Genomic DNA, 175,322 nt, shown 5'->3' with positions numbered 1-175,322 from the left:
GTGCGTCATGGGGGACTTGAACCCTCAACCCGCTGATTAAGAGTCAGCTGCTCTGCCAATTGAGCTAATGACGCGGGGTCGTGCGACCGATATGAAACTTTACCGCTTCGGGCAGATCAATGCAAAAATAGCAGGTGAGAAGACCACCACACCACACTCGGGGAGTTCGATATGACCGGAAAAACGCCGAAATCAGTTGATTCGACCTCCTCGACCTTAGAGCCGGTGGATTCAATATGGGCGTCGTCGTCGCGAATGGCGCAGGACTATCTGAAGACTTTGTGGGGTGGCGAAGAATCCGGAAAGCACGGCATGAGCGTGAATGACCTGGCTAGCGCGATGGGAGTCGTTGCGTCGACCGCGTCAGAGAATGTATCGCGTCTGGTGGCGAATGGTTTGGTCACGCATGAGCCCTATCGGAAAGTCCACTTCACGGATGCGGGGCGCGCGCTTGCTATCTCAATGGTGCGTCGTCACCGTCTGCTGGAAACCTACCTGCATGATCGCCTGAACTTCGAGTGGGACGAGGTCCACGAGGAAGCTGAGATTCTGGAACATGCGATCTCAGATCGTCTTCTTGCGCATATCGATGAAGCGCTGGGCAAGCCTGAGCGTGATCCGCACGGTGACCTGATCCCGCGCGAGGATGGGTCGGTGGTTGAACGCGTGATTTACCCGTTGATTGCGACATCGAAGAAAACTGCTGGCGCTGAGGTGGGGAAGTGGTATCGCGTCACCCGCCTGTCCGACGAAGACTCTGCATTCTTGCGTATTCTCGATAGTGAGGGCATCGGCCTAGACGCGTTGGTCCGTATCGTCGATATTGACCAGGCCGGTCAGGTTTCGCTTGAAATACGCCAAGCGACCGCTCCCACCGTGGGTGCTGGTCGAAGCGTCCGCTTGGCTGGCGATGTTGCGTCGATCGTGATGGTGTCGCCGCTCGAGGACTAAACACGATCGAGCGTTGTTTGAGCTGGGAGATCAACCCAGCGAAGTCATGCTTTCAGGAACGTGAGAGCCGTGCCCCTGCGACAAGAGGGCGTCGCGGAGTTTTGTCATTGCCTTGTCCAGTTCCTCATCCGTTGCCTTCACTGCGTTCGACAGAAGGACATCAGCTTCTGTGCGTAGCGGGATCACGTGAAGGTGCGTGTGAGGGACCTCGAAACCTGCGATGACCAAGCCGGCGCGGGGGACTCCAAATGCTTTTTCCTGGGCGATTCCGATGATTCGCGCGACTTTCATAAGGTGCGTGGCGACGTTACTGGGCGCATCCGTCCATTTCTCATACGGGGTACGTGGTACGACTAGAACATGGCCGGGAGAGGTAGGCTCGATGGTCGCGAATGCAACGCATTCGTCGTCGGTCCACACGAAGCGACCTGCCCAGACGCCGGAAATGATGTTTTCAAAGACTGTAGCCATGAGGCCATTCTCACCCCAGAAGGACCTTCGTGGCTAGAGATGAGGAGGCGAGTTTTCGCGCGAATGGTCTACCCTTGATACGGCGAAGAATGTCGAAATATCAAGGGGAGGGCCCTGATGAGCCAGGCTTCCAACATGGAACCCGCACAGCGCTATACCGCTGAACTTGCCGGTCAGATTGAAACCGCATGGCAGGATCGGTGGGACGAACGAGGAACCTTTAACGCAGACAACCCGGTGGGTGAGTTCGCAGGGCCTCTAGCGGAAAAGAAGCCCTTCTTCCTTCTTGACATGTTCCCCTACCCGTCAGGCAAGGGTCTGCATGTTGGTCACCCGCTGGGCTACATCGCCACCGACACGGTCGCTCGTTTCCGCCGTATGCAGGGCGAAAACGTCCTCTACACAATGGGCTACGACGCCTTCGGCCTGCCGGCAGAACAGTACGCCGTGCAGACCGGTCAGCACCCGCGCATTACGACCGAGGAAAACATCGCGAATATGCGTCGCCAGCTTCGTCGTCTTGGCTTGTCCCACGATCGTCGCCGTTCGCTGGCCACGACCGACACCGAGTACGTGCACTGGACCCAGTGGATCTTCCTGCAGATCTTCAACTCCTGGTTCGACCCGGAAGCAACCGCTCCCGATGGCTCCATCGGTGCCGCGCGTCCGATCGCTGAGCTCGAAGAGAAGCTTGCCAACGGCCAGGTTGCAGTTCCGGACGGCCGCAATTGGGCAGACCTTGACGCCGTCGAAAAGGCGAAGGTCGTCAACGACTTCCGTTTGGTGTATGTGTCCGAGGCTCCCGTGAACTGGTGCCCGGGCCTGGGTACCGTTCTCGCGAACGAAGAGGTCACCTCCGAAGGTCGCTCCGAGCGAGGAAACTACCCGGTTTTCAAGCGCAATCTGCGCCAGTGGATGATGCGCATTACCGCTTACGGCAAGCGCCTGGCAGACGACCTTGACACGATCGACTGGCCCGACAAGGTCCGTACGATGCAGCGCAACTGGATCGGTCGCTCCGAAGGTGCGACGGTCCGCTTTGACGTTCCCGCTGCAAGCGAAGTCGGCGCAAGCGTCGACAACCTCGAGGTCTACACGACTCGCCCCGATACTCTGTTCGGTGCCACCTTCATGGTTGTTGCGCCCGAACACCCGATTCTTGGTGGCACGGTTGCCGGCAACGACGATGACGAAGCTGCGCTCACGGTTCCGGCCTTGTGGCCTGAAGGCACGAAGGACGCATGGACGGATGGCGCAGCTTCCCCGCGCGAGGCGGTTGCCCGCTACCGCGCCCAGGCTGCAGGCAAGTCGGAAACCGAACGTGCCGACGAAGAACGCACGAAGACAGGCGTCTTCACCGGCCTGTACGGCATTGACCCCGTCAACGGCCACAAGGTGCCCGTGTTCGTCGCCGACTACGTCCTCTGGGGCTACGGCACCGGCGCGATCATGGCTGTTCCCGCGCATGACGATCGTGACTGGGAATTCGCGAACAAGTACGAGCTCGACATTGTTCGCACTATCGGCGCAGCTGATGATCCGTACGGCCACGATTTGACCGAGTCGGCGTACACCGGCGATGGCGTTGCTGTTGATTCGGCGAATGACGAGATCAGTCTGAACGGCCTGGCAAAGGATGAAGCCAAGGCTGCGATGATCGAATGGCTGGAATCCAAGGGCCTCGGCCGTGGAACCGTCACCTACCGCCTGCGTGACTGGCTGTTCTCTCGCCAGCGCTACTGGGGTGAGCCTTTCCCGATCGTCTGGGATGAGGACGGCCTGCCACATGCTCTGCCCGAAGATCAGCTTCCCGTTGAGCTTCCCGAGGTATCCGATTACTCGCCGCGCACTTTCGGCCCTGACGACGCGAACACCGCGCCGGAAGCGCCACTTGGCCGAAGCGAAGAATGGGTGAACGTCACCATGGATCTCGGCGATGGCCCGAAGAACTACCGTCGCGAAACCAACACGATGCCACAGTGGGCAGGTTCATGCTGGTACGAAATGCGCTACACCGATCCGAAGAACTCCAAGGCGCTGGCTTCGGCTGAGAACCTCGACTACTGGATGGGCCCGCGCGAAGGCAAAAAATCCGGTGGCACCGACCTGTACGTCGGTGGCGTTGAGCACGCGGTTCTTCACCTGCTGTACTCGCGCTTCTGGCAGAAAGTTCTCTTCGACCTGGGTCACGTGCCGGACGCAGAGCCGTACCACACGCTGTTCAACCAGGGGTACGTTCAGGCCTACGCCTTCAAGGACGAGCGTGGACAGTATGTGCCCGCCGACGAAATCGAAGGCGACGAGGCAACAGGTTTCACCTATCAGGGTCAGCCGGTGACCCGCGAATACGGCAAGATGGGCAAGTCGCTGAAGAACATCGTCACCCCGGACGAAATGTATGACGCCTATGGCGCCGACGTGTTCCGCGTGTACGAAATGTCCATGGGGCCGCTGGATGTCTCGCGTCCGTGGGAAACCCGTGCAGTCGTCGGCTCGCAGCGTTTCTTGCAGCGACTCTGGCGTAACACGCTGGACGAGGAAACCGGTGAAGTGACCGTTACCGACGAAGAAGCAGATCTTGAGACGAAGCGTCTGGTTGCTCGTACGATTGCCGATGTCACCGTCGAATACGAGAACATGCGCGTGAACACTGCGGTCTCGAAGCTGATTGTCCTCAACAACCACCTGACCGGCCTGAAGTCGGTTCCGCGTGAAGCCATCGAACCCCTGGTTCTGATGATTTCCCCTGTTGCCCCGCACATCGCAGAAGAACTCTGGATGCGTCTGGGACACGGTGAGTCACTGGCTCGCGAGCCCTTCCCGGTTGTCACTGACGAATCGCTACTGGTCGAAGAGAGTGTCACCGCGATTGTTCAGGTGAACGGTAAGGTTCGTGCGCGCCTCGAGGTCTCGCCGTCGATCAGTGAAGAGGATCTGCGTTCCGAGGCTCTGGCTCAGGCGCCGATCGTCAAGGCTCTTGAAGGCCGTGAACCTCTGAAGGTGATCGTGCGCAAGCCGAGCCTGGTCAACGTGGTGCTCCCGCGCTGATCGCGATTGTGATGGCAACCCTGCGGCGCGAAGCGGTGAGCTTCGCGCCGCAGGTGTTTTTTTATCAAGCAGTGGCATCTTCTGTGAGGCTCACCAAGAAGCGATAGCCTGCGACGGTAGCGTGCGAAAAAGTCTGGAGCTTTACCTCTTCGTAATACCATGAAGCGGGTTGCTACCAGCCGCAACCGCCTAGTTATCGTTTGATCCCAGATGAAAGGTCATTCATGCCTGAAGGTGATGCCATCCGTCGTCTTGCTTCGACGCTCAATGAGCTCTTTGTCGGGGGAACTGTGTCTGCTTCATCCCCGCAGGGGCGTTTCAGCGCTTCAGCTAAGCAACTCGACGGCAAGCTGATTCAGTGCGTGCGTGTCCACGGCAAGCACATGTTTATCGGTTTTGTTTCGCCCGAAGTGCCCGATGCGTGGCCCCAGGATTGGATGCATATTCACCTGGGCCTGTACGGATGGTGGCGCTTCAATGGTGATGAGACTGTCGTTGATGAAGGCTACGGTGTCGCGCATCGCGTTGCTCCCGTTCCGAAGGGGGAGTGGGACGGGCACTCAGAAACCCGCTGGGGCGAAGGCTACGGTCAGGCTGAAGCTGGAAGTTGGGAGCCTCCGGCCCCTGTTGGTCAGGTGCGTTTCCGCATGTTCAACGACCACGCGGTTGCCGATTTGGTCGGTCCGAACCGTTGCGAGCTGATCGACGACGAAGAACGGCAGGTTGCCGAGGCCAAGCTCGGTCCTGACCCGCTGGAAGATGGAGCGCGCGACGATAAGGAATCGGCGAAGCGATTCGCGTCGGTTGCTCACTCCAAGAAGCGCAATATCGGCGAGATCGTTATGGACCAGTCCATCATCGCCGGCGTCGGCAACATCTACCGTGCGGATGCCCTGTTCCTCGCCGGAATTTCGCCCTATCGCAAGGGGGCGAACATTTCCAAAAAGCGACTGAAGGACCTCTGGGTTCTGATCTGCGACCTCATGAATCGGGGGCTCGCTGCGGGGCGCCTCGAAACGATGGATCCCGACGAAGCACCCAACCCACCGATCGAAGGCGACGAGGAAGCATCACGCTGGTATGTCTACCACCGAACTGGGCGTCCCTGCCTGCGCTGTGGCACGCCGATCCGTGAAGCGCTCATGCAGAATCGTCGTCTGTTCTGGTGCCCCAGCTGTCAGCGATAAGGCGCTGGTTAAGCGGGCTGAACCTGGTCAATCGGAGAAAATGACCAAGGTGAAATAACCGCCCAGCCTGCCATGAAACTGGCGGGCAGAAACGGTCGCGGAAGCCACAGTAGGCGAACCTATTATTTGACGTCGGTGAAGCCGAGCGCGTCGTAGAGGCTGGCGGCCCCCATGTGGCGCGAATCGATCGTCAAGGACAGACCGTCGAATCCCCAATCCTGGCAACGACGTGCGACCTCTGCGATGAGGGCGGTTGCGATGCCTTTACGACGGTATTCCGGGGCGACGACAAGATCGACGACGAACGGGCCGTCGGGAGCGTCATCCCACGGGGATTCTCTGACGACTTCGATGGCGCCGATCAGTGCGCCACCATCCCATGCGCCAACGAAAGAATCTTCGGTCGTCGCACCGAATGCCCCTTCGAAGGTCATGCGGAGTTCTTCCGAAATCTCGAGCATGGCCTCGGGTGTGTTTTCTTCGCCGTACGCGTCCAGGGTCAGGGCTGCGAGCATCGGAATGTCGTAACGGGTGAGCGTTGCGATCTCGATACCCTCGGGGCGTTCGACATCGGCCAACGCATCAACTGGTGCTTGAAGTGTGCGCTGTTCCATAAACCAAGTGTACGTGGTGTGGGTCACACTATGTGGGACTTTGGGGGCCGGTGTGCTCCTTGTGCGCTTGAGCTGGGCAAATAAGGGTGCGAGGCCGGCTAAACACACAAGGCGGGGGACCTGCGTAGCGCCGGTGCCCTGAACCAGAATGAGACGCCGGGAGGGGGCCCTCTGGGATCAGATGTAGAGTTCCGGCTCTTCTAAGAAGTAAGCGGGATCGATGATCAGATCGTCATCCTTCGTGTCGTTGCAGGACTTCGGGATTAGGCGTGCGGGCACGCCAATCGCAACGTTCCCGCACGGAACGTCCTTGACCACGACCGCGTTCGCGCCGATCTTAGCGCCGTCGTGGACCTCGATGGGACCCAGAACTTTCGCGCCGGCGCCGATCATCACGTGATTGCCGACGGTAGGGTGGCGCTTACCGGGCGTCATGGCGACGCCACCCAGGGTGACGCCGTGGAAGATGACGACATCTTCGCCGACCTCGGCGGTTTCGCCAATAACAACGCCCGTCGCGTGGTCGATGAAGACGCGACGACCAATCTGGGCGCCGGGGTGAATGTCAACACCTGTCATGACGCGCGTTGCCGACTGCAACATGCGAGCGGGCAATTTGACGCCTCGAATCCACAAGGAATGCGAAACGCGGTGTGCCCACAGTGCGTGAACGCCCGGATATGTGAGTGCAACTTCAACGCTTGACTGGGCGGCTGGGTCGCGATGACGAGCTGTCTGTAAATCTTCCCTGAGAAGCTTGAACGCGCGGCGCGGGTTGATCGCCATGGGTGTTCCTTTGGGGGGTAACGGTGAACAGAAGTGATCCTATCGAGGTTGGACGATTAAGCGCGCGTGTTCAGCGCTCAATCGCAATGTGGGCTAAGGAAAATGCGGGGCGAGGGATGATCCGCGCCCCGCATTCTCTTCAGCTTCTCGCTTTGTCGACGTCCTGTCGGCTTGAAGCACATCAGTCCTTGTATTCCTCGAACAGAGCGGTCGAGAGGTAACGCTCGCCGGTGTCAGGAAGTAGGGTCACGATTTTCTTGCCAGCAAATTCAGGGCGAGCTGCAACAGCGGTTGCACCGGCTAGGGCTGCGCCGGAGGAAATGCCAACCAGCAGGCCTTCTTCAGCGGCTGCCAGGCGAGCAAACTTCAGTGCTTCGGCGCTCTCAACAGAGATGACCTCGTCGATGATCTCAGCGTCGTAGTTGTCCGGAACGAAGTTCGGCATCAGACCCTGGATTGCGTGCGGGCCAGCAGAGCCACCGGTGAGAAGCGGAGATTCTGCGGGCTGAATTGCGATGACCTTGATGTTCGGGTTCTTGGCCTTCAGGGTCTTTGCGACACCGGAGATGGTGCCTCCGGTGCCGACGCCTGCGACGAAAACGTCAATTTCGCCGTCGGTGTCTTCCCAGATCTCTTCGCCCGTTGTGGCAACGTGGATTGCCGGGTTTGCGGGGTTGGTGAACTGCGAGGCGATGATTGAGCCGGGGCGCTCGTCGCGGATGCGCTCTGCTTCGGCGACGGCTGCGGAAACGCCGCCCTTTGGGTCGGTCAGAACGAGTTCTGCGCCGAATGCGCGGACGATGATGCGGCGCTCAATGGACATGGAGGCCGGCATGACGATGACGACCTTGTAGCCACGGGCTGCGCCGACCATTGACAGTGCTATGCCGGTGTTGCCGGAGGTTGCTTCGATGATGGTGCCACCGGGCTTTAAGGCGCCAGATTCTTCTGCTGCGTCGATGATTGATGCTGCGATGCGGTCCTTGACGGAGGAGGCAGGGTTGAATGCTTCAACTTTGGCGACGACGTCCACGCCTTTACCGGCGAGCTTATTAATACGAACCAGGGGAGTGTTGCCAATGAGTTCTGCAACGTTGGAAGCAATGTTCGACATGAGAGTCTCCTAAAAGCTTGACTACTGATCATTCAGTGCACGGTAAGTACAACGTGCGAAGTCAGAAAAAAATTTCGTGGTATGCGACGCATGTGTTCATGCGCCAGGGCGAATGACGACGCTGAGCGCCAGAAAAGTCATTCGCCCAATTAACACGAAAGAAGGTGACGCGGTGTGACCGGACGGTGAGTTCCGCACGGGGTGAGTGTCATGTCAGCGCATGTCATAATTGAATCTTAAAACAATGGGGGTTATTCGTCTACTTCGACTCTCGTGGTGCCCATCATCTGAAACTTTGAAACACCCGAGGTCAGAGCAAGGATCTGCGCCTCAAAAAACGCGCGAGAATCAGGAAGTGTGCCGATTCGGATCGCGGCCTCGCTCTCCCAATCGATGCCAAGAATCTGCGCACCCGCATTCCTTAACTCAGCTTCAATCCTGCCAGCCTGGGCAAGTGAAACCCGAGTTTCCAGCACGTCTAGCGAAACTAGTTTCGCCTTCGGTGCCAGGGCGAGCGCTTTGGATACAGACGATGAATACGCGCGCACGAGGCCGCCCCCACCCAAGAGGATTCCTCCGAAATACCTGGTGACAACGGCGGTCACATTCCACACTCCAGCCAGACGGAGCGCATCAATCATCGGCGTACCGGCAGTGCCCGAGGGCTCCCCGTCATCACTCGAATGCTGATGAGGATCGCGTCCATCAACCTGAATAAGGAATGCGGAGCAATTGTGGCGAGCCTGCGGATTGTCGGCCTTGACCTCATTAATCAGGGCGCGTGCCTCGTCGGAGGAATCGGTGCGAGCGAGAGTCGTAATGAAACGGGAGCGCTTAATCTCGATCTCGTTTTCAATCCGAGTACCCGACCGCACGGTATGAATGACTCCCATTTTCACCCCTCTTCCTCATGTACCTCTACACCATCGATGTCGCCCTCTAACCTAGCTGATGACATGAGAGGTGCGGAACATGTAATGAGGATCGCATCTCAGGCAGAGTATCGAACTAGGGGCAAAACGGGCGTTCATGGTACGATTTTCGGGTTGCCGTCGGTGGGAATGGGCCGGTCGGGTCCTTCTCGCGACGTTCTGGCGTCGGACGGCGGCTCGTTTTTGAGCCACCAACCGACCATACGACTACCGAGAAGAGAGGGGAGGCACGATTCAATGGCAGTTCCGAAGCGAAAGATGTCCCGTGCGAACACCCGCACGCGCCGCTCCGCGTGGAAGGCAGATCTCACCGAGCTCAACACCGTCAAGGTTGCTGGCCGTGAGGTTCGTATCCCGCGTCGTTTGGCAAAGGCATACAAGAACGGTCTGCTGGACGTCGAGGCCTGACCCTCGATCCTGCAGTTGAGGCCCGGTGCTTATGCGCCGGGCCTTTTCCGTACCCGATTTCTCGAGCCTGACTGAGTGTGATTGTCGTTTGTGTCGTCTGAGGCGACGTTTTGGGTTCTGGGAGGAGGGAAGTGTCGCCTCGTATGACGTGGGTGGGCATGTACGAGGTGCTGTGTGGCGGGTTTTGTCGCCTCGCATGACATGCCCGACCGTCGGGAGTGAGATGCCGCAAAGAATGTGGGATACGCCTTTTTAGTGGTGGAAAAGGCACAAGGGTTTTTAGAGTAAGCACGTGCACAATAATGCGTTAGTTTCAGCTCTTGCGGGGCAGAGCCTTCACCCGATGAGCTCGGAGAACCTCAGGCAAGATTTCGTGTCCCTTTTTGTTATTGCTTTGGCAGCTCTCTTGGCTCCGCTCTTGTCTTCTGCGACTCGTAAGCGCGTTCCGGATGTAGTCTGGCTGTTGATTCTTGGTGTCGTCATTGGACCCTCAGTTCTGGGGATCGCTCAGGTCTCGGATTCCGTACACCTACTACGTGAGATCGGTATGGGAATTCTGTTCCTGATTGCAGGTACTGAAATCAATATTTCGCAAGTGCGTGCCAAACCGGGTCGCGTTGCTGCGATTACGTGGCTGATCTGTTTCTTTGCCGCATTTGCATTGGCTGTTGTCACATTGCGCAATGGTGATTACAGCTCCGCGATCGCACTTGCCATTGCGTTTACGTCCACAGCTCTGGGCACGTTGCTTCCGATTCTGATGGAAGCGGGAATGATGGGCAAGCCTGCTGGTGAAGCGGTGTTGATCCACGGTGCGATTGGTGAACTCGCTCCTGTTATTGCCATGTCGCTTCTGCTTGGCACGCGGTCGCCAGGTTGGGCCGCCGTCATCCTTGGGTTCTTCGTCGTTGCAACGTTGATCTCCGTTGCGATTCCGACGCGTTTCATTCTGCGCCACCCCGAAATTGGTCGCGTGATCTTGCGCGGTGCACAGACTTCGTCGAAGACGCTGATGCGCGTGGTCATGGCAATCCTGACCGGTCTGATGGCGCTTTCCGCCGTCTTGAACCTCGACATTGTCCTCGGCGCGTTCGCCGCCGGCGTCGTCGTCCATGCACTGTCTCCAGTGAACTTCAGTGCGATTGAAGGGGAGCTGCGGACGATTGGCTTCTCGTTCCTGATTCCGGTTTTCTTCGTGACCTCGGGTATGAATATTTCGCTGAGCGCCGTCATTGAGCGCCCTTGGTTGCTGGTGGTATTCGTGACTGTCATCCTGGTGGTTCGAGGCTTGCCCATTGTGCTGATTGAACGCTTCGTTGGCACGGTCGAGAAAACTACATGGCGCGATGCCACGAGGATTGGTCTCTATGGTGCGACGGGTCTGCCGATCATCGTTGCCGTGACGGGCGTGGCTGTGAATGCTGGCGTGATGGCCGAAGATATCGGATCAATCCTGGTGGCTTCCGGCGCCGCGTCGGTCCTCTTCTTTCCCTTGCTTGCCTCCCTTGAAGAGAGGGTTTTTCCTTCTCGCGCCCTAGTGGAAGCGGAGTAGAATGACAGGTGAGCGCGGCCTCGTCGATTGGCTGAAATCCAGCGGAGAAGTGGTCGCCAAGTGGACTTGATCGAAGGAGAAACGATGAAGATTCTGATTGCTCGCTTTACTGCCAAGGAAGGCTTCGAAGACGAGGTTGCGGAAATGATCGCCGGCCTGGCGCGCAATGTGCACACGGAGCCGGGGAATGTGACGTTTGAACCTCATCGTGAGGTTGACAATCCACGCAAGTTCGTTGTCTTTGAGAAGTACGCCGATGACGCGGCGTTCGAGGCGCACATCAATATGCCTTACGGCAAGGTCTTCAACGATCGCCTGAACCAGATCATCGAGGAGCCGGAGTCACAGCTAACGTTCCTTGACGCAGTGGAGTGAACGCGCACTGGAGTGTGAGGAAAATGCCGGGGTGGATGATCGCTCCGGCCCTTTCCTTTGGTGCTTTTTGGGGTTGGATGCATCGTGCGCATTCGGTGATGGATGATGAACAAGGTCGGGCACACATGCGTTGTGTCTGCGTCGAAGAACGCACGGTGGTGACATCTTTGGGCGTTGACGCTCGGTGCCGGTAAACTTGGTTCGCGTCGAAGCCCACTCGAGGTGGGCGCTCCCGGCAATGCCTCTGTAGCTCAATGGATAGAGCAAGGGCCTTCTAATCCCGAGGTTGCAGGTTCGAGTCCTGTCAGGGGCGCAACCGGCCTGATCGTAGTTTTTCTGCGATCAGGCCGGTTTTGTTTGTCTTAGCGCCCCGTCAAGAACGAATCAGCGCGTGTTACAAAGTCTCACAATGTGGTCACTTTCTGGAAAAGTGTGACACCCATACGGCACACTACAACCATGACGACCTTCGCTTACGAAATGTGCTGCCTTCAGGGCACCACTGTGCGTGAGCGAATGTGTATGTGATTGACGCCCCCGAACCTCTGTCAATCACTGCCGCAGTGAGTGAAAAGCCCCTTTGTTAACAAAGCTGGGTAGCGGCACCAAAGAAACCTGGATACACCATGACTCTGGTCAACACCCCCGCAAACTCTGCCGTCTTCGATGAAACCCCCGAAACGTCTTTCGACGATTTCCTTGAGATCCTCGCGCACCTTCACCTTGCTCCCGCTCGCGTTGAGTTCAACGCTGACCGCGGGGAACTGACCATCCGAGGCGCCCGCATTGCCCTCTGTGCAAAGGAACGCGAGCTACTCACTCACCTTGCCTTGAACGCTGATCGCGCAGTTTCACGCGAAGAACTTTTTTCGACCGTCTGGAACGGCGCTGACATTGGCCCCGACTCGCGTACAGTTGACGCACACATTCGTCGTCTGCGTAAGAAGCTCGCTAAGGCCCCCGAACTGATCTCGACTGTTCGAGGCCAGGGCTACCGCTTCAACACGGGTGAAGGCGTGCGCGTCCAAGCAACGCTCACGCACACTCTGGCCGCATAACATGCCACGAGGCCGAGCAAACGTGGCCAGCCTCGTGAATAAGAGAAAGCCACACGCTTACCGAAAGCGCTCGCAAGTGGAACTAGCATGACGCCTCAGATGATCAGGCGGAAAATCTCCGAATCCGCATGCAGCTCTTCGACGTGCAGGGGCGAATCCGCCATGCGTCGGCGCAAACCGTCGATGTCATCCTTCGCCGCAATATCGATGCCAACAACGGCGGGCCCAGATTCTCGATTGTTCTTCTTTGTGTACTCGAAGTGAACGATGTCGTCGTGCGGGCCAAGAACATCCTGCAGGAAGAGGCGCAGAGCCCCCGGTTGCTGGGGGAACGTGACCAGGAAGTAGTGGCGCAAGCCCTCGTGACGAAGCGAACGCTCCATAACCTCGGCGTAACGTGTCAGGTCGTTATTGCCACCGGACACGATCGCGATGATTGCACCATCAGAGTCACCCAGGTAGCGTTCGCGCTCTTCAGGGGTTGACAGGTAGGAACGGATCGCGGTCGATGCCAGGGCGCCAGCCGGCTCAGCAATGACGCCATCGGACTGGTAGAGGTCGAGCATTTCCGTGCACACTGCGCCCTCGGGAACAACGAGTACATCGTCGACGTACAGGCGGGTAGCGTCGTAGGCGAGAGCTCCCGCACGACCAACAGCGGTGCCGTCAACGAACGGGTCAACCGATGCCAACGTAATTGGCTCGCCAGCATGCAGGGCAGCGTGCATCGAGGCCGCCCCTTCGGGCTCGACGCCGATGATCTTGATTTCGGGGCGCTTAGCGCGGATCCACGTCGCGATGCCAGCAAGCAATCCACCGCCACCGACGGGAACGAGGACTGCCACCGTGTTCTCGGGCATCTGTTCGAGCAACTCAACGCCGATCGTGCCCTGGCCCGCGATCGTCATCGGATCATCGTAGGGGTGAACGTAAGTGCGCCCAGTCGCGCGCGCAGCTTCCTGCGCCAGCGCGTTTGCCTTGTCGAAGGTGCCATCAACGATGACCTGCTCGACCCAATCACCACCGATCGCAGCAATACGATTGCGCTTCTGACGAGGAGTATTCGACGGCAGATAAATCGTGCCGTGAACCTTCAGGTGAGCGCACGAATAGGCGATGCCCTGCGCATGGTTACCTGCCGAGGCACAGACGACGCCACGTTCACGTTCAGCTGCAGATAATAGCGACATACGTGCGTAGGCGCCTCGAACCTTGAAGGAACGGCACTTCTGCGTATCTTCACGCTTGAGCAGCACCGGGGCACCAATCGCATCCGTCAACCGTTCAGAACGCGCCAACGCAGTGCGGTGAACAACGCCACGCAACACCTTTGATGCGGATTCAATATCCGCAGGAGTCGCATTTGTGTGGAACGTGGAAGCGGTTGTGTCGCTCATCAGGTCCTTCAATCGATCGGGAACCAGGAATCGGTCGCAAGCCGGCGCGGGTGCGTACGGCGAACGGATACAGTCTAAAACCGCTTGCCTACCTGCGTTCGATGGCGATCACGTGGCGGTCAGAGAAAATACATCAGTGGGGATATATTCTGCTACCCCGTGAGGACTGCGAAATTGGAACGAGCTTCAGGGGAGCCTCGTCAATGTGTGCGAAAGGGGAGAGGGAGCACCCGCGCGGGCGCGACGAAGGTGGCACGTCCCACGCAAGAGGGCTCAAAACCCCGCGGTAAAATAAGCGAGTGACGAAGAAACTGAAGGATCCATTGGTATGGATCGACTGCGAAATGACCGGCCTCAACGTGAAAGCCGACGCGCTGGTCGAGGTCGCCGTCGTTATCACTGACGCCGACCTGAACATAGTTGACCCAGGCATCGACGTTCTGATCAAGCCCCCAGCAGCTGCACTGGAGCACATGAACGACTTCGTGCGCAACATGCACACGACCTCCGGGTTGCTTAAAGAACTTGAAAACGGGCTGACGCTCCAAGAAGCAACAGACCAGGTTCTGTCGTACGTCAAGCAGTTCGTTCCTACCCCCGGAAAAGCTCTTCTTGCCGGTAACTCGGTCGGCACGGACAAGATGTTCCTCGAGGAATATATGCCCAGTGTTATCGACCACCTTCACTACCGCATCATCGACGTTTCTTCCCTGAAGGAACTGGCGAAGCGCTGGTACCCGAACGCGTTCTACGGCGCACCGACCAAGCACGGTGGTCACCGTGCGCTCGCGGACATTCTGGAATCTATCCAGGAACTTGAGTATTTCCGTCGCGTTTTGTTCCCGTCTCACCGTGTTTCTTCCGAGGCTGCGGCTCAAGCGCTGAAGGAAACTCTGGCTCTTGAGATTCCACGTATTGGTGCCTGATCTGCGTTAACTCGGTTTCGCGCCAGCATTGCGGTCGCGTTATGGCAAAGCAGGGACGGTTGCGGATAGGAATTATCCACAATTTCGCTCATGTGCCACTTATCCACAATTGGCGAGGGATGTATGAGCGCCCTCGCCAATTGAGTTTCAAGCTCATCGTGTCAGCTCAATAGCGAGGATGAAGGAGACACTGATGAGCGACACGACGATTACTTTGCGAGGCCGTATTGGCACAGACTTGCGTGTATCGAAGACTGCGAACAACCACGTGACGATCCGTTTCCGCTTGGCGGTCACACACTGGTTCGCATCTGCTGACGGGGTTCTGACGCAGGGGCGTACTCAGTGGTATTCGGTTCACGCGTGGGATCGGCTTGCCGATAATGCCCTGCATTCATTGGCGAAGGGCGAGCCCGTGATTGTGACGGGGCGCCCTCGCGCGAATGCGTGGAAGGATTCTGACGGAAATATTCGCTCTGAAGTGGTCATTAACGCTCAAGCGATCGGGCATGACTTGACCAGCGGAAGGAGTACATGGACCAAGAATATGCCTTCGCCTTCAGAGGGCGGTTCTGTTCTTTCTTCGAGGGACGAGGCCGTGGCCACGCTTACTTCAACGTCTGACGTTTCTGGGGCCAACGTGAGGATGAGCTCCGGGGGTGGGGTGTCCGACCCTTTGGGAGCAAGTTTTGAAGACTCTCCTTTAACTGCGTTGAACGCTATTGGTGAGGAAAGCGAAGGTGATACCGCGCCATTGACAGGCCCAGAATGTAGCGATGAAGCCTGCGATGGGTCGTGCGGACAAGAGCAATCGTCGACTCTGAAGACAACGGTGGGTAAGAATCGACGTGTTGATCAGGCGAAGGTGAAGACGAAAGGGAACTTCACTTATCCCAAGGACAAGTGCCCAGAGGATAAATAAGCTCGCGAGGTCGTGGACGTGGTCACGCCCACGCTGTAATTCTCAGCAGTCGTGTGGGGTTCAGCGTGGGTGTGGCTTAGCATGGAGGGGATAAACGGACAGTTTTACTGTCATGCACACCCACATGTTGGATGGAGACCAGTGGCTGAGTACATCTACCAGATGATTAAAGCGCGTAAGGCGCACGGGGATAAGGTAATCCTCGATGACGTGTCTATGTCGTTCTTCCCGGGCGCGAAGATCGGTATGGTCGGTCCGAACGGTGCCGGTAAGTCCTCGATCTTGAAGATTATGGCAGGCCTTGACGAACCGAGTAATGGCGAAGCTCGCCTGACCCCGGGTTACAGCGTCGGCATCCTTGAGCAGGAACCGAAGCTTGATGATACGAAGACCGTGATTGAGAACGTTCGTATGGGTGCGGCAGATACGTTTGCGAAGCTCGATCGTTTCAACAAGATTTCTGAAGAGATGGCGAATCCGGATGCGGATTTCGATGCTCTGATGGAAGAAATGGGCAAGCTCCAGGACGCACTCGATGCTACGAACGCTTGGGATATTGATTCCCAACTTGAGCAGGCAATGGACGCGTTGCGTTGCCCGCCGGCAGACCAGCCCGTCAACGTCCTGTCCGGTGGCGAGCGTCGTCGCGTAGCACTGTGTCGCCTGCTGATCGAGGCTCCCGATCTGCTACTGCTTGACGAACCGACGAACCACCTGGATGCCGAGTCCGTGCTCTGGCTGGAAAAGCACCTGTCCACCTACGCTGGTGCCGTTATCGCGGTTACCCACGACCGTTACTTCCTTGACCACGTTGCAGGCTGGATCGCTGAAGTTGACCGTGGGCACCTCTACCCGTACGAGGGCAACTACTCGACCTACCTGGAGACGAAGGAAAAGCGTCTGCAGGTTCAAGGACAGAAGGACGCGAAGCTTGCCAAGCGCCTGAAGGAGGAACTTGAATGGGTTCGTTCGAACCCGAAGGGCCGTCAAGCGAAGTCGAAGGCTCGTCTGGAACGCTACGAGGAAATGGCTGCCGAAGCGGAGCGCACTCGTAAGCTCGACTTCGAAGAAATTCAGATTCCGCCAGGCCCGCGCTTGGGCTCAATCGTCATCGAAGCAACCAACCTACAAAAGGGCTTCGGCGATCGCACGCTGATCGATGGACTGTCGTTCTCCCTGCCGCGTAACGGCATTGTCGGCGTCATTGGCCCGAATGGTGTTGGTAAGACGACCCTGTTCAAGACCATCGTTGGCCTGGAGCCTCTTGACGGTGGCGAACTGAATATCGGTGAAACCGTCAAGATCTCTTACGTTGACCAGACTCGCGCAGGCATCGATCCGGATAAGACCCTCTGGGAGGTCGTCTCTGACGGACTCGACTACATCCAGGTCGGAAACGTTGAAATGCCGTCACGCGCCTACGTGTCCGCGTTTGGCTTCAAAGGGCCGGATCAGCAGAAGCCTGCTGGTGTTCTGTCCGGTGGTGAGCGCAACCGCCTGAACCTGGCACTGACGCTCAAGCAGGGCGGTAACCTGTTGCTCCTTGACGAGCCGACCAACGACTTGGACGTCGAAACCCTCGGCTCACTGGAAAATGCTCTTCTGCAGTTCCCCGGTTGCGCCGTGGTCGTCACCCACGACCGTTGGTTCCTCGACCGCGTGGCCACTCACATTCTTGCGTGGGAAGGTACCGAAGAGGATCCGGCTCAGTGGTACTGGTACGAGGGAAACTTCGAGTCCTATGAGAAGAACAAGATCGAACGCCTTGGTCAGGATGCGGCGAACCCGCATCGCGTCACGCACCGTAAGCTGACGCGCGACTGAGAATCGTAGAGCCCAGGAAGTGGAGCGTAGCCGATTGGCTACGCTCCACTTCGTTATATCGTGGTCACATCAGGGGCCCGTTAGGGGAACGTAAGAGGCAAGGAAAGACAAATGATCCCAACTCAAACACCAGTGTTCTTGGACTGCGATACGGGAATCGATGATGCGCTGGCATTGGCCCTCTGTCTTGCCAACCCCAGCCTGAAGCTCGTCGGCGTTGGGTGCGTTTCTGGGAATACTGATGCCGAACAGGCAACGCGAAACACGCTTGATCTTCTTGCTTTAGCGGGACGATCGGGGATACCAGTCGCGACTGGTGCACACGACTTCCTTACCCACCCTTATGACGGGGGAGTGCCCCATATCCATGGGGAAAATGGCGTTGGCAACGTCGAACTTCCCGCGTCGACCCAAGCCGCTGATACGAGGAGTGCGGCCGAGCTTCTGATCGATCTCGCGAGCGAGTATACGGGTAGCCTCGTTGTTATTGCTGTCGGACCGCTGACGAACCTTGCGCACGCGATTGAATTGGAGCCGGCGTTGCCACAGCTCGTGAAAGAGCTTGTCATCATGGGTGGCGCACTACGCGTGCCCGGAAATGTTTCGCCTGTCGCAGAGGCCAATATCGCGAACGATCCCGAAGCGGCGCAGCGGGTCTTTGATGCCAAATGGCCGATTACCTTGGTTCCTCTTGATGTGACGATGCAATACCCGATGTTCGAAGAACATCGACGAGCGCTACTGGAACACTCGCACCCCTTCGTCAGCGCGCTCGGCGAGATCCTCAACCTGTACTTCGACTTCTACACGGACGTCTTCGGTCGGCGTTCATGCGCGCTCCACGATCCGATGACAGTGGCGCTCGCCAGCAGAATGTCGAGTGCCAAGCGGAGCGAACAGATGCGAGTCAGCGTCGATACCACCGATGGTGAAGGACGAGGCCAAACAATCGAACGCCTCGACCCGTCGGGCAACGTCCGCGCCGTATTCGAACTTGAAGACGAGCTTGCAGGGCGCTTGGTTCAACAGCTGGTGAGGTTTTACTGAGTGCCCGCCTTGAGGATGCTGGTTTCACGGTGGTGCCGTTTGGGCAAGGCTTCAAAGACATGTCCCCACCGTCGAAGGAACTCATGAAACTTGCCTTAGAGGGCAAGCTAACCCATGGCGGGCACCCAGTGCTGGCTTGGATGGTCGATAACATTCATGTGCGTACTGACCCAGCAGGAAACATCAAACCCGACAAACAAAAATCCGCCGAGAAGATCGATGGAGTCGTCGCTACCATCATGGCCTTAAATCGGGCAATAAGATGCGGCAACACCCCAGAGGCGAGCTCAGTTTATGATTTGCGGGGACTTTTGGTGCTATGAGGTGGCCAGGGAAGGATGCGGTTAACGCGGGTGGCATAGCGGGTGTATTCGTCACCGAATTTGTTTTCTAGCCAGCGCTCTTCGGTGTGTTTCATCAAGACGCTCAGGCCTACCCAATAAATCACTGGTAGGGCTAGCAGCCACCAGTTTGCTTGCACGAGCAAGAGACCGCAGTTCAACAGCAAAAAGGCTGCGTAAACGGGGTGGCGCACCCATGCGTAAATCCCACTGGTCATGAGCTTGCCGGTCTTGACACTTTGGACCATGTGAGAGCCAAAGACCGCCGCACACCACACAATTACGGCCTCCGCAATCACGAGCAGGCCTGCTGCAATCATGAGTATTCGTATCCACGCGTTAGCGATAGCGCCGTTTGATGCGAGACCTAAATAGCTGAGAATGCTCGCCGTGACCGTGAGCGCGAAAATAGCCGATACATAGATAGGCCCTACCCCTAGCACGGGAAGATGCGAAGTGCCGGCCGTGTTCATAGAGATATTTTCGCATATCCAGGAAGGAACTTATATGGGTCTAAAAACTGGCTACGTCCCAAAGCGTGCGAAGCTAAAAACCACCATATAACGCCGTTCTATTCGTTTCTATTTGGGCCGACATCTGCTGGGCGTCTGGTGACAGAACGTTTCGCGATGCAGATGACTGCTGTCTATGGCTACGTACGGATCTTGGCTGAGGCGATAGCCGGGCTACTGGAGTGGCCTAAGGATTAGGTCCACGTGGTTTAAGCGTTGACCGTGTTTTCTTGTCTCCATTGTTCCGCATATTGTCGTGGGCTGAGGTAGCCCAGCGAGGAATGCGGATGGAAGTCTTTGTAACGTCGTGACCGCAGATTTACGAGCGGGCGAGCGTGTTCCAGGTTCTCGATACTGTTGTCCTCTAACAGCTCGTCTCTCATCCGGTTGTGGAACGATTCAACGAACCCGTTATGCCATGGCTGACCGGGCGGGATAAACGCTTGGAATGTCCCATCCTCGGTTGCCCACTCTTGCAGTGCGTGAGAGATGAATTCGGGGCCGTTATCCATCCGGATCACCCTGGGACGTCCACCATGCTCGAGGCAGGCAAGGTCGAGCAGTTCAATCACCGAAGCAGCATCAAGCTTCCTAGCAACTATGAAAGCGACGTGTTCGCGGGTTTCAGACACTCCCAGATTATCCCGCAGACGATCCTCAACAAGCCTGACATCCCGCTCCCCAAAAACTTTTATATAGTTCCTTGGCATGCGAAATCCTCTCACAAAAACCTCGGAACAAAACCCGGGATGCTTCAACGCCGAATCCTTGCTGTGCGGGGGAGGGGGAACCTTGTGAGATACTAAAATATGACTATCGCTGAATGGATTGTGCTCGCGGTTCTCGTGCTAGTTGGATTTGCCATTTGGTGGCATTTCTCTCTGCGAAGGAGAATTGACAAGAGAATGCATGAAGCTCCGCCCGAAGAGCGTGAAGCTTTGATGAAAGTTCAACGAGATATTGATCGTGGCAAGGCGGCGCGCCAGGGATTCTTCTTCTAGGTACCGTAGACTGCGACTCGTCTACAAGGAATGTCTGATGACTGGGCTTGGCCAGGATCGCGCTAACCAGAGACCTGTGGCAGCCAAATTAGTTGATCCGTCTGTGTGAGTATTCGGTAGTCACGATAGGGCGCCCAACGCATGAACTTTGGGTTCGGACACGAGAGTTCTTCTCGGAGGTCTCTTGATACCCTAGTCTGCACTCTGTGGGGCTACTCGTTCGAGAACGAGATCCGGGTCAACGCCGGACGCACTCACTTCGATGAGTCTTTCACCACCCTCTCAGCACAATTGAATCGAGTAGTTCTTAGTGAGTGCTGGGATCTGTGAGGATCTGAGCCGTCGCCAATCCTGATTCCCTCAACTCCCGTGATTTGTTGAGCTTACGAACAATTTGTTCGGGCGTGTGCTTACTGAACTTTTTCACCATTGCTCCATTCTCCCCACCTAGTGGCGGGACATCAATGGACAACACTCAAGTCACCTGGACCCAAAAACCAAGGACACTCCACTACCACTGCACGTATACCGTTACAAGGACGGTGGCGACAAGGAAAAGCCCTCGAACACCCCTTATACCGGCTGTTGCATGATGAAACTAACCCCGAGATGACGAGCTTCGGGTTTCGAGAAACGGCAACAAGATCGCCGTGTTGGAGGAGGGCATGAAGTACTCGCCCGTGGAGGCAAGCGTTGCTACGAAGACTGAGCCTCACTCGATCCCCAATAGGTAGTGCAGAGTTGCCAGCGGTGACTCCGCACTACCTATAGCTGCGGCAACTGAGGTTGTTTGCGTTCCACAACGCCAAACCGTCCCGCACCTACGCCAACACAACTACGCCATACCAGCACGCAACTGACCGGTCTTTGGATCCACACCGAAACCCCAGCGCCCAGAACCAGCCTGCCCATTCCCAGGAACGCGCAACATCCCCTGCTGTTCAGCCTCAGCGACCAGCGTCCCATCACGCGTAAACACCTGATAACGAACCAACGTACGCGACGAATTCACATTCGAACACGTCCCATCGAACAACAACCATTCATTAATATCCACATCGCGGTGGAACCACATCGCATGATCCAACGACGCAGCCGACATGCCAGGAGTCATCCAAGACAACCCCAACGCGCGCATCGCAGGCTCCAACATCACCTGATCAATCACATACGCCAACAAAGCGCGATGAACATGCTGGCTCGCCTCAGCAGGCACCTCGGCACGAGGCTTCATCCACAACTGCTGGCGACTGGCCAACGACTCATCCGACTTCGTATACAGCGACTGCTGAACATGGCGCACATCAAATGCCGTTGTTTTTCCCAAAAAACGCCCAACCGGATGATCCATCGCCCGAAAAATCTCCAAAGCACTCGAAAGCTCTTCCGGCGGCGTCACGGCAGGGGAGTCAGACGTGAAAGCCAAGCCGGCCTCGTTCCTCTCGTACGACGCCTGCAACGCCAGAATCTCTTTCTCACCCTGGCGACACACAACCCGACGCGAAGAAAACGAACGCCCATCGCGAAGACGTTGAACCTCAAGCTCAAACGGTATCGACGGGTCGCCACCACGCATGAAATACGTGTGGAATGAATGAGGAAGACGCCCCTCATCCATCGTCGCAGCGGCAGCAACCAACGCCTGCGCCACAACCTGGCCACCATAAACACGCCTCACCTGAGGCAACGAATGGCCAACAAAACGATCGTGACCAGACTCCTCCAAAGCCAAAATCCTTAATACAGAAGCAACAGGCTCAGTAGAAATCAGCGGAACATCAATGGGACGAGTCATGTATCTATTTTCACCTGAAACCTCGCGCACGCCACCGCACAATCCACCCGCCCTAGGCGCAGAAAGCCGCCTACTGTCAACACTAGACAACGTAGAAAAACTGCAAAAAACAGCCAAAAAACACTAGCCTGACCGTGTTGAGTGATTGCGATCATACGTTTAAAGGGCTACCATGTGATGCGGATCGCAACAGGACTATGCCTTGGAAGGAAGGAGCGGGATGGAATCGGCTCTCGCGTTGGTTGACGCCCTCGGTGGATCTTCCAACATCATCGACATCGAACCGTGCTCCCTCCGCATCCGAGTCGAAGTAGGCAACCAAGCAAACGTCAACGAAGACGCACTCCGCATGCCGTTCGTCCTAGCAGTCGTCCGATCCGGTAACATCGTCCAAATCATCGCAGGCACAGAATCTGACAACATCGCAGAAAAAATGGCAACCGTTGTCAAAAGGGACACTGCCAACGAAGCGTAACTAGAGTCGCGTCCACTTTGCCGGCCAACGGTTCCCAAGGGCAAGACTGACGCATAGACTTGGCTGTACGCCCGCAACCAAAGGAGTCACACGTGGACTGGAGTGCGCCAGCAGCGTCCGATATTGACACGCTACGAGCCCTCGCCGACAAAAACGGTGTCGCAACCTTCTTCTGGGACTGGTACGGACAACAAAAATTCGTTTCAGCTGACTCTCTGCTCGCTGTCCTCAAAGCACTCGGCGTCAACGTTGACGCCGACTCAACGGTCGGAGATATCCACCACGCGCTGACGGAAACAGAAGACCGATTCTGGCTTGCCACACTGCCACCAACGATCGTGGCACGCCAAGGACAACACCGTGATTTCCCCGTCCACGTCCCCCACGGCAACTGGGTGCACGTCACCTGGATCAGCGAAGACGGAACATCCGGCGACTGCACGCAACTCGACCGCTACATCGCCCCGCGCCAAATCGGTGACGCGCTGATCGGCCGCGCAACTTTCGAAACACCCGACCACCTGGCACCGGGCTGGCACCGGATCGTCGCAACGCTTGAAGGCGGAGAAGTCCACTCCGCAACCTTGCTTGTAGCGCCCAACCACATTGACAACGGCCCGCTCGCTGACTCCAAGCGACGCTGGGGCGTATCTGCACAGCTGTACTCAACGCGTTCGGCACGCTCGTGGGGATTGGGTGACGCTGAAGACCTCGCCGATCTCGCGTCAGTATGCGCCGACAGGGGAGCAGACTTCCTGCTCATCAACCCCATCCATGCGTCCAGCCCGATCACGCCGATGGAAAACTCACCGTACCTACCGGTTTCGCGCCGTTGGCTGAACCCCATCTACATCCGCCCCGAAGCAATCGACGAATTCGCCGACGCATCACCTGACGTTCGTCGATCCATCGAAGAACTCCGCCTAGCCACGAACGCTACCGATACCGCGGATGCGCTGGTCGACCGAGATCGCACGTGGGAAGCCAAACGTAAAGCTCTCGAACTGATCTACCAGATTCCACGCTCGTACCACCGAACCTCGCAATTCACCCACTTCGTCGAAGAAGGTGGACGCGATCTGGCGAACTTCGCACTCTGGAGTGCCCTGGCAGAAGCAAACGAATCTCCCATCCTGCCCGACGAGATCGCATCCTCAACATCACCGTCCGCTGACCGTGCCCGCCTTGAACTGGCAGACCGCATCGAATTCTGGGAATGGTGCCAGTGGATCGTCTCCCAGCAGATGCAAGACGCGCAACGCGTCGCAACCGACGTCGGTATGGACATCGGCATCATGGCTGACCTTGCCGTCGGTGTTCACTCACACGGATCCGAAACCTGGTCCAACCGCCACGTGTTCGCCCAAGGTATGACTGTTGGTGCTCCGCCAGACATGTACTCCCAGCAGGGACAGGACTGGTCGGAACCGCCATGGTCGCCACGAGCCCTGGCACAGGCCGGCTACAAGCCGATCCGCGACATGGTCCGCGCAGCCCTCGCCAACGCGGGAGCCATCCGTATCGACCACATCCTCGGCCTCTTTCGCCTCTGGTGGATCCCAGCGGGCATGGGTGCCGGAAACGGCACCTACGTGTACTACGATCACGAGGCCATGGTCGGAACCGTGCTCCTAGAAGCGCAACGCGCCGGAGCAGTTGTCATTGGTGAAGACCTCGGAACCGTTGAACCGTGGGTCCGCGACTACCTGAGTTCGCGAGGCATCCTAGGGACCTCGATCCTCTGGTTCGAGAAGGATGGTGGCGGATGGCCACTTCACCCCGGCTCGTATCGCACCGCGTGCCTTGCCGCAGTGAACACGCACGACCTGCCACCGACTGCCGGATACTTGGCTGGTGTGCAGACCACTTTGCGTGACGAGCTTGGTCTGCTGGTCGAGGATGTCGAATCCGTGCGAGCCGCTGATCGTCTTGAACGTGAACAGGTGTTGGCTCGACTTCGTGAATACGGGTTGCTTGAATCCGCATCCCCGTCAGAGCGTGAGATCGTTGAAGCCTTGCATGCGTATGTTGCGCAGACCTCATCTCAGCTGGTCGTGGCATCGTTGGTGGATGCGGTGGGGGACAGGCGTCCGCAGAATCTTCCCGGCACTGACAAGGAATATCCGAACTGGCGTGTTCCGCTCTGTGATGCTGACGGTGTTGAGGTTTACATTGACGACCTTCCGGCCAATGAGCGTTTGAACTCCCTGTTCACCGTTCTTACGGCATCGGTGCGCGCTCGAAAGTAGGGGACTGGTTGGGTTTTCGCTGGCTGGTTTTGAGAGAGTGACCGGTTTGCGTGCACGGGCTACACCTGATGCGACGGTTTAGTGTCTGAGGGCGTGGTTGTGTCGCGTGAGGTGTAGGTGGTGCCACCGGAAAAGTGCTAGAGCTCCCAGCAGTCGGCGATTGCAACCCCGGCTCGAACGAAAGTCCCCGGCTTGACCAGCAATTTCATGGACACATCGGGGCGCAGAGCGATGACGGGAACAATCACGGCAAGGCCAGCACGGCGCGCAATGCTACGGTCCCACGTGATTAAAGGTGAGCCGGCTTTCACCGCATCGCCCTTAGAAGCGTGGACGGTGAACCCTTCACCCTTCAAGTTCACTGTATCGATACCAAGGTGAACCAAGATTCCTGTGCCCGACCGATGCTTGATCGCAAAAGCGTGCGGGTGAAGCGAATGAACTGTCCCCGAAATTGGAGCGTTCGCGATAGAGAGCGAGTCAGCACTCGCGCCAGCATCGCTCGTGCTCGCACCCACGTCAGCAACATCAATGGTTGCACCCGCGCCTTCGCTCTCGGGCACAATAGCGAAACCAGGCCCAATAATCTCTTGAGAAAACACAGGATCCGGCACGGCGGAAAGAGCTTCGACCGTGCCGGAAAGTGGTGCGTAGATCGTGAACGTCATGGAAGTAGATGCGTGATCTTCAACGAATGAGGTGCGCGGTCACCGCGTGGTGCGGGTTCGCGCCAAAGAAGGAACGAACTGTGCGCAGTGAACCGCAATCATTGTTGCGATGATGCCAGCTTCGATAATCGCGTGGGTCACTTGAGCTTTTCGATTTCCTCGACGATGGTTTCGGTTTCGGGGCCCATGACGACCTGCACCGAGTTTGCGACGGTGACAACACCGAATGCGCCCGCGTCAGAGAGGGCTTTTTCGTCGATCTTGTCTTCATCCGTGACCTCTGCGCGGATACGAGTGATGCACGCTTCGATCGTCTTAATGTTGTCCCAGCCACCGAGGGCTGAAAGGATGTCTGCTGCCTGACTCATGTGGGCCTCCTCAAAACACCGCAAATAGGGCATATGTCACATTTAGTTTAGTTTAGCGTGCTTTGGATGAATGTGCCCTGTTCATCGCGCATTAAGTGGGGAAAATGCTCACGTGGTGAGCGCGGCTTCGTCCCTTGGGTGAGATGCAGAAAGGACGAGGTCGCGACCACTAGATCAGCGCCAACTTTTCGAAGGCGCGGGCCAAACCGTCTTCTTCCAAGGTGGCGGTTTCGAACGTTGCGGCTGCGACGATTACGGGGTCGGCTCCGCCCATTGCGACTGACCTTCCAGCCACCTGCAGTGCTTCAAGGTCATTCATGGAATCGCCGATGGCGATGGTGTGAGCGATGTCGAAACCAAGATGGCGAGCAGCCAGCTGAATGCCAGTGCCCTTCGAGATTCCCTTTGGAGTCACCTCAAAAACCAGAGTGTTACCTGCGGGAATAGAGCCGGGGATGACGTCCATCGAGTCGGGGATAAGGGAGCGAACCTGCTGGTAGGTCGTGTTACCTGCTGGGATGTACGCCGTGCACTTCGCTGATGACTTCGGAAGACCCTCGCCAAGATAGGGGGCGATGGACTCGGCGTAGGGAGCCCAATCCTGGGGCTTCATTCCGGCGGTTTCAAGGAACATCTCCATGAATCCCTCGGAGGGGTGCATGGCGTCCGACCCCTGCCAGATCCACATTCCGTCAAGCTGACGCCACACATCGGTGATCGGTTCGATCAGCGCGGGGTCAACGCGTTCGTCCAGCAGGACTTCCTGGCCGACGCGCACGTAGCTTCCCGCTCCCGCAACGCACCCTGAAAAACCGAAATCCCACAGGTAGGGGTAGATTTCCGGGATCGAACGACCCGTGCACATGAACAGGGTGTGGCCGCCTTCGACGGCTTGCTCGCACGCTTGACGGGCGGATTCGGGGACCGTTTGGTCTTTGCCGATCAGGGTTCCGTCAAGGTCAAGGAAGATTAACTGGGCTGAAGAGGAAGCAGACGTCATGGTCCTTAGGATATCCGGTCGCTCAGACGCGATGCTCGAACGACCGTGTGAAGTAAGAGTGCAGGAGGGCTAGGAAGCTAGACCAACGCGACCACGCTTGGCATGCAAGCGCGCGATGGTCACAATCAGGCGCTGTAACGGAACATCAATTCCGGCAGCGTCAGCTTTCGCCACAAGAGCTCCGTTCAGGTACTCCAGTTCTGACAGTTTTCCTGCAATCAGGTCGCGTTGCATCGACGAGGTCGAGGCTTCCGGGTAGCTATCCAGCTCGCCGACGATCTTTTCGCAGTCCTCGTTGGTCAAATCAACGCCGCTGGCGCGCGCGACCGACTGGACCTCTTTCACGGACTTTGTCCAGAGAGCGTGGGTTTCGTCGAAGGAGCGTATTTCGCCGACGGTCGCGTTTGCCAGAACGTTCACGCCACCCATGGTGCAGATGACCGCGTACTTGTACCAGAGGTCGTGTGCGATCGTGGGGGACATGTGCGCATCAACGCCGTTGGCAAGCAGTGCGTCCTTGAATTCTTCGAGGATCGGGTACGTTCCGTCCAAGCCAATTGGTGCACTGCCGATGAGCATCTTTGGTCGGGCGCCGATCTGACGGACCTCGCCCGGGCCGTCGATGAAGGCAACGATGAAGGTGACGCACGGTAGTGCGTGCTCTGCTCCGAAGCGTTTTGCCACCATGTCGGGCGCAACGACACCGTTCTGGAAGGTCAGGACCAGCGTGTCCGGGCCGATCATCTGCTGGCAGTTTTCCAGCGGTTCTTCGAAGTGAGTGAGCTTGACGGTGATCATCACCAGGTCGCAGACGCCTACGCCCGTGCCGTCGGTGGTCACCGATGCGGGGTGGTAGGTGCGCGAACTGGATTCGGTGTGCACGATCAAGCCCCTGTCGCTGATTGCTGCGACGTGACGGGGAGTGGTGACGATATGAACCTCGGCGCCCGCATCCATGAGAGCACCTGCGTGGTAGCCGCCCACGCCGCCGGAACCAATAATTGCGATCTTCATGCTTCGATAGTGGCACGTTTGCGGGTGCGCGTCACCGGTTTGCGAAAAATTCTCAACTGTTAACACTCGGCAATGGTGATTTATGTACGAGGCCACGCATCTCTTCCCAGGCACCTGCGTCTGATAGGGGGCGCGATATGCGTAACGCTTCAACGACTATGCTTAATGCATACCCGCCTGACATCGATCAAGGAAAGCTCATGTCCGCCCAGCCGTTGCTGTCTGTCATCGTTCCCTCGTACAACTCGCAGGACTATCTGGATCGGGCGCTTGCGACCCTCGTTGACTACAACGATGAAGTGGAAGTATTGATCGTCAACGACGGCTCAAAAGACAACACCGGTGCGCTTGCTGATCGGTGGGCTTCAAAGTATCCGACCTGCGTGCGGGCTATCCACCAGGAAAATAAAGGCCATGGTGGCGCAGTCAATGCCGGTTTGAAAGTTGCCACGGGCACACACGTTCGCGTCGTCGATTCTGACGACTGGGTTGATCGCGCGGCAATGAACAAGGTGCTTGACGTTCTTCGTGAAGAACGTGCGAACGGGCGTGAACTGGATCTTCTGGTCACTAACTACGTCTACGAAAAGCAGGGCAAAGCGCACAAGCTGATTGTCCGCTACCGCAACGTCCTGCCACAGGGACGCACAATTGGCTGGGAAGACGTTCGTAAGTGCCGTTACACGCAGTACCTGATGATGCACTCGCTGACCATGCGCACCGAACTTGTCCGTCAGTCCGGTCTGGTCATGCCCGAGCACACGTTTTACGTTGACTTCATTTACTCCCACACGCCGTTCCCGCTGATTCGCACGATCCGCTACCTTGACGTCGACCTGTACCGCTACTTCATTGGTCGCGACGACCAGTCGGTCAACGAGCCCGTGATGATTTCGCGCTTGGATCAACTGATGCGCGTCAATCGTGAGATGGTGAAGGCTATTCCGGACCCGGACACGGTTCCGGCCAACCTCTATAACTACATGATCCACTACCTGCGCATTAACTGCGTGGTCTGCACAATCATGGCTGTTCTGTCGGGAACTGACGAGCACCTGGCGATGAAAGACCAGCTGTGGAAGGACCTTGAAGACGTAAATCCCGTCGCGGCCAAACGTGTTGAGTCCGATCTTCTGGGGCGAGTGATTCGCATGAAGAATGAATGGGTTCTGCGAAAAGGCTATGGGATTGTCCGAGCGCTCATTGGCTTTAACTGACCGGGCTTGCCCGTTCTGGTCGTTCTTTGTGCTCTGACAACGTGCTGTTGGCCGGAAGACTGCGTTCTTGCCACTAAACTGGGGGGAATCTGCATTGTGGGCGTGCGCGGTTGACACACGTGCTCTTGCCTGTGTGAAAGGACCGGTTGTATGGATCTTGTCGTTGTTGGCTCCGGATTCTTCGGACTCACGCTTGCGCGTCAGGCAGCCGAACTTCGCGGTATGAACGTGACTGTCGTCGAACGCCGTGAGCACATCGGTGGCAACGCATGGTCATCAGTTGATCCTGAAACTGGTGTTGAAGTGCACCGATACGGGACGCACCTGTTTCACACGTCAAATGAACGCGTCTGGGATTACGTCAATCGCTTTACGGCGTTCAACGATTACCAGCATCGCGTCTACACAAACCATCAGGGCGTTGTTTACCCGATGCCGATCAACCTAGGGACGATCAATCAGTTCTTCAATGCGGCCTACGGGCCAGACGCTGCTCGAGCGCTTGTGGAAGAGCAGGCGTCAGAGCTCGGTGGTAAAACTCCTGAGAATCTGGAAGAAAAGGCGATCAGCCTGATCGGTCGCCCGCTCTATGAGGCGTTTATTAGGGGATACACCGCGAAGCAGTGGCAGATGGATCCGAAGGATCTGGATCCTGCAATCATTTCGCGTCTTCCCGTTCGTTTTACCTACGACAACCACTATTTCCGCGACACCTACGAGGGGCTTCCCGTCGACGGCTACGGAGCATGGCTGACCCGGCTGGCTGATCATCCACGCATCACAGTGAAGACAAACACCGATTTCTTCGATGATTCACACGAATTCTCCAAAGAGCGCACGGTTGGTCAAACCGGTGTTGTGTACACGGGTGCAATTGATCGCTACTTCAATTACCAGGCAGGCGAGCTGAAGTGGCGAACCCTTGATTTTGAGACCGAAGTCGTCAATACCGCTGACTACCAGGGGTGTTCGGTGATGAATTACGCCGATGAAACCGTTGCCTACACGCGCATCCACGAGTTTGCTCACCTGCATCCTGAACGTGACCGGACGGGTGCGACGAACACAGTGATTATGCGCGAGTTCTCGCGCTTCGCCACTATTGATGACGAGCCGTACTACCCGGTTTCAGCGCCGACCGACAGGCAGACTCTGGCTACCTACCGCGAGCTTGCGACGCAGGAGGACAAGGTTCTGTTTGGCGGGCGACTTGGCTCGTATCAGTACCTCGATATGCATATGGCGATTGCGTCGGCTTTGACCCGTTTTGATGAGGTTGTTTCGCGCTGGTAAGGCGTGTACGCCAAGTCCGACTTCAGCCCTGAGGCGAAGGCGACGAAGATCCTGTCAAACGTTTAAGCGACCAATGTGCGCCTAGGTGTCTATCTGGTGGACATTTTGCCGGCACTTTATGCGTGGCCGTTACATTGAATGGAAATCCTGTCTATAGGGAGTACCCATGTCAACTCAAACACCTACGGCCGAGCAGCCGGAACGCAAGGATACCTGGACCGGTCAGACCGGCTTCCTCCTTGCCGCGATCGGCTCCGCAATCGGTCTGGGAAATATCTGGCGTTTCCCCGGTGTCGCCTACGCAAATGGCGGTGGCGCCTTCCTTGTTCCTTACCTTGTCGCGCTGATCGCAGTCGGTATTCCGATGCTGTGGCTCGACTACTCGCTTGGCCACAAGTTCCGTGGTTCACCGCCGTGGGCGCTGCGTCGCTTGAAAGCCGGTGGCGAGTTTATCGGCTGGTTCCAGGTTCTGGTTTGCTTCGTGATTATGGTGTACTACGGTGCCGTGATCGCATGGGGCGTTCAGTACATGATCTACTCGGTGAACCAATCGTGGGGCGATGATCCTCAGGGGTTCTTCCTGAATGACTTCCTGCAGACCGTTGATGGTGAAACCTTCTCATGGAGCCCCGTTGCAGCCATCATGATCCCGCTGGCACTCGTGTGGATGTTCGTCCTTCTGATCATCGGCCGTGGCCTGTCCAAGGGCGTTGAAGCAGCAAACAAGGTCTTCCTTCCGTTGCTGGTTGTCCTGTTCCTGGTCATGGTTTTTCGCGCAATCTTCCTCAATGGCGCGATCGATGGTCTGAACGCATTCTTCACTCCGCAGTGGGGACAGTTGTCCGACCCGCACGTGTGGCTCGCAGCCTTCTCACAGGTCTTCTACTCGCTGTCCGTGGGCTTCGGCATCATGTTGACGTATGCGTCCTACCTGAAGCCGAAGACGAACCTGACCGGCACCGCTCTGGTCGCAGGTTTCGCGAACTCCTCGTTCGAAATCCTCGCCGGTATCGGCGTCTTCTCTGCTCTTGGTTTCATGGCAGCATCGCAGGGTGTGGGCGTGAATGAACTGGAAGGCCTGACTGGCCCGATCTTGTCCTTCGTGACCTTCCCGCAGATCGTTTCGATGATGCCCGGTGGTTCGTTGTTCGGCGTCTTGTTCTTCGCTTCCTTGGTGCTTGCCGGTATTACCTCGCTACTGTCGCTCCTTCAGGTTGTATCCGGCGGTCTGCAGGATAAGTTCGGTTTCTCGCCGGTTAAGGCCTCCATGGTCCTCGGCGTTCCCGCAATGATTATCTCCCTGTCTCTGTTCGGTACCCGCTCGGGTCTGAACAACCTGGATATCGTCGATACCTTCATCAACAACATCGGCGTCGTGTCGACCGCTGTTTCGATGGCAATCTTGGTAGCGCTCTTCGCTCCGCGTTTGAAGGGCCTGCGCACACATCTGAACTCAGTGTCCAGCGTCAAGGTGCCGAAGGCTTGGGAAGCGCTGGTCGGCGTCATTATCCCCGCAGTGCTGATCTTCATGCTCTTCTCTGCGATCGTCGGCTACATCCAGGAAGGCTACGGTGGCTACAAGACCAGCTTCGTCCTGATCTTTGGTTGGGGCTCGGTTGCGTTCGCGATCATCGTGTCTGTAATCCTGACGCTTTTGCCCTGGAGTCATCACAGCGTCGATGCAGCTACGGTTGCTCACCTTGTTGAAGAAGACGAAGACGCTTTGGTTAATGCGACCGTTTCCGGCGCCGAAACCGCTGAGGTAACCCGTGAAGGAGGTGCATCGTGAGCGCAGCTGCAACCGTCATGTTCCTTGTGACGATCCTTCTTGTGTGGGGTGGCCTTGTTGCCTCCGTCGTGCTTCTCCGCACCCTTTCAGTTCCCGGGGACGAGGCCGAGGCTCCAGCTCAGTCGCTAGACCCGAAGGGCTCGACAACAAGCGAATGATGAAGCCGTGGAAGTGCCTTGCGTGGCGTTTGGCTTGATCGACGGCGGTGGCCGGTGATGACTGTTCATCACCGGCCACCGCCTTTATTGCATTCCACCCGAGTTTTGGATTAATACCCAAGGGGGGCTAATGCCCGAATTGTGTGTCTTTTTCCGGGCGTGTCGGGGTGCTTGAGCGGCCTGCCCAGCCTGTGCGGATATCTAGGGATCCGTCTTGGTATGTGGGGGTGTAGTCGATGGCGTTGTCGTATTGGCCAGTCCTGGGGAGTTATCCACAAAAGTGATGAAGGGGCACTTATCCACAGAAGCGAGGGAATGAAGATGCGCCCTCAGCCGGTTCGGCGTTCAGTAAAAGCAGTCGTTTTCAACGAAGAAAGGATTGCATGATGACGCTGAATACTCTTCAACCAATGTCGGGCTATGAGGGACTGTACGGTCCACGCCATTGGGTTCACGAAACGGGGCTCTATGAACTGTTATCGCCCTATATGTGTCTTCCCGCTTTGAGCGATGATTTTGCACGTTTTGACATGATCGGATCCCACGTTGCTGGTGAGCTTCTGTCCCTGCTTCCCAAAGCAAACCTGGAAGAATCACAAAACTCCGGACCACAGGTGTGTGACCTATTGAAAGCGTGCGCGAACAATCGGGGAGTCTATTTGAGCGGATACGTTGTGTGTGCACCTCGTTTTGACGAACGGATCAGCATTGATGGAATCTATCTTCCTTCCACACCCGACTGCTCTGCGCAGGCTCCATATGCGCGTTCGTTGGCGTTATGTTGGCCGATTCTTCGTGAAAAATACGGGCTGACCAGCGCTCAAGGGGATCCTGATGAATTCCTCTTAGTCCCCACCGATTTTCAATCACGAAATGGGTGGTGGATATGGTGGGACTGAAACACATAGGCTTAAGGCATGATCCGTCAGACGTACTCGTGGTTGTTTAAAACGTTCATTTATCGCATCGATCCTGAGATGGCTCATCATTTGGGTATCACTGCCATTGAATATGCAGGAAAGTGTGCACTTACTCGCGGTTTAATGCGAGCGACGATCGGTCACTTTGACGATATCGATGTTGATTCGCTTCCAGAGCGTCGCAAGGTTTACATTGGCAGGCGTCTTGTACGTCACCGCCTGGGTCTTGCAGCAGGAATGGACAAAGATGCGTGTGCGGTTCTTGGACTGACTGCTTTGGGCTTCGGATTCGTCGAGGTCGGTACGATCACCCCGAAGGGCCAACCTGGCAATGAGGGACCTCGCTTGTGGCGTCTGATGGAATCTCAGGGTCTTCGTAATCGCATGGGATTCAACAACGAAGGTGCCGATGCTGCGGGTGAGCGCTTGAAGAAACTGCGTTCAACAAAAGCGGGTCGCAACGCGATTGTTGGTGCCAATATTGGGAAAAACAAGGTGACTCCCGCCGAAGAGGCCCCGGCAGATTACGAATACTGCGCTCGCAAGCTTTCACCGTGGGTTGATTTTGTGATCGTCAATGTGTCTTCTCCGAACACTCCGGGGCTTCGCGATCTTCAATCCGTTGATTCGCTTCGTCTGATCCTGCAGGCAGCCCGAAAAGGTTGCGAGGAAGCCACGGACCGTCCGATTCCTCTGTTCGTCAAGATTGCTCCCGATCTGGCTGATGAAGATATCGTCGACATCTGTGCGCTCACGCGCGAACTGGGTGTGGCTGGTGTAGTCGCCACGAACACGACCATCAACCACGATCTGGGTGATGGTGGTGTATCCGGAGCTCCATTGCGTGAGCGTGCCCTGGACGTTGTACGCCTTGTTGCCTCGAACCTCGATGATGAGCAGATCCTGATCGGAGCCGGCGGAATCTTCACTTCGAACGATGCGCGCGCCATGCTGAGTGCAGGTGCCGATCTTGTCGAAGCCTTCACCGCGTTCATCTACGAGGGGCCATCATGGCCGGGTGAAGTGAACAGGGAATTGGCGAAGGTGCGTCCGTGATTATTCCTCTTCAATCGGCTGATCTTGACCAAGATCCTCGTCTGGCCGATTACACGAAGCTGAAAGACGTCAAGCTTCGTGCCGCTCTTGAACCCGAACGCGGACTCTACATGGCAGAGTCAACGAACGTGATTATGCGTGCCCTAGAAATCGGTCATCATCCGCGGTCATTCCTTATGGCTGAAAAATGGATGAGTGATCTTGCTCCGCTGATCGAGAAGGCAACGGGGTCGCCCGACGGGGCAGACATCCCGATTTTCATGGCGGACGAGGCTCTTTTAGAAACCATCACCGGTTTCCATCTGCATCGGGGCGCATTGGCAGCGATGCAACGCCCGGTGTTGGAGTCAGTCAGTGATCTTTTGAAAACTGCCCGTAACGGTGAGTCAGCACGTCGCATCGTCATTCTTGAAGACCTCGTTGATCACACGAATGTCGGTGCAGCTTTCCGATCCGCGGCCGCTCTTGGCGTCGATGCTGTTCTGGTGACGCCCAGTTGCGCTGACCCGCTCTATCGGCGATCGGTCCGAGTCTCAATGGGCACGGTCTTTCAAGTGCCGTGGACTCGCATGGAAAAGTGGCCCGCAATGGATGAACTACACGATGCTGGCTTCCACGTTGCAGCACTCGCACTGTCTGACGACTCAGTCAGCTTGGACGAGTTTGTTGAATCCGACGCTTGCACCGTGCCAGACGCCAAGATCGCGATGGTCATGGGAACAGAAGGCGACGGATTGAAATCGCGCACTATCGCGAACGCTGACACCGTTGTGCGTATTCCAATGGCTGGGGGAGTCGACTCGCTGAACGTCGCAGCAGCTTCCGCAGTCGTATTCTGGGCAACTCGCCATGTCGGCCAGGCGGCCTCGTAAAACACAAACGAGGAACCACCATACGCAATCGGCGAAGTGGCAGAAGCGATACTAAAAAGTCGAGGCCAGCGGGCGTGACCTCGACTTTTAAACGGAAGTAACCGGGTTACTTGATCTTCTTTTTACCCGGGAATTCACCACGCGCAACCTGCGGACGAGGGCTACGCCAACGGCGAGCCATGATCATGCGCGAGAAGCAGTAGTACCACGAACGCGCTGCAATCTGATCGTTCGGGTAGCGCTCGCCGATGCGACGCTTCAGCGTGCGCCACACAACAACGCCTTCGATGATTGAGATCAGGAACAGGCCGTAGAGCGCGACAGTCACCGAGATCATCATGATGCTTGTGACGTTAGCTGGAAGCGAACGGATCAGGGAAACCCCCATCATCGCGATCAGGAAGATCACCATCACGGGAAGAAGGAACTCAGAGAACGACCAGCGTGCATCGACGTAATCGCGGATGAAACGACGCACGCGACCCTTGTCTCGGACGGGCAGGTAGCGTTCGTCGCCGGTCTCCAATGCCATCTGCTCACGCTTGAACTGCGCATCGCGCTGGGCACGTGCCTGACGCTTTGCTTCCTTACGATCAGCGGGAACCAGCGGGTGAGAATTACGCGCCTGAGCGTCCTTCCTCTTCGGAGTGGGACGTCCCTTCTTGCCGGTCGTTTCGTTTTGCTTTTCGGCTTCGGACACCTGTAATCCCCTTTGAATGCCAGTGATGGGTGCATGAAATACGTACACAGGCTAACTGATGAAAGCGCCAAAGGCTCATTTCGTCCAGTAATGTAAGAGTCATGTCTGAAACATCTGCACTCGCGCCGTCGCGAGATGAACTCAATTCTTTGCTCGATTCCTCCTTCGATTCTTTCCTTGATGAATTGAAGACTTTGGTTGCAATTCCTTCGGTTTCTTCCGATCCTGCGCACCAGGAAGACCTGGCTCGTAGCGCCGCACACGTGTGTGAGCGCTTCGCATCGCTTGGTTTTGACGCTGAGGTTCTTCGCGTCACCACGCCCGAAGGCGTGGAAGGTAAGCCCGCCATCGTGGCGACCAGCCCGAAGGTTGAGGGCGCACCGACGGTTCTGCTTTACGCTCACCACGATGTTCAGCCGACCGGCGATGTGTCCCGCTGGGCATCTGACCCGTTTGTTGCCGAGGTTCGCGGGGATCGCATCTACGGTCGAGGCACCTCGGATGACGGTGCCGGCGTCATCGTTCACTTCGGTGCGATGTCGCTGTTGAAGGATCGCCTGCCGGTGAATGTTGTTGTCTTTATCGAAGGCGAAGAAGAAATCGGTTCCCCGTCGTTTACGACCTTCCTTGAAACCCACAAGGACAAGCTGAAGGCTGACGTCATCGTCGTCGCCGACTCCGATAACTGGAAGGTCGGCGAGCCCGCCGTCACCTCGACCCTGCGTGGCAACTCCGTGTGCACCGTCGACCTGACTGTCGCTGACCACGCGGTTCACTCCGGTATGTTCGGTGGCCCGATGCTGGACTCGGTGACCTGCGCTGCCATGCTTATCTCGTCCCTGTACGACGAGAAGGGCGATCTGGTTGTCGAGGGTCTTGGTGGCTCCGATAAGGCTGACGTGGATTGGCCAGAAGATGAGTTCCGCGCAGCGGCTGGCCTGCTTGACGGCGTTCAGCTTGCCGGTAGTGGCGATCTGGCCGCCCGCGTGTGGACCAAGCCCAGCGTTTCCGTCATCGGTTTTGACGCGTGCCCCGTGTCGAACTCGTCGAATACGATAGCTCCGCACACTCGCTTCCGCCTGTCGATGCGCGTCGTCCCGGGCAAGGATCCGGTTGAGGCCATGGATCGTCTTATCGAGCACCTCGAGTCGCACGCACCGTTCGGCGCCCACCTTGAGATCACCCGCAACGAAGCCGGAAACGGCTACCAGGCGGATATGGATTCACCCGTCACGAAGCTTCTGCACGAGGCCCTGTCGGATGCGTGGGGCGTGAAGTCTGTAAACATTGGTGTGGGTGGCTCGATCCCGTTCATCACCGACTTCCAGCGCCTGTTCCCTCACGCTCAGGTGGTCGTGACCGGCGTTGAGGATCCGCTCACGAACGCGCACTCCGAAGACGAGTCGCAGTCGATCCCGGACCTGCGTGCAGCGATTCTTGCTGAAGCACTGCTCCTGACGCGTCTGCCCCAACTGTGAGTTCAACACTGGTCATCGCCGGGCACTGGACCGGCGGTGACCCCGCATACCCGTCAACGCTGGCTGCTTTACATGCCTGCGCTGACGGGTTTAGCGCGCGCAAACCCGACTGGAATATTCGCCTTGTTCCTTTTGGAGCTGGCGTTGCCTTCACCGAAGCACTCGCGCAAGCGCAGGCCACCGGCTGGGCACCGATCGTCGTTCCCATCCACGAAGAATCCACGTTCGACGCGGGCCAGCGCACGCTCGATGCCCTTGACGGCGGGCTCACCCCGCTTATTGAAGGCGCCCATTCGATTGACGTTGACTGCGGATTCGGGTTTTTGAGCGCCCTATCCAACGTCGATTTGAGCGATGGTCCGGATCTTGAAGACCGGCTGCGACGTGCGCTCGATACTGCCCGCGCCACAATCGCCGGTCGTGATGTGGTGGTCGCGGCCTCGTCGATGAGGCCACTGCTGGGACTGTCATCCGTGCTGGCGCTCGGCGTCGACCTTGAGGCGCGCACATCGCAAAACCTTCAGCTCACTTCGATGCTGACCCGTGTTCTTTCAACGAAAGCGAAGCGTAACCTTTTGGCGTCCCCCACGGGGGACGAGGCCGCTCCCACCAACTGGGGCACGGCTCCCGGATCCGGTGCAGCCGGTGGAATCGGCGCGATTGTCGGTGCACTGGGGGGACGAATTGTTCCCACCGGCCAATTCTTGCGTGCCATTTGCGACCTTGATTCTGCGCTCGCAGATGCGAACCTCGTCATCGTCGCCGAACCGCGCTTACATTCACCGTCGCTCGCTGACGCATCACTGGATGTGATCACGGACGTGGCGGGGCTTTACGCTTTACCGGTCGTGGCACTCGCAGCCGAATCATCACTTGCCGCGCACGAACGTGCCCAGTGGGGTCTGCATGGGCAATTCCTTACCGATGGGGCGCTCACCCTGGGTGAAGCTGGAGAACGAATCGCGCGCACGTGGGCGCGATAGACGGTTAGTTTTCTCACCCGTAGCGTCCACGCGCGCCCCTGCCGTGGCACAACGCGACGAACGCACGTACTCTAAACAATTGTTAATGACTTTTTTCAAACGAATGGAGCATCATGTCTGACACCGGCATCGAAGCACCCGCACACGAAGTGACGTTGACGGACGTTGCAGTAGCCAAGGTGAAGAGCCTGCTCGAACAGGAAGGTCGCGACGACCTTCGCCTGCGCATCGCCGTTCAGCCCGGTGGTTGCTCCGGCCTGATCTACCAGCTCTACTTCGATGACCGTTTGCTCGACGGCGACGCCGTGCGCGACTTCGACGGTGTTGAGGTTGTCGTCGACCGCATGTCGGTTCCGTACCTCACCGGTGCAACGATCGACTTCGCAGACTCGATCGAACGTCAGGGCTTCACCATCGACAACCCGAACGCGCAGAACACCTGCGCATGTGGTGAATCCTTCCACTGAGCCGAAAGCAAACATGAAGATTATGCATAAGGCGGCCACAGCCGTCCTCACCATCACCGTTTCCCTTGGTCTAGTAGCGTGTGGTTCTACTGACGCCCCGCAGTCTGCCTCACCCCAATCGGGTACATCAATCCCCGAGGTTGAACGTGACGGCGACTTCAACTTCCCGGCAACAACGGGCGGATACGGTGAAGACACTGAAATCTCCGCCGGCGAAGGCGACGCTCCGACCGACAAGGTCTACGTCAAGACCCTCGTTCAAGGTGACGGCGCTGAAGTTCAGCTCACCGACACCGTCTACGTCAACTACGAGCTCGCTCTCTGGGACGGCACCAAGGTTGAGTCCTCCTTCGAAACCGGTAAGCCGATCGCTTTCGCTCTGAACCGGGTGATCCCCGGATGGACCTACGGCCTGGCGACCCAGCACGTTGGCGACCGCGTTGAGCTGGTTGTTCCCGCAAACTGGGCGTACGGAGACAAAGATTCCGCATCGATTCCCGCCAACTCCACGCTGATTTTCGTTGTCGACCTGCTTGATTCCACATCGAACGTTTCTATTGATGAGGAAAGCCTGAAGAACGCTACCGCTACCGGTAACGAACTGCCCGCCGGCATCAGCGTTGAAGGTGCCCCAGCGGTCGAACCTACTCTGTCCTTCACCGAAGGAAGCGCTGCCCCCACCGAAGACGCATCGATTGATATCTACACCGGTATCGGTGAGACCATCGAAGACGGCGACATTGTTCTCTATCGCGGTTTGGGTGCCCCGTTCGGTGATGCCTCTCAGATCCAGTCGACGTGGTCTGACACCACAAACAAGTACACCGCAGATGCTGCCGACCTGAAGGTGGTAGGGAAGACTGTTGGTACTCGTTTCCTGTACATCGCCGGTGCAAGCGCAGCTGCTCAGCAGTCTGCCCAGTCCGGTGCTCAGTCGGACTCAACGCAGACGACCACCCCGAAGGTTTTCGTTCTGGACGTTATCGGAGTGATGAAGGCACACCGATAGTCTGACGCAACTCGTTTGAGTGGGCGGTTCACCAAGCGGTGGATCGCCCACTAGCGCATACAATAGACCCGGTTAAAAATTTCGAGGCCGTACAGGCATCCAACCATTGGGAGAAGATCGTGAGCGAAATGACCGCACGCATCCTGGTTTTTAGCGCCGACATTGATAAGCGCCATGCTGTTGTCAACGGTGTTGGTATCCGTGCTGCGAAGGATCTGCCGACCATCGAATGGTCCGAAGCTGCAACCCCCTTCGGCACCAAGGAACTGGTGGAAAACAACGATTTCGATCTTCTGATCCTCGATGCTGAAACCACCAAGGAAGGTGGTATGTCCGTCGCTCAGGAACTGAAGAACACGGTAGAGAAAGTTCCGCCGATCATCTTCCTGACCGCACGCCAGCAGGATTCCTGGCTTGCTACCTGGGCGGGCGCTGCGGCAACTATTTCGGATCCCCTTGATCCGATCGAGTTGCAGGAAACCGTTGCAGACCTTCTGCGCAAAGCGCGCCAGTGAGTCAATCTTTCGAATGGGCTCGACTGATCGCCGACATCATCTCGGGTAAGGACCTGGATTACGACAGCTCCTACTGGATGATGGACCAGGTGATGAGTGGCGAGCTTGGCGAATCACGCCTGGCATCCTTCCTGACCGCTATGGTCATCAAAAAGCCAACGGTGTCCGAGATCCGTGGTCTTGCCGACGCTATGCAGGACCACGCGGTCAGCGTTGACCTGCCCACCGATGCTCTTGATATTGTCGGTACGGGTGGTGACGGCTACAAGACCGTCAACATTTCGACCATGTCAGCAATCGTTCTGGCATCCCTTGGTACTCCGCTGATCAAGCACGGTAACCGCGCCTCGACCTCCCAGTCGGGGAGTGCCGACGTGATGGAAGCCTTGGGTGTGAACCTGAACCACGAGACCGAGCACATGCGCGAGATCTTCGATGAACTGAACATCGCGTTCCTATTCGCGAACAAGGTTCACCCGTCGATGCGTTTTGCCGCTCCTGTTCGTCGTTCCTTGGCGTTCCCGACAGCATTCAATATTCTTGGCCCGCTGACGAACCCCGCGAAGGTGACCTCGAACGCGATCGGCTCGTCGAATCCGACGAATGCTCGCCTGATGGCCGGCGTTCTTGCTGATCGTGGCGCGTCTGCTCTGGTGTTCCGAGGCAAGGAAACCGGCTTGGATGAACTCTCTACGGTTGACGTGAATGAGATCTGGGAGATCCGCGACGGCGAAGTCACTCATAGCGAGTTCGACCCGACCGAACACTTCGACATGGATCCTGCAGCAATCGGAGACCTTCGCGGTGGCGACCCAGACGATAACGCTGTTGTCGTCCGAGAAATCCTGCTCGGCGGTGGCCGAAAGGCTGTTCGTGACGCGGTTGCGCTGAACACCGCGGGTGGTTTGATCGCATACGGCAAGGCTCAGGGAGTGCGTCCTGGCGATGGCTCGCTGGTCGAGCGTTTCGGCGTTGGTATCCAGATGGCACGCGATGCCATGAATGATGGTCGTGCCATGAATCTGCTGAACCGCTGGATCGAACTCGCGTCAGCCTGAGTTGTGCTCATCGTGCACCTTGGTGCGATGAAGAATGTACGAGGCCGGGCGGACAATATCAGGTGTCCGCCCGGTTTTTCGGTTCTGTCGCCTTACCTTGTGCTTTGTTAAAGGGAAAGCTCAATGATGTGCCTCGTACCCCGACGTGCTAGTAGGCACTCAACTCTTCGCCTGGCGTCGACAAGAGAGCAATATCGTCGCTGCTGGTCACTCCCATGTCTTCGAGTATGCGCGTAAGCCCGTCCAGTACATGCAACGTCATGTAGGAATCAGCCAAAGCACGGTGTGCTTCCACTACGGGAGCATCGAAATAATCGGCTAGAGCACCCAGGCGATGACTGGGAACCTCAGGCTTTGGAAGCAGAATCCTGGCAAGAGTCAACGTGTCGAAATAGGGCAAAGGTCGCCATTTAAGACCTGTCTGCTGGCATGCTCTCAGCAGGAAACCGCGATCGAAAGGAACGTGCTGAGCAACGAAAACCTGCGCGGGATCACCGTCGTCGATCCACGTCAAGAACTGGGGGAGGACCTGGTCAACAGTCGGAGCGCCCTCCACGTCTTCATCGGTAATACCTGTCAAAGTCGTGACGATTTTAGGGATAGGACGCAGTGGGTTCACCATCGACTGGAAAGTAGAAAGTACCTGGCCGCCGCGGACTTTAAGCGCACCAATTTCGGTGATCTGGTCATCGTTGCCAAGCCCCGTCGTCTCAAGATCAACGACAACGTACGTCGTATCAGCAAAAGACAGCCCACTGATTATGGGTGATGCGCCGTCGCGTATCTGACGTACTTGGCTCAGACACGTGCGCACCTGTGCAACGATATTCGCACGCCTGTCCGTTGAATCTGAGATAGCGTCGTTGCCTGCCAACATATCGCGTGAAGTGGGCATAGAGTTAAGCATAGTTCGTGTTTTCACCTTCGAACCTCGTGGAGGGGCCGTGGCGTTCTACCAAGCATTGAAGGCAACCGGAAGTCCGATCCTGAAGGCGGCATACAAGCCGTGGATTCGTGGCAAAGAGAATATCCCGACCTCCGGGCCGGCAATTCTTGCCTCAAACCACAACGCGGTGTGGGATTCTGTCTTCCTGCCAATGATGCTCGACCGTGAGGTCGTCTTCATGGGTAAGGCCGACTACTTTACGGGTACCGGTGCAAAAGGCTGGGTCACGAAGGAATTCATGCGCGCCGTTGGCACAATTCCCGTTGATCGTTCGGGCGGTCGCGCATCCGAAGGTGCTTTGAAGGCCGGTCTTGACCGCCTCGCCAGCGGTGAACTCTTCGGCATCTACCCCGAAGGAACCCGTTCGCCCGATGGACGTCTCTACCGCGGTAAAACGGGTGTTGCTCGACTTGCTCTGCTGTCCGGAGCCCCAGTTATTCCCGTCGCGATGATCGGCACGCACGCTGCTCAACCGATCGGCCAGAAAATCCCGTCGCGTACCAACATTGGCATGGTCATCGGCGAACCCCTGGATTTCTCCCGTTACAAGGGTCTCCACAAGGATCGCTTCGTCCTGCGCGCCATCACGGACGAAATCATGTACAACCTGATGCTGCTCTCGGGTCAGGAATACGTTGACCTTTATGCAGCAGACGTGAAGGCGAAGCTTGCCGCCGACGGAAAGTTCGACGGCCCGGTTCCCACGAATGGTCGACCCGGCCCCGGCGGGCGTACCGCTCCGATCGTCGAGGTACCTCATCGCCCCGAAGAAGAATCCAGAGAAACTGATCCTCACACGGGTGAAAACGCAGAATAAATGCGTGTGCACGCCCGTCCATGGGACGGGCGACCCCCATACCAACTCCACTGTGGCTTTAAACTAGTGGTGTTTGAGGTGCGTGTCGTCCGACCGCACTTGTTCCAACGCTGAAAGGTGTTTCCATGTCGGTTCGTCGCGTCGCTCTGCTCACCGCCGGTGGCTTCGCTCCGTGTCTTTCTTCCGCTGTTGGTGGCCTCATTGAGCGCTACAACGAAATCGATCCTTCGATCGAGATTATCGCGTACCAGAACGGCTACCACGGTCTGCTGACCGGCAACTTCGTCGTCGTTGACGAAGAAGCTCGTAAGCATGCTGGCGTCCTTCACCGCTTCGGTGGCTCCCCGATCGGTAACTCGCGCGTCAAGCTGACCAACGCGAAGAACCTCGTCGAGCGTGGCCTTGTCGCCGAAGGCGAAAACCCGCTTGAAAAGGCTGCTGAGCAGCTCCGTAAGGATGGCGTTGACGTCCTGCACACCATCGGTGGTGACGACACCAACACCACGGCTGCAGATCTTGCTGCCTATCTCGAAGAACATGACTACCACCTGACGGTCGTCGGCCTGCCCAAGACGATCGACAACGACGTTGTGCCGATCCGTCAGTCCCTGGGTGCATGGACCGCCGCTGAAGAAGTCTCCGAGTATGCACAGAACGTCATCGGCGAGCACCGCTCCAACCCCCGTATGCTGATCATCCATGAAATCATGGGTCGGCACTGCGGTTGGCTGACCGCTGCTGGTTCGCTTGAGTACCACAACTGGCTGAAGACCCAGGAATGGGTTCCCTCCATCGGCCTGTCGAAGGAGCGCTGGGACATCCACGCTGTCTTCCTACCCGAAATGGCACTCGACATCGACGCCGAGGCCGCCCGCCTGAAGAAGATCATGGACGAGCAGGGCAACGTCAACATCTTCCTCTCCGAGGGTGCCGGCGTTCCTGAGATCATCGCTGAAATGGAAGCAGCTGGCGTTGAGGTCCAACGCGACCCCTTCGGACACGTCAAGCTCGACACCATCAACCCCGGCCAGTGGTTCGCCAAGCAGTTCGCATCCAAGATTGACGCTGAGAAGGTCATGGTCCAGAAGTCGGGCTACTTCTCACGTTCTTCGCGTGCAAACGCTGAGGACCTGCGCCTGATCAAGTCCATGACTGATCTTGCTGTCGAATGCGCTCTCAAGGGCGAATCCGGCGTTATCGGCCACGATGAAGAAAACGGTGACCGTCTGACCGCAATCGCCTTCCCGCGTATTGCCGGTGGCAAACCCTTCGATATTTCTCAGAAGTGGTTCCTCGACATGATGGCCGAGATCGGCCAGGAAGTGAAGCCCGCTGCACAGTGAGTTTTCCTATGAATCCCGGTCGCGGCACGCCACGGTTCGCACAGTACCCGGCGTGCCGCGACCCGGAGAATCTCGTAGCTCCAGAAGCCGGTACGGACGCGCCGTGGGACTCATGGCGTAGCCGTGAAGCCCTGCAACAACCGACTTACCCGGATGCGCAGGCAGTCGAAGACGTAACAACAGCGTTGCGTCGCCAGCCACCGCTTGTGTTTGCTGGTGAAGTGGACGATCTGCGGACCTGGTTGGGAGTTGCGGGACGCGGTGAAGCCTTCGTCCTCACGGGTGGAGACTGCGCCGAAACCTTCGCAGAATCCACCGCTGATCACCTGCGTCTAAAGATTCAGGCGCTTCTTCAGATGGCGGTTGTCCTGACATACGGTGCTTCGCTTCCCGTTGTGAAGATTGGTCGTATCGCCGGACAATATGCGAAACCGCGTTCTTCCGACATGGAGACCCGCGACGGCGTGACTCTTCCGTCGTACCGAGGAGACGCGGTGAATTCCTACGAGTTCACGCCCGAAGCGCGTATCCCGGATCCGGATCGTCTTCTTCAGACGTACCACCATGCTGCGTCGACGCTGAATCTGATTCGCGCCTTCACGAAGGGTGGTTACGCTGACCTGCGCATGGTTCACCACTGGAACCGTGGTTTTACGCAGAACCCCGCATACGCACGCTACGAGTCGTTGGCTGAAGAGATCCACCGCGCCGTCCAATTCATGCAGGCTGCCGGTGTTGACTTTGATTCACTGCGTGACGTTGATCTGTATTCGTCGCACGAGGCACTTCTGCTTGAATATGAGTCAGCAATGACGCGTATCGACTCGCGTAACGGCTTGCCCTATGACACATCTGGTCACTTCTTGTGGGTAGGGGAACGCACACGTGATCTTGAAGGTGCTCATATTGAGCTTCTTGCACGTGTGCGTAACCCGATCGGCGTCAAGGTTGGTCCTACAACGACCCCCGACGATCTGCTTGGATTGATGGATCGATTGAATCCCGAAGGGGAAGAAGGACGTCTGACATTCATCACTCGCATGGGTGCAGGTACGATTCTTGAAAATCTTCCTCCGTTGCTGAGCGCTGCGAAGGCTGACGGTCGCCCCGTCACCTGGATTACCGATCCCATGCACGGCAATACGATCACCTCGTCGACCGGATATAAGACGCGTCGCTTTGAAACGATCATGGAGGAAGTGAAAGGCTTCTTCGATGCCCATGATGAAGCAGGAACCGTCCCGGGTGGCATCCATGTTGAACTGACCGGTGACGATGTCACCGAAGTTATTGGTGGTTCAGCAAAGCTTGACGATGAGTCGCTTCAGAAGCGCTACGAGACCCTGGTGGATCCACGTTTGAACCACCAGCAGTCGCTGGAAATGGCATTCCAAGTCGCAGAGTATTTGCGTCGCGATCTCTAAATCTTAGTCCCGATACAACAAGGCCGTGCCCGCACAAGCATCGTATTGCTTGGCGGGCGCGGCCTTGTTCTGGTGGCTTTGGTCGTCTGTGGCGATGGTGTGGGGGTTGCGTGGAGCGGACCCCGTTTTTGGGCGCTTTCCTGGTTGTGTTCGTGTTCTTGGACGGGGGCATGGTGTGACGTGGCGGAGTTTGTCGAAGTATGGGTGTCGGGCGTTGGAGTGACACCGTCAACGCTTCTGACAGCTGTAGTGAGAGCCACAGTGGAAGCTGTATCGGTAGAAGCTCTATGCAGAGCTATCGACTACACGATGAAGAGGGTGACCGTCGATCCCTTTTTCACAACCGTGCCAGCACCGGGATCTGTGTAACGCGCGGTCCCGAAGAAGCCACCGAGCACGCGTTGAACCGTGACATTCAGGCCGGCAGCTTCCAGGATTCGTTTCGCTTCAGCTTCCTGCTTACCCGTAATGGAGGGGACTTCAACTGTTTCTGGCCCCTTGGAAACGACATATTCGACCTTGTCGCCCTTATGGAGAGTCGTGCCAGCTGCTGTTGTCTGAGAAATCAAGGAGCCTTCGGCGACACTGTCCGAGTACTCTTCACTTGGCGACGCGACCAATCCCAGTGCCTCGATCGCAGCCTGAGCATCAGCGCTACTCATCGCCATGAGGTCCGGAACCGTCAGTGGTTCTCGACCCTTCGAGACAACAACATCGATTTTCGTATCGTGGGGGATCGACGTATCGGGATCCAAGGACTGAGAAATGACGATATCCTTGGCAACCTCTTCCGAATACTCTTCGTTGATTGTGCCCACGGCTAAACCAGCATCGGTGAGCACAGTCTCAATCTCAGACTTGTTCTTTCCAACAAGATCGGGCACAGGTCGCATATCGATGCCTTTGGAGGTTGTTACGCGAACCTCTGCGTTCTTGTGAACAGGCTGCCCGCCACCGGGATCAGAAGAAATGACGATACCGGATTGGACGGTGTCAGAGAACGCTTCCTCTTCAATCACTCCAAGCCCAAGAGCTGCAAGCTCTGACTTCACGGCCTGTGAGGAACGCCCAGCTGTTTGAGGCATGGTCAAGTACGAGCCGGGGCCATACTCGTTCCACCACCACCAGCCACCTACACCACCGATGATAGAGACGAAGGCAATGATGGCCAGGAACTTGCCGATGAACGAACGGCGATTCTTTTTTGGAGAATGCATCGCTCCTTGCACTCCAGCGGCCTGGACAACAGTGCGGGACGTGGAATGACCATTCGGGGGAAGTGAAGAGGTCACACCCAGATGCTCCCAAGTGGCAGTTTCTCCCGCAGAAGAGGCAACCTTTGGTGCAACGTCGGCTCGACGAGCAAGGATTTCTTCCGGCAGTCCACTTTCGACGCGAGCGAGGAGCTCAAGTGCTTCACCGGCGTCTGTTGGTCGCTCATCAGGATTCGTTGCAGCTAACGCTGAAATAAAGTCATCAATTTCGCGAGGCAACCAGCTGACCAGAGCCGACGGCATCGGAATGGGATCATTCACATGATGCGTAGCAATCTGGATAGCATTTTCGCCTTCCCACGGCACTGAACCCGTGAGCATTTCAAACGCCATGATGCCAACGGCGTAAAGGTCGGTGCGCTGATCAACGTCGTGTGACAGGGCAACTTCCGGAGCAATGTAGGCCACGGTTCCCAGCATTGAACCAGTGGTCGAAAGTGACACTTCAGAGGCCGCGCGTGCTAAACCAAAATCGGTCACGCGAGCAGGCGGATCTGCGGGAACAAGGACGTTTTCTGGCTTGATGTCGCGGTGGATCACACCAACACGATGAGCGGCTCGGAGTGCGTCAAGAACGTCGTGAACGTAGGACAGTGTTTGCCCAACGGTAAAAGAACCTTGCTCGTTTAAGACAGTGCGAAGGGTCGGTCCGTCGATGAGTTCCATGACCAAGAATCCCTGACCAGCAACAACACCCTGATCGAAAACCGAGACGACACCGGGGTGAATAATGCGGGCAGCGGATCGCGCTTCGCGACGGAAACGAGCAACGTAATCCTGTGACTGGGCAAGATGCGGATGCATGATCTTCAAAGCAACCGGGCGCTCCAAGCGTTCGTCTTGTGCCACGTACACGGTTGCCATTCCGCCACGAGCCAGCAGGCGGATTACGCGATAGCGCGAGTCAATAAGCATTCCTAGAAGCGGATCAATCTGGTCGCTCGTAGGGGATGAAAGATCGTTGGGCTCGGGTGATTCAGGTGCAACACGATGCCCTGGTAGGGTCTGCAGGCGTTCAGTCGGCTGCGAACCAGTGTCAGGGGTGCGTCGGTCTGAATCAAAATCGGTCACGTTCGGATTGTATTAGAGGGGCGCCGTAGTGGGCGTACGCAAGACGGCGCGCCATGTGAGTTCGTGCGCTCAGTGCCTCGAGACGAGGCCGGGGGAGCGTTTGACGGCTAGGCTGAGAACATGACCCAGAATGTGGAAACTATTTCGTTTGAAGAAGCCGGTCGTCTGTTGGGCGTCGAAGAACGCCGGATCAAGCAGTTTGTGCGTGATCATGTTTTGTTTGCCGTGAAGGGCGAGAGCGGAAAGCCTGCGATTCCTCGCGAAATCATTGTCTTAGGTGCAAACGGCTGGGAGCCACTGTTCAGCCTTCCTGGCACGCTGACGCTTCTGGAGGACGACGGTTTTACGCCCGAAGAAGCGGCTGCTTGGTTGTACACCGTTCAAGACGAACTCGGTGAAACGCCCATGGAAGCCCTGTTGAAGGGGCGCCACCACAAGGTCAATTCAATCGCCTCAACTCTGGCGTTCTGAGATTATTCCGACCCGCGCTTGAACAAAGAACGAGGCTCGCCATGTGCGTTGCCTCGTTCTTTTCATTATCACAGAAGGCAAATCTGAACGCGTAAGGTGACTGGTTACGCCGTACGGGCGGTGATGATCTCAGCCAACTCGGTCAGATCGCGACGCTGATCTTCAGTGAATGGATAGGCGTCAAAACCGCGATGGCCTTCCTTCACTAGAGAATCGATCAGCGACTCGTGGGCGCGTCGACCGCGTTCTTCAATAATCGTCGCGCACTGGGCAATCGCTTCATCCGAAGCATCCTCGTCGCCGAGCACTCCGAGCAGAGTGCGACGTTCGTCTACAGTCGCATGAGACCACGCCAAAGAAAGCAATACGGTTCGCTTGCCCTCACGCAGATCATCGCCGGCAGGCTTGCCCGTGGTTGCCGGGTCGCCGAAGATCCCCAGATCGTCATCGCGAAGCTGGAAAGCGATACCCCACGGAGTGAGGATGGAGTCCAACGCCTGGATCAGCTCGGGTGAACCACCGCCGGCAATCGCCCCGAGAATCGCCGGGTGGACGATCGAATAATGCGCGCTCTTGTGGAGGACAACCTCCATGACATCCTCGACGCTGATGGCAACGTTATCTTCGACGTCCAACGGAAGATTTTCTGCTCGGATATCAAGGTATTGCCCCAAGCCCACTTCCGCGTGCATCGTCGTAAAACGCTGCATGAGCAAGAAGGCGCGCTCCGGGGCCAACAGTGAGCACTGAGAATTGACTGCGGCCTGGGCGGCGGAGAACAACAGGTCACCGACAAGAACGGCGCCGGCGGCACCGAATGCGGTTGCAGACCCTTCCCAGCCCCTATCGCGATGAATCTCAGCAAGGCGAACATGGGGAGTGGGGGCTCCGCGACGCGTATCAGCATGGTCAATGAGATCGTCGTGCGCCAATGCTGAGGCCTGGTAGAGCTCAAGGCCGGCTGCCAACGCCGAAAGGTCAAGATCCGGATCATCCAGCGGACGTTGCAAGGCCAACGAAGCCCCGAAATATGCCAGAAGTCCGCGGAAACGCTTGCCTGACTGGATCGAGGCGACGCAGGTCTGAGTAAATTCATCCGAGACTCGTGACGTGCCGATTTCATCCATCAACGCGATCAGATGATCGTGAGTCGCATTGTCGATGGTGGGGCGGAGTTCGGCGAACCGTGCGGTAAGTGTTTCCATAGGTCACACTGTAGCGTGACACGTGTAAATGTGGTGCTGGTCATTATTGTTTCACCTTTGGTGAGCTACATCATTAAAAATAGGGGTTGACAGGTGAGTTCATCAGGAAAATTTGCACTATCGGACTATAATTAAAAGTAGGTTTTCAGCGCCCGAATCGGCGCGAAGAAGTCCCCATTTTCTGCGAAAGGGATAGGTGTGGCCGGATCGAGCACTACCAAGGGGTCCAAGACTACTTCCAAGGCTAGTAGGGTTGACGAAACAGTAGAGGTAGAAAAGACCGCACCAGCAACGAAGAAGCGTGCTTCGAAGGCTGTGACTCAAAAGGCTACCGACGAAGCTACCAAGGCTCCAGCAAAGAAGACCACGCTCCGTACGGCAAAGAAGACCGCGGAAGCTGGCGACGTCGCTCCCGAAGAGAAGCCTGCTCAGAAAACGACTCGACGTACCGTGAAGAAGGTCGCCGACGAAACTGCAAAGGCTTCGTCTGAAGCTGAAGCCACCAAGGCTCCTGCAAAGAAGACCAAGCGTCGTACCACGAAGAAGGCGACCGCTGAAGTCGCTTCTAGTGATGCTCCTACAACCGACGCGCAGGCTCCGCTTACCCAGGAAGAGCCCGCAAAAACGGCAAAGAAGACGACTCGTCGCACCACGAAGAAGGACGGCGAATCTGCCGAGGTTCAAGAAGACAAGTCCACGAAGAAGGCAACTCGTCGCACGACCAAGAAGACCGTCGAGGGTGCAGAGACCCAAGAAGGTAAGCCCGCGAAGAAAGCTACGCGTCGTACCAAGAAGGTTGCAGAGGCTACAGAGGCTCAAGAAGACAAGCCTGCAAAGAAGACGACTCGTCGCAAGAAGAAGGACGAGCCCAAGGTCGAAGAACCGGCAATTGAAGAGTCTGAAGAAGAGACTGAAGACGATATCGACGATGCTGATATCGATCTGAACGACGAAGAAGAACTCGACGATACTGAAGACACAGATGGCGACGATACGTCAGATGATGAAGAGGAATCTGAAGACGAATCTGAAGAGGAAGATGAAGAGTCCAAGCCTAAGCCGTCAGTCGTTGAGGTAACAACGTCGAAGGCAAAGACGAAGGGGAGTTTCGTCGTTTCCGACTCCGACGAGTCCGATGAGCCCGTCCAGCAGGTGACCGTCGCGGGCGCAACCGCGGACCCGGTCAAGGACTACCTCAAGCAGATCGGCAAGGTTTCGCTGCTGAACGCAGAGCAGGAAGTTGACCTTGCCCGCCGTATTGAAGCTGGCCTCTACGCTGAATACAAGCTGAAGAACGAAGCCGATTCGATGACGGCGAAGGAACGTCGTGAGCTGCACTTCATGGCATCCGACGGTCAGCTGGCGAAAAATCACCTGCTGGAAGCAAACCTGCGTCTGGTCGTTTCGCTGGCTAAGCGTTACACGGGTCGTGGCATGCAGTTCCTGGATCTGATCCAGGAAGGTAACCTCGGTCTGATTCGTGCAGTTGAGAAGTTCGACTACACGAAGGGCTACAAGTTCTCCACCTACGCAACCTGGTGGATTCGTCAGGCGATCACGCGTGCAATGGCTGACCAGGCTCGCACGATCCGTATTCCTGTCCACATGGTTGAGGTCATCAACAAGCTCGCTCGCGTCCAGCGCCAGATGCTTCAGGATCTTGGTCGTGAACCCACGCCGGAAGAACTGGCGAAGGAACTCGACATGACGCCCGAAAAGGTCGTCGAGGTTCAGAAGTACGGTCGCGAACCGATCTCGCTTCACACTCCGCTGGGCGAAGATGGCGATTCTGAGTTCGGCGACCTGATCGAAGACTCTGAAGCAATCGTTCCCGCCGACGCTGTGTCGTTCACGCTTCTTCAAGAACAGCTCCACAACGTGCTCGACACCCTGTCGGAGCGTGAAGCTGGCGTTGTGTCGATGCGTTTCGGTCTGGGCGATGGTCAGCCGAAGACCCTGGATGAGATCGGCAAGGTCTATGGCGTGACGCGCGAGCGTATTCGTCAGATCGAGTCGAAGACGATGTCGAAGTTGCGTCACCCGTCGCGTAGCCAGGTGCTTCGCGATTACCTCGACTGATCACCTCGCGTTTGTCTTATCTCAGTAACGTTGCGGTGAGTCATCTCATGGTCACGAAACGATGAAGTCACTAAGTGTGAGGTGGCGGGCGGGCTCGAACAGTTAGAACATAGTTACATGCTCTCGGGTTTTCTCATCATGGCCTTTGTTCTTCTGCTCGTTGTGGTTATCGCTGTTGCGGTGATCGTTGGTTTGGCACTTGAGCGTCGCCCTGCGTCCGTTTGGCAGGAACATCTTCGTGACCAGCGTGAGAAGCTGACGAATGCTCCCGAAAATGATGCCGATCCCGTGTCACCTCACTCGACAACGTTGACGGATCTGATGGGTGATACGTCGTCGATGAAGAACGCGTATTTTGATGCGGATCGGTTGCCCGGCGTTGATCGTATTGAGCGTGTGACGGATCGTTTTGAAGCGATGCAGGAGCACCGCAAGGCAGGCAAGGAATCTTCGGCCGAGTAAACGTTGCCTAGCGTGCCACTAGTGTTCGACTCCGTTAGGTTCAACCAATAAGTGGAACTTGATAGCGTCCATGGGAGATGATGAGCCCATGGACGCTGTTCTTTCATTTTTAAGCTCTCCGGCGGGCATTGCGTGTATTGCACTGCTCGTCGTTGTCATCGTGGGCATTGGTATTGGAGTTGCGCGTAGCTCGAAGAAGTCCATGCCGACTATTACGCCTGCTACTCCGGCCACGCCAGTTACGGCCGCGCCGACAACTCCTGCGGATGAGGTCCCCGCAGATGCACCTGATGCGCGCGGTAGTCCGTCGCCGATCGACGAGGCCGCCTTGTGCGCTCCGACGTCTGACCCTGTCGTAGATGGCGGGCAAGACCAGCTGACAGCACCTGTTGAAGAGACTGTCGAAGCACCTGAACTGTCAGTTGAGGTTCCTGAATCACTGCCGAGCCGTATGGCTCGCCTGCGGTCGCGCCTGTCGCGTTCGGGCACGCTGGGCAAGGCTATCGTTTCGGTGTTGTCCCGTGGTGAGCTGAAAGCCGCTGACTGGGAAGAAGTCGAAGATACGCTTCTTGTCGCTGATCTTGGTCTTGAAGCGACCGACACGCTGATTGAGGCACTAAAGAATCGCGTGGCTGTCGAAGGTGTTCACGACACTGATTCCATTAAGAGGTTTCTTTCCGAAGAGCTTCTTGCGCTGGTTGATCCTGCGATGGATCGTAGCCTGCATCTTGATCGTCAGGGCGACACAGGTGAGCTTCCCGCATCGATCCTGATGGTTGGCGTGAACGGCACCGGTAAGACGACGACCGTTGGCAAACTGGCTCGCGTTCTCGTTGCCGAAGGCAAGAGCGTTTTGCTGGGTGCAGCTGACACCTTCCGCGCTGCTGCCGGCGAACAGCTGGGCACGTGGGGTGAGCGCGTTGGTGTTGAGGTCGTTGCTTCTGACCGCGAGGGCGCAGATCCGGCTTCGGTTGCTTTCGATGCGCTCAAGGCTGGCGCAGACAAGAATATTGATGTCGTGCTGGTTGACACCGCTGGTCGTCTGCAGACGAAGTCGACGCTGATGGATGAGCTTGGCAAGGTCAAGCGTGTCATGGAAAAGCGGGCTCCCGTCAACGAGGTTCTGCTGGTCCTCGATGCGACCACCGGTCAGAACGGTATGAAGCAGGCTGAGGTTTTCGCTGAAGTTGTTGGAGTGACCGGCATTGTCCTGACCAAGCTTGATGGGTCTGCAAAGGGGGGCATTGTTGTCTCCGTGCAGAAGGCTCTTGGTGTTCCGGTGAAGTTCGTTGGCCTGGGTGAAGGCGCTGACGATCTTGCTCCGTTCGATCCGCAGGGCTTCGTTGACGCCATCGTGAATGGCTGACACTTTTCGAGTTGCACGCTAGGCGGGTCAGTCTCACGCTGTGTGAGGGCTGCCTCGCATACGGCTGTGATAGCCCGCGTGCGATAGGCTTTGACCACTCAACGAGGTCATGGCCTCGTACCCTTTTTGCTTTCCACCTTTTGGGAGACTCAACGTGTTTGGAAATCTGTCGGATCGGCTGACTCAGTCTTTTAAACAGCTTCGCTCTCGTGGTGTGCTGACCGAATCAGATGTTGACCAGACAATTTCAGAGATTCGTCGCGCCCTGATTGATGCTGACGTTGCTCTTCCCGTTGTCCGTCAGTTCACCAGCTCGGTCCGTGAGAAGGCCTACGGTGCGGCGCGTTCGAAGGCACTGAATCCCGGACAGCAGGTCATTCGAATCGTCAACGAGGAACTGGTTGAGATTCTGGGCGGCGAAACTCGTGAACTGAAGTTTGCTGATCGCGGCCCGACGGTCTTCATGCTTGCTGGTCTGCAGGGTGCCGGTAAGACGACGCTTGCCGGAAAGCTCGGTAAGTGGCTCCGCGAAGAAGGCAAGTCCGTTCTTCTTGTTGCCTCTGACCTTCAGCGTCCGAATGCAGTGAACCAGTTGCAGGTTGTGGGTGAGCGTGCTGGCGTTCAAGTGTGGGCACCCGAACCCGGTAACGGCGTTGGCGATCCGGTGCAGGTCGCACGCTCGGGTCTGAACCACGCGATTGAAAACGGCATTAACGTGGTCATCGTCGATACCGCGGGTCGTTTGGGTGTCGACGAAGAAATGATGGCTCAGGCTGTCGCGATCCGCGATGCTGTTCAACCGCACGAAATCATGTTCGTGCTTGACGCGATGGTCGGTCAGGATGCCGTCCAAACGTCGACCGCGTTCCGCGATGGCGTGGGCTTCACCGGTGTTGTCCTGTCGAAGCTCGACGGTGATGCCCGCGGTGGTGCTGCGCTCTCCGTGCGAGGCGTGACCGGTGCACCGATCCTGTTCGCGTCCACGGGTGAGAACCTCGATGACTTTGAGCGTTTCCACGCTGACCGTATGGCGTCACGCATCCTCGATATGGGCGACATTCTCACCCTGATCGAGCAGGCAGAAAAGAAGCTGGACGCCGAAGAAGCCGAGCGCATGGCGCAAAAGGCAATGGCCGGCGAACTGACTTTGGGTGACTTCCTCTCGCAGTTGCAACAGGTGAAGAAGCTTGGCTCGATGAAGAAGATGCTCGGCATGATTCCTGGCGCAGGCCAGATTCGCGAGCAGATTGAAAACTTCGATGAACGCGAGGTCGACCGTATTGAGGCGATTGTCCGTTCGATGACGCCAGCGGAACGTGAAGATGTTTCGCTGTTGAACGGTTCGCGTCGTGCGCGTATCGCACGAGGCTCCGGTGTAACGGTTGCTGAGGTGAACTCGCTGGTCAAGCGCTTTGAAGCTGCCAAGGCCATGATGGGCCAGATGGGTGCGATGGGCGGAATGCCCGGCTTCGGTAACATGCCCGGCCAGGGCGGTAAGGCGAAGCAGAAGGCGAATGCGCGTGCCGCTCAGGCAAAGCGTGCGAAGGTCAAGAAGAAGGCGCGTTCCGGTAATCCTGCGAAGCGTCGCCAGCAGGAGCTTGAGGCTCTTCTTCCGCCCGAGCAACGTTCGTCTGCTCCCGCTGCAGGATCCGCATTCGGCGGTGCGCCTGCTCCCGAGCCGACCGCTCGTCCGTCGATGGATGATCTGCCAGACGACATCAAGCGCATGATGGCCGGCCTCAAGTGATCTTTCAGGGATCGCTACTCTGGTCCGCGACCTCCGGCTCACCGGCATCGTGGACAACCGGTTCGTGGAAGATTGATCCTTCCGGCATCACCATGATCGACGAGGCCGGGACGACAGGTTCGGACTTCACCGGCTTTGCGGTGCCCGGATTCGTTGACTCTCACGCCCATATTGGCGTTGGATCAGATGGGCCCGTGGGCCTTGAAGAGCAAGAAGTACAGGCGCGTGCCCAGAGGAACACGGGTGTCTTGGCTCTGCGCGATTGTGGCGCTCCCGTTGATAACCGTTGGTTGGATTCACGCGATGACCTGCCGAAACTGATTCGAGCAGGACGTCATATTGCTCGTCCCAAGCGATACATTCGTGGCATGCCCATCGACTGTGAGAATCTCGCTGATCTTCCGGACCTCGTCGCTGAGCAGGCGAAACGGGGCGACGGCTGGGTGAAACTGGTCGGCGACTGGATTGATCGCTCGAATGGTGTAGATTCTGACCTCGAGCCGCTGTGGCCGACGGAGGTTCTTGTGGATGCCGTTGCAGCTGCCCACGAAAACGGTGCGAAAGTGGCGGTTCACTCCTTCGCTCACGCGACGATCGACTCGCTTCTTGAAGCGGGCGTCGACGACATTGAACACGCGACGGGCATGGACGCGGATCAAGCAGATGAGGCCGCGCGCAGGGGAGTGCTGATCACTCCGACGCTACTTCAAGTTGAATTGTTCAAGGACTTCGCTGATCAGGCCGGAGCGAAATACCCCGTATACGGTGCGACCATGTCTCGTATGTACGACGAGCGTCGCGAGCATTTCGCGATGCTCCGGGAATTCGGCGTCACCTTGGTGATGGGTACTGATTCTGGTGGCTACCAAGAGCATGGGACGATCGGTAAAGAGTTTGAACTCTGGCTGGATCGGGGAGTATCGCGCTTAGAACTGATCGATGTCGCCACATGGAAGTCCCGCATTGCACTGAACTTTGAGCAGTTGAGTCCGGGTGCCAGTGCGGATCTTCTGATCTACCGCGAGGATCCGCGAACAAGCGGTGCATTGGATCAGCCCGACCATGTCGTGATCAATGGGCAGCTGGTTTATTCGCGTTCTTGAATTGCGCTTTGCTTCGGACGTGACCGATTCCACGGCGGGTTGAAGCGTGTGATGAGCCCCAGATTTGGGGCATCGGGCGCCAACTATGGCACAATTGAGGGCGTACTCGGGCACTGAAGGACCCTCTCACCTTCTTTGACCGCGTCCCGGAACAAACATTGACCTGTGTTTCCCACCGGGGAAGTGCACGTTCCAACTCTGAACTAGAAACAGGAGTGACCACACAAGTGGCAGTTCGCATTCGTTTGAAGCGCGTGGGCAAGATTCACGCTCCCGCATACCGTGTTGTCGTCGTCGATTCGCGCAAGAAGCGTGACGGTCGCGTCATCGAAGAGATCGGTCTGTACGACGCACAGCCGAACCCGTCAATCATCCGCATCGACTCGGCTCGCGCTCAGTACTGGCTGGGTGTTGGCGCACAGCCGTCCGACCAGGTTCGTAACCTGCTCGTCCTGACCGGCGACATCGCAAAGTTCAACGGCAAGAAGGATGCGGTTTCCCGCGTCAAGGTTGCCGAGTCTGACAAGGCTGGCGCAGCTGCTGAAGCTGTCAAGGCTGCAGAAGCAGAAGCCGAAAAGTCGAAGGCTGCTCAGGCAGCTGCAAAGGCAGAGGCTGAAGCAGAAGCAAAGGCCGCTGCTGAAGCTGCCGAGGCTGAAGCAAAGGCAGCAGAAGCTGAAGCTGAAGAAGCTCCGGCTGAAGCTGGCGAGGAAGCCTGATCATGCTGGCTGATGCGCTTGAGCACCTCGTCTCTGGAATCGTCGACCACCCGGAAGATGTTCGGGTTTCGGCTCGTTCCATGCGACGCGGTCACCTCCTTGAGGTTCGGGTCAATCCCGATGACCTCGGTCGTGTGATTGGTCGTAGCGGTCGCACCGCTCGCGCTCTGCGCACGGTGATGGGCGCTCTTTCAACGCGCGGTCCTATTCGTGTTGACGTTGTCGACACGGATCGCGAGTAAGCGCTCGCAAACACAACTCATGTGGAGGGGCTCAGTTTTGAGCCCCTCCACTGTTTTATTTCTCCCACGATATGAGCGGTCAACGGAATGCAGACCGATTCGCTGACCGTGGGATACTAGAAGCCAATACGTCACTTCTCGGTGTACACAACTGAAGGATGAAGGACACACTATGCAGATGACCGCAGGCATCATCGGGCCAGCTCATGGCCTTCGTGGTGAAGCAATGGTGGAAGTACGTTCCGACGATCCTGAGATCTGGGCACCCGGCTTTGTCTTCGGTGTACTGGGCGAGCCTGAAATGGAACTGACGGTTCGCAGTGCGCGTATGCACAAGGATCGCCTGCTTGTTGGCTTCGAGGAACTGTCAACCCGCGAACAGGTAGAGGCTCTGCGTGGCAAGAAGCTTCTGGTCGAAGAAACTGAAGAAGAAGACGCATGGTATCCGCATCAACTGAAAGGGTGCGTAGCTGTGATGCCCGATGGCGCAACACTGGGAACAGTGACTGGCCTGCAGTTTGGAATGGCTCAGGATCTTCTTCTGGTCAAGCCCGTCAGTGGAGCAACAGTCATGGTGCCTTTCGTTGAAGAGCTTGTCCCCGAGGTTGACGTTGAGAATAAGCGCGTTACTCTGACTCCGCCTCCCGGCTTGTTTGATGATGACTATGTCGATGCATCGGATAGGAATTCCAACTGATGAGGATCGACCTTTTCTCGATTTTCCCCGAGTACTTCGCGCCCGTAAATCTGTCTCTGCTGGGCAAGGCACACGAGACTGGCCTCGTCGATGTGCATGTCCACGATCTGCGTGATTGGACGCACGACGCACACCGCACAGTTGACGACACCCCGTACGGCGGTGGCGCGGGCATGGTGATGATGCCGACCGTGTGGGGAGAGGCTCTCGACGAGGTCATTGCTGAGTGCTCTGCTGGGCAAGACCAGGACGTTGCGCAACGTCGTGTTCTTGCGATCCCAACACCGTCCGGTATCCCGTTGACGCAGGCAACCGCACGCAACCTGACTAACGTCGATCAGCTGATGATCGCCTGCGGACGATACGAAGGGATTGATCAGCGCGTCGCCGATCACTACCGCGCGTTAGGTGTCGAGGTTCTTGAGTACTCGATCGGCGACTACGTGTTGAACGGTGGGGAAGTGGCGGCGCTCGTGCTTGTGGAAGCGGTGACGCGTCTACTCGACGGTTTTATGGGGAACCCTCAGTCGCTCGAGGAAGAGTCCCATGAGAACGGTCTGTTGGAGTACCCGACGTACACGAAGCCTCGTTCGTGGCGTGATATCGAGGTGCCTGACGTTCTTCTCAGTGGCGATCACGGGCGGATCGAACGCTGGCGACGCGACCTGTCGCTGAAGCGGACAGTCGAGCGCAGGCCGGATTTGATTGCTCAGTTGCAGTACGGGGATCTCGATTCAGCTGACAAAGAGTTTCTTGCTGCCTGCGGGCACCTCGTCACCCCTAGCGGGCATCATACGGTTTCGATTCGAGTGGCTCAGGCACACGATGCCGACGCTCTTGCCGCACTTGCGACGCGTACGTTCCCGGACGCCTGTCCCGACGTCCTTTCTGATGAAGCAATCGCAGCGTTTATCGGCGACCAGCTATCGCCTGAAGCATGTGCTCGATTCATCGCTCAGCCGGAACGATACCGCGTGCTGGTCGCTGAAATCGGCGGTGAACTGGGCGGATACACCCTGTCGATCATCGGTGAAGACGCGATTGAAAAAGGCATGGTGCGCCCCGGACGTATCGAAGCGTCGGATGCCTACCTGTCCAAGTGCTACACGGATGCTACGTGGCGTGGAAGTGGTCTGGCGGGCGCTCTACTTGAAGCGGCAGTGGCGGACGTTGAAGCTTCCAATGCAGCCCCGCGCTTAGTTTTAGCAACACACACCGGTAACCTTCGCGCTCAAAAGTTTTACAAGAAGCACGGCTTCAAAAAGAAGGCACGTCGCACGTTCAACGTCGGGGGAGTAATGAACGTAGACGTTGTCCTCGTGCGGAATCTCACCGTTCGATAGACATATTCGTCCCTCGTAGACAGTGTGCACCGTCTGACGAATGTGGCACACTTGAACACGGTGCATTCGAGTGCAACCTGCCGCAGGGGGACGCTCACATGAATGCCCGTTGAAGAAAGCGCAGGCCCCGCCTGCCGTATTCGACGCAACTGACCTGCGGCAGAAGTGTCAAGGAGTAAACATGCAGAAGCTGGACGCAGTCGACGCCGCTTCCCTTCGTTCCGATCTTCCTTCGTTCCGCGCCGGTGACACCGTCAAGGTTCACGTGAAGGTTATTGAAGGTAGCCGTTCCCGTATCCAGGTCTTCCAGGGTGTTGTTATTGCCCGTCGCGGTCACGGCGTCTCTGAGACGTTCACCGTCCGCAAGGTCTCCTTCGGTGTTGGTGTGGAGCGTACGTTCCCGCTGCATGCACCGACGATCGACCGCCTTGAGGTCGTCACCAAGGGCGACGTCCGTCGTGCAAAGCTCTACTACCTGCGTGAGCGTCACGGCAAGGCTGCCAAGATTAAGGAACACCGCTCGGGCAGCGCAGAGTGAAACTCTGAGCATGACCACTGTGTGCCCGGTGCCCTTCGGGGCACCGGGCTTGCGTGTTCGTATGCCAACCGGTGTTGGCATCTCCTCTGAAAAGTGAAGGATTACGAGTGACTGACAGTGATTACGCCATCGATTCTGATGGGGATACCGGTTCAGGTGGCTTTTTTGCTTGGATTCGTGAACTTGCCCTGATCGTGGTCGCGGCGTTCGTGATCTTCACTCTGCTCCGCATTTTTGTCGTCCAAGTGTTTTGGATTCCCTCCGCGTCCATGCGCGACACCCTGGTGGAAAACGACCGTATCGCAGTCTCACGTATCGCGGCACACACGGGAAATATTGAGCGCGGTGACGTGGTTGTTTTTCACGATCAGTTGGACTGGCTCCCGTCGAATCTTTCAACCGACGATTCTTTTGCTAATGCTGTCGGTAAATTTGTTGGTTTTCTTCCCGGTGGTTCAGATAAAACACTTGTGAAACGCGTGATCGGTGTGGGCGGTGATCACGTCACCTGTTGCACGGCCGAAGGCAAGGTTGCAGTGAATGGTGTGCCCGTGGACGAACCCTACATTGCTGACGGTCAGCTTCCCTCTGACATTTCTTTCGATATTACGGTTCCCCAGGGCACGCTTTGGGTCATGGGTGATAACCGTGGTAATTCAGCGGATTCTCGCTACCACATGGGTTCTGGTGAAACACCTTACGTTCCCGAAGACGCGGTTGTTGGCACCGTGAGCGCAGTTATTTGGCCGACGTCGCATTGGAAGGTTGGCCTGAATCGTCGCGACGTTTTTGCTGGTATTCCCGATGCCCAGTGATGCGACGCGCGATGTCGAACGTGAGCTCCTTACCCGCTATGACGTTGTCATTGGAATGGACGAGGTGGGGCGTGGTGCAATTGCAGGGCCCGTTGTCGTGGGGGCATGCCTTGTCACGGGGGACGAGGCCCCTCAACCAGCGGGGCTTCGCGACTCGAAACTGTTAAGCGAAAAAAGACGCGTCGCCTTGGAGCCTCTGGTGTGCCGGTGGGCGAAGTCTGTTGGTGTGGGTTTTGCTTCGAATGATGAAGTCGACGCCCACGGAATCATTGTTGGCCTGCGTTTGGCTGGTATGCGTGCTCTGCAACAGTTGGATATTCCCAATGGCGCACGCGTGATTGTTCTGCTTGATGGGGCGCATAATTGGCTGACGCGATCCGACGATTTGTTTTCTCCGATTGATGACGCACCCTACCCGGACATTGAGGTGCCACACGTTGTCACTCGCGTCAAGGCTGACGCATCATGCTCGGTCGTGGCCGGCGCATCCGTTGTCGCGAAGGTCAGACGTGACGAATGGATGAAAACGGTGGAAGATCCGGGATACGACTGGGCCTCGAACAAAGGCTATTCTTCGGCAAAACACATTGACGCTCTTAGGCGACTGGGGGTTTCTCCTCTTCATCGCCGTTCGTGGAACCTTCCCGGCACTGGGCGCGCCGAGCGCGCCTGAAGGGTCAGGAACAATTTGTTAGGCATGATTGAACCGTGAGTGAAGACATCGAAAGCTACGAAAACTCTCTGGAACTTGAGCTTTTCCGCGAGTACAGGGATGTCATTGGCTTATTTAAGTACGTGGTCGAAACCGAACGTCGTTTCTACCTCTGCAATCAGGTCGATGTTCAAGCCCGTCCAGTTGGTGGGGATATTTTCTTTGAACTCACGCTGACTGACGCGTGGGTGTGGGACATTTACCGTTCCTCGCGTTTCGTGCGTTCTGTCCAGGTCATCACCTACAAAGACGTGAACGTCGAAGAATTGACCAAGCCAGAGCTGAACCTCTGACCCCTTCGGCGGGTTATCCACAATTTCAGGTGGGTGCTACTTATCCACAATTTCGCTTTCGCTGACTTTCTTTCTGTGTATTCCTGACCGACGCTTGGTGCGGAGGTCAGTATGGGAAACGATTTTCGCCGTCGACTCGGAATGCTAGGCGAGGTCACTGCGACGCGCTTCATCAGCGAAGGTGGTCTGCAGGTTGTTGATCGAAATTGGCGCAACGGCAGGGCAGGCGAGCTCGACATCATTGCGACGGACGGCTCGAACACGATTGTCATCGAAGTCAGAACCCGCTTTGGGAACGCAAAGGGGAGTGCGCTCGAATCAGTTGATGATCGAAAGGTCAGGCAACTACGTTCGCTGTCGGTTGCTTGGGTGCGATCGCATGAGTGCCGTGGGCACTTGCGCGTTGACATTGTTGCGATCACTGTCGATCCGGCAATGCGCGTAGTCGTTGAAGAGTCTGGTCCAGATGCGGACTTACGTGACTACGGTGCGCGCATCGAATGGATTCGAGGCATCGCATGAACGCCTCGCTTGCACACATTGATTCAATTGGACTTGTGGGCATAGAAGGCCATCGGGTGCGCGTTGAAGCACATGTGGGGCGCGGACTGGTCAAGTTCACTCTGGTTGGCCTGCCGGACGCGTCTTTGCGTGAAGCGAAAGACCGGGTTCGCTCGGCGTTGCAGTCCTGCAACTTGGAAGTGATGGACTCTCATATCACCGTGAACCTGTCACCGGCGGGTCTTCCAAAGTCTGGTTCAGGGTTTGATCTTGCGATCGCCATCGCAGTGCTTCAAGCTGCGGGCTCACTGAAAAGACAGGCATTCGTAGGCGCTGCTCTATTAGGAGAACTAGCTCTTGACGGTAGTATCCAATCAATCCGAGGAATTCTGCCCGCGGTCTTGTCGGCGAAGAAACTCGGGATTCAACGTGTCATCGTTCCCGCAACATGTGTCTTAGAAGCTCGTCTTGTCCACGGTATTGATGTCATTGGTTTCGACCACTTAGCTGATCTTGTTACCTGGGCTGGGGGAGATGCTCTACGTCCGAAAACACCTATCCCGATTCTCCACGCTCTGCCGACTGAGAGACTGACAGAAAGCATCGCCGCGGTTTCAGATTTAGCAGATGTACGAGGTCAAGACGGAGCTGTTGACGCGTTAGAGGTGGCTGCCGCGGGAGGCCATCACGTGTTGCTCATCGGTGAAGCTGGCTCCGGAAAGTCAATGCTCGCATCACGTATGCCAACGATTTTGCCGCCGATGGATGATCAAACGGCCCTGATGACATCCGCACTTCATTCCATCGCAGGCCGCCTCGAAGACCACGCAACCCTGATGCGCACCCCTCCCTTCCAATCCCCTCACCACAGCGTCACAATGCCGGCCCTGATTGGTGGCGGTAGTGGGATTGCGATGCCGGGTGCAGCATCACTGGCACACGGGGGAGTTCTGTTCCTTGACGAGGCAACCGAATTCATCCCCTCGGTCCTCGACGCTCTGCGCCAGCCACTCGAAGAAGGCGTCATCACGATCCATCGAGCCAAAGGACAAGCCACCTATCCCGCCAGATTTCAACTGATCCTCGCCTCAAACCCCTGCCCGTGCGGTGGTGGAACCAAAGCTCGCCCCTGTCGATGCGCATCCATCCAAAAACGCAGGTACATCACACGACTATCAGGGCCCTTGCTTGACCGCATTGATATCACGATCGCAATGCATGCTCCCACCCGCGCGCAGCTCAACGCCAGCAAACGACGCACATCCAAAGAAGTAGCCGAAAGAGTACTCGCCGCACGCGACAGGGCACGCACACGCCTAGAAGGAACAGGATGGACCCTCAACTGTCAGCTTCCCGGCCCCTGGGTGCGACAGCACTCGGGCATAGCACGCACATACATTGACCGCATCGATCAAGGCGTCGACAGAGGAATTCTGTCCATGAGAGGCGCCGATCGCGTCTTACGCCTCATGTGGACCCTCGCCGACCTAGCCGAACGATCCACACCCAACGACACCGACCTTGCGCAGGCACTACAACTGAGAAACTCAGGAGCACTCGATGCCTTCTATCAATGAACGCGACCTCGCCTGGGCATGGTGGACATGCATCCAAGAACCCGAAGACGCCCATGCCCACGCTCTACGACTTCACCTTGGACTCATTGAATCAGTCGAATGGGTATGCGCCGATTCTCCCGGCCCACTCCCACCACCACTGTCACAGCATCGAAAAACACTCGAAGACGCCTGGAAACGCTTCAAACCACGTGCACTACGCAACAACCTCAACCAAGAACTTGAGGTAATCCACGCCCTAGGCGGACGCTTCATCAGCCAAGAAGACCCATCCTTCCCCAAAGAACTCACCATCCTTCAAGAATCAACACCACTTGGCCTATGGGTCGTGGGCACGCTCCCACACACACGTTCAGTCACCATCGTCGGAGCGAGAGCAACAACAAACCTCGGAACAAGGAACGCTTTCGACATCGCATCCGACCTTGCCGACAGAGGCGATACCATCCTCTCCGGCGGAGCATTCGGCATCGACATCGCCGCCCACAGGGGAACACTCGCAGCAAACGGACAGACAATCGCCATCCTTGCCGGGGGAGTAGCAAACCCCTATCCCGTCTCTCATACCCGCGACTTCGAAACGATCGTCGAATCGTCAGGAGCCATCGTCTCAGAAGTACCACCAAGCTTCAGACCCGCAAAATGGCGCTTCCTTGGACGAAACAGAATGTTAGCCGCTTGGGGGGATGCCACCATTGTCATCGAAGCGTCATCCAGATCCGGTGCCCTCGCAACAGCCAGACGAGCAATGACACTAGGCAAACCCGTAGGAGCAGTCCCCGGACCCATCACCTCGCAATCCTCAACGGGATGCCACGAGCTCATTCGCAACGGTGCCACGCTCATCAGAAACGCATCCGACATCCACGAAATGATCGACCCCCTGCACACGCAACTCCAAGGCATACTCTTCGGTGAACCCGTCTGCCCAGATCAGGGAGTCAATGCACTCTCACCCCACGCGCGCAGGGCATGGGAAGCCCTTCCCATACGCAACCTCTCAACACTTTCCACCATCGCCGCAAACGCTGGCATGAGCGAACAGGAAACGTTGCGGGCGCTCGCGGAACTGGAGCTTGACGGGTACGTGCGTTCTAACTCCCGCGGTTGGGCTCGCAAAGGTGGAGCTCGGTGCTGATAATGAAGGCATGAGTGAGTTAGGCATCTTCGACGCATGGGTATCATTCCTGACCCATGCGCGTCGGCTGTCTGACCATACGATCACGGCATATTCGGTTGATGTTGCTGGATGTTTTGAGTTCATCGGCGTTGACCCGAATCCAACGAGCGAGCAACTAGACGCTCGCTTGACAACGCGCCGTCTTCGCCTGTGGTTAGCGAAACTGAGTGAGCAGGGTGCATCACGTTCGACCCTGTCACGTAAGACCGCTGCCGTACGAAACTTTTGTCGGTGGGCGATTGACCATGACGTGTTGGCTCATGATCCTTCTGCATCGCTTGCGTCTGCTCGCGTAGATCAACGCCTTCCTCAGGTTCTGACATCGAATGATGCGACGACCCTGATGGAGTATGCGCGTGCCCACGCCCGTTCAGGCGATGCGACAGATCTGCGGAACTGGGCGATCCTTGAACTGATCTATGCGTCGGGAATGCGTATCTCAGAACTCGTTGGGTTGAATGTGACAAGCATCGATTATTCGGGCCACACCGGACGTGTTTTGGGTAAGGGAAACAAAGAACGCGTTGTTCCGCTGACCGATCTTGCCCTCGAAGCCGTACAGACGTGGACGGTTCGCGGTCGTCCGCAACTGAGCAATTCTGATTCTGGGAATGCTCTGTTCATTGGTGACCAGGGCAAGCGGATCGATGTTCGAGTTGTCCGCTCCATGTTCCATCGCGAAGCTGCCCGAGCTGGGGTCCCAGATCTTGCGCCACACGCTCTACGGCACACGATGGCGACGCACTTGCTTGAAGGGGGAGCAGATTTGCGTAGCGTTCAAGAGATCCTCGGCCACTCTTCTTTACAGACCACCCAGCGATACACGCACGTTGATTCAAAACGATTGTCCGCTATCTATGCTCAGGCACACCCGCGCGCTTAACTCTTCGTCTGCCCTCCAGCTTCGCCCCGCCTACGATTGACGAGGCTACCCGCGCACTTTACTCCCATCCCAGGGTTTCAGGGCAAGATCGCCAACTAAGAACCGTAGGGGATTAACGTAGTGATCCCTTGAGGTTTTGGCACCCCAGTGCAGACCGCCTGCTGGCTCATGCCCGGGTCTGAGGGTTGCTATGGGAGCCCCCGCACTGACGTGGTCTCCAACGCTCACAAGAGCATCGACGGGCTCATATGTTGAACGAACCGGGCCATGGGACAACGAGACAACCCCCTTGCCGGCAACCTCGCCGGCCACTTCTACAATCCCGTCAGCCGGGGCATAGATCGTAGCGCCAACATCGACCTTCAGATCGACTCCGCGATGACCTGAAAGCCACCGTAACGCCGGAGGATCAAAACCCCTGGTCACGCTTGCCGCATTCCCGGTCGGCCACTGCCAGTGTTGCCAGACGGATGCGTTGGCCGGCCTCGTCAATAGGCAAGAAAACAGAGCCAAGGCGGCAAGGATCGTCAAAGGAAGATGTGCATAACGGTCATTGCGAAGAAACATGCACTCAATGTCGTTGATCGCGGGTCAAAGGGCGAATGGAGTGATTGCTTATTGTGGATACTCCGCGATCGGGTGAGGCACCTGTGGATAAAGTCTGGCGACGAGGGTCACATCAAGCGAAATAGGGAGTATGAGGGCATATGAGATAAGCTATTTGAGCACCTGCTTGCAGGTGACTTCGCGTGCCATTTTCACGTCAGCGGTCTTCCGCGGTGGGCATAAGTTCCAGGTCCTTTCGAGGTGAACTTAAGTCATGGCACCAGGGCTTGCGTACCCGCGCACAGCACGTAACTGAAACCGAGGGTGAAAACCCTCATGATCCCGCAGTTTTGCGGGGAAGGACGATTCAATGGCAGTCGTAACCATGCGTCAGCTCCTCGAGTCCGGTGTCCACTTCGGTCACCAGACCCGCCGCTGGAACCCGAAGATGAAGCGTTTCATCCTCACCGAACGCAACGGCATCTACATCATCGATCTTCAGCAGACCATTGCTGACATCGACATTGCTTACGATTTCGTGAAGCAGACCGTCGCACACGGTGGCACCATCCTCTTCGTTGGCACCAAGAAGCAGGCGCAGGAAGCCGTCGCAGAGCAGGCAACCCGCGTTGGCATGCCGTACGTAAACCACCGCTGGCTCGGTGGCATGCTCACCAACTTCTCCACCGTTTCCAAGCGTCTCCAGCGCCTCAAGGAACTCGAGCAGATCGACTTCGACGATGTCGCCGCATCCGGCCGCACCAAGAAGGAACTCCTCATGATGCGTCGTGAGAAGGACAAGCTGGCTCGCACACTCGGTGGCATCCGCGACATGGCCAAGACCCCGTCCGCCATCTGGATCGTTGACCCGAAGAAGGAACACCTCGCGGTTTCCGAAGCTCGCAAGCTCAACATCCCGATCGTCGCCATTCTCGACACCAACGCTGATCCGGACGAGGTCGACTACCGCATCCCCGGTAACGACGATGCCATCCGCGCAGTTGCACTGCTCACCCGCGTGATCGCAGACGCAGTCGCAGAGGGCCTCCTCGCTCGTTCCGAAACCCGCAAGTCCGCTGACTCGGCAGAAACCGTTGCAGAACCGCTCGCCGAGTGGGAACGCGAACTCCTCGAAGGCGACAAGGGCGAAGCCAAGGCTGAAGAAGCTCCGGCTACCGAAGCCCCCGCCGAGAACTGATCTTTACCAACTTCAAAGTAGAAAGAGACATCAATGGCGAATTTCACCGCTGCTGACGTCAAGGCTCTGCGTGAGCAGACCGGCGCAGGCATGATGGACGTGAAGAAGGCTCTGACCGAGGCTGATGGCGATGCTGAAAAGGCTCTCGAAATCATCCGCCTGAAGGGTCTGAAGTCGCTCTCCAAGCGCGAAGATCGTCAGGCATCCGCCGGCCTTCTGGTCGCTCAGGTTGACGATGGTGTTGGCGTCCTCGTCGAGGTCAACTCCGAAACCGACTTCGTTGCAAAGAACCAGAAGTTCATTGACTTCGCAAACGAGGTTCTCGCAGCAGCCGTTGCTTCGGGCGCATCCAATCTTGAGTCTCTCCTCGCATCCCCCATGGGTGACGAGACCGTTCAGGACAAGCTCAATTCCATGGCAGCAGTTATCGGCGAAAAGCTCGAAATCCGTCGCGTTGTGCGCGTCGAGGGCGAGAACGTTGACCTGTACCTGCACCAGACCAGCCCCGACCTCCCCCCGCAGGTTGGCGTCTTCGTCGTCACCGACGCAGCTGGCGCTTCCGTTGCTCACGACATCGCAATGCACATTGCCGCTTACATGCCGGCATACCTTGATCGCGATGCCGTTCCTGCTGACGTCCTCGAGAAGGAGCGCGAGACTCTCACGAAGATCACGCTCGAAGAAGGCAAGCCCGAGCACATCGTCGGCAAGATCGTCGAAGGTCGCATGGAAGCCTACTTCAAGGACAACTGCCTCGTGGACCAGGCGTTCGCTCGCGATCCCTCTAAGTCGGTCGGCAAGGTTCTTGCCGAGGCCGGCGCAAAGGTGACCGAGTTCGTTCGCGTTCACGTCGGAGCCTGATAACGCATGAATGGCCCCGCCCAAATGGGCGGGGTCATTCGGCTATCCTGTGTACTAATGCTTCTTACCGCGTGAACAGGAGAAACGCGCATGCCTCATACTCGTAGGGTCCTTCTTAAACTGTCTGGTGAAGCTTTCGGCGGTGGCGCCGTTGGTCTTGACCCCACTGTCGTTCGCGATATTGCTCACCAGATTGCTATTGCTGTCCGTCGAGGCATTGAAGTCGCAGTCGTCGTTGGTGGCGGTAACTTCTTCCGCGGTGCGCAGCTAGCTAAAGCAGGAATGGATCGTTCCCGCGCCGACTACATGGGCATGCTCGGTACCGTGATGAACGCCCTTGCGCTTCAAGACTTCATCGAACAAGCCGGTGTTCCTGCGCGTGTTCAATCCGCAATTACGATGACCCAGGTTGGTGAACCCTACATTCCGTTGCGCGCTATTCGCCATATGGAAAAGGGGCGCGTTGTTATCTTCGGCGCGGGCGCCGGTATGCCGTTCTTCTCGACGGACACGGTTTCAGCTCAGCGTGCTCTTGAAACCCACTGCGACGAGCTTCTTGTTGCTAAGAATGGCGTGGATGGTGTGTACGATGACGATCCGCGCCTGAACCCGGACGCGAAGCGTCTTGAATTCCTGACGTACTCGGATGCCCTTTCTCAGGAACTCAAGGTCATGGATGCAACAGCTTTGGCACTTTGCCGTGATAATGGTTTACAAACACGAGTTTTCGGAATGTCTGAAGCAGGCAATGTGACTGCTGCCCTGATGGGTGAGACAATCGGTACTCTTGTGACTGCGCAAGACTGATCAACATAGGAGTCACGAATGATTGACGACATCCTCCTTGAAACCGAGGAAAAGATGGACCGTGCGGTTGAATCCGCACGCCACGAATTTGGCAATATCCGCACCGGTCGCGCAAACGCCGCGATGTTCGAGCAGATTCTTGTCGACTACTACGGTGCACCCACGCCGATGCAACAGCTCGCTTCTTTCCAGATTCCTGAAGCTCGTACCGTGTTGATCTCCCCGTTCGATCGCACTGCCACGAATGAGATCTTGAAGGCCCTGCGTGAATCTGATCTGGGTGTGAACCCGACCGATGATGGCAACGTTGTCCGCGTTGTTCTTCCTGCCTTGACTGAAGAACGTCGTAAGGAATACGTGAAGCTGGCAAAGACCAAGGCCGAAGATGCTCGCGTCGCAGTTCGTAACGTTCGTCGTAAGGCAAAGGAACAGCTCGATAAGCTGAAGAAAGACGGCGAAGCCGGCGAAGACGAGGTCGATCGTGCAGAAAAGAGCCTCGAATCGCTGACGAAGAAGCAGGTCGAACAGGTTGACAAGCTTCTTGCATCCAAGGAAGCTGAGCTCCTGACGCTGTGAGCGCCTCTGATCATTCTTCCCCTTCGTTGGTTGCGAAGTTTTTCTCTCCGCAACCAACGAAGGTGAAGGAACCACTGGCAGCCACCGGGAAGGCAGGACGTAATCTTCCAGCAGCAGTATCTACTGCCGTTGTTTTGATTCTTTTCGTCGGTATCTGCTTGTTTTATGTACCGCCACTTTTGACACTGTTCATTGTGCTGGCGTCGCTGGCGGGTTTATATGAGTTAGGTGGCGCATTCGCCCACCTAGAAACAAAGCTGACGATGGCTCCGCTGTATGCGGGAGCTATCGGCATGGTCACGTGCGCATGGTCTCTTGGCGCAGAAGCGCTCCTCTTTGCCCTGTACGCAACCATTTTCGCTGTTGTTGCGTGGCGCATCTTGGATCCGAACCCCAAGGGGCGGATTAACGACGTCATTGCATCGGTCTTTGTCGCGCTGTATGTTCCTTTCCTTGCCTCGTTCGTTGTGCTGATGATGCGCCAGTTCGGTAACCCATGGGTGGTTCTCACCTACGTTGGCTTAGTCGTCGCATCCGATACCGGTGGCTGGGTCGCAGGCGTTCTGTTCGGCAAACATCCGATGGCGCCTCGTCTATCACCCAAGAAGTCCTGGGAAGGCTTCATCGGCTCGACAATTGCTTCTGTCGCACTTGGTGGACTTGCTTTCTGGGCACTTGGTGGCCACTGGGCATTCGGCCTCCTTGCCGGCGTTGTTGCGTGTGTTGTCGGCACGCTCGGTGATCTCACTGAATCGTTAATCAAGCGTGAAACCGGTCTGAAGGACATGTCGCAAATTCTGCCGGGGCATGGCGGTGTCCTTGACCGCGTTGATGCTTTGCTGATGGTTGCACCGCTTATGTTTATGATCTTCACCTGGACGCTGTAAGGAATCCTATGAGCCTCGAATTCGAAAAACAGCGTCGGCGTGAAGTGCGTCCGACTGACCAGCCCCCAGAAGGAGCAACGTCAGCCGATGCGAAGCCGGTGATTTCTTTCGCGCCAGCTAAACCTGGCAAGGCACCTGCTCACCTCGCTGACGTGGATGCAAAAGGACGTAAGCAGGTCCTGAAGGATCTGGGTCTTCCCGGTTTCCGTGCTGACCAGCTTTCTCGACATTATTTTGATCACTTCGAAGCCGATCCGGCGAAGATGAGTGATATTCCCGCATCGATGCACGATGCAATTCGTGAAGGTCTGTTGCCTGAACTGGTTCGCCAAGTCGTCGCGCAACACGCGGATGGCGGGATGACGATTAAGCACCTTTGGGAGCTTTTCGATGGGGCGCGCGTTGAATCCGTGCTGATGCGTTACCCGCAGCGCACGACCTTGTGTATTTCTTCGCAGGCAGGATGTGGCATGGCGTGTCCGTTCTGCGCGACCGGCCAGATGGGGCTGACTCGTAACCTGTCGACGGGCGAAATTGTCGATCAGGTGCGCCAAGCGCAGATTGCGTGTCGGGATGGCGAGCTTCCCGGCGGGCCGACGCACCTCTCTAACGTTGTGTTTATGGGTATGGGCGAACCGCTTGCTAACTACCGCACGGTCGTGAATACTCTGCGCCGCCTGATTGATCCCAGCCCAGAAGGCTTTGGACTTTCAGCTCGAAACGTCACTGTGTCGACGGTGGGTTTGGTTCCCGCGATCGACAAGCTGGCGAAAGAAGGCATGCCTGTGACGTTGGCAGTTTCGTTGCATGCTCCCGATGATGACCTTCGCGACGAGTTGATTCCGATTAACTCGCGCTGGAAGGTGGGGGAGTTGCTTGATGCTGCTCGCCGATACTTTGTTGCGACGGGTCGTCGCGTGTCGATTGAGTACGCGCTGATCAAGGATATGAACGATCAGGAATACCGTGCCCAATTGCTTGCTGATGAGCTCAATAAGCGCGGTCACGGGTGGGCTCATGTGAACCCAATTCCGTTGAATCCGACTCCCGGCACAATCTGGACTGCGTCTACTCGGCGTGCTCAGGACACATTTGTCGCTACTCTGCGCAACAATGGGATTTCAACGACGATTCGCGATACTCGCGGTTCTGACATTGATGGTGCGTGCGGTCAGCTCGCAACAGCGGTGAAGGAAGCGAATGCGAAGCGTCGGTCTATCAATTCAGATTCCACTTCAATTCAGGAGACTCGATGAGTGACTCTTTCCCACGAGTGAGCTTCTGGCGTCACGGCTATGCGACTGAGCGTGTGGACGCTTTCTTTGCGGACGCGCGCCAGGCGTATGAAGGTGGCTTGCCGGCAGAGCAGTTCTCTGCACAGCAGGTTCGCCAGGCGACGTTCCCATTGAAGCGTCGTGGCTACGCGATTGATGCTGTTGATTCCGCGATGAGCCGTCTTGAAGCGGCCTTTGTTCAGCGCGATCGTGCGGATCATATTGCTGTTAACGGCGAGGCCGCATGGTTCGAGAAGGTTGCCGAGCGCGCAACGACGCTGTACGACCGCCTGATGCGTCCTCGGGGCGAGCGTTTCTCACACCCGGAATCCGGTCGTGGATATGACGCGGCTCAGGTTGATGATCTGCTGGATCGTTTGGCCGCCTATTTTGACGAGGGCACTGAGATGAGCGTCGATGACGTTCGTCTTGCTGTTTTCCAGCCTGCTCGTGGCAAGAAGGGCTACACGGAAGGAACGGTTGACGCCTATCTTGGGCGCGCCGTAGAGATTCTTCTGGCTGTTTCCTGATTGGGAGGGCGAATCGTGACTTCTTCGCGTCAGCCGATTGTCCTGCTGGGGTCGACCGGTTCGATTGGTACTCAAGCGTTGGATATCGTTCGCGCGAATCCGTTGCGTTTCGATATCCGAGGTCTTGCTGCTGGCGGCGGCAATATTGAGCGTCTTGCGCGCCAGGTGGTTGAGTTCGATGTTCCTGTCGTCAGTGTGGATCGCCGTGTTGGTGGCGAGCTACGCGACGCGATTCATACCATTGATTCGTCTGCGCACCCGCAGATTATCGAAGGGCCGGACGGGGCAACTCAGGTGGCTTCACTTGTTCCTGACGGAGTTGTCCTGAACGGTATCACCGGGGGAGTGGGTCTGCTTCCCACGCTGGCTGCTTTGAAGTCCGGTGCGACGCTAGCTTTGGCGAATAAGGAATCGTTGGTTGTGGGTGGCCATGTGGTGCGTAGCGCCTGTGTGCGTCCGGGTCAGATTGTGCCTGTCGACTCCGAGCATTCGGCTATCGCTCAGGCGTTGGCCAGTGGAGTTCACGAGGCCGGCCTCACTTCACCAGTGGTCACCGGCCACACTGAGGTGGCCGATCTTGTTCTGACGGCATCAGGTGGCCCGTTTAGGGGTAAGAAGCGCGCTGAACTTGCTGATATCACTCCGGAAGCTGCTCTTGCTCACCCGACGTGGAACATGGGTCCGGTTGTCACGATCAATTCCTCGACGCTGGTCAACAAGGGGCTGGAGCTGATTGAGGCTCACCTGCTGTTTGATGTGGCTCCCGAGCACATTGTGACGACTGTTCACCCGCAGTCGATCGTGCACTCAATGGTGACGTGGATTGACGGTGCAACAACGCTTCAGGCTTCGCCACCCGACATGCGTCTGCCCATCGCCCTGGGCTTGACATGGCCCGAGCGCCTGCACGACGTGGAAAAGCCTCTGACGTGGGCCGATGCGCAGAGTTGGACCTTTGAACCGGTCGATAGCGATACCTTCCCTGCCATCAATCTTGCGCGTCATGCGGTGGCCTCGTCACCGACGCACGCAGCGGTGTACAACGCTGCGAATGAAGTGTTCGTCGATGCGTTTTTAGCCAAGAAACTACCGTGGCTGGGCATTGTCGATTCTTTGACAAAGGTTGTTGAGTCTCACGATGGTATTGCAGACCCGACGTTGGATGACATTCTTGGGGTCGAAGAATGGGCGCGCGCGCAGGCGAATGCGCTGGTGAGTAGATCTTCATGAGCTACCTGGCGGGGATCTTTGCCGTTGTCGTCGGCTTTATCATCACCGTTGGTCTTCACGAGCTTGGCCACCTTGTTCCGGCGAAGAAATTCGGCGCGGTCGTCAGTGAATATGCGATCGGTTTTGGTCCGAAGATTGTGTCGCGTGAAGTCAAAGGCACGTTGGTTGTTTTTCGCGCGATTCCGCTGGGTGGTTACGTGCGTATCCTCGGCATGTTCGCCCCTGCCAAGCCGGGTCGTCGCACGCTGAATTCGAAGGGACAGCGGGATCTTGCTGAAGAAGCCCGCCACCAGAGTGCCCAAGAAATGCCCGAAGGGTGTGCACACCGTGCATTCTGGTGTCTGACGTGGTGGAAGAAAGCAATTGTTATGGCGGCTGGACCCGCGATGAATTTCTTGCTTGCGTTCCTTTTCCTCGTTATTGCGATGGTCGGCATTGGTTTCCGCACTGCCTCGTTAACGCTTGCGGATGTGTCTGCGACAATTCAGACGAATGCGGGTACCGTTGCGTCTCCGGCGTACGAGGCCGGTCTGACCGGGGGCGACACTCTCATCGCGCTTGATGGCCGGAACTTGAATGACTGGTCTGCCTTTAGAGACTCCATTACCTCGTCCAATGGACAGCCTCTTCAGGTGACCTTTGAACGCGATGGCGACCTTCATGAGGCCTCGTTATATCCGCGCAAGATGGATGACGGCACGTACGTGGTGGGCGTGACTGCCGGATATGAATATACGGCGGCCTCGATGTGGGATGCGGCCAAGGAATATCGCTACATGTTCACGGGCACGGTGGGTGCAATTACGAAGATTCCACAGTCCCTGTGGAACGTTACGATGTCGATGGTGACGGGAAGCGAACGCGATTCGTCAGGCTTGATTTCGATTGTTGGAGTGTCACGAATTGCTGGTGAGGTGACCAGCGATTCTGCGGGCAGTGGCGTCGCGGATGTGCGTTCTCAGATTGCGTTCCTTTTGAGTCTGATGGCCTCGCTGAATATGGCGTTGGCGGTTTTCAATCTGATTCCTCTGCCGCCTCTCGATGGTGGGCACATCATTGGTGCGCTCTACGAAGGCGTGCGCGGAGGAGTGGCACGCATGGGAGGAAAGCCGAATCCTGGCCCGGTCGATACCGCCCGATTATTACCGCTGACCTGGGTTGTGGGAGCATTATTGGCGGTGATGAGCATCGTGCTTGTTATCGCTGACATTGTTGATCCGCTTTCATTGCGTTGAACTGGAGTTGAAATGGCCAAGGCTGTTTTTACGAACGACTATTCCGCGACTGCTCACCCGCAGATTCTTGCCGATTTGACGGCGTTTGGAATGCAGAAGTTCCCCGGTTATGGAATGGATGCGATCTGCGATGAAGCTGAAAAGCTGATCCTCGACCAGTGCGGTATTCCCGGTGGAGCAGTCCGTTTCATGGCCGGTGGAACCCTGATTAACGATCTTGCGATCGACCTGTTTTTGCGCCCGTGGCAGTCAGTGATCGCCACCGCTGACGGTCATATTGCTACCCACGAAGCCGGTGCGATTGAAAATTCTGGGCACCGTGTTCATACGATTCCTTCGCATGATGGCCTGATGGACCCAAGTGAGCTCGAAGCGACTCTTCTTGAATGGCGCGACGGCGGTGTGCGTGAGCATGTGACTGCGCCGGGCCTGGTTTATATTTCCCAGCCCACGGAGCTTGGAACGTTGTATTCGCTCGAACGACTGACTGCGATTTCTGAGATCTGTCATTCCTTCGGCGTTGGCCTTTACGTTGATGGCGCGCGTTTGGGATATGCGATGGGGTCGTCAGCAAATGACGTGACCTTCGCTGACCTGGCAACGCTGACCGATGCGTTCTCCATTGGTGGCGCCAAGTGCGGAATGATGATGGGTGAAGCCCTCGTCCTGCCCGACGCGTCAAAGGCTGACTACTCACTGCGTGCGATGATGAAGATCCACGGCGGACTGGCGTCGAAGGGCTGGATCCTGGGCTCGCAGTTCCGCACGATGTTCGCCGACGGTCTGTACCTTCGCATTACGCGCGAGGCTACCCAGCGCGCTCAGCGGATCGAACAGGCATTCAAAGACGCCGGTTTTGAGATGCTGGTGGATTCTCCGACGAACCAGCTCTTCCCGATTCTCCCGCTTGAAATGGCTGAGGACGCGCGCGAGCGTTTTGCTATCGAAAAATGGGCGCCGGTCGCCGACACGGTGGCGGTTCGTTTCGTCATTTCGTGGTCCACCACAGATGAAGACGAAGCTGCCCTCCTTCAGTGGATTGCGACCTCGTCTGCGTGTTAACCTCCAGTAGCTCCTTAGCTGCTTGAGGACTCACATCACCCCAGTCAGTTCCGAGTTACCTTGTACCAACACCGATAACGGATGCCCGGTGTGAAGTGAAAGCGCGGGTTTCCATGTTTCTCCCTTGAATTCGCGTCCATTGAGTGAAATGCAGAGACTAAATGGTGACAGTGACATATCTTCATTAACCTTTCCCACACCTTTGCGCTAAGAAGAAACAGCCGAAGTGGGAGATAATGAGCGCGTGAGTGAAATATCTTTAGGCATCCCCGCAGTAAAGACGTCTCCGTTCCCGCGTAAGAAGACGCGGTCGATCATGGTTGGAGATGTTCGCGTTGGTGGTGGCGCCCCCGTTTCTGTCCAGTCGATGACCACAACGAAAACCCACGACATCGGTGCAACTTTGCAGCAGATTGCAGAGCTCACCGCAGCAGGGTGCGACATCGTTCGTGTCGCATGCCCGACGGATAAGGACGCTGAGGCGCTTGCGATCATCGCACAGCAATCGCGTATCCCCGTTATCGCGGATATTCACTTCAACCCGAAGTACGTGTTTGCAGCCATTGATGCGGGCTGTGGAGCTGTCCGCGTGAACCCCGGTAACATCCGCAAGTTCGACGACCAGGTGAAAGAAATCTGTAAGGCGGCATCCGACGCCGGTGTTTCTTTGCGCATTGGCGTGAATGCTGGTTCGCTGGATCCTCGTCTGCTGAAGAAGTACGGCAAGGCGACTCCCGAGGCCCTCGTTGAATCGGCAGTCTGGGAAGCGTCACTGTTCGAAGAAAATGACTTCCACGACTTCAAGATCTCCGTGAAGCACCATGATGTTCTCACCATGGTTGAGGCATACCGCCAGCTGTCGGAAAAGGGCGACTGGCCACTGCACCTCGGTGTGACCGAAGCCGGTCCCGCATTCCAAGGCACCATCAAGTCGGTGTCCGCATTCTCGGTTCTTCTTTCAGAAGGCATTGGTGACACGATCCGCGTGTCCTTGTCTGCGCCTCCGGTCGAGGAAGTCAAGGTTGGCACCAAGCTTCTTGAATACATGGGGCTTCGTGATCGCACTCTTGAAATCGTTTCATGCCCGTCATGTGGCCGCGCGCAAGTTGACGTGTGGACCTTGGCAGAAAACGTCACCGAAGGTCTCAAGGAATTGACCGTTCCGTTGCGTGTTGCCGTCATGGGGTGCGTCGTTAACGGACCTGGTGAAGCTCGCGAAGCCGACCTTGGTGTCGCGTCGGGCAACGGCAAGGGCCAGATCTTCATTCGCGGTGAAGTTGTTGACACCGTTCCCGAAGATCAGATCGTTGAAACTCTGATTGCTCGCGCACACGCGCTAGCTGAAGAAATGGGTCTGACTGAGGGGGATGGTCAAGTCGAAGTTATTCCCGTCGGTCGCTAAGAAAAGGACTTGAAAGAATGAAAAAATCACGTGCCTTCGGTCTGGGACTGCTTGCAACCGGCGCCTCACTGTACGCCACCGGTTTCCCGAAACGTCTGGGTCTGACCGCTTCAGAAGCCTTGATTTCACTTCCCGGTGATCTTCTTGTGCCCCGCGCTGACGTTCAGGTTGATCGAGCAGTTCGAATTAACGCTCCGGCTTCTACTGTCTGGTCGATCATCGAAGCTGCTCTTGAAGACGAATCCTTGCTAAAGGCTAAAGAGGAAGAATCGTGCATCATCCTGAATGCTCCCAAGCCTGGAACCGAGGGTGAAGAAATCGATCAGATGGGAACGTGCGTTCTTGCCCTGCTCGACTTGGGTAATGGTCGCACGATGCTCCATATGCGCGAACGTCACACCAGCGACGGAACCAACCTTGACAAGGCAAAGCTCTACGGATTGCTTTCCCTTGAAACCTACGGGGCGATGATGATGCTTCGCGACATCCGTAAGGCAGCTGAGTCCATCTAACGTTCTGAATCAGACGCGTGGCGCGTTCGACGGTTACACTAGAGGAACCGTCGTGGCTCGCCAAAATCGTTTGTGCTAGACGGGCTGGTCCAAAGGAGGACATATGGCGCCGTGGGCTGGCGTAGCAATGCTCGTAGTAACTGGCCTTACCATCATTGTTGGCTGGTGCTGGGTATGGGCTGGTCTCACTCGTCGTACACGCGTCGTTGCCATGGAACGATTGTTCCCGTATAGCCCCACTCCAGTTATTCCTCAGATCCAAGCGATCATTTGGCCGGCTGTGCCCGTTGTTGGGTGCCTGTGGATCGCAGTCGGTGCCTACAGTGCTCAGACCATCATCGGCCACGAGACACTGTTCGAACGCACTATTGTCATCTTCCTTTTTGCATTGGTTCCCTTGATCGCTGTCTGGATTATGTGTGGACAGAGCCTGCCAACATGGATGTACCCCGGCTGGCGAGCAGAGCACTATTACCGAACACACCCTAAAGTCGCCGAAAAAGAACTCAATGCTCGTACGGCTAGGCGCTTCGTGGGCGTGAGAGCCTGAACGTCAATGTGTGAGAAAAGAGGAGCTCGGCCTCGTCGATGACCTCAAGGTGCACACCACTGACGTGGTGCACTAATCTTGAAGGCGTGCTGAGAACTCTATCGTCATACTTTGTGCGCACTTTGCGCGAAGACCCAGCTGACGCTGAGGTCGATTCCCACAAGCTCCTTGTTCGTGCCGGCTACATCCGACGCACTGCCCCCGGTATCTACACGTGGTTGCCTCTTGGCCTGCGCGTTCTGCGCAAGGTCGAAGGCATCGTCCGTGAAGAAATGGATCGCATGGGCGCTCAGGAAGTTCACTTCCCGGGTCTGATCCCGGCAGAGCCCTACAAGGCAACGAACCGTTGGGAAGAATACGGTCCGACGCTGTTCAAGCTGAACGACCGCAAGGCGGGGGATTACCTGCTGGCTCCCACCCATGAGGAAATGTTCACCCTACTGGTGAAAGACATGTATTCCTCATACAAGGATCTGCCGACCACCCTGTACCAGATTCAGACGAAGTATCGCGACGAAGCTCGCCCGCGTGCAGGCCTGATTCGAGGTCGCGAATTCGTCATGAAGGATGCCTATTCCTTCGATCTTACCGACGAGGGCCTGGACGCTTCCTATAATGCGCAGCGCGAGACCTACCAGCGGATCTTCAATCGCCTTGGTCTTGAATTCGTCATCGTGTCCGCAATGTCGGGCGCCATGGGTGGCTCGCGTTCGGAAGAATTCCTGCACCCCAGCCCGATCGGCGAAGACACCTTCGTTCGTTCACCCGGTGGTTATGCAGCAAACGCTGAGGCAGTGACGACGTCGGCACCGGCTCCGGTCGATGCGTCCAACGTGGGTCCGGCTCGCGTTGTTCCGACCCCGGATTGTGCGACCATTGAGTCCCTCGTTGATCTGCTGAACGCACAATACCCGCGTGAAGACGGTCGTGCATGGACCTCAGCTGACACGTTGAAGAATGTTGTCGTCGTTCTGACCCAGCCTGACGGCTCGCGTGAACTGCTCGTCATTGGCCTGCCCGGTGACCGTGAGGTCGACATGAAGCGCCTCGAAGCAGCTGTCGCACCCGCCGAAGTTGAGATGGCAACCGACAAGGACTTCGAGGACCACCCCGAACTGGTCCGTGGCTACATTGGCCCGCAGGTGATCGGACCGAACTCGCCGGCACGTACAACCGACGAGGATGGGAACCCGACCGGTTCCGTCCGCTATCTTGTGGATCCTCGCGTCGTTGAGGGCACCACCTGGGTGACCGGCGCAAACCAGGATCGTCACCATGTGATCGACCTGGTTATGGGACGCGATTTTGCAGTCGACGGCACCATCGAGGCCGCCGAGGTTCGCGAAGGCGATCAGGCTCCCGACGGTTCAGGTTCGCTTCACCTCGAACGAGGCATCGAAATTGGCCACATTTTCCAGCTTGGTCGCAAGTATGCGGAGGCTCTGGGCCTGACTGTTCTCGACGAGAACGGCAAGTCCCAGGTTGTCACCATGGGCTCGTACGGCATCGGCGTTTCCCGCGTGCTCGCAGCGCTCGCTGAGTCGAACCACGATGATAAGGGTTTGGCATGGCCGGCTCAGATCGCACCGTTCGACGTGCACGTTCTGGCAACCGGTAAGGGCGATGAGCTCTTCGACACTGCCAAGGGCCTCGCTGAAGAACTCGAAGCCACCGGCATGGACGTCCTCTACGATGATCGTCGCAAGGTCTCGGCTGGCGTCAAGTTCGCTGACGCCGAGCTCATCGGTATTCCACTGGCTCTGGTTGTTGGCCGTGGCCTGAAGGATGGTCTGGTCGAGGTTCGTCAGCGCGCCACCGGTGAAAAGACCGAAATGCCACTCGCGCAGGCCGTTGAAGCTCTGAAGGCTGCTCACGCTGAGATTCTTGGAGGCAAATGATGGCAATCCGCGATATTCGCATCATCGGCGATCCGATTCTGCGCACCCAGTGCGATCCGATCACGGATATTGATGCTTCGGTGAAGCTGCTGGTCGAGGATCTGCTTGAAGGTGTTGACATGGAAGGCCGCGCAGGTCTTGCCGCCAACCAGATCGGTGTCGGTCTTCGTGCGTTCTCGTGGAACATTGACGGCGAAATCGGCTACGTCCTCAACCCGAAGATTGTGGAACTGTCGGCTGACGAATTCCAAGACGGTGATGAAGGGTGCCTGTCAGTTCCTGATCTCTGGTATCCGACCGAACGCGCGTGGTATGCGCGCGTCGAAGGCATCAACCTGGACGGTAAGACGATTGTTGTTGAAGGTGAAGAGCTGATGGCTCGTTGCCTGCAGCACGAGTGCGATCACTTGGATGGCATGATCTACATTGATCGCCTGGATCGTAAGACTCGTAAGAAGGCTTTGAGGGACATTCGTAACTCACACTTCTGATCGAGTCGTTGCAACGCCGTCGCACCCTCTTGCTATATGGTGCGACGGCGTTTACAGTTAAATTACACCGTTGTGAGATGTGGCAGTGCTAGTTGAGGGCGTAGGGGAAGACGATCCTCAAAGACTATGGAGGTCACATTGAGAGGGACATACACCCGCGGTGTACTTTTCGTGCATTCAACACCGCCCGCGCTGTGCCCACATATCGAATGGGCAGTCGGTACGGCTCTCGGTCAAGATGTGCGTCTTCAGTGGACCGCGCAAGACGCTGCTCCCGGCATGGTGCGTTGCGAGTTCTCGTGGGTCGGACCGGTCGACTCGGGGGCACGCCTCGCCTCAGCTCTGCGTGGCTGGGAACACCTGCGCTACGAGGTCACCGAAGAAGCCACGGCTTCCACGGACGGTGGTCGCTGGGCTCATACTCCATCACTCGGCATCTTCCACTCGCAGATGGACACTGTCGGAAACGTCGTCGTTCCTGAAGACCGTATTCGTGCCGCCATTGAGAGCGCCACGAATTACGAGGAATTGCGCGAAGGCCTTGATCTTGCCCTCGGACAAGCGTGGGACGATGAGCTGGAATCCTTCCGTCACGCCGGTGCCGGCGCGCCGGTTCGCTATCTGAATTCCAAGGTCGGCTAACCGGTGGGTTCGATCGCTGACCTGCTCGGGTACACGCTCAACGCTGAAGGGGAGAAGTCTGATATCTCCCCTGAAACAGGCGGTGCGATCAATGAAGCGGGGGAGGCCTCGTCCCCTAAAACTGAGCACGCGCGTGAGGTGGCGATGGATGCCATCTTGGAATTTGTCGACCTTGCCCCCGAAGATGCGCGCGGTGACCTGACGCTGAAAAAGGATCTGGATATCGATACGTTAGTCAGGTACGCGATCGTTGCACGCATTGAACACGAGTTGAAGCTATCGATTCGAGATACTGAGGTTGATGCGTGGGAGACATTGGACGATGTGCTTTCCGGTGTTGCGGGGCATGTGTAGGTGAAACTGCGTTCGAGGACCGTCTTTTTCATCTTCTTTGACTTCGGTCAAGAAAAGGTGATGAGACGGTTTTTCTTTTGTGTAGTTTCGGCAAGTCGTGGACTTTCGTCCTAGATTTGCGTCACCATAGATAGCACAGCACAGTAGTAGTGAAGCTGAGCATGCTCACAAGCATCGCTCAGCACACGTAGCCATAGACGAAGGAGTCGCAGGTGAGGGCAACGAAGCGTATCGAGGAAGACCTCTTGGGCGCACGAGAAGTTCCGCTCGAGGTTTACTGGGGTATTCACACGCTCCGCGCAATCGAGAACTATCAGATCTCCGGTTCGACAATCGCTGAGGAACCTGAATTTGTCCGTGGCATGGTTGCCGTCAAGAAAGCGTCGGCAATGGCGAATCGGAAGCTGGGGACACTGAGCGACACAATCGCCGATGCGATTATTTGGGCGTGCGACGAAATCCTGGAAGATGGGCGCTGTTTGGATCAGTTTCCGATCGACGTGTTCCAAGGTGGTGCGGGCACCAGCGTCAATATGAATACAAACGAAGTTGTCGCTAACCTTGCGCTGGAACACCTAGGGTATGCGAAGGGACGCTACGCGTACGTCAACCCGAATGATCACGTCAACAAGTCTCAGTCGACAAACGACGCCTATCCCACCGGCTTCCGCTTGGGCTTGTACAAGAAAGTCGACGATCTGGTGGATGAACTCGAGCGTTTGATCGAATCTTTCGCATCGAAGGGCTTGCAGTTCCGCGACGTCATCAAGATGGGGCGCACTCAGCTACAGGATGCCGTCCCGATGAGCCTAGGCAAAGAGTTTGAAGCATTCAGTGTGCTCTTGGGTGAAGAGATCCCGCGTCTGCGTAACAACTCGGCGCTACTGCTGGAAGTTAACCTTGGCGCGACCGCTATTGGCACTGGCCTGAATACTCCTGACGGATATCAGGACACCGTCGTTCACTGCCTGCGTGAGGTCACGGGACTGCCGATCAGGGGAGCGGACGACCTGTTGGAAGCAACCTCCGATACGGGCGCCTACGTGTCGATGCACGCCTCCATTAAACGTCTTGCGGTTAAACTATCGAAGATCTGCAATGACCTGCGACTTCTGTCGTCTGGACCTCGTGCAGGCTTGGGTGAAATTCGCTTGCCTGAACGCGCTGCCGGATCGTCGATTATGCCGGCGAAGGTGAACCCGGTGATCCCGGAGGTCGTGAACCAGGTGTGCTTCAAGGTGATGGGCAACGATGTGGCGCTGACCTTCGCGGCTGAAGCTGGCCAGTTGCAACTGAACGTCATGGAGCCGGTAATCGGCCAAACTCTGTTTGAGTCCATCAACCTGCTGGCGAACGCGATACGGACCCTGCGTGAGCTCTGCGTCATCGGCATCGAGGCAAACGAGGATGTCTGTCGTAACAATGTCCTGAACTCGATCGGTATTGTCACCTACCTTAACGAGGTGATCGGGCATGCGAACGGTGACGCGGTTGGTCGCGAGTGTGCGCGTAGTGGTCGCAACGTTCGCGAGGTTGTTCTTGAAATGGGACTTCTGGACGAGGCTGCGCTGGATGAACTGCTGAGCGTTGAAAACCTGTTGCGCCCGAAGTACCGCGACATGAGATACTACTCGGGTGGCGACCCGTCGGTCGTGGAATTGGAGGACGAAGAGTAATCGTTCATATGGCGTCGCACGCTCGGCGCATAAAAAACTGCTGGGACACTCGGGTGAGCATCCCAGCAGTTTTCGTTTGTCTTATTGACGAGGCCTGACGCGGCGACTGAGCGCCGCGTCAGGGTAGTAGTTCGTCTTAGTGTGCCTGGTCTGCAACAGAATCGATTCCGCAGTTGAACAGGTCGTAGCGCGTAATTGCCTGAGCAACGACGCTACGATCGATCTTGCCCTGATCGGCGAGAGTCTGCAGGGTGCGAACGACCAGCGACTCAGCGTCGATGTGGAAGAAGCGACGTGCCGCACGGCGAGTGTCGGAAATACCGAAGCCGTCGGCACCGAGCACACGGTACTCGCCGGGCACCCACTGGCGGATCAGATCCTGGGTCAGCGTGTCGAAGTCGGAGGTTGCGATGAATGGGCCTTCGCAACCGGCCAGTTTCTGCGTGAGGTACGCGGTGCGCGGTGCTTCCTCCGGGTGGAGGAAGTTGTGCTCGTCGGCATCCAGGCCGTCGCGTCGCAGTTCGTTCCACGAGGTAACTGACCACACGGCTGCGTCAACGCCCCAGTCTTCAGCAAGCATGCGCTTGGCGTCGCGTGCCCACGGCACACCCACGCCGGAAGCGAGTAGCTGGACCTTGTGACCCTGGCCTGAGTGATCCTCGACCTTGTAGATACCCTTCTTGATACCTTCAACGTCAACGTTCTGAGGCTCTGCAGGCTGGTGAATCGGCTCGTTGTAGACGGTGATGTAGTACATGACGTTCGGGTCACGACCATCGTTCTCACCGTACATGCGTGCCAGGCCGTCCTCCATGATGTAACGGAGTTCGTAGGCGTATGCCGGGTCGTAGGAGACGAACGCGCGGTTGGTGGAAGCCAGAACCTGTGAGTTGCCATCCATGTGCTGCAGGCCTTCGCCGGCGAGCGTGGTACGACCAGCGGTTGCACCGATGACGAAGCCTTTCGCCATCTGGTCGCCGGCAGCCCAGAACTGGTCGCCGGTGCGCTGGAAACCGAACATCGAGTAGAAGATGTAAACGGGAACCATCGGCAGGTTGTGGGTCGCGTATGCGGTGCCAACAGCCTGGAAGGCAGCGGCGGAGCCGGCCTCGGTAATGCCCGTGTGGAGAACCTGACCCTGCTCGGATTCCTTGTAGGAGAGCATCATGTCAGCGTCAACGGCCGTGTAATTCTGGCCGTGCGTGTTGAAGATCTTTGCGGACGGGAAGATCGCGTCGAGGCCGAAGGTACGGGCTTCGTCAGGAATGATCGGGACGAAGTAACGGCCAACCTGCTTGTCCTTGAAGAGGTCCTTGAACAGGCGAACGAGTGCCATGGTTGTTGCGACCTCGAGTGGGCCGGAGCCCTTCGACAGCCCCTCGAACGGCTTGGTCGGCAACGGTGGTAGCTTCGGCTGACGGTCGTCACGACGCTCGGGAACCCAACCGCCAAGCTTCTCGCGACGCTCCTTCATGTAGAGGAGTGCCGGATCGTCCTCAGACGGCTTGTAGTACGGAGGCATGTAGGGATCGCGTTCGAGCTCTGCGTCCGTGATCGGAATCTGTAGACGATCTCGTAGCTGCTTCGCATCTTCCAGCGTCAGCTTCTTCATCTGGTGGGTTGAGTTACGGCCTGCGAAGTGCGAACCAAGAGCGTAGCCCTTAATGGTATGCGCCAGAATGACGGTCGGTTGGCCGGTGTGCTCCATCGCTGCCTTGTACGCGGCGTAGACCTTGCGGTAGTCGTGGCCACCGCGCTGCAGTGCCCAGATCTGGTCGTCGGTCCAGTTCTGAACCATGGCCTTGGTGCGCGGGTCGCGACCGAAGAAGTGCTCGCGAACGTATGCGCCGTCGTTGGCCTTGAAGGTCTGGTAGTCGCCGTCGAGCGTGTCGTTCATGACGTGGACAAGAGCGTCGTCCTTGTCGGAGGCGAGCAGCTGATCCCAGCCGCGGCCCCAGATGACCTTGATGACGTTCCAGCCGGCGCCCTTGAAGAAGGCTTCCAGTTCCTGGATGATCTTGCCGTTACCGCGGACCGGGCCGTCGAGGCGCTGCAGGTTGCAGTTGACGACGAAGGTCAGGTTGTCGAGGCCCTGCTGGGCGGCAAGCTGGAGCATGCCACGCGATTCGGGCTCGTCCATTTCACCGTCACCGATGAATGCCCAGGTGTGTTGTTGCGACGTGTCCTTGATGCCACGTAGGTGCAGGTAGCGGTCGAACCATGCCTGATAGATGGCTTCTGCCGGGCCGAGGCCCAGCGAAACGGTCGGGAACTCCCAGAAGTCGGGGAGCTGGCGCGGGTGCGGGTACGAGGGCAGACCGTGTTCGGTCGATGCCTGCTGACGGAAGCCGTCCATTTCTTCTTCGGAAAGACGACCTTCGACGAACGCACGTGCGTAGGGACCCGGAGAGGCGTGGCCTTGGAAGAAGACGTGGTCGCCACCGCCCGGGTGATCCTTACCGCGGAAGAAGTGGTTTAAACCAACTTCGTACAGGGTGGCAACGGATGCGTAGGACGAGATGTGTCCGCCGACCTTGACGCCGGGGCGCTGTGCGCGCGTCACCTGGACGGCTGCGTTCCAGCGGATCCAACGGCGGTACTGGCGCTCCATGGCCTCGTCACCGGGGAAGTAGGGCTCTTCGTGCACCGGGATGGTGTTGACGTAAGGAGTCGTGTATTCCTGCGGAACATGGACGCCCTGGTGGCGTGCCTGATCCAGCATGTGAAGCAGGATGTAGCGGGCGCGCGGACCACCCTTTTCGTCGATCAATCCGGACAGCGACTCAATCCATTCGGCGGTCTCTGCCGGATCGTTGTCCGGAACCTGGCTAATCAGGCCGTTAACAACGGGATGGTTTTCGCTCAAGTGACTCACGAATCCCCTCTGGTATTGCTTAGCTTTTACGGTGGTGCACGGCTTCGTGCCCTCGTTCCTATTGTCCACTGTTCGGGCTCTTCATGCGACCCCTACAGGGACTTCTGACCCATGAGTAATGCCTCATTATTGCACGCTGGGCCATCGGGAAGATGTGCCCGACCTTTCCGCTGGTCTTCACGGCGTGGACAAATGGAGTTTCAGCAGTGATGTGCAATACGATAAAAGGGTGTTAGATACTTCAGCGCTCCGTGCGCTCACGCCGAAGGGTGGTTGTTCATCATGGCGGTGAGCCTCGGTTTCACACTGGGACAGATTGTTCAAGAGTTTTACGTCGACGATGACGCTGACCAGCAGATTCGCGTCTCCATTGAATCCGAGACGGGCGAACAGCTCGTCGACGAGGACTACGGAGATGTCGTTGACGGTGCCATCGTGTGGTGGCGTGCAGATGATGCTGAAGAAGATGACCTTGCCGACCTTCTGGTTGACGCTCTGTCGAACCTTGATGACGGTGGTCTGATCTGGGTCTTCATCCCGAAGCCGGGTCGTGCGGGAACCGTTCCTGTTGCTGATGTTGAAGAAGCTGCGAAGGTTGCGGGATTGCATTCCACGTCCGCTGCCTCGGTTGGTAATGACTGGGCGGGTATTCGTTTGACGGCTCGTCCTCGGGGTCGTTGATTTAGTCTCAAAAAGCCACTGGGATTCGCGCGAGAAACGCAAGCCCAGTATGCTTTCGACTGTTCCCGTAAGTCTACGGGCAATGGGCCTGTAGCTCAGTTGGTCAGAGCGCTGCGTTTACACCGCAGATGTCGTCGGTTCGAATCCGGCCGGGCCCACTTTTTGTACCCACGGGCTTTCCCCTTTGCGTTTTGTCGTCGAGACTCCCGCGAACCTTGTGAATAAGCCCTCAAGGTCAGCGCTTGTAGCGCGCCCACTTCAGGATCAGAACGTTGAAAACTCCCGGTATCAGCGCGAAGACTCAAATGTATTTCCATGCGTTGAGGTCGTGCTACAGGAAAGCTCGACGTCCATCCCGAAGAAATCGGTGATGACAGTGCCGATTGTCAGCAGGATCGACACGATCGTCGAAATCGACAATTTGTCGTTGCGGTTGTTGTTCAACACGGCCGAGCGGTGAGCAAAATTGATGACGATGCCGTCACCCATCAAGGGAGGTCAGAGGGGAGTCACCTGCTGCGCCTGACACATCGAATGAGTTGAAACGAAAGCCACGCGGATGTGGATACTTCGCATCTAGTCAGTTGCTGTCTTTTACTAGCGCGCAACGTAATCGAGAACCTTCACGGACCCAAATAAATGGGCACGGTCAGCTTTCTGTTCGTTGTTGTGATTTGAATTGCCGATGAAAGGCGGATTCATTAAGACACGTTGTTGATATGAAGTGACGCGACACCTCCGGTTGCCCAAGGTGGATGCAAGCGCGCGTCGGGTGGGTGCGTGGTTAGATTTCGCCACGATCAAGGTAATCGCCGAGGGCTTTTCCGTCCGCGCGGCCCTCAAGCAGGAGCAGGTCCAAGCCGAGCTGCGGTCGCTTCTCGATCTTCGTTCCGGTAGTCGTAATCTGCGCTATGAGTGCCTCCATCGTGTGCCTGAAGTACCAGGATAAGTTGGCTCAGACATCCCCGGCCTGGAGGCGGGGCCGGGATATGGAAATGCCATTGTGACGTGGGGTGGTCTACCCCTGGGAATGCCCAGGCTTTGATCTTGGTACCATTATTGAAGGCGAAAACCATGGGCTTGAAAGAATGGGCTCACAACTTATGCCACAGCGGTGACTCCTTGGTGAACGTCCACTATGGCTTGGAACCAGTCAACCCGGTTTCCCCATCGTTGGTGGCTATGTTGCAGTTCTTCTGTGACGATGTTGAGAAGTACTCGCTTGCCGAGTATGAGGAGTACTGGAAATCGCGCGGTCTGGCGTCGCCGAGTAGCATGTGCGCCCGCCTCGGAAGTTGGAACGACGTGAAGGCTCGCGTGCGCCAGTTCATGTGTTACGCCGTCGCACCGGATGGCACGTGGGAGTGGGGTGAAGCTGTGCTCGCCGTCTACCGTGAGCACCATCCCCGCTGTGGTGTCCAATGAAATTGCGTTAGATGCGCTCCGCGAGGCGGCGGCACGTACGACGGGGCCATTGAGTGTCGCACTCTTATGAGAAGCGTCATGCCCCTATGCATCCGAGTGTGGCTACGGTGCAGTCGTGCTGTGGCTTCTGGATCGATGCGCTACATGACGCAGGGCTGGGGGCGCATGTCTACTCGAGCTCGGCTTAATGGAATGGACGAGAAGGCACGAAGGATATCCAAACAGCTAAGGGGCTGTTAGCGGATTGAGTTCTACTCGCGGGCTGTTTGACACCGATGGTTTCGAACGTGATGGCGGTGCTTGTGCCTGCTGAGCCGGCCAGAGGATTGGCCTGAAGATTTGCCCTTTCTTTGAGGCAAAGAATGGAAGTACATACAACAAAGACACGAATCACATCGGCGTTTTAGCGGCGAAGATACAGATAGGTAATCTGCCTTAGATTTGTGATCAGTTAGCTAGGGGGGTTCTTAATTGCAGATTAAGTCCAAGATGATAGTGAGCCGGATTGAGAAGAACTTGACTATTTCTAAAAGCATGATCTGGTCGCTGCAATACCATCGTCTTCAGGCACTCTTATTCACCATGATGTGAAGTTAGCTGACCACCTGTATGAACTGTTCAAACAGGTCGGCTAGCCTTGGAGGCTACCTAGACGAATGTTTTGCTGATCTTGAAAGGATTTACCTGCGTAAGTAGCTACACTCTTCTACTTGTCGCCTGGGCGGTTCTTGTAGCTGACCCTTATCGTGGGTGCGTGTTTTGGGGCAGTGGCTTGAAACTGAATTGTTTAGTGCCCGCATCGTTGACTTCGGTGGCGCTGACGCCGTAGACCTCGCGGATAAGTTGTGGCGTCAGGATTTCTGCTGGGTTGCCTTTGGTGTGCAGGTGTCCGTTTTTGAGGATGATCGTGTTGTCGCAGTACCGTGCAACAAGGTTCAGGTCGTGCAGGATAATGACAGCAGTGTCGCTGACTTTTCTGATGACACTGAGAATTTGGTGTTGGTATTTGACATCGAGGTGGTTGGTGGGCTCATCAAGAAGGATGCATTTGCACTGCTGAGCGAGTGAGCGGGCGATGAGGACGCGTTGGCGTTCGCCTCCAGAAAGGGTGTGAACGTATCGGTCTTGGGAGTAGGTCATCCCGACAGCGTCAAGGGATTCACGGGCAATTTCGTAGTCGGTGGCGTTGTAGCCTTGAATGTCTTTGCGGTGAGGTGCTCGACCAAGTAGCACGATGTCGATGACGCGGGTTTGGTCCATGTCTTGTTCGAATTGGGAAACAACCGCGATGCGTCTGGCAATTTGGCCTGAGCTGAGTGTGCTTAGCGGTTCGCCATTGATGACGATTCTCCCCTCGGATAGTTTTTGCGCAGCGAACAGGGCTCTCATGAGGGTGGTTTTTCCGGAGCCGTTAGGTCCAGCAATTCCAAGGATTTGTCCTTGGGGTACCTCAAAAGAGACGTTGGTGAGGACTTGGGTGTCTCCAAACCGAACGCTAGCGTTTTCTATTGTGAGGGGAGAATCGCTCATCGGTTTATTCTCCTAATTCCTTCAACTGCTCAGCTAAATTAAGGGCGCCGTAGATTGCCGTGGGTGAAGCGTAGGCGGCGGCTGATTCGGCGTAGATGATGTTGCCGTTCTTCACGGCTTTCATGTCGTTGTAGCCGGGAATCTTCGCGAGGCGTTCCAGCGAGCTTTCTTGTGTTGCCCCGCCCATGCCGGTGAGCACGATGATGACATCGGGGTCTGATTTCACGAAGGCTTCGGGGGCAATGGGGCCTTGGTGGGGGTGGTAGTTCGGATCGATAGCGGTTTCTAGGTTGAGGGCTTTATTGATTTCTCCCACTACACCCTGGTTGCCGTAGCTGAACAGCTCGGGATCTTCTCCGTAGTAGTAGGCGTAAGAAACTTTGCGCCCTTGACCGATTTTTTCGTTGCTGACTTGTTCAAGTTTGGCTTTTAGGTCAGCAACCGTGGCGTCGGCTTTTTCTGACGTGCCCATGAGCTGGCCGAGCTGGGTCACTTCTGCCAAGATCGCGTCGAAGGACTCATTTTCTGGTTGATCCGGGTAGAAGTAGGCGCATTCTGGCGCGTCAACGATCGCAGGAATGCCTTTAGCTGCGACTGCCTCGGGGCTGGAGTTTTCAGAACTAAACCCGCCACCGTAGACCAAGTCAGGCTCCAGTTTCAAAAGAGCTTCCATTGAGATGGATTCGTCGGAGAGCACGTCGATGCTATCGGCTTTTGAACCAATCCATGCCGGCGGTTCTTCGCCCCATTCGTTGGCCCGGCCAATGATGGAGTCCTGTGCGCCGGCTGCGAACAGGTAAGCCAAGCCGGTTACACCCATCGAAACGGCTTTCTTCGGGTGCTCGTTGAAGGTAGTTTCTACCCCGCAGTTATTGATGGTAATAGCTGCGTTTTCAGCGTTGTTGTTGGGCTCGTCAGTTTCTGAGCAGGCGGTAAGCGCGCCGGCGACGAGCATAACGCCGAGAGTTCCAGCGATGAATTGTTTCTTCATCATCACAGGTTTTCCTTTCTGTTTTCTATTTGGAATATCTCTTGATCAGGGCCATTAGCATTGGTGTTCCTACAAGCGCGGTCAAGATTCCGATAGGTATTTCGGCGGGCCTGATTATGATGCGAGTGCAGGTGTCTGCTATGACAACAAGGAGTGCGCCACACAAGGCAGCAGTGGGTAGTGCAGCCCGCGTTGTGGATCCAACGAGTTGTTTGGCGATGTGGGGGACCACGAGGCCAACGAATCCGATCGCTCCGGTGAGGGACACAAGGACGGCAACGGTTAAGGCTACGACGAGGAATAGAAGGTTCCGGTAGAGGCGGGGGCTTGTTCCCAGCGAGATTGCTGTGTCGTCACCAAGGTTAAGTATGTCCACCCTCCTTCCCCACATTGTGAAGCAGGCGAGAGCAATAATGACGACGGTGGCGGCAAGCGTGGTGTCAGCCCAAGTGGCATTGGATAGCGAGCCGAGCGTCCAAAACATGACCGATTTAGTGCCGGCAGCGTTTTTTGCCATGAGCGTGATCAGGCTGGTCAGTGCTGAAAACAAGTAGGTGGTTGCCATGCCCGCAAAAATGATACGCGTGGGCGTGATTTTCCCACCGGCCGAGGCCAGAAGGGTGACGAGGATGATGGCCGCTAATGCGCCAAGAAAAGCCCCGATGGTGACGCCCAATGCGGATAGTACAGTGCTGGAGGCTCCCAAGACGATGACGGCAGCCGCACCCGCGGAAGCGCCCGACGAGATGCCGAGGATGTAGGGGTCTCCTAGCGGGTTGCGCAAAAGTGATTGGGTGATGAGGCCACATACGCCAAGCCCAGCACCAACTGTGGCTCCAAGAACAGCGCGGGGGAATCGGACCTGCTCGATGATTTGGGTATCAACGTCGTTGGTTGGCGTGTTCAGTAGTGTGGTTTTGATGCCTTCAAGCGCTACTGATAGTGAGATGTCGGTAGCTCCTACGATTACTGCAACGACAAAGGTGCATATCAGCAAGATGGATAACGCGGTGACTAGGGCAAGGCGTTGGTATCGCTTCGTTAGCATGGTGCGTACATGTCCTTCATATTCGCGCTAGCTGTCGTAACGTAACCCCCATAGATTTGCGTGGCCAGAGCAGTTTCCCAGCCAAGGTGGAGCAGGTTTTCAGCAGGTAAGCGGATCTTTCCGAGGAGCTGGACAGTGTCCGCATATACGTGAATGCGCTGCAAAATCCGCGTGTTCACAAGCCCTCCTGGTTGGCGTAGTAAAGCTGTGCGCTCTTGTCATGGTCGGAAAAACATGCCAAACTTCACTTAGGTAAGGCTAATCTAAGTATAATTTGGTGTCTAGTCCTCATTGCTCTAAAGATGCGAAGGTAGATGACCATGTTCATGAAGCAGCGCTTAGTGATGCGCGCCGCTGGAGTATCCGTGGGGCTGTTGGCTCCCGCAGTTTTGTCGGGCGTCCTCGTCTCTGGTTTGTTCATCGCTACTGCGGTGTGTAACGCGCTCCTGTTTAACGAGCTACTCACTACCCGCTACATGCCTACAGTGATGGGCCTGATCGTAGCTATCGTCATTTTGCTATTAGTTCGCCCGCTAGTGGATGTGGGAGGGCAGCTGTTACAAAACCGCGCGGGACTGGTGGTGAAAAGCCGGTTGCGGCAAGCCCTGCTCGGACAACTTGACGCTCGCGGTCCTATGCGGGCAGGGCTGGGCCGTTCCGGGCAAATACAGTCGGTTGTTACCGATGGGGTAGAGGCAGTGGAACCCTATTTCGTTAAGTACTTCACCCAGTTGGCGGTCACTGTCATTACCGCTACAGGATTGACGATAGCTATCGGGACAATCAGCCCGCTGATTGCAGGAGTGCTACTGGTCTGTGGCCTTGCGATTATCGCTATTCCTCGGCTATGGGATAAAGCCCTTGCTGATCGAGGGCAGTCCCACTGGATTTCGTATGAGGATCTCAACGCGGACTTTGTTGACGCCATGATGGGCATGGGGACGTTGAAATCATTTGGGGCTGCTCAGATTCATGGCGAAAAACTGGCCAAGCAATCACGTCAATTGCTGTCAACAACGATGGGGCAACTTCGCCTTTCACTGGGAGAAACCGGCCTGTCCAGCATGATGAAGGTGCTTGGCCCTGCTCTCGGCCTGGTCATCGCTATCAGTTTGATACGGGCGGAAGACATGCCGCTGAGCCACCTGTTCATCATTACTTTGTTATCGATTGAGCTGTTTCGCCCGTTTAGCGCATTGTCAACGTGCTGGCATGAGGCATTCTTTGGGATTTCTGCTCTGCCAGCAATGAGTGAACTATTCAATCAAGAGGGCATCCACGACAAACCCTCCGTAGTGGCTGGACATCGCCAGGATGGCACCGGGGTGTCCTTTATCGATACCAGTTACACATACTTGGGCGCTACGGAGCCCGCGCTTTCAAACGTCACGTTCGACGCGCCACCCGGTAAAACAACTGCTTTGGTCGGTCTGTCCGGGTCGGGTAAATCCACGGCACTAGGTCTACTGATGGGTTTTGACCATCCCAATAGTGGAACGATCACCGTTGGCGGCGTGCAAGCAGACCAACTGGACATCGCGCAGGTAGCTACCCTGGTTCCGCAAGATCCGATTATTTTTCCAGGAACTATCAGATCCATATTGGCTGAAGCTAATCCGAAAGCGGATGACAAGGCAATGATGAACGCCTTAATCTTGGCATGCGCTAACGACTTACACCAGGGGGGCAGCGGTCAAGCGGGGGACGACAGTGTGCTCGACCTGGTGATTGAAGAGCACGCGCACAATCTTTCTGGCGGGCAGAAACAGCGGTTAGCGATTGGGCGCGCTCTGATTCGCCAGTGTCCGTTGTTGATCCTCGATGAATCTACGTCCGCGTTGGATACACAGACCGAGACTACTGTACTGTCGAATATCCGCCGCGCCTACCCAGATCTCACGCTGATTCTGGTCACCCACCGTACGGATGTTGCTGCACAAACGGACCACGTTGTGGTGATGGGAGATGGTCGCGTGTTCTGCGCTGGTGCGCCACAGATGCTGGCCGGTGAAGACAATGCGTGGTCGCAGCTTATTGACGCACAGTTAGGAGTCTGATCGACCATGTTTTCTACGTTTAGCGACTTCATGGCGCTGATGAAACGGCTACGCGAATGTGTTCCTCTTTTCGTGGCGTCCACGATCGTCACCGCTTTAGCGCAAATCAGTGTTGTGGGTGTATCGGTTACGTCCGTGTGGGTTTCAACCCAGTTCATTCTCGACCCCGCTCATAACCTCACACCACTGGCGACTTTGCTGTTCGCCTTGGTGGCGGTTTATGCGGTCAGCACCCTGTTCGAAGTGTGGTGGTCGCACGAGGTTGCATACCGAATTTTGCACACTTTACGAGTGCATATCTATGGGGCTATAGAACGGATCGCGCCACTTGGGCTCCATGGTCAACGTACCGGCGATGTGGCGTCAGCGGCTATGAATGATGCCGAACAGCTTGAGTGGTTTTATGCGCACACTGCCTCTACCGCAATCTGCGCGGTGTTTTCGCCAGTAGTGTTCACCGGTGTTCTTGTGAGTTTTGTGGGTCCGTTGGGGCTGATCATGCTAGTGCCCACTATTGCTATGATCATATTTCCCTTCATCCTTATGCCTCTTCAGCGTATGCAGGGTGCGCAGATACGTAGTCAGCTAGCCGAATTGCGGGTTGCGGTGTTGGATTCTATTCAGGGGCAACGCGAGTTACGTTCCCTTGGAATGGTTGAGAAACAAAACCAACTTATTCTTGTCTTGACGCGCCAAGTGCAGGCCACAAAAAACGCACAAACCATGCGGCAAGCGTGGGAGTCAACGTTCGCGATGATCGTTACCACGATCGGCTCTACAATTTTGTTAGTTATCCTCACTGGACGTGTGCTTGACGGCAGTTTGGATGTGGCGATACTTCCCCTTGCTGTGGTTTTGTCGGGGCTGGTTTCCACACCGGCCATTACGTTGGTGGGGATGCTTGGGCGTGTGGGAGAGATCGGTGCTTGTGCGCACCGGATTAACACTATTCTTCACGTGAAAGACCCGATTCCTACTATCCCGGAACCTCAGCACACAACCTATGAGGGGGAGGCGAACTATTTCGTTGTTGATAACGCGGTGTTTGCCTACCGGCCTGACCTTCCGGTGATCAATCAAGTTAGTCTCACTGCTAATCCGCAACGTTCTGTTGCGATAGTTGGTAAGTCTGGGGCGGGTAAAACTACTTTGGCTAATCTTGCTATGCGCTATTTGGATCCGCGTTCTGGGCAGCTGCGTTTTAACGGGAAGAATTTGCGCGGCTATGAGCCGGACCGCTACCGCGACCGGCTGGCGCTGGTGCCTCAGGATTGTCATATTTTTGCTGGAACTGTGCGCGACAATCTTACTTTGGCTAACCCTGATGCTTCCGATGAGGATATTTGGAGGGCCCTTGCGGATGCCGATATTAGCGAGTTGGTGACTTCGCTGGGTGGGCTTGACGCGAGGGTGGGAGATCGAGGAACCACGCTCTCTGGTGGCGAGCGCCAGCGAGTTGGGATTGCGCGTGCTTTCTTACGTAACCCGGATATGCTTATCCTCGACGAGCCGTTAGCTAATATTGACCCGTTACTCGAGGCGTCTATTGCTCAGAACATGCGCCACGCGCGGGCTGATCGCACGACGGTTGTTATTGCTCACAGGCTTGCCTCTATTCGCATAGCTGAGCACATTATTGTTCTTGAGGATGGGCGGATTGTTGCTGCAGGGTCTCATGAGCAACTCAAGAACAACCCCACCTACGTTTCTCTTCTTGGGAGCCAAATAACCTAGTTGGATGCTAAATCACCTGGTTTTACGTTTTGTGTGGGGGTTTGTGAGTGTGGGATCGACTTGTTCAGGATGTCGATTAGGTGGCGTGTGGTTTTGATGAGTGCGTCCTTTTCTGTCAGTTTGAGGTAGGACTTGAGGAGAGTTTCGAGGCGTTCTTCGTTTGAGTTGAATGGTTTGTGACGGAAGGCTCGGTCTACTGAAGTGCCCCAGGTTTTGTTCCGTTTGAGTAGATGGGAAAATCTGGAACATGCCAAGAAAATTTGATCAGGAGGCGAAGGACCGTGTGGTCCGCCTCGTGGAAGACCGCATCCTGGCGGAGAATATTTCCATGCAGGCAGCCTGCAAGATCGTGGCACCAAAGCTGGGCATCTCGTGGCACACGGCGAGGCAATGGACGCAGGCCGCTCGTCGCGAAGGACGTGTTGTGGAATCAATGCCCGAGGACCTTGCTGCAGAAAACGCACGGTTGCGTCGAGAGAATCAAGAGCTGAGGGACACCAACGAGTTGTTGAAGGCAGCTTCGGCTTTTTCGCGTCGGAACTCGACCTAAAACGTCGGAAATGATCCGGTTCATTGATGAGTATCGGAATCGTTTCTCAGTCGAGTTCATCTGCCAGACGTTAAACACGCATCGCGAAGGCGGCTTCCTTACTTCGCGTGGGTACCGCCAGTCTAAAGCCCGCAGTCTTCGCGACGCTGCTCTCGTGGAGCATATTCGCGACGTTCATGCTGAAAATTACGGCGTGCGGAAGATGTGGCGCGTGCTGCAACGTCAGGGCATTGACATCGGCCGCGAGTAAACAGCCCGGCTGATGCGCAGCGCTGGTTTGTCCGGCAAGGGCAAAGGCGGAGCACCAATCACAAGGCGTAAGCCCAAGGGCCCGGATCTTCGCCCAGACTTGGTAAATCGTGAATTTAGGGCTCCTGGCCCTAATCGGGGCTGTGGGTGGCGGACATTACTTATGTGCGCACGAAGAAAGGCTTTGTGTACACAGCTTTTGTCACTGGTGTGTACTCCCGACGAACCCCTAGTAGTGATCTCGCTGCTGCAGGTTCTCGAATCGGTTTATAGCGTCGCCGGCCAAAACATCAAGCGCTTCGTTGTCAAGCAGCAGAAGCGAATCATTGCGGCTGCTGAGAAACATATCGAGGACCCGGTCGACCTAGAAAGTGTGAAGAAGGCTGCCTGGGAGGAGGATCTGCTGAAGGATCCCCCGCCAGACAGCGGCGTCTAAAGATAAAAGCTGCCCCTCCGAGTTGAAGTGCGGAGGAGCAGCTTCATTGAGCCAAGGCTCCAATTATGTTGCTGGAAAGGTTTAGCAGGCGGCAATCTCTTCCCGCAACTGATTCTTGAGCGTCGGGGTGGCCCACGAAATATCCACCGCATTCAGGCAGAGCTGCTTGAGGAAGTCCTCATCTGCGTCCAACTCATCGGCAACTAGCTGCAGATTCTCGCCGATGTAGCCGCCGAAGTATGCAGGGTCGTCGGAATTGATGCAGATCTTCATTCCCTTGTCAGATAACTGCTTGATCAGCTGAGTCTTGGAGCCGTCCGAAACCCAGGTGTTGGAAATCGGGCAGCTGGTCAGGCCGATCTTGTTGTCCACCAGATACTGCACATAGTCGGGGTTCTCGATGACGTTAGTGCCGTGGTCGATGCGGTCAACCTTAATCTCCTCGATCAGCTGGCGGATGTGCTCGATCGAGTTCTTAATGTCGACGTCGGCGTGCATAGTCAGCAGGAAGCCCTCCTCGCGAGCGCGAGCGAAGACCTCGGCGAACTTCTCGGGCGCATTGTCAGTTTCGTCGGAGTCCAGCCCGACGCCGATGATCCAGTGCTTGTAATCCAGGGCCTGGGTCAGCGTGGCCATCGCATACTCGGCCTGGAAGTCGCGCAGGAAGCACATGATCAGAGCTGACTTGATGCCCAACTTCTTCTCGGCCTCGACCTGGGCGCGGTGCAGACCATGGATGACGGTGTGGAACGAGACGCCACGGCAGGTGTGCGCCTGGGGGTCGAAGAATATTTCCACGTAGCGCACGTTCTGCTCGGCTGCCTTGCTCAGGTATGCCATGGCTAGGTCGTAAAAATCCTCGGCGGTCAGCAGCACGTTCATGCCGTCGTAGTACGCAGCCAGGAAGGACGCCAGATCGTCGAAATCGTATGATTCGCGAACCTGGTCGGGGGTTTCCTCGGCGAGCTTGATGCCATTGCGCTCGGCGAGCTTGAACTTCAGCTCCGGCTCGAGCGTGCCCTCGATGTGTAGGTGCAGCTCAACCTTGGGCAGTTTCTGAACGAAGGGTGAAATCTTCACTTTGAGTCCTAGTTGCTGGAAATTACAGGATCGGTGACGACGAACTTGACGCAGTCGATCAGGCCCAGATCGGTGATCGCCCACTCCGGGATTGCGGTGATCGACAGGAACAACAGCTGGCCGAACGGTGACGGTAGATCGCTGCCCAACTCCTCGCGGGCGATGCGATCCATCTCCTGTTCGGCAGCGGCCATCTCCTCAGCTGGAATGTCAGCTACGATGCCGGCTACCGGCAGTGGCAAGCTGCCGATGACCTCGCCATCGGCAACAGCCACCTGGCCACCTCCAAGCCTAGTCACCTCGTTGATGGCGAGGGCCATGTCTGCCGCATTGGTTCCGGCCACCACGACGTTGTTGTCATCTGGCGAGTTGGAGGTCGCGATCGCACCCTTCTTGATACCGAAACCGTTGATGAAGGCAACCGGCAGGTTGTCGGTCTTGCCGTAGCGCTCGGCGACGGCAACCATGATTGCGTCCTTTTCGGTGCAGGGCTGAACCACGCCGTCGACGATGTCCAGCTCGATCTCCGCGCCGGGACGGCGGAAGGCCACGTCCTTGCTGAGCACTATCGCCTGAACGACTGCCTTGGAGCCCTCGGCCTCGACCTTGATGCGGCTTGCGTCCACTTCCTTCAGCTTGAAGGTGTCGGCCACAACCGAGGTGCGCTCGGGCGCCACCGGAGCTACGACCGACTTGCCGTTCTCGGCGACGATGCGGCCAGCGGTCATCACGCGTGCGGGTCGGAAGTCATTCAGGTCGTCCACGAACAGGATGTCGGCGAAGCGGCCGGGCGCGATCGAGCCGATCTTGTGATCGAGCTTGTACATGCGGGCGGTGTTGATCGAGCCCATCTGAATTGCCTGCATCGGGGTCACGCCGCACTCGATGGCCAGGCGAACCACGTAGTCGAGATGGCCACGGCCAAGCACATCGCTCGAGGTTATGTCATCGGTGCAGAAACCGACACGGTCGCTCGGGGCGCCCATCTCGGTGACCAGCTTGATGTTCTCGCGCAGCATCGGGGCCGCGGTCGACTCCCTGATGATGATGTCGATGCCGTTGCGCATCTTCTCCAGCTCTTCCTCAGGCGAGTAAGACTCGTGGCATAGGACGACCCCGGAAGAGGCGTATCCAGCCACCCTGCGGGCGTCCACCAGAGGCGCGCAGCCGAAGGCGTGCAGTCGGTTCTTCTCCGCCATGTCCATCGCGGCCAGAACGTCCTCGTCGCCGTCCTCAACCATCTCCTGAACCGTCTCCCAGAGGCCGACGCACTCGGGCAGCTCCTGGGCTATCTTGTGGTCTTCGGCCTTGAACGCATAACCGACGTTGGACTCGGGGATGGTGTAGGGCGCCTTAGCCGGTGCTCCCCACCAGACGTGTACCGACGAGTCGGCGGCCTCCGCCAGGAACTCCTTGACGCCGTCAATGCCTGCGGCGACCAACACCTGATCGAGTCCGGAGATGACCGAGGTGGTGCCATAACGTGCGACCATGTCGGCGAGCATCGTCACAGAGAGCTTCGAGCACTCGATGTGCAAGTGACCGTCGATCAAACCCGGGGTCAGGTAGCGGCCCTCGGCGTCGATGATCTCGGTATTGGGGCCCTTCTGCACAGACACATCGCCGACGGCAGCCACACGGCCGTCCGCGATGGCCACGTCTGCTGGATAGATCTCGCCAGTTAGGACATTAACCAGCTTGCCGTTTTCGATGATTTTGTCAGCATGTGCCCTGCCGTAGGCCACATCCATTACGTGCCGGTTAGGCATTTTTACTCCTTCGCTTTAGGGGCGCGCGGTCACGCGATCCCTAAGTTCTTCTTTTTATTGGTGATTGTGAGTGCTATGAACAGGACGCCGCTGACCACTATCCCGGCGGGAATCGCCAAGTCAGGGGCATATTCCGGGTGTTGCGGCGAGATCGCAGCTGCAATCGGGCCGATGAAATATCCGGTGTTGGCAAATAGCGCGGAACCGATCATTCCGGCAATCAGTGAGACGAATCCGGGCAGCTTCACGCCCCCGACGCCCCAGTAGACCCCGCCCTTGTCGTTCATCAAGCCAGCCAGATCGTAATTGCCACGTCTCATGACCCAATCGACGAGATAGATCGTGATCCAAGGTGCTAGCCAGACGCTCAGCGAACCGACGAAGGCACTCAGCAGCGCGTAGAACGACGACTGGGCGACCGCGAAGATAGTGATCAAGATGCAAATGATCGAGTCAGTGACGACAACCACCGGGCGCTTTGCCGGGATGCCGGCGGTCTGCAGGTTGAGTGACGACGAATAAAGGTTGGTGCCGTTTTGTACCATCAGGCCGAAGCCCACTAGAAGTAGAAACGGCACAGAGAACCCCGCAGGCAAGATCGCGGGAACGGCTAGCGGGTCGGAGAGGTCAACGTCGGGGCCGACTGCGACCGTAGCCATGGCGGCGCCTAGGCTCTGCAGCAAGAGGTACGGCACGAAACCGCCCAGCGCGGCCCAGGTGCCAACCGATAACGGGCTGGTTTCTTCGGGCAAATATCGTGAGAAGTTCGAGCCGGAGCATGCCCAACTCAGGCCGCCGGAGACCACTACTAGACTGATCGCGCTAATCATCGCGTTGATGTCGGCGCCTACTTCACCCGTCGCGATGTTTACCTTGGGCAGGATCAGTACTGCCAGGATTACGAACGCGCAGGCGAAAATGATCGTGGCGAATTTCTGCGCTGCCATCAGGAAGTTGTAGCCGATCAGCGGCAGCAGCATTTGGATAAGGCCGAGCACCACGATGCCCGCGACCTGCGTAACGCCCGAGATATCGACGCCGAAAATGCCTAGTAGCGCGGCAATCGCGTAATAAACGAGCACCAGACCGGCAGCTTCGAAGCCGAGCAACATCAGCCACGAGAACAGGCCATTTGCTCGTCCGCCTCGAGGACCCAGGCTAGAGCGGCTGATCGTCATGTTGGTCGTGCCGGTCTTGGGGCCCTGCAACGAGGCCAGCGCCAACAGTGGGTAGGCGATGAGGTTGCCGACGACGATCGCCGCGATAGCCTGCCAGAAACTGAGGCCGAAAAGAATCACCAGCAGCGCGCCGTAAGAGACGGTGAAGATGTTCGTGGTTGTGCCGGCCCAGAGGAAGAATAAGTCGATAGCTTTTCCGTGCCGACGATGTGGTGGCACGAGATCAATGCCCTGTTGATCGATACCTGAAGAGGTTTCAAGAGCCGCTGGATCTGACAAATTGTCTCCTTAGTTTTCAAGGTGCCCAGCCGAACTGGGTTAGGATCCGATCTCGAGTTTATAGAACCGCCTAGGCCGATTCAACTTGCTGTAAAGCGATTTCTGGTTTAACGCCGTCCCTAAAGAAATAGAGTGGATTGCAAAGCGAAAGATAGTTGCCGAAGCTGGATGCAGAATGCCTATCCGCGGCAACAATAGTTGAACAGGGAGCAGAGAATGATTGGCGCGATTATTGGTGACATTGTGGGCTCAGACTATGAGTTCCAGCCCGTTGATACCTACGACTTTGAGCTGTTTCCTCAAGCAGCGGACTTCACTGATGACTCCTTGATGACCATCGCGGTTGCCATGGCCATCAAGGACTACCAGGCACTCGATGAGCGAACCAGATCGGAGCAGAACCTGCACGACCTCCTCGTATCGCACATGCAAACGATGGGGCGCAGGTTTCCAGACCCGAAAGGCGCATACGGCGGCAGTTTTGGGATGTGGCTAAGCGAAGAGAATCCAGAGCCTTACAACTCGTGGGGCAACGGTAGTGCGATGCGGGTGTGTGCAGCGGCAGAACTTGCCACCAGCCTTGAAGAGGCTTTGTATTTAGCGAAGGCCAGTGCGGAAGTCACACACAATCATCCCGAAGGGATTAAAGGCGCGCAGGCTGTAGCTGCCGCGATCTACCTAGCGCAAACAGGTAAAACACAGCAGGAGATAGCAGGCTACATTCGCGAAAACTTCTACGACCTCGACTTCACCATCGAACAAATCAAACCCACCTACGGATTTTACGAATCCTGCCAGGAAACCGTGCCGCAGGCGATCCAGGCGTTCCTCGAATCGGAAAGCTTTGAGCAGGCAATCCGAAACACCATCTGGCTGGGTGGTGACGCCGACACCATGGGGGCCATCACCGGTTCGATCGCCTGGGCGTATTACAAGCACAACGGGGGAGTAGATCCCCAAATGCGATTGATGTCCGATACCGCCCTCGAATACCTTCCCCAAGACCTTCGCGGGTATGTGATTGCCTACGAGGCTGGTCTAGCCGAGCTCTAGGCGAGCCTGCTTCCATTACGCGCCGTCACGGTACTGCCGAGCCTTGCGCTGTACGGGGAGTAGAGCAAAGATTATGCGCAACGTTCCTTAAATGAGTTTGGCCGGTCACTTCACTTGAAGTGGCCGGCCAAACTATTACGGGCTATGCGCTACCCGGTTTATTGGGCGACGCATGTGGTGTGTTATTCCCGGTTGCGCCTTACTAGCACTACGCCACCACCAAGCAGGGCAAGTGCGAGGACAATAGCCGAGCCAATCTCAGCACCAGTGCGTGGCATCGGTTTGCGTGGCTTCTCCGTCGGCGGGTTCTTCACGTTAGTGATGGTGAAGCCATCCTTCGCATCGCCCGAAACCGTAGAGGTGAAGCCGTCAACGGGGAGCTCTTCAACGGCGTAAGTGACTCTTGCGCGCTTGCCGTCGATGATCATGAACCGAGGCAGATCTGTGAACGTGTGCTTCCATTCGTTTTCAGCGTTTAGTTCGACAGGGTCACCAACCGGGTTGGTTTCCTCATTGATTGTTCTGGTCAGCTGGACCTTAACCGGTTTTGTTGAACCCGCGTCAAGATCGTTACCCTTATTGTCCTTCCACACCTTGGTCACATCCACATGCGTGGGTTGAGGTACCTGGGTGTTCGTGACAGTGAAGCCTTCCTCTGTATCACCTTCTACCTTGATGGTAAATCCGCTCACGCCCAGCTCCTTGACGGAGTAGGAGATATTGAGTTCCTCGGTGTTCTCGGAATCCTCGTCCCCAGTGGTCTTCGTGGTTGGTAGTCCTTCGAAGGTATGTGTCCAGTCATTCGTCTCATCTAGCACTACTGGATCACCCACGGGGCTCGTGTTAATGCCGTCGGTAGATTGCAGGAGCTGCACGTTTACAGGTGACATCGCTAGTGGGGCAGTGATCTTCAGGCCGTCCTGCGCGGTGCCCTCCAATTTAACTGTGTTGGCTCCGTCAACGCCCTGCTCTTCAACCGAGTACGTGACCTCTACCTGCTCACCTTTGACGGTCTTGGTCTTGGGCAGGTCCTTGAACGTATGCGTCCACTTGTTGTCAGCATTGAGCTCTGCCGGCTGGCCAATGTAGAACTTCTCACCGCCAACTGATCCCACCAGCTGCACCTTGACAGCAACCTTAGAAGCTTCGTCAACAAGGTCGTTGCCCTTAGAGTCCTTCCACGCCTTGGAAACCTTTACCTCGGTCTTTTCTGGGGTTCCAAACTCAAGTCCACCGTTTGAGCCAATACCGCCACCGCGCGGAGACTGGTTCTTCGTGATAATCAACCTTGCCCAGGAGTTCGCGTTATTCTTCGCGTTCTGGTCAGTAATGGTCTTGAGGCCCGCGTTGTGAAGCGAGGTCCGATAATCACTGGTTTCGTCGGATTCCCTCTCCTCACCATCGAACACCTGCTTCTTACCAGGATTCTCGGCATCGAAACGAGGCTGATTGAATCCGCCATCCTTATACAGGGTAGGTTCGCCGCCACCTAGCATGTGCGAATCGATAAGCATGCGTGCGGAAGTGGAGCCTCCATAGGCATCATGCGCAATGTCATCGCCCCAGTGATGATCGGTAGCAGTCGTTGGGGATTCGTTATCGAATACCGCTACGCCGTTCGTGACGTGTATCAGCATGCTCCCTGTGGGGCAGAGCCAAACACCGCCGCCGACTGCAACCCAGCCTCCGTCGGTTGCGCTGTTCTTGGTGATGAGGGTGTCCTTGAAATGGGCGGTGTACGACTTGGTTGCAACGTAGATACCGCCACCCTGTTGGCTAGCAGTATTTCCCTCGATCGTACCTGCGTTAAGGTGTACACCGTTGGAAACCACGTTTACGCCGCCACCTGTGCGGGAAGCACTGTTGCCGATAATGCTACCGCCATTCATAGTGAAGCCGCCGGGGGAAAGTTTGGTCCAGGCTTCCGTATTCGGTTCGCCGTATTTAGCCTTGGTGCAGTTGAAACCGTCCCCGGCAACTTCCTGCCAAGTGCCAGCCGCGCCCCACACGAACAGGTCCATAGCATTTACGCCGCCGCCGTTGCCCGCATGGTTGTTTTCGATGGTGCCACCGTTCATCGTGACGTCGGCATTTCCGAAGATGTTTATGCCACCGCCACCAAAGCTTGCATCACCTTCTGAGATCTCACCGTCATTGAATTCGAACGTTGCTCGCGTTGACGTCGTGTCTTCATCACGCGCTGGGCAATCCCAGATCCAGGAGAACACATTAATATTCCCAATCCACCCCGTGTTTTGCGTGACTTTGCCACCGTTGATTGTTAGGTGGGCACCGTTAAAGACGCCAATTCCGCCTACTTCACCGTAAGCGCCCGCCGATGTATCTGTTTCGCCCTTGGAGATCTCGCCACCGTTCATAACCATCGTGGCGCCGGAATTCAATGCAACGTTACCTGCGCCACGCTGAACGCTTCCGGGGTTGTTTTTCAGGCGGTGATTATCGGTGATCGTTCCACCATTCATAATGAATTTAGATTCTTCGCCCTGCGCCGTGACAGCACCTTGATAGAAGCCACTCAGCTTCCGCGCACCAGTAACGGTGCCCGCGTTCATCACCAGTTCGCCCTCCACAAGAATCGTGGGTGAGAAGCTGGAGCCCGTCACAACATTGTCGTATTGTGCGCGCGAGTCGATAGTGATGCCCTCGCCTTTTCCGGTGCCATCAGAGAGGGTGAGTTTTGCGCCCTTTTCAACCTTCAGTAGGCTGCCGGTGAAATCACCGTCATCACGAATAATCTTGCTTTCTGATGACCACGGAGATATGTCTGCGTCCACTAGCTCAATGTCTGCGCCAGCGGGAATGACAATAGTCTTCGTCAGCAGAGTCTCGGTACCGTTACCAATTTCAATCCTGGTCGGGGTGGTTCCAGCCTGCGCAATGAGTTCTTCTAGGCGGTCCGGCTCACAGTACAGAACCCGACCCTCTTCATAGCACTTGAGGACCTGCCGGTCCGGGGATTCTGGCGCGGCCTCGGCAACCGGAGGAAGGCCGGTGCCCATCACCACTAGAAATACTGTTAGACATGCTGCCCACAAGGCGGGGAGAAAACTGTAACGCTTTGTGCTTTTCACTTTTCTTCTTTCTTTAGAGCGCGAGAAGAGCCTCGGAAAATGGCCGGAGAGCTTAGTAGGACTAAAGCCATACTGTCAGAGGAATCGCGAAGAAACAAGATACTACTTTGTGTAGACAAAATAATCACAACGCGAGCCAACACCTAGCGGGGATCGTCAGATACGATCCGGCATGTCGCCCGGCGTGAAAGTGGCCGGAAACACAAGAAATCTCGCTAAGCCAAATGATCGCGAAAAGACTTGGGAATTGAGTCCCATATGTGAAAGACTCGAAGTTACGTTGCGCGTAATCTGGCCCGTTGTTGAGCAGACCGGAGGTCGCTCGTATGAGAGGAGCAAATAATGAGAGGCCCTTGGGTGCGGTCATTCGGGATTTTGCTGGCCACAGTGCTGGCAACAGTCGGGTTGTCCGGGGGAGTAGCTCAGGCAGCCGGTATTACTTCTTGGGACGACATTATTACGGCGGTAGAGGGTCTTGGTGACGGCGAGTCAACAGAACTGTCAATCGCATCAGAAATCACCGTAGAGGACGGTGCTCAGCCGCTGGTTGTGCCCGCGGGGAAACAAGTCACCTTCACGGGTAGTGGAAAGATCAGCGGAAAGAGATCCCCGCTGTTCTCGGTAGAAGAGGGTGGAACGCTCACCCTATCCGGTCCGACTTTCACCAACGCGCAGTTTAGCGTTGCTGGAGATATGAGCCTAGTAGGTGGCGCGATCCGCGACACTGCGGTAACCGGCCCGGTCGTTTTTGTTAATGGCGGAACGTTTACCATCAGTGGAGACGCTGAGTTCTCCGGAAACAACGTTTCAGATGAGTCCGGCAAACTTCTCCCGGCGGGGGTAGAAAAAGAAAAATACTCTCCAATCACCGCCTACAACGGCACCGTGCGAGTAGAAGGCGGAACGGTAAGCGGTAACAACGGTTTGCGTTACGGCGGCGCGATTGGCCTTTGGGCGCGAGACGACGGACATCCAACCTTCGAGATGACGGGTGGAACACTAACCGGGAACGTTGTCAGCCACCCCCGGTCCTATGGCTACGGGGGTGCGGTTTACGGTGAGGGAACCTCAGCGAATATCGCTGGAGGAACCGTTAAGGAGAACACCACAGAGTTAGGTGCGGGTCTTGCCTTTGTCAATAGTGATGTTTCGCTATCAGGTGGAGTCGTTGTTCAAGGCAACAACAACGGGGAGTATAAAGGCTCTGGAGGTGGCCTGTATCAAAGTGGAGGAACGCTGGACATCAGCGGTGCAACGTTCACAGAGAACGTATCCACTGGTTTCGGCGGGGCAATCAGTGCGGATGATACCAAGGTTGAAATATCTGGCGCAGACATTACTTCTAACACGGCCGCAAAATCCGGTGGAGGCATCTCGTTCGGTGGAACTACAAAAGCCGAGATCCACGCTGCAATTCTGAGCGACAACACCTCGCAAGGCTTTTGGGGTGGCGGGGCGATGTACAACGACACCAAGGCCGAGGTGACGATTTATAACGGCCTTATACGCGGTAATAAAATCAAGGATGTTTTCGTGATAGGCGCTGGTAACCATCCTGCAAGCGCTCAAGGTGGTGGCGTGTGGAATTGCCCCACGGGTTCCACCGTTATGCACGTGACGCGCGGCGTAGCGATTTTTGATAACGAGGCTCCTAACGTCGTCAAGGGGACACTCGCCGGTGCCGGTGATGATTTCGCCAGCATTATCAAACACGAATTCGATAAGCCAGTAGCGGGCCATGCGGTCGAGGTTACTGAGCGTATGCTCGGCGGAAGCCCCCGCGCTTGGTTCCAGGACGGTTCCATATACAATATTCACAGTAACTGGTCCGCTGAAAGCCAGGTTCCACGCTACTCGGCAGATGGGGACAACACTGCCATCAAACCAAACGAAACAGTTACTAACAACATTGCCTTCAAGTCGGTGCCAACTAAGGACGCTAAGGCGATTGCAGAGACTCTTGCCACTGTGAAGATCACCGATAACGTAGCCACCGGCACAGGAATGTCGGGTGGAGGTATCGCAAACAACGGTACTTTGACCTTCGGCGAACCTGAACCTTGGGAACTGAAGTTGGTTAAGAAGTGGGCTAATGATGATCCCAAGGATCGCCCCGAGAGCATTTTGGTGGACGTGAAACTTGGTGACAAGACGCTGCAGACCGTGGAACTCACGAAGGAGAATGGTTGGAAGGCTGAGCTAGCCAACTATCCCGATCCAAGCACCCTCATTGATGCCAAGACGGGCGAGAAGATCCCGCTGACCTTCATTGAGCATCAAGTCGATGGCTACATGTCTCACGGCGCAGTGATCAAAGAAAACGAGGAAAACAAGACCATCGAGGTCGAGATCGTTAACGAACCTCCCACGTCGGTCGATGTTGAGAAGCGGTGGTCTGGTGATGTGGAGGCTGATCGTCCGGGTTCTGTGACTATCAACTTGTTGGCTGATGGTCAACAGACGGATAAGTCTGTGGAACTGACTGCCGAGAATGGCTGGAAGGGAACCTTCAAGGACCTGCCGAAGTATGTGACGGTTAACGGTAAGAAGACCGAGATCGTATACACGGTTGTTGAAGTAGAGGTTCCTGGCTACACCTCCTCCATTAGCGGTGGTGCGGCCGAGGGGTACGTGGTTACTAACACCAAGGAAGCTCCGCCAGTTACCTCGGTACCTGTTGAGAAGCGGTGGTCTGGTGATGTGGAGGCTGACCGTCCGGGTTCTGTGACTATCAACTTGTTGGCTGATGGTCAACAGACGGATAAGTCTGTGGAACTGACTGCTGAGAATGGCTGGAAGGGGACGTTTACCGACCTACCGAAGTATGTGACGGTTGATGGTGAAAAGACTGAGATCGTTTATACGGTGGTTGAGGTAGAGGTTCCTGGCTACACCCCCTCCATGAGTGGTAGTGCAGCCGAGGGATACGTGGTTACTAACACCAAGGACACCCCACCTCCGTTGGTTCGCACCGGCGCAGCAGTTCAAGGCCTGGCAGTAGTGGGCGTGACCTTGCTCGCTGCGGGAATCTGGGCTGTATCCAAGCGTCGTCGCGCATAAGCAAGTGCGGGTAGGCCCGCTAAGTTGCGGGCCTACCCGGCTAACAGCAACTGGCTTCCTCAATATTTAGGTAGCTAGTTCATGCACAACATTTCACCTTCCGGCTAATCCCCGGGAGGTGTTTTGTTATCGTTATCCGGTCACATTAACTTCGTTCGATTAGTGCCCCGTCAGAGGGAACCAACGCGCACCAATACAACTATCACGGTGGAAAGGATGGCTCGCGAAGCATCTGAAGATATTAGCTACAATCTATGCTCGTGTATACCGCTAAGAATCTTGACACTCGTGCCCGGCGAATCGTTGCTTGGGTTGCCATCCTAAACCTCATCGGCTTCATCATTGAACTGGTGATCGCCTCAATCATTGGCTCAGTCGCACTCTTTGCAGATGCCGCCGACTTCCTTGAAGACTTCCTCATTAACATGCTTGTGCTCACCGCCCTGGGCTGGTCGGTAGCAAGCAGGAGGAAAGCCAGTTACGGCCTGGCCGGCCTCATCCTCATTCCCGCAGTTGCGGCTTTTGGCACCGCGATATGGAAAATGATCTCCGGGGAGGCGCCGGAGCCACTCACCTTGTCGGTAACCGCCATCATCGCAATGCTAATCAACCTCGCCAGCGCGCTACTACTACTGCAACTGCGTAAGCACGATACAGCATTAGTGCGAGGTGCCTGGCTGGCCGCCCGCAATGATGTGCTCGCAAACCTTTTGATCCTTGCCGCTGGCGTTGTCATGGTGTTCTGGTTCAGCCCCTGGCCAGACATCGCGGTTGGTCTTGTTATCGGCTTCATCAACCTCTCGGCTGCGGCAGAAGTGTTTGAGCAAGCTCGTGCAGAAACTCCGGAGCTTGAGCTCGATGATGAGTAGGCGCGAATAAGCCTAGGCTAGATGGGTAAAGCAAACCCCGGAAGGGGAGCTGAGATCACTCAGCTCCCCTTCCGGGGATTCTGTGCAACTACTCGCCTGTAGGCAGGTTGCGTGTTGCTCGTTGGTTACATGAACTTGCGTGCGGTGAGCACACCACCTGCAAGAAGCAGTACGGCGGAAAGGCCGACGAGGGAAGCAACCTCAGCACCAGTTTTAGCGATCTTCTTCTTTGGCTCAGCCGGCTTACATGCTGGGTCCATCGCAGTATCGTGGCTGTCCCAGGTCCACTCGGCTACAGCATCGTCAGCGAAGAAGTAACCATCCAGAGCGGAGGCCTTAACTTCTACCTTCGAGTTGTACGGGTAGTTGTAGTTGCCATCCTTGTTAGCTTTCAGCTGAACGCCGTTTGCGGTGACGGTGTAGGCGACGCCCTCGGTCTTCTGGATCGTCACGTAAGGTTCGACGGTGCAAGAAGAAGGATCAGCAGCGGACGGATTGATCAGCTTCGGAGCAACAGGAGTTGCCAACTCTTCAGCTGGATCTACTGTGCACGGCTGAGAAGCGACGCTGAGCTCCCACTGCGTGTCACCCTCAACCACGAACTTGTCCTTAAAATCCTGTTTCAGTAGAGCCGCTACCGAGACAGTGGTGCCTTGCTGAACCTGCTCGTAGTCAAAGTACTTGGATTCAGGAACCTGGACCGTGCCAGCAACTCCGCACTTGTTGGAATCTACAACGGTCGGAGCTTCGGGGGTAATCTTGCGTACAACAGAGCTTACCTTTACAGTCCAGCCGTCAAGGTCATTACCTTCAACGCTTTCAATGCGGAAGAGCTTAGCCTCTTCTGGATCATCAATTGACGCGGTCAACTGGTACCACTGGTAACGACCCGTATATCCAGAGAACATGTTCAGGCTATTGCCAATTGAAGCGCGAGTAATAGGAGTATCTTCACGACTTGGCATGATTTCGGCAGAGGGCCTATGAGACTCCCCGTCGGCGAAAACATACTTGTTTGCAGCAGGGTCGCCACGCTTGGTGATAAGGGGCTTGTAAACCTTTTGGCCATCTTCTGTAACTGCGTCTCCGGCCTTATGCTGCGATACCCCAATTGTGATTGTGGGTGCCTTGCCGTCGGGAATCTCACCTAGATAGGTTTCCCCATCCCACTCGCCTTCAACCAACTTAAACGTGAAATCGGTATTGGCCTGCTGGTCCATATAGACTTGTTTCACGCCATTACTATATCCAGTTGAAAAAGTGAATTGGCTGGGTCCGTACTTGCCGTTACGATATTGGTAGCAGTCGTCAACGCCGATCTTATCAACACCCTCGTACTTGGGGTTTCGGGGATTCTTAGGGTCCACGTTGAGTGGAATCTGCTCATCTTTACCAACGGTTAGTTTGAGCATTGGCCACTCGTAGCCAAGCGGGTCGCCGGTTGCTTGACCGTTTTTGAATTCGTAGACCTCACAGTACAGAGGCATGTAAACTGTGGTGCCTTCAAGCTTCGGGTCGTACCGTTTTACGTTGTTACTCCAAGTAACGTCAAAGCTCTTGACATGGCTGGCGTCGTCAACACTGTTTGCTGCTACAGCGGCAACGGCACCTCCCAGTGTCAGTGCTGCCGCGCCTGCGAAAGCAGTTGTGGCACGTAACCAATTTTTCACGAATCCTCCTGTAGTGAAGATGAGAATACAGTAGTGACGCTATCAAGAAAAGGGTTGATTCGTCCAGAGTCAAGAGTTAAAAAGATATGTGGCGTATTCGGTGTCGTATGTATACCACTGACTTACTACCCCCGAGTGATCCAATGGATCCAGTTCATTCCGGGGATAGTTATTTGAAGAGGTCTTTAGACAGAGGTGTCTAGTAGTGCGGCATCACCTAGGTTTCAAAGTCAGCCCAATGGTAAATCCACTTCGCAATGTCTGTGCGTGTGGCGGTGGAGGTGATGGCCACGGCAGGCACATCATCATCACTGGCGAGATCGTCACCACCATCAGGCCCAGCTACGCGCCTGGACCAGGACGGCATTGCGGGCGGCGGGCTACTACCTGAACCGGTTCCTCATCTACGTGTGGGTGCGTCGCCAATCCGCCGACATCTGCATAGGTGCTACCACCTCTATCTATTGGGTGGTTGAACGATACTGAGTTCGACTCGACGGCTACCAGGTGATGAAAGGCATCGGCGTCCACGATACGGTGCTCACCAATGCACCAATGCGCCGATGCGTCTTTCGACTGGGACGAGGTTCTCGTTTAGTGCGCGGAGGTCACAGCTGAGTTAGACGGTGTCAATGTGCCGATTCTTCGGTGTGCGACAAGGTCATTTCATCATCAATGATCTCCTGAACGGGATCCTCGCCGGCGACCAGCTTGCCGGACGAACCGGTGCCCAAACGTTCCAGGGCGAGGCGACCAACCAGCTGCTGGTTTGTCGTCGTGCGTTGCGAACGCGCATTCGACAAGAATGAGAAGAACCAGTGGACCAAGGTGCCGATCTGCGACTTGAAGCCGACGATGTACAGCAGGTGGAGGAAACACCAAGCCGCCCAGGCGATAAAGCCGGTCAGGCGCATCTTGCCGATCTTCACGACCGCCTTGAAGCGGGCGATTGTCGCCATTGAGCCCTTGTCGAAGTACGTGAAAGGCTCGGTGGTTTCCGGCTTGCCAGCAAGACGTGCAGCCACAATCTTTGCTGCATAGCGAGCAGACTGGATAGCTCCCTGAGCAACGCCGGGCACGCCCGGGAAACTCATCATGTCACCGAGGACAAAAATTTCCGGGTGGCCGGGAACAGTGAGGTTCTTTTCAACAATGACGCGACCTGCGCGGTCAAGCTCCGCATCGGCCTTGTCACGAAGAACAGCGCCAAGCTCGGATGCCTGGACGCCGGCAGCCCACACCTTGCAGTTTGAACGAATCGTTTCGGTTGAGCCGTCCTTGAACTTCAGAGTGACGGTGTCGCGGTCAAGGTCAGTGACAAATGCGTGGGTCTTCACCTCGACACCGAGCTTTTCAAGCTCGTGGCGCGTCACGTCACCGAGCTTTTCGCCGAACACGGGGAGAGGACGATCGGCACCGTCAACGAGGATGACGCGAGCCTTTGTCGGATCGATTGCGCGGAACTCCTTTGCCAGCGTGTGTGATGCCATTTCGCGGATCTGACCAGCCATCTCAACACCGGTTGGACCTGCGCCAACGACAACGAACGTGAGCAGACGGTCGATCTCATGTGGGTCGGATTCGATTTCAGCCTTCTCGAACGAGTCGAAGATGCGGGCACGGAGTTCGAGCGCGTCATCGATCGTCTTCATGCCGGGAGCAAACACGGCGAAGTGATCGTTGCCGAAGTACGACTGGCCAGCGCCGGCAGCAAGGATCAGTGTGTCGTAGGGAGTCGTCTGTTTTTCGTTGTGGTTACGCCAAATAACGACTTTGTTTTCAATGTCGATGTCTTCAACGAGCGCCTGCAGAACGCGAACATTCTTCTGCTTCTTGAGGATCTCACGCGTCGTTGGCGCAATGTCGCCTTCGGAGAGGATGCCAGTTGCGACCTGATAGAGCAGGGGCTGGAATAGGTGGTGACCGGTCTTGGCTAGAATCGTGATTTCAGCGTTCGCGTGCTTCAGCTTCTTCGCAACTTCAAGTCCAGCAAAACCTGAGCCGATGATGACGATGCGGTGCACCAGATCCTCCTCATTAATTACGTAAGGCTTACCTTACTAATTGAGTCGGTGGGTGTGACAGTCCCAATCCGTCTTTGAGGGCGTGAGAGTGCCCACGTCCTTTTCGCTCATGTACGAGGCCGCGATCACCTGATCAACGATTCCCCAGCAAGGGCGCGGAGCAAAGCAATCGTTTAGTCAAAAAGACGTTGCGTCGCCTGAATATCCGGTTTTCCGTTCGGCAGTTGGGGGAGAGCATCAACCCAGATCGCTCGGCGAACTCGTTCCCACGGCGCACACTGATCACTAATCAGGTCAGCGATCTCCAATGCGTCGAAGTCGGCGTCATCACGCAGCTCTTTTGGGATCGGTCCGCGAACGATTGCCGCGGCAACAACCTGACCCCACCGATCATCCTTGACACCTACAACGCAGGCGTTTGCGATAGGGGGTAGTCCGCGTAGCAGTTCTTCGATGCGCCCGGGAGCCACAAGCTCGCCACCCGTGTTAATCATTCGCGAGGCACGACCAACGATGTGATACCAGCCTTTTTCATCGCGTGTGGCGAGGTCGCCGGTGCGCAGCCAATCGTCATGCATGCGTGCGAGGCCTCGTTCCCCGTTGGTCACGAAGGAGGTTGAAACGCCTGGGCCTCGTACCTCGATTTCGCCCAACTCGCCCACGCCGGCGAGGTGACCGTCAGCGTTCATCAGACGCGCATCCACGTAGGGGAAAGGTTGGCCCAATGCTCCCGCCGGGGCGTCGGCATCGGGGGAGGTCATCATTCCCGCCCCGGAAGTTTCCGTCATTCCCCACACGTGGATCGGTCGCAAGCCGGCGCTGCGCAGACGCTCAGCCAAAGCCGGCCCCATCGCATCTCCGCCGATCAGCGGGCGCTCCCATGATGAAATATCTGCGCCGACGGACTCATTCGTATCGAGCAACATGTGGCACATGACTGGGACAGCAAACATCATCGAGATGCGGTGCTTTTCGATCGCACGCAGGATGCCAGTCGGGTTAAACGTCGGGAAAACGATGATCGTTCCACCGTGGCTGAAGACATCCATCGACGTGCCATTGAAGCCGCCGATATGCGAAATTGGCGCGCACACACCCACGACATCGCGTGCCGGTAGATATTCGAAGCCATCGCGGAAACACATCGAGCCCCACCACATGTGGGCGTGAGAGAGTTCAACTCCTCGGGTACGTCCTGTCGACCCCGAAGTAAAGACAATCGCACCCGTTTCGTGTGCGCAGGCCAGAGGCTCACCTTCGATCGGCGTGGAGCCCAGCGCGCTCGAAGCAAAAGCGTCGACCGTCATAAACTCCGCGCCCACACTGACCGAACGCTGCAACGCGGGCGCGACCTCGTCGATCAAAACGAGAGCTGGATCGAGCGAATCCACAATCGACTGCGTGACGGTAAACGGTAGGCGTTCCGAAAGTGGAACGGTCACAGCGTGAAGCCACGAGCACGCAACGTGCAGAACAAAAACCCAAGCGTTGTTACGGCCAGCAAACACGACACGGTCACCCTCGCCAATGTCGAGCGAGCGCAAATATGCTGCCACACGGCGCACCGCGTCGGCGCTTTCGGCGACGGTCCACACGCTGTTGTCCGGCCAAATGATCGACATGCGGTTCGGGTGCTGACGCCCAGCACGCATCAAAACTCGGGCCGGTGAATAATCCGGAGTCACTGGGGCCTCAGGCAACGGGAACCCCGGGCAGTGTTGCGGCTTCACGCGCCTGACGACGTGCGCGACGCTCACGCATATTCGCCAGAACTGTACCCGCTTCCTGCAGAGTGGAACCGGAATTATCCAGGTGCTTCAAGTGCTCAGGAATCTCAAACCCGCGAGCGCGCATGCCTTTCGCCCACAGCAATCCCGCGCGGTACGACGAGCGCACAAGCGGGCCAGCCATGACGCCAGCGAAGCCTAATTCTTCAGCTTCTGCTGCGATCTCAAGGAATTCTTCGGGGTGAATCCAGCGATCAATCGGGTGATGCAGGGGAGAAGGACGCAAATATTGCGTGATGGTCAGCAAATCACAGCCCGAATCGTGCAGGTCGCGCATCGCTTCGCTGATTTCTTCACGCGTCTCACCCATACCGAGGATCAAGTTCGACTTCGTTACCATGCCACCGTTGTGTGCACGCTGAATCATCGCAAGCGAACGGTCATAGCGGAACGCGGGGCGGATCTTTTTAAAGATACGAGGCACCGTCTCCAAGTTGTGCGCGAACACCTGCGGGCCGGCTTCAATGACCATGTCGATCGACTCGTCCTGACCGCGGAAGTCGTCAACCAGCAGTTCAACGCCGGTTGATGGGCTCTTCTCGTGGATCAAATGGCAGGTTTCGGCGTATAACCACGCCGCGCCGTCGGGCAGATCGTCGCGGGTGACGCCGGTGATCGTCGCGTAGCGCAGTTCGAGTTCGCCAACAGACTCGGCGATTCGACGAGGCTCGTCCCGGTCATATTCGGTGGGCTTACCGGTCACGATATCGCAGAAGTCGCACCGACGTGTGCAGAGTGCTCCACCTAAAAGGAAAGTCGCCTCACGGTCTTGCCAGCACTCGTAAATATTCGGGCAACCTGCTTCAGCGCAGACAGTGTGCAGTCCCTTGGCGTGCGACATGGAACGCATATCGTGATAGTTCGCGCCGGTGTTTGCCGTCGTGCGAATCCACTCGGGCTTGTTTTCGATAGGAGTTTGCGAGTTGCGAACTTCCACTCGAAGCAGTTTGCGTCCTTCGGGATCAGGCAAGGTACTCACAGGCGTTTCCCTTCGAATAGGTGATCTCTTGGCTGGGGTCAGCCAGCTGAGGGCGGATTGAAGAAATAAGGTGCGAGACAAGTGCGTCAGCAGCGGTGCGCAATGGGACGTTCACGCCTTCCCACGACAGGCAGGCAACATCAGCGTCGAAGAGCCCGCACGGGATGATTCCCGCGAACGCTTCTATCGGGTCAATATCGACGTTCAGGGCGACTCCGTGCAACGTGGCGCCTCGTGCAACTTTCAGTCCGATGGCGCAAATTTTGCGGTCGCGACGTCCCTCTTCGGTCAGCCACACTCCTGCGCGTCCGTCGATGCGGTGAACGGGCAGCCCCCATTCTTCGCGCACTGTTTCAATAACACCCGCTTCAACGCTACGGATCCACGCGTACAGGTCGACGGGCTCCTTGAGCCTGACAATTGGGTAGACAACAACCTGTCCCGGTCCGTGCCACGTCGCGGAACCGGCGCGGTCCACATGGATCACCCGAACAGTGGAATCCGGAATATCTTCGGGTTTCGTGTGGCGGCCAGCGGTCCAGGTGGGGGCGAATTGGGTGACAATGATCGAATCGCCGTTACCAGCGGCTGCTTGGTCGTGGAGTTGACGCTGCAGTCGGTCTACTTCCAAGTAGTCCGACGTTCCCGCATCAATAAGGTCGATGACGTGCACCTAGGAATGATAGAACGCCAGACCTTTCGTTTCTTAATCGAAATGGCCCTTTACGCACGCGTTCTCGAAAGTAATGCATTTTTCCGCAGGATCACGCCAAGCGGGGTACGAGGCTTCGACAGATAACGAAAAACCATTGAAAACACGTATTTCTTCAGCGTTTCCTCACGTTTATCCACGCTCGCCAGCATCTTTCGATTGGCTATCCTTTAAAGCGTGAGTAACCAATGGACCATTTCAGATGTCATGGCGCTGATGGAAGCGTGGTATCCCGCCTCCCGTGCCGAGTCATGGGACCGAGTCGGATTGATCGCAGGCGACCCATCCGCTCACGTCACCTCAATCCTGCTTGCCGTCGACCCCGTTTCGGCCGTCGTTGATGAAGCGATCGACGAGGACGCCGGCCTCGTTATCACTCACCACCCGCTGTACCTTCGCGGAACGAGTTTCCTGCCGGCATCTGACCCTAAGGGCGCGTCCATCACTCGCCTTATTAAAAACGATATCGCCCTGTTCAATGCGCACACAAACGCTGACATCAGCGCAGATGGCGTCGGCGATGCACTCGCACAGTTGGTGGGAATCACCTCTTCATCACCGCTGGTTCCCACTGGAATCGACCAGGCCGGGCGACCCATTGGACACGGACGTATCGGTTCGATTGCGCCCACTCGTTTAGGCGACTTTCTTGACCTGGTTGCCGAGTGCCTGCCCGCAGGACCTCACGGCATCTTCGGATCCGGAGACCCCGGCACAATCATCGAACGCGTCGCAGTATCCGGGGGAGCGGGAGACTCTTTCCTCGAGGTAGCACGTGAAGGCGGAGCGGACGTCTTTTTAACCGCTGACCTGCGTCATCACCCGGCATCCGAACACCTTGAAGGTGGGGCGCCTGCTCTGATTTGCGGTAGTCACTACGCCACCGAATGGCCGTGGCTCCCGCTCCTTAAACGCAAGCTAGTGCAGGCTGCATCAACTGCAAATGTGGAAGTGAGAGTAAAAGTCTCTACGATTATCACGGAGCCGTGGACCAGCCATCGCCCAACATTAGGAGGACGTAAGTGAAAGCAACATACCTGAACCAGCTCAGCCTGCTCGAACTCAAATCCTTCGACCAGCGCGAATCTGCGCTTCGACACGCCCGTGACTCCCATCCGGCGCACGGTGTTGTCCGCGAGCTCGCAGGACGCCTCGACGACCTGAAGCGCGCAGCCGTCACCCAAGGTGCAGCAATCGCAGATATTGAACGAGACGTCCAACGTAGCGCGGACGAGATCGAACGTGTGAGCGCCAGACGAGCTAAGCAACAGAGTCGAATCGACGGCAATCAGGTTCCTCTTCGCGACATCAACGCGATGGAACATGAAATCGCTCAAATGGATAAGCGCTTGTCCACTTTGGAAAATGAACAGCTCGACGGTGAAGAACGTCTTGAGGCGGCTAAGAATGCTCGTCAAGCAATGATTGACGAAGCGAAAGCGATCGCTGCCGACATTGAAAAGACCAAGCAGGAATTTGCTGCCGACGTGAAAGAAAGCGACGACGAGCTTCGCGATGTGATCGCCAAGCGTCGCGCGCTCGCTGAATCGCTTCCAGAAGACCTCGTGGGCGAGTATGAACGTGTTCGCGCAAACCTCGGTGCCCTCGCGATCTTCGAAGTGCGTAATGGTGTTGGCATTGGAATGGCAGCGGAGCTATCCCCGGCCGAACTTGAACAGATTCGCCTCACCCCTGAAGACCAGCTCTACTGGACCGAAGATACCGGCGCGATCGTTGTGAGGACGACTCAAGCCTGAAGCCGATCGCTCGGGATCGTGCCCCGGCGGCGGGGTGTGTCGCCTCGTATCGTATGACAGCGCCACTCTACGACGGCCAGCATCTGCTCCCGAGTCCGATCAGTCGGTGACCAACACCAGGTGAGTGAGTGACCCGCCCTGCTTTGTCGGTTTCGCCTCAGGTACTTCCACGTCGATAACCGCATGAGCACCACCCTGAGCATCCATGATCGGATCCAAGGTAGTGGCTGAACACAGAGCCTCGACGATCGCGTCGAAATCCGCATCAGCCGAAATTGACGCGTAGAGGTGAGCGCACGCACGGCCTCGCCACCGCTTCGCATCGTGGGAAATCACCGAACGCTTCCCCTTCGCTTGACGAACCACGCCGATCTCGATGCGATGCGCCCAAGGAGCGAGGCAGGCACTACGATACGGGCCAGAACGAGCATCAACGATCGGAGCTCCTTCAGCTTCTGCTTTGAGCGATGTATCAAGGGGCTTCTTCCAATAGGTCGGCAAAGGGCCGATGTCCGGCAGTTTCGTGCCCATCGCAAGACGGTGGTTGGGCAGGACATCGTCGAGGTTCACCACACCAAAAAGCCCAGAGAAGACACGCGTTGTTTCAAGCGCGACCGCATGATGCTGCTCCGGCAGTGTTGGGAATGAGACCGCGTCATAGAGAACGCCTGTAAACAGGTTTTCAGCCGCATCGCATGGTGCAGAATACAAGTCGATATTCGCCTGTAAATCCGCAGCTGAAGCCGGGCCAAGACCGAACAACTGAGCAGCGTCGTCGCGAACGCTGAGCGCCTGAACAGTGTGGATCAAGTTTTCGCGCCAGGATGCAAGCTCAGGGCGAGCAAGCTGTGTCACGTCAAAACGAGGCCCGTGTGCTGGTGTTGTTTTGGATTCGGACGGGGGTAACCAGATGAACATATGTGAAGCCTAGCGGGTGCGTTAGACTATGGGCGCGGATGAGTCGGTTGGGCGACCGCGCGGACCACACGGTTCTCGAGGAACGTCCGGGCTCTACAGGGCAGGGTGATGGCTAACAGCCACCCGGGGTGACCCGAGGGATAGTGCCACAGAAAATAAACCGCCGCGCAAGCGGTAAGGGTGAAAAGGTGAGGTAAGAGCTCACCAGCGGTTTGGGTGACCGAGCCGGCTTGGTAAACCCCACCCAGAGCAAGACCGAGCAGCAGGTATGGGTGGCCCGCCCGACGCCTGCGGGTAGGTTGCTTGAGGCGTTTGGCAACAAACGTCCTAGATAGATGGTCGCCACCGCTTGTGCGGGACAAAACCCGGCGTACAGACCGACTCATCCGTCCGTATACGTCGGGTTTTCGCTGAGTGATACCAGACTCTACGCTTACGCTTCGTTAACTCGTGTGTCGGCGTGAATGCTTCTCTTGGAACCTCGAACCCCACGACGACTGTGCGCGAGCTGCGATGGCGCGACGCTGATCGCGATAGAGGCGTTCAATCAGGGACTGCTGGGACACCCAGCCCACCACATGCAACGAATCATTGACGACGGGAATCCCCGGCAGACCTGATGTCTGCAGTACTTCGAGCACCTTCGACGGTAGTGCGGTGGGCGTGACGTGCACGTTGGGCAGTTTCAAAGAATCCAGCGACGAGGCCATATCTGTTTCGCTTTGGCGCGCCAGAGCAAGATCAATGGCGCTTGCTAGCCCAACGTAGGTTCCAGCATCGTCGACAACGGGAAGAGTCTGGGCACCAAGGACACGCATCTTCTTAATCGCCTGATCGAGCGTGGTCGAGGGTGCCAAAGTACCGGGAGCGTCCTCCATCCAGTGCGAAACCGGGTGAGCGCCGAGCAGTGTTGCATCCACAGGGTCATCCAGAACGTCGCCTCGACGACGAAGTTTTTCGGTGTAGATGGTGGCGCGTGTTAGGAACCTCGAGACGCCGGTGGCCAGAACGACGGCAAGCATCATCGGCATAATCAGCGAATACTGCCCCGTCATTTCGACGATGATCAAAACGGCGGTCATCGGAGCGCGTGCCGCTCCAGCGAATGCCGCGCCCATACCAATCACACCGAAGACGCCGGCGGGAGTGTCAGTAATGGGGGAAAGGATTTGCCCGAATGAGGCTCCGGCCATTGCGCCGATAAAAAGCGTCGGGGCAAAAACGCCACCGGATCCACCGATACCGATCGTGTAGGACGTGTACAGGGCGCGTCCCACCATCAAAATCAGCAGGAAGCCAATCGTGTATTTGCCTGCTAGAGCGTCTTCTTCGATCGGGTATCCCGAGCCGAACATCTGAGGGAAGGCCACAATACCCGCGCCCAAAAGGATGCCGAGAACAGCCGGACGTGACCATTCGGGAAGGCTCAGACGTTTCCAGAAAGCGTCGATCACATCTTCAAGCCAATAAAGGAGCTTCGAGAAACCTAGACCCGCAAGACCGGCGATCACACCGAGGAGAGCAACCCACCACATGTCTGTCAGATGCGAGAAGGAGAGATCATGACCAAGATTCACGATCGTTTCGTCACCCTGCAACGTGCGTGCAACAACGGATGCCATCACTGAAGAAATAACGACATATCCGAAGGTTTCGGCACTGAACTGCGTCAGAATCACTTCGAGAGCAAAGACTGCGCCAGCAAGCGGAGCATGGAAAGTTGCGGCGATGCCACCCGCTGCGCCACAGGACGCTAAAAGAACTACGCGTTGCGGAGGCAAACGAAGAGAGGACGCCAACGAGGAACCGAGCGACGCTCCGACCTGGACAATCGGACCTTCTCGTCCCGCTGAACCACCGGCGCCAATCGTCAAAGAAGAAGCAATCAGCTTCACCACTGCGACGCGCCCGGGAATCTTGCCTCCCTTGCGTCGAACGGCCAGCATCACTTCGGGAATACCGTGGCCTCGTGCACTGGGAGCGAACCGCTGAACCAGGGGCCCGTAGATCAACGCTGAGACAACGGGAGCCAGAAGCAAGAACACCCAGGGGGACCAACCGAAGACTCCGTGGGGGTCGCCAGCATGCGTTGAGTAGTCACTGTAACCGGTGGTGACCCACGTCCACCCCTGAATCATCAGGTTAAAAAGAACCGCTGCGCCGCCGACGATAATGCCGACGAGCGCCGCTAATAGACCGACGAAAGAACGGTGCTGACCGGCTTTTTCACCCAGTTGTGCCAAGAAAGAAACAGAAGCCCGCATCAGAGGTTGGCGATATCGATATCGGATTCAACGTCGACGTCCATGTCCCAGACACGCCCGTAGAACGCGAGCTCGGAGCTCCACGCATCACGAATCGTCTCTGCGCGACGGAAGCCGTGAGCTTCATTCGGGTAGATCTTCATCGCAACAGCGTTTCCACGATCCTTCAGTGCATCAAACATGAGGCGTGCCTGTGACGGCGGAACCACCTTGTCATCTTCGCCTTGCAACAGCAGAAGAGGAGCATTGATCTGGTGAATGTGAGTAATCGGCGAGCGCTTGGCCCACAGTTCGCTGTTCGGATCTTCAGTACCGATCAAGCGATCGTTGTAACGAGACTCGAACTTGTGGGTTTCTGCAGACAGAAGGCGCAGGTCAGCGATGCCATAGAGTGACGTTCCCGCGGTGAACACATCGGTGTTTGCCAGTGCGTTCAAGGTGGTGAAGCCACCGGCGGATCCGCCACGGATAGCAACGCGCTTCGGATCAACGAAACCTCGGTCAACCAGATAGCGCACGCCATCAACGCAGTCATTCACATCCATAACGCCCCAGTGACCGTTGAGACGCTCGCGGTATGCGCGACCGAATCCGGTTGAACCACGGTAGTTAACGTCGAGCACAGCGAAACCACGGCTGGTCCAGTACTGCAATGGAATCGACAAGCCGGGTCGGGTCGAAGAAGTCGGGCCACCGTGAACATTGACGATCAGCGGGGGAAGAGCATTCTTCGGGCCTGAAAAGTCAGGGTTCTTTGGTGCGTAGTAGAAGCCGTACGCGGTCTCGCCATCTGAGGTCGGCCAGGAGATAATCTGCCCTGAAGAAACCAGCTCCGGGCTGATTTCAGCTTCGGATGACGGGCGAATAATCGTCGTGGCGCCACCCTTGATCTGAATAATTGCCGGCGTGTGCGTGGGGGAGTCAGCAAGGAAGACTACGCGACCATCGTTGGATGCCACGTTACCGATCGGCCACCAGCCGGTTGCCCATTCTTCAGCCATTCCGTTGTCGACGCGCACGGTACCGATGTGCCACGTCAGGTCCTCAGCCCACGAGCAGATCAGCAGGTCGTTATCGTAGTTATCGTAGGAGTGCAGACCGAGCTGCCAGTGCGGGTGCGAGAACGCCTGAGTTCCCGGGTGCATGGCACGAGTGCGAAGGCGCGTTGTCCACGCGTCTGAGGGCTCGTCATCCTTCCACGTAAAGCCTTCCGTGCGGTACAGGTTGGCCCAACCGGTCGTGTCATCGACGTGGATGAGGTCACCGTCAAGAGTCCACCGAGGCTCGTAGACACACACGTCTTCCTTGTCGACGATCGTCTTCGAAACCTCAATACGACCTTCGAAATTGAGTGCGCCCACGTGCAGTGCGCTCTGTGTCCACGGCATATGCGGGTGGTTCCACGACAGCCATGCAAGCTTCGTGCCATCAGGAGAAACTGCAGGTGCAGCAACAAAGTCAGTGCCTTCAAAGATCGTGATGATCGCAGCGTCGTTGCGTGCAGCACTACCGTCGATCGGGATTGCGACCAGCGTGTTTGTCGGTTCGCCGTCGCCCGAGTGATCTTCCCTGACCGCATAGACGAGGCCACGAACATCATCAATCTCGAAGTCGCCGTAGCGCGACTTCGACAGCGTGGTAAGCGGAGAAATCGTACGGTGTGGGTCGTTGGTGTCGAAACGGTAGACGCGGTTATCAAAGCCGTCGGAGAACACGATGAAACCATCGAGCACCGCGTAGGCACGACCACCGTATTCGTGAACGCGAGTGCGAATATCGGGAAGGCGAGCACCATCGATCAGGGGGAGGACCTCTGAAGTAACGCCAGCACCGGTACGACGCAACAGGGTACCTCGTCCGTTTTCTTTCGGATGTCCTTCAACCCAATAGGTAGCAGAACCGTCAACGCGAACCTGCGAGAGAGTGACTGACCGAGCAGTAAAAGAATCGCCGGAAATTGGGGATGTCCATTCACCGTAGGGGGCGACGGTAACGCTCATTGTTCCTCCTTGCACACAGGCATTTCGGTTGACTAAAGGAAGCATGTTAGCTCTATGTTAGCCCGCTCACGATGTGCTTTTCGAGGGCGAAGGTCGCTAGGAACATGTGTGGCAACTAGTATGAGGGCTATGACTTCATCAGACGCGGATATGCCACTGCTCACCAGCATCCATTCCCCGTCGGATTTACGTACCCTTTCAGAGGCTCAACTTGTTCAGCTTTCCAAGGAAATTCGTAGCTTCCTGATCACCAACGTGTCGAAAACCGGTGGGCACCTGGGTCCCAATTTGGGCGTTGTTGAACTGACGATTGCCCTGCACCGAGTATTTCGTTCACCCAAAGACACGATTCTTTTTGACACCGGCCACCAGGCGTACGTCCACAAGCTTCTGACGGGTCGCCAGGACTTTTCCGGCCTGCGCCAAGAAGGTGGACTGTCTGGCTATCCCTCCCGCTCAGAATCAGATCACGATGTTATTGAGTCGTCGCACGCTTCAAGCTCACTGGCATGGGCCGATGGTATTTCCCGCGAGAAGAAACGCCGGGGCGACGCATCATCAACGGTCGCCATCATCGGTGACGGTGCCCTGACCGGTGGTATGGCTTGGGAAGCGTTGAACACCATCGCCGAATCAACTGATCGTCGTGTTGTCGTAGTCGTCAACGACAATGGACGTTCCTACGCGCCAACAATCGGCGGTGTTGCCCATCATCTCGACGCGCTTCGCACCTCGGAAGGCTACGAACGTGCTCTTGCTTGGGGTAAGCGTCATCTGCTTGCTCTGGGGGATCCTGGTAAAGCGGCATACGACGCGCTACACGGTCTGAAGACCGGCATCAAAGACGTTATTGCTCCTCAGGCAATGTTCGAAGACCTGGGCTTCAAATACTTAGGTCCCGTCAACGGACACAATGAGACCGAGCTTGAAACCACACTACAGCGTGCGCGGACTTCGAAGCATCCAGTTCTTGTCCACGTCATCACCCAAAAGGGACGCGGTTATACTCCCGCCGAAGAAGACATCGCTGATCGCTTCCACGCCGTTGGACCGATTCACCCCGAAACAGGACTCCCCGTTGCTCCGGCACGTTTCGGCTGGACCAGCGTATTTGCCGACGAGATCGTCAAAATTGCGCGCGAAGACGACACTGTTGTCGGTGTCACCGCAGCGATGATGGCTCCCGTCGGTTTGAAACCATTCCACGAGGAATTCCCGGACCGCGTTGTCGATGTGGGTATTGCTGAACAGGAAGCGATTGCTAGCGCTGCTGGCATGGCCTATGCGGGCGCTCATCCGGTTGTTGCGCTGTACGCAACCTTCCTTAATCGTGCTTTTGACCAGCTGTTAATGGACGTGGCATTGCACAAGGCTGGCGTGACGGTTGTTCTTGACCGTGCAGGTATCACCGGTGCGGATGGCGCCTCACACAATGGTGTCTGGGATATCGCGATGTGCTCGATCATCCCCTCACTTGAGCTCGCTGCCCCGCGTGATGAGGCAACTCTTCGCGCCAGCTTGCGTCGCGCGGTGGGAGTGAAGGATCGGCCGACCGTTCTCCGCTACCGTAAGGGCTCTCTACCAGCGCCGATGAACGCAATTCGCTCAGTGAACGGTGTGGATGTTCTCTTTGAACCCGACACTGACGATGTTGATGTGCTCCTCGTAGTAGCGGGCGCTTTTGGTCCCGAGGGTCTTGAAACAGCACGCATTCTGACTGAACAGGGTAAGCGTGTTCGTGTTGTGGATCCTGTGTGGCTTCTACCGATCAACCCTGAACTTGCCAGTTTTGCCAAGCAGGCACAACGCGTGGTGACTCTGGAAGATGGCATCGTTGACGGCGGTTTTGGTTGGGGGGTGCGCGATCTTCTTGCCAACGAGTCCGTGGATGCTACCGTCATCACGCTGGGTGTTGCGAAGGTATTCCTGCGGCACGCCGAGCGCGAGTCTCTGCTGGAACGGTGCGGTTTGACGGCTCACCAGATTGCGGAACGTATTTCACGTACCCTCTAAAGAGAAGCTTGAATCCTCAAGAGTCACTCCAAGACATCCGCGATCGGGTCAAGACAAAGGTCCATCTGCCAATCCCTAGCGCCCTTGTCAAACATCCTCTGTTCAATCTCGTCGCCGCTGGGACGCTTCGGATCAAGAGGCGCCCACGCCAAGTAACGCTGAATACGAGGTTCAAGAATGACCTCGGGAGCAATACCGATTTCTTCAGAAAGCTCGGTCATTGCCCCGCGAACAGCCACCAATCGCGCTGCAGCGTCAGGATCGATACGACCCCAGTTTCGCGCTTCGGGAACTGAACCTGGACGATGAGGAAGACGTAGCGGTGGCAATTCGTCCTCATTTGCCGTTTCGGCCAGTCGGATCGCGCGTAACCAACGGTCAGCGTATTGCCTGGCAACAGGGGAGCGGAACTCAGAAATCGACAGCAACATGCGCTTATTCCGCGGAGGATTCAGCGCAGCCTGCACCAGAGCAGCATTGCGCACCAAACGACCGGGTGCCTTATCAAGTTCCTGAGCGATTTCTTCGCGCGCCTCCCACAAAGCCTTGAGGACTCCTAGGTTGCGCCGGCCTCGTATCTTTCCCGCGCCGGGCAGATTTCGCCAGCGGTCCCTCTTGGGCGCAGGCGGATCCAGGTGAGCTAGGTAGTCGCATTCTTCTTCCATCCACTCCCAGCGACCCGCGTCGTTCAGTTGGATGGACAAACGACGGTAAAGTTCCGTCAACAATTCGACATCGAGGGCCGCGTAGCGAAGCCAGTCCTTCGATAGTGGACGAACCGACCAGTTAGATGCCTGGTGGTCTTTCACGAGGCCCAAACCGAGCACCTGCTCGCATACGGCAGCAAGACCGAATTTCTTTAACCCCAGAAGACGCGCGCCGACCTCAGTATCAAACAACGACGGGGGATTGAGTCCCACCTGTCGCAAATTCGGCAGATCCTGCAACGCGTCGTGCAAAAGCCATACGTCGTTCACGCCCGCTTGAAGTGACGACAAGTCAGGCAATGCGGCTGTATCGATCAGGAAGGTACCAACGTCTTCGCGTCGAATCTGAACCAAGTAGGGGTCGTTGCCATAACGGAAGCCTTGGGCGCGCTCAACATCCACAGCGATGGGAGTGAGTCCTTGCTCTAGGTTGCGCCTCGCTTGATCAAGCGCATCAGGTGTATCGATGACACTAGGTACGCCTTCGCGCGGGGTAACGATCAGCTCTGGAGAATCAGTATCGCCGTCAGGTAAACCGCCGGTGTGGTGAATGTGCACTCTTAGACTCCCTCAAGGAATCGCTGGGATGCCACACCACTGGTACGAAGCATCAGATCTGTCCAAGCTCGTAGGTGGGCTCCTAAGTCGGTAGTCGAAGGGGTCCACGAGGCTCGGATTTCGACGTTGAGAGTGGAGCCTCGCAATGAAAGACCGCCAAATGATTCTGAAAACTCCCGGGTGACTGTTCCCGTCAGGTCGTGATACGCTGCGCCTTCTTCAACCAGGCAATCATCTGTCCATGCCCAGAGAGCTTCGGTGAGCAACGGGTCATGCCCCATTTCAGGGTCAACTTGCGAACGTAACTGCGCAACCAGGCGGTATGTTCCATTCCAGCCGGCTTGCTCGTCGGGATCATGCAGGATGACAAAACGTCCCTGAGCAAGAGGTTCTCTGCCATCGTTGGCCAATGTTCGCATGACAAGAGCTGCGGTGAAAGGCGCCATGCGTGAAGGTGGGGGAACTTCTTCGAACTCGAGAAGAGGATTATCGATAGTGCGACGCAGAGTTGCCAACGATTCAGCGAACTCTTCCATGCCAGCGCGATTATCCACGCACTTAGGCTAAGTGAGTGAAAGTAACCCCTTTGCTGGGCACGCCGTCCACTGCGAAAATGACCCGCCACGATTCACGTCACACTGAGCAATGACGTTGTTTTTCTTAACGCATCGCATCCGATAGTAGTTCTGTCACTTATAGAGTAAAAACATGCACATTCGGAAAAGGTACTGCCCACCTCTTCGCGGGGCGTATCGATGAGGAACTCGTTGCTGGTCCATCGTGTGTATCTAAGGAAGCCTGTACGCTCACCGAGGCTCTGAGTAATCTTTTCGCAAAATACTGCGGAAAACAGTGGCTGTGACGCGCGCAACGTTCGTTCGATTTCGCTTTTTGCGTGATTCCCTGTTAGTGTTTTCCCTGTTCGAAATGAACGCGTAAGTGTTCGAAGAGATACGCGGATGTGGCTCAGTTGGTAGAGCATCACCTTGCCAAGGTGAGGGTCGCGGGTTCGAGTCCCGTCATCCGCTCGGGCGATTGGCGCAGCGGGAGCGCGCTTCCCTGACACGGAAGAGGTCACTGGTTCGATCCCAGTATCGCCCACTCATTGTCTCTCAATACTTTTGGGACACGACGGGTAAATCCCAGTTCCAGATCAGTTGGGACAAGTTCGCGGATGTGGCTCAGTTGGTAGAGCATCACCTTGCCAAGGTGAGGGTCGCGGGTTCGAGTCCCGTCATCCGCTCGTTGAGCCCCGGATTCAACCTTTCCGATGGGTCAAGCGTGGTGGGTTGGCCGAGAGGCGAGGCAGCGGCCTGCAAAGCCGTATACACGGGTTCGAATCCCGTACCCACCTCGGGCGATTGGCGCAGGGGTAGCGCGCTTCCTTCACACGGAAGAGGTCACTGGTTCGATCCCAGTATCGCCCACTCAATGATTTCGTCTTTCCTGCGGGAAAGACGTTTTTTGTTACCTCGTGGCAGGTCACCCAGTAATGAGGGTTTCCCTTATATCCTTGAAAGAGCAAAACAGGTAGGCTGATCGGGCGCGCACAAAGGTGGTTTGAATTCATGGTCTCTTCTCGCTCACGAGTGATTCTTCCCGTGATCTTGGGTGGCGATTTTGGTGTTTACGGAATCGGTCGCTCTTTCAACGAGGCCTTTGGATGTCGATGCCTGTGCGTATCAAACGAGCCCACCGTGTCCATCACGGGCTCGAACTTCTTCGACGTTCATCACATCGAAGCAGACGCATCTGACGACGTTCTTCTTCACGAACTTTGTGCAATTGCCAAAGAAAACGCTGATAAAGCATTGATTCTGATGGCAAACCATGACCTGCATTCAACCTTCATTGCTCGCAACTACGACCAGCTCGGCGAATACTACGCGCTCCCGTTCCCATCCCTGGAAACGATTGAGCTTCTTACAGACAAAGTCGCTTTTGCGCAGGCGTGTGAAGACGCTGGCATTGATGCGCCTCGAGGTATCGGCGTCGACATGTCTGACTATTCCGATCAGTGGGTTGCACCTTCGATTCCCTTCGACTTCCCGATTGTTGCCAAGGCTGCCAGAGCAGATGCCTACGATCGTCTGCACTTTGAAGGCAAACGCAAGATTTGGTTCCTCGAAGATGAGGTCGAATTGGCGCAGATGTGGAGAACGCTCGGAGAAGCCGGATTCCGCGATCTTTTTCTTGTCCAGGAACTGATCCCTGGCGACAACACCGCAATGCGTTCCATCACCGCATACGTCGATAGCCACGGCGAGGTGACGTTGATCGGCTCGGCGCGAGTGCTTCTTGAAGATCATGCACCGACCATGATCGGTAATCCGGTTGCCATGATCACTGAAGAATTCCCTGAACTGTGGCAACAAGCTGAACGCCTGCTGACACGTGCCGGATATCGCGGTTTTGCCAACTTTGACGTGAAGATCGATCCACGTGATAACCGCGCCGTATTCTTCGAAGTGAATCCTCGAATTGGACGCAACAATTGGTACATGACCGCAGGTGGAGCCAATCCGATGCTCGTCATGGTAGGCGATTTGATCGATGGGAAGCGCATGGAACACAAGCGCATTTCGCGTGAAATTCTCTATTCGATGGTTCCAGACCGACTGCTGTTGCGATACTTGCGAGATGAACCTTTGAAGAAGCGCGTGAAATCGTTGATCAAGAACCATCGTCGCTTTGATCCGCTGATCAATCCGCACGAGGACAATGCAAAGCGGAACATAATTGTTCGCTTGCAACGTTTGAACCACTTCCGAAAATTTGCTCTCTACTATCCTCGACCGACTGACCGCTCATTCTGAGCCCATGACTACTTGCTGGGTGAACAGAGACGAAAGGCTTTACATGACTTCCACGAGTCTGCGACCGATTAACGCACGCGACATGCAACATGCTGTTTCCGGTGTGGGTGGACTTCCTATCGAACAGTCGCAGCAGTGGGAAGAGTTTTCAGCTGCACAAGGACATCCTCTCTGGGCGGGGGAGCTTGGTCGCCTTGCTTGGTATGAGAACGACAAATGCATCGCTGTCATCGCGCTGTTTGAATACAAGCTTCGCGCGTTGCGCTACTTGTGGGCAAAATCAGGTCCCGTCTGGATTCGCGAGGCCACTCCTGAACGCGAGGAACGCCTGCGCAAGGACCTACTGAAGTTTGTTCGCAGTCGCGATCGCGGAATTGTCTTCATCCGTCTGCATTCGTGGTTTGCTGCCAAGGATCTTGAAGAACCGTTGCAGATCGTGACATATGACCGCACCGTCATCATCGAAACCGGACGCGGGGATCGCGATGCAGTGCTCGAATCATTGACCAATGGTGGCAGGCGCACGCTTCGTCGTTCAACGAAGAAAGCCGATGAGTTCGGCGTTCAGATCCACGAGGAAACCGAGGCTGCATCAGTTGATTTTTCACCGTACTACGAGGTCCTGAAGCAAACAGCGGAGCGTGATGGATTCCGTCCACACCCCATCGGCTATTACCAGTCTCTGTTGCGCATCCTGGGGTCACAGCACGCTCGCGTATTCACTGCTCGTACGCAGGACAACGAGATCCTCTGTTGGGATCTGGTGTTGCTGAACGGGAAGAATGCTCAAGCTGAGTACGGCGCTTCTTCGGATCGCGGTCGCCGCTTGGGAAGTCCTGCGTTCTTGGATGTTGAGGTTGCACTCCTCCTTGGTAGCGAAGGCTTTAAAGGGTTCGATCTTCGAGGCATTCATTCTCCGCGTAATTCAACGCTGTTCCACGTTGGCCGCTACAAGCTTGCTTTCGCGACTTCATACACAGATGTTGCTGGCGCTTGGGATCTGCCCGTGTCGCGCCCGCAGTACATCATGGTGCGTTCGTTGCTGAATGTGAAACGAAAGTTGCGTCGAGTTTCCCGTTAGTCACCTCTTTCGTCTCCGTCAGTTGTACACACGTGCGTCGAGATTTGTCCGTTGGTTGGTTCACTGAGGGGGTCGGGTGCGGTGATGAGGTGACTGGGCGAGTAGACTGTCAGCGGTATATTCATCGTTTGATCAAGGAGACATTCGTGTCCAGCATCGACCTCGTCATCGACCAAGAGAAGCAGACCGTGGAAAGTGGAACCACGGGTACTACTTGGTATGAGCAGCGTCGTGAGGTCGTTGCCCTCATGATTGACGGCACTCCTCGCGACCTGTTCACTGAATTTAAAGAGGGAATGACGGTCGAGGCAATCACTATTGATTCGCCCGCTGGCTTGGACATTCTTCGCCACAGCGCCACTCACGTGCTGGCTCAGGCAGTTCAGGACACCTTCCCGGATGTCAACCTTGGTATTGGTCCGTTCATTACCGATGGCTTCTATTACGACTTCGGCAATATCGATTCGGTCACCCCCGAACTGATGCGTGAACTCGAAAAGAAGATGAAGCGCATCGTGAAGGAAGGCCAGTCGTTCGTCCGTCGCGTCATTTCTGAGGACGAGGCGCGTGTTGAGCTCGCAGACCAGCCGTACAAGCTGGAACTTGTCACCACGAAGGGCTCGGGTGCAGAAGGTGCTTCAGTTGAGGTCGGTGGCCACGAGCTCACCATGTACGACAACGTTCGCAGAGACGGCACCGTTGCATGGAAAGACCTCTGTCGCGGACCGCACCTGCCGAACACCCGCCTGATCGGCAACGGCTTTGCGCTCACCAAGGCATCAGCCGCCTATTGGAAGGGCGACCAGTCCGGAGATCACCTGCAGCGTATCTACGGCACTGCGTGGGCCTCGAAGGACGACCTCGTCGCCTACCAGGAGCGTATCAAGGAAGCCGAACGTCGCGATCACCGTCGCCTGGGCGCAGAACTTGATCTGTTCTCCTTCCCGGAGGAAATTGGCCCCGGCCTTGTCGTCTTCCACCCCAAGGGGGGCATCCTGCGTCACGAGATTGAGAAGTATGTGATCGAACGCCACGAGCAGTTTGGCTTCGATTTCGTTCACACCCCCGAGATCTCTAAGGGCGGTCTGTTCCACACTTCCGGCCACCTGCCGTACTACGCGGACACGATGTTCCCGCCCATGCAGGTTGACGAGGAACGCGACGAAGAAGGCAACATCACAAAGGCTGGCCAGGAGTACTACCTCAAGGCCATGAACTGCCCGATGCACAACCTGATCTTCCGCTCACGCGGTCGTTCCTACCGTGAACTTCCCGCACGATTCTTCGAGATGGGCCACGATTACCGCTACGAGAAGAGCGGTGTTGTCCACGGCCTGACCCGTATGCGTGGCTTCACTCAGGATGACTCGCACACGTACTGCACGCCCGAGCAGGCAGGCGAAGAAATTCGCTCGCAGATCAATTTCTTCCTGTCCATCTTGGAAGCATTTGGCCTGAATGACTTCTATCTTGAACTGTCGACGCGCGACGAAGACGGCAAGAAGAAGGACAAGTTCATCGGTTCCGATGAAGACTGGGCGAACGCCACGAAGGCTCTTGAAGACGCCTGCTCGGCAACCGGTCTGCAACTGGTTCCAGATCCGGGTGGCGCAGCATTCTACGGTCCGAAGGTTTCCGTGCAGGTCAAGGATGCTATCGGCCGTACGTGGCAGATGTCGACCATTCAGTACGACTTCAACCAGCCTGAGCGTTTCGACCTCGAATACACGGCTGCTGATGGCTCACGCCAGCGCCCGGTCATGATTCACTCGGCGAAGCTTGGCTCCGTCGAACGCTTCATCGGTGTTCTGACCGAGCACTACGCGGGTGCATTCCCAGCATGGCTTGCTCCAGTCCAGGTGAAGATTATCCCGGTTGCCGAGGCGTTTGCTGACTATGTCGACCAGGTCGCCGCCAAGCTCAAGGCCGAAGGCATCCGCGTAGAGGTTGACCACTCCGACGATCGTTTCGGTAAGAAGATCCGAAACGCATCGAAGGAAAAGGTTCCCTTCACCCTGATTGCTGGTGGCGAAGATGTTGAAGCCGGTGCGGTGTCCTTCCGTTTCCGTGACGGCTCGCAGGACAACGGCGTGGCCATCGACGATGCTGTTGCCCGCATCGTGAACCATGTCCGTAGGCGCAACAACTCGGACCTTTTTGTCGAGCAGGACTGAACACCATGAGTGACGTTGAGCCACTGGTTGAAGATTCCCGTGAAATAGCGGGCGCTCCGGATGCCTTCAAACGTTTTTGGACGCCGTACCGCATGGCGTATATCAATGGCGAAGGCAAACCATCAGACTCAACGGATCACACCTGCCCGTTCTGCGCAGCTCCATCGAAGAGCGATGAGGACGCCTTGATCGTCTATCGCGGTCGCCGTGCGTTCGTGCTGATGAACCTGTTCCCTTACAATTCTGGGCACCTTCTGGTCTGTCCGTACCGTCACGTCGCTGACTACACGGATTTAACCGATGAAGAGCGCATTGAAGTGGGGGAGCTGACGGCTACCTCTATGCGAGTTCTTCGCGCTACTAGTGGGCCGCAGGGCTTTAACCTGGGGATGAATCAGGGTGATGTCGCCGGAGCGGGAATTGCTGCTCACCTGCATCAACACATCGTTCCGCGCTGGCTTGGGGATGCTAACTTCCTGCCGATTATTGCTCAGACGAAAGCTGTTCCCCAGCTTTTATCAGATGCGCGCCACATGCTCGCTGACGCCTGGCCGAAGGAATCCTGATGCTTGGAAATCACGGTCGTTCAATGACGAAGACGATCTTTACACCGCTTGCACGCCTCCTCGCCAAACTTGGGGTCAGTGCGAATGCGGTGACGATCATCGGAACAATTGCCAGCGTTGGTGTCGCGTGCGCGACTATTCCATTCGGCTACGTCTGGCAAGGCGGCATTGCGCTGGGCCTCGTTCTTTTCGCAGACTCAGTTGACGGCACACTGGCACGTATGACGACAGGTGGGTCGCGCTTCGGCGCCTTCCTTGACTCAACGCTGGACCGTATTTCCGACGGCGCAGTATTCGCATCAGTGTGCGCGTGGTTGATCTTCGGATGGGAGCCTTCAACCGCACGCACGGTTGGACTGGTTGGAGGACTCATCGCCATCGTCGGTACCGGAGCCGTTCCCTACGCTCGAGCACGCGCCGAATCCATCGGAGTTCTGGCCAAAGTTGGTATCGCGGAACGAACCGATCGGTTGATCGTTGTCCTCGTCGGGGCGGCTTTGACCGACTGGGGATGTGGACAGTGGTGGGCCGTCGCAGGCCTCATCTGGGTCGCCTTCGCCTCTCTATTCACCGTCGGCCAGCGAATCGCATTTACTGCTGGTGCACTGAAGAAGATCGACGGCCATATCTGAGAAGCCCCGCGTCTACGCAGGCAATTAACGGAGAATCAGTGACATACGAAAGTGCATCATCCGGTCCTGGAGAACAGTTCCGACTTTCGCGTATTCGCCCCGACGTGCCCAGAGCAAACATGGTTTCTCCGACGACGCATTATTCAGCGCCAATGTGGGATGTACCCCAGCCTCGACATTTTCGCCTTCCGCGCTTCGAAACGTCAATCATTGCTGTCTCAGCGATCTGTATCGCGCTGAGCATTTACGGATACATTTCGCTGAGCGACGTATCAACCACCGCCTACTTAGCATTCCTTGCGTCCTTCCCTCTGATCGTTGTTCTGGGGTTCTTCATTCACTTGGATCGTCATGAGCCAGAACCCTTGTGGACAAAAATCGTTGCTTTCGTCTGGGGTGCGGGCGTCGCCATTGTCGGGGCATCCATGCTGAACTCTGCACTGCTCCTCAACGCCACGCTGGTACTTGGCGACGAAATGGAAGCAATGCGGTGGACAGCCGTATATGTTGCCCCTCCGGTCGAAGAAACACTCAAAGCACTCGGTGTTCTGTTCATCATCCTCGCCCGTAGAAGCACCATTCATTCCCTGATCGATGGTATTGTCTATGCCGGCTTTTCCGGCGCAGGCTTCGCTTTTATCGAGAACATTCAATACTTCCTGCAGGCAAGTCAAGAAGGATCAGCGGCCCTGACCGTCACTGTCATCCTTCGTGGGGTTTTCAGCCCATTCCTGCACCCGATGGCCACATCATTCACCGGCCTTGCTCTCGCTTTTGCGCTGATTCGCCTACGCTCCTGGCTACCCCGTACCATCGTCAGCCTTCTGGGATTAAGCATCGCAATGTACGTTCACGGATTGTGGAATTATGCGGGAACCTCAGAAGCTACCAGTTTTATTACCAACTATCTCTTTGTCGAGATTCCACTGTTCGTCGGCTGGATGATTGTGCTGACCTGGATTTCACGACGCGAATTGAAGACCGTTCGTGAAGGGCTCATTCCCTACGTCCAAGCCGGATGGGTCCTTCCCGCCGAGGTGGTCATGGTCAGTGAGAAAGCCGGTCGCAGAACTGCGATGAACTGGGTGAAGCCTGCGGGCAAGGACGCGCAAAAAGCAATGAGACGATTCCTTTCTCATCTTGCCGCCCTGGGGCTTGATCAAAAGCTCCAAGAACGTTTGGGTGCGGATGATTCTCGCATCGAACTCGACCGACAGTTGGTTGCTCAGGTCAGTCAAGATCGTCAGTTCTTCCTCAATGCGATGACACAGACGACATTGAATAACGCGAGGTAATCCATGTCTGGTCTTGATGAAAACGAATGGCCGGTGGATGCAGACGGCTACCCGCACCGACAAGCGGCTCGCGTGATCCTTTTTGATGAGAATGGCAGATTGCTCCTTGCCAAAGGACACGATCGTGATCAGCCGGAACGCCAGTGGTGGTTCACCATCGGTGGCGGAATCATGGAGGGGGAGAATCCCGCAGAAGCAGCCTGTCGAGAGCTCTTTGAAGAAACGGGGATTGTCTTAGAACCCGATGCTCTTGTTGGCCCCGTGATCTATCGTGAAGCAACCTTCGACTTTTTATCCATTACCGCCAAACAGGACGAGTGGTTCTTCATCGCTCACACTCAACGTGTCACGCTGAACAATGATGGGTGGACCGACCTAGAACGCGACGTGATCGACGAACAGCGCTGGTGGGATCTCGATGAGCTTGCTCAACGGGCGCTAAACGGCGAGGTCTACCCCCTCAACCTTGCGAATCTTGCCCAATCATGGGTGAACGGTTGGGACGGTCAGCTTCACCGTATTCGTGAATCAAGCGCCTGCCAAGGAAGCGCTGAAGAGTGAACGTATCGGATCGGATGACCATTTCCGATCCGATACGCCTTTAATCAAAAAGCTCCGACAATTGAGAATTTGTTGGTACTCAGTGTGCGCCTAGGTGCGAGGAACCCCAGATAGTCCCAATGGCTCAATCAAGAGATCCAGTTGTGCAACGTTCAGCGAATACTTCACTTGCTCACGAACTGTGGGCTTCGCGCAGAAAGCAATTCCCAAGCCTGCCCGTTGGAGCATTGGAATATCGTTTGCTCCATCTCCGATGGCGACTGTCTGGTTAACATCCAGTCCGTGCAATAGACGCCACCCTTCCAACGCCTGCACCTTGGCGTCCGCGGTCACGATTGCCCCCAGGACCTTACCCGTCAAGAAGCCGTTGGTGACCTCAAGTCGGTTAGCCAAGTAATGATCGATGTTCAGCTGGTGACAAAGAGGAGCAACAACTTCCTCGAAGCCACCTGAGACCACACCGAAAAAACCACCGTGGGCATGAACCGCATCAATCAGATCGCACACACCGGGGGTGGGAGTGATCGAATGAAGAACCTCATCGAACACCGTAGCGGGAACGCCCGCCAAGGTGGAGACACGGAGGCGCAAAGATTCGGCGAAGTCTATCTCGCCGTTCATTGCCCGCGCGGTGATGTCAGCAACCTGCCCGCGCGTCCCAGCGAAATGCGCCAACTCTTCGATGACTTCTTGGGCGATCAAAGTCGAATCAACATCAGTGACGATCAGGCGAGGCGGGGGTGAAAATGCGTCTCTCCCGAACGCCGAAGCATCCGGGAGAGAACGGGGTGTATTACTCAACGGGTAACAACCGTTCCTTTGGGGACAACGGTGATACCGGAATCCGTAACGGTGAAGCCACGTTCCCGGTCGCGCGTGAGGTCAAGACCAATGACAGCGCCTTCTTCAAGAACAACGTTCTTGTCGAGGATTGCCTTGGATACCACTGCGTGGCGACCAATACGGCACCCATCCATGACAACCGAGTCAGTGACTTGAGCCCAGGAGTGTATGTAGCAACCGGGGGAGATAACCGAGTGGTAGACCTCGCCACCGGAAATGATGACCCCGGGGGAGACGAAGGAATCAACAGCGTGACCCATTCGCGAGTGCTCTTCACCGTACACGAACTTAGCCGGTGGCAAGGAACCGTCGATCATCGTCATCGTCGGCCACTTGCGGTTGTACAGGTTGAACACGGGGTGGACTGAAATCAGGTCCATGTTGGCATCGTAGTAGGCATCGAGGGTACCAACGTCGCGCCAGTAGTTACGGTCGCGGTCGGTCGAACCCGGGACGTCGTTGTCTTGGAAGTCGTATACACCGCACTCGCCACGCTCGACGAACCACGGGATGATGTTGCCACCCATATCGTGCTTGGACTCGGGGTTGTGTGCGTCCTCACGGAGAGCCTTGATCAGGTCCTTCGTGGTGAACACGTAGTTGCCCATGGAAGCGAGCACCTTGGTGGGATCGTCGGCAAGGCCGGCAGCGTTCTTCGGCTTTTCGAGGAACTGGTTGATCTTGCCGTCTGCCGAGTCGATCACGCCGAGAGCGGAAGCAAGTTCGATCGGCTGACGGATGCCTGCGACCGTGGCCGGGAGTCCAGAATCGATGTGGTGCTGCACCATCTGAGAGAAGTCCATACGGTAGATGTTGTCGGCACCAATGATGACGATGTAGTCGGGTTGCTCATCATCGACGATGTTCAGGGACTGGTAGATAGCGTCAGCGCTACCCAAGTACCAGTGAGGCCCGCGACGCTGCTGAGCCGGAACAGGGGCGATGAAGTTACCGAGAAGGGGAGATGTGTACCAGGTCTTGGTGACGTGGCGGTCAAGCGAGTGGGACTTGTACTGGGTCAACACGATGATCTTCAGATAACCGGAGTTCACGATGTTGGACAGAGCAAAGTCGATCAAACGATAGTGTCCGCCGAAGGGAACAGCGGGCTTAGCGCGGTCGTCGGTCAGCGGCATCAGTCGCTTCCCCTCACCACCTGCAAGAACAATTGCGAGAACATGATTTTTGGCCATGGGCTAAGCCTATGAGAGTCAGTGTGATCCTGCACGCATATTCCACTGTGTGGCGCCCATCACATATGGTCATTGAATGCGCAACTGTGTGCACGCATGCGGGGATTCGTCGGTGAGTGCTCTGTGCCCGCGATAGGCTAGCTCAAGAAGTTTGTGCCTTCCCTGAAAGGACCATCATGCGCGTTGACCTGCTGACCCGCGAGTATCCGCCCTTTGTTTATGGAGGTGCAGGTGTTCACGTTACTGAACTTGCTAAAGTTCTGCGTCCCCGCCTCGACGAGGTTCGAGTTCACGCGTTTGACGGGCCTCGTGAACCCGGAACCGAAGGAGCCGAAACTGGAGTCGTCGGCCACGCTGACCTAGTGGAACTGGCAGGAGCGAACGCGGCACTGAAGACACTCGGGGTAGATCTTTCCATCGCGGCCCAGACCGAAGGCGCAGACTTGGTTCACTCGCACACCTGGTACGCAAACTTTGCCGGCCATCTTTCGGCTCTGCTTCACGACATTCCGCACGTCATTTCAGCACACTCTCTGGAGCCCTTGCGCCCCTGGAAAGCCGAGCAGCTGGGTGGTGGCTACCGCATTTCTTCCTACATCGAGAAGACGTCGTACGAGGCCGCGGCCGGCATTGTTGCAGTTTCGAACGGTATGAAGGCCGACATTGTGCGCTCCTACCCGAACGTTGACGACGCGAAGGTTCACGTCATTCACAACGGCATTGATCTGGCGAAGTGGCGTGCTCCGTCTACCGACGCTGAACGCGAGAACCAAGAACGCGTTCTGAAGACGTATTCGATTGATCCGACCAAGCGAACCGTTGTGTTCGTTGGACGCATTACGCGTCAAAAGGGTCTGCCCCATTTCCTGCGCGCAGCGAACCTGCTTCCCGATGACGTTCAGATTGTTTTGTGTGCGGGTGCTCCCGATACTCCGCAGATTGCAGCCGAAGTCGACGCGCTTGTGAAGGACCTGCAGGCGAAGCGTCAGGGCGTCATCCTCATCTCTGAGATGCTCCCGCAGCCCGACATTGCAGCAATTCTGGATGCGTCGACCGTGTTCATCACCCCGTCGGTCTACGAGCCACTCGGTATCGTGAACCTCGAAGCGATGGCGCTGGGCCTGCCCGTTGTTGGTACGGCAACTGGCGGTATTCCCGATGTCATCGTCGACGGCGAGACCGGCTATCTGGTTCCGATCGAACAAATGAATGACGGCACCGGCACTCCTCTGAAGCCCGATACCTTCGTTCATGATATGGCCGAGCGCCTGATCGCAGTCCTCGATAACCCTCAGGGCGCCAAGACGATGGGAGTGGCAGGCCTGACGCGTGCTCGCGACCACTTCTCTTGGGATGCCATCGGCCAGAAGACCGCGGATCTGTATCGCACACTGGTGTGAGTCAGCCGATCATATTTCGGTGACAAAGGTAGGCTTATAGGTATGACTTATGTCCTTGAATGTGTGGATGCAACTGTAAGCAAACGTGGAACTGCGATTCTTGATTCGGTGTCTTTTAGCACCGAGCAAGGCCAGCATTGGGTGATTCTTGGCCCGAATGGCGCGGGTAAGACAACTCTTATCCGAGCGCTAGCCGGTCGTGAAGCATTGGCGCAGGGCACCGTGAAACTTGATGGCGAAGACATTTTTGCTCTCGACCGTCAAGAACTTGCTTCCCGCGTTGCACTTGTTTCGAAGTCGCTTGCCCCCTCCATTCGTGCACACCAAACTGTTCGCGACCTTGTTCGCACGGCAGCGTGGGGTATCGCAATTCATCGCGACGAAGAATACGAAGCTCAAGATGATGCGCGTTGCGACAATCTGCTTGTTGCTTTCGGTATTGATCATTTGGCGGATCGTCAGTTTGGAACTCTCTCTGAGGGCGAAGCGCAACGTGTGTTGCTTGCTCGAAGCCTGATGACAGACCCGGAGGTCCTGATTCTTGATGAGCCCACCGCTGGCTTGGATCTTGGCGCCCGCGAACTATTGATCGGAGCTCTTGAAGAGATCATTTCCGGTCCGCATGCTCCGCAGGTCATTTTGGTTACACACCAGGTGGAAGAAATTCCCAGCGGAATGACGCACGCGGTCTTGATGGACGGAGCAAAGGTCGTCCAGTCGGGTGTCATTGATTCCGTCATCACCGGAGTGAATCTGTCAGCGACGTATTGTCTGCCTCTGAGCGCCGGTAACGACAACGGACGCTGGTGGGCTCGCGCCGTCAGGTAAGTCTCTTCATAGGTATCACCGTGGACACGTCGGACAAAGGGGAGTGTGTATGACGCACGCTTTGTGGTGGGTGATTGTTGCCATCGTTCTTGGACTGATTGAGATGGCAACGGTTGACCTTGTGTTCCTCATGCTTGCCATCGGTGGTTTAGCAGCGGCGTTAACCTCTCTTGTTGTCCCTGGGCTCTGGCCCGAAGTCGGCGTTTTTGTGGTCTGCTCGCTGGTCTTTCTTTGTGCGCTTCGTCCGTGGCTGAAAATGCGTATGCTCTGGTCGCAAACGAACGTGAAAACCAATGTGCACGCCTTGATTGGGCGACAGGTCGATGTGATTGAAACCGTGAACGCCAGCAGTGGTCGCGTGAAACTTGATGGCGAAGTCTGGTCTGCCCGCACAATCGACGAGAAGCCCCTTCTTGTGGGCGAGCATGCGTATGTGTGCGAGATCGACGGTGCTACGGCGGTTGTTACGTCCGTCGAGAACCGTAGTAAAACATTCGAAGAACAGAAAGGGTGAGTGCCGCCGTGGACATGAGTATTGGTCCCTTCGTTGCTGGGCTCCTGTTGATCCTTGTTGTGGTCATCCTTGCCAAGAGCGTCCAGATTGTTCCCCAGCCTCGCGCGTTGGTGATCGAGCGCCTCGGTCGTTTTCACACGGTGATGTACGGTGGTTTGCATGTGCTGATTCCGTTCTTTGACCGTATTGCAGCGCGCGTTGACTTGCGTGAACAGGTCACCAGCTTCCCTCCACAGCCGGTGATTACCGCCGATAACGTCGTGGTTTCCATCGACTCGGTGATTTACTACCAGGTCACGGATCCAATGCACGCGACCTACGAGATTGCGAACTTCATTCAGGCAATCGAACAGCTGACGGTGACGACGCTCCGTAATGTCATTGGCTCGCTCGACCTCGAGCAGACGCTGACGAGTCGCGACTCGATCAACACTCAGCTTCGTGGTGTTCTTGATGAAGCAACGGGACGCTGGGGTATCCGCGTGAATCGCGTTGAGTTGAAGGCAATTGATCCGCCACCGTCGATTCAGCAGGCCATGGAACAGCAGTTGCGAGCCGAACGTGATAAGCGTGCAGCGATTCTGACTGCTGAAGGTGTCCGTCAGTCGCAGATCCTTCAGGCTGAGGGTGAAAAGCAGTCCGCCATCTTGAAGGCTGAAGGACAAGCTCAGGCGGCTGTCACTCGCGCCCGCGGTCAAGCAGAAGCTATCGGTACCGTCTTCCAGTCGATCCACGAGGGCAATCCAACGCCTGATCTGCTGAGCTACCAGTACTTGCAGATGCTTCCGGAACTTGCCAAGGGGGATTCGTCGAAGGTGTGGGTTGTTCCCACCGAACTGACGGCTGCTCTGGATTCCATTGCGAAGGGTTTTAACCCGAACAAGTAAAACTGTCCGGTGTGGACGACGTGTTCTTGACCATCCCCCTCACCATCGCCCCCGATTGAAAGAAGAGACTCGTGGACTCCATCCAGGAAAAGGTTCTGCGCGAGGTTGCTGCCCGCGACATTCGCTTTATTCGCCTGTGGTTTACAGATGTCGCTGGTGTCTTGAAGTCTGTAGCAATTGACCCGGGCGAGTTGGAAGATGCCTTCGCTGAAGGTATCGGTTTCGACGGTTCTGTGATTGAAGGCATGACCCGCGTGCACGAGTCCGACATGTTGTTGCGTCCGGATGCTTCGACATTCCAGATGTTGCCGTGGCGAGGGGAAGAAGATCCCGTTGCTCGAATGTTCTGCGACGTGTTGACCCCCGATGGTCAGGCTGCACGTAGTGACCCTCGCGGCGTGTTGGAACGCGTTGTTGAACGAGCCCAAGAGCGCGGCTTCACTGTGATGGTTCACCCTGAGATTGAGTTCTATCTGCTCCAACAGCCGATCAGTGTCGACAACTTGAAGCCTGTTGATTCTGCGGGGTATTTCGATCATGTTGCGCGTGGGCATTCGAATGATTTCCGTCGTCGCGCGGTTCGTATGCTCGAAGATATGGGCATTGCGGTCGAGTTCTCTCACCACGAAGGTGGCCCCGGTCAAAACGAAATCGACCTGCGTGCAGTCGATGCGGTGAGTGCTGCCGACAACATCATGACCGCTCGAACCGTCATCGAAGAGGTCGCGTTGCGCGAGAACCTTGCCGCACTGTTTATGCCCAAGCCCTTTATTGACCATCCGGGTTCGGGTATGCATACGCACCTTTCACTGCTCGAAGGTGAAGAAAATGCCTTCTACGATCCGTCAGGTGACTATCAGCTGTCACGCACGGGGCGCCACTTCATTGCGGGGCTCTTGGAACATGCTCGCGAGATCGCTGCTGTCACCAATCAGCACGTGAACTCCTATAAGCGCCTCTGGGGTGGGGGCGAGGCTCCGTCTTACGTGTGCTGGGGTCATAACAATCGCTCCGCGTTGATTCGAGTCCCGCTGTACAAGCCTGAAAAGCGTACGGCAGCACGCATTGAGTACCGTGCCTTGGATCCGGCTGCGAACCCGTATCTTGCACTCGCCGTTCTGATCACTGCAGGTCTTGACGGCATTGAACGTCGCCTCGAACTTGTCCCCGAAGCTGAGGACAATGTTTGGGATCTGACGGATCGCGAACGTCAGGTGATGGGGATCGAGGCTCTGCCGACGTCATTGGCTTCCGCGGTTCGTTTGATGCGCGAATCTGACTTGGTTGCCGGTGCTCTTGGTGAAGAGGTCTTCGACTACGTTGTGCGCAACAAGGAAAAGGAATGGCGTGAGTACCGCCAGCAGGTGACGCCTCAGGAGATTCGCCAGTTCCTCAAGGTCTACTGATGGAGGTTGTCCCGAAGGACCTCCGCGGTAGCGGTTTCTTGGATCCGGTGCGAGCAGCGTCATTTTTGGCTGACCTACCCGGCGAGCTAGGCGAGTGGCTACCGCTGTTCAACGCCTGCGCCGATCCAGATTCCGCGCTGGTAACCTGCCTGCGTTTTCACGAGGCCGCCCCTACTCAATTAGCCACAATCGCTGAACGCGGGGGCAATGGGCTTCGGCGCTTGGTCGCGGTTTTTGGTGCATCTTCCTGGTGGGGCGACTACCTGATTGCTGACCCTTCACGCATTGATGGCTTGCTTGTTGAACCCGATGAACCGTTGACGGAGCTCCTTCACGCAGTGGGGGCTGATCCAGCGTCGCAGATGCCCGTTGCGGGTCCCGGCTACAACGGCGACGATGTGCGTCGTGCGTATCGCAGAGTTTTGTTGGACCTCGTTGCTGACGATGCTACGCACCCGAACCCGCCCGATTATATGCCGGAAGTCGGTGTGCGCCTTGCGGTGCTTGCTGACGCTGCACTCGAAGCTGCCCTCGCACTGGCACGACGAGATATTGATCCGCAGGGTAATGCTCGTCTTTCGATTATTGCGATGGGAAAAACAGGCGCTCAAGAACTTAACTACATTTCCGACGTTGACGTGATGTACGTTGTTGCCCCGGCTGAGGGTGTTGATGAGCGTAGTGCCATCGAACTGGGTACGCGCATGGCAGCGCTTTCGGCTCAGGTATGTTCGGGGCCGGGTAATGAACAGCCACTCTGGAGCGTGGATGCGAATCTGCGTCCCGAAGGGCGTCATGGCGCGCTTGTGCGAACACTTGACTCGTTCACACAGTATTGGGATAAGTGGGCTGAAACGTGGGAGTTCCAGGCTCTTCTTAAAGCTCGCCCGGCAGCTGGCGATATGGAGCTTGGTCAGGCCTTTTTCCGTGTTGCTTCTCCGTACATTTGGAATGCTACGGGGCGTGATGGCTTTGTTGAAAATGCTCGAGCAATGCGACGTCGCGTTGAAAACACGATTCCCCGTCGTGAAGCTGACCGTGAACTGAAGCTCGGGCGAGGTGGCCTGCGTGATGTCGAGTTCACCGTGCAGCTGTTGCAACTGGTCCACGGTCGTACCGATGATTCGCTTCACGCCAGATCAACGTTGGATGCGCTGTCTCGCCTTAGCGACGGTGGTTATGTGGCGCGTAGCGATGCTCAAGAATTGCGTGAATGCTACTGCTTCCTGCGTGCTGTTGAACACCGTATTCAGCTTCAACGCATGCGTCGCACCCACCTGATCCCTACGTCAGCGAACGAACTTCGAGCGGTGGGCAGGGGAGTTGATCTTGAGCATTGTGGTAGTTCCGAGGCTCTGGCGAAGGAACTGAAACGCATTCGAGATCGTGTTCGAATGCTCCATGAGGACGTGTTCTATCGTCCGATTGTTCAGGCAACTGCGGGCCTTAGCCCAGATGAAGCTACGTTGGACTCCGATGGTGCTCAGGCTCGTCTTCAAGCCATCGGCTATCGCGATCCCCGAGGAGCTCTTGCCCACATCACGGCCCTCTCGCAGGGCACAAGCAGGCGTGCGAAGATCCAGCGTCATCTTCTGCCCGTTTTTATTTCGTGGCTTTCCAACGGTGCAGATCCAGACCTTGGCTTGCTGAACTTTAGAGCTCTATCGGAGCAAATCGGTGATTCTCACTGGTATTTGGCTCTCCTGCGTGATTCCGGAGTTGCCGCATCCAGGCTCTGCGAGATGCTGCCGAACTCGAAGTGGATCGCTGAGGCTCTGTCACATCGCCCCGAAGCAGTCGCCTGGCTGGATCTTGATAAAGACCTCGCCCCTCGTGAAGCTGAGGTTTTGAAAGTCGAGGCGGCCTCGTTGATTGACCGCCACGCAGATTCGGATAAGGCCGCATATCGCGTGCGAGCCATGCGTTCGCGTGAACTTACTCGTGCTGCGATGAGCGATTTGGTGACTGGAATCGGAGCCAGGCGGCAGACAATCTCCGATGCTACGGACGCAGCAGTTGTCGGCGCATTAGCGATTGCAACACGCGAAGAAGAACTCAAGAACGGTCACCGCGTCGACGTTGGGTTCGTGGCGATGGGACGTTACGGTGGGCGTGAATCAAACTATGCCTCCGACGCTGATGTCATGGCTTTTCATCGCGCGACCAATGGCGTGAGCGAGAGCGACGCTGTGAACGCTGCAACGACAATCATCAACCGCGTGAAAGCATTGCTGGGGACGGTCACAGCGCAGATGAGTGTCAGCGTTGACCTAGACCTACGTCCAGAAGGACGCAACGGACCGATGTCCAGAACCGTCGAATCGTACGCGGAGTATTACGACAAGTGGGCATCGACCTGGGAACGCCAAGCGCTCCTTCGGGCGCGCGTATTCGCCGGCCCCGATGATCTGATGCGTTCGATGGGGGAGTTAATCGACCGCGTGCGCTATGGCAGCGCGATTGACGAGGCCCAGATCAGAGACATTCGTCTGCTCAAAGCAAGAATGGAAAGCGAACGCCTGCCTCGTGGCATCGAACCCACGCGTCACGTGAAATTGGGGCCGGGTGGCCTGTCAGACGTCGAATGGATTGTTCAGCTTCTTCAGCTGAAACATGCTCATGCCGATGACTCTTTACGCACCTCGTCAACGATTGATGCTCTGCGCGCATTAACTCGTTCGGGATGGATTGCTCCTCATGATGCGAAGACGTTGGAAAATGCGTGGAGCCTCGCATCACAAATCCGGGCGGCGAACGTGCTGACAACCGGGCGAATGTCGGGAGTTAAACTCGATACCGTTCCCAGAGACTCGAAGGACCTTATCCCGCTGGCACGCGTTCTTGGATATGGTGCGGCAAGCGAGTGTGAGCTGGAAGAAGAATGGCTTCGTCGATCGCGCAAAGCACGCGCATTGATGGATACCTACTTCTGGAACTGAATACTGCCTTGCACACCAAGGCACGAAGAAGAAACGGAAACACAGTTGTGAAAATCGTCCTCGTGCGTCACGGACAGACCTACGCCAATGAAGCGCACGCTCTTGACACCTCTAGGCCTGGACTACCGCTAACCGCCGATGGGTTGGCTCAAGCCACCGATCTTGCTTCGCGCTGGGAATCTGAAGTCGGGCAGGCTCCAACAGTGGTTGCTGTTTCACCTCTTTTTCGCACTCGCCAAACCTGCGCACCCCTATGCGCTAAGTATGCCCTGACTCCGCTGGTGAGACCAGGAATTCGTGAATTACGCTCAGGTGACGTTGAGATGAACGCTGACCCGTTCTCAGACTCCGTTTACGTTGAAGGAACGGGAAACTGGTCGCACGGTGCAACTCACATTCGTATGTCTGGCGCTGAAACGGGGGAGGACGCGCTTGCCCGTGCGTTGCCCGTTATCGCCGAAGTGGCTGGCCTCGTACTTGAGGAAGATCCGGACGGCGTGGGTGTGATCGTCGCTCATGGAGCCCTACTGCGCCTGCTGGCATCGACGCTTGCGCACAACATCTCCGGCACTCTTGTGATGACTCACTTCATGTCGAATACGGGAACCGTCATCTTGCAGTGGCCCACCGAACGATTCGGCACCTCCGTTCCTCACAACCCCGACGATCTGCGAGGTGCCTTCACTGGTCTGACGTGGAATAACCGTCCAGTTGATCAGTGGGATCTAGAGGATTGATCTCAAAGGGGAAACCCCGGTATCGCATGTAATCGGACAGAAATTCGCGGTGTTCATTGCATGACAGCCACGTCTTGGAATCCGCCCACGGGATTTTCGGGTTTGACCAGGTGATGATCCACACCGCCTGCGCATTACACTCGCGTGCCTGACACACACCGTCAGCGCGGCCTCGTCCCAATGCCATTGAACCTCCTCGATCCCTCACACTGTAATCTTTTCACATGAGTCAATGCACGCTGATCCTTGTTCGCCACTCTGACCCGGAGTATTTCGCGCTGTCGGATCACTCGCGACCGTTGACCGATCTTGGTCTCCGTCGGGCGCACGAGCTTGGCATCAAACTGCAAGCCGAAGTTGGAGACATCGAACTAGGGGTCAGTTCAACAGCAGTGCGCGCATGGCAGACCTTCGACGAGATCGCGAAGAACCTGCCAATGAGGACCACGTACAAGGATCGTTCAATCTACGATGCAGGGGCAGAGTCACTCATCGAAACGATTAACTCCCTGCCTGGAGAATCCGCACTGATTGTCGGACATCAGCCAACAATCGGCCATGTTGGATACCTGATCGGAGACGATAGTGCGAAAGCCGATCTTGGCACTGGCGTCGGTAAAGCGACTGCTCTGATCATTCAAAGCGAAGGAAGTTTCGCTGATTTTCGTCCCGGCGCGAACCTGCCAGTACGGATTGTCACCGTCCCACGCGTGCTGTAATCGCAGAGTTCAAGGCTGACGGGCATTGGCATCGAACGTTTACTGTGTCCCATAGCCCACCTTTGAAGACGCTGACCTTTTACTAATCCCGCTAAGATATACGGGTACGCAATCCACCCTTCAAGGGAGCAGTAATGTCGGGACACTCTAAATGGGCGACCACCAAGCACAAGAAGGCCGCCATTGACGCGAAGCGCGGAAAGCTCTTCGCTCGTCTGATCAAGAATATTGAAGTTGCAGCACGCACCGGCGGCGGCGATCCCGCAGGTAACCCGACCCTGTATGACGCCATCCAGAAGGCAAAGAAGAATTCCGTTCCCGCTGACAACATCGATCGTGCTGTCAAGCGTGGCTCCGGTGCAGAAGCCGGTGGCGCGAACTACGAAACCATCATGTACGAAGGCTACGGCCCGAACGGCGTTGCATTCCTCGTCGAATGTCTGACCGACAACCGTAACCGTGCAGCTTCCGACGTCCGCCTTGGCTTTACCCGTCAGGGAGGCTCGCTGGCGGACCCGGGTTCGGTTTCCTACCTCTTCTCCCGTCGTGGCATTGTCGAGGTGGGCGCAGCAGACGGCGTTGACGAGGACACGATCATGGAAGCCGTTCTGGATGCGGGTGCTGAAGAAGTGACCGACACCGGTGATGGATTCGTCATCGAATCCGCAGCCTCCGATGTTGTCGAGGTCCGTAAGGCGCTCCAGTCAGCAGGTATCGATTACGATTCCGCTGAAGTTCAATTCGTCGCATCGACCGACGTTGAGGTCGACTTTGAAGGCGCACTGAAGGTTCAGAAACTGATCGACGCTCTGGAAGAATCTGACGACGTTCAGAACATCTACAACAACATGACGTACTCGGATGAGGTCCGCGCGCAGCTGGAAGAAGGGGAGTGACGATGGCTGAGTTCACGTCGACTCGCGAAGTTGGTACCCCGCAGGTTAAGCGCGGTATGGCTCAGATGCTCAAGGGTGGCGTCATCATGGACGTCGTTACTCCAGAGCAAGCAAAGATCGCCGAAGATGCGGGCGCAGTTGCCGTCATGGCGCTCGAGCGCGTTCCTGCGGACATTCGCGCACAGGGTGGCGTTGCCCGTATGTCTGACCCGGATCTGATCGATGGCATCATCAACGCTGTCTCCATCCCGGTCATGGCAAAGGCTCGCATCGGCCATTTCGTTGAAGCTCAGGTTCTGCAGTCCCTCGGCGTCGACTACATCGACGAATCTGAGGTTCTCACCCCGGCCGATTACACCAACCACATCGACAAGTGGAACTTCACCGTTCCCTTTGTCTGCGGTGCAACCAACCTGGGTGAGGCACTCCGTCGCATCACCGAAGGTGCAGCAATGATTCGCTCCAAGGGTGAAGCTGGTACCGGCGACGTTTCCAACGCGACGACGCACATGCGTAAGATCCGCGACCAGATCCGTCACCTCACCTCGCTTCCCGAAGATGAGCTCTACGTTGCCGCCAAGGAACTCCAGGCTCCCTACGAGCTGGTCGCCGAGGTCGCTCGCGAAGGTAAGCTTCCTGTCGTTCTGTTCACCGCCGGTGGCATTGCTACCCCGGCGGACGCTGCAATGATGATGCAGCTCGGTGCTGAGGGTGTTTTCGTTGGATCCGGTATCTTCAAGTCCGGTGATCCGGCGAAGCGTGCAGCTGCCATCGTTAAGGCAACCACCTTCTACGATGATCCGTCCGTTATTGCTGAGGTTTCGCGTGGCCTTGGTGAAGCAATGGTCGGTATCAACGTTGACGACCTTCCGGTTTCTCACCGTCTTGCGGAGCGCGGATGGTGACGATCGGCGTTCTCGCCCTTCAGGGTGACGTTGACGAACATGTGCGGGCGCTAGAGAATTCTGGCGCCCGCGCCGTTAAGGTGCGTCGCCCCTGCGAATTGGCGAAAGTGGATGGTCTGATCATCCCCGGTGGCGAGTCAACGACCATGTCGAATCTGTTGGCCTCCTTCGACATGTTTGAACCTCTGAAAGACCGTCTTGATGCTGGACTTCCCGCGTGGGGCACATGCGCTGGCATGATCATGCTCTCGTCTACGATCCTTGATGGTCGCGATGATCAGAAGTGCTTCGCCACCCTCGACATGGTTGTTCGACGTAATGCCTTTGGGCGTCAGGTTGATTCCTACGAAGAAGACCTCGTGATTGACGGCATCGAAGGCGACGATTTCCGCGCTGTCTTTATCCGCGCACCGTGGGTTGAGTCCGTTGGCGACACCGTGTCTGTGATTGCGCGCGCCGGAAACGCTGAAGATGGTCCGATCGTGGCCGTACGTCAAGGTAACGTCATGGCAACCAGCTTCCACCCCGAGGTGGGTGGCGATGACCGCCTGCATGAACTGTTCGTTTCAATGGTGGAGAACCGCTGACCCATGCGAGTCATGGGAATTGACCCCGGCATTACACGATGCGGTTTGGGTGTTGTTGACGTTGATGAGTCAAGGCGTGCCACGCTCGTGTATGTCGGGGTTGCTCGTTCTAACAAAGACATTGCGACGCATTTTAGGCTTCGGACGATTGCAGATGCGATTGATAGTGTGATCGCGCAGTATCAGCCTGAAGTTGTGGCGATTGAGCGAGTCTTCGCCCAAGACAACTTGCAGTCAGTGACGACGACGATGCAGGTCATGGGTGCTGCCATGACGTGCGTGGCGCGTGCTGGTCTGCCGATGGCGGTTCATACCCCGTCAGAAGTGAAGTCTGCTGTTTCTGGAAACGGCAATGCGGATAAAGCGCAGGTTCAGGCGATGGTGTCGCGTATTCTTCGCTTGTCGAAGCCTCCGAAGCCCGCGGATGCTGCAGATGCGCTTGCAATCGCAATTTGTCATGCGTGGCGGGGGACAGGTCTGCTGGGTGTTGGCGACGATTCGTCAGTTTCTGTTTCTATCTCTGGTCGCTTGACTTCCAAAGGGTCGATGACACCCGCGCAACGTGCGTGGGCGGAAGCTCAAGCTGCGCAACGCCGGACAGGTGCTGTTGATCCGCGACTGCGTCGCAAGTAAAATAGAACAGGTGTTCGCATTGGGTGTGGGCGCTATCGATCCAATACAGGAGAACAATTGATCGCACAGTTGAGTGGAACAGTGGCCTCAGTTGGCGTGGATTCAATTGTCGTGGTTGTCTCCGGCGTTGGTTTCGATGTGAAGGTCGTGCCCACATACGCTCAGCAGGTGCGCGTCGGTGACGAGCTCACTGTTGCAACATCGCTTATTGTTCGCGAGGATTCCCTGACACTCATGGGCTTTGAAACGGCTGATCAGCGTGATGTATTCACCATCTTGCAGACCGTGTCCGGTATTGGACCTCGTATTGCCCTTGGTGCGCTTGGCGTTCTTAGCCCCGATGATCTTCGTCGTGCCGTTCGCGATCATGATCTTTCAACCCTGGGCAAGATCCCCGGTGTTGGAAAGAAATCAGCGCAACGCATGGTGTTGGAGCTAGGGGAGAAACTCGGTCAGCCCGCACATCTTGGAAAGGTGGGAACCGGAGCCGCACCCGCCATGGGCGCTGTCGAAGAAGATGTTGTGGCAGCTTTGGTTTCGATGGGATGGAAGCAATCCCAGGCACAAGCGGCAATCGATACGCTGGGTGGACAGGGCTTGGGGGCGTCTGATTTGCTCCGTGCCGCTTTGCTGAAGTTGGGAGGCTCTCGTGGCTGATTCTTTCGATTCTCCCGCAGAGGCAATGCGTATTGTTGCTCCTGATGCCGGTGAGCTTGAACGTGCTGCAGAAGCAGCTCTGCGTCCCAAGCGCCTCACTGAATTCGTCGGACAAGAAACTGTTCGTGAACAGCTTCAGCTTGTTCTCGATGCGGCACGTGGCCGTGGCGTGAGCCCCGACCATGTTCTTCTTGCCGGTCCTCCCGGGTTGGGTAAGACCACTTTGGCAATGATTATTGCCGCCGAAATGGGGACATCGCTCCGCCTGACCTCCGGTCCGGCAATCCAGCATTCGGGTGACCTTGCTGCGATCCTTTCAGGGCTTCAAGAAGGCGACATTCTTTTTATTGACGAAATCCACCGTCTTGCTCGCACCGCAGAAGAAATGCTGTATCTGGCAATGGAAGACTTCCGCGTCGACGTTGTCGTGGGTAAGGGGCCCGGCGCAACCTCGATTCCGCTGACGCTTCCGCCTTTTACCGTTGTCGGTGCGACTACGCGCACGGGCCTGCTACCGGCTCCTCTGCGTGACCGTTTCGGTTTTACCGCTCATCTTGAGTTCTACGAGACACACGAACTTGAAGCAGTCGTCACGCGTTCCGCTGACCTTCTTGGCGCCCCCTTGGACGCTCAGGCGGCTCACGAAATCGCCTCCCGTTCAAGAGGCACCCCGCGTATTGCCAATCGCCTTCTTCGTCGCGTCGTCGACTATGCCCAAGTACGTGGAAGCGGCGCTTTGGATCTTGAAGCTGCCCAGGGCGCACTCACCCTGTTCGAGGTTGATCGCTACGGTCTCGATCGTCTTGACAGAGCAGTACTCGACGCAGTCTGTCAGCGTTTTGCTGGGGGACCGGTTGGATTGACCACTCTTGCGGTCACGGTAGGTGAAGAAGCAGAGACGGTCGAAACCGTCGCTGAGCCCTACTTGGTTCGTGAAGGATTCCTTGTCAGAACCAACCGAGGACGTGCCGCCACGCCCAAAGCTTTCCAACATTTGGGGCTGACACCGCCCGCCGAATCTATGCTGTTTAGCTGAATCACAGTGTTATTCGCCTGATTTGACCGCCTTTTTCGCTAAGAGAGCCTTCTTCGCATTAGACTGACCAGGGTGCGCTCTACGCGCGTTCATGACTAGAAAGAGGCAATCCGTGGGTAACTTCCTCCAGGGCGGCAACATGACCTTTATCCTACTTGCGCTCATCCTGATCGCGATGATGTGGTACTCAAGCCGTGGTCGCAAGAAGATGGCTGAGCGTCAGGCTCAAATGGAACGAGATATGAACGAGAAACTCGTTCCCGGTGCTTGGGTGAAGACCGCTGTTGGATTCTGGGGTCGCTTTGTCGATCAGGACGGCGACATCGTCGTACTCGAGACGATTGATGGTACAGAGATGTACTGGGATCGTCAGATGATCCGTTCCGTTGGGGACGAACCGCCTTTCGCTTCAGATGAGCCCGCTGTCGAACTGGCCGAAGAAGAACAGCAAGAACCGATTCTTGGCCTTGATGATCCCGCTACGGATGATGCATCGACCGACGAAAAGAACTGAGTATCCCGAGCTAGGGACTGGGAGTAGTTAAAAGTGTCTACACGTAAACGCCGACCTGTGCGTTCACTTGTCACCCTCATTGTTGCAATGGTGGTGGCAGCGGCCGGACTGGTGATTGGCAACGTCACCAAGGGGACCTCGTTGGTTCCCTCGCTCGCCCTCGATCTTCAGGGTGGCACCCAACTGATCTTGACTCCGAAGTCGACCGAAGAAGGCGACCGAGCGATCACTGAAGACGACATCACGCAGGCGATTTCAATTATTCGTAATCGTATTGATGCCTCCGGTGTCGCCGAATCAGAGATCACTTCGATGGGCTCGGACAACATTGTTGTTTCAATTCCAGGTACGCCTTCACAGGAAACTCTCGACCTGATTCGTTCGTCCTCGCAGATGAACTTCCGACCTGTTCTCCGTATCGGTCTGGCTTCCCAGAAAGTTGCGACCTCCTCAACCGCCGAGGTTTCAGACAAAGATTCTGCACAGTCAGCTCAGTCTGCTGATAAAACTCAATCAGCGACAGAACAGGCCTCGGCTGATGGCGCCCAGTCAGCAGACGATGCTCAGTCGGTTCAGCAGGTGTCGACCGCACTGGATGAAGAATCCGCGATGAAAGTTGCTGATCTGAATCAAGACGGTGTTCTCTCAGACCAGCCGAATTCGACTCCTGCTAATGGAACGGATCTTGCATGGATCACAGAGCAGGTTCTCTACGACTTCTCCGTGCTTGACTGCACCAACTCCGAAGCTCGCCAGCAGACCGAAGGTGCTGCAGACAAGCCCTACGCTGCCTGCGATAGCGATGGTCAGCTGAAGTACATCCTTGGTCCGGTTTCGGTTGCCGGTTCGAACCTTTCGAACGCAACTGCCGGCCAAGTCACCAACTCGACCGGTCAGGCAACCGGCGCGTGGGGTGTCGACCTGCAGTTCGATTCTGAAGGTACGAAGGCATTCGCAGATTCTTCCGAACTGCTCTACTCCTACAAGGATTCTGACGCCGAAGGAAAGAGCTTCTTCGACTCGCCGGATCGCAACCACTTTGCCGTTGTTCTTGACGGTTCGGTGATTACTGCTCCTTCAATGAATGCTGTCATCTCTGATGGTCGTGCTCAGATCACCGGTAACTTCACCGCAAAGTCAGCCACCGCGCTGGCAAACCAGCTCAGCTTCGGTTCGCTTCCTCTGAACTTTGAAGTTGAGTCCGAACAGCGTATTTCCGCCACACTGGGTTCTGATCACCTGCAGAAGGGCATGTTGGCTGGCGCCATCGGCTTCCTGCTGGTCATCCTGTACCTGATCTGGCAATACCGTGGTCTGGCGCTTATTTCTGCCGGTTCGCTATTTGTTGCAGCAGCACTCACCTACATCGTGATCGCGCTTCTGTCGGCGACGATGGGATATCGTTTGTCGCTCGCAGGCGTTGCAGGCTTGATTATGGCGGTCGGCGTCACCGCTGACTCGTTCATCGTCTACTTCGAACGCGTGCGTGACGAGGTCCGTGACGGTCGCCCGCTTGCTGCCGCAGTCGACGAAGGCTGGGATCGCGCTAAGCGCACGATCCTCGTCTCCGATGCCGTGAACCTGGTTGCAGCTATCGTCCTCTACCTGCTGGCAGTCGGTGGCGTGCAGGGCTTCGCGTTCACTCTCGGTGTGACAACCGTGATCGATATTGCTGTCATCTTCCTGTTCACTCACCCGATGATGGAACTGCTGATTCGTACCAAATTCTTCGGCGAGGGACATCGTCTTTCCGGTCTTGATCCCGAGCACCTCGGTGCAAAGAACTCGCTGATTTACGCCGGTCGTGGCCGTGTTGTTATGCCGAAGCAAAAGCAGGGCAAGGGTGCGACGGCTCAGCCTGTGACTGAAGGCAAAGGGATGAGCCTTGCTCAGCGTCGTCGCGCGCAGCGTCTTGCTGAAGCTGAAGCTGAAGCGCAAGTGGAAGAAGCTCGCGCATCTGCGGATAGTGAAGCGACGAAGGCTGAGGGTAGCGCAGTCGATGGTGAGGCTGCCGAGCAGAAAGGGGACGCGAAATGATGTCGTTCGCCCAGTGGGGTAATGCTCTGTACTCGGGGGATAAGTCCTACCCGGTTGTCCCTAAGCGCAAGGTTTTTGTTGGTCTTGCTGCAGCCTTGATTGGCGTTGCTTTTGTTCTTTCAGCAGCCATCGGCCTCAATGCTTCCATTGAGTTCACAGGCGGTGCGCAGTTTGATGTGACCCGAGTCAGCGATCAGTCTGAGGAAAAGGCCTCGGATATCGTGACTGGCACCGGAATTGTTTCCACCGCGAAGGTGACGAAGGTTGGTACGGATTCTGTTCGTATTCAGACTGAATCTGTTGATTCGCAGCAGGCGGCGACGATTCGTGATGCGTTGACCAGCGCGTACGGTGTTGATCCGGCCGATGTTCAGTCGTCAACGATCGGCCCGTCCTGGGGTGCTTCGGTGACTTCGAAGGCTACTCAGTCGCTTGTCATCTTCATGTTGCTCGTCGCGATCTTGATGACCCTGTACTTCAGGTCATGGACTATGGCGCTGGCCGCTCTGCTGGCACTTGTCCACGATATTGCCCTCACGCTTGGTGTTTTTGTTATCACCCAGGTTGAGGTTTCGCCTGCAACGGTCATCGGCTTCCTGACGATTCTTGGTTACTCTCTGTACGACACGGTCGTTGTATTCGACAAGGTCCGTGAGTTGACGAAGGGCATCTACGACCAGAAGCGTTTCACTTTTGCCGAATATGTGAACTTAGCCGTCAACCAGACCATGGTTCGTTCGATTAACACGTCGGTTGTTGCATTGCTTCCGGTCGGTTCGATTCTGATTATCGGTGCTTTGCTTCTTGGTACTGGTACTCTGACCGATATTTCGCTGGCGCTGTTCGTCGGTATGATAGCCGGCACCTACTCGTCGATCTTCATTGCGTCCCCGCTTCTTGTTCTGCTTCAAGAGCGTTTGAAGAAGACGAAGGCGCACACGGAGTCGGTCGAAAAGGATCGTGCGCGTCATGTGGCTGTGGGTAAGGGTGACGAGGGTGCCTCCACTGTGAAGGTTGCTCCTGTTCGTCCGGGGCAGCGCCTCTCGAATGCTCACCAGCCGAAGAGGAAGAAAGAGCATCGATGAGTGGTGAACTTGGCGCGCATATCGGTGAACTTGTTGACTCGAATCTCGGTCTTGTTCAAGATTTCCCGGAGCCCGGTGTTCTGTTTCGCGATATCACTCCGCTGATTGCAAACGGTCCGGCGTTTAAAGAGCTCATTGAGATGCTCGCCGAGCGCTATAAGGGGAGTGTCGACGCAATTGCAGGTCTGGAGTCGCGTGGCTTCATTCTTGGAGCGCCACTTGCCGCTGAACTCGGTGTCGGTATGCTGACCATCCGTAAAGCAGGCAAGCTTCCCGGTCACGTTATCGGTGTCGACTATGACCTTGAATACGGTAGCGCTCGCATGGAGATCCGACCCGAGTCGGTGACTCCAGGGTCGCGTGTGCTGGTCATCGATGACGTTCTTGCAACAGGAGGCACTGCTGCTGCGTCGGTTGATCTGCTCCGTCAGTGCGGAGCACACGTGAGCACCGTTGCTGTTCTTCTGGAGCTTGAGGCTTTCGACGGGCGCGAAAAGCTTGCCGAACATGATGTCGTCACCGAATCAGCATTGGTAGTCTGACCTGCGGTTCCTCGTTTAGTTGCGGTCAAATATGTTTGACACGTCACAGGTGCGTATCATAGGAGCATGACTGACCAGGCTAACTCCGCTCACTCAAAACCAGGCGTGGCCGGATCTCGTGTGAGGTCCGGCCTCGTATGGTTTGGCGCACGCACGCGCCCGACGATTCCTGAGATCGAACCGTTGGTTCGAGCACTGCGTGCGAACCATCCGAAAGCCGATGTGAGCATGATCGAGCGTGCCTATCGCACGGCCGAATTGCATCACCGGGGGCAGGTTCGTAAATCGGGTGAGCCGTATATTACTCACCCAGTTGCGGTGGCAACGATTCTTGCTGAAATGGGTATGACTACCCCGACACTGGTGGCTGCTCTTCTGCATGACACGGTTGAAGATACGGACTACACGGTTGAAGAGCTAGCAGCGGAATATGGTGAGCCGATTGCGGCGCTCGTTGACGGTGTGACGAAGCTGGACAAGGTGCGCTACGGCGAATTTGCTCAATCTGAAACACTGCGCAAGATGCTTGTTGCGATGAGCCGCGATATTCGAGTTCTTCTCATTAAGCTTGCTGACCGTCTTCATAATGCGCGCACGTGGCGTTTCGTCCCCCCGTCGTCAGCGAAGAACAAGGCGCGAGAAACGCTTGAGATTTATGCGCCTCTTGCTCATCGTCTGGGCATGAACATGGTGAAGTGGGAACTCGAAGAGCTCTCCTTTAAGACTCTGTACCCTCAGATTTATGAAGAGATCGATCGCTTGGTTGCAGAGCGGGCTCCCCAGCGCGATGTGTATCTGCGAGATGTGATTGGTCAGATTGAAGAGGATCTTCGTCGTTCAGGGACGAAGGGCACTGTCTCTGGTCGCCCCAAGAACCATTATTCGATCTATCAGAAGATGATCGTCCGTGGTAAAGCATTCGATGAGATCTTCGATCTGGTGGCCGTTCGTGTCCTCGTAGAGTCAGTGAAGGATTGCTACGGCGTTCTGGGTTCTTTGCATGCTCGGTGGAATCCGATTCCTGGGCGTTTCAAGGACTATATCGCTATGCCGAAGTTCAATCTGTACCAGTCGTTGCACACGACGGTAATTGGACCCGGTGGTAAGCCTGTCGAAATCCAGATTCGTACTTTTGAAATGCACGAGCGTGCCGAACACGGTGTTGCCGCGCACTGGAAGTACAAGCAGAATCCGAATGCGACTGGCGTCGATACAGATCGAATGAGCAACGATGAACAAGCCAACTGGCTTCGCTCCCTTGTCGAGATGGAACGTGAAACGGGTGACCCTGAAGAGTTCCTCGATTCTTTGCGCTATGAGATCGCCGGCGACGAAGTTTATGTTTTTACGCCGAAGGGGCAAGTTGTTGTTCTGCCAGCGCATGCCACACCTGTTGATTTCGCCTATGCGGTGCACACTGAGGTTGGGCACCATACGGTTGGTGCGAAAGTGAATGGGCGCCTCGTTTCGCTTGATACTCAGCTTGAGTCTGGCGAAACGGTTGAGGTTGTGACCTCGAAGTCCGACAAGGCTGGTCCGTCACGCGACTGGCTTGCTTTTGTGGCATCTCCGCGTGCGCGTTCGAAAATTAAATCGTGGTTCTCTAAAGAACGTCGCGAAGAAGCGATTGAAGAGGGCAAGGAAGCGCTTGCGAAGGCAATGCGTAAGCAGAATCTTCCTCTTCAACGCTTGATGAGTCATGAGACGATCCTGTCGGTGGCAACGTCGTTGGGCTATTCCGATGTGTCCAGCCTGTATGCGGCTGTCGGTGAGAGCCAGGTTTCGCCTCAGAACGTTGTGTCAAAACTTGTCGAGAATCTGGGTGGAGGAGACGGCACCGAAGAAACTCTGTCCGAAGGAGTGACTCCGGGTGCAACTCGGATTCGCACTCAATCGGGTTCGTCCGATGCGGGTATCACCGTTGCCGGTATGGAGTCCAAAGATATTTGGGTGAAGCTGGCAAAGTGCTGTACCCCGGTTCCGGGCGATGATGTTGTTGGTTTTATTACTCGCGGTCAGGGCGTGTCCGTCCACATTGCTTCGTGCCATAACGCTGTTCGACTGAAGGAATTGCAACCTGAGCGCTTTGTCGACGTTTCTTGGGCACGGGGAGTCAGCGGACAGGTGTTCCGTGTTCAGATCCAGGTCAAGGCTTTGGATCGTGCGGGATTGCTGTCGGATCTGACGAAGGTGATGTCGGACTATCGCGTCAACATTGTGTCTGCGTCAACGAAGACGACGTCCGATCAGGTTTCGCTTGCTCGATTCTCGTTTGAGTTGGCAGATATGGCGCATTTGAATGCGGTTCTTTCCGCTCTGCGTCGCGTCGACGGGGTGTTCGAGGCCGTTCGCGTGTGACATCTCTGCGCGTTAAAGGACGGGACAATCGGGCAAAACAGCCGTAATCGTCCATGTCGTAAACGCCAGTTTATGAAATGGGGGCCAAGGACGTAGACTGACAGGGGTGCACCACATCGGTGCACTGAGAACCACGCTCCGTGGAGACTCTTCCACGCATCGGCGCATAGCGCCCTCGCCATGAAAGGCAATGATTGTGACAACGACGCCGACCCCCAAGCCTGCTCCCTCTTCTGACGAGCAGAACATCACCCCTTCGGCTCCGGCCAAGGAAACTCCCGTGTCCGCGTCGAGTACGCCACTCACTCACGAGTTCGGTCGTATCGATGAAAACGGCACCGTTTACGTTGTCGATAACGGCACTGAGCGTGTTATTGGTGGCTACCCCGAAGGTGTGCCTGCAGAGCCTTTCGCCCTTTACGAGCGTCGTTTTGCGGATATTGAGGCAACCGTCAAGCTGTTCGAACATCGCCTTGCAACCTTGGCTCCCAAGGATATTGATCTGACTCTTGCGACGATCACCGAAGCTCTTGAATCTCCGAATGCTCTGGGTAACCTTGCTGCGTTGCGCGAACGTGTTGAGAGCGTGAAGGTGCGCGCTGAAGAGCGTAAGGAAGTAGCAAAGATTGAACGCCAAGCTGCTCGTGAGGAAGCTTTGAAAGCTCGTAGGGCAGTCGTTGAGGCTGCTGAAGCCATCATCGCTCAGGCTCCTGAGCGTATTCACTGGAAGCAGTCTGGTCAGAAGCTCCGTGATCTGCTCGACGAATGGAAGTCGTTGCAGCGCAAGGGACCGCGCATCGAAAAGGCTGTTGAAGATGAGCTCTGGAAGCGTTTCTCTTCGGCGCGTACTCAGTTTGATCGTCAGCGTCGCCAGTATTTCTCTGCTCTCGATCAGGCACAGTCTGAGGCGAAGCGAGTGAAGGAAGCCATTATCGCCGAGGCTGAAGCTTTGCAGACCTCGACCGATTGGGGCGCCACTTCGGGTGCATACCGTGAGCTGATGAATCGTTGGAAGGCGGCTCCTCGCGCATCCCGTAAGGAAGATGATGCTCTGTGGGCACGTTTCCGTGCGGCACAGCAGGTCTTCTTCGACGCACGTCGCGCGAAGGACGAGGCCACCGATTCTGAGTACCGCGAAAATCTTGCTGCCAAGGAAGCACTTGCCGACGAAGCAGAGAAGATCCTGCCTGTGGAGGATCTTGAAGCTGCGAAGACCGCCCTGCGTTCGGTTCAGGATCGCTGGGAAGAAATTGGTCGAGTTCCTTCCTCTGACTTGCATCGCATTGAAGGTCGTCTGCGTGCGGTTGAATCTGCAATCCGCGAGGCAGAAGAAAACGAATGGCGTCGTACCAACCCTGAAACACGTGCACGTGCTCAGGGTATGCTCGGCCAGCTCGAGGCTCAGGTTGAGTCCCTCGAATCGGATCTTAGCGTTGCCAAGGCGAAGGGCGACGAAAAGAAGGTCAAGTCCCTTACTGAGGCTCTGGAGACAAAGCGCACCTGGCTTGCTCAGATTCGCGCCTCTATGGAGTGATCAGTGAAAATCACTGTTATTCCAACGCCGTACTACGCAGCCAACTGCGTGGTGCTGGTTGCCGATGGCGAGCCGGCGGCGCTGGTCGTCGATCCGTCAGCGGGAGTGCAGGATAAGATTCGCGAGGTCTTGGTCGCGTCTCAGGCTCATGTCGGAGCTGTTCTTGCAACTCACGGTCATCCTGATCATGTCTGGGATTGTGCCGAGGTTGCCTCGTGGGCGCCTGAGACTCCTGCCCCTACGTGGATCCCGGCTCCTGATCGATACCGAATGAATGATCCGGCATCGCATATTCCGATGCCCGTGCCCCCGAGCATCGGCCCGTGGGTGAAGCCCACCGATCTGCGCGATTTTCCGGGTGGTAGCGTTGAGGTGCTTCCCGGTATCTGGATGAAGATGGTTCCAGCTCCAGGTCACTCTGAAGGTTCTGCCGTGTTTATCGGTCACTGTGATATTGAGGTTGAGATGAAGGGACAGACTGTCTTCTCGTCTTCAACCCCGGTTCCATGGGCTCTATCTGCTGATGTGCTTTTTGCTGGTTCGGTCGGTCGTACGGATCTTGCCGGTGGCGATGAGACTCAGATGCGCCATTCGCTACGCACTATTTCACATGCTTTGGATCCTGCAACCCTCTTGATCCCGGGGCACGGTCCAACGACGGTTTTGTCGCATGAGATTGAGACAAATCCGTATTTGAGGCGGGCTCGCACACTCGGCTGATACCTATCAAGAACTAACGGTGGCCTTGGGGATTCCCAAGGCCACCGTGTTTTTCGGCTAGCGGTTTTTTAATGTCTGCAGGGCTCGACCTTAACGGGGATCAGAGCCCGAATATCGTTGCCCGTTTTAGGCAATACGCCTAGGCGTGGAACAATAGAGCCATGGCACGTACATCTCTTTCCGGTTTCCCCGAATGGCTCCCTGAAGGTCGAATCATCGAACAATATGTTCTTGACCATATTCGTCAGGTCTTTGAGTTGCATGGTTTCTCTGGGATTGAGACTCGTGCGGTTGAAACGCTTGAGCAGCTTGAGGCAAAGGGGGAGACCTCGAAAGAGGTTTATGTCCTTGACCGCCTGCAAGCGATGAAGGATGCCGAAGCTGGTCGTCATTCGTCTAAGGAACGCAAGATGGGTCTGCACTTTGACCTGACGGTTCCTTTTGCTCGGTACGTCATCGAGAATGCGAACGAGCTTGATTTCCCATTCAAGCGCTACCAGATCCAGAAGGTCTGGCGTGGTGAGCGCCCGCAGGAAGGACGTTTCCGTGAGTTCACTCAAGCTGACATCGATGTTGTTGGCAACGGTGATCTTCCCTTCCACTTCGAGGTCGATCTTCCTCTTGTGATGGCCGAAGCTCTTGCAACGCTTCCGATCCCGACAGTGCACGTGCTCGTGAACAACCGCAAGGTCGTTCAGGGCGTGTGCGAATCTCTCGGTGTTACCGACGTTGAGGCTGCATTGCGTGGCCTCGACAAACTGGACAAGATTGGTCCCGAGGGCGTTACCGCAGAACTCGCATGCTCGAATATCAATGGCGAGCAGGCCGAGAAGCTTCTCAAGATGGCCCAGATCCGTAGCAATGATCCCGATGAGATCCGTTCTAGAATTGCTGGACTCGGTTGCGAAGGCGAGCTTCTTGCCGAAGGCTTGAATCAGCTGTGTGCGCTCCTCGAGGAAGCTCATCGTCGTATGCCCGGCGCTGTCATCGCTGATCTGAAGATCGCGCGCGGCCTGGATTACTACACCGGCTCCGTTTACGAATCGGTGATTGAAGGCCACGAGGACCTCGGCTCCATTTGCTCCGGTGGGCGTTACGATTCGCTGGCAAAGGATGGGAAACGCACCTACCCGGGCGTTGGTCTCTCGATTGGCGTCTCGCGTCTGGTTTCCCGCATGATTTCAGCACCGATGGTTCAAGCTACCCGAAAGGTTCCTGCCGCGGTCGTTGTTGCTGTCATCGACGAGACAGATCGCGCTCGCTCGGAAGATATCGCAATGCAGTTGCGTAGCCGTGGAATTAGCACCGATGTTGCACCGAGCGCGGCCAAGTTCGGCAAGCAGATTAAGTTCGCTGATAAACGAGGTATCCCATTCGTCTGGTTCCCGGGAATGGAAGGTGAAGCCGACACGGTCAAAGACATTCGAAGTGGAGAACAAATCGAAGCTGACGCTTCGACGTGGACTCCGTCTGCTCAGGACTTGAAGCCGCGTGTCATCTCGGTCGGAGCGTGATTGTCGAAACGGGTCGTAGCTGATGCTTTGGGGGCGGTGAGTGATCTCACCGCCCCCAAAGCATCGTTTCGTGAAGGAGCAACGTAGGCTTGTTTGAGCGATGAGGCGCGCCTTGAATGAAAGTGATGGGCACCGCTAAGCGGTGGATGTTGTGGGATGAGGTTGCGCCGAAGGCCCCACAGTGGCCCGGCTTGATAGAAATCAGCCTCGAATGAAACACACAATCCGATAGGAATACTGTGCCTGAAAAACAGGAAATGAACCTCAACACCTTCGACGAATTGAACGAACCTGCCGAAACGACTGGCGCCGTTGAAGAGCTTCCGGCCGAAGAAAACGACACCCTGGACTTAGAATCCGGCCTCGTCGATGATGAACTCGAGAACGCCGAAGATGGTGGCGAACGTGAAGACGACGAAGAAGAGCCTTCCATCACCTTTGCTGACCTTGGTCTTCCCAATGAGATCCTCGATGCTGTCACCCAGATGGGGTTTGTGACACCGACTCCAATTCAGGAAAAGGCGATCCCGTCCCTGCTCGAATTGAATGACGTTGTCGGTATTGCCCAGACCGGTACCGGTAAGACCGCCGCTTTCGGTCTGCCTATGCTCGCGATCGTGGATGCCGATGAGAAGCTCGTCCAGTCCCTCGTGCTTGCTCCAACCCGCGAACTTGCCATGCAGTCCGCGCAGGCCATTGAGGATTTCGCAGCCCGTACACGTGGCCTTGATGTTGTTTCCGTCTACGGTGGTTCACCCTATGGCCCGCAGATCAACGCTCTGAAGAAGGGGGCGCAGGTTGTCGTCGGCACCCCTGGGCGTGTCATCGACCTTATTGAAAAAGGTGCGCTAGATCTGTCCGGCGTGCGCATGCTCGTCCTCGACGAGGCCGACGAAATGCTGCGCATGGGCTTCGCTGAAGACGTCGAAACGATTACCTCGTCCGTGCCTAAAGACCGCCTGACCGCACTGTTTTCCGCCACGATGCCCCAGGCGATTGAACGCATTGCGAACACTCACCTGAATAACCCCGTGAAGATCGCTGTCTCGGAAGAATCTTCGACTGTTGACACGATCCACCAGACCTACGCTGTCGTGCCGTTCAAGCACAAGATCGGCGCATTGTCTCGCGTGCTCGCGACGCGTGCCCAGCACATCGCTGCCGGCCAGGAAGACGCCGATGCTGCGATTGTGTTCGTGCGTACCCGCGCCGACGTTGAAGAGGTTTCCCTCGAAATGTCAGCACGAGGTTTCCGCGCAGCCGGTATCTCCGGTGACGTCGCGCAGACTGAGCGTGAACGCATGGTTGCACGTCTGCGTGCCGGCACGCTCGACGTGCTGATCGCAACCGACGTTGCGGCCCGTGGCCTCGACGTTGAGCGCATCTCCCTCGTCGTGAACTTCGATGTTCCCCGTGAACCGGAAGCCTACGTGCACCGCATCGGTCGTACCGGTCGCGCCGGTCGCGAAGGTCGCTCGCTTACTTTCTTTACTCCACGTGAACACGGTCGCCTGCGTCGCATCGAGAAGCTGACCGGCACGCCGATGGAAGAGATCCAGATTCCGTCGCCCGCAGCAGTCTCTGAGTTCCGTTCGCGTCGCATGCTCGAAGGTCTCAACGCTCGCATCGAACGCGGTCGTCTTGAAATGTACAAGAACCTGCTGACCGAGGTTCAAGAAACGTCTGAAACCGACATTATGGACATCGCTGCCGCGCTCATGGCGAACGCTGTTGGTGACGAGGGTCCGGCTTTGCGCGTTGAAAAGGATCGCCGTGGCAAGGGCAAGATCCGTAACGAAGAAGAAATCGACGAGTCCGGAGAATTCGTTGGTGCTTCATTCGAGGGCGGTCGTGATAAGGATCGTCCGCTGAAGCCAGGCCACCAACGCGGTCGTGGTCGCAAGGCATCCTTTGGTGTCGGTACCCGATACCGCGTTGAGGTTGGCAAGAAAGACCGCGTGAAGCCCGGTTCGATTGTCGGAGCGATTGCTGGTGAAGGTGGCGTTGACGGCCGCGACATTGGCAATATTGAAATCTTCCCGACCTTCTCGCTGGTCGAAATCTCCGGCGACCTGACCGACGATCAGTTGCGCCGCATCGGCAAGGGCTACGTTCAGGGCCGTCCGCTACGCATTCGCGTGGACCAGGGCCCCGGTAAGGGCGGGCACCGCTCTGACCGCGAACGTAGCTTCGACAAGGCTAAGAAGTTCGATCGTTCGGGACGCCCCGAACGCGACCGTGGCGAACGTGAATATGCGCGTCGTTACGAACGCGATGACAAGCCACGTCGTGCGCACAAGGACCGCAACGACCGCTTTGATCATCATGCGCACCACGAGTCGTCCGACCGTCGCTCATCGCTACGTGCCGCGAAGCGTTCCGGCTCTTCTGATCGTTTTCGCGCGAGTGGCCGTGGCAAGTCCTCCGATCGTTTCGACCGCGGTGGCAAGTCAGGTTCAAAGGGCACGAGGTCCTTTGGTTCTCACCGTCACTCACGCTGAATGTAGCGGTGGCGCGATCTGACACAGGGGGTTGACGAGGCCCAGAACGAAGCGCTTAAACGCAAAGGGATGGCGGATGAAATCATCTGCCATCCCTTTGGTGTATCTGCCTACGGGCTCGTGATGAGCCTCGTCAAACGGCGAAATAACTACGAAGCCGAAGGGGCATCGCCACCCTTGATTCGCAATGATGCGACAAGAGCGACCACGGTGACGATCAGGGTGATAACGGGGGAGGCCAAGTAGGAGAGGGGCCCTACTGGCATGACCAGCGCGAAGAGAGCGAAGGCAATCGACACTAACGCGAGTTCGATTGATGCACCCGCGGCGTCGGCGACCTGAAGCCACGATGCAACTTTACCGTGCTCCGAAGTATCGGTAAGCCCCAGTGTCAGCACTGAGAGTGTCGAGTGCATGAGTCCCGTGCCAAACCCGGCAACAAACCAGCCGACGAGCGCCGGCCACACGGGCCACGACGCAATCACAAGGAACAGAATCGGGACAAGACCAAACGTCAGCAGAGCCATGCCAATCGCGGGCAACTGCATGCGACGGTCGGGGTCGTGGACTCGAGCTTGGTAAGTCGCACCGGCAGACCACGAGATCGTACCGATGGTGACAGCGAGAGCGGCATGATCTGCATCCCACATGTGAACGCGTTGCAAGACAAGTGGCAGGAATGCCGACGCACCGGCCTGAGCGCCCATGGCAAGCAGGCGCGTCATAATCGCCGCGGGCATCCCACGCTTCAAACGCATCGCGCCCTTGGGGAGAAGCTGGGGGAGAGCCCAGCCGGTGAGCACAAGCCCCACAATGATCAAAATGATCAGTTCAATGCCACCGAGAGCCCCCGACAGCTGAAGCATCAGAACACCGGTGCCCGCGACCACAGCGAGCAATCCCAAGTGCTTCAGATTCTTCACCGGGTGCGTTGTGGACGAACCGAGCTGGCGAAGAACAGAAATCAGGGGAAGAACGGCAAGAAGAGCCAAGAACGGAACCGCCCAAAAGACCGGGCGCCAGCCGAAGTACTGCGCGACATACCCAGCAATCGCGGGACCAACGAGGCCCGGCAGAACCCATGACAGAGAGAACGCGGCGAAGAAGAAAGGTCGATGATGAACGTGGGCAATCGAACCAATGAAGACATACAGCGGAACAATAATGAGTCCGCCACCCAAGCCCTGGATCAGACGACCGACAACGAAAATCGCAATGTGAGGAGCGAACGCTGACGTGAGCAGACCGGCGACAAAACAGGTAAAGCCTGCAAGAAGAACCGTCCGAGGCCCTTTTGAATCCGCCAGCGCTCCTGCGATGACGGTCGCGCTGAGCTGAGCTGCGAGAGCTGCGCCAGAAGCGACTGAGAACCACGCTTCGGAATCCAGATCCGCAACGACATTCGGCATGATCGTTGTTGTGGCAAGCCCCTCAAACGCTGCAAGCGTAATCAAAAGAACTGAGCCTACGAGCAAAGAAATCTCAATAGGTTGCCATTTGAGGCGTGTGGAATCTTCAGCAGTCACCTGCGAATCTTCCCACTCCTAGAGCCCCGCGAGCAAAGCAAGCGAACAAGAGCGCATAAAGGGGAGTAAAATCGCGGTGCCGCCGCCCGTCTCGCGGATGGCCACAATGAAAGGAAGACACGTGCTGCGCACTCATAACATTGGCACCCTCAATACCGACCTTGTCGGTCAGACCGTTACTCTGACCGGTTGGGTGGATCGCCGCCGTGATCACGGCGGCGTTGCATTCGTCGATCTCCGCGATGCATCCGGTATTGCACAGGTTGTCGTCCGCGACGAATCCGTCGCCCACGAGCTCCGCTCCGAATTCGTCCTCAAAGTCACCGGCGAGGTGTGTGCTCGCCCCGAGGGTAACGAGAACCCTCACTTGCCCACCGGCGCCATCGAAGTGATGGGCGACGACATTGAAATCCTCAATACGTCCGCACCTCTTCCTTTCCAGGTCTCTGCGCACGCAGAAGACTCCGGCAACGTTGGCGAAGAAACTCGCCTGAAGTACCGTTACCTCGACCTTCGTCGCGAACCGGAACAGTACGCGCTGCGTCTTCGTTCCCAGGTGTCGCGCGCCGCTCGTGACACTCTCTACACGCACGACTTTGTCGAAATCGAAACCCCGACCCTGACGCGTTCGACCCCCGAAGGTGCTCGCGACTTCATCGTCCCGGCTCGTTTGTCGCCCGGCTCTTGGTACGCACTTCCACAGTCCCCGCAGCTGTTCAAGCAGATGCTCATGGTTGCCGGTATGGAACGCTACTTCCAGATCGCACGTTGCTACCGTGACGAGGACTTCCGCGCTGACCGTCAGCCAGAATTCACCCAGCTCGACATCGAAATGAGCTTCGTTGACCAAGATGACGTCATTGCCGTTGCCGAAGATGTCATGATGAACGTCTGGAAGCTCATCGGCTACGACCTGCCTACCCCGCTTCCTCGAATGACCTACAAGGACGCGATGGAAAAGTACGGCTCTGACAAGCCCGACCTTCGTTTCGGCCTCGAGCTGGTTGACCTGACCGAATACTTCAAAGACACCACGTTCCGCGTCTTCCAAGCTCCCTACGTCGGCGCAGTCGTCATGCCCGGCGGTGCTTCCCAGCCGCGTCGCACCTTTGACAAGTGGCAGGAATGGGCGAAGGCACGCGGTGCAAAGGGCCTTGCCTACGTCACCATTGGTGAAGATGGCGCCCTCGGTGGCCCCGTTGCCAAGAACATCACCGATGCTGAGCGCGAAGGACTGGCGGAAGCAACCGGTGCTCAGCCCGGCGACTGCATCTTCTTCGGTGCGGGTAAACCGACCCCCTCGCGCGAATTGCTCGGCGCGGCGCGCCTCGAAATTGGCAAGCGTTGCGATCTGATTGACCCCGACGCATGGGCATTCACCTGGGTAGTTGATGCTCCGCTGTTCAAGCCCACCGGCGACGCAGAAGCAGAAGGCGACGTTGCACTTGGCCATTCCGCATGGACCGCGGTGCACCACGCATTTACTTCCCCAAAGCCCGAATGGCTGGACTCCTTCGACAAGGACCCGGGCAATGCACTTGCCTACGCCTACGACATCGTCTGCAACGGCAACGAAATTGGTGGCGGATCAATCCGTATCCACCGCCGTGACATCCAGAACCGCGTCTTCAATGTCATGGGTATTGGCGACGAAGAAGCCCAGGAGCAGTTTGGCTTCCTGCTGGATGCCTTCAAGTTCGGCGCTCCGCCACACGGTGGCATTGCATTTGGTTGGGACCGCATCGTTTCGTTGCTCACCAAGTCCGAGTCGATCCGCGACGTCATCGCCTTCCCGAAGTCGGGTGGTGGCTACGATCCGCTGACCGAAGCTCCCGCTCCGATTACGCCTCAGCAGCGTAAGGAAGCTGGTGTTGATGCCCAGCCGAAGAAGCGTGGCGAAGAGGAAACCTCCAAAAAAGAGGCCGGTGAATCAAAGTGATAGCGCGCGTCCAATGACGCCCCTATCGTTCGCGTGGAAATTTCATCTCCGGTGAACAACTGAGCGCAGAGGGCGGTACTGAAGACTGAGCTCTTCGGTACCGCCCTCTGATTTATCCCATGGATTTCATCTGTGTCACCAGACTTCTTGCATGGCAGATTCGTCAGGTGGTAGGTCTGTTTCACCTGCATGAGTGCGTGATTTAGGGCACACTGTATGTATGTCGTACGTAGAAATGCACCCAGAGAATCCACAAGTTCGTTTCGTGAACAAAGCTGTCGAGATCTTGAACAACGACGGCGTGATCGCGCTTCCGACTGATTCGGGATACGCGATTGCCTGCAAGCTCGGCAACAAGGCTGGCATGGATACGATTCGTTCGATTCGTCGTTTGGACGCGAAACACAACTTCTCGCTCTTGTGCCATTCTTTTGCGCAACTGGGTGAACTTGTCATCGTCGATAACTCTCAGTTCCGTACGATCAAAGCTCTGACTCCGGGTGCCTACACTTTCATTTTGCCTGGAACTAAAGAGATTCCTCGCATGACGCTGAACAAAAAGAAGCACACAGTTGGTGTCCGCATTCCCGATCATGTCATTACCCAAGAGATCGTTGCAGCGCTTGGCGAACCGCTTCTGTGTTCGACACTGATTTTGCCCGGTGAGAGCGAACCGATGATCGACGGGTTCGAGGTGGATGATCGCATCGGTAAGTTGATTGACCTAGTGATCGTTGCTCCCGTCGGTGGTGACGAGGCCACAACCGTGATCGACTTCACCCAGGGTGCTGGAGTGGTCGCGCGTGCTGGTGCGGGGGATACCTCACTTTTTGAGTAAGTACTTCGTATGACCTTCTCACTTCTCTCCTGATAGGCTCAATGGAGCATATTGAGTAAAGGGGAGGGAAGAATGGCGCTACAACGCCATCTTGGTGCTGTTCGTGCGCATTTCGCGCGTATTCTTGCACTCCTTTTTGTGCTGGTTGGATTTGTTTTAGCCTGTGCTACCCCGTCGTTTGCGCAGGGCGATGGAAAGAGCGCGAACAGCCCTTTTTTAAAGGACTCTCTCTCAGACACGTTCACGGTCCTTTCAAGTTGTAGTGGACTTGACGCAACGCACCTTATTGCCGTCTACCTTGACGGTAACGGAACCCTTTTGCAACGTAGTGAAGCACTGGCAAACCCGCTGACCGGCGAAAAGCTTGACGCGAAGGTGTGGGCAGTTGGTACCTATGACGCGCAGAAAGAGCGTTTCGTGGCACCCGTTGAGATCCCTAACGGCACGAATAATGCTGACGGTACTTTGTGGGAAGCTAACGCCGCTCATCAACTCACTGTCTTCTATCTGACCAAGGATGGTCACAGTGCAGGAGAGGCTTGCGAGTTCACACGCTGGGTCGGCATTACGCAAAAGGCAATCCCGATTACTCCAGTCGATCCCGTTGAACCTGCTACTCCCGTTCAACCGGTAGATCCAGTGATTCCCAGTGAGCCTGAAAAGCCCGTAACCCCCGGTGCCCCGGTTGTTCCTGAGCCCGTTACTCCTTCAGCGCCGGCTACACTGTTGCCTGATGCCATTTCTGCGCAGACGAACACGGCGGCCGCCCGGAGTGCTTCGAATCCAGCTGTTCAGGTTCCTGCCCAGCAAACGACGCTTGCTTCTCCCGTTCCAAGCGAAGCAAGCTCAACGGAAGACCAATCTGACCAGCCAACAGTGAAGCTTCTTTCCTCCCAATCAAGCGAGTCGTCGGCGTCTTCACTGTCGGCGGAAGCCATTCTTGCTGCGCACGAAGCTAACGCCGACAACGGTGCTGCAATGAACGCGGCGATGGCTTTGTCCGCATCAGCCTTCGCGGCCGGTGGTGGCATGGTGTTAATCGCTGGTGGTGTCGTTGCACATCTACTGTCCGCCTCAGCGCCCACTCAGTGAACCTCGTGGACCTTTTTAGTTCCGACTCTTTAACTGCCGACGGAGTTCCGCAGTTTAACTCGCATGCTCCTCTTGCGGTGCGTATGCGTCCAACATCTCTCGACGAAGTCATTGGGCAACGCCATCTTCTCTCAGAAGGTTCGCCTCTTCGACGGTTGCTCGCTCCGGTTAAACCGGGTGCTCCTCAGGTTTCTTCCGTGATCTTGTGGGGCCCACCGGGCACTGGTAAAACCACACTTGCCTACCTTGTTGCTCAATCATCCGGTCGTCATTTTGAAGAATTGTCCGCGGTCTCAGCTGGCGTAAAAGATATTCGAGACGTTGTTGTCAGCGCGAAGAGGCGTACCGCGTCAACTGGTGAAGGAACCATTCTTTTCATCGACGAAGTTCATCGTTTCTCGAAGTCTCAGCAGGATGCTCTTCTCCCAGCTGTCGAAAATCAGTGGGTAACCCTCGTTGCTGCAACAACCGAGAATCCATCGTTTTCGGTGATCTCGCCGTTGCTCTCACGTTCGATCTTGCTGGTGCTCGAGCCACTCGAAGAAGAGGCGATTGAGCTCTTAATCCGTCGTGCTCTCGATGATGAACGAGGTCTGAATGGCGCTTACACACTGGATGATGACGCGATGGGGGGCCTCGTACGCCTTGCTGGCTGCGATGCACGAAAGTCACTGACTCTGCTGGAAGCTGCCGCTGGAGCAGCCGACGACCAACAGTCCCAAGCGATCACCCTTGATCACGTGCAGACCGCCGCGAACCAAGCGCTTGTCCGCTGGGACCAGGATCAGCACTACGACGTTGCTTCGGCGTTCATTAAATCGATGCGAGGTTCTGACGTTGATGCGGCGTTGCACTATCTGGCGCGAATGCTAGAAGCGGGGGAGGATCCTCGTTTTATTGCGAGGCGCGTCATGATCGCTGCCTCGGAAGATGTGGGTATGGCAGCTCCCGAGGTCCTATCTACAACCGTTGCTGCGGCTCAAGCAGTGGCAATGATCGGCATGCCGGAGGCGCGCATTATTTTGGCCGAAGCGGTCATTGCTGTCGCAACCGCGCCGAAGTCGAACGCTGCCTACCTTGGTATTGACAGGGCGATTGCGGACCTGAGAGCTGGAAAGAGCGGACCTGTTCCCATGCATCTGCGCGATGCTCATTACGGGGGAGCGAAACGACTGGGCCACGGCCAAGAGTACATTTATGCGCACGACGAACCGCATCACGTTGCTACCCAGCAGTATCTTCCCGACAATCTTGAGGGTGCACGCTACTATGAGCCAACCACGAACGGGCATGAGAAACTCATCACTGAACGCCTGTCCGTGATTAGGAAACTACTGAAACTACGGTAGTCTTGACGGGTTGCCTGTATGGCACACCTGGGGTCTTAGCCGAAAGAAGCAATTCTGGGAGTTGACCCCGTGACCAACGGATAGTCCGTGGTCATGACACAAGAAACAGGAAAGATAGAGGAAATGGCACAGAACCGTTCCCGCAAGCAGGTGCGCGAATCCCGCGCCCTCGGCATTGCACTCACCCCGAAGGCAGTCCGCTACTTCGAGAAGCGCCCCTACGGCCCCGGCGAGCACGGTCGCTCCCGTCGTCGTCAAGAATCCGACTACGCCGTTCGTCTGAAGGAAAAGCAACGTCTGCGCGCTCAGTACGGCATCCGCGAATCCCAGATGCGTCGCGCCTTCGAAGAAGCACGTCGTACCGCTGGCCTGACCGGTGAAAACCTGGTTGAGCTTCTTGAAACGCGTCTTGACGCCCTGGTTCTGCGTGCAGGCTTCGCCCGCACCATCCAGCAGGCACGTCAGGTCGTCGTTCACCGTCACATCCTGGTTGACGGCAAGATCGTTGACCGTCCGTCTTTCCGTGTGAAGCCGGGTCAGACCATCCAGGTCAAGCCGAAGTCGCAGACCACCGTTCCGTTCGAAATTGCTGCTCAGGGCATCCACCGTGACGTTCTGCCGGCAGTTCCCGAATATCTGGACGTCGAGCTTGAGCGCCTCAAGGCCACTTTGGTTCGTCGCCCGAAGCGCGCTGAAGTCCCCGTGACCTGTGACGTCCAGATGGTCGTTGAACACTACTCACGCTGATCACACTTTTGCAGAGCCCCGAGATTTTTCTCGGGGCTCTGTTGTTTTCTTTCACCCCGTTGGTCAGATGTGCTTTATCTGGCCCTCACCTATTACGATAGGGAACCATGCGCACCTCTGAAATTCGTTCACGTTGGCTCGACTTCTTCGAATCCAAAGGCCACCATATTTCGCCTTCGGTTTCGTTGATCTCTCCGGAGCCTTCCATTCTGTTCACCGTCGCGGGCATGGTGCCGTTTATTCCCTACATTCTGGGAACAGAGCCGGCTCCGTGGCCGACCGCAGCATCGGTGCAGAAGTGCATTCGTACGAATGATATTGACAATGTTGGTAAGACCACGCGGCACGGTACGTTCTTCCAGATGAACGGTAACTTCTCCTTTGGCGATTACTTCAAGGAAGGCGCTATCAGCCACGCGTGGGAACTGCTGACAACTCCGCAGGATAAGGGCGGTTACGGCCTTGACGGCGACCGCTTGTGGATGACCATCTGGGAAAAAGACGAGGTTTCCTTCGACTACTGGACGAAGACGATCGGCCTGCCCGCAGAGCGCATCCAGCGTCTTCCGTTTGAAGAGATCTCCTGGTCGACCGGTCAGCCGGGTCCTGCTGGCGCATGCTGTGAAATCCACTACGACCGTGGTCCTGAGTTTGGCCCCGATGGCGGTCCCGTCGCCGACGTTGCTGGCGACCGCTTCCTTGAAATCTGGAACCTCGTCTTCGACGAATTTGTTCGAGGCGAAGGTGAAGGCCACGACTTCGAACTCGTTGGCAAGCTTGACCAGACCGCAATTGATACGGGTGCTGGCCTTGAGCGTCTTGCATTCATCATGCAGGACAAGCCGAACATGTACGAGATCGACGAAGTCTTCCCGGTCATTGATGTCGCACAGCAGATGTCGGGCAAGAAGTACGGCTTGGGTGCCTCAGGCCCCAGCGCGGGTGTCGCTTATGACGATGATGTGCGTATGCGCGTTGTCGCAGATCATGTGCGTTCTGCGCTCATGCTGATCAATGACGGCGTGCGTCCGGGCAACGATGGACGAGGCTACGTGTTGCGTCGTCTGATCCGCCGTGCGGTGCGTTCGATGCGTCTTTTGGGCGTCGACGAGGCCACGATGCCGAGTCTGCTGACAGCTTCGAAGAACGTCATGTCCCTGTCCTACCCGGAACTCAACGAGAATTGGGCAACCATTCAGGACGTCGCATACGCCGAAGAGGACGCATTCCGTCGCACGCTGAGCGCCGGCACTACGATTCTTGACGCCGCCGTTCGTGATGCGAAGAAGGCTGGATCTCACGTTCTGTCCGGCGAATCAGCATTCTCACTGCATGACACCTACGGCTTCCCGATTGACTTGACGCTTGAAATGGCAAGCGAGCAGGGCCTGAAGGTTGACGAGGATGCTTTCAAGACTCTCATGCAGGAGCAGAAGGACCGTGCACGCGCCGATGCTCGCGCAAAGAAGACCGGCCACACCGACGTTCGCCTCTTCCAAGATATTGAGAAGCAGATGGGTGGTGGCTCGACCTTCCTCGGCTACACAGATCTTGGCTCCGAAGCGACGATCACCGCTCTTCTCGTTGATTCCGTTCCCGCTCCCGTCGCGCAGGCGCCTGCTGAGGTCGAGGTCGTCCTTGACCGCACTCCGTTCTACGCTGAGATGGGTGGTCAGCTCGCTGACCACGGTCAGATTCGCCTTGCAGACGGTGGCATTATCGAGGTCCACGATGTCCAGGCTCCGATTAAGGGGCTGTCGGTTCACCGTGGCACGCTGACTGAAGGCGTAGTGACGGTTGGTGCGAAGGCATGGGCAGAGGTTGACTCTGAGCGTCGTCTGGCGATTGCTCGCGCTCACACCGCAACCCATATGGTCTATGCGGGTCTGCGTCGAATCGTTGCCGAAGACGCCGATCAGGCTGGTTCTGAGAACTCACCGTCACGTCTACGCTTCGACTTCCGTCACTCCTCGGCTCTCGAGGGTTCGCAGATTAACGACATTGAAGCCCTTGTCAATGAAAAGCTTGCCGAGGACCTCGTGGTCAAGACTGACGTGATGTCGATCGAAGAGGCCCGCCTTTCCGGCGCGATTGCACTTTTCGGCGAAAAATATGGTGCTGAGGTCCGTGTTGTCACCATCGGTGACGGCTTCGATAAGGAACTCTGCGGTGGCACCCATGTTCCTACGACCGGCCACATTGGTCGTATCACGATCGTGGGTGAAGGATCCATTGGTTCGGGCGTGCGACGCATTGATGCGCTTGTCGGCAATGGCGCGTATTCGTTCCA

The 175,322-nt window shown here is 56.5% G+C and carries 156 protein-coding genes, 8 tRNA genes, 1 other RNA gene and 1 pseudogene (1 of these 166 running past the window's edge); 123 read left to right on the top strand and 43 right to left on the bottom strand.

Annotation, left to right across the window (positions count from 1 at the left end):
- Position 1: 1 nt before the first annotated feature.
- A tRNA-Lys gene (locus QP503_RS06175) sits at positions 2-74 on the bottom strand.
- Positions 75-171: 97 nt separating this feature from the next.
- Here QP503_RS06175 and QP503_RS06170 point away from each other — a divergent pair.
- Positions 172-951, top strand: a complete 780-nt coding sequence (locus tag QP503_RS06170; protein ID WP_006681238.1) for a metal-dependent transcriptional regulator — start codon at positions 172-174, stop codon at positions 949-951.
- 30 nt (positions 952-981) lie between these two features.
- Here QP503_RS06170 and QP503_RS06165 read toward each other — a convergent pair whose 3' ends face one another.
- The gene (locus QP503_RS06165) at positions 982-1,422 is read right to left on the bottom strand and encodes an HIT family protein (protein ID WP_179369740.1); all 441 of its coding nucleotides are present in this window, start codon (positions 1,420-1,422) and stop codon (positions 982-984) included.
- A gap of 117 nt (positions 1,423-1,539) precedes the next feature.
- On the opposite strand from QP503_RS06165, the gene QP503_RS06160 reads away from it, so the two are divergent.
- Both QP503_RS06160 and QP503_RS06155 read left to right on the top strand, forming a co-directional pair.
- On the top strand, positions 1,540-4,470 hold the full coding sequence (locus tag QP503_RS06160; protein ID WP_285101410.1) for a leucine--tRNA ligase: 2,931 nt from the start codon (positions 1,540-1,542) through the stop codon (positions 4,468-4,470).
- A gap of 224 nt (positions 4,471-4,694) precedes the next feature.
- The gene (locus tag QP503_RS06155) at positions 4,695-5,657 is read left to right on the top strand and encodes an Fpg/Nei family DNA glycosylase (protein WP_285101408.1); all 963 of its coding nucleotides are present in this window, start codon (positions 4,695-4,697) and stop codon (positions 5,655-5,657) included.
- A 122-nt stretch (positions 5,658-5,779) separates the two neighbouring features.
- On the opposite strand, the gene QP503_RS06150 is transcribed toward QP503_RS06155, so the two are convergent.
- The 4 genes from QP503_RS06150 to QP503_RS06135 form a co-directional block, all read right to left on the bottom strand.
- Positions 5,780-6,271 (bottom strand): GNAT family N-acetyltransferase, encoded by a 492-nt coding sequence (locus tag QP503_RS06150; protein ID WP_006681234.1) that lies wholly within the window; start codon positions 6,269-6,271, stop codon positions 5,780-5,782.
- A 177-nt stretch (positions 6,272-6,448) separates the two neighbouring features.
- On the bottom strand, positions 6,449-7,057 hold the full coding sequence (gene cysE, locus QP503_RS06145; RefSeq protein WP_006681233.1) for a serine O-acetyltransferase: 609 nt from the start codon (positions 7,055-7,057) through the stop codon (positions 6,449-6,451).
- Between the two features lie 181 nt (positions 7,058-7,238).
- The gene (gene cysK, locus QP503_RS06140) at positions 7,239-8,171 is read right to left on the bottom strand and encodes a cysteine synthase A (protein WP_285069691.1); all 933 of its coding nucleotides are present in this window, start codon (positions 8,169-8,171) and stop codon (positions 7,239-7,241) included.
- A gap of 251 nt (positions 8,172-8,422) precedes the next feature.
- Positions 8,423-9,064, bottom strand: coding sequence for an IMPACT family protein (locus tag QP503_RS06135; protein WP_219585201.1), 642 nt, complete (start codon positions 9,062-9,064; stop codon positions 8,423-8,425).
- Between the two features lie 276 nt (positions 9,065-9,340).
- Between QP503_RS06135 and rpmF the strand changes: the two genes are divergently transcribed.
- The 5 genes from rpmF to QP503_RS06110 all read left to right on the top strand — a co-directional run bounded on the left by rpmF (position 9,341) and on the right by QP503_RS06110 (position 12,496).
- Complete coding sequence (gene rpmF / locus QP503_RS06130) at positions 9,341-9,511, top strand: 50S ribosomal protein L32 (RefSeq protein WP_006681230.1); 171 nt, start codon at positions 9,341-9,343, stop codon at positions 9,509-9,511.
- Positions 9,512-9,803: 292 nt separating this feature from the next.
- On the top strand, positions 9,804-11,063 hold the full coding sequence (locus QP503_RS06125) for a cation:proton antiporter (RefSeq protein WP_285101406.1): 1,260 nt from the start codon (positions 9,804-9,806) through the stop codon (positions 11,061-11,063).
- A gap of 84 nt (positions 11,064-11,147) precedes the next feature.
- Positions 11,148-11,438, top strand: a complete 291-nt coding sequence (locus QP503_RS06120) for a putative quinol monooxygenase (RefSeq protein ID WP_006681228.1) — start codon at positions 11,148-11,150, stop codon at positions 11,436-11,438.
- A 240-nt stretch (positions 11,439-11,678) separates the two neighbouring features.
- Positions 11,679-11,751: transfer RNA gene (locus QP503_RS06115), tRNA-Arg, on the top strand.
- A 313-nt stretch (positions 11,752-12,064) separates the two neighbouring features.
- Positions 12,065-12,496, top strand: a complete 432-nt coding sequence (locus QP503_RS06110) for a winged helix-turn-helix domain-containing protein (RefSeq protein ID WP_285069693.1) — start codon at positions 12,065-12,067, stop codon at positions 12,494-12,496.
- 95 nt (positions 12,497-12,591) lie between these two features.
- On the opposite strand, the gene ilvA is transcribed toward QP503_RS06110, so the two are convergent.
- Entirely contained in the window at positions 12,592-13,893 is a 1,302-nt protein-coding gene (gene ilvA / locus QP503_RS06105; RefSeq protein ID WP_103631904.1) for a threonine ammonia-lyase IlvA, read from the bottom strand.
- 299 nt (positions 13,894-14,192) lie between these two features.
- Between ilvA and orn the strand changes: the two genes are divergently transcribed.
- The 5 genes and pseudogenes from orn to QP503_RS06080 all read left to right on the top strand — a co-directional run.
- On the top strand, positions 14,193-14,819 hold the full coding sequence (orn, locus tag QP503_RS06100) for an oligoribonuclease (protein ID WP_285069694.1): 627 nt from the start codon (positions 14,193-14,195) through the stop codon (positions 14,817-14,819).
- A 193-nt stretch (positions 14,820-15,012) separates the two neighbouring features.
- On the top strand, positions 15,013-15,741 hold the full coding sequence (locus tag QP503_RS06095) for a single-stranded DNA-binding protein (RefSeq protein WP_285069695.1): 729 nt from the start codon (positions 15,013-15,015) through the stop codon (positions 15,739-15,741).
- A gap of 141 nt (positions 15,742-15,882) precedes the next feature.
- Positions 15,883-17,565: an energy-dependent translational throttle protein EttA gene (ettA, locus tag QP503_RS06090; RefSeq protein ID WP_006681223.1), complete on the top strand. Its 1,683-nt coding sequence runs from the start codon at positions 15,883-15,885 to the stop codon at positions 17,563-17,565.
- A 111-nt stretch (positions 17,566-17,676) separates the two neighbouring features.
- A complete protein-coding gene (locus QP503_RS06085) occupies positions 17,677-18,612 on the top strand; it encodes a nucleoside hydrolase (protein ID WP_006681222.1) in 936 nt (311 codons plus the stop codon).
- Positions 18,612-18,935 (top strand): annotated as a pseudogene (locus QP503_RS06080) (terminase TerL endonuclease subunit); the annotation flags it as partial. The gene QP503_RS06085 and the pseudogene QP503_RS06080, both read left to right, overlap by 1 nt.
- Here QP503_RS06080 and QP503_RS06075 read toward each other — a convergent pair.
- The 3 genes from QP503_RS06075 to QP503_RS06065 all read right to left on the bottom strand — a co-directional run bounded on the left by QP503_RS06075 (position 18,905) and on the right by QP503_RS06065 (position 22,261).
- The gene (locus QP503_RS06075) at positions 18,905-19,426 is read right to left on the bottom strand and encodes a methyltransferase family protein (protein ID WP_006681220.1); all 522 of its coding nucleotides are present in this window, start codon (positions 19,424-19,426) and stop codon (positions 18,905-18,907) included. The pseudogene QP503_RS06080 and the gene QP503_RS06075 sit on opposite strands and share 31 nt — an antisense overlap.
- A 248-nt stretch (positions 19,427-19,674) precedes the next feature.
- On the bottom strand, positions 19,675-20,175 hold the full coding sequence (locus QP503_RS06070) for an integrase core domain-containing protein (protein WP_006681219.1): 501 nt from the start codon (positions 20,173-20,175) through the stop codon (positions 19,675-19,677).
- A 1,126-nt stretch (positions 20,176-21,301) separates the two neighbouring features.
- Entirely contained in the window at positions 21,302-22,261 is a 960-nt protein-coding gene (locus QP503_RS06065) for an acyl-CoA thioesterase (RefSeq protein ID WP_285069696.1), read from the bottom strand.
- Between the two features lie 220 nt (positions 22,262-22,481).
- On the opposite strand from QP503_RS06065, the gene QP503_RS06060 reads away from it, so the two are divergent.
- Positions 22,482-22,736 (top strand): PTS sugar transporter subunit IIB, encoded by a 255-nt coding sequence (locus QP503_RS06060; RefSeq protein ID WP_103631896.1) that lies wholly within the window; start codon positions 22,482-22,484, stop codon positions 22,734-22,736.
- Positions 22,737-22,828: 92 nt separating this feature from the next.
- On the top strand, positions 22,829-24,985 hold the full coding sequence (gene malQ / locus QP503_RS06055) for a 4-alpha-glucanotransferase (RefSeq protein WP_103631895.1): 2,157 nt from the start codon (positions 22,829-22,831) through the stop codon (positions 24,983-24,985).
- 137 nt (positions 24,986-25,122) lie between these two features.
- On the opposite strand, the gene QP503_RS06050 is transcribed toward malQ, so the two are convergent.
- The 4 genes from QP503_RS06050 to QP503_RS06035 all read right to left on the bottom strand — a co-directional run bounded on the left by QP503_RS06050 (position 25,123) and on the right by QP503_RS06035 (position 28,035).
- Entirely contained in the window at positions 25,123-25,653 is a 531-nt protein-coding gene (locus QP503_RS06050; RefSeq protein ID WP_219585197.1) for a PTS sugar transporter subunit IIA, read from the bottom strand.
- 137 nt (positions 25,654-25,790) lie between these two features.
- Positions 25,791-26,021, bottom strand: coding sequence for a PTS sugar transporter subunit IIB (locus QP503_RS06045; protein ID WP_006681213.1), 231 nt, complete (start codon positions 26,019-26,021; stop codon positions 25,791-25,793).
- A gap of 169 nt (positions 26,022-26,190) precedes the next feature.
- Complete coding sequence (locus tag QP503_RS06040; protein WP_006681212.1) at positions 26,191-27,021, bottom strand: HAD family hydrolase; 831 nt, start codon at positions 27,019-27,021, stop codon at positions 26,191-26,193.
- 69 nt (positions 27,022-27,090) lie between these two features.
- Positions 27,091-28,035 carry a ketopantoate reductase family protein gene (locus QP503_RS06035; protein ID WP_006681211.1) on the bottom strand — a complete coding sequence of 315 codons (945 nt, stop codon included), beginning with the start codon at positions 28,033-28,035 and terminating at the stop codon, positions 27,091-27,093.
- A gap of 200 nt (positions 28,036-28,235) precedes the next feature.
- Here QP503_RS06035 and QP503_RS06030 point away from each other — a divergent pair, with 200 nt between their 5' ends.
- The 7 genes from QP503_RS06030 to QP503_RS06000 all read left to right on the top strand — a co-directional run bounded on the left by QP503_RS06030 (position 28,236) and on the right by QP503_RS06000 (position 35,340).
- Positions 28,236-29,252 (top strand): glycosyltransferase, encoded by a 1,017-nt coding sequence (locus QP503_RS06030; RefSeq protein ID WP_285101404.1) that lies wholly within the window; start codon positions 28,236-28,238, stop codon positions 29,250-29,252.
- A gap of 150 nt (positions 29,253-29,402) precedes the next feature.
- Positions 29,403-30,545, top strand: a complete 1,143-nt coding sequence (glf, locus tag QP503_RS06025; protein ID WP_006681209.1) for a UDP-galactopyranose mutase — start codon at positions 29,403-29,405, stop codon at positions 30,543-30,545.
- A 166-nt stretch (positions 30,546-30,711) separates the two neighbouring features.
- Positions 30,712-32,334, top strand: a complete 1,623-nt coding sequence (locus tag QP503_RS06020; RefSeq protein WP_006681208.1) for a sodium-dependent transporter — start codon at positions 30,712-30,714, stop codon at positions 32,332-32,334.
- Positions 32,331-32,492: a MetS family NSS transporter small subunit gene (locus QP503_RS06015; protein ID WP_006681207.1), complete on the top strand. Its 162-nt coding sequence runs from the start codon at positions 32,331-32,333 to the stop codon at positions 32,490-32,492. Before QP503_RS06020 ends, QP503_RS06015 begins: the two co-directional genes overlap by 4 nt.
- Positions 32,493-32,878: 386 nt before the next feature.
- Positions 32,879-33,391 carry a hypothetical protein gene (locus QP503_RS06010; protein ID WP_006681206.1) on the top strand — a complete coding sequence of 171 codons (513 nt, stop codon included), beginning with the start codon at positions 32,879-32,881 and terminating at the stop codon, positions 33,389-33,391.
- Positions 33,392-33,409: 18 nt separating this feature from the next.
- Positions 33,410-34,468, top strand: a complete 1,059-nt coding sequence (locus QP503_RS06005) for a quinone-dependent dihydroorotate dehydrogenase (protein ID WP_285069697.1) — start codon at positions 33,410-33,412, stop codon at positions 34,466-34,468.
- On the top strand, positions 34,465-35,340 hold the full coding sequence (locus QP503_RS06000; protein WP_285069698.1) for a TrmH family RNA methyltransferase: 876 nt from the start codon (positions 34,465-34,467) through the stop codon (positions 35,338-35,340). The genes QP503_RS06005 and QP503_RS06000 overlap by 4 nt, the downstream gene beginning before the upstream one ends.
- A gap of 106 nt (positions 35,341-35,446) precedes the next feature.
- Here QP503_RS06000 and QP503_RS05995 read toward each other — a convergent pair whose 3' ends face one another.
- Complete coding sequence (locus QP503_RS05995) at positions 35,447-36,040, bottom strand: DUF3043 domain-containing protein (RefSeq protein ID WP_006681203.1); 594 nt, start codon at positions 36,038-36,040, stop codon at positions 35,447-35,449.
- 101 nt (positions 36,041-36,141) lie between these two features.
- Between QP503_RS05995 and QP503_RS05990 the strand changes: the two genes are divergently transcribed.
- From QP503_RS05990 to trpD, 6 genes are all read left to right on the top strand, one after another.
- Positions 36,142-37,518, top strand: a complete 1,377-nt coding sequence (locus QP503_RS05990; RefSeq protein ID WP_103631890.1) for a M20/M25/M40 family metallo-hydrolase — start codon at positions 36,142-36,144, stop codon at positions 37,516-37,518.
- Positions 37,515-38,501 (top strand): glycerate kinase, encoded by a 987-nt coding sequence (locus QP503_RS05985; RefSeq protein ID WP_219585191.1) that lies wholly within the window; start codon positions 37,515-37,517, stop codon positions 38,499-38,501. Before QP503_RS05990 ends, QP503_RS05985 begins: the two co-directional genes overlap by 4 nt.
- Positions 38,502-38,614: 113 nt before the next feature.
- Positions 38,615-38,968 carry an iron-sulfur cluster insertion protein ErpA gene (erpA, locus tag QP503_RS05980; RefSeq protein WP_006681200.1) on the top strand — a complete coding sequence of 118 codons (354 nt, stop codon included), beginning with the start codon at positions 38,615-38,617 and terminating at the stop codon, positions 38,966-38,968.
- Between the two features lie 13 nt (positions 38,969-38,981).
- Positions 38,982-39,977 carry an FKBP-type peptidyl-prolyl cis-trans isomerase gene (locus tag QP503_RS05975; RefSeq protein WP_219585190.1) on the top strand — a complete coding sequence of 332 codons (996 nt, stop codon included), beginning with the start codon at positions 38,982-38,984 and terminating at the stop codon, positions 39,975-39,977.
- A 119-nt stretch (positions 39,978-40,096) separates the two neighbouring features.
- Positions 40,097-40,492 (top strand): response regulator, encoded by a 396-nt coding sequence (locus QP503_RS05970; RefSeq protein WP_006681198.1) that lies wholly within the window; start codon positions 40,097-40,099, stop codon positions 40,490-40,492.
- Positions 40,489-41,550, top strand: a complete 1,062-nt coding sequence (gene trpD, locus QP503_RS05965) for an anthranilate phosphoribosyltransferase (RefSeq protein ID WP_179369719.1) — start codon at positions 40,489-40,491, stop codon at positions 41,548-41,550. The genes QP503_RS05970 and trpD overlap by 4 nt, the downstream gene beginning before the upstream one ends.
- 148 nt (positions 41,551-41,698) lie before the next feature.
- Here trpD and QP503_RS05960 read toward each other — a convergent pair whose 3' ends face one another.
- Positions 41,699-42,445 carry a 3'-5' exonuclease gene (locus QP503_RS05960; RefSeq protein ID WP_219585189.1) on the bottom strand — a complete coding sequence of 249 codons (747 nt, stop codon included), beginning with the start codon at positions 42,443-42,445 and terminating at the stop codon, positions 41,699-41,701.
- A 49-nt stretch (positions 42,446-42,494) separates the two neighbouring features.
- Between QP503_RS05960 and QP503_RS05955 the strand changes: the two genes are divergently transcribed.
- From QP503_RS05955 to QP503_RS05945, 3 genes are all read left to right on the top strand, one after another.
- Positions 42,495-43,313, top strand: coding sequence for a lysophospholipid acyltransferase family protein (locus tag QP503_RS05955; protein WP_179369717.1), 819 nt, complete (start codon positions 42,495-42,497; stop codon positions 43,311-43,313).
- 125 nt (positions 43,314-43,438) lie between these two features.
- On the top strand, positions 43,439-44,656 hold the full coding sequence (locus tag QP503_RS05950; protein WP_179369716.1) for a pyrophosphate--fructose-6-phosphate 1-phosphotransferase: 1,218 nt from the start codon (positions 43,439-43,441) through the stop codon (positions 44,654-44,656).
- A gap of 8 nt (positions 44,657-44,664) precedes the next feature.
- The gene (locus QP503_RS05945; protein WP_179369715.1) at positions 44,665-46,080 is read left to right on the top strand and encodes a class II 3-deoxy-7-phosphoheptulonate synthase; all 1,416 of its coding nucleotides are present in this window, start codon (positions 44,665-44,667) and stop codon (positions 46,078-46,080) included.
- A gap of 302 nt (positions 46,081-46,382) precedes the next feature.
- Here the strand turns inward: QP503_RS05945 and pknB are convergent, their stop codons facing one another.
- Positions 46,383-48,425 (bottom strand): Stk1 family PASTA domain-containing Ser/Thr kinase, encoded by a 2,043-nt coding sequence (pknB, locus tag QP503_RS05940; protein ID WP_219585188.1) that lies wholly within the window; start codon positions 48,423-48,425, stop codon positions 46,383-46,385.
- 120 nt (positions 48,426-48,545) lie between these two features.
- On the opposite strand from pknB, the gene QP503_RS05935 reads away from it, so the two are divergent.
- Complete coding sequence (locus QP503_RS05935; RefSeq protein WP_006681191.1) at positions 48,546-48,896, top strand: Rv2175c family DNA-binding protein; 351 nt, start codon at positions 48,546-48,548, stop codon at positions 48,894-48,896.
- A gap of 104 nt (positions 48,897-49,000) precedes the next feature.
- Here QP503_RS05935 and QP503_RS05930 read toward each other — a convergent pair whose 3' ends face one another.
- A complete protein-coding gene (locus QP503_RS05930) occupies positions 49,001-50,101 on the bottom strand; it encodes a polyprenyl synthetase family protein (protein ID WP_103631884.1) in 1,101 nt (366 codons plus the stop codon).
- A gap of 198 nt (positions 50,102-50,299) precedes the next feature.
- On the opposite strand from QP503_RS05930, the gene QP503_RS05925 reads away from it, so the two are divergent.
- The 17 genes from QP503_RS05925 to QP503_RS05845 all read left to right on the top strand — a co-directional run bounded on the left by QP503_RS05925 (position 50,300) and on the right by QP503_RS05845 (position 66,355).
- A complete protein-coding gene (locus QP503_RS05925; protein WP_285069699.1) occupies positions 50,300-52,180 on the top strand; it encodes an RNA polymerase sigma factor in 1,881 nt (626 codons plus the stop codon).
- Positions 52,181-52,297: 117 nt separating this feature from the next.
- Entirely contained in the window at positions 52,298-52,642 is a 345-nt protein-coding gene (locus tag QP503_RS05920; protein WP_050998791.1) for a hypothetical protein, read from the top strand.
- An 88-nt stretch (positions 52,643-52,730) separates the two neighbouring features.
- Positions 52,731-54,008 carry a signal recognition particle-docking protein FtsY gene (ftsY, locus tag QP503_RS05915; RefSeq protein WP_285069700.1) on the top strand — a complete coding sequence of 426 codons (1,278 nt, stop codon included), beginning with the start codon at positions 52,731-52,733 and terminating at the stop codon, positions 54,006-54,008.
- Between the two features lie 154 nt (positions 54,009-54,162).
- Positions 54,163-55,755, top strand: a complete 1,593-nt coding sequence (gene ffh, locus QP503_RS05910; protein WP_285069701.1) for a signal recognition particle protein — start codon at positions 54,163-54,165, stop codon at positions 55,753-55,755.
- Positions 55,752-56,858, top strand: a complete 1,107-nt coding sequence (locus QP503_RS05905; RefSeq protein WP_006681185.1) for an amidohydrolase family protein — start codon at positions 55,752-55,754, stop codon at positions 56,856-56,858. Before ffh ends, QP503_RS05905 begins: the two co-directional genes overlap by 4 nt.
- Before the next feature lie 227 nt (positions 56,859-57,085).
- A complete protein-coding gene (rpsP, locus tag QP503_RS05900; protein ID WP_103631881.1) occupies positions 57,086-57,574 on the top strand; it encodes a 30S ribosomal protein S16 in 489 nt (162 codons plus the stop codon).
- Positions 57,575-57,576: 2 nt separating this feature from the next.
- The gene (locus tag QP503_RS05895) at positions 57,577-57,816 is read left to right on the top strand and encodes an RNA-binding protein (RefSeq protein WP_006681183.1); all 240 of its coding nucleotides are present in this window, start codon (positions 57,577-57,579) and stop codon (positions 57,814-57,816) included.
- A gap of 172 nt (positions 57,817-57,988) precedes the next feature.
- Positions 57,989-58,513, top strand: coding sequence for a ribosome maturation factor RimM (rimM, locus tag QP503_RS05890; protein ID WP_006681182.1), 525 nt, complete (start codon positions 57,989-57,991; stop codon positions 58,511-58,513).
- On the top strand, positions 58,513-59,856 hold the full coding sequence (gene trmD / locus QP503_RS05885) for a tRNA (guanosine(37)-N1)-methyltransferase TrmD (protein WP_006681181.1): 1,344 nt from the start codon (positions 58,513-58,515) through the stop codon (positions 59,854-59,856). The genes rimM and trmD overlap by 1 nt, the downstream gene beginning before the upstream one ends.
- 181 nt (positions 59,857-60,037) lie before the next feature.
- On the top strand, positions 60,038-60,394 hold the full coding sequence (rplS, locus tag QP503_RS05880; RefSeq protein ID WP_006681180.1) for a 50S ribosomal protein L19: 357 nt from the start codon (positions 60,038-60,040) through the stop codon (positions 60,392-60,394).
- A 107-nt stretch (positions 60,395-60,501) separates the two neighbouring features.
- Entirely contained in the window at positions 60,502-61,209 is a 708-nt protein-coding gene (lepB, locus tag QP503_RS05875; RefSeq protein WP_442953374.1) for a signal peptidase I, read from the top strand.
- Positions 61,199-61,882 carry a ribonuclease HII gene (rnhB, locus tag QP503_RS05870; protein ID WP_179369707.1) on the top strand — a complete coding sequence of 228 codons (684 nt, stop codon included), beginning with the start codon at positions 61,199-61,201 and terminating at the stop codon, positions 61,880-61,882. Before lepB ends, rnhB begins: the two co-directional genes overlap by 11 nt.
- Before the next feature lie 35 nt (positions 61,883-61,917).
- Positions 61,918-62,214: a DUF2469 domain-containing protein gene (locus QP503_RS05865; RefSeq protein ID WP_006681177.1), complete on the top strand. Its 297-nt coding sequence runs from the start codon at positions 61,918-61,920 to the stop codon at positions 62,212-62,214.
- Between the two features lie 111 nt (positions 62,215-62,325).
- Positions 62,326-62,736, top strand: a complete 411-nt coding sequence (locus QP503_RS05860; protein WP_006681176.1) for a YraN family protein — start codon at positions 62,326-62,328, stop codon at positions 62,734-62,736.
- Complete coding sequence (locus QP503_RS05855; RefSeq protein ID WP_103631880.1) at positions 62,733-64,292, top strand: YifB family Mg chelatase-like AAA ATPase; 1,560 nt, start codon at positions 62,733-62,735, stop codon at positions 64,290-64,292. The genes QP503_RS05860 and QP503_RS05855 overlap by 4 nt, the downstream gene beginning before the upstream one ends.
- Positions 64,276-65,430, top strand: coding sequence for a DNA-processing protein DprA (dprA, locus tag QP503_RS05850; RefSeq protein WP_103631879.1), 1,155 nt, complete (start codon positions 64,276-64,278; stop codon positions 65,428-65,430). The genes QP503_RS05855 and dprA overlap by 17 nt, the downstream gene beginning before the upstream one ends.
- A 10-nt stretch (positions 65,431-65,440) precedes the next feature.
- Complete coding sequence (locus tag QP503_RS05845) at positions 65,441-66,355, top strand: tyrosine recombinase XerC (RefSeq protein ID WP_040318557.1); 915 nt, start codon at positions 65,441-65,443, stop codon at positions 66,353-66,355.
- Positions 66,356-66,400: 45 nt separating this feature from the next.
- Here QP503_RS05845 and QP503_RS05840 read toward each other — a convergent pair whose 3' ends face one another.
- Complete coding sequence (locus tag QP503_RS05840) at positions 66,401-66,922, bottom strand: M23 family metallopeptidase (protein WP_006681172.1); 522 nt, start codon at positions 66,920-66,922, stop codon at positions 66,401-66,403.
- Positions 66,923-67,271: 349 nt separating this feature from the next.
- On the opposite strand from QP503_RS05840, the gene rpsB reads away from it, so the two are divergent.
- The 18 genes from rpsB to aspA all read left to right on the top strand — a co-directional run bounded on the left by rpsB (position 67,272) and on the right by aspA (position 84,086).
- The gene (gene rpsB / locus QP503_RS05835) at positions 67,272-68,099 is read left to right on the top strand and encodes a 30S ribosomal protein S2 (RefSeq protein ID WP_006681171.1); all 828 of its coding nucleotides are present in this window, start codon (positions 67,272-67,274) and stop codon (positions 68,097-68,099) included.
- Between the two features lie 33 nt (positions 68,100-68,132).
- Positions 68,133-68,960 (top strand): translation elongation factor Ts, encoded by an 828-nt coding sequence (gene tsf / locus QP503_RS05830; protein ID WP_006681170.1) that lies wholly within the window; start codon positions 68,133-68,135, stop codon positions 68,958-68,960.
- 90 nt (positions 68,961-69,050) lie between these two features.
- A complete protein-coding gene (gene pyrH, locus QP503_RS05825) occupies positions 69,051-69,767 on the top strand; it encodes a UMP kinase (RefSeq protein WP_006681169.1) in 717 nt (238 codons plus the stop codon).
- A gap of 18 nt (positions 69,768-69,785) precedes the next feature.
- Complete coding sequence (frr, locus tag QP503_RS05820; RefSeq protein ID WP_006681168.1) at positions 69,786-70,343, top strand: ribosome recycling factor; 558 nt, start codon at positions 69,786-69,788, stop codon at positions 70,341-70,343.
- A complete protein-coding gene (locus tag QP503_RS05815) occupies positions 70,340-71,230 on the top strand; it encodes a phosphatidate cytidylyltransferase (protein WP_103631876.1) in 891 nt (296 codons plus the stop codon). Before frr ends, QP503_RS05815 begins: the two co-directional genes overlap by 4 nt.
- An 8-nt stretch (positions 71,231-71,238) precedes the next feature.
- Complete coding sequence (rlmN, locus tag QP503_RS05810; protein ID WP_006681166.1) at positions 71,239-72,486, top strand: dual-specificity RNA methyltransferase RlmN; 1,248 nt, start codon at positions 71,239-71,241, stop codon at positions 72,484-72,486.
- Positions 72,483-73,034 (top strand): DivIVA domain-containing protein, encoded by a 552-nt coding sequence (locus QP503_RS05805; protein WP_101627854.1) that lies wholly within the window; start codon positions 72,483-72,485, stop codon positions 73,032-73,034. The genes rlmN and QP503_RS05805 overlap by 4 nt, the downstream gene beginning before the upstream one ends.
- A gap of 15 nt (positions 73,035-73,049) precedes the next feature.
- Positions 73,050-74,264 (top strand): 1-deoxy-D-xylulose-5-phosphate reductoisomerase, encoded by a 1,215-nt coding sequence (gene dxr / locus QP503_RS05800; protein WP_219585177.1) that lies wholly within the window; start codon positions 73,050-73,052, stop codon positions 74,262-74,264.
- Positions 74,261-75,499, top strand: coding sequence for a M50 family metallopeptidase (locus QP503_RS05795; protein ID WP_285069702.1), 1,239 nt, complete (start codon positions 74,261-74,263; stop codon positions 75,497-75,499). The genes dxr and QP503_RS05795 overlap by 4 nt, the downstream gene beginning before the upstream one ends.
- 12 nt (positions 75,500-75,511) lie before the next feature.
- A complete protein-coding gene (locus QP503_RS05790) occupies positions 75,512-76,561 on the top strand; it encodes a threonine aldolase family protein (protein WP_285067335.1) in 1,050 nt (349 codons plus the stop codon).
- 226 nt (positions 76,562-76,787) lie between these two features.
- Positions 76,788-77,963 carry a flavodoxin-dependent (E)-4-hydroxy-3-methylbut-2-enyl-diphosphate synthase gene (gene ispG / locus QP503_RS05785; protein WP_006681161.1) on the top strand — a complete coding sequence of 392 codons (1,176 nt, stop codon included), beginning with the start codon at positions 76,788-76,790 and terminating at the stop codon, positions 77,961-77,963.
- Positions 77,964-77,980: 17 nt separating this feature from the next.
- Positions 77,981-78,475 (top strand): hypothetical protein, encoded by a 495-nt coding sequence (locus tag QP503_RS05780; RefSeq protein WP_006681160.1) that lies wholly within the window; start codon positions 77,981-77,983, stop codon positions 78,473-78,475.
- Positions 78,476-78,578: 103 nt separating this feature from the next.
- Positions 78,579-79,025, top strand: coding sequence for a hypothetical protein (locus QP503_RS05775; RefSeq protein WP_006681159.1), 447 nt, complete (start codon positions 78,579-78,581; stop codon positions 79,023-79,025).
- Between the two features lie 86 nt (positions 79,026-79,111).
- The gene (locus QP503_RS05770; RefSeq protein ID WP_179369699.1) at positions 79,112-80,923 is read left to right on the top strand and encodes a proline--tRNA ligase; all 1,812 of its coding nucleotides are present in this window, start codon (positions 79,112-79,114) and stop codon (positions 80,921-80,923) included.
- Positions 80,923-81,414 (top strand): peptide deformylase, encoded by a 492-nt coding sequence (gene def / locus QP503_RS05765; protein ID WP_006681157.1) that lies wholly within the window; start codon positions 80,923-80,925, stop codon positions 81,412-81,414. The genes QP503_RS05770 and def overlap by 1 nt, the downstream gene beginning before the upstream one ends.
- Positions 81,415-81,552: 138 nt before the next feature.
- Entirely contained in the window at positions 81,553-82,056 is a 504-nt protein-coding gene (locus QP503_RS05760; protein ID WP_006681156.1) for a DUF3145 domain-containing protein, read from the top strand.
- A 3-nt stretch (positions 82,057-82,059) separates the two neighbouring features.
- Complete coding sequence (locus QP503_RS05755; protein WP_103631866.1) at positions 82,060-82,410, top strand: acyl carrier protein; 351 nt, start codon at positions 82,060-82,062, stop codon at positions 82,408-82,410.
- A 212-nt stretch (positions 82,411-82,622) separates the two neighbouring features.
- Positions 82,623-84,086, top strand: coding sequence for an aspartate ammonia-lyase (gene aspA, locus QP503_RS05750; RefSeq protein WP_103631864.1), 1,464 nt, complete (start codon positions 82,623-82,625; stop codon positions 84,084-84,086).
- Positions 84,087-84,222: 136 nt separating this feature from the next.
- On the opposite strand, the gene aceE is transcribed toward aspA, so the two are convergent.
- Complete coding sequence (aceE, locus tag QP503_RS05745) at positions 84,223-86,961, bottom strand: pyruvate dehydrogenase (acetyl-transferring), homodimeric type (protein ID WP_285101400.1); 2,739 nt, start codon at positions 86,959-86,961, stop codon at positions 84,223-84,225.
- 282 nt (positions 86,962-87,243) lie between these two features.
- On the opposite strand from aceE, the gene QP503_RS05740 reads away from it, so the two are divergent.
- Positions 87,244-87,642 (top strand): DUF3052 domain-containing protein, encoded by a 399-nt coding sequence (locus QP503_RS05740; RefSeq protein WP_103631863.1) that lies wholly within the window; start codon positions 87,244-87,246, stop codon positions 87,640-87,642.
- 84 nt (positions 87,643-87,726) lie between these two features.
- A tRNA-Val gene (locus QP503_RS05735) sits at positions 87,727-87,800 on the top strand.
- 130 nt (positions 87,801-87,930) lie between these two features.
- Here the strand turns inward: QP503_RS05735 and QP503_RS05730 are convergent.
- Together QP503_RS05730 and QP503_RS05725 are read right to left on the bottom strand one after the other, a co-directional pair.
- Entirely contained in the window at positions 87,931-88,131 is a 201-nt protein-coding gene (locus tag QP503_RS05730; RefSeq protein ID WP_103631860.1) for a hypothetical protein, read from the bottom strand.
- A 295-nt stretch (positions 88,132-88,426) separates the two neighbouring features.
- A complete protein-coding gene (locus tag QP503_RS05725) occupies positions 88,427-88,567 on the bottom strand; it encodes a hypothetical protein (RefSeq protein WP_181002084.1) in 141 nt (46 codons plus the stop codon).
- 149 nt (positions 88,568-88,716) lie between these two features.
- On the opposite strand from QP503_RS05725, the gene QP503_RS05720 reads away from it, so the two are divergent.
- Positions 88,717-89,067 carry a hypothetical protein gene (locus tag QP503_RS05720; protein WP_103631858.1) on the top strand — a complete coding sequence of 117 codons (351 nt, stop codon included), beginning with the start codon at positions 88,717-88,719 and terminating at the stop codon, positions 89,065-89,067.
- 741 nt (positions 89,068-89,808) lie between these two features.
- Here QP503_RS05720 and QP503_RS05715 read toward each other — a convergent pair.
- The 4 genes from QP503_RS05715 to QP503_RS05700 are packed head-to-tail and all read right to left on the bottom strand — an operon-like array spanning position 89,809 to position 92,815.
- Complete coding sequence (locus QP503_RS05715; protein WP_103631856.1) at positions 89,809-90,597, bottom strand: ABC transporter ATP-binding protein; 789 nt, start codon at positions 90,595-90,597, stop codon at positions 89,809-89,811.
- Between the two features lie 4 nt (positions 90,598-90,601).
- Positions 90,602-91,591, bottom strand: coding sequence for an ABC transporter substrate-binding protein (locus tag QP503_RS05710; protein ID WP_103632048.1), 990 nt, complete (start codon positions 91,589-91,591; stop codon positions 90,602-90,604).
- Positions 91,592-91,613: 22 nt separating this feature from the next.
- On the bottom strand, positions 91,614-92,636 hold the full coding sequence (locus tag QP503_RS05705; protein ID WP_103631854.1) for a FecCD family ABC transporter permease: 1,023 nt from the start codon (positions 92,634-92,636) through the stop codon (positions 91,614-91,616).
- Entirely contained in the window at positions 92,630-92,815 is a 186-nt protein-coding gene (locus QP503_RS05700; RefSeq protein ID WP_103631852.1) for a hypothetical protein, read from the bottom strand. Before QP503_RS05700 ends, QP503_RS05705 begins: the two co-directional genes overlap by 7 nt.
- A 141-nt stretch (positions 92,816-92,956) precedes the next feature.
- On the opposite strand from QP503_RS05700, the gene QP503_RS05695 reads away from it, so the two are divergent.
- From QP503_RS05695 to QP503_RS05675, 5 genes are all read left to right on the top strand, one after another.
- Positions 92,957-94,693 (top strand): ABC transporter ATP-binding protein/permease, encoded by a 1,737-nt coding sequence (locus tag QP503_RS05695; RefSeq protein ID WP_103631850.1) that lies wholly within the window; start codon positions 92,957-92,959, stop codon positions 94,691-94,693.
- A 6-nt stretch (positions 94,694-94,699) separates the two neighbouring features.
- Positions 94,700-96,427, top strand: a complete 1,728-nt coding sequence (locus QP503_RS05690; RefSeq protein ID WP_103631849.1) for an ABC transporter ATP-binding protein — start codon at positions 94,700-94,702, stop codon at positions 96,425-96,427.
- A gap of 247 nt (positions 96,428-96,674) precedes the next feature.
- Positions 96,675-96,977, top strand: a complete 303-nt coding sequence (locus QP503_RS05685; RefSeq protein ID WP_219810834.1) for a transposase — start codon at positions 96,675-96,677, stop codon at positions 96,975-96,977.
- A gap of 10 nt (positions 96,978-96,987) precedes the next feature.
- Complete coding sequence (locus tag QP503_RS05680) at positions 96,988-97,227, top strand: IS3 family transposase (RefSeq protein ID WP_103631847.1); 240 nt, start codon at positions 96,988-96,990, stop codon at positions 97,225-97,227.
- Positions 97,228-97,461: 234 nt separating this feature from the next.
- The gene (locus tag QP503_RS05675; RefSeq protein ID WP_141089599.1) at positions 97,462-97,662 is read left to right on the top strand and encodes a hypothetical protein; all 201 of its coding nucleotides are present in this window, start codon (positions 97,462-97,464) and stop codon (positions 97,660-97,662) included.
- A gap of 81 nt (positions 97,663-97,743) precedes the next feature.
- On the opposite strand, the gene add is transcribed toward QP503_RS05675, so the two are convergent.
- Genes add through QP503_RS05660 form a run of 3 tightly spaced genes read right to left on the bottom strand, consistent with a single transcriptional unit; the run spans position 97,744 to position 101,968 of the window.
- On the bottom strand, positions 97,744-98,742 hold the full coding sequence (add, locus tag QP503_RS05670) for an adenosine deaminase (protein WP_103631843.1): 999 nt from the start codon (positions 98,740-98,742) through the stop codon (positions 97,744-97,746).
- A gap of 8 nt (positions 98,743-98,750) precedes the next feature.
- Entirely contained in the window at positions 98,751-100,511 is a 1,761-nt protein-coding gene (locus QP503_RS05665) for an adenine deaminase C-terminal domain-containing protein (RefSeq protein WP_103631842.1), read from the bottom strand.
- 29 nt (positions 100,512-100,540) lie between these two features.
- Complete coding sequence (locus tag QP503_RS05660) at positions 100,541-101,968, bottom strand: purine-cytosine permease family protein (RefSeq protein ID WP_285069714.1); 1,428 nt, start codon at positions 101,966-101,968, stop codon at positions 100,541-100,543.
- A 216-nt stretch (positions 101,969-102,184) separates the two neighbouring features.
- Between QP503_RS05660 and QP503_RS05655 the strand changes: the two genes are divergently transcribed.
- Positions 102,185-103,021, top strand: coding sequence for an ADP-ribosylglycohydrolase family protein (locus QP503_RS05655; protein ID WP_103632566.1), 837 nt, complete (start codon positions 102,185-102,187; stop codon positions 103,019-103,021).
- A 182-nt stretch (positions 103,022-103,203) separates the two neighbouring features.
- On the opposite strand, the gene QP503_RS05650 is transcribed toward QP503_RS05655, so the two are convergent.
- Positions 103,204-106,041, bottom strand: coding sequence for a Cna B-type domain-containing protein (locus QP503_RS05650; protein ID WP_285069720.1), 2,838 nt, complete (start codon positions 106,039-106,041; stop codon positions 103,204-103,206).
- A gap of 414 nt (positions 106,042-106,455) precedes the next feature.
- Between QP503_RS05650 and QP503_RS05645 the strand changes: the two genes are divergently transcribed.
- Both QP503_RS05645 and QP503_RS05640 read left to right on the top strand, forming a co-directional pair.
- Positions 106,456-109,173 (top strand): Cna B-type domain-containing protein, encoded by a 2,718-nt coding sequence (locus QP503_RS05645; RefSeq protein ID WP_103632567.1) that lies wholly within the window; start codon positions 106,456-106,458, stop codon positions 109,171-109,173.
- 254 nt (positions 109,174-109,427) lie between these two features.
- The gene (locus QP503_RS05640) at positions 109,428-110,042 is read left to right on the top strand and encodes a cation efflux transmembrane domain-containing protein (protein WP_006681142.1); all 615 of its coding nucleotides are present in this window, start codon (positions 109,428-109,430) and stop codon (positions 110,040-110,042) included.
- Between the two features lie 125 nt (positions 110,043-110,167).
- On the opposite strand, the gene QP503_RS05635 is transcribed toward QP503_RS05640, so the two are convergent.
- From QP503_RS05635 to lipB, 5 genes are all read right to left on the bottom strand, one after another.
- Positions 110,168-111,712, bottom strand: a complete 1,545-nt coding sequence (locus QP503_RS05635; RefSeq protein WP_006681141.1) for a hypothetical protein — start codon at positions 111,710-111,712, stop codon at positions 110,168-110,170.
- Positions 111,713-112,341: 629 nt separating this feature from the next.
- A complete protein-coding gene (locus tag QP503_RS05630) occupies positions 112,342-113,736 on the bottom strand; it encodes an NAD(P)/FAD-dependent oxidoreductase (RefSeq protein WP_006681140.1) in 1,395 nt (464 codons plus the stop codon).
- A 173-nt stretch (positions 113,737-113,909) separates the two neighbouring features.
- Positions 113,910-115,388, bottom strand: a complete 1,479-nt coding sequence (locus tag QP503_RS05625) for a class I adenylate-forming enzyme family protein (RefSeq protein WP_006681139.1) — start codon at positions 115,386-115,388, stop codon at positions 113,910-113,912.
- Positions 115,389-115,428: 40 nt separating this feature from the next.
- Positions 115,429-116,502: a lipoyl synthase gene (lipA, locus tag QP503_RS05620; protein ID WP_285101392.1), complete on the bottom strand. Its 1,074-nt coding sequence runs from the start codon at positions 116,500-116,502 to the stop codon at positions 115,429-115,431.
- Entirely contained in the window at positions 116,486-117,175 is a 690-nt protein-coding gene (gene lipB / locus QP503_RS05615) for a lipoyl(octanoyl) transferase LipB (protein ID WP_103632568.1), read from the bottom strand. Before lipB ends, lipA begins: the two co-directional genes overlap by 17 nt.
- 216 nt (positions 117,176-117,391) lie before the next feature.
- Between lipB and QP503_RS05610 the strand changes: the two genes are divergently transcribed.
- Together QP503_RS05610 and QP503_RS05605 are read left to right on the top strand one after the other, a co-directional pair.
- On the top strand, positions 117,392-118,240 hold the full coding sequence (locus QP503_RS05610) for a Nif3-like dinuclear metal center hexameric protein (RefSeq protein ID WP_219810924.1): 849 nt from the start codon (positions 117,392-117,394) through the stop codon (positions 118,238-118,240).
- Complete coding sequence (locus QP503_RS05605; RefSeq protein ID WP_006681135.1) at positions 118,237-118,971, top strand: zinc ribbon domain-containing protein; 735 nt, start codon at positions 118,237-118,239, stop codon at positions 118,969-118,971. The genes QP503_RS05610 and QP503_RS05605 overlap by 4 nt, the downstream gene beginning before the upstream one ends.
- A gap of 99 nt (positions 118,972-119,070) precedes the next feature.
- Here QP503_RS05605 and QP503_RS05600 read toward each other — a convergent pair whose 3' ends face one another.
- On the bottom strand, positions 119,071-119,889 hold the full coding sequence (locus QP503_RS05600; RefSeq protein ID WP_006681134.1) for a YaaA family protein: 819 nt from the start codon (positions 119,887-119,889) through the stop codon (positions 119,071-119,073).
- Positions 119,890-119,928: 39 nt separating this feature from the next.
- Here QP503_RS05600 and rnpB point away from each other — a divergent pair.
- Positions 119,929-120,278, top strand: an RNA gene (rnpB, locus tag QP503_RS05595) — RNase P RNA component class A.
- A gap of 54 nt (positions 120,279-120,332) precedes the next feature.
- Here rnpB and QP503_RS05590 read toward each other — a convergent pair.
- Together QP503_RS05590 and QP503_RS05585 are read right to left on the bottom strand one after the other, a co-directional pair.
- Positions 120,333-122,153, bottom strand: a complete 1,821-nt coding sequence (locus tag QP503_RS05590) for a chloride channel protein (protein ID WP_006681133.1) — start codon at positions 122,151-122,153, stop codon at positions 120,333-120,335.
- A complete protein-coding gene (locus QP503_RS05585; protein WP_006681132.1) occupies positions 122,153-124,153 on the bottom strand; it encodes an alpha/beta hydrolase family protein in 2,001 nt (666 codons plus the stop codon). The genes QP503_RS05590 and QP503_RS05585 overlap by 1 nt, the downstream gene beginning before the upstream one ends.
- Before the next feature lie 129 nt (positions 124,154-124,282).
- On the opposite strand from QP503_RS05585, the gene dxs reads away from it, so the two are divergent.
- Positions 124,283-126,166 (top strand): 1-deoxy-D-xylulose-5-phosphate synthase, encoded by a 1,884-nt coding sequence (dxs, locus tag QP503_RS05580; RefSeq protein ID WP_040318553.1) that lies wholly within the window; start codon positions 124,283-124,285, stop codon positions 126,164-126,166.
- A 23-nt stretch (positions 126,167-126,189) separates the two neighbouring features.
- On the opposite strand, the gene QP503_RS05575 is transcribed toward dxs, so the two are convergent.
- Positions 126,190-127,431, bottom strand: a complete 1,242-nt coding sequence (locus QP503_RS05575; RefSeq protein WP_006681130.1) for an HRDC domain-containing protein — start codon at positions 127,429-127,431, stop codon at positions 126,190-126,192.
- 2 nt (positions 127,432-127,433) lie between these two features.
- Positions 127,434-127,967 (bottom strand): DUF3000 family protein, encoded by a 534-nt coding sequence (locus QP503_RS05570; protein ID WP_006681129.1) that lies wholly within the window; start codon positions 127,965-127,967, stop codon positions 127,434-127,436.
- 419 nt (positions 127,968-128,386) lie between these two features.
- Here QP503_RS05570 and QP503_RS05565 point away from each other — a divergent pair.
- The 12 genes from QP503_RS05565 (at position 128,387) to QP503_RS05510 (ending at position 136,556) form a co-directional block, all read left to right on the top strand.
- Positions 128,387-128,459 (top strand) — tRNA-Gly (locus QP503_RS05565).
- Between the two features lies 1 nt (position 128,460).
- Positions 128,461-128,532, top strand: a tRNA-Val gene (locus QP503_RS05560).
- Between the two features lie 69 nt (positions 128,533-128,601).
- A tRNA-Gly gene (locus tag QP503_RS05555) sits at positions 128,602-128,674 on the top strand.
- Positions 128,675-128,714: 40 nt separating this feature from the next.
- Positions 128,715-128,785: transfer RNA gene (locus QP503_RS05550), tRNA-Cys, on the top strand.
- 1 nt (position 128,786) lies between these two features.
- Positions 128,787-128,858: transfer RNA gene (locus QP503_RS05545), tRNA-Val, on the top strand.
- 141 nt (positions 128,859-128,999) lie between these two features.
- Positions 129,000-130,247 (top strand): carboxylate--amine ligase, encoded by a 1,248-nt coding sequence (locus QP503_RS05540; RefSeq protein WP_006681128.1) that lies wholly within the window; start codon positions 129,000-129,002, stop codon positions 130,245-130,247.
- 43 nt (positions 130,248-130,290) lie between these two features.
- On the top strand, positions 130,291-131,328 hold the full coding sequence (locus QP503_RS05535) for a lipid II:glycine glycyltransferase FemX (protein ID WP_006681127.1): 1,038 nt from the start codon (positions 130,291-130,293) through the stop codon (positions 131,326-131,328).
- Between the two features lie 146 nt (positions 131,329-131,474).
- Positions 131,475-133,502 carry a threonine--tRNA ligase gene (gene thrS, locus QP503_RS05530; RefSeq protein WP_006681126.1) on the top strand — a complete coding sequence of 676 codons (2,028 nt, stop codon included), beginning with the start codon at positions 131,475-131,477 and terminating at the stop codon, positions 133,500-133,502.
- A gap of 5 nt (positions 133,503-133,507) precedes the next feature.
- Entirely contained in the window at positions 133,508-134,068 is a 561-nt protein-coding gene (locus QP503_RS05525) for an HIT family protein (protein ID WP_006681125.1), read from the top strand.
- Complete coding sequence (gene pgsA / locus QP503_RS05520) at positions 134,068-134,700, top strand: phosphatidylinositol phosphate synthase (protein ID WP_006681124.1); 633 nt, start codon at positions 134,068-134,070, stop codon at positions 134,698-134,700. The genes QP503_RS05525 and pgsA overlap by 1 nt, the downstream gene beginning before the upstream one ends.
- 38 nt (positions 134,701-134,738) lie before the next feature.
- A complete protein-coding gene (locus QP503_RS05515; RefSeq protein ID WP_006681123.1) occupies positions 134,739-135,995 on the top strand; it encodes a PrsW family intramembrane metalloprotease in 1,257 nt (418 codons plus the stop codon).
- Between the two features lie 3 nt (positions 135,996-135,998).
- The gene (locus QP503_RS05510) at positions 135,999-136,556 is read left to right on the top strand and encodes an NUDIX hydrolase (protein WP_006681122.1); all 558 of its coding nucleotides are present in this window, start codon (positions 135,999-136,001) and stop codon (positions 136,554-136,556) included.
- Positions 136,557-136,646: 90 nt separating this feature from the next.
- Here the strand turns inward: QP503_RS05510 and serB are convergent, their stop codons facing one another.
- The gene (gene serB, locus QP503_RS05505) at positions 136,647-137,357 is read right to left on the bottom strand and encodes a phosphoserine phosphatase SerB (protein ID WP_006681121.1); all 711 of its coding nucleotides are present in this window, start codon (positions 137,355-137,357) and stop codon (positions 136,647-136,649) included.
- Positions 137,354-138,592, bottom strand: coding sequence for a glucose-1-phosphate adenylyltransferase (gene glgC / locus QP503_RS05500; RefSeq protein WP_006681120.1), 1,239 nt, complete (start codon positions 138,590-138,592; stop codon positions 137,354-137,356). The genes serB and glgC overlap by 4 nt, the downstream gene beginning before the upstream one ends.
- A 176-nt stretch (positions 138,593-138,768) precedes the next feature.
- Between glgC and glgA the strand changes: the two genes are divergently transcribed.
- The 23 genes from glgA (at position 138,769) to QP503_RS05380 (ending at position 165,541) form a co-directional block, all read left to right on the top strand.
- Positions 138,769-139,992 carry a glycogen synthase gene (glgA, locus tag QP503_RS05495; protein WP_006681119.1) on the top strand — a complete coding sequence of 408 codons (1,224 nt, stop codon included), beginning with the start codon at positions 138,769-138,771 and terminating at the stop codon, positions 139,990-139,992.
- A 42-nt stretch (positions 139,993-140,034) separates the two neighbouring features.
- Complete coding sequence (locus tag QP503_RS05490) at positions 140,035-140,820, top strand: ABC transporter ATP-binding protein (RefSeq protein WP_006681118.1); 786 nt, start codon at positions 140,035-140,037, stop codon at positions 140,818-140,820.
- Positions 140,821-140,869: 49 nt separating this feature from the next.
- A complete protein-coding gene (locus tag QP503_RS05485) occupies positions 140,870-141,334 on the top strand; it encodes an NfeD family protein (RefSeq protein ID WP_006681117.1) in 465 nt (154 codons plus the stop codon).
- Positions 141,331-142,221, top strand: a complete 891-nt coding sequence (locus tag QP503_RS05480) for an SPFH domain-containing protein (RefSeq protein ID WP_285101390.1) — start codon at positions 141,331-141,333, stop codon at positions 142,219-142,221. The genes QP503_RS05485 and QP503_RS05480 overlap by 4 nt, the downstream gene beginning before the upstream one ends.
- 71 nt (positions 142,222-142,292) lie before the next feature.
- Positions 142,293-143,627 (top strand): glutamine synthetase family protein, encoded by a 1,335-nt coding sequence (locus QP503_RS05475; protein ID WP_103632571.1) that lies wholly within the window; start codon positions 142,293-142,295, stop codon positions 143,625-143,627.
- A complete protein-coding gene (locus QP503_RS05470; RefSeq protein WP_219585155.1) occupies positions 143,627-146,566 on the top strand; it encodes a bifunctional [glutamine synthetase] adenylyltransferase/[glutamine synthetase]-adenylyl-L-tyrosine phosphorylase in 2,940 nt (979 codons plus the stop codon). Before QP503_RS05475 ends, QP503_RS05470 begins: the two co-directional genes overlap by 1 nt.
- A 47-nt stretch (positions 146,567-146,613) precedes the next feature.
- Positions 146,614-147,303: a histidine phosphatase family protein gene (locus QP503_RS05465; protein WP_103632573.1), complete on the top strand. Its 690-nt coding sequence runs from the start codon at positions 146,614-146,616 to the stop codon at positions 147,301-147,303.
- Positions 147,304-147,527: 224 nt separating this feature from the next.
- Positions 147,528-148,022 carry a SixA phosphatase family protein gene (locus QP503_RS05455; protein ID WP_103632575.1) on the top strand — a complete coding sequence of 165 codons (495 nt, stop codon included), beginning with the start codon at positions 147,528-147,530 and terminating at the stop codon, positions 148,020-148,022.
- 134 nt (positions 148,023-148,156) lie between these two features.
- On the top strand, positions 148,157-148,918 hold the full coding sequence (locus QP503_RS05450; protein ID WP_219585154.1) for a YebC/PmpR family DNA-binding transcriptional regulator: 762 nt from the start codon (positions 148,157-148,159) through the stop codon (positions 148,916-148,918).
- Between the two features lie 2 nt (positions 148,919-148,920).
- Positions 148,921-149,823, top strand: coding sequence for a pyridoxal 5'-phosphate synthase lyase subunit PdxS (pdxS, locus tag QP503_RS05445; RefSeq protein ID WP_219585153.1), 903 nt, complete (start codon positions 148,921-148,923; stop codon positions 149,821-149,823).
- Positions 149,817-150,410 (top strand): pyridoxal 5'-phosphate synthase glutaminase subunit PdxT, encoded by a 594-nt coding sequence (pdxT, locus tag QP503_RS05440; protein WP_006681108.1) that lies wholly within the window; start codon positions 149,817-149,819, stop codon positions 150,408-150,410. The genes pdxS and pdxT overlap by 7 nt, the downstream gene beginning before the upstream one ends.
- A 3-nt stretch (positions 150,411-150,413) precedes the next feature.
- The gene (ruvC, locus tag QP503_RS05435; protein ID WP_006681107.1) at positions 150,414-151,043 is read left to right on the top strand and encodes a crossover junction endodeoxyribonuclease RuvC; all 630 of its coding nucleotides are present in this window, start codon (positions 150,414-150,416) and stop codon (positions 151,041-151,043) included.
- 57 nt (positions 151,044-151,100) lie between these two features.
- Positions 151,101-151,700: a Holliday junction branch migration protein RuvA gene (gene ruvA, locus QP503_RS05430; RefSeq protein WP_285084241.1), complete on the top strand. Its 600-nt coding sequence runs from the start codon at positions 151,101-151,103 to the stop codon at positions 151,698-151,700.
- A gap of 25 nt (positions 151,701-151,725) precedes the next feature.
- Positions 151,726-152,736 carry a Holliday junction branch migration DNA helicase RuvB gene (ruvB, locus tag QP503_RS05425; protein ID WP_131367652.1) on the top strand — a complete coding sequence of 337 codons (1,011 nt, stop codon included), beginning with the start codon at positions 151,726-151,728 and terminating at the stop codon, positions 152,734-152,736.
- A 139-nt stretch (positions 152,737-152,875) separates the two neighbouring features.
- Positions 152,876-153,250: a preprotein translocase subunit YajC gene (yajC, locus tag QP503_RS05420; protein WP_285101388.1), complete on the top strand. Its 375-nt coding sequence runs from the start codon at positions 152,876-152,878 to the stop codon at positions 153,248-153,250.
- Between the two features lie 33 nt (positions 153,251-153,283).
- On the top strand, positions 153,284-155,287 hold the full coding sequence (gene secD, locus QP503_RS05415) for a protein translocase subunit SecD (RefSeq protein ID WP_285101386.1): 2,004 nt from the start codon (positions 153,284-153,286) through the stop codon (positions 155,285-155,287).
- A complete protein-coding gene (secF, locus tag QP503_RS05410) occupies positions 155,284-156,372 on the top strand; it encodes a protein translocase subunit SecF (RefSeq protein ID WP_103632580.1) in 1,089 nt (362 codons plus the stop codon). The genes secD and secF overlap by 4 nt, the downstream gene beginning before the upstream one ends.
- Positions 156,369-156,914, top strand: coding sequence for an adenine phosphoribosyltransferase (locus QP503_RS05405; protein ID WP_103632581.1), 546 nt, complete (start codon positions 156,369-156,371; stop codon positions 156,912-156,914). Before secF ends, QP503_RS05405 begins: the two co-directional genes overlap by 4 nt.
- A 66-nt stretch (positions 156,915-156,980) precedes the next feature.
- Positions 156,981-159,272 carry a RelA/SpoT family protein gene (locus QP503_RS05400; RefSeq protein ID WP_006681100.1) on the top strand — a complete coding sequence of 764 codons (2,292 nt, stop codon included), beginning with the start codon at positions 156,981-156,983 and terminating at the stop codon, positions 159,270-159,272.
- Positions 159,273-159,468: 196 nt separating this feature from the next.
- A complete protein-coding gene (locus tag QP503_RS05395; protein WP_103632582.1) occupies positions 159,469-160,806 on the top strand; it encodes a DUF349 domain-containing protein in 1,338 nt (445 codons plus the stop codon).
- A 3-nt stretch (positions 160,807-160,809) separates the two neighbouring features.
- Positions 160,810-161,526: an MBL fold metallo-hydrolase gene (locus QP503_RS05390; protein ID WP_103632583.1), complete on the top strand. Its 717-nt coding sequence runs from the start codon at positions 160,810-160,812 to the stop codon at positions 161,524-161,526.
- A gap of 161 nt (positions 161,527-161,687) precedes the next feature.
- Positions 161,688-163,040, top strand: a complete 1,353-nt coding sequence (hisS, locus tag QP503_RS05385; protein ID WP_006681097.1) for a histidine--tRNA ligase — start codon at positions 161,688-161,690, stop codon at positions 163,038-163,040.
- A 239-nt stretch (positions 163,041-163,279) separates the two neighbouring features.
- On the top strand, positions 163,280-165,541 hold the full coding sequence (locus tag QP503_RS05380; protein ID WP_219810929.1) for a DEAD/DEAH box helicase: 2,262 nt from the start codon (positions 163,280-163,282) through the stop codon (positions 165,539-165,541).
- Between the two features lie 149 nt (positions 165,542-165,690).
- On the opposite strand, the gene QP503_RS05375 is transcribed toward QP503_RS05380, so the two are convergent.
- Complete coding sequence (locus QP503_RS05375; RefSeq protein WP_285084242.1) at positions 165,691-167,067, bottom strand: MFS transporter; 1,377 nt, start codon at positions 167,065-167,067, stop codon at positions 165,691-165,693.
- 121 nt (positions 167,068-167,188) lie between these two features.
- Here QP503_RS05375 and aspS point away from each other — a divergent pair, with 121 nt between their 5' ends.
- The 6 genes from aspS to alaS all read left to right on the top strand — a co-directional run.
- The gene (gene aspS, locus QP503_RS05370) at positions 167,189-169,006 is read left to right on the top strand and encodes an aspartate--tRNA ligase (protein ID WP_006681093.1); all 1,818 of its coding nucleotides are present in this window, start codon (positions 167,189-167,191) and stop codon (positions 169,004-169,006) included.
- A gap of 220 nt (positions 169,007-169,226) precedes the next feature.
- Entirely contained in the window at positions 169,227-169,844 is a 618-nt protein-coding gene (locus tag QP503_RS05365; protein ID WP_285067383.1) for an L-threonylcarbamoyladenylate synthase, read from the top strand.
- A gap of 72 nt (positions 169,845-169,916) precedes the next feature.
- The gene (locus QP503_RS05360; protein ID WP_285067384.1) at positions 169,917-170,936 is read left to right on the top strand and encodes a hypothetical protein; all 1,020 of its coding nucleotides are present in this window, start codon (positions 169,917-169,919) and stop codon (positions 170,934-170,936) included.
- 5 nt (positions 170,937-170,941) lie between these two features.
- Positions 170,942-172,285 (top strand): replication-associated recombination protein A, encoded by a 1,344-nt coding sequence (locus tag QP503_RS05355; RefSeq protein WP_103632621.1) that lies wholly within the window; start codon positions 170,942-170,944, stop codon positions 172,283-172,285.
- 123 nt (positions 172,286-172,408) lie between these two features.
- Positions 172,409-173,032 (top strand): 30S ribosomal protein S4, encoded by a 624-nt coding sequence (rpsD, locus tag QP503_RS05350; RefSeq protein ID WP_040318548.1) that lies wholly within the window; start codon positions 172,409-172,411, stop codon positions 173,030-173,032.
- Between the two features lie 107 nt (positions 173,033-173,139).
- Positions 173,140-175,322: the 5' portion of an alanine--tRNA ligase gene (gene alaS, locus QP503_RS05345; RefSeq protein WP_103632588.1), read on the top strand. 520 nt of this gene lie beyond the right edge of the window; 2,183 of the gene's 2,703 nt are visible here — the first part of the coding sequence; its start codon is at positions 173,140-173,142; its stop codon lies off the right edge, out of view.

The sequence above is a fragment of the Pauljensenia sp. UMB0895 genome (genome assembly GCF_030218905.1).
In the GTDB taxonomy this organism is placed as follows: domain Bacteria; phylum Actinomycetota; class Actinomycetes; order Actinomycetales; family Actinomycetaceae; genus Pauljensenia; species Pauljensenia turicensis_A.
Note: the sequence above shows the minus strand (reverse complement) of the source record. Positions and strands in the feature narration are given on the sequence as shown.

Excerpts from the sequence above, each read along its gene's own strand:
- QP503_RS06170 (WP_006681238.1), top strand. The coding sequence starts at position 172 with ATGACCGGAAAAACGCCGAAATCAGTTGATTCGACCTCCTCGACCTTA.
- QP503_RS06165 (WP_179369740.1), bottom strand. The coding sequence starts at position 1,422 with ATGGCTACAGTCTTTGAAAACATCATTTCCGGCGTCTGGGCAGGTCGC.
- QP503_RS06160 (WP_285101410.1), top strand. The coding sequence starts at position 1,540 with ATGAGCCAGGCTTCCAACATGGAACCCGCACAGCGCTATACCGCTGAA.
- QP503_RS06155 (WP_285101408.1), top strand. The coding sequence starts at position 4,695 with ATGCCTGAAGGTGATGCCATCCGTCGTCTTGCTTCGACGCTCAATGAG.
- QP503_RS06150 (WP_006681234.1), bottom strand. The coding sequence starts at position 6,271 with ATGGAACAGCGCACACTTCAAGCACCAGTTGATGCGTTGGCCGATGTC.
- cysE (WP_006681233.1), bottom strand. The coding sequence starts at position 7,057 with ATGGCGATCAACCCGCGCCGCGCGTTCAAGCTTCTCAGGGAAGATTTA.
- cysK (WP_285069691.1), bottom strand. The coding sequence starts at position 8,171 with ATGTCGAACATTGCTTCCAACGTTGCAGAACTCATTGGCAACACTCCC.
- QP503_RS06135 (WP_219585201.1), bottom strand. The coding sequence starts at position 9,064 with ATGGGAGTCATTCATACCGTGCGGTCGGGTACTCGGATTGAAAACGAG.
- rpmF (WP_006681230.1), top strand. The coding sequence starts at position 9,341 with ATGGCAGTTCCGAAGCGAAAGATGTCCCGTGCGAACACCCGCACGCGC.
- QP503_RS06120 (WP_006681228.1), top strand. The coding sequence starts at position 11,148 with ATGAAGATTCTGATTGCTCGCTTTACTGCCAAGGAAGGCTTCGAAGAC.
- QP503_RS06110 (WP_285069693.1), top strand. The coding sequence starts at position 12,065 with ATGACTCTGGTCAACACCCCCGCAAACTCTGCCGTCTTCGATGAAACC.
- ilvA (WP_103631904.1), bottom strand. The coding sequence starts at position 13,893 with ATGAGCGACACAACCGCTTCCACGTTCCACACAAATGCGACTCCTGCG.
- QP503_RS06095 (WP_285069695.1), top strand. The coding sequence starts at position 15,013 with ATGAGCGACACGACGATTACTTTGCGAGGCCGTATTGGCACAGACTTG.
- QP503_RS06085 (WP_006681222.1), top strand. The coding sequence starts at position 17,677 with ATGATCCCAACTCAAACACCAGTGTTCTTGGACTGCGATACGGGAATC.
- QP503_RS06075 (WP_006681220.1), bottom strand. The coding sequence starts at position 19,426 with ATGAACACGGCCGGCACTTCGCATCTTCCCGTGCTAGGGGTAGGGCCT.
- QP503_RS06070 (WP_006681219.1), bottom strand. The coding sequence starts at position 20,175 with ATGCCAAGGAACTATATAAAAGTTTTTGGGGAGCGGGATGTCAGGCTT.
- QP503_RS06065 (WP_285069696.1), bottom strand. The coding sequence starts at position 22,261 with ATGACTCGTCCCATTGATGTTCCGCTGATTTCTACTGAGCCTGTTGCT.
- QP503_RS06060 (WP_103631896.1), top strand. The coding sequence starts at position 22,482 with ATGGAATCGGCTCTCGCGTTGGTTGACGCCCTCGGTGGATCTTCCAAC.
- QP503_RS06050 (WP_219585197.1), bottom strand. The coding sequence starts at position 25,653 with ATGACGTTCACGATCTACGCACCACTTTCCGGCACGGTCGAAGCTCTT.
- QP503_RS06045 (WP_006681213.1), bottom strand. The coding sequence starts at position 26,021 with ATGAGTCAGGCAGCAGACATCCTTTCAGCCCTCGGTGGCTGGGACAAC.
- QP503_RS06040 (WP_006681212.1), bottom strand. The coding sequence starts at position 27,021 with ATGACGTCTGCTTCCTCTTCAGCCCAGTTAATCTTCCTTGACCTTGAC.
- QP503_RS06035 (WP_006681211.1), bottom strand. The coding sequence starts at position 28,035 with ATGAAGATCGCAATTATTGGTTCCGGCGGCGTGGGCGGCTACCACGCA.
- QP503_RS06030 (WP_285101404.1), top strand. The coding sequence starts at position 28,236 with ATGTCCGCCCAGCCGTTGCTGTCTGTCATCGTTCCCTCGTACAACTCG.
- glf (WP_006681209.1), top strand. The coding sequence starts at position 29,403 with ATGGATCTTGTCGTTGTTGGCTCCGGATTCTTCGGACTCACGCTTGCG.
- QP503_RS06020 (WP_006681208.1), top strand. The coding sequence starts at position 30,712 with ATGTCAACTCAAACACCTACGGCCGAGCAGCCGGAACGCAAGGATACC.
- QP503_RS06010 (WP_006681206.1), top strand. The coding sequence starts at position 32,879 with ATGACGCTGAATACTCTTCAACCAATGTCGGGCTATGAGGGACTGTAC.
- QP503_RS06005 (WP_285069697.1), top strand. The coding sequence starts at position 33,410 with ATGATCCGTCAGACGTACTCGTGGTTGTTTAAAACGTTCATTTATCGC.
- QP503_RS05990 (WP_103631890.1), top strand. The coding sequence starts at position 36,142 with ATGTCTGAAACATCTGCACTCGCGCCGTCGCGAGATGAACTCAATTCT.
- erpA (WP_006681200.1), top strand. The coding sequence starts at position 38,615 with ATGTCTGACACCGGCATCGAAGCACCCGCACACGAAGTGACGTTGACG.
- QP503_RS05975 (WP_219585190.1), top strand. The coding sequence starts at position 38,982 with ATGAAGATTATGCATAAGGCGGCCACAGCCGTCCTCACCATCACCGTT.
- QP503_RS05960 (WP_219585189.1), bottom strand. The coding sequence starts at position 42,445 with ATGCCCACTTCACGCGATATGTTGGCAGGCAACGACGCTATCTCAGAT.
- QP503_RS05950 (WP_179369716.1), top strand. The coding sequence starts at position 43,439 with ATGTCGGTTCGTCGCGTCGCTCTGCTCACCGCCGGTGGCTTCGCTCCG.
- QP503_RS05945 (WP_179369715.1), top strand. The coding sequence starts at position 44,665 with ATGAATCCCGGTCGCGGCACGCCACGGTTCGCACAGTACCCGGCGTGC.
- QP503_RS05935 (WP_006681191.1), top strand. The coding sequence starts at position 48,546 with ATGACCCAGAATGTGGAAACTATTTCGTTTGAAGAAGCCGGTCGTCTG.
- QP503_RS05930 (WP_103631884.1), bottom strand. The coding sequence starts at position 50,101 with ATGGAAACACTTACCGCACGGTTCGCCGAACTCCGCCCCACCATCGAC.
- QP503_RS05920 (WP_050998791.1), top strand. The coding sequence starts at position 52,298 with ATGCTCTCGGGTTTTCTCATCATGGCCTTTGTTCTTCTGCTCGTTGTG.
- ftsY (WP_285069700.1), top strand. The coding sequence starts at position 52,731 with ATGGACGCTGTTCTTTCATTTTTAAGCTCTCCGGCGGGCATTGCGTGT.
- QP503_RS05895 (WP_006681183.1), top strand. The coding sequence starts at position 57,577 with ATGCTGGCTGATGCGCTTGAGCACCTCGTCTCTGGAATCGTCGACCAC.
- rimM (WP_006681182.1), top strand. The coding sequence starts at position 57,989 with ATGCAGATGACCGCAGGCATCATCGGGCCAGCTCATGGCCTTCGTGGT.
- trmD (WP_006681181.1), top strand. The coding sequence starts at position 58,513 with ATGAGGATCGACCTTTTCTCGATTTTCCCCGAGTACTTCGCGCCCGTA.
- rplS (WP_006681180.1), top strand. The coding sequence starts at position 60,038 with ATGCAGAAGCTGGACGCAGTCGACGCCGCTTCCCTTCGTTCCGATCTT.
- rnhB (WP_179369707.1), top strand. The coding sequence starts at position 61,199 with ATGCCCAGTGATGCGACGCGCGATGTCGAACGTGAGCTCCTTACCCGC.
- QP503_RS05860 (WP_006681176.1), top strand. The coding sequence starts at position 62,326 with ATGGGAAACGATTTTCGCCGTCGACTCGGAATGCTAGGCGAGGTCACT.
- QP503_RS05855 (WP_103631880.1), top strand. The coding sequence starts at position 62,733 with ATGAACGCCTCGCTTGCACACATTGATTCAATTGGACTTGTGGGCATA.
- dprA (WP_103631879.1), top strand. The coding sequence starts at position 64,276 with ATGCCTTCTATCAATGAACGCGACCTCGCCTGGGCATGGTGGACATGC.
- QP503_RS05845 (WP_040318557.1), top strand. The coding sequence starts at position 65,441 with ATGAGTGAGTTAGGCATCTTCGACGCATGGGTATCATTCCTGACCCAT.
- QP503_RS05840 (WP_006681172.1), bottom strand. The coding sequence starts at position 66,922 with ATGTTTCTTCGCAATGACCGTTATGCACATCTTCCTTTGACGATCCTT.
- rpsB (WP_006681171.1), top strand. The coding sequence starts at position 67,272 with ATGGCAGTCGTAACCATGCGTCAGCTCCTCGAGTCCGGTGTCCACTTC.
- tsf (WP_006681170.1), top strand. The coding sequence starts at position 68,133 with ATGGCGAATTTCACCGCTGCTGACGTCAAGGCTCTGCGTGAGCAGACC.
- pyrH (WP_006681169.1), top strand. The coding sequence starts at position 69,051 with ATGCCTCATACTCGTAGGGTCCTTCTTAAACTGTCTGGTGAAGCTTTC.
- frr (WP_006681168.1), top strand. The coding sequence starts at position 69,786 with ATGATTGACGACATCCTCCTTGAAACCGAGGAAAAGATGGACCGTGCG.
- rlmN (WP_006681166.1), top strand. The coding sequence starts at position 71,239 with ATGAGCCTCGAATTCGAAAAACAGCGTCGGCGTGAAGTGCGTCCGACT.
- QP503_RS05805 (WP_101627854.1), top strand. The coding sequence starts at position 72,483 with ATGAGTGACTCTTTCCCACGAGTGAGCTTCTGGCGTCACGGCTATGCG.
- QP503_RS05795 (WP_285069702.1), top strand. The coding sequence starts at position 74,261 with ATGAGCTACCTGGCGGGGATCTTTGCCGTTGTCGTCGGCTTTATCATC.
- QP503_RS05790 (WP_285067335.1), top strand. The coding sequence starts at position 75,512 with ATGGCCAAGGCTGTTTTTACGAACGACTATTCCGCGACTGCTCACCCG.
- QP503_RS05780 (WP_006681160.1), top strand. The coding sequence starts at position 77,981 with ATGAAAAAATCACGTGCCTTCGGTCTGGGACTGCTTGCAACCGGCGCC.
- QP503_RS05775 (WP_006681159.1), top strand. The coding sequence starts at position 78,579 with ATGGCGCCGTGGGCTGGCGTAGCAATGCTCGTAGTAACTGGCCTTACC.
- def (WP_006681157.1), top strand. The coding sequence starts at position 80,923 with ATGGCAATCCGCGATATTCGCATCATCGGCGATCCGATTCTGCGCACC.
- QP503_RS05740 (WP_103631863.1), top strand. The coding sequence starts at position 87,244 with ATGGCGGTGAGCCTCGGTTTCACACTGGGACAGATTGTTCAAGAGTTT.
- QP503_RS05730 (WP_103631860.1), bottom strand. The coding sequence starts at position 88,131 with ATGGGTGACGGCATCGTCATCAATTTTGCTCACCGCTCGGCCGTGTTG.
- QP503_RS05725 (WP_181002084.1), bottom strand. The coding sequence starts at position 88,567 with ATGGAGGCACTCATAGCGCAGATTACGACTACCGGAACGAAGATCGAG.
- QP503_RS05720 (WP_103631858.1), top strand. The coding sequence starts at position 88,717 with ATGGGCTTGAAAGAATGGGCTCACAACTTATGCCACAGCGGTGACTCC.
- QP503_RS05715 (WP_103631856.1), bottom strand. The coding sequence starts at position 90,597 with ATGAGCGATTCTCCCCTCACAATAGAAAACGCTAGCGTTCGGTTTGGA.
- QP503_RS05710 (WP_103632048.1), bottom strand. The coding sequence starts at position 91,591 with ATGATGAAGAAACAATTCATCGCTGGAACTCTCGGCGTTATGCTCGTC.
- QP503_RS05705 (WP_103631854.1), bottom strand. The coding sequence starts at position 92,636 with ATGCTAACGAAGCGATACCAACGCCTTGCCCTAGTCACCGCGTTATCC.
- QP503_RS05695 (WP_103631850.1), top strand. The coding sequence starts at position 92,957 with ATGTTCATGAAGCAGCGCTTAGTGATGCGCGCCGCTGGAGTATCCGTG.
- QP503_RS05690 (WP_103631849.1), top strand. The coding sequence starts at position 94,700 with ATGTTTTCTACGTTTAGCGACTTCATGGCGCTGATGAAACGGCTACGC.
- QP503_RS05685 (WP_219810834.1), top strand. The coding sequence starts at position 96,675 with ATGCCAAGAAAATTTGATCAGGAGGCGAAGGACCGTGTGGTCCGCCTC.
- QP503_RS05680 (WP_103631847.1), top strand. The coding sequence starts at position 96,988 with ATGATCCGGTTCATTGATGAGTATCGGAATCGTTTCTCAGTCGAGTTC.
- QP503_RS05665 (WP_103631842.1), bottom strand. The coding sequence starts at position 100,511 with ATGCCTAACCGGCACGTAATGGATGTGGCCTACGGCAGGGCACATGCT.
- QP503_RS05655 (WP_103632566.1), top strand. The coding sequence starts at position 102,185 with ATGATTGGCGCGATTATTGGTGACATTGTGGGCTCAGACTATGAGTTC.
- QP503_RS05650 (WP_285069720.1), bottom strand. The coding sequence starts at position 106,041 with ATGGGCACCGGCCTTCCTCCGGTTGCCGAGGCCGCGCCAGAATCCCCG.
- QP503_RS05645 (WP_103632567.1), top strand. The coding sequence starts at position 106,456 with ATGAGAGGCCCTTGGGTGCGGTCATTCGGGATTTTGCTGGCCACAGTG.
- QP503_RS05640 (WP_006681142.1), top strand. The coding sequence starts at position 109,428 with ATGCTCGTGTATACCGCTAAGAATCTTGACACTCGTGCCCGGCGAATC.
- QP503_RS05625 (WP_006681139.1), bottom strand. The coding sequence starts at position 115,388 with ATGCGTGCTGGGCGTCAGCACCCGAACCGCATGTCGATCATTTGGCCG.
- QP503_RS05600 (WP_006681134.1), bottom strand. The coding sequence starts at position 119,889 with ATGTTCATCTGGTTACCCCCGTCCGAATCCAAAACAACACCAGCACAC.
- QP503_RS05590 (WP_006681133.1), bottom strand. The coding sequence starts at position 122,153 with ATGCGGGCTTCTGTTTCTTTCTTGGCACAACTGGGTGAAAAAGCCGGT.
- QP503_RS05585 (WP_006681132.1), bottom strand. The coding sequence starts at position 124,153 with ATGAGCGTTACCGTCGCCCCCTACGGTGAATGGACATCCCCAATTTCC.
- dxs (WP_040318553.1), top strand. The coding sequence starts at position 124,283 with ATGACTTCATCAGACGCGGATATGCCACTGCTCACCAGCATCCATTCC.
- QP503_RS05570 (WP_006681129.1), bottom strand. The coding sequence starts at position 127,967 with ATGGAAGAGTTCGCTGAATCGTTGGCAACTCTGCGTCGCACTATCGAT.
- QP503_RS05540 (WP_006681128.1), top strand. The coding sequence starts at position 129,000 with ATGGTCTCTTCTCGCTCACGAGTGATTCTTCCCGTGATCTTGGGTGGC.
- QP503_RS05535 (WP_006681127.1), top strand. The coding sequence starts at position 130,291 with ATGACTTCCACGAGTCTGCGACCGATTAACGCACGCGACATGCAACAT.
- QP503_RS05525 (WP_006681125.1), top strand. The coding sequence starts at position 133,508 with ATGAGTGACGTTGAGCCACTGGTTGAAGATTCCCGTGAAATAGCGGGC.
- pgsA (WP_006681124.1), top strand. The coding sequence starts at position 134,068 with ATGCTTGGAAATCACGGTCGTTCAATGACGAAGACGATCTTTACACCG.
- QP503_RS05510 (WP_006681122.1), top strand. The coding sequence starts at position 135,999 with ATGTCTGGTCTTGATGAAAACGAATGGCCGGTGGATGCAGACGGCTAC.
- glgC (WP_006681120.1), bottom strand. The coding sequence starts at position 138,592 with ATGGCCAAAAATCATGTTCTCGCAATTGTTCTTGCAGGTGGTGAGGGG.
- glgA (WP_006681119.1), top strand. The coding sequence starts at position 138,769 with ATGCGCGTTGACCTGCTGACCCGCGAGTATCCGCCCTTTGTTTATGGA.
- QP503_RS05490 (WP_006681118.1), top strand. The coding sequence starts at position 140,035 with ATGACTTATGTCCTTGAATGTGTGGATGCAACTGTAAGCAAACGTGGA.
- QP503_RS05485 (WP_006681117.1), top strand. The coding sequence starts at position 140,870 with ATGACGCACGCTTTGTGGTGGGTGATTGTTGCCATCGTTCTTGGACTG.
- QP503_RS05470 (WP_219585155.1), top strand. The coding sequence starts at position 143,627 with ATGGAGGTTGTCCCGAAGGACCTCCGCGGTAGCGGTTTCTTGGATCCG.
- QP503_RS05455 (WP_103632575.1), top strand. The coding sequence starts at position 147,528 with ATGAGTCAATGCACGCTGATCCTTGTTCGCCACTCTGACCCGGAGTAT.
- QP503_RS05450 (WP_219585154.1), top strand. The coding sequence starts at position 148,157 with ATGTCGGGACACTCTAAATGGGCGACCACCAAGCACAAGAAGGCCGCC.
- pdxS (WP_219585153.1), top strand. The coding sequence starts at position 148,921 with ATGGCTGAGTTCACGTCGACTCGCGAAGTTGGTACCCCGCAGGTTAAG.
- pdxT (WP_006681108.1), top strand. The coding sequence starts at position 149,817 with ATGGTGACGATCGGCGTTCTCGCCCTTCAGGGTGACGTTGACGAACAT.
- ruvC (WP_006681107.1), top strand. The coding sequence starts at position 150,414 with ATGCGAGTCATGGGAATTGACCCCGGCATTACACGATGCGGTTTGGGT.
- ruvB (WP_131367652.1), top strand. The coding sequence starts at position 151,726 with ATGCGTATTGTTGCTCCTGATGCCGGTGAGCTTGAACGTGCTGCAGAA.
- yajC (WP_285101388.1), top strand. The coding sequence starts at position 152,876 with ATGACCTTTATCCTACTTGCGCTCATCCTGATCGCGATGATGTGGTAC.
- secF (WP_103632580.1), top strand. The coding sequence starts at position 155,284 with ATGATGTCGTTCGCCCAGTGGGGTAATGCTCTGTACTCGGGGGATAAG.
- QP503_RS05405 (WP_103632581.1), top strand. The coding sequence starts at position 156,369 with ATGAGTGGTGAACTTGGCGCGCATATCGGTGAACTTGTTGACTCGAAT.
- QP503_RS05400 (WP_006681100.1), top strand. The coding sequence starts at position 156,981 with ATGACTGACCAGGCTAACTCCGCTCACTCAAAACCAGGCGTGGCCGGA.
- hisS (WP_006681097.1), top strand. The coding sequence starts at position 161,688 with ATGGCACGTACATCTCTTTCCGGTTTCCCCGAATGGCTCCCTGAAGGT.
- QP503_RS05365 (WP_285067383.1), top strand. The coding sequence starts at position 169,227 with ATGTCGTACGTAGAAATGCACCCAGAGAATCCACAAGTTCGTTTCGTG.
- QP503_RS05360 (WP_285067384.1), top strand. The coding sequence starts at position 169,917 with ATGGCGCTACAACGCCATCTTGGTGCTGTTCGTGCGCATTTCGCGCGT.
- rpsD (WP_040318548.1), top strand. The coding sequence starts at position 172,409 with ATGGCACAGAACCGTTCCCGCAAGCAGGTGCGCGAATCCCGCGCCCTC.